This window comes from Pyxidicoccus sp. MSG2 (assembly GCF_026626705.1).
Taxonomy (GTDB): Bacteria; Myxococcota; Myxococcia; order Myxococcales; family Myxococcaceae; genus Myxococcus.
Map to the genome: position 1 here is coordinate 11,570,428 of NZ_JAPNKC010000001.1, position 230,686 is coordinate 11,801,113.

The 230,686-nt window shown below is 70.5% G+C and carries 112 protein-coding genes, 2 tRNA genes and 1 pseudogene (2 of these 115 running past the window's edge); 58 read left to right on the forward strand and 57 right to left on the reverse strand.

Translation table 11 applies throughout. The features are described 5' to 3' along the window. From OV427_RS44625 to OV427_RS44660, 8 genes are all read right to left on the reverse strand, one after another. A protein-coding gene (locus OV427_RS44625; protein WP_267862337.1) for a non-ribosomal peptide synthase/polyketide synthase crosses the window boundary here: on the reverse strand, positions 1-13,558 show its 5' end (the start). The gene continues 20,336 nt to the left of window position 1, outside the view; 13,558 of the gene's 33,894 nt are visible here — the first part of the coding sequence; its start codon is at positions 13,556-13,558; its stop codon lies beyond the left edge, outside the window. 54 nt (positions 13,559-13,612) lie between these two features. Further along, positions 13,613-14,698, reverse strand: coding sequence for a hypothetical protein (locus OV427_RS44630; RefSeq protein ID WP_267862338.1), 1,086 nt, complete (start codon positions 14,696-14,698; stop codon positions 13,613-13,615). A gap of 66 nt (positions 14,699-14,764) precedes the next feature. After that, positions 14,765-20,440 carry an SDR family NAD(P)-dependent oxidoreductase gene (locus OV427_RS44635; protein WP_267862339.1) on the reverse strand — a complete coding sequence of 1,892 codons (5,676 nt, stop codon included), beginning with the start codon at positions 20,438-20,440 and terminating at the stop codon, positions 14,765-14,767. 8 nt (positions 20,441-20,448) lie between these two features. Next, positions 20,449-24,465, reverse strand: coding sequence for a non-ribosomal peptide synthetase (locus tag OV427_RS44640; RefSeq protein WP_267862340.1), 4,017 nt, complete (start codon positions 24,463-24,465; stop codon positions 20,449-20,451). 45 nt (positions 24,466-24,510) lie between these two features. Then, on the reverse strand, positions 24,511-25,563 hold the full coding sequence (locus OV427_RS44645; RefSeq protein ID WP_267862341.1) for a TauD/TfdA family dioxygenase: 1,053 nt from the start codon (positions 25,561-25,563) through the stop codon (positions 24,511-24,513). A 51-nt stretch (positions 25,564-25,614) separates the two neighbouring features. Further along, entirely contained in the window at positions 25,615-26,667 is a 1,053-nt protein-coding gene (locus tag OV427_RS44650; protein ID WP_267862342.1) for a TauD/TfdA family dioxygenase, read from the reverse strand. Beyond that, complete coding sequence (locus OV427_RS44655; protein WP_267862343.1) at positions 26,664-30,134, reverse strand: condensation domain-containing protein; 3,471 nt, start codon at positions 30,132-30,134, stop codon at positions 26,664-26,666. Before OV427_RS44655 ends, OV427_RS44650 begins: the two co-directional genes overlap by 4 nt. A 298-nt stretch (positions 30,135-30,432) precedes the next feature. Further along, positions 30,433-31,215, reverse strand: coding sequence for a hypothetical protein (locus OV427_RS44660; protein WP_267862344.1), 783 nt, complete (start codon positions 31,213-31,215; stop codon positions 30,433-30,435). Between the two features lie 296 nt (positions 31,216-31,511). Here OV427_RS44660 and OV427_RS44665 point away from each other — a divergent pair, with 296 nt between their 5' ends. From OV427_RS44665 to OV427_RS44675, 3 genes are all read left to right on the forward strand, one after another. Then, the gene (locus OV427_RS44665; RefSeq protein ID WP_267862345.1) at positions 31,512-32,624 is read left to right on the forward strand and encodes a UdgX family uracil-DNA binding protein; all 1,113 of its coding nucleotides are present in this window, start codon (positions 31,512-31,514) and stop codon (positions 32,622-32,624) included. A gap of 35 nt (positions 32,625-32,659) precedes the next feature. Beyond that, on the forward strand, positions 32,660-33,346 hold the full coding sequence (locus tag OV427_RS44670) for a hypothetical protein (protein WP_267862346.1): 687 nt from the start codon (positions 32,660-32,662) through the stop codon (positions 33,344-33,346). A gap of 257 nt (positions 33,347-33,603) precedes the next feature. Then, complete coding sequence (locus tag OV427_RS44675) at positions 33,604-35,265, forward strand: hypothetical protein (protein ID WP_267862347.1); 1,662 nt, start codon at positions 33,604-33,606, stop codon at positions 35,263-35,265. Between the two features lie 25 nt (positions 35,266-35,290). Here the strand turns inward: OV427_RS44675 and OV427_RS44680 are convergent, their stop codons facing one another. Next, the gene (locus tag OV427_RS44680) at positions 35,291-36,310 is read right to left on the reverse strand and encodes an SRPBCC domain-containing protein (protein WP_267862348.1); all 1,020 of its coding nucleotides are present in this window, start codon (positions 36,308-36,310) and stop codon (positions 35,291-35,293) included. Positions 36,311-36,596: 286 nt separating this feature from the next. Here OV427_RS44680 and OV427_RS44685 point away from each other — a divergent pair, with 286 nt between their 5' ends. After that, on the forward strand, positions 36,597-39,047 hold the full coding sequence (locus OV427_RS44685; protein WP_267862349.1) for an Ig-like domain-containing protein: 2,451 nt from the start codon (positions 36,597-36,599) through the stop codon (positions 39,045-39,047). An 18-nt stretch (positions 39,048-39,065) separates the two neighbouring features. On the opposite strand, the gene OV427_RS44690 is transcribed toward OV427_RS44685, so the two are convergent. After that, on the reverse strand, positions 39,066-40,538 hold the full coding sequence (locus OV427_RS44690; protein WP_267862350.1) for an ATP-binding protein: 1,473 nt from the start codon (positions 40,536-40,538) through the stop codon (positions 39,066-39,068). Beyond that, positions 40,535-41,089, reverse strand: a complete 555-nt coding sequence (locus OV427_RS44695) for a YfiR family protein (RefSeq protein ID WP_267862351.1) — start codon at positions 41,087-41,089, stop codon at positions 40,535-40,537. Before OV427_RS44695 ends, OV427_RS44690 begins: the two co-directional genes overlap by 4 nt. A 296-nt stretch (positions 41,090-41,385) precedes the next feature. On the opposite strand from OV427_RS44695, the gene OV427_RS44700 reads away from it, so the two are divergent. From OV427_RS44700 to OV427_RS44720, 5 genes are all read left to right on the forward strand, one after another. Next, entirely contained in the window at positions 41,386-43,476 is a 2,091-nt protein-coding gene (locus tag OV427_RS44700) for a TonB-dependent receptor plug domain-containing protein (protein WP_267862352.1), read from the forward strand. Beyond that, on the forward strand, positions 43,464-44,717 hold the full coding sequence (locus OV427_RS44705; protein WP_267862353.1) for an ABC transporter substrate-binding protein: 1,254 nt from the start codon (positions 43,464-43,466) through the stop codon (positions 44,715-44,717). The genes OV427_RS44700 and OV427_RS44705 overlap by 13 nt, the downstream gene beginning before the upstream one ends. Positions 44,718-44,848: 131 nt before the next feature. Then, positions 44,849-47,731, forward strand: coding sequence for an ELWxxDGT repeat protein (locus tag OV427_RS44710; RefSeq protein WP_267862354.1), 2,883 nt, complete (start codon positions 44,849-44,851; stop codon positions 47,729-47,731). Positions 47,732-47,828: 97 nt separating this feature from the next. After that, positions 47,829-49,484 (forward strand): FAD-binding dehydrogenase, encoded by a 1,656-nt coding sequence (locus OV427_RS44715; RefSeq protein WP_267862355.1) that lies wholly within the window; start codon positions 47,829-47,831, stop codon positions 49,482-49,484. Between the two features lie 220 nt (positions 49,485-49,704). Then, a complete protein-coding gene (locus tag OV427_RS44720; RefSeq protein ID WP_267862356.1) occupies positions 49,705-51,057 on the forward strand; it encodes a DUF3943 domain-containing protein in 1,353 nt (450 codons plus the stop codon). 12 nt (positions 51,058-51,069) lie between these two features. Here OV427_RS44720 and OV427_RS44725 read toward each other — a convergent pair whose 3' ends face one another. Then, positions 51,070-51,933, reverse strand: coding sequence for an endonuclease/exonuclease/phosphatase family protein (locus OV427_RS44725; RefSeq protein WP_267862357.1), 864 nt, complete (start codon positions 51,931-51,933; stop codon positions 51,070-51,072). Between the two features lie 221 nt (positions 51,934-52,154). Continuing rightward, positions 52,155-53,282 carry a hypothetical protein gene (locus OV427_RS44730; RefSeq protein ID WP_267862358.1) on the reverse strand — a complete coding sequence of 376 codons (1,128 nt, stop codon included), beginning with the start codon at positions 53,280-53,282 and terminating at the stop codon, positions 52,155-52,157. 139 nt (positions 53,283-53,421) lie between these two features. Here OV427_RS44730 and OV427_RS44735 point away from each other — a divergent pair, with 139 nt between their 5' ends. The 3 genes from OV427_RS44735 to OV427_RS44745 all read left to right on the forward strand — a co-directional run bounded on the left by OV427_RS44735 (position 53,422) and on the right by OV427_RS44745 (position 56,128). Then, positions 53,422-54,135 carry a response regulator transcription factor gene (locus tag OV427_RS44735; protein WP_267862359.1) on the forward strand — a complete coding sequence of 238 codons (714 nt, stop codon included), beginning with the start codon at positions 53,422-53,424 and terminating at the stop codon, positions 54,133-54,135. Between the two features lie 3 nt (positions 54,136-54,138). Next, on the forward strand, positions 54,139-55,431 hold the full coding sequence (locus tag OV427_RS44740; RefSeq protein ID WP_267862360.1) for an ATP-binding protein: 1,293 nt from the start codon (positions 54,139-54,141) through the stop codon (positions 55,429-55,431). A gap of 127 nt (positions 55,432-55,558) precedes the next feature. Next, complete coding sequence (locus OV427_RS44745) at positions 55,559-56,128, forward strand: hypothetical protein (RefSeq protein ID WP_267862361.1); 570 nt, start codon at positions 55,559-55,561, stop codon at positions 56,126-56,128. A gap of 48 nt (positions 56,129-56,176) precedes the next feature. Here the strand turns inward: OV427_RS44745 and OV427_RS44750 are convergent, their stop codons facing one another. Then, positions 56,177-57,244, reverse strand: a complete 1,068-nt coding sequence (locus OV427_RS44750) for a GGDEF domain-containing protein (RefSeq protein ID WP_267862362.1) — start codon at positions 57,242-57,244, stop codon at positions 56,177-56,179. Positions 57,245-57,342: 98 nt separating this feature from the next. After that, entirely contained in the window at positions 57,343-57,747 is a 405-nt protein-coding gene (locus tag OV427_RS44755; protein ID WP_267862363.1) for a hypothetical protein, read from the reverse strand. A gap of 448 nt (positions 57,748-58,195) precedes the next feature. Between OV427_RS44755 and OV427_RS44760 the strand changes: the two genes are divergently transcribed. Next, entirely contained in the window at positions 58,196-58,969 is a 774-nt protein-coding gene (locus OV427_RS44760) for an SIR2 family NAD-dependent protein deacylase (RefSeq protein WP_267862364.1), read from the forward strand. A gap of 13 nt (positions 58,970-58,982) precedes the next feature. On the opposite strand, the gene OV427_RS44765 is transcribed toward OV427_RS44760, so the two are convergent. The 3 genes from OV427_RS44765 to OV427_RS44775 all read right to left on the reverse strand — a co-directional run bounded on the left by OV427_RS44765 (position 58,983) and on the right by OV427_RS44775 (position 62,862). Next, the gene (locus tag OV427_RS44765) at positions 58,983-59,534 is read right to left on the reverse strand and encodes a CAP family protein (protein ID WP_267862365.1); all 552 of its coding nucleotides are present in this window, start codon (positions 59,532-59,534) and stop codon (positions 58,983-58,985) included. Positions 59,535-59,656: 122 nt separating this feature from the next. After that, positions 59,657-61,711 (reverse strand): LamG domain-containing protein, encoded by a 2,055-nt coding sequence (locus OV427_RS44770; RefSeq protein WP_267862366.1) that lies wholly within the window; start codon positions 61,709-61,711, stop codon positions 59,657-59,659. Positions 61,712-61,938: 227 nt separating this feature from the next. After that, entirely contained in the window at positions 61,939-62,862 is a 924-nt protein-coding gene (locus tag OV427_RS44775; RefSeq protein WP_267862367.1) for a LysR family transcriptional regulator, read from the reverse strand. 133 nt (positions 62,863-62,995) lie between these two features. Between OV427_RS44775 and OV427_RS44780 the strand changes: the two genes are divergently transcribed. Further along, positions 62,996-64,012 carry an MBL fold metallo-hydrolase gene (locus tag OV427_RS44780; protein WP_267862368.1) on the forward strand — a complete coding sequence of 339 codons (1,017 nt, stop codon included), beginning with the start codon at positions 62,996-62,998 and terminating at the stop codon, positions 64,010-64,012. A 135-nt stretch (positions 64,013-64,147) separates the two neighbouring features. On the opposite strand, the gene OV427_RS44785 is transcribed toward OV427_RS44780, so the two are convergent. From OV427_RS44785 to OV427_RS44800, 4 genes are all read right to left on the reverse strand, one after another. Continuing rightward, entirely contained in the window at positions 64,148-65,599 is a 1,452-nt protein-coding gene (locus tag OV427_RS44785) for a serine/threonine protein kinase (protein ID WP_267862369.1), read from the reverse strand. Between the two features lie 825 nt (positions 65,600-66,424). Then, complete coding sequence (locus OV427_RS44790) at positions 66,425-66,949, reverse strand: WbuC family cupin fold metalloprotein (protein ID WP_267862370.1); 525 nt, start codon at positions 66,947-66,949, stop codon at positions 66,425-66,427. After that, the gene (locus OV427_RS44795) at positions 66,921-67,964 is read right to left on the reverse strand and encodes an NAD-dependent epimerase/dehydratase family protein (protein WP_267862371.1); all 1,044 of its coding nucleotides are present in this window, start codon (positions 67,962-67,964) and stop codon (positions 66,921-66,923) included. Before OV427_RS44795 ends, OV427_RS44790 begins: the two co-directional genes overlap by 29 nt. Before the next feature lie 119 nt (positions 67,965-68,083). Next, a complete protein-coding gene (locus tag OV427_RS44800) occupies positions 68,084-68,500 on the reverse strand; it encodes an STAS/SEC14 domain-containing protein (RefSeq protein WP_267862372.1) in 417 nt (138 codons plus the stop codon). A gap of 265 nt (positions 68,501-68,765) precedes the next feature. Here OV427_RS44800 and OV427_RS44805 point away from each other — a divergent pair, with 265 nt between their 5' ends. Next, positions 68,766-69,035: a hypothetical protein gene (locus OV427_RS44805; protein ID WP_267862373.1), complete on the forward strand. Its 270-nt coding sequence runs from the start codon at positions 68,766-68,768 to the stop codon at positions 69,033-69,035. A gap of 17 nt (positions 69,036-69,052) precedes the next feature. Here the strand turns inward: OV427_RS44805 and OV427_RS44810 are convergent, their stop codons facing one another. The 3 genes from OV427_RS44810 to OV427_RS44820 form a co-directional block, all read right to left on the reverse strand. Further along, on the reverse strand, positions 69,053-69,619 hold the full coding sequence (locus OV427_RS44810) for a hypothetical protein (protein ID WP_267862374.1): 567 nt from the start codon (positions 69,617-69,619) through the stop codon (positions 69,053-69,055). 212 nt (positions 69,620-69,831) lie between these two features. Continuing rightward, a complete protein-coding gene (locus tag OV427_RS44815; RefSeq protein ID WP_267862375.1) occupies positions 69,832-70,497 on the reverse strand; it encodes a hypothetical protein in 666 nt (221 codons plus the stop codon). Then, positions 70,494-71,489 (reverse strand): 3-hydroxyacyl-CoA dehydrogenase family protein, encoded by a 996-nt coding sequence (locus OV427_RS44820; RefSeq protein ID WP_267862376.1) that lies wholly within the window; start codon positions 71,487-71,489, stop codon positions 70,494-70,496. Before OV427_RS44820 ends, OV427_RS44815 begins: the two co-directional genes overlap by 4 nt. A 187-nt stretch (positions 71,490-71,676) precedes the next feature. On the opposite strand from OV427_RS44820, the gene OV427_RS44825 reads away from it, so the two are divergent. From OV427_RS44825 to OV427_RS44835, 3 genes are all read left to right on the forward strand, one after another. Then, complete coding sequence (locus tag OV427_RS44825) at positions 71,677-72,096, forward strand: hypothetical protein (RefSeq protein ID WP_267862377.1); 420 nt, start codon at positions 71,677-71,679, stop codon at positions 72,094-72,096. Between the two features lie 97 nt (positions 72,097-72,193). Then, complete coding sequence (locus tag OV427_RS44830) at positions 72,194-73,723, forward strand: ankyrin repeat domain-containing protein (RefSeq protein ID WP_267862378.1); 1,530 nt, start codon at positions 72,194-72,196, stop codon at positions 73,721-73,723. Next, complete coding sequence (locus OV427_RS44835; protein WP_267862379.1) at positions 73,720-74,601, forward strand: hypothetical protein; 882 nt, start codon at positions 73,720-73,722, stop codon at positions 74,599-74,601. The genes OV427_RS44830 and OV427_RS44835 overlap by 4 nt, the downstream gene beginning before the upstream one ends. Positions 74,602-74,727: 126 nt before the next feature. Here the strand turns inward: OV427_RS44835 and OV427_RS44840 are convergent, their stop codons facing one another. Continuing rightward, complete coding sequence (locus OV427_RS44840; RefSeq protein ID WP_267862380.1) at positions 74,728-76,602, reverse strand: YfbK domain-containing protein; 1,875 nt, start codon at positions 76,600-76,602, stop codon at positions 74,728-74,730. 148 nt (positions 76,603-76,750) lie between these two features. On the opposite strand from OV427_RS44840, the gene OV427_RS44845 reads away from it, so the two are divergent. After that, positions 76,751-77,239 (forward strand): VOC family protein, encoded by a 489-nt coding sequence (locus tag OV427_RS44845; protein WP_267862381.1) that lies wholly within the window; start codon positions 76,751-76,753, stop codon positions 77,237-77,239. Positions 77,240-77,248: 9 nt separating this feature from the next. On the opposite strand, the gene OV427_RS44850 is transcribed toward OV427_RS44845, so the two are convergent. After that, positions 77,249-78,358, reverse strand: a complete 1,110-nt coding sequence (locus tag OV427_RS44850) for a heparan-alpha-glucosaminide N-acetyltransferase domain-containing protein (RefSeq protein WP_267862382.1) — start codon at positions 78,356-78,358, stop codon at positions 77,249-77,251. A gap of 81 nt (positions 78,359-78,439) precedes the next feature. Between OV427_RS44850 and OV427_RS44855 the strand changes: the two genes are divergently transcribed. Genes OV427_RS44855 through OV427_RS44865 form a run of 3 tightly spaced genes read left to right on the forward strand, consistent with a single transcriptional unit; the run spans position 78,440 to position 82,069 of the window. After that, complete coding sequence (locus OV427_RS44855) at positions 78,440-79,843, forward strand: hypothetical protein (RefSeq protein ID WP_267862383.1); 1,404 nt, start codon at positions 78,440-78,442, stop codon at positions 79,841-79,843. Further along, a complete protein-coding gene (locus OV427_RS44860) occupies positions 79,833-80,507 on the forward strand; it encodes a hypothetical protein (RefSeq protein WP_267862384.1) in 675 nt (224 codons plus the stop codon). Before OV427_RS44855 ends, OV427_RS44860 begins: the two co-directional genes overlap by 11 nt. A gap of 11 nt (positions 80,508-80,518) precedes the next feature. Beyond that, positions 80,519-82,069: a hypothetical protein gene (locus OV427_RS44865; protein ID WP_267862385.1), complete on the forward strand. Its 1,551-nt coding sequence runs from the start codon at positions 80,519-80,521 to the stop codon at positions 82,067-82,069. A gap of 464 nt (positions 82,070-82,533) precedes the next feature. Here OV427_RS44865 and OV427_RS44870 read toward each other — a convergent pair whose 3' ends face one another. Then, on the reverse strand, positions 82,534-83,595 hold the full coding sequence (locus OV427_RS44870; RefSeq protein WP_267862386.1) for an NAD(P)-dependent alcohol dehydrogenase: 1,062 nt from the start codon (positions 83,593-83,595) through the stop codon (positions 82,534-82,536). 115 nt (positions 83,596-83,710) lie between these two features. Between OV427_RS44870 and OV427_RS44875 the strand changes: the two genes are divergently transcribed. Beyond that, complete coding sequence (locus OV427_RS44875; protein WP_267862387.1) at positions 83,711-84,661, forward strand: LysR family transcriptional regulator; 951 nt, start codon at positions 83,711-83,713, stop codon at positions 84,659-84,661. A gap of 5 nt (positions 84,662-84,666) precedes the next feature. On the opposite strand, the gene OV427_RS44880 is transcribed toward OV427_RS44875, so the two are convergent. The 8 genes from OV427_RS44880 to OV427_RS44915 all read right to left on the reverse strand — a co-directional run bounded on the left by OV427_RS44880 (position 84,667) and on the right by OV427_RS44915 (position 95,221). Further along, positions 84,667-85,848, reverse strand: coding sequence for a hypothetical protein (locus OV427_RS44880; RefSeq protein ID WP_267862388.1), 1,182 nt, complete (start codon positions 85,846-85,848; stop codon positions 84,667-84,669). Continuing rightward, a complete protein-coding gene (locus OV427_RS44885) occupies positions 85,849-86,748 on the reverse strand; it encodes a hypothetical protein (protein ID WP_267862389.1) in 900 nt (299 codons plus the stop codon). Positions 86,749-86,883: 135 nt separating this feature from the next. Continuing rightward, a complete protein-coding gene (locus OV427_RS44890) occupies positions 86,884-87,621 on the reverse strand; it encodes an immunity 52 family protein (RefSeq protein WP_267862390.1) in 738 nt (245 codons plus the stop codon). Positions 87,622-87,633: 12 nt separating this feature from the next. Then, positions 87,634-89,244 (reverse strand): Tox-REase-5 domain-containing protein, encoded by a 1,611-nt coding sequence (locus OV427_RS44895; protein WP_267862391.1) that lies wholly within the window; start codon positions 89,242-89,244, stop codon positions 87,634-87,636. Continuing rightward, a complete protein-coding gene (locus tag OV427_RS44900) occupies positions 89,234-90,616 on the reverse strand; it encodes a hypothetical protein (RefSeq protein WP_267862392.1) in 1,383 nt (460 codons plus the stop codon). Before OV427_RS44900 ends, OV427_RS44895 begins: the two co-directional genes overlap by 11 nt. A 649-nt stretch (positions 90,617-91,265) precedes the next feature. Next, the gene (locus OV427_RS44905) at positions 91,266-93,170 is read right to left on the reverse strand and encodes a hypothetical protein (RefSeq protein WP_267862393.1); all 1,905 of its coding nucleotides are present in this window, start codon (positions 93,168-93,170) and stop codon (positions 91,266-91,268) included. A 219-nt stretch (positions 93,171-93,389) separates the two neighbouring features. Continuing rightward, on the reverse strand, positions 93,390-93,956 hold the full coding sequence (locus OV427_RS44910) for a DUF3105 domain-containing protein (RefSeq protein ID WP_267862394.1): 567 nt from the start codon (positions 93,954-93,956) through the stop codon (positions 93,390-93,392). 20 nt (positions 93,957-93,976) lie between these two features. Further along, positions 93,977-95,221: a hypothetical protein gene (locus OV427_RS44915; RefSeq protein ID WP_267862395.1), complete on the reverse strand. Its 1,245-nt coding sequence runs from the start codon at positions 95,219-95,221 to the stop codon at positions 93,977-93,979. 30 nt (positions 95,222-95,251) lie between these two features. On the opposite strand from OV427_RS44915, the gene OV427_RS44920 reads away from it, so the two are divergent. The 3 genes from OV427_RS44920 (at position 95,252) to OV427_RS44930 (ending at position 99,723) form a co-directional block, all read left to right on the forward strand. After that, on the forward strand, positions 95,252-97,174 hold the full coding sequence (locus OV427_RS44920; RefSeq protein ID WP_267862396.1) for a M2 family metallopeptidase: 1,923 nt from the start codon (positions 95,252-95,254) through the stop codon (positions 97,172-97,174). Between the two features lie 117 nt (positions 97,175-97,291). Further along, positions 97,292-97,498: a cold-shock protein gene (locus OV427_RS44925; protein WP_267862397.1), complete on the forward strand. Its 207-nt coding sequence runs from the start codon at positions 97,292-97,294 to the stop codon at positions 97,496-97,498. Between the two features lie 242 nt (positions 97,499-97,740). After that, positions 97,741-99,723, forward strand: a complete 1,983-nt coding sequence (locus tag OV427_RS44930; RefSeq protein WP_420718386.1) for a hypothetical protein — start codon at positions 97,741-97,743, stop codon at positions 99,721-99,723. Between the two features lie 45 nt (positions 99,724-99,768). Here OV427_RS44930 and OV427_RS44935 read toward each other — a convergent pair whose 3' ends face one another. Further along, entirely contained in the window at positions 99,769-100,506 is a 738-nt protein-coding gene (locus OV427_RS44935) for an FKBP-type peptidyl-prolyl cis-trans isomerase (RefSeq protein ID WP_267862398.1), read from the reverse strand. Positions 100,507-100,714: 208 nt separating this feature from the next. Here OV427_RS44935 and OV427_RS44940 point away from each other — a divergent pair, with 208 nt between their 5' ends. The 18 genes and pseudogenes from OV427_RS44940 (at position 100,715) to OV427_RS45025 (ending at position 117,737) form a co-directional block, all read left to right on the forward strand. Beyond that, positions 100,715-101,053: a PilZ domain-containing protein gene (locus OV427_RS44940; protein ID WP_267862399.1), complete on the forward strand. Its 339-nt coding sequence runs from the start codon at positions 100,715-100,717 to the stop codon at positions 101,051-101,053. A 117-nt stretch (positions 101,054-101,170) separates the two neighbouring features. Next, on the forward strand, positions 101,171-101,983 hold the full coding sequence (locus OV427_RS44945; RefSeq protein ID WP_267862400.1) for an LPP20 family lipoprotein: 813 nt from the start codon (positions 101,171-101,173) through the stop codon (positions 101,981-101,983). A gap of 19 nt (positions 101,984-102,002) precedes the next feature. Further along, positions 102,003-103,226, forward strand: coding sequence for a flagellar assembly protein T N-terminal domain-containing protein (locus OV427_RS44950; RefSeq protein ID WP_267862401.1), 1,224 nt, complete (start codon positions 102,003-102,005; stop codon positions 103,224-103,226). 68 nt (positions 103,227-103,294) lie between these two features. Continuing rightward, positions 103,295-103,585, forward strand: a complete 291-nt coding sequence (locus OV427_RS44955) for a PEGA domain-containing protein (protein ID WP_420718333.1) — start codon at positions 103,295-103,297, stop codon at positions 103,583-103,585. After that, complete coding sequence (locus tag OV427_RS44960) at positions 103,582-104,340, forward strand: FecR family protein (protein ID WP_267862403.1); 759 nt, start codon at positions 103,582-103,584, stop codon at positions 104,338-104,340. Before OV427_RS44955 ends, OV427_RS44960 begins: the two co-directional genes overlap by 4 nt. A 174-nt stretch (positions 104,341-104,514) precedes the next feature. Then, positions 104,515-105,627, forward strand: coding sequence for an AI-2E family transporter (locus OV427_RS44965; protein ID WP_267862404.1), 1,113 nt, complete (start codon positions 104,515-104,517; stop codon positions 105,625-105,627). Positions 105,628-105,652: 25 nt separating this feature from the next. Continuing rightward, positions 105,653-106,339 carry a uracil-DNA glycosylase gene (locus tag OV427_RS44970; RefSeq protein ID WP_267862405.1) on the forward strand — a complete coding sequence of 229 codons (687 nt, stop codon included), beginning with the start codon at positions 105,653-105,655 and terminating at the stop codon, positions 106,337-106,339. 68 nt (positions 106,340-106,407) lie between these two features. After that, positions 106,408-106,479, forward strand: a tRNA-Val gene (locus tag OV427_RS44975). Between the two features lie 77 nt (positions 106,480-106,556). Then, the gene (gene thrS, locus OV427_RS44980) at positions 106,557-108,485 is read left to right on the forward strand and encodes a threonine--tRNA ligase (RefSeq protein WP_267862406.1); all 1,929 of its coding nucleotides are present in this window, start codon (positions 106,557-106,559) and stop codon (positions 108,483-108,485) included. Positions 108,486-108,575: 90 nt separating this feature from the next. Next, positions 108,576-109,316, forward strand: a complete 741-nt coding sequence (gene infC / locus OV427_RS44985; protein ID WP_267863581.1) for a translation initiation factor IF-3 — start codon at positions 108,576-108,578, stop codon at positions 109,314-109,316. 90 nt (positions 109,317-109,406) lie between these two features. Then, a complete protein-coding gene (gene rpmI / locus OV427_RS44990; RefSeq protein ID WP_267862407.1) occupies positions 109,407-109,613 on the forward strand; it encodes a 50S ribosomal protein L35 in 207 nt (68 codons plus the stop codon). A gap of 89 nt (positions 109,614-109,702) precedes the next feature. Continuing rightward, the gene (gene rplT / locus OV427_RS44995; protein WP_164002318.1) at positions 109,703-110,050 is read left to right on the forward strand and encodes a 50S ribosomal protein L20; all 348 of its coding nucleotides are present in this window, start codon (positions 109,703-109,705) and stop codon (positions 110,048-110,050) included. Positions 110,051-110,215: 165 nt separating this feature from the next. Further along, on the forward strand, positions 110,216-111,265 hold the full coding sequence (gene pheS, locus OV427_RS45000; protein WP_267862408.1) for a phenylalanine--tRNA ligase subunit alpha: 1,050 nt from the start codon (positions 110,216-110,218) through the stop codon (positions 111,263-111,265). Between the two features lie 64 nt (positions 111,266-111,329). After that, positions 111,330-113,744, forward strand: coding sequence for a phenylalanine--tRNA ligase subunit beta (gene pheT / locus OV427_RS45005; RefSeq protein ID WP_267862409.1), 2,415 nt, complete (start codon positions 111,330-111,332; stop codon positions 113,742-113,744). A 93-nt stretch (positions 113,745-113,837) separates the two neighbouring features. Continuing rightward, positions 113,838-114,116: pseudogene (locus OV427_RS45010) on the forward strand (integration host factor subunit alpha); the annotation flags it as partial. Between the two features lie 204 nt (positions 114,117-114,320). Further along, positions 114,321-114,397, forward strand: a tRNA-Pro gene (locus OV427_RS45015). Positions 114,398-114,651: 254 nt separating this feature from the next. Continuing rightward, positions 114,652-116,085 (forward strand): O-antigen ligase family protein, encoded by a 1,434-nt coding sequence (locus tag OV427_RS45020; protein ID WP_267862410.1) that lies wholly within the window; start codon positions 114,652-114,654, stop codon positions 116,083-116,085. Beyond that, positions 116,082-117,737, forward strand: a complete 1,656-nt coding sequence (locus OV427_RS45025) for a cyclic peptide export ABC transporter (protein ID WP_267862411.1) — start codon at positions 116,082-116,084, stop codon at positions 117,735-117,737. Before OV427_RS45020 ends, OV427_RS45025 begins: the two co-directional genes overlap by 4 nt. A 40-nt stretch (positions 117,738-117,777) precedes the next feature. On the opposite strand, the gene OV427_RS45030 is transcribed toward OV427_RS45025, so the two are convergent. Then, positions 117,778-119,085 (reverse strand): glycosyltransferase, encoded by a 1,308-nt coding sequence (locus OV427_RS45030; protein ID WP_267862412.1) that lies wholly within the window; start codon positions 119,083-119,085, stop codon positions 117,778-117,780. A gap of 86 nt (positions 119,086-119,171) precedes the next feature. On the opposite strand from OV427_RS45030, the gene OV427_RS45035 reads away from it, so the two are divergent. Next, positions 119,172-120,056: a glycosyltransferase family A protein gene (locus tag OV427_RS45035; RefSeq protein WP_267862413.1), complete on the forward strand. Its 885-nt coding sequence runs from the start codon at positions 119,172-119,174 to the stop codon at positions 120,054-120,056. 122 nt (positions 120,057-120,178) lie between these two features. Further along, positions 120,179-121,909, forward strand: coding sequence for a DUF6798 domain-containing protein (locus OV427_RS45040; protein ID WP_267862414.1), 1,731 nt, complete (start codon positions 120,179-120,181; stop codon positions 121,907-121,909). A gap of 6 nt (positions 121,910-121,915) precedes the next feature. Here OV427_RS45040 and OV427_RS45045 read toward each other — a convergent pair whose 3' ends face one another. Both OV427_RS45045 and OV427_RS45050 read right to left on the reverse strand, forming a co-directional pair. Beyond that, the gene (locus OV427_RS45045) at positions 121,916-123,265 is read right to left on the reverse strand and encodes a glycosyltransferase family 87 protein (RefSeq protein ID WP_267862415.1); all 1,350 of its coding nucleotides are present in this window, start codon (positions 123,263-123,265) and stop codon (positions 121,916-121,918) included. 59 nt (positions 123,266-123,324) lie between these two features. Next, complete coding sequence (locus tag OV427_RS45050) at positions 123,325-124,623, reverse strand: glycosyltransferase (RefSeq protein ID WP_267862416.1); 1,299 nt, start codon at positions 124,621-124,623, stop codon at positions 123,325-123,327. A 111-nt stretch (positions 124,624-124,734) separates the two neighbouring features. Between OV427_RS45050 and OV427_RS45055 the strand changes: the two genes are divergently transcribed. The 4 genes from OV427_RS45055 to OV427_RS45070 all read left to right on the forward strand — a co-directional run bounded on the left by OV427_RS45055 (position 124,735) and on the right by OV427_RS45070 (position 154,710). Beyond that, entirely contained in the window at positions 124,735-140,955 is a 16,221-nt protein-coding gene (locus OV427_RS45055) for a non-ribosomal peptide synthase/polyketide synthase (protein ID WP_267862417.1), read from the forward strand. Continuing rightward, complete coding sequence (locus tag OV427_RS45060; RefSeq protein WP_267862418.1) at positions 140,948-145,486, forward strand: type I polyketide synthase; 4,539 nt, start codon at positions 140,948-140,950, stop codon at positions 145,484-145,486. Before OV427_RS45055 ends, OV427_RS45060 begins: the two co-directional genes overlap by 8 nt. Beyond that, a complete protein-coding gene (locus tag OV427_RS45065; protein WP_267862419.1) occupies positions 145,483-153,192 on the forward strand; it encodes an amino acid adenylation domain-containing protein in 7,710 nt (2,569 codons plus the stop codon). The genes OV427_RS45060 and OV427_RS45065 overlap by 4 nt, the downstream gene beginning before the upstream one ends. Positions 153,193-153,267: 75 nt before the next feature. Further along, on the forward strand, positions 153,268-154,710 hold the full coding sequence (locus OV427_RS45070; RefSeq protein WP_267862420.1) for a glycosyltransferase: 1,443 nt from the start codon (positions 153,268-153,270) through the stop codon (positions 154,708-154,710). A gap of 11 nt (positions 154,711-154,721) precedes the next feature. On the opposite strand, the gene OV427_RS45075 is transcribed toward OV427_RS45070, so the two are convergent. After that, positions 154,722-155,612, reverse strand: a complete 891-nt coding sequence (locus tag OV427_RS45075; protein WP_267862421.1) for a sulfotransferase domain-containing protein — start codon at positions 155,610-155,612, stop codon at positions 154,722-154,724. Between the two features lie 313 nt (positions 155,613-155,925). Here OV427_RS45075 and OV427_RS45080 point away from each other — a divergent pair, with 313 nt between their 5' ends. Beyond that, complete coding sequence (locus OV427_RS45080; protein WP_267862422.1) at positions 155,926-157,653, forward strand: DUF4157 domain-containing protein; 1,728 nt, start codon at positions 155,926-155,928, stop codon at positions 157,651-157,653. Between the two features lie 50 nt (positions 157,654-157,703). Then, entirely contained in the window at positions 157,704-165,617 is a 7,914-nt protein-coding gene (locus tag OV427_RS45085; RefSeq protein ID WP_267862423.1) for a LamG-like jellyroll fold domain-containing protein, read from the forward strand. A 34-nt stretch (positions 165,618-165,651) separates the two neighbouring features. Here OV427_RS45085 and OV427_RS45090 read toward each other — a convergent pair whose 3' ends face one another. Beyond that, positions 165,652-166,179, reverse strand: a complete 528-nt coding sequence (locus OV427_RS45090) for a hypothetical protein (protein WP_267862424.1) — start codon at positions 166,177-166,179, stop codon at positions 165,652-165,654. 152 nt (positions 166,180-166,331) lie between these two features. On the opposite strand from OV427_RS45090, the gene OV427_RS45095 reads away from it, so the two are divergent. Both OV427_RS45095 and OV427_RS45100 read left to right on the forward strand, forming a co-directional pair. Then, positions 166,332-167,933, forward strand: a complete 1,602-nt coding sequence (locus OV427_RS45095) for an SAM-dependent methyltransferase (protein ID WP_267862425.1) — start codon at positions 166,332-166,334, stop codon at positions 167,931-167,933. A gap of 89 nt (positions 167,934-168,022) precedes the next feature. After that, positions 168,023-168,829 (forward strand): siderophore-interacting protein, encoded by an 807-nt coding sequence (locus OV427_RS45100; protein ID WP_267862426.1) that lies wholly within the window; start codon positions 168,023-168,025, stop codon positions 168,827-168,829. Between the two features lie 45 nt (positions 168,830-168,874). Here OV427_RS45100 and mxcL read toward each other — a convergent pair whose 3' ends face one another. The 12 genes from mxcL to OV427_RS45160 all read right to left on the reverse strand — a co-directional run bounded on the left by mxcL (position 168,875) and on the right by OV427_RS45160 (position 188,601). Then, positions 168,875-170,161 carry a myxochelin B biosynthesis transaminase MxcL gene (gene mxcL, locus OV427_RS45105; RefSeq protein WP_267862427.1) on the reverse strand — a complete coding sequence of 429 codons (1,287 nt, stop codon included), beginning with the start codon at positions 170,159-170,161 and terminating at the stop codon, positions 168,875-168,877. 104 nt (positions 170,162-170,265) lie between these two features. Continuing rightward, positions 170,266-171,489 carry a myxochelin export MFS transporter MxcK gene (gene mxcK, locus OV427_RS45110; protein WP_267862428.1) on the reverse strand — a complete coding sequence of 408 codons (1,224 nt, stop codon included), beginning with the start codon at positions 171,487-171,489 and terminating at the stop codon, positions 170,266-170,268. A 118-nt stretch (positions 171,490-171,607) separates the two neighbouring features. Further along, positions 171,608-172,843: a hypothetical protein gene (locus OV427_RS45115; RefSeq protein WP_267862429.1), complete on the reverse strand. Its 1,236-nt coding sequence runs from the start codon at positions 172,841-172,843 to the stop codon at positions 171,608-171,610. Positions 172,844-172,894: 51 nt separating this feature from the next. Beyond that, positions 172,895-175,438: a TonB-dependent siderophore myxochelin receptor MxcH gene (gene mxcH, locus OV427_RS45120; protein ID WP_267862430.1), complete on the reverse strand. Its 2,544-nt coding sequence runs from the start codon at positions 175,436-175,438 to the stop codon at positions 172,895-172,897. 116 nt (positions 175,439-175,554) lie between these two features. Next, positions 175,555-176,934 (reverse strand): class II 3-deoxy-7-phosphoheptulonate synthase, encoded by a 1,380-nt coding sequence (locus OV427_RS45125; RefSeq protein ID WP_267863582.1) that lies wholly within the window; start codon positions 176,932-176,934, stop codon positions 175,555-175,557. After that, complete coding sequence (mxcG, locus tag OV427_RS45130; protein WP_267862431.1) at positions 176,934-181,286, reverse strand: myxochelin non-ribosomal peptide synthetase MxcG; 4,353 nt, start codon at positions 181,284-181,286, stop codon at positions 176,934-176,936. Before mxcG ends, OV427_RS45125 begins: the two co-directional genes overlap by 1 nt. A gap of 23 nt (positions 181,287-181,309) precedes the next feature. Beyond that, positions 181,310-182,206 carry an isochorismatase family protein gene (locus OV427_RS45135; RefSeq protein ID WP_267862432.1) on the reverse strand — a complete coding sequence of 299 codons (897 nt, stop codon included), beginning with the start codon at positions 182,204-182,206 and terminating at the stop codon, positions 181,310-181,312. 13 nt (positions 182,207-182,219) lie between these two features. Continuing rightward, a complete protein-coding gene (locus OV427_RS45140; RefSeq protein WP_267862433.1) occupies positions 182,220-183,869 on the reverse strand; it encodes a (2,3-dihydroxybenzoyl)adenylate synthase in 1,650 nt (549 codons plus the stop codon). Next, on the reverse strand, positions 183,866-185,095 hold the full coding sequence (gene dhbC / locus OV427_RS45145; protein WP_267862434.1) for an isochorismate synthase DhbC: 1,230 nt from the start codon (positions 185,093-185,095) through the stop codon (positions 183,866-183,868). Before dhbC ends, OV427_RS45140 begins: the two co-directional genes overlap by 4 nt. A gap of 54 nt (positions 185,096-185,149) precedes the next feature. After that, complete coding sequence (locus tag OV427_RS45150; protein ID WP_267862435.1) at positions 185,150-185,923, reverse strand: 2,3-dihydro-2,3-dihydroxybenzoate dehydrogenase; 774 nt, start codon at positions 185,921-185,923, stop codon at positions 185,150-185,152. Positions 185,924-186,055: 132 nt separating this feature from the next. Continuing rightward, the gene (locus OV427_RS45155; RefSeq protein ID WP_267863583.1) at positions 186,056-187,654 is read right to left on the reverse strand and encodes an adenylate/guanylate cyclase domain-containing protein; all 1,599 of its coding nucleotides are present in this window, start codon (positions 187,652-187,654) and stop codon (positions 186,056-186,058) included. An 83-nt stretch (positions 187,655-187,737) separates the two neighbouring features. After that, positions 187,738-188,601, reverse strand: a complete 864-nt coding sequence (locus tag OV427_RS45160; RefSeq protein WP_267862436.1) for a cyclic nucleotide-binding domain-containing protein — start codon at positions 188,599-188,601, stop codon at positions 187,738-187,740. 275 nt (positions 188,602-188,876) lie between these two features. Here OV427_RS45160 and OV427_RS45165 point away from each other — a divergent pair, with 275 nt between their 5' ends. Beyond that, complete coding sequence (locus OV427_RS45165; RefSeq protein WP_267862437.1) at positions 188,877-189,557, forward strand: Crp/Fnr family transcriptional regulator; 681 nt, start codon at positions 188,877-188,879, stop codon at positions 189,555-189,557. Between the two features lie 132 nt (positions 189,558-189,689). Here OV427_RS45165 and OV427_RS45170 read toward each other — a convergent pair whose 3' ends face one another. From OV427_RS45170 to OV427_RS45180, 3 genes are all read right to left on the reverse strand, one after another. Further along, positions 189,690-190,883 (reverse strand): OmpP1/FadL family transporter, encoded by a 1,194-nt coding sequence (locus OV427_RS45170; protein WP_267862438.1) that lies wholly within the window; start codon positions 190,881-190,883, stop codon positions 189,690-189,692. 154 nt (positions 190,884-191,037) lie between these two features. Continuing rightward, a complete protein-coding gene (locus tag OV427_RS45175) occupies positions 191,038-192,303 on the reverse strand; it encodes a nucleotide disphospho-sugar-binding domain-containing protein (RefSeq protein ID WP_267862439.1) in 1,266 nt (421 codons plus the stop codon). 39 nt (positions 192,304-192,342) lie between these two features. Continuing rightward, entirely contained in the window at positions 192,343-193,995 is a 1,653-nt protein-coding gene (locus tag OV427_RS45180; protein ID WP_267862440.1) for a cyclic peptide export ABC transporter, read from the reverse strand. A gap of 108 nt (positions 193,996-194,103) precedes the next feature. Between OV427_RS45180 and OV427_RS45185 the strand changes: the two genes are divergently transcribed. The 3 genes in view from OV427_RS45185 to OV427_RS45200 are tightly spaced (at most 5 nt apart) and all read left to right on the forward strand, a layout consistent with a single transcriptional unit that may run on beyond the window. After that, complete coding sequence (locus OV427_RS45185; protein ID WP_267862441.1) at positions 194,104-211,293, forward strand: non-ribosomal peptide synthase/polyketide synthase; 17,190 nt, start codon at positions 194,104-194,106, stop codon at positions 211,291-211,293. After that, a complete protein-coding gene (locus OV427_RS45190) occupies positions 211,286-225,865 on the forward strand; it encodes a non-ribosomal peptide synthetase/type I polyketide synthase (protein WP_324290034.1) in 14,580 nt (4,859 codons plus the stop codon). Before OV427_RS45185 ends, OV427_RS45190 begins: the two co-directional genes overlap by 8 nt. 5 nt (positions 225,866-225,870) lie before the next feature. Beyond that, on the forward strand, positions 225,871-230,686 hold the beginning of the coding sequence (locus OV427_RS45200) for a non-ribosomal peptide synthase/polyketide synthase (protein ID WP_267862442.1). The gene runs 34,145 nt beyond the window's last position; the window shows 4,816 of its 38,961 coding nt (coding positions 1-4,816); the start codon lies at positions 225,871-225,873; its stop codon lies beyond the right edge, outside the window.

A 230,686-nucleotide genomic window follows, 5' to 3' on the forward strand; every position in this document is an offset into this window, starting at 1 on the left:
GCAGGCTCTCGTCGGGGCGCGCCACCAGCCAGGCCACCAGGTGGCGCTCGCCCCGCGCGGGCCCGCGGGCGTCCACCACCACCTCGCGCACGGAGGGGTGCTCGGCCAGTACGGCCTCGATTTCACCCAGCTCGATGCGGAAGCCGCGGACCTTCACCTGCTGGTCGGCGCGGCCGAGGAACTCGATGTTGCCGTCGGAGAAGAAGCGGGCGCGGTCACCGGTGCGGTACATGCGCGCGCCGGCGGACGGGTTGAACGGGTCGGGGATGAAGCGCTCCGCGGTGAGGGCCGGAGCACTGGCGTAGCCGTCGGCGAGGCACTCACCGCCAATGAAGAGGTCACCCGCGATGCCCACGGGCTGTGGCTGGAGGTGGTCGTCCAACACGTAGTAGCGGGCATGGGTGATGGGACGGCCGTAGGGGATGGACGTCCACGTGGGCTCGAGCGCACCGATGCGGAAGAAGTTGGACCAGATGGTCGCTTCGGTGGCGCCACCCAGGCTGGTGACGCGGGCGTTGGGGAAGCGGGCGCGGATGGCGTCCGGCAGTGTGAGGGGAATCCAGTCGCCAGACAGGAAGACGAGGCGCAGCGAGGGGCCGCCGTCGCCGAAGTGCGCCACGAGCTGCTGGAGCGCTGCGGGAGCGCTGTCCCAGAAGGTGATGCGCCGCTCACGCAGCAGCGAGGCCAGCCGCTCCGGGTCCTTCAGGTCCTTCTCGGTGGCGATGACGATGGTGCCACCGACGGCGAGGATGCCGAAGACGTCGTAGACGGACAGGTCGAAGCAGGGCGAGGTGACGAAGAGCAGCCGCTCGCTGGCATCCACCCCGAAGGTGGTGTTCACCCAGTGGATGAGGTTGACGGCGGGGCCGTGACGGACGGAGACGCCCTTGGGCCGGCCGGTGGAGCCGGAGGTGTGGATGATGTACGCGAGGTTGTCCGGCCGCACGGTGGTGACGGGCGTGTCCTCGCGGCCGGTGCCCAGGTCCAGCCCGCCCTCACCGAGGCAGAGGATGAGCAGCTCCTCGGTGGGGAATCCGGCCTTGAGGCGCTCGTGGGTGAGGAGGATGGAGGCGCCGGAGTTGCGCAGCATGAAGGCGGCGCGGTCGGTGGGGTACTCGGGGTCGATGGGGACGTAGGCGGCGCCGGCCTTGAGGACGCCGAGCATGGCGACGAGCAGGTCGAAGCCGCGCTCCAGGCAGAAGGCGACCTTCTGCTCGGGGCCGACGCCCAGCGAAAGCAGGTGCCAGGCGAGGCGGTTGGAGCGCAGGTGCAGCTCGCGGTAGGTGAGCGTGGCGTCGCCCAGCTCGGCGGCGACGGCGTCGGGAGTGTGCCGGGCCTGGGCGGTGAACAGGTCGTGCAGGTGCAGCTCGCGCGGGTAGTCCCCGGCGGTGTCGTTCCATTCCTGGACGATGCGTCGGCGCTCGGCCTCGGGCAGCAGCGGCAGCGCGCCCACGGCAAGCTCGGGCCGCGTCACCGCGGTCTCCAGCAGCACGCCCAGATGCCCGAGCATTCGCGCGGCCGTCTGGGTCTCGAACAGGTCGGTGCTGTACTCCAGGATGCCGCGGTAGCCGTCGGCCGTCTCCTCCAGGGACAGCATCAGCTCGAACTTGGAGGTGTGGCTCTCCAGTCCCATCGGCGTGAGCGTCAGCCCGCCCGACTCCAGCGTGGGCATGGGCGTGTTCTGCAGGGCGAACACGACCTGGACCAGCGGCGGCCGGCTCAGGTCGCGCTCCAGGTGCAGCGCGTCCACCAGCCGCTCGAAGGGCACCGCCTGATGGGCGAAGGCATCGAGCGCCGTGTCGCGCACCTGGGCCAGCAGGGCCTGGAAGGAGCTCCGCGCGGAGAGCCGGGTGCGCAGCGGCAGCATGTTGATGAAGAAGCCGATGAGGCCTTCCAGCTCCGTCCGCTCACGCCCCGCCACCGGTGAGCCGACGACGATGTCGTCCTGGCCGGTGTAGCGGCTCAGCAGGGCCTGGAGGGCCGCCAGCAGCGCCATGTAGGGCGTCACGCCCTCCCGGCGGCACAGGGCCTCCAGCGCCGAGGCGAGCGGCCGCGGCAGGTGCACCGGCAGCGAGGCGCCGCGAGTGGACTGCACGGGGGGACGGGGATGGTCCGTGGGCAGCTCCAGCGCTCGAGGCGCCCCGGAGAGCTGCTCTTGCCACCACGCCAGTTGCGACTCCAGGGCCTCGCCCTGGAGCCACTCGCGCTGCCAGAGCGCATAGTCTGCGTACTGCACGGGCAGCTCGGGCAAGGAGGAGGGCCGGTCCTCGTGGAAGGCCTGGTACAGGGCGGCCATGTCCCGCACGAGGGCGCCCATGGACCAGCCGTCGGAGACGATGTGGTGCATGGTCAGCAGCAGCACGTGTCGCTGCTCGCCCAGGCGCAGCAGGGTGGCGCGCAGCAGCGGGCCGCGGGCCAGGTCGAACGGGAGGGTGGCCTCGTGGGCGGCGCGCCGCCGGGCCTCGTCCTCGGGGGGCGAGGACAGGACCTCCACCGCCAGCGGGAAGGCCGCGGGCGGATGGATGAGCTGCACGGGGCTGCCGGATTCGTCGCGGAAGGTGGTGCGCAGCACCTCGTGGCGGCGCACCAGCGCATCGAACGCGCGCCGCAGCGCCTCGACGTCGAGCGGGCCTTCCATGCGGAGGGCCGCCGGAAGGTTGTAGGTGGGAGTGCCGGGCCGAAGCTGCTCGATGAACCAGAGGCGCTGCTGAGCGAAGGCGAGCGGCGGATTGCCCGTGCGTGGCACGGGGATGAGGGCCGGGGCCCAGGCGAGGGCGGCGGCTCCCAGGCGCTCCGCGAGGCCCGCCACGGTGGGCGCCTCGAAGAAGGCCCGCAGGTTCAGCTCGCGCTGGAAGGCCTGGCGCACGCGACTGACCACCTGGGTGGCCAGCAGCGAGTGGCCGCCCAGCTCGAAGAAGTTGTCGTGTACGCCGACGCGCTCCACCCGGAGCACCTCGCTCCACAGCGCGGCCAGGAGCTTCTCGGCCTCATTGCGCGGGGCCACATGAGTGGAGGAGCCGACGGAGGACTCCGGTGCGGGCAGGGCCTTGCGGTCGAGCTTCCCGTTGGGAGTCAGAGGTAGCGCCGGGAGCAGGACGAAGGCGGAGGGCACCATGAAGGCGGGCAGTCGCTTCTGGAGGTGCGCGCGGAGCGCGGCGACGTCGAAGGCGGAGTCCTGGACGAGATAGGCGACGAGGCGCTTGTCGCCCGGTACGTCCTCTCGCACCAGCACGGCCACGTCGCGGACGGAGGGAAGGGAGCGCACGGCGTCCTCCACCTCGCCCAGCTCGATGCGGAAGCCGCGCAGCTTCACCTGGAAGTCGAGGCGGCCCAGGTACTCCAGCGTGCCGTCCGGCTTCCAGCGCACCTTGTCGCCGGTGCGGTACATGCGAGCGCCCGGGGTGGAGGAGAATGGGTCTGGGACGAAGTGGCTGGCGGTGAGGTCGGGGCGGCGCAGGTAGCCCCGAGCGAGGCCTGCGCCGGAGAGGAACAGCTCGCCGGGCACGCCCGGAGGCTGGGGATGGCCGTGGGAGTCGAGGACGTACGCCTGGGTGCCGGCCAGGGGCCTGCCGATGGAGGGGGGCAGTGCGGAGTCGTGGGGCACGAGGCAGTAGGTGGAGTAGGTGGTGTCCTCGGTGGGGCCGTAGAGGTTGTAGACGCCGTGCACGGAGCCGGAGGAGTAGAGCGCCTGGGCCAGCACCGAGGGCAGAGGCTCTCCTGCGAGGTTGACTGTGCGCACGCTGGAGGGAAGAGCCTTCATGCGTACCAGCTCGGCCATGGCGGAGGGGACGGTGTTGACGAGCGTCACCTCCTGCGCGGCGGGCAGCGAGGGAAGGGAGAGGGCGTTGTCGGCCAGGTACACGCGGCCGCCGCACGCCAGGGGGACGAAGAGCTCGAAGACGGACAGGTCGAAGCACACGGAGGTGGCGGCGAGCACGCCGGAGAGTTGCTCGTGGCTGAAGGTAGCCAGAGCCCAGTGGACGAAGGCGACGGCGGAGCGGTGCTCGAGGGCGACGCCCTTGGGCCTGCCGGTGGAGCCGGAGGTGTAGAGGACGTAGGCGAGGTGGTAGGGGGAATTGAGGCGAGAGGGCCGGAGCGTCGGGTGGTGAGCGACGGCCGCGAAGCCGTCCAGAAGCACCTGGTGGGTGCCGGCCATGCGCAGGCCTTCGGCCAGCGAGTGCTGAGTCACCAGCACGGGGCTGCGAGAGTCCTCGCGGGTGAAGGCGATGCGGTCCGCGGGGTAGGAGGGGTCCAGGGGGACGTAGGCGCCGCCGGCCTTGAGGATGCCGAGCAGGGCGACGACGAGCTCTGGGGTGCGCTCCAGGCACACGGCCACCGGGACCTCGGGGCGCACGCCCAGAGAGCGCAGGTGGTGGGCGAGCTGGTTGGAGCGCTCCTCGAGCTGCCGGTAGGAGAGCCGCTGGGTGCCCACCACCAGCGCGGTGGCGTCCGGGGTGCGCTCCGACTGGGCTTCGAAGAGGAAGTGCAGAGCGCCGTCCTGGGGAGGCGTGGGGCCGGTGCGGTTCCAGTCCACCAGCACCTGCCGTCGCTCGGCCCCGGTCTGCAGGCGCAGGTCTCCCACGCGCTCCGCCGTGACCAGCCCTTCGAGGGCGAGGCGCCAGTGCTCCAGCAGTCGAGGCAGGCTGCCCCGCTCGAAGCGGGACTCCTCCACGATGAGGCGCACGCGGAGCGCGTCACCGGGGATGACCATGAGGGTGATGGGGTAGTGCGTGTGCTCGAACAGCGCGAGGTCGCGCACGCTCAGCGTGGAAGTCCCCAGCGAGGCATCGCGCGGGTAGTTCTCCAGGACGAGCAGGGACTCGAAGAGCGGCGCGCCGCGGGGCACCTGGCTCCACGACTGGATGCGGGCGAGCGGCGTGTGCTCATGCTGGCGCTGCTCGAGCTGCCGTGCCTGGAGCGCCTGCAGCCAGGACACCAGCGGCGTCGCGGGTGAGGGAACGCGCACCCTCACCGGGAGCGAGTTGATGAAGAGGCCCACCATCTCCTCGACACCGGGCAGCTCCTCCGTCGGCCTGCCAGACACGGTGTTGCCGAAGACCACGTCCTCCTCGCCTGAGTGGCGCGAGAGGACGAACGCCCACGCGGCCAGGACCAGCGTGTGCAGGGTGATGGGGTGCGCGCGGGAGAAGCGCTGGATCGCGGCGGTCACCTCGGTGGACAGGTCCTGCTCGATCACGGTGTGCGACGCCCGCTCGCCCGACGCGGTGGGCGCGTGCGTGTCCGCGGGCAGGGGCGTGGGCGAGGCGAACCCGTCCAGGTACGCGCGCCACCACGCCTCGTCGTTGGAGGCATTCCGGCCCGCGAGCCATTCGATATAGGCGCGGTAGGGCAGCCGGGGTTGCGGAGGAAGCTCTCGGCCAGCGGCGGCGGCCGCGTAGAGGGCCGCCACGTCCTGCAGGAGCAGGCCGATGCTCCAGCCGTCCAGCAGCAGGTGGTGGTGGCTCCAGAGGAAGCGCACCGTATCTCCCCCCAGCCGGACGGCCGTCAGGCGCATCAGGGGCGCCCGGTCCAACGCGAAGCCACGCTCCCGGTGCTCGCGCATCAGCTGCTCGAAGCGGCTCCTCTGCTCGGCTTCTGGCAGGCCGCTCCAGTCGAGCTCCTCGTAGGGCAGCTCGGCACGCGAGTGCACCAACTGGAGCGGTGTCTCCAGGCCTTGCCAGTGGAACGATGTGCGCAGGACGGGGTGGCGCTGGACGCTGGCCCGCCAGGCATCGACGAAGGCCCGCGGCTCCAGGGAAGAGCCCACCGTCCAGGCGGCCTGCTCGAAGTAGGCGGTGGACTCGGGCGCCATCAGCGCGTGGAAGAGCAGGCCCTGCTGGAGCGAGGACAGCGGATACACGTCCTCCACGTCCGGGCCAGCCTGCTGGAGAAGCAGGTCCAGCGCTGGGCGGGAGAGCGCCGCCAGCGGGAAGTCGCCCGGCGTGAAGCGGCGCGCGTCTTCTCCGTGACGCTCGGAGATGAGGGTGCGCAGGTGGTGGAGGAAGCGCCGCGCCAGCGCTTCGATGGTGGCGGGCGTGTGCCGGTGGGCACCGTAGTGGAAGGCGAGCCGCAGCCTGCCCTCCAACACGGAGGCGTTGATCTCCAGCGCGTGCTCGCGCGAGGTCGCGGGCGAGACGGTCCGGCCCACGGGCTCGGAGACCAGATGGAACAGTCGGCTGGCGGTGGCCGAGGCATCCACCTGCCCCAGGTAGTTGAAGGCCACCTCGGGCACGGGCAGCGCCTGAAGCCGCGACGCCAGCTCAGGCGGGCCCAGCCACTTGAGCAGGCCGAAGCCCACGCCCTGACGGGGCAGCCGCTGGCGCGCATCCCGCACCGCGCGCAGTCCATCACCGGAGGTGCCGCCCCCGGGCAGCTCCAGCCAGAGGGGAACCAGGGAGGTGAACCAGCCCACCGTGCGCGACAGGTCCACGTCGCCCAGCAGCTCCTCCTGGCGGCCGTGGCCTTCCAGGTGCACGCCGACGCGAGGCTGGCCCGTCCACTCGGCCAGCGCCTGGGACAGGGCGGCCAGCAGCACGTCGTCGATGTGGGCCCGCCACGCCCCCGGTACGACCTGGAGCAGCAGCCGCGTTTCCTCCACCTCGAGCGAGGCGGACACTTCACGGCCAGACGCCTGGGTGTCGGGGCCGGACGCGTCGGTGGGCAGACGGGGCACGTCCAGCCGCACCGCCTCCAACCACAGTGGGGCCTCGGCGCGGAGCGCCTCGGAGCGCGCCAGGTCCGTCAAGCGCCGGGCCCAGGCCTGGAAGGAGGTCGTCTTGGTTGGCAGCGCCACCGCGCGGCCCTGCTGGAGCTGGAGACAGGCGGACTCCAGGTCCTCCACCAGCACGCGCCAGGAGAAGGTGTCGACCGCGAGGTGGTGCATGACGAGGAGCAGGCGCTGCTGGCCACCGCCCAGGTGGTAGAGGGCGGCGCGCAGCACGGGCGGGCGGCCCAGGTCGAAGCGCGCCTGGAACCCCGCGGCATGGGCCTCCAGGGCGGAGGGCTGCTGCCCGGCGGCGACGGTGGTCAGGTCCACTTCCTCCAGGTGGAAGCGGGCCTCCTCGGGGCTGGCGTTCTCCTGCCGCCAGGTGCCGCTCTCGTCCCGCAGCCAGCGCAGGCGCAGGGCGTCATGGTGGGCCACCAGGTGTTGGCAGGCCTGCTCCAGCACCGTGGCCGTCAGCGGCTGGCGGGTGGCCAGCAGCACACACTGGTTGAAGTGGTGCGGGTCGACGACGCCCGGCTGGAGGAAGCGGTGCTGGATGGGGGAGAGGGGCACCGCTCCCGTCACCGGGCCCTGCTCACCCACGGGCGCGGCGGCGGGCTTCGCCACCAGGGCGAGCCGGGCCACCGTCTGGTGCTGGAACATGTGACGCGCGGACAGGAGGAGACCTGCCTGACGCGCGCGCGCCACCACCTGGAGGCTGATGATGGAGTCGCCGCCCAGCTCGAAGAAGTTGTCGTGGATGCCCACCCGTTCCTGGCCCAGCACCGCGGCCCAGATGTCCGCCAGCCGCTGCTCCACCTCGTCGCGAGGCGCGACGAAGTTGGCCCGGACCTCGGAGCGAGACGCGTCTGGCGCGGGCAGCGCCTTGCGGTCCACCTTCCCGTTGTGCGTCAGCGGCATGGCCTCCAGCAGGACGAAGGCCGACGGCACCATGTAGTCGGGCAGCCGCTGCTGCAGGTGGCTGCGCAGCTCCGCCACATCCAGCGCGGACGTCCCTCCGCCCGCCGTCCCCGCTGGCGGAGCGGGGACCACGTAGGCCGCCAGCCGCTTGTGGCCCGGCGCGTCCTCGCGCGCCAGCACCAGCGTCTCGCGCACCCCCGGGTACGCCAGCAGCGCGGCTTCAATCTCTCCCAGCTCGATGCGGAAGCCGCGGATCTTCACCTGGAAGTCCAGCCGGCCCAGGTACTCCAGCGAGCCGTCCTCCCGCCACCGCGCCTTGTCGCCACTGCGGTAGAGGCGCGCCCCGGGCGTGGTGCTGAAGGGGTCCGGGATGAAGCGCTGGGCGGTGAGCTCCGGCCGGCCCAGGTAGCCACGGCCCAGGCCCGCGCCGCCCACGTACATCTCTCCGGGCACGCCCACCGGCACCGGCTGCAGGTGCTCGTCCAGCACGTACACCTGGAGGTCCGGGATGGGCACGCCCACGTCACTGCCCCGCGCCTCGCGCGCGTCCACCTCGGCCAGGGGCCGATACGTCACATGCACCGTGGTCTCGGTGATGCCGTACATGTTGACGAGCCGGGGCGCGTTCTCCGCGTGCCGCGCGTACCAGGGCTTGAGGCTGGCGAACTCCAGCGCCTCGCCGCCGAAGATGACGTAGCGCAGCGCCAGTCCCCCGCTCTCGCCCGTGCGCTCCTCGTGGTGGATGAGCTGGCGGAAGGCGGACGGCGTCTGGTTGAGCACCGTCACGCCCTCGCGCCGCAGCAGCGCGTGGAAGTCCACCGGGCTGCGGCTCACCTCGAAGGGCACCACCACCAGCTTGCCGCCGTACAGCAGCGCGCCCCACAGCTCCCACACGGAGAAGTCGAAGGCGTACGAGTGGAACAGCGTCCACACGTCACGCGGGCCGAAGTCGAACCAGGCGTCCGTGGCGCGGAACAGCCGCACCACCTGGGCGTGCTCGAGCTGCGCGCCCTTGGGCCGGCCCGTGCTGCCCGACGTGTAGATGATGTAGGCCAGGTTGTGGGGCCGTGCGTCCGAGCGCGGCGCATGCGCGGGCGCGTGGGCCCAGGCCGGGGAGGGCTCGTCCAGGCAGAGCACCCGGGCGTTGCCGGTGGGCAGGCCGTCGCGCAGGTGGCGCTGGGTGAGCACCACCGGCACCCGGGTGTCCTCGCACATGAAGGCGAGACGGTCCTTCGGGTAGGCCGGGTCCAACGGCAGGTAGGCGCCGCCGGCCTTGAGGATGGCCATCAGGCCCACCACCAGCTCCAGCGAGCGCTCCACCGCGATGCCCACCGGCACCTCGGGACCCACGCCCAGCGAGCGCAGGTGGTGCGCGAGCCGGTTGGCGCGTGCTTCCAGTTCCGCGTAGGTGAGGCGCTGGTCCTCGAAGACGACGGCGATGGCGCCAGGGGTGCGCGCGGCCTGGGCCTCGAAGAGCGTGTGCAGGCACGTGTCCGCGGCGAAGGTGTCGCGGGTGGCGTTGAAGCCCCGCAGCAACTGCCGCCGCTCCTCGGGGGACAGCAGGGGCAGGGTGGCCAGGGGCGCGTCCGGTGAGGCCACTGCGCTCTCCAGCAGCACGCGCAGGTGGCCCGCGATGCGACTGGTGGTGGCCCGCGTGAAGAGGGCGGTGTCGTAGGTCAGGTGGCCGTGGAAGCCCTCCTCCGAGGGGAAGAGCGCCAGCTCCAGGTCGAACCGGGAGATGCCCGGGTCCAGGTCCACGGGCGCCAGCTTCAGGCCCGGCAGCTCCAGCGCGGGCTGGGGGGCGTTCTGGAGGACGAAGACGACCTGGAACACGGGGTTGCGGCCCAGGTCTCGCGCGGGCTGGAGCTCCTCCAGCAGCTTCTCGAAGGGCACGTCCTGGTGCGCGTACGCGCCCAGGGTGACGTCACGTGCCTGCGCGAGCAGGGCGCGGAACGAGGCCGCCCGGCCCGGCTGGGTGCGCAGCACCAGCGTGTTGACGAAGAAGCCGATGAGGCCTTCCAGCTCGGCATGGCGCCGGCCGGCGATGGGCGAGCCGACGACGATGTCGTCCTGCCCGCTGTAGCGGTGCAGCAGCGCCTGCCAGGCGGCCATCAGCACCATGAAGGGCGTGGCGCCCTGCTGGCGGGCCAGCTCCTTCACCGCCTCCGAGAGCGTGCGAGACAGGTGGACGGGCAGGGCCGCGCCACGGAAGGACTGCTCGGGTGGGCGCGGGAAGTCGGTGGGCAGCTCCAGCGCGGCGGGGGCACCGGCGAGTTGCTGCTTCCAGTACGCGAGCTGCTTCTCCAGCACCTCGCCCCGCGTCAGCCAACCGCTCTGCCACAGCGCATAGTCCGCGTACTGTATGGGCAGCGCCGGCAGCGACGGCGTCTGGCCGGCGCGGAAGGTCAGGTAGAGCGTGGCCATCTCGCGGATGAGCACACCCATGGACCAGCCGTCGGAGACGATGTGGTGCATCACCAGCGCCAGCACGTGGCGCTGACCCTCCAGGCGCAGCAGGGTGGCGCGCAGCAACGGGCCGGTGCCCAGGTCGAAAGGGCGGCCCAGCTCTTCCAACGCGAGCCGACGGGCCTCACCCTCGCGGGCCGCTTCGGGCAGTGCTTGCAGGTCCACCACCGGGAGCGGCACCGGGGCCGGCGGGTGGGTGATCTGGACGGCCTGTCCCTCTTGCGAGGCGAAGGTGGTGCGCAGCGCTTCATGGCGCTGGACCAGGGCGTCGAAGGCGCGCCGCAGCGCCGCCTCGTCCACGGGGCCCTCGATCCGGAGGATGGCGGGGATGTTGTAGAAGGCGCTCCCTGGTTGGAGGTGGTCGATGAACCACAGGCGCTGCTGCGCGGATGACAGCGGCAAGGGGCCCTCGCGCCGGCCCGCCACGGGCGGCGGCAGGGACACGGCGGGCTGGGCATGCTGGCGGCTTCGCACCTGCTCCGTGAGCTGGGCCACGGTGGGGGACTCGAACAACTGGCGCACCGCCAGCTCCACGCGCCAGCGGCTGCGCAGGGCACCGATGAGCTGGAGGCCGATGACGGAGTCACCGCCCAGCTCGAAGAAGCTGTCGTGGATACCGATGGGGTGGACACCGAGCAGCTCGGTCCAGAGGGCGCCGAGCGCCTTCTCCAGCTCGTCGCGCGGCGCGGTGTAGGCCACGGGCAGCTCCGGGCGGTTTCCTTCCGGAGTCGCCGGGGGCTCGCCGCTGGCCGCGAGTGGCTCCGTGTCACCGGAGGCGTCGGAGGTGCCGCTTGCCGTCAGGAGCGCGCCCGGCAACGCGCCCCCCGGCGAGGAGGAGGGCTCCAGCCAGTAACGCTGGCGCTCGAAGGGGTAGGGCGGCAGCGACACGCGCAGCCGCTTCGCCCGGCCATTGAAGGCCCTCCAGTCCACCTCCACGCCTGCCTGCCACGCCTTGCCCACCGCCTCCAGCAGGACTGGCACGTCGCGCTCGCGCTCCAGCGCGTGCGGCAGCGTGGGCGACACCACCACGCCCGTGGCCCGCTCCGGGTGCTGCAGCGCGAAGGTCGTCAGCGCGTTGCCGGGGCCCACCTCCAGCACCAGCCGGTCCGCCTTCCGCAGCAGCTCTGTCACACCCTGCGAGAAGCGCACCGCGCCGCGCAGGTGCCGCGCCCAGTACGCCGGGTCCGTCGCCTCTTCGGCCTGCAGCGGCTTGCCGGTGAGGTTGGAAATCACCTCCAGCTTCGGCGCCTTGCGCTCCACCGCGCGCACCTTCCGGGTGAACTCCTCCAGGATGGGGTCCATCATGGACGAGTGGAAGGCGTGCGACGTCTGCAGCCGCCGCGCCTTGAGGCCGCGCTCCTCGACGCGCCGCTCGAAGGCTTCCACAGCCGCGAGGGGGCCGGCCACCACGCAGCGGCCGGGCGCATTCACCGCGGCCAGCGACAGCTCCTGGCCCAGCAGCGACAGCACCGCCTCCTCCGCCAGGGGTACTGATGTCATCGCCCCCGCGGGCAGGCTGGCCATCAACCGGCCGCGCTCACACACCAGCGTCACCGCGTCCGCCAGCGAGAAGACGCCCGCCAGGCACGCGGCCACGTACTCGCCAATGCTATGGCCCATCATCACGCTGGGGCGGATGCCCCAGTGCATCAACATGCGGGCCAGCGCGTACTCCACCGCGAAGAGGGAGGGCTGAGTCCACTCAGTGGCCTTGAGCTTTTCGTCGGCGCCCGCACCATCGCCCATGACGAGGGCGCGCAAGTCAGCCCCTCGCACGGCGCGCACGTGCTCGGCGCATGCACCGAAGTGCTCGCGGAAGACGGGCTCGCTGCGGTAGAGGCCGGCGGCCATGCCCGCGTACTGCGAGCCCTGCCCGGAGAAGAGGAAGGCCACCGAGGGACGCTGGGCGGCCTGCTGGCGCGTCGGCAGTCTCTCTGGTGTACAGAGAGCGGTGAGTGCGTCCTGCGCGTCACGCACGAGAGCGAAGCGGCGGTGGGTGAAGTGCTGGCGTCCCGTCTGCAGCGTGTACGCCACGTCCCCCATGTGCAGGTCCGGCAGTTCGCTCAGGTGCTCGGCGAGATTGTCGGTGGCCCGCTGCAGCGCCCCGGCCGTGCGCGCGCTGAGCACCAGGAGCTGGTAGGGCTCCGCGGGCGTGGACGCCTCCGGGGGCGGGGCCTCCTCCAGGATGACGTGCGCGTTGGTGCCGCCGATGCCCAGCGAGGACACGGCCGCGCGCCGGGGCCCGCCCTGGCTCTCCCACGCGCGCGTCCTATCATTGACGAAGAAGGGGCTCTCCGGCAGCTCCAGTGCCGGGTTGGGACGCTTGAAGTGCAGGCTGGGCGGGATGACGCGGTCCTTCAGCGCCCGCGCCACCTTGATGAGTCCCGTCACGCCGGACGCCGCGTCCAGGTGGCCCACGTTCGTCTTCACCGAGCCGATGGCGCAGAACTGCTTCCTGCGCGTGGACTTGCGCCACGCCTTCGTCAGGCCCTGCAGCTCGATGGGGTCGCCCAGCCGTGTCGCGGTGCCGTGGGCCTCGACGTAGCCAATGGTGTCGGGCTCGACGCCGGAGTTGCCCAGCGCCTCCAGGACGACTTCGGAGACGCCCTCCATGCTGGGCGCGGTGAATCCGGCCTTGAGACTGCCGTCGTTGTTGATGGCGGTGCCGAGGATGACGGCATAGACGTGGTCACCGTCCTCCAGCGCGCGGTCCAGCGGCTTGAGCACCACGCAGCCCACGCCGCTGCCGAAGAGGGTGCCGGTGGCATCCGCGTCGAAGCTGCGGCAGTGGCCATCCACGGAGGCCACGCCCCCATCCGTGTGCATGTAGCCGTACCGGGTGTGGACGAGCACGGACGCGCCGCCCACGAGGGCGACGTCACACTCCTCGTTGAGCAGGGCCTGACACGCGACGTGGGTGGCGACCAGCGACGAGGAACATGCGGACTGGACGAGGTGGCTCGGACCGCGGAGGTTGAGCTTGTAGGACACCCGCGTCGTCAAATAGTCCTTGTCGTTGGCCAGCTGGAGCTGGAGCGGGTCGGTGGCAAGTGCCACCGGGTTGCGCATCAGGTTGTAGAGCAGGTACGTGTCCATCGCCGCGCCGGCGTAGACGCCGACGCGCCCGGGCACGCCCTGGGGGTTGTAGCCCGCGTCCTCCAGCGCCTCCCACGCGCATTCCAGGAAGTGGCGATGTTGCGGGTCGAGCAGCGCCGCCTCCTTCGGAGGAATGCCGAAGAAGGTGGCGTCGAAGTGCTCCATCTCCGTGAGGAAGGCGGCGGCCTTGACGAACTTCGGATGGGAGGCGAGCTCGGCGGGGACACCGCGATTGCGTAGCTCCTCTTCCGTGAAGAACGTCACCAACTCGGTACCGTCCCGCACCTGACGCCAGAACTCCTTGATGCTGTCTGACTTCGGGTAATGCCCGGCGATGCCGATGATGGCAATCTCAGTTCCGCTGCGGCTCATGGCTGTTCTCGCGCGCTCGACGCTGTTCGTTGGACGGGGGGAAGAAGAGAGCGACTAGCCGGTGCCCAGCAGGGGCCCGGAGGGTTGGGAGAAGTCCAGGTGCTGGTGAATCACCTGCACGCTTCCCAGGTTGCGTAGGGGCAGCAGGCCGGGCTCGATGAGCGACCGTGGCGCCTCCGCGATTCGCTCCACCTGGCCGGGGGTGAGCACGGTGTCATAGAGCTCGCCGCCGCGGTCCTCGAGGACGCCGGTGCCAATCCAGAACTTGGCCCGTGAGGACTTCGTGCTCCCGATGCCGATGTTGCTCGGGCCCCTCGAGACGAAGACCATGATCTTGTCCTCGCCCACCAGGAACTCGGCCGTCCGGTCCATGGTGAAGTTGCCCACCATCTCGTAGACGGCGCCGCGTAGGACCTTCTCATCCTTCTCGGCCTCCGCCAGCCGGGTCCAGTCCTCGGCTCCCATCCACTTGATGTTCTGCCGGGAGCACGTCAGCAGGATCTTCCGCTGCGACTCCGGGAAGTCGTTGAACCCCGGAGCAATCATCTCGTATCGCTCGTCCAGCAGGGAGAAGTACTCCTCACGGCTGTAGAAGTCGTCTTCCCGGACGATGGAGAGCTTCACGTTCGGCGGCAGGTGCTTGCCGAACGCGTCCAGCAGCACCTGGAAGGAGTCGACGTAGCGCTGCACATCGTCGGCGGGGAGGTTGTCATGGCGCTGGGGCAGCAGCGTGTACATGAAGTACTGCAGGTGCACGCCAGGGGCGTACGCCGCCGCGATGCCGCTCAGGTAGTGCAGCATGTGGGCCATGGAGAAGAACTCGGCCCAATCGACCTCGGGAGCGGAGGGCAGGCGCCAGATCTTGTAGCCGCCCATCGGGTGGACCAGGCGCAGGGGCTTCTGGTCCCGGACGGCGATGTCCACGGCCCGAGCGATGTTCTTCTGCGTGTCCGGGTTGACGGACCACTTGCGGAAGTTCTTCGACAGCAACTGCTTGAGGACGAACGCCTGCGGTCCTTCGCTCTTCAGGAGGCTCTCTTCATGCGGGGTCAGTGAGCGGATCGCGGACTTCTCCAGACGCTCGCGAAGATGCTGGCTGACGCGCTCAGGGGTAGGGCGTTGGACTGTAATGGGTGTCATCGCGTGTCGTTCGTGTTGGACGGGATGGTGCGGATGTGTTGCCTGAATCAGGAAGCGGGAGCGGGGCTATTCCCCCTCGCTCCCGCGCCGGGCAATGGCCTTGGCGCGGCGGCGCGCTCCGCGGCTGGAGCTGTCCTCGGCGGGCGGGGCGGAGGCGCCCGTGTCGCCAGCGGACTCTTCACCGCCGCCCGCGCTGCCCCCCAGGAGCGTGGACAGGGCGCCCAGGGTGGGGGCCTCGAAGAGCTGCACCACGGCCACCTCCTTGCCCAGCCTCCGCTTGATGCGGGAGACAATCTGGATGGCCATCACCGAGTCGCCACCCAGGTCGAAGAAGTTGTCGTGGAGGCCCACGCGCTCCAGGCCGAGCACCTCGCGGAGGATGTCCCCGACCTTCTCCTGCATGGGCGTCTCCGGCGCCTGGTAGGGCACCGGCAGCTCGGGCCTCGGGCGCGTCGCGCGCTGGGGCGCGGCGGCCGTCTCGGCCTCCACCTGCTCCTCGGCCGCCTTCGTGGGCGCGGTGTGCACCAGGCCGCGCGCCAGCAGCGCTTCGAGGTCTCGCGTGGACACCACGAGCTGCGGCATGTCCGTGCTCGCGAGCGCCCGGCGGAACAGCTCCACGCCCTCCTCGGGGGAGATGGCCTCCTGGCGGAGGATCTGCTGGAAGACGCTCTCTCCAGCGGACGCAGCCGGCATGGCGGCAGGGGCCTTCGCGGGGGTGGCAGCGGCAGCCACAGCGTCACGGCTCGCCAGGTTCTTGTACATGGCGCCCACGTCGTTCACACGCTTGAGCGAGAACTCGGTGATTTCCACCAGCTCGCGGCCCGTGTCGTCGAGGATGCGGATGTCGAAGGACGGCGTCTCGCTCCGGTTGGAGCCCTCGCCGTGCGAGCGCGTGTGCACGTGGATGCGGCGGGTGAACGGATGCCGCACGACGAGGCGCTTGTACGAGTACGGCATGTACGGCACCGCGCCGAGGATGAAGTCACGCCCGGTGCCGATGGACTTGTCCAGCATGGACGGGTGCAGCTTCATGACGTCCAGGTCGGAGGCGAACTCGGCGGGCAGCTCCAGGGTGGCGAGCACCTGCTGCTCGCCCCACCGCACGCGCCGGACGCACTGCCACCGGGGGCCGTGGTCCTCGTCGTGCGAGTCCTCGTCGGTGAACTCCTTCACCTTCGCGCAGGCCGCGGTGATGGCCGCCAGGTCGTGCTGCCGCGCGGGAGTGGTGGGGACGAGCCGGGCCCGTCCCATCACATGCCGGGTGAGGCCCGTGCCGTCCGTGCCCAGGCTGCTGACCTGGAAGCTCCAGCCCTCCGCGCCCTCGTCCGTCAGCTCCAACCGCGCCACGCGCTGGTCGCCCAGGCGCACCGACAGCGGGGTGAGGAAGTAGACGTCGGAGATCTCCAGGTCCTCGTGCCGCAGCTTCGGGGCGAACGCCGCCCGCACCATCTCCAGGTACGTGGTGCCGGCAATGACGGGGTTGCCGAGGATGCGGTGGTCGTCGAGCACCCAGTGCGTCTCGACGCGGAACACCGTCTCGTACACCTCGTGCCCGGGCGCGGAAGGCATCCGCTTCGCCAGCAGCGGGTGGCCCAGGGCCACGGGCTCGCCGGTGACGGCCGAGGGCGTGGGGAGCGCCTCGACGCGCGGAGCGGCCTTCGCGGCGGCGGCGCTGGCGAGCATTCCCACGTCCCGCCACGAGCACCAGTCGATGGACACGGTGAAGGTGGACGAGGTGCGCGCCTTGTGCTGCGCCCAGGCATCCTGGAAGGCGTTGGCCGCGACGTAGTCCGCCTGGCCGAAGCCGCCCAGCACCGAGGTGCGCGACGCGCAGTAGACGACGAAGTCGAGAGGTTGGCCCTCCAGCAGCTCGTCCAGCACCAGCGTGCCCCGCACCTTGGGGGCGAGCACCCGCTGGGCCACCTCGTCCGTCTTGAGCTGCAGCGCGCCACCCGCCGGCACGCCGGCCGCGTGGATGACGCCGTGCACGGCCCCGAAGCGCGCGCGCACGTCGGCCAGGACTTCAGCCATGCGCGCCCGGTCCGTCACGTCGGCGGCGACGGTCATCACCTCGGCGCCGCCGCGCTCCAGCTCGCGGATGCGGCGAACCACCTGCGCGGTGGGCGAGTCCCCTTCCGAAGCCAGCAGCGCGTTCCACTTCGAGCGCTCCGGCAGCGGCTTGCGGCCCAGCAGCACGAGCTTCGCGCCGCCCGCCGAGCGCGCGACGTCCGAGGCGAGCACGAGGCCGATTCCGCCCAGGCCACCGGTGACGAGGTACACACCCCCGGGGCGCAGCCTCGGCGAGCGGCCGGACTCCGTGGCCTCCAGCCGCACGGGCTCATGGGTGCGCGTCCAGCGGTGCCGCCCGCGCCACGCGGTGACGGTGTCGCGCGCGCCGGACTCCACCTCGGACAACAGACTTCCGACGAGCCGGAGCTCCTCGGCGCTTCCCGGCGTGGGCAGGGGCACGTCGATGAGGCGGCACTTCACGTTCGGATACTCCTGGCCGATGACCAGGCATGGTCCGAGCAGCGTGGCCTTCTCCGGGCACAGGGTTTCCTCCCCCGTCACCTGGAAGACCTGGCTGGAGAGCACCTGCAGCTCCACCTGCGCCGTGGCCTGATGGGCGCCCATCGCCTGGGCCAGGTACATCAGGCTGCGGAAGCCGGACTCCTCCACGCGCGGCAGCGACTCCAGCCGCGAGCCGGCGGCGCGCTGCGGGTCCACGCTCCACAGGTGGATGATGCGCGAGGGCAGCTTCCCCCGGGCCTTGAGGTCCTGGAGCAACTGCCGGTAGTCAGCGGGCGTGCGCGGGTCCACCGAGTAGCGGCCCTCCGCCGGGGCGCCGCCGTACGTGCCCCGCTCGACGCGCAGCACGGTGTGGCCGCGCTGCTCCAGCCGGGTGGCCAGCAGCTCGCCCAGGCCGAAGGCGTCGGAGAAGAGCAGCACCACCTCCGCGTCGCGCGCGAGCGCGGTGGGCGGCGCCGTCCGCTTCCACGAGGGGACGAAGAACCAGTCCGCGGGGTCCACGCGGCGCGGGGGCAGCGTGTCCTCCTGCCTGGGGCTCGCGGCGGCCTGCTTCGTCGGCTCCAGCCAGAGGCGCTGGCGCTCGAAGGGGTACTGCGGCAGCGGGACGCGCCGCCGGCTCGCACCGGCGTGGTGTCCGGCCCAGTCCACCTCGCCGCCGTACATCCACAGGCGCGCGAGCGCGGCCATCAGCGCGCGCGGCTCCGAGGGCTCCTTCGTGTCCTGCACGAGCGAGCCCAGCACCACCTGCCGCGACGACTTCGCGGGGTGCAGCCGGGCGATGTTGAGCCACGTGCGGCCCGGGCCCACCTCCACCAGCAGCCGGTCCGGCTCCTGGAACAGGGCCTCGATTCCCGGCGAGAGGCGCAGCGTGCGGCGCAGCTGTGAGGCCCACCACGCGGGCTCCGCCAGCTCCGGGCCGCTCGCCCACGCGCCGGTGACGCCGGAGAACAGGGGCACCTCGGGCGCACGGAAGGAGACGCGGCGCAGCGCCGCGGTCAGCTCCGCGGCGAGCCCGTCCACCGCCGGAGACTGGAGCGCCCTGTCGCCCGCGAGCCGCCGGAAGGTGGCGCCGCGCCGGCGCAGCTCCGCCTCCAGCGCTTCGATTCCGGCGCGCGGCCCGGACACGGTGCACACCGACGGCCGGCCCACCCACGCCAGCGACAGGCCGTGCGCGGGGAGCAGTCCCTCCAGCTCCGCCTCGGGCAGCATGACGAGCGTCATGGCGCCCTCGGGCAGGCGCTTCACCAGGCGGCTGCGCAGGGCCACCATGGTGATGGCGTCCTCCAGCGACACCACGCCCGCGACGCAGGCGGCGGCATACTCGCCGATGCCCTCGCCCAGCACCGCGCGCGGGCGCACGCCCCAGTCCATCCACGCGCGGGCCAGGGCGTACTCCACCGCGAAGAGCGCGGGCTCGGCCACGTGCGTGTGCGAGAGCGCCTCCGCCGCGTTGGACTCGGCGCCCAGGCGCGGGAAGAGGATGGGGCGCAGGTCCATGCCCAGCTCCGCGTCGAGCTTCTTCAGGCAGGTGTCCAGGTGCTCGCGGAAGACGGGCTGCGCGTCGTACAGCTCGCGCGCCATGCCCAGGTGCTGGCTGCCCACGCCCGGGAAGAGGAAGGCCATGGCGCGGGCATTGCCGTCCACCCGGCCGGTGAAGGTGCGGTCCGTGGGCAGGCGCTCCAGCACGTCCACCGCGTCCGCCAGCGTGCGGCAGGTGAGGGCGCGCCGGAACTCGAAGGGCTTGCGCCCCAGTTGCAGCGTGTACGCCACGTCCCCGAGGTCCAACTCCGGGTGCGCGGCGAGGTACTGGCGCAGCTCGTCCGTCCGCGTCTCCAGCGCGCTCGCGGTGCGCGCCGACAGCGTCAGCGTGTGCCAGCCGTCGGCCTGGCGCCGGGGCTCCGGGGCCGGGGCCTCCTCCAGCACCAGGTGCACGTTGGTGCCGCCGATGCCGAACGAGCTGACACCCGCGCGGCGCGGATGCGTCTCCGGCCGCTGCCACGGCGTCAGCTTCGCATTCACGTGGAATGGGCTCTGCGCGAAGTCGATGGCCGGGTTGGGGGACTCGTAGTGGAGCGTGGGCGGCAGCTGCTTGTGCGCCAGGCACAGCACCGTCTTGATGAGCCCGGCGATGCCGGCCGCCGTGTCCAGGTGGCCGATGTTGCTCTTCACCGAGCCGAGCGCGCAGAACTGCTTGCGCTGCGTCTTCGCGCCGAAGGCCTGGGTGAGCGCTTCGACTTCAATCGGGTCGCCGAGCACCGTGCCGGTGCCGTGGCACTCGACGTAGCCCACCGTGTCGGGGTGCACGCCCGCCACCGCCAGGGCCATGCTGATGGCGCGGCGCTGGCCCTCGGAGGAGGGCGCGGTGTAGCCGACCTTGGAGGCGCCGTCGTTGTTGGCCGCCGAGCCCCGGATGACGGCGTGGATGGTGTCTCCCGCCGCGAGCGCGTCCTCCAGCCGCTTGAGCACCACCACGCCCGCGCCGCTGCCGAAGACGGTGCCCTTCGCCTTCGCATCGAAGGGGCGGCAGTGCCCGTCCGGCGAGGCCACGCCTCCCTCCTGGAAGAGGTAGCCCATGGTCTGCGGCACGCGCACGGAGACGCCGCCCGCCAGCGCCATGTCCGTCTGGTACGAGAGCAGCGCCTGACACGCCAGGTGCACCGAGGACATGGCAGTGGAACAGGTGCTCTGCACGGTGAAGGCGGGGCCGCGCAGGTTGAGCTTGTAGGCCGTCAGCGTGGCCAGGTGGTCCCCGCGGTTGGCGATGGCCGCCTGCAGGAAGCCGTGCGACTCGATGAGCTGCCGGTTGGAGGCGAGGTTCTCCAGCAGGTAGGTGTTGATGCTGAGCCCGCCGAAGACGCCGATGTCCCCGTCGAACCGCTCCGCGTCGTAGCCCGCGTGCTCCAGCGCGTGCCACGCCACCTCCAGGAACACGCGCTGCTGCGGGTCGGTGATTTGCGCCACGCCCGCGTTCATCCCGAAGAACGCGGCGTCGAACAGCTCCACACCATCCAGGGCCGCGTTGGCCTTCACGTAGGAGGGGTCCGCCAGCAGATCGGGGGACACGCCCGCCTCGCGCAGCTCCTCCTCGGAGTAGAAGCGGATGGACTCCACGCCCGCGCAGAGGTTGCGCCAGAACGTGTCCACGTCCCCCGCGCCGGGGAAGCGCCCCGCCATGCCGACGACGGCGATTCCTTCGAGTGCGTTCTGCTCCACGTCGCTGCTCACTTGTCACCCCGGGACTTGCTGCGGTCCTTCTGTCGCTTCATGGCTTCCACCCGGCGGCGGGCGGCCTCGTCCACGTCCTCGGCCCGCTCCTTCGGCTTCTCCCCACCCGCGTCCAGGAAGGTGACGAGCGAGGCCACCGTCGGGTGGCGGAAGAGGTCCAGCATGGAGAACTGGGCCCCGAGCGCCTTGGTGATGCGGTTGTGGGCCTGCACCAGCAGCAGCGAGTGCCCGCCCAGGTCGAAGAAGTGGTCGTTGATGCCCACCCGCTCCACCTTCAGCACCTCCGCGAAGATGGCGGCGATGCGGCGCTCCAGATCATTGCGCGGCTCCACGTAGCTGGCGCTCGCCTGCGTGGCCACGCTCTCCGGCGCCGGCAGGGCCTGGCGGTTCACCTTGCCGGTGAGGGTGAGGGGCAATTCTTCCATCAGCAGCACGTGCCGGGGCAGCATGAACTCCGGCAGCACCTGCTTGAGGTGCGCGCGCACCGCGTCGGCGGTGAGCAGGGGCGCCTGCTCGCGCGGGTCCACCGCGGCGGAGGCCGGCGCCGGTACCACCGGCCGGTCCTCGCGCCACGCGTAGAGGTTGTGCCGGTCCGTGCCCTGGAGCAGCGGGTCCTGCTCCGCCCGCACGCGGAAGCCGTGCATCTCCAAAAGCTGCGTCACCTGCCGCACCCGGCCCTCGCTGGCGTGGCCCCGGGCGTCGTGGACCTCCATGACGACCTGGAGAATCATCGGCCAGTGCTCGGCGTCGATGCCCTCCAGCACGTCCATCTCCGCGCGCTGCACGTCCACCTTGAGCAGGTCGATGCGCTCCACGCCCTCCTCGCGGATGACGTCGGACAGGCGGCGCAGCCGCACCGTGTGGCGCTCCTCGGCGAAGCGTCCTTCCAGCAGCTCGTCCGCGTTGAGCAGCAGCGTCTCCGCCGACGCGTCTCCCGCGGAGCGCTGGTTGCGGAGGAACGTCTTGATGACGTCCACCTCGTCCTCCGCGTTGGCGTACTCGCTGCGGCCGGACATCATCGTGTAGCGGCCGTAGAAGGTGAACGTCGGCGCGTGCTCGTGGTTGGAGAGGCCGAAGGGGAAGGTCTTCACCCGGGGGCCGTACAGCTCGCAGTTCGCGGTGGCCGTGTCGTACAGCGGAGGGAGCGGCTCGAAGGCGTACACGCGGCACGCCGGAGAATTGATGCTGGCGAACAGCGAGAACATGCCGATGTTCGCGCCGACGTCGAAGATGACGCCCTGCTCCGGCAGGTGGACGCCGTGGCGGATGTACAGGCGCTCCTGGAACAGCTCGCGGTAGAGGTAGTCCGTCTCGTTCTTGTTCTGGTGGAGGACGGCCAGCCCGTTGGGGAGCGCGTAGCGGGCGCGCTTGTCCAGCCGCGCGGCATGGCGGCGCCGGGGGACGACGTACGCCACCAACTGGCGGTCGCCCTGGGCGTCGTCACGTGCCGTCACCGCGGCGTGCTTCACCGCCGGGTGGCTGCCCAGGCACTGCTCGATTTCCTCCAGCTCGATGCGGAAGCCGCGCACCTTCACCTGGAAGTCGGTGCGGCCGAGGAACACGAGGTGCCCGTCCTCGGTGAAGCGCATCACGTCGCCGCTGCGGTACATCCGCGCGCCGGGCGTGTCGCTGAACGGGTCCGGCACGAAGCGCTCCGCGGACAGGTCGGGCCGGCCGCAGTAGCCGCGCGCCACGCCGTGGCCGCCGATGTACAGCTCTCCCGGCACGCCCACGGGCACGGGCCGCAGCCCCGCGTCCAGCAGGTACGTGCGCACGTTGGCGAGCGGCCCGCCGATGGTCGGCTCCGAGGCCGCGGACGTGACGGGCACCACGGTGGTGTCCACCGTGCACTCGGTGGGGCCGTAGAGGTTGTAGGCGCCGCGCCCCTCCGTGGCGAGCCGCTTCCAGAGGGCCGGGTCGATGGCCTCGCCGCCCAGCAGCAGCACCGGCATCCGCGCCAGCGGCACGCCCTCGTCGTTCTCCAGGAGCAGGCGCAGCTGGGTGGGCGTGAGGTCCAGCACGTCCAGCGGGTGCTCGCGCAGGTAGGCCGCCAGCGCCTTGCCGTCCAGGCGGATGCGGTCGGTGAGCACGTGGAGCGTGTGGCCCCGGCACACCTGGATGACCTGCTTCACGGAGGCGTCGAAGGCGAGCGGAGCGTTGAGGCCCACCGCCAGCCGCTCGCCGCGCCCTTTGTAGATGGCCTGCTCCAGCGCGAGGCCCAGGTTCGCCAGCCCGCCGTGGCGCACCATGACGCCCTTGGGCTGGCCGCTGGAGCCGGAGGTGTAGAGCACGTATGCGAGGTGCTCGCCGTCCACCGCCACCTTCGGGTCCGCGTCGCTCCTCGCGGCCACCTGTGCCTGGTCCGCGTCCAGGCGCACGCGGGTGCCGGTGAAGCCCTCCAGGCGCCCCTCCAGCTCGGCCGTGGTGACGGCGACGGGGGCGCGGGTGTTCTCCAGGATGAAGGCGAGCCGCTTCGCGGGCAGCTCCGGGTCCAACGGCACGTAGGCCGCGCCCGCCTTGAGGATGCCCAGCAGGGCGACGATGGCGTCCACCGAGCGCGGCAGGCACAGGCCGACGGCGTCCCCCGTCCCCACGCCCAGCGCGCGCAGGTGGTGCGCGAGCTGGTTGGCGCGGCGGTTGGCCTCCTGGAACGTGAGGCGCGTGCCCTCGCAGACCACGGCGGGCGCGTCCGGCTGTGACGCGGCGAGCGCGGCGAACCGCTCGTGGACACACGTGGCGTCCCCGGCCAGCGCGGTGGCGTTCCACTCGCGAACCACGCGGCGCTCCTCGGCCGCGTCGAGCAGGCGCAGCGACACCAACCGGGCCTCGGGGTGCGCGCACAGGTCGGCCAGCAACGCGCGGAAGGCCTGGAGGAAGCGCCGCATGTCCGCTTCCGCGAAGCGGCCGGAGTCGTACTCGAGCCGAAGGGCGAGGCGGTGGCCGTCATCCGTGAGCGACAGCAGCAGGCCCGCCACGTCCTCGTGGGCCTCCAGGCGCTCCAGGTGGAAGCGCGCGCCGCCATGCTCCGCGTCCGCCCAGGACACGAAGCGGAAGGTGCACGGAGCCTGCGCGGGGGACGGAACCAGCGACGGGTAGGTGTCCGCGTCGAAGGCGATGGCGTGCTTCTGGTGCGCGGCATTCGTCTGGCGCAACGGCTCCAGCAGGTCCGCCAGCCGGTAGTCCTGGGGAATGGGCGTCACCACCGGCAGCGAGCGCGCGAAGGTGCCCAGCGCGCCCTCGAGCTGCTCATACGCGCGGCCGTCGAAGCGGCGCGCGGAGACCACGGGGCTGTTGCCCGACAGGCGCCACAGCAGCACCTGGAAGGTGGCGTGCGTCAGCGTGGCTTCGTCCACGCCGAAGCGGCGGGCCAGCGCGCGCACCGGCTCCGGGGCCTCCACCCAGGCCTCCAGCATGCCCAGGGTGCCCGCCGTGCGCGCGCCCTCCCTGCGCTCATGGGGCAGGGTGGTGGGGGAGGGAATGGACTCGGCCTGACGGCGCCAGTACGCGGCGGCCTCGGCCTTGTCCTCGCCCGCGAGGAACTCGCGCTGCCAGTCCGCGTAGTCGATGTACTGGAGGGGCTCGCCCTCGTCGCTCGCGCCCGCGTACTCCCGGCCGATGGCGGCCACCAGGTCGCGCAGGGCGAAGGCGTCCATGCACAGCGCCGGCAGCTCCACCTGGAGCCGGTGGCGCTCGGGCCCGTCCTGCACCAGCGCGAAGCGCGGCGCGGCTTCTCCCGGCGCTTCCGGCGGCAGGGCGCCCCGGTGCAGGGCGACGGAGACATCCGCCACCGCCTGCAGGGGCGTGCTCATGCCGGCCAGCCGCACCAGCCGCGTGCGGAGGACTTCGAAGCGCTGGCACGTGGCGGCCACGGCCCGCTCGAGCGCTTCCACCCGCAAGGGCCCTTCGATGCGGACCTCCGCGCGCACCCGCTGCGTCCCGGCCGTGCCGCCCGCGGCCCAGAGGCGCCGCTGCTCGGCGGAGAGGGGATAGCCCTCAATCTCGTCGATGCTCATGTCGTGGAACTCCTGAATCCAGAGAAGGAAAGGCGGCGCGATCCGCTACGCGGGGACCACGTCGGGGCTGACGTACAACTCGGCCATGGAGACCAGGATGGAGCGCTCCCCCTCGAAGGGGTCGCGCCCGTGGACCGCGAGGAAGTTGTCCACCATGAGGATGTCGCCCTGCTGCCAGGGGAATCGCACGGTGGACTCGTCGTAGATGCGGCGCAGGTGCTCCAGCACCTCGGGCTCCAGTGGGCTGCCGTCGCCATAGAAGGCGTTGCGCGGCATCTCGTCCGGGCGGAACTGGGCGCGCAGTCCCTCGCGCACCTCGGGGACCAGGTTGGTCTCGTGGAAGATGGGCGCGTGGTTGAACCACAGCGCCTCGCCCGTGCGCGGGTGGTTGGCCATCACCTGGCGGATGGCGCGCGTGCGCAGCCGGTCGCCGTCGCGCCACTCGTACGTCATCCCGCACCCGCGGCAGTAGCGCTCCACCTCCGCGCGCTCCCGCGTCTGGAAGGCGTCCTGCCAGGGCAGGTCCACGCCCTCGCCGTAGTTGCGCACGTACATGACCTTCTTCGCCAGGAAGCGCTCCTTGATGTCGGCGGGGATGCGCGCCGTCACGCGGCGCTCCGGCGCCAGGGGCGTGGCGCCGCCGACGGGGGAGGGCACGTCGCAGAAGAACCACAGCCGGCTGGGCCAGTTGTGGGAGTACGACATCTCGTGGTGCAGCGGGATGGACTGGTCCGCGGCGAACTCGGTGGACGTGAAGACGTTGGGCGCCACCTGCGTGCGCGGGGCCGCGCGCTCCAGGTAGTCCAGCAGCTCGCTGCTCAGCGCGCCCACGAAGTCGCGGAAGGCGAAGGCGTCCGGCACGCGGAAGCCGCGGAAGAGGATGGCGCCGGACTCCAGCAGCTTCTCGTCGAGCCACGCCTTGTGGCTGGCGGCCCAGCCGGCGGCGTCCAGCCCTTCCAGGTTGGGCTCCACCACCAGCGGGAAACCCTCGGCACCCGGCAGGCTCCCCACCTTCACCAGGGACGTGGCGGACACCTTCACGGGCGCGCGACGACGCGCGGAAATACCGGAACCTCCGATGTCGGTCTTGCTCGTCATGTCCTCCCCTTTTGTTTCGTTACGGCCCGCGGCCTGGCACCTTGAGCGGCTTCATCCCCGCGGCGGGCCGTCATGGGCCACGTCCGCCCAGCGCCTCGGGTCCGCCATGGCTACCACCACGCTGCGCTCGCCCTTGAAGGGCTGGCGACCGTGGCCCATCAGCATGTTGTCCAGCATCAGCACGTCGCCCTTGCGCCAGGGCACCGCCACGCGGGCCTGCAGGTACGCGGCGCGCAGCAGCTCCAGCACCTCCGGCTCGATGGGCGCGCCATCGCCGTAGAAGGTGTTGTTGGGCATGTCCTCTTCGCCGTAGAGGGCGCGCAGGTGCGCCACCAGCTCCGGGTCCAGCGTGCTCACGTGGAAGAACGTGGCGTGGTTGAACCACGCCAGCTCCCCGGACGTCGGGTGCCGGGCCACGCAGCGGCGGGCCTGGCTGGTGCGCAGCCGGTCCTGCCCGAGCCACTGGAAGTCGATCTGGTTCTCCGTGCAGTAGCGCTCCACCTCCGCGCGCTCCCGCGTCTGGAAGGCCTCCTGCCACGACAGGCCCAGGCCCTCGCCGAAGTTGCGCACGTAGCGGTAGCCGCGGGCCATGAAGCGCTCCACCACCTCGCGCGGCAGCTCGCGGAGGATGCGGCGCGTGCAGGTGATGGGGGTGGCGCCCCCTTCCGCCGACGGGGTGATGCAGTGGAAGTAGATCTTCTGCGGGAACGTCAGGTTGTAGGACTGCTCCGTGTGCGGGAATATCTCCTGGTCCGACGGGTGCGAGGTGGACGTGTACACCTGGTCCTTGACCACCTCGCGCGGCGAGGAGCGCTCCGTGTAGGGCAGCGGCGAGCCCGACGTGGCGCGCACGAAGTCCGCGAAGCCGTCCACGCCCTCCATGCGGAAGCCGCGCAGCATCAGCCCGCCCACGCGCGTCAGCTCCTCCTCCAGGTACGCGCGGTTCTCCTTCGCCCACTGCACCAGCTCCAGCCCCTCCACGCGGGGCTCGAGGATGAGCGGGTACGCCTCGCCGTCCAGCAGGCGCGTGGAAATCATCTCCGTCCGCGAGAGCTTCACGGGCCGGCGCGAGCGCGCGCCGAGCCCCGGCAGTGAGTCCTTCATGGCGTTTGACTCCCGGCCGAACCCGAAGGGCGCCGCCGCCGGGCACCGAGCCGGCCCAGCGCGCCCTTCACTGTCGCGTCGTCGTCGGCCTCCAGGGGCAGGGCGGCCAGCCTCGTCTCGGGGCGCACCAGTGTGGCCTCCAGAAGCCCCACGAGCTGCCGGTGCAGCCGTTCCACGCTGGCTGCGTCGAACAGGCGGGTGGCGTAGGTCCAGTGGCAGCGCAGGCCCTCGGGCGTCTCGGACGCCCACAGCGTGAGGTCCAGCCGGGACACGCCGGTGTCGAACAGGAGCGGCTCCACCTCCAGGCCGGGCAGTGAGATGCGCTCGCGCGGCTGGTTCTGGGTGCCGAAGGCCGCGCGGAACAGGGGCGGCCGGCCGCGTGAGAGCTGCTCGAAGGGCAGCTCCGCGTGGGTGGCGGCGCCCAGCGCCACGTCCTTCACCCGGCGCAGCACCTCGGCGAAGGACGGGTCTCCGCCGAGCCGCGTGCGCATCACCAGCATGTTGACGAAGTTGCCGATGAGCCGCTCGGAGCCGGGGGCGCCGCGGCCCAGGTCCGCCACGCCCACCGGCACGTCCTCCTGGCCGGTGGTGCGCGCCAGCAGCGTCTGGAAGCACCCGAGCAGCCACATGAATGGCGTTACCCCGTGGCGCGCGCAGGACTCCTGGAGCTTCGGCAGCAGCGCCGGGGGCAGCACCACGCTCAGCGTGCCGCCGTGCGCGTCCGGCGGGCCCTGGGGCTCGCGGTCCGTGGGCAGCTTCAGCTCGGCGGGCAGCCCCGCCACCTCCTGGCGCCACCAGCCCAGCAGCGACTCCAGGTGCTCACCGGCCAGCCGCTGGCGCTGCCACACCGCGAAGTCCGCGTACTGGTATGGCAGCGGCGCGAGCGCGGGCGGCACGTCCCGCTGGAGGGCCGAGTACACGGTGGTCAGCTCCTGGATGAGCAGTCGCATCGACCAGCCATCCGCGGCGATGTGGTGCACCGTGAACAGCAGCACATGCTTCGCTTCAGCAAGGCGCAGCAGCCGCGCGCGGAGGAGGGGCCCCGTCTTCAGCGTGAAGGGCTCGAGCGCCTCGTCCAGCGCCACCTGCCTGACCCGGGCCTCGCGCGCGTCCGCGTCGAGACCGCGCAGGTCCTCCACGGGTAGGGGAATAGGGGATGGGGGCAGGATGCGCTGCACTGGCTTGCCATCCACCTCGGGGAAGCACGTCCGCAGCGTCTCGTGACGGCGGACGATTTCCAGGAAGGCCGCCTCCAGCCAGGCCGGCCGCGGGTCACCCCCCAGGCTCAGCGCCGCGGAGATGTTGTAGCCGCCGCCGCTGGCATCCAGGCGCGAAGCAAGCCACATGTCCTCCTGCGGGTACGACAGCGGCAGGTACGCGCCGCGAGGCACCGGGGACGGGCGTGGAGGCCCCTCCGTGCCGCTCTCCAGGGAGTCCTGACAGCGCCGCGTCAGCTCCGCGAAGGTGAGACTGCTCAGCAACTCCGCCAGCGGAATGGACACGCCGAGCGCGTTCTCGATGTCCGCGCGCAGCTCCACCGAGCCCAGCGAGTCCAGGCCGAGCTGCACGAGCGGCGCGTCCCGGTCGATGCGCGAGGCGGGTACCCGCCTCGCCACCGCGGCGCGCGCCAGCAGCCACGCGGCGAGCCGCTCGTCGCGGGCCTCTCGGGGCATCGCGCGCAGCTCGGCCAGGGGCGGCAGCGTCACGGACTGGGCAGCCGGGGACTCCGCCACGTCGTCGCCCGCCTCCACCGCCCGGACGTCACTGGCCACCACCTGGAGGTGTCCGGCCAGCCACGCGGCCTTGCTCGCGCGCCGCTGGACCTTGCCGCTGGACGTCTTGGGCAGGCTGCCTGGCTCGATGAGGACCACGGCGTGGAGGAGGACGCCATGCTCGCCGGCCACGGCCTGGCGGATGGACTCCGCGAGGGCCGCCGCGTCGAACGCCTTGCGCGTATCCACCTCCTGCACCAGGACGAGCTGCTCGCCTCCGTCCGCCTCCACGCCGAAGGCCGCCGAGCACCCGGGCCGCAGGGCGGGGTGGCACGCGACGGCGGTGCGCTCCACGTCATGGGGGTAGTGGTTGCGGCCCCGGACGATGATGAGGTCCTTGAGGCGGCCGGTGACGAACAGCTCGCCGTCCAGCAGGAAGCCCAGGTCGCCGGTGCGCAGGTAGGGGCCGGCCGCCGGGTCATCCGCGCGCCGCGCGAGGAAGGTGGCCTCCGTTTCCGAGGGGCGGCTCCAGTAGCCCTGCGCGATGCTGGGCCCGCGCAGCCAGACCTCGCCGACCTGGCCCTCGGGCCGGGGCAGCCGGCTCTGCGGGTCCACGATGAGCAGCTCCTGGTCCGGCAGCCGCGTGCCGCAGCCTACCAGGGCCAGCGCGCCGGCCTCGGTGTCGGGCACGGCCACGGCCTCGTTGCGCTCCAGCGCATCCTTGCGGAGGTGGCGCTGCACGGGGAGCGCCGCCTTCTGTCCACCGGAGACGATGAGCGTCGCCTCCGCGAGGCCGTAGCAGGGGTACATCGCCTCGGGGCGGAAGCCACAGGGAGCGAACGTCTCGCTGAAGCGCCGCAGCGTGGCGGGGTGCAGCGGCTCCGCGCCGTTGAAGGCCAGTCGCCACGAGCTCAGGTCCAGCTGGGCGACCTGCTCGGGGGTGGCCTTCCGGGCGCACAGCTCATAGGCGAAGTTGGGCCCGCCGCTGGTGGTGGCGCGGTAGCGCGACACCGCCTGGAGCCAGCGCATCGGGCGCGCCAGGAAGTCCAGCGGCGACATCAGCACGACGGGGAAGCCCACGTAGAGCGGCTGGAGGATGCCGCCGATGAGCCCCATGTCGTGGTACGGCGGCAGCCAGATGACGCCCACGCTGTTCGTGTCGTGCGCGAAGCAGCGCTGGATGGCCTGGGAGTTGTGGAGCAGGTTGGCGTGCGTGAGCACCACGCCGCGCGGCGTGCCGGTGGACCCCGAGGTGTACTGGAGGAAGGCCACCGTGTCCGGCGTGGAGCCCGGGTCCGTCCAGTCGCTCGCGTGGCCGGGCTGCGCGTCCTCGATGGCCAGCCACCGGGCACCGGCCAGCGCGCGGGCCTGCTCGAAGAACTCGCCTGCCATGTCGCGGATGAACGCGGGTGCCAGCACGAAGCGCGCCTGCGCGTCTGCGGTCAGCGCGTCCAGCCGGGGCAGCGTGCGGCCCAGTCGCATCGGGTCCGGCGGGTAGGCGGGAACCGCGATGGCCCCCGCCTGGAGACACCCCAGGAAGGCGATGAGGTAGTCGAGACCCGGAGGGAACAGGAGCAGCACGCGCTCGCCGCGCGCACCCGCCTCCTGGAGCATCCCGCCCACCTCGCGAGTGCGCCTCAGCACCTGCGCGTTCGTCAGCGATGACTCTTCCGACTCCCCGTCCGCCAGAAAGGTGAAGGCCAGCGACTCGGGACTCGACTCCGCACGCGACTCTAGGGCTTGCAGGAAACTCATGGAGAACTCCGGCTTCAGTCCCAAGCCGCAGAATCAGATAAAGCGGAGAAGTCAATTATGTTGGTTTTTAGGTGGATGACAACTTTCACCAGTCTTACGCACTTCTGGTGCTGCTGGCCAGTTGCATCCAGCGTACGGGCGTGATCGCCCTCTGGGCATGACGCCAGCGCAGATGTGCAAGCTCGACCCCGAGCCGCGCGAGTCCCTCGCTTCGCCCACCGCCGCTTCTGCTGCGCCATCGCGTGCTCCCTTCAGGGTCGACTGTGCTGACTCTGAAGGCGGACACGGGCGCCAATCCTCACGGGCTCTTCCTGGTTCCATCGTCGAGGCCGGAAGCGGTGCGGGAGGGTGCTCCGTCGTCCGGGACGTCATGGATGCGAATCAGCCACTCCGCCTTCTCGACGCGGACGCGCCGGACGGCCTTGCTTGGCGGCAGGAGCTGGCAGGACACGGTCTCTCCCCGCTCCAGCTGTTCGCGGAACGCGGCATGGGCGCGGTGGGTGATGGGGAAGTACGCCGCCCGGCCATCCTCGAGGATGGGGGGATTTCCCACGAGGTAGCCCACCGTCACGCCGTCGCTGACCAGCAACCAGCGGTCCCTGCGGGTGAGCACCACCTCCCGCTCCCGGTCGTCGAACTCGAGGACGAGGGCCTCCACCTCGGTGTGGAGCTCGGGCATCTGACGTTGGACGCGCCCGTCATCGACCGTCTTGAGCACCGCCGGGAACCCCACGCCGAGGTCGATGAAGCGCCCGTATTTTCGAACCAGGACGACCTTCCCGCGCACGGGCTTTCCGGCCGCCAGTCGCTCTTTCAAGTCGGTCCAGGCCGGAGCGTGGCGGCGTCCCCAGTAGCGGCCGAGATACGGATACAGGCCCATGTGCTTGGAGAGGCGCTCCAGGACGGTGCCCACCCAGAACACGCCGGCGATGGCGCCCCCGCCAATGACCAGGCCGCAGACGATTCCGAGCACCCCGCCCACGGGCACCCCGGGGAAACCCGCCCATCTGTAGCCGAGCCCCATGCCGACACCACCGCATGCGGAGGCCAGGGTCAGTACGCCGCACTCGAGGAATTTCATGCGGAGCTGTCACTGAGCAGGAGTCGGGCCAGGAACGGCTCCGCACCCGGAGGCTTCGGGAAGAGCGCGGCGCGCCGGCACCGTTTGTCCGCCCGGGGGCGTGTGTGTCGGGACTTTCTGGCAGTCGGGCTGCTCGGGAATCGTCGGGAGGGCACCTGCCGGGTCGGACGCTGGAGGGAGGGCGGGAGATGTCAGACCAGGGAGGTAGGACGTGCGGTGAGGGGAGGGGGCCCGGTGGGGGCCACCCACGTTTGCGTCTACGACTGCCTGATGGGGGAACTCGGATGCGGGTGAGCATGGCACCGGACCTGGTGTCCTTTCGCGCGGTGGCGCGGGGACTGCTGGCGCGCGGGGAGCCTCCGGAGCGGGTGCGCTTCGAGGAGTCCGGGGCGGCGCAGGGCTCGCTGCCGGCGCTGGGGGCGCCCGTGACGGAGCTGGGGCTTTCCTCGGGGCCGTCCGCGCCCGCGGTGCCCCGGGACTTCCTGGGGCTGGCTGAGAAGGTGGTGTGTCACCGGGACGCGGAGCGCTGGGCGCTGCTGTACCGCGTGCTGTGGCGGCTGACGCATGGGGAGCGCAACCTGCTGGAGGTGGACAGCGACGTGGACGTGCACCGGCTGCGGATGATGGAGCGGGCGGTGCGGCGGGACGTGCACGAGATGACGGCCTTCGTGCGGTTCCGGCGGGTGGAGCGGGGCGGGGTGGAGCACTTCATCGCGTGGCACCGGCCGGACCACCTCATCGTCCGGCACGTGGCGCCGTTCTTCGTGCGCCGCTTCCCGTCCATGCGCTGGAGCGTCCTCACGCCGGACGCCTGCGTGCACTGGGACCTGGCGCGGCTCACGTTCGGTGCCGGCGTGCCGCGCTCGGAGGCGCCGGAGGGGGACGAACTGGAGTCGCTGTGGGGGACCACGCGCACGCCGCTGATGCTGGTGGGCGAGCAGCCCGGGGACCTGGAGGACCGCGAGGGGCGCCCCTTCGTGGGGCCCGCGGGGCAACTCCTGGCCGAGGTGCTGGGGCGGGCGGGGCTGAAGCGCTCGGAGCTCTACATCACCCATGCGGTGAAGCACTTCGGGTGGACGGAGGGGGAGGGCGGGAAGCGGCGGCTGCATCCGACACCGGGGCGGGCGGAGCTGCTGGCGTGCCGGGGGTGGCTGGAGGCGGAGGTGGCGGCGGTGCGGCCCAGGCTCATCGTCGCGCTCGGGGCCACTGCGGCGCAGGCCTTCCTGGGGCCCGGGTTTCGCATCAACCTCAGCCGGGGGCAGGTGTTCGAGACGCCGTGGGCGGAGGGGTGGATGGCGACATTTCATCCGTCGGCGCTGCTGCGCATGTCGGATCCGCGCAAGCGGGCGGAGGTGCGCATCCACTTCGAGGCGGACCTGCGCTCGGCGGCGGAGTGGCTGCGGCGGTAGGGAACGGTTGGACGCGTCCAGGCGTCCACCTCCACATGTTTTCCACGCTCCTGTTCGTGGCCCTCACCGCGCTGCCAGCGGAGGACGTCCCGTCCGCGCGGGAGCGGCCCTACGCGGAAATCCTGGCGGACCTCTCGGCCCGGCGCAGTGCCCTCGCCACGAGATGGCTCCAGCCGGGGGTGGACCGTGACGCCGTCCGGGGCGAGGCTCGCTCCTTCGTGCTCCAGACGCTCACCCGGCAGCTCCTGCCCGCCTGGTACGGTACGCCGTGGGACTTCTACGGTGACACGCGGACGCCGCGCTCCGGGAGCATTGCCTGTGGCTACCTCGTCTCCACCGTGCTCGGGGATGCGGGCTTCCGTGTCGAGCGCGTCCGGATGGCCCAGCAGCCCGCCGAGTACATCGTGAAGACGCTCGTGCCTCCCCGGCGGACCTGGCGCTTCCGGAGCCGTCCTGTCAGCGAGGTCGTCGAACGTGTGAAGCGCGAGGGTGAGGGCCTCTACCTCGTCGGGCTCGACTACCACGTGGGCTTCCTGTGGAACGACGGCACGCGGGTGTCGATGTGCCATTCGTCCTACCTCGGGACGGCGGAAGTCCTCTGCGAGGACGCGCTCACCTCACCGGCGATGCTCTCGGGCTACCACGTCGTCGGGCGTCTGCTGGAGGAGGGCATGCTCGACGCGTGGCTGGAGGGCAGGGCGCTTCCCACCGTTACGCGCTGAGAGTGCCTCGTATCCCCGCGGCACCAGGAGGTCCGGGCCCGTGGGCTGCATGATTCTCACGAGCCGCTGGCACTTCCGGATCCTGTTCCTCCGGCTCGAGGAAATGCCAATGACTCTCAATCGAGTGACATCAACCCTCCCGGAAGGAGGGAGCACGCAGGCAACGGCCAGGTCGCATTCCCAGACGGAGTGGCTCCCATGGGGAGCGGCCGCGCGTCCACCTTGGGATGAAGTCCATCTCCCCGGAGGGCCTCCAGATGCGTGCTTCCCTGCCTCTTGCCTGCATGTTGGCGCTGGCGCTCGCCGCTGCGCCCGCCTTCTCCCACGGTTCCCCCGCACCCACCCTGGACGGCCTGGCCGAAGGCGCCGTGCTGCTCGACGGACTGGGCACCCATGCACGGTCCGTCACCGTGGCCTCGCCAGACGCCAAGGCCTTTTTCGACCAGGGCCTGCGGTTGGCCTACGGCTTCAATCACGACGAGGCAGCACGCTCGTTTGCCCGCGCCGCGCAGCTCGACCCCACCTGCGCCATGTGCTTCTGGGGCATCGCCCTGGTGTTCGGACCCAACTACAACATGCCCATGCTGGCGGAGAACGCCCCGGTCGCCTGGGAGGCGCTGCAGCGGGCGCGGGCGCTGGCGCCGCGCGCCTCCCCGGTGGAGCAGGCTCTCATCGCCGCCCTCTCCCGCCGCTACCCCGGCTCCGAAGCGGTGGCCCCCGAGGCCATGAAGCCCTTCAACGAGGCCTACGCGCGCGCCATGCGCGACGTGGCCCGACGCTTCCCCGACGACCTGGATGTGCAGACGCTCTACGCCGAGGCCCTCATGGACCTCAACCCGTGGAAGCTGTGGTCGCTCGAAGGTGAGCCCGCACCCGGCACCAGGGAAATCGTCACCGTGCTGGAGTCCGTGCTGGCGCGAGACGCGAATCACCTGGGCGCCAACCACTACTACATCCACGCGGTGGAGGCCTCGCGGCATCCGGAGAAGGCGGAGCCCTCCGCGGACCGGCTCGGGAAGCTCGCACCGGGTGCCGGGCACCTGGTGCACATGCCCGCGCACATCTACCAGCGCGTAGGCCGGTATGCCGACGCCTCGGCGAGCAACAGGAAGGCCGCGGAGGCGGACCTGGCCTACGTGAAGACGGCGAAGCCGCGCAGCCACGTCTACCCCATGTACACCGCGCACAACTTCGGCTTCCTCGCCTTCTCCGCTTCGATGGAGGGCCGCATGGAGGAGACGCTCGAGGCCGCGCGTGCCTCGGCACATCACTTCCCGGCCGAGCTGCTCTCGATGATGCCGGGCATGGACTTCTTCGTGGCCGAGCCCCTCTTCGCCATGGTGCGCTTCGGCCGCTGGGACGACCTGCTCGCCGAGCCCCGTCCCGAGGCGAAGTACCCGGTGCAGACGGGCCTGTGGCTGCACGCGCATGGAATGGCCCTGGTGGCAAAAGGCCAGCTGCGGGAGGCGCGCGCCGAGCTCGCCGAGCTGGAGCGGCTGGCCGCCGAGGTGCCTCCCACGGTGGCCGCCAATCTCAACACCGCGCGCGACGTGCTCGGTGTCGCGGCGCGCGTGCTGAAGGCCCGGCTGGCCCAGGCCGAGGGCCGCCCCCAGGCCCTGGCCCTGTGGCAGGACGCCGTCGACGCCGCGGACCGTCTGTCCTATGCCGAGCCCGCCGACTGGTTCTACCCGGTGCGCCACTACCAGGGCGCCGCGCTGCTCGAGGCCCGGCGCTTCCGCGAGGCTGAAGCCGTCTACCGCGAGGACCTCCGCCGCAACCCGAAGAATGGCTGGAGCCTCTTCGGCCTCACCCGCGCACTCGAGGGCCAGGGCCGCGAGGACGAGGCGGCACGCACCCGCGCGGACTTCGAGAAGGCGTGGGCGCGCGCGGACTTTCCCCTCACCACCACCGCGCCCTGATGGTGACTCAGGGCTCGTGCCGTCGTCACTCCTTCGCGAGGCCTTCGACCACCCTGGACCAGTGTTCGCGCATCGCCTCGCGGGCCTTCGCGTCCGGCAGCTTCTCCATGTGCACGTGGAAGGAGACGCCTCGCGCCTTCGGCACCAGCGTGAGCTGCAGCGTCGCGGGTTTCTTCCAGCCGTCTGGCTGCCAGGTCATGCGGATGCGCTGCCCGGGCTTCACCACCCGGACCTCGCCGCGGACGCCGGGTGCTCCACGTCGCTTGGGAACCTCGTAGCCCGCCCCCGGCTCGAGCGTCAGCGTCGCGCCGGCACCGAGCCAGCGCTCCGGCTGGGTTGCAACCTGCTTCCACATCTCACGGGCACTCAGCGGCAGCGTGCGCACCACGCCCACCTGGAAGCCCGTGGTCGCCGTCTCGCCCACGACCCGCTTGCCCCGGGCCTGCTCGTACGCCACGGAAATGGACTGCTGCCACCATGAGGACTCCACCTCCCGGGCCAGGTGCGCGACGAGCTGCTTGTGGTTCAGCTCGCCGGCCCCTGCCGCGTCCAGCGCGCGCATCCACCCCTTCCAGTCCCGCCCGGTGGCCTCCTTCACGGCGCTGTCTGTCACCCGCTCGGTGATGAGCGCCTTCTTCGCGGCCGCCTTCTTCTTCGTGGCCGAGGGCTTCTTCCCGCTCGCGGCAATCTCCGCGAGCCGCGCCTGCACCAGCGTCTTCACCAGCTTCACCGGGAGCGGCTTGTCGGGCGGGAAGGTGACGCCGCTCTTCGACGTGGTGTAGCCGTCCAACTGCGCCTTCAGTGCCGGCACCACGCTGCCGCTGAAGGGGTAGTAGCCGCAGTGGCTCTTGAAGAAGGCGAACCCGGCCACGGCGTTCCCATCGACCTTGAAGGTGGGCATCCGGTAGCTGAGGGTCTCCACCGCGCCGGGGAGCAGCTTGCGGAGCTGCAGGCGCAGCGCCCCCAGCGTCTTCTTCGCCGCCGGGTTGTCCAGCCCCGCCAGGTATGCGTCGATGGGCTGCTGCTCTCTCGGATTCGTCGCCATGGTCTTCGGCCCCTGGGGTGTTCTCGCAACTCGGTACGCAGCCGCACTCCGGCCCGGGGATGTTACCGCGAGTGCAGCCCACCTCTCCCTCTCTGGCCCTGGGGGCGTGTGGCCTGGTGGGCTACGGTAGCAACCCGTCGTGGCCCTCCCGGCAACAGGGAGGCGGCCCCTTCGGGTTCCATCGCCCCGGGCAACCCCTGGCATGGAAGCTGCGAGGGACCGGGCTTGCACATCGGGGGAGTGGCGATGACGCCCACCCCAAGGAACGGTGATGAAGCAACAGGGCATGAATGGGTCAGTGGGTCTCCGCGCCGCGTTCGTCGTGGCACTCCTGGTGGCCCTGGCCGCCTGCTCCGACTCCAACGGCGGCGACGATGACCCGGATGACGGCTCCGACAACGCGAAGGTCGCCCGCATCATCGTCACCCCGGGCGAGGGCTTCCTCTGGGTGGGGGAGCGGCTGACGCTGGCGGCGTTCGCATACGACGAGGACGGCACGCTGCTGAAGGACGTGAGCTTCACCTGGTCCGGCACGGACGACACGGTGGCGGGCCTCGAGGACGGGCGTGTGGAGGGCTTCGCCACGGGCGCATCCCTGGTGACCGCCTCCGCCGGAGACGTCTCGAGTTCGCCGGTGGCGGTGCTGGTCATCGACGCGCCGGAGAACGCGCAAAGCTCCGATGAGTACCTCGCCGAGGCCGCCGAGGCGGGGCTCGTCACGCCGCACGAGGTGCTCACCTACCGCGTCTACGCCGCCTTCAAGGACTCGCGCCTGCCGCTCCAGTACAAGGGCCGCGCGAGTGGTGCCTTCGAGACGGAGGCGCTCCAGGACGTCATCGACCAGTACGACACGCTGCCCGCCGAGACGAAGGCCGCGCTGGACCCGTTCCTGGTGCCGCCCGCCGACGGCGCGAGCTGGCTCGCGCCTCCCGGAGGCGGCCAGGGGCTCGGCAACGGCCGCCCCACCTGCAAGGCGAGCACCGACGGGTGGGACTTCGTCAACTCCACGCAGGCGAAGGTCAACGTCTGGTACCAGTTCACCATCCCCGGCCAGAAGGCGAAGGCCGCCCTGGTGTCGGAGGCCATCGAGAAGGAAATCTGGCCCCGGCTCTTCGACGTGCTCGGCTTCCCCGAGCCCCTTTCGGACTCGGGAACCAGCTGCCCGCTCTACAGCCCGAAGCTCGACGTGTTCCTCGTGCGCAACGTCGACTTCCGCGGCCTCACCGTCCCCGAGTTCGGCGCGCCGTATCAGTCCTCCGTCTTCATCATGCTGGACGAGTCGCTGTCCCCAGACGAGCTCAAGGCCTCCGCCGCGCACGAGCTGATGCATGCCAGCCACTGGGCGTTCCGGACGAAGTCCTTCCAGGCGAGCTACGGGTGGCTTCGCGACGCGGTCGCCAACTGGGCCATCGACGCCGTGTACGGCAAGACGCTCCAGCTCGAGCAGGACTTCGCGAGCTGCTACCTGAGCACGCCCGAGCTTCCGCTCCAGGACCGCTCCACGGGCCACTGCAGCGCGAGCAAGTCCGACGCGCAGCGCGACTACGGCGCCTATCTCTGGTTCCAGTACATCGCCAACACGCTCGGCCCGTCGACGGTGAAGAGCATCCTCGCGGCGACGCAGTCCGTCGACACCGGCGTGGAGGCCATCGACAACGTGGTGCCGGGAGGCTTCCAGAAGCACTGGCCGCTCTTCGGGAAGATGCTCTGGAACCAGGCCCCGGTGGACACGAAGGCCGCGTCCTTCACCACGTGGGACACGCTGAACGAGGTGGTGAAGAGCGTGGACGCGCACGGCGACCTGGGCGGCGCGGCGGAGAAGAAGGACGACCTGGAGCCGGAGCTGAAGAACCTCTCGCACCGCGTCTACTACTTCGACTTCAAGGACCCGGCGACCCGCTCGGTGCTCTTCTACAACGGCTTCTTCGAGCCGAAGAAGGAGGGCAAGCACCTCAAGGTGCAGGCGCTCTGGCTGGATGGCGCCGGCGCGTGGCAGGAGGAGGACTGGTCCGACTACGAGTACGTCGGGCTCTGCAGGGACATGAAGGGCCAGCGCGCGCAGCACCTGGTCATCATCATGAGCAACGCGGAGACCGAGGCGGGCGGCAGCGTGACGGCCACCCGGACGCCCTATCTCAAGCGCAACAACGTCGGCTGCTGGAAGGTTCAGGGGACGGTGAACGCCTTGGAGAAGCAGCCGGGGTGGTCGGGGATGGGGCGCAAGGGCGTGGTCACCGTGGGCTTCGGGGTGGATGCCGCGTCAACGGCGCTGGACTTCAAGCACCCGCTCTTTCCGGACACGCTCCGGGTCGGAGCGAACCTGCTCATGTCCCCGAGCGGCTCGTTCTCCTTCGAGGTGGCCTACGGCGAGGGCTCCTGCTCGTACAGCTTCGGCCCCGCCAGCTTCGTGCTCGCCCCGTTCTCCGGCTTCCTGCAGACGAACCCCTTCCCCGAGCTGCACAGCCCCGACGCCGCGGTGACGGACTGGCTGAAGCAGCCGGCGCGCTCCTACGTCGCCGCGCTGGTGGACAACTCGAGCGTCGCCGAGGCGGTCTCCGGCAAGGACTGCCAGAGCCCCCACTACAGCGTCACGGGAGGGCTGATCGCCACCAATGACGAGAAGAACGGCGTGTACGTGAATCCGCCCGCCGTCCTGCCCGACGGGCGCTTCTCGAAGTCCTACTCCTATCTGGGATTCAACTTCGACTGGAGCCTCACGCCCCAGACTCAGCCCTGACCGGCTCGGCCGCGCGCCTCAGTGCGCCGGAGGCGGGGCGGCCGGCTCCAGGTTCCCGGGGCTTTCCCATGGGGGGCCTTCCACCGGTAGCTCGACGATGAAGGTCGCCCCGGCGCCCTGCTGGCTCTCCACCCGGATGTGCCCTCCGTGGCTGGCGACGATGCTCTGGGCGATGTAGAGCCCCAGCCCGAGGCCGCCGTAGTGGCGCACCGACACCGCGCGCTCGAACCGGTCGAAGATGCGCGCCTGGTCCTCCTTCGCGATGCCCACCCCATGGTCCCTGACGCTCAACCATGCGGTGCCCTCCCGCTCGCCCACCTCCACCTCGATGGGCCTGCCTGCGCCATACTTGAGGGCATTGGACAGGAGGTTGCTCAACACCTGGTCCAGCCTCGCCGGGTCCCACCGCCCCACCACGGATTGCTCCGCCTCCAGGGTGATGGCGGTGCCCGCGGCCCGGCACTCCTCGGAGAGCCGCTGGACCGCTTCCCGGAGGAGGGCCACGAGGTCCACCTCCTCCAGGTCCAGCTGGAGCTTGCCGCTGGTGATGCGGGAGACATCCAGGAGGTTGTAGATGAGGGTCTCCAGTCGCCGGAGCTGCTTGCCGATGAGCCGGAGGTCCCGCTGGAGCAGTCCCGTCCCCTGGTCCGACAAGGTGCCTCGCGCGGCGGCCCGCGTGAGCGACTGGACCTCCAGCTTGAGGGGGGTGAGTGGAGTGCGCAGTTCGTGTGAGGCGATGGAGAGGAACTCCTCCCGCACCCGGATGGCCTCCTGCGCCTCCCGCTGCCGGCGCTCCACCTCCACCAGCATGGCGTTGAAGGTGTCGGCCAGGAAGCCAATCTCGTCGTTGCTCACCTTCCGGACCCTGACGGAGTAGTCGCCCTTCTCGGCGACCACCCGCGCCACCTCCGCCAGCGCGAGGACGCGCCAGGTGATGAGGCGCTGCAGCAGGAAGGCCAGCCCCAGCGCGAGCCCGGCCACCCCCACCCCCACCAGCAGGATTCCGAGGAGATAGGCGTTGATGCGGGCCTGGAGCGCGACGGTCGACGTCTGCAGGCGCAGGCTGCCGTAGCGCACGCCCCCGTGGGTGACGGGCTGGACCACGTTGACGTGGTCGTCGTCCAGCCGCACCCACCGCCCCTCTACGGGATGGGAGGGCAGCGGGATTCCTCCGGGGACGCCCGGGCGTTGGTAGGACGCGAGGTGGCGGCCCCTCGCGTCCTGGATCTCGGCGAACTCCAGCTCCGGGAGCGAGGCCATCCGCGCGAGGGTCTGCCGCGCGGCCACCTCGTCCTGGAAGGCGAGCGCCGCGGCGCTGTACTCGCTGGCGACGGCCGCGGCCAGCGACGTCGTGGAGATGAGGTCCTCGCGGAAGGCACGGATGTCCCTCGCGGCGACGATTCCGAGCCCTGTCCCCATCGGGCCTATCAGTCCGAAGAAGAGCAGCACCGTCAGCTTGCTCCGCAGCGAGAGCGCCTCCCAGAACCTCATGGGGGCACCTCCCCACCCACCAGGTGTCCCAGCTGCAACAACTGGGAGCTGAAGCGCAGTCCGCTGCGCTTCGCCTGGGCCACGTTGATGTCGAAGGTCAGCCGGCTTCCCTCCCGCTTCATGTTGATGTGCGCTCCGCGCTCGGCCAGGCCCTCGGTGTCCCCGACGGTGAGGATGGCCTTGCCCGCGGTGCGCGCCAGCACCTGCTCCAGCGAGCCGGCGGCCTCGGGAGGAATCCAGACCAGCGCGCAGCCCTCCACCTCGCCCGGTCCTTCCAGCGTCCGGACCTGGATGGGGCGGTCCTTGATGCGGCGGGTCTGCGCCATTCTCGCCAGATAGGGCTCCAGCGGGGTGTGCCCCAGCAGGCAGAGGGCGAAGGGTGACCCCGGACTCTTGAACCCGGCTTCCGGCCAGTCGATGAACCGCGTGAACCGCTCCAGGAACTCGGCCTTCACCTCCGCCTCGACGGGAGCCTCCGCCCTCGCCACTCCCTGAGGGAGGACGAAGGCAGCGAGGGCCGGCATGAAGCGGAGAATGGACAGAGCCCTCATCGGTGTCCTCCGGCCCCCACGACGGTCGCCGAGCACCTCGTGGTGCGCATCATCGGGAAGGATGCAAAGCCTCACCAGGGGCTGACCCCTCCGGTTGTCCATGGCCAACGAGAGCGCCCTCCCTCCCACTTCGCAATGGCGGTTTTCCACCGCTGCCCGGCCCCGCACGGTCGCCGCGGCTCCAGGTGGAGGGCCCCGCCCTGTACGGCGCGGCCTCTTGACTGCGCGGTGCGCGGTCCCATCTTCCGGGCGTCGCCAGGGCGCATCCCTCTCGAGTGGGCTGCATGGAGCGCACCATGAAGGCAGTGGCCAGGCCCGCGGTCCGCTCCGGCATGGCCCTTCTTGCCCTCCTGGGTGGAACCTCCGTCGCCCGGCAACAGGAGGCCCCCACCCCCGAGCAGGAGCAGACGCAAGGGTCGCTCTCCGAGCTGCCCCTCGAAGAGCTCATGCAGGTGGAAATCGTCACGCCCACCAAGCAGCCGCAGAAGCTCGAGCAGGCGCCCGCCATCGTCTCGGTCATCACACGCGAGGAAATCGCGACGTGGGGCTACCGGAGCGTCGCCGAGGCGCTCGAGCACGTCCCAGGCTTCTACATCATCCGTGACTTCGTGACGCCCAACCTCGGGGTGCGCGGGCTGAGCTCGGGACACCGCGCCTACAACCGCACCCTCAAGGTCCTGATCAATGGCCAGCCCACCACCTTCCGGGCGGATGGCACCAACTTCCTCGGACTCGAGTTCATCCCCATGCGAATCATCGAGCGCATCGAGGTCGTCCGCGGGCCTGCCTCCGCGCTCTATGGGGCGAACGCCTATCTGGCCGTGGTGAACGTCATCACGCGCCAGCCTTCCGCCGACCACCTCGGCGAACTCACGGCCCGGGTGGCCTACGGTCCTCCCACCGGCGTGGGGGGAGAGGTCCTGCTCCAGCACGCCCGGCAGTCGTGGGGCGCGCTGGGCGCCTTCAGATACGGCTACGTCGACCGCTCGGGCTACGAGCTGCCGGTGGCGTCGCCGAACTACGACACGTTCGCCACCCACGAGAGCGAGGGGGACCTCGCGCGGCCCATGTCGGCCTTCGGAGCCTTCGACCTCGAGCCGTCGGACAAGGCGGCACTCCACCTCCAGGTCCTCTACAGCCGCCTGGACTCGTTCGCCGAGTTCCTCGACTTCGGAACGCTGAGCCATGACAACCACCTCGTCGTGGACAACTTCGCCGGCCGGGCGAAGCTCGACCTCGGGCCCACCGACTGGCTGGAGACCAGCGCCTCCGCGGGCTTCTCCACGGGCGGCCCGTCGAGCCGCGAGCGCCTGAATGCCGGCTCGACGGAGACACATCCGCGCCGCGACTTCGGCTATCGCGCCATCGACCTCGTGCTCGAGTCGACCGCGCGGGCGAGCAGGTACTCCCTGCTCGTGGGCATCGACCTCACCCGCGACCTGGAGAAGCCGCTCACCGTCTTCACCGTGACGAACGCCGACGGCTCGGAGACCGCGCCGCTCGGCATCCAGGAGGAGGTGCTGTTCCAGAACCTCGGGGTGTACGGTCAGGGAACCGCCCACCCCTTCGAGTCGCTTCCCGGCCTGGGGCTGACGGCGAACGTGCGGTACGACCGGCACAACATCTACGGCGGCGTCGTGAACTACCACGTCGGCCTCGCGCACGCCTTCACTCCGCAGCTGACCCTGAAGCTCCGGACCGGCACGTCGTTCCTGGCGCCGAACCCGCTGTACCTCTATGCCCAGCCGCTCTACGCGGGGGACGTCGTCGGCAACCCCGAGCTCCTCCCCGAGACGGCCATGACGAGCGAGGCGCAGGTGCTCGTGACGCCGTACCCCAAGCTCCTCGTGTCGGTGAACGCGTACCTGACGGACACGAGCGACACCATCGATCTGCTTCCCCAGGGCGCGCAGACCGTCCTGCCGGTGAACATCGGTACGTCGAGGACCCTGGGCCTCGAGACGGAAGCCCGCTGGTCCCATGGGGGGCACAACGTCGTCGCGACACTCCAGGCGCAGAACACGGAGGAGGAGCGGGATGACCCGTTCCTGGGAACCCTCTCGCAGCCGGCCGCCGCCTACCCACGCTTCCTCGCCGAGCTGGCCTGGACGTGGCGCAGCGGCTTCGCGGGAACCGTGGGGCTGCGCGGCCGGTATGTGGGCGCACGCCGGGCGTCGAGGGGGAACGTCCTGCTCGCCAACACGCCCTACCTGTTCGACCCCTACGCGCTCGTCAGCGCCATCTGGATGTACGAGTGGAAGCACGCGCGCGTGCACCTCCAGGTCAACAACCTGCTGGACTCCCGCTATGCCGAGCCCGGCTACAACGGCGTCGATCTGCCCGGCTTCGGGCGCGAGGCCACGCTGGGCTTCACATGGACACCGTGAGCACGTTCGGCCGCGTCGCGCTCCTCGCGCTCGTCCTCCTGGGAGGCGGGGCCTGCGAGCCGCTCGACAAGCGGGAGTACACGCCCTCCGGGGACTCCATCACGCTGGGCGTCATCGAGACGCGCATTCCGCGCCGCACGGGGTTCGCGGCGCGCCTGGCCGCCCAGGAAATCAACCTCGCGGGGGGCGTGCTCGGCAGGCGCGTCGAGGTCATCGTGGCGCAGGACAGGCTGTGTGATGAGCGCCACGCCCCAGGGGTCGTCAGCGGGCTCCTGGAGCGGGGCGTCGTGGCCATCATCGCCGCGACCTGCAGCGCGGCGGCGCGGGCGGACCTCGAGGTCGTCGCGCCCGAAGCGGCGAACGTGGTCATCGTCTCGCCCTCCGCTTCGTCGTCCATCCTCACGGGGCGTCCCAACTTCTATCGCACGATTGCCAACGACGATCGCCAGGGGCCGCTCCTGGCCGAGGAGGTCCGCCGCCAGGGCGTGGACTCCGCCGCCATCGTCCACGTCGACGACATCTATGGCACCGGCCTCGCGGACGGCTTCGAGCAGCGCTTCACCGCGCTCGGCGGCAGCATCATGGCGAGGGTGTCACATCCGACGGGCAAGACGACCGGGTTCACGGACGAGGTCCAGCGCCTCTACGCCGCCGGAAAGCCCCAGGCCATCGTCATCATGGGGTTCTCCGTGGGCGCCGCCGGCCTGTCACGGGACCTCGTGGCTTCCGCCGACATCAGCGGGGTGAGGTTCTTCGCCTCGGAGGCGGTGTTCGGCCCGGGGTTCCTCACGAGCGCGGACGCCACGGTTGCTCAGGGCATGCAGGGCCTGGTTCCCACGGCGGCCCTGGACGACCCGAACAGACTGCGGTTCGTGGAGGCCTATGAGGCCGCCACCGGAGAGGGCTTCGACATCGAAGACTCCGGCCGGCTCCAGCGGACCTACGACGCCGTCTACCTCATGGCGCTCGCCATGGTGAAGGGAGGTGGCGCGACCACCGAGGCGCTTCGCGACAACCTCATCGCCGTTTCGGGCACGAAGGCCGCGGTGGGGGTTCCCGTCAACGTTGGCGGATTCGCGGAGGCGCTGGAGTTGTTGAGCGCGGGGCAGGAGGTCAACTACGAGGGCGCCTCCGGGCCGCTGGACCTGGACGAGAACGGTGAGCCCTTCCGCGGCACCTATCTGCTCTGGCGTATCGACGGCGGCCAGTTCGTGTTCGACAAGGCCCTGCGATTTCCCTGAGGGAGGAGCGGAGGCACTTCGGGCAGTAGGTGACACGCGGGACGGCCGGGAGAGCCCCTCGTCCCGGCAGGAGGGCGCGCTCACCTTGGGCACCACTTCTCCGCGCGTCCATGCGCAAGGAAGGGAGCCCCATGCGCTTGCCTGCTGGCGTCCTCATCTCTTTGGTGGCCCTGGTCCTGGGCCTGGCCTGTGGCGGCCCGGCGCCAGTTCCTGGCGAGGAGGCGGAAGGCGAGCGCTCCGCCCTGGGGCTCCAGGAGGCCGGGGCCAGCCAGGACATGTCTTCGACGAGCCCCCCGTACCGGGTGGAGGACAGCGTCCCTGGCCGGCTCGGCGCGGGCCCGTTCGAGCTGACGGACGTGAATGGCACGCTCTTCTTCGTCGCCACCGACGCCGACCACGGCTCCGAGCTGTGGAAGAGCGACGGTACGCCCGGCGGGACGCGCATCGTGGAGGACCTCCGGCCCGGCCAGGCAGGTGCTTCCATCCAGGGGCTCATGACCGCGGGACGCCGCGTCTATTTCGCCGCCGACGACGGCATGCATGGCCTGGAGCTGTGGACGAGCGATGGGACGCGCGCGGGAACCCGACTGGTGAGGGACATCGCCGCCGGAGGTGAGTCGTCATTCCCCTTCGCCCTGGCCGCGTTGGAGGGAGTCCTCTACTTCACCGCGTTCTCGCCGGAGCTCGGTGTCACCCAGCTGTGGCGGACGGAGGGCATTCCGGGCACCACGCGCGTGGTGCCCACGGGACTGGCCTCTCCCCCCAGCGCGCTCGTGCCGATGGGCGGCCAGCTCTTCTTCTTCGGTGACCACGTGTTCCAACGTCTGGATGGGGCGACGGGAGCTGTCGTCACACTGCTCGACTTCTCCGACCGGTTCGACGTCTATACGGCGGGCCCGGTCGTCGCGGACGGACTGCTCTATTTCATCGTCGGCGAGTCCCCCATCATCGGCGTGACGCGCAAGGGCGGCGCGCTCCAGGACGTGCCGCGGCTCTTCACGCTCTACAAGAGCGACGGCACGCCCGAGGGGACGGTGGCCGTCGCGGACGTACCGGCGCTGCTCACGTTCGACGGCCCGAACACGCTCGTCACCGTGGGCCGCGGGCTCTTCTTCAGCGCGGACGACGGGCTCGTCGGCTCCGAGCTGTGGACCAGTGACGGCACGCGTTTGGGGACCCGGTTGGTGAAGGACATCCTCCCTGGCGCGGATGGCCCGCACATCCGGTCGCTCACCGCCCTGGGCGGCGCGGTGTACTTCTCCGCGTACACGCCCGACGCGGGGGACGAGCTGTGGCGCAGCGACGGCTCGGAGCGCGGAACCTTCCGGCTGAAGGACGTGATGCCGGGCCTCGCGGGGTCCAGCATCGCGCAGCTCACCGCGCAGGGCGGCCGGCTCATCTTCACCGCACGCGAGCAGGGCAGGGGCCACGAGCCGTGGACCAGCGACGGCACGGCCCGGGGGACGGTGCGGCTCGCCGACCTGGTGTCGGGCGCCTTCTCGAGCGCGCCACATGACTTCACGCGCTCGGGCTCGCGCGTATTCTTCGCGGCCACCGAGCCGAAGCGGGGCACCGAGCTGTGGGCCCTGAAGCTCGGCAGGCACGGGAGCGTGGAGACGGCTGCCGCCGTGGCGGTCTTCCCGGAGACCGGGGACGGTGCGGCCTCGGGGAGCGAGCAGGGGAACAGACACGGCGACCCGGGCGCGGGGCCCGCCTGCCTGGTGCAGGACCTCACCCCCGGACCGGACGACCCCAGCATCACCGAGAGCGCAAGCGTGGGCAGGACGCTCTTCTTCACGGCGGATGACCGGAGCTTCGGCGCCGAGCTGTGGGTGACGAACGGCACGGCGGCAGGCACCCGGCTCGTCGCGGACCTCCGCCCGGGGCCCGACGGCTCCGAGCCCACGGACATGACGCCGTTCGGTGGAGGTCTCCTCTTCTTCGCGGACGACGGCATCCACGGCTTCGAGCTCTGGCGGAGCGACGGCACCCCGGGTGGCACGCGGATGGTGAAGGACATCCACCAGGGGCCCGAAGGCAGCCGTTTCTTCGAAAGCCCGTTCGTGCACCGCGGCGTCGCCTACTTCGCGGCGGACGACGGGGTGAATGGGACGGAGCTCTGGCGCACGGACGGCACGACGGCCGGTACGCTGATGGTCAAGGACCTGTGGCCCGGGAGTATCGGCTCCAGCCCCCAGGCCTTCATCGAGCTGGAGGGGCGCCTGTACTTCATGGCCGTGGAAGAGGCGACCGGCTTCGACCTCTGGCGCACGGACGGCACGGCCGCTGGGACGGTCGCGTTGGACCTGATGCCTGGAGTGGAGAGCCTCTTGTTCACGGACGCCGTCGCGGCGGGTGGGCTGTTCCTCTTCCACCAGTACTCGGAGCTCGGCGACGAGATGTGGCGCAGTGACGCGACGCCGGAAGGCACCTTCCCCCTCGCGGACAGCTACCCCGGGCCGAACAGCTCCTTCCCCTCGGACCTGACCGTGGTGGGCCGGCGTGTCTTCTTCGTCGCGGACAACCCCGATGTGGGCCGCGAGCTGTGGGTGACGGACGGCACCCGTGAGGGCACCGTGCTGGTGAAGGACATCACTCCCGGCGCGGTGTTCGACCCGCCGCAGTTCCTGGTGGCCTTCGGCGGGCGCCTCTTCTTCAGCGCCCAGGACGGTGGCCCCACGGGCCGCGAGCTGTGGGTGAGTGACGGCACGGAGGCGGGCACACGGCTCTTCAAGGACCTCGCGCGCGGGCCGTACAGCGCGTCGCCTTCCTGGCTGTTCCCCGTGGCGGGCACGCTGCTGTTCTCCGCGGATGACGGCATCACCGGGCCGGAGCTGTGGACGAGCGACGGCACGCCCCGCGGAACGCGCCGGCTCCAGGAGCTGGCGCCAGGACTGACAGGAGGGGCCCCGTACCTCTTCACCGCGACGCGCGAGCACGTCTACTTCTTCCTCGGCTTCTCACCCACCGGCCGGGAATGGTGGGCGCTGGAGCGCGAGGACCTCGACGACTGAGTGGAGCGCGGGCCGCAATCACATCCAATTCACCTCCGCCTCGGGGGTTTCCCCTATCATCGGGCATCCCCTGGAGGGGACACCTGGAGGCGCGCCGATGGGACAGGAAGCGGACGTCATTGTCGTGGGCGGTGGACTGGCGGGGCTCGTCACGGCGACGGAGCTCGCGGACGCGGGCAAGCGCGTCACGGTGTTGGACCAGGAGGGGGAGCAGAGCCTGGGGGGACAGGCCTTCTGGTCCTTTGGCGGCCTGTTCCTGGTGGACTCGCCCGAGCAGCGGCGCATGGGCATCAAGGACTCGCATGCGCTCGCGCTGGAGGACTGGATGGGCACCGCGGGCTTCGACCGCGAGGAGGACCACTGGCCGCGCAAGTGGGCGGAGGCCTTCGTCGGGTTCGCCGCGAGCGAGATGCGGCCCTGGCTCTACCAGTTGGGGATGCGCTGGTTCCCCGTGGTGGGCTGGGCCGAGCGGGGCGGCTACGGGGCGGTGGGCCACGGCAACTCGGTGCCGCGCTTCCACGTGACGTGGGGCACCGGCCCCGGAGTGCTCGCGCCCTTCGTGCGGCGGGCGCAGGCGGCGCGGGAGAAGGGGACGCTCACGTTCCTGTTCCGGCACCGGGTGGATGAGTTGCTCGTCCAGGCGGGCGCGGTGGTGGGGGTGCGGGGGATGCGGCTGGTGCCCTCGGACGCGCCGCGCGGCGTGAGCAGCTCCCGGGAGACGGCGGGGGAGTTCGAGCTGCGCGCCTCGGCGGTCGTCGTCACGTCGGGAGGCATTGGCGGCAATCCGGAGCTGGTGCGCAAGAGCTGGCCCGCGCGGTTGGGAACGGCGCCGAAGTTCATGGTCCAGGGCGTTCCCGCGCACGTGGACGGGCGGATGATTCCCATCACCGAGGCCGCGGGAGCGCGGGTCATCAACCGGGACCGGATGTGGCACTACACGGAGGGGCTGCGGAACTGGAGTCCCATCTGGCCGCAACACGGCATCCGCATCCTGCCCGGGCCCAGCTCGCTGTGGCTGGATGCGACGGGCCGGCGGCTGCCGCCTCCGCTGTTCCCGGGCTTCGACACGCTGGGGACGCTCGCGCACATCATGAAGACGGGGCACGAGCACTCGTGGTTCGTGCTGAATCAGCGAATCATCAAGAAGGAGTTCGCGCTCTCGGGCTCCGAGCAGAACCCGGACCTGACGAACAAGGACTGGCGCGGGGTGCTCAACCGCGCGGTGGGCAAGAAGGCGATGGGGCCGGTGGAGGCGTTCAAGTCGCACGGGGTGGACTTCGTCGTGGCGGACAACCTCCGGGCGCTGGTGGAGGGGATGAACACGAAGACGGAGACGCCGCTGCTGGACTACGCGACGGTGGAGCGGGAGGTGCTGGCGCGAGACAGGCAGCTGGACAACCCGTTCGGGAAGGACCTCCAGATCGCGGCCATCCGCCAGGCGCGCGCGTACCGGGGGGACCAGCTGGTGCGCACGGCGAAGCTCCATCGCATTCTCGACCCGGAGGCGGGGCCGCTCATCGGCGTGAAGCTGAACATCCTGACGCGCAAGACGCTGGGCGGGTTCGAGACGGACCTGTCGGGCCAGGTGTTCGGGACGAATGGGCAGGTCATCCCCGGCCTCTACGCGGCCGGCGAGGTGGCGGGGTTCGGCGGTGGCGGCGTGCATGGCTACCGGGCGCTGGAGGGCACCTTCCTGGGAGGGTGCATCTTCTCCGGCCGCGCGGTGGGCAGGGCGCTGGCGGGGACGCTCTAGCAGCAGGAAGTGCGCAACCTCCAATTGTCGGAGATGCCCCTCCCCGGAAGGCGGGACGCCTCGCGGATGTCGGCTGCCTACCTTGGATGTGCGCGGCATGGGCCCGCGACGGGGCTGGCGGATGCGTGGGGTGCGGTCATTCGCTTTGGGAACAGGCCGCCTCGGTCCGCGACGTGGAGGGCGCCGGAGCGGGGTCCAGGCGGGGCGGCTTGCCCTGGGGATGCTGGCGCTCATCTCCGCCGCCGCGCGCGCGGAGGAAGCGACGCTGCCCGCGGATGCCCCCCGGGCCGAGCCCTCCGTCGAGGAGTCCACGGCGCCGGAGCCCCACCCGTGGCTGGCGCTGGGGGAGGTCACCGCCATCAACCTCGTGGTGTGGACCTATGACCGGACGCTCGGCCAGAAGGTCTGGGCACGTGTCAGCCTCCAGACGTGGAAGGACAACCTGCGTACGGGCTTTGTCTGGGATGGGGACGGCTTCTCCACGAACCAGTTCGCGCACCCCTACCACGGTAGCCTCTACTACACGGCCGCGCGTGACAACGGCCTCTCCTTCGTGAGCGCCATCCCCTTCACGCTCCTGGGGAGCGTCCAGTGGGAGCTGTTCGCGGAGACCGAGCCGCCATCCATCAATGACGTCATCAACACCACGATGGGCGGGGTGGCCATGGGCGAGGCACTCTACCGACTGTCTTCCACCGTGCTCGATACGGAGGCCACGGGGCGAGACCGGTTCGGCCGGGAACTGACGGCGGGCCTCATCAGCCCCATCCGTGGAGTCAACCGGCTCCTGCGCGGTGATGCCTTCCGGCAAGAGCCCACTCCCTCCGACTGGCGCTCTCGCGCGCTCGCGGGCTGGGGCTCGGTGGGCTACCTGATGCTGGGGGACGGCAAGCTCCTGGCGGGAGGCAAGCACCAGTTCTTCACCCAGTTCGCCCTGCGCTACGGGGACGCCTTCCGTGGCGACATCCGTCGCCCCTTCGACGCCTTCGACGCACACATCCAGTTCACCACGCGGGAGGACAGCCTGGTCAGCCATGCGCTGCTGACGGGCCTGCTCGCGGCGAAGGTGCTGGTGCGCACCGAGCAGGACGAGGTGCGGCTGGGTCTCTCGCAGCAACTGAGCTACACGGACACGATCGAGTACGAGGTGGGCGGACAGTCCCTGGACGTGGGCCTGCTGCACCAGCATCAGCTCTCCGCGAGCTCGAAGCTGAAGACGGTGCTGTCGTTGAAGGGCAGTGTCCTCACCGGCATCTCCTCCGCGCATGAGGGGCGCGAAGGCCGCAACTACGACTATGGCCCCGGCGTGGGCGTGCAGCTCCGCATGGTCTACGCGCGCGACGCGTGGGACGTTCTCACGCTGGAGGCGGACATGTCGCGCGTCGCGGTGCTGGACGGAGCGGGCGGCTCGCACCAGGTGCTCACCGGGCAGCTCCAGGTGGACGTGCCCGTGCGCGGCGGGGTGGGCCTGGGCTCGGAGGTCAACGTCTTCCAGCATCACAGCCGCTTCGACGGCTTCCCGGACGTGTCCAAGGACACCTACGAGCTGCGCTTCTTCCTGTCCGTGCACTGAAGTGCCACCGTTTCACGGACCTTCCACGAGCGTCGGCTCCTGCACCGCGGCCTTGGGCAGCGCGAAGTCCGCCACCACCGGGAAGTGGTCGGAGAGCCACACGTGCTCGACCTGGGACCTGCGCTGCTTGAGTCCCTGGAAGAAGATCCAGTCGACCTGATGGGGCGTCAGCGTGAGCGTGCGGTTGTATTTCTTGAGCGTGGGCTGCAGCCCGTGGCTTTCAATCTCGGTGATGGAGGCCTCCCGGCTCCAGACGTCCCAGTACTTGCTGAGGCTGTTCAGGTCTCCCAGCAGGATCACCGGCGCGTCGGGGTGTGTCGCGCGCCACTCAGACAGATGATCGAGGATGACCCGCGTCTGCCTGAGCCGTCCCTCCTCCCAGGTCAGGTGGTCCTTCTCCGGGCGATTCTCCAGGTGCGCGTTGTAGACGCGGATGCGCACCGTCCCCGTCCCGTCCGAGGAGGGCACGTCGATATCCGCCCAGACGGCGGAGCGGGGCTGGCGGACGTTCGGCAGCTCGATGGCTCCCGAGTCGACGATGGGATGGCGGCTGAAGATGGCCTCGACCCGGGCGCACATCGTCTTCTCGACGGGGTCTGCCAGCGCGAACGCCGAGTAGGACGGGCCACCGAACGAGCGCATGAGCGCGTCGAAGTAGTCGAGCTGCCAGCCGCCCCCATCCGAGCACAGCTCCTGGAGACCGAGGATGTCGACATTCCACATCATCTTGCGCTCGTGGAACGCCTCGCTCATCGAGCTGGACCCTCCCTCCCGCTCGTCAATCAGGGCTTCACCGAGGTGCACGTTGTAGGAGATGACGCGCAGCCTCCCCTCGGAAGCGGGGATCCTGTCGAACAGCGGCTCCGGCAGACTCATGCAGCTCGTCCCAAGCAGGAGCTGCACCGCACAGAAAGTCAGCAGCCTGGCGAGCCGGCGCCTGCGAGCGTGGAATGGATTCGAAAAAGGCACGGGCCCGTAACTTCCGGGGCCGGCCTTCTCTTTCACGGCGCCGGACGCGCGGGCGACCTCCCGCTTCTCCTCCTTGGCCCCGGAAGCGGCCGGCTGCCGTGCGGCAACCGACCTTCAGGCAGGACGGGCTACACGCGAGAGATGCTGAGCCGCGCGAAGATATGCCAGGGCGAGTCGTTCGGATTGGCGCGCAGCACGACGTCCGCGGTCTGATCCGTTCTGCCGGACTGGTGTTCCATGACGATCTGGGCGTCGACGTTCGTGGTGAACCAGGTCTCAATCAGACTGGGTATCATGTTGGCGCTGCTGATGCTGCCGACAGCGATGGCATCATCGTTGGAGATTTGCTCCGGAATACCTCCGGCAAGCCGCAGCCGGCAGTACCCACCGTTCGCCAACTGCTTGTTCTGGACCATCCCATCCAGCTTCGCGATCTCCTCGGGGTTGTCGCGCGGATACAGGAAGGCCGTCGTCGAGAACCCGGTGATGTGGTACGTCCCTGGCGGAAGCGTGATGAACCCTGTTTCGAGGTCGAGCTGGATGGAGTTGTCCGGCGAGCGCGCCTCCACGCGGGTGAACACGCGCGGTTGCATTCCCCCCGCTGGCATGTACTTCGTCTCTGGGGAGTCCTCGGCGAAGACCGCGAACATGCGGGAGTAGCTCACCGGTTCCGTGGTCCAGAAGTAGCTGTCGCGCTCCTTCCCGTCCCGGCCGTCGAGCGTGGACACCGATTTCTGACCGTCGACGCCGCCCGAGAGCCACCGCTGCTCCGTGGTGCCCACCTTGAGGCAGATGGCGCTCCCTCGCTTGACGCTGCCGCTGCCCGGGATTTCGAAGTCCTGCATCACGGTCCAGTGGTAGCTCCCATCCTCCGAGGCTCCCGCGCCGTCGCGCGTGGACACCTGATTCTGGGGGGTGCCGCGGCCTCCCGTGAGCCACCGCTGCGCCTTGCCGCCCACCTTGAGATAGATGACGTCGCCATAGCTCACGGGCCCGCTGCCGACGGTGTCGACGCCCTTCATCACGGTCCAGCGGTAGGTCTCCTCCACCGTGCCGTTCTCGCCGTCGAGCGTGTACACCTGGGTCTGCCCATCGCTGCGGCCACCCGAGAGCCACAGCGGCGCGTCGCCACGCACCTTGTTGAGGTAGATCGTCTCCCCATAGATGAGTGCATCCGAAGTGGGTATGAGCTCCGGCGCGGGCTGGGCCTTCGCTGGACTGCTCGTCACGCTGTCACGACTGGCTTGCTTTGACATGTCATCCTCCTGGAGTTGCACGGAACGATGGCACATCAGACAGCGAGGCTTTACGGGGGATACGAAGTGATACAAACGCAGCCGGTGCGGACGTGCTCGCAGCGGGGCGTGTATGCTCCGTCCGGGAGCACCGGCGCCTATGGAGAAGCAGAGCCAGACATCCACGTCGACACCCAGCGTCTTCATCGTGGACGATGACCGGGCGCTCACGGCAATGATTGCCGACTACCTGCGAATGCACGGTTTCAGCGCCGAGAGCGAGGTCAGCGGTGAACGCGCGGTGCCGCGGATCCTCGCGACGCGCCCCGACCTCGTGGTGCTCGATGTGATGCTCCCCGGCAAGGATGGCTTCGCCGTCTGCCGTGAGCTGCGCGGCGCCTACCCGGGTCCGATTCTCATGCTGACCGGGCGTGGCGCCGAGGTGGACGAGGTCGTCGGTCTGGAGAGCGGCGCCGACGACTACCTGCCGAAGCCGGTCCGTCCCCGCGTGCTCCTCGCGCGGCTGCGAGCGCTCCTGCGCCGCACGAGCGCGCCCCCCCAGTCGGATGGCACGCCCGTTCGCGTCGGCGAGCTCACGGTGGATTCCACGCGGCGAACGGCCTGGCTGCGTGGGAAGGAGCTCGACCTGACCTCTGGCGAGTTCGACGTGCTCCTCCTGCTCGTGGCCCACGCGGGACAGGTCGTGAGCCGGCAGCTCATGTACCAGCGGCTCCGGGGCGTGGAGCAGGACGACATCGACCGCTCCGTCGACCTCAGGGTCTCCCGGCTTCGACACAAGCTGCGCGAAGCCTCCGGCGAGGCGGACGCCATCAAGACGGTCCGCGGCGTCGGTTACCTCTACACAGTGAGCTGACCCGTGGACAGGCTCTTCCTCCGCGTCTATCTCCACATCTTCGCGGGCGTGCTGCTGGCTGGCGCCGTCGCCCAGGCGTTCGTCATCCCTCGGATCAACGCGCAGCTCGCGCGGAACATCGAAGTCTCTTTCGCGGTGCCGGTCGCGTTGATGGCCGAGATGTTCGAAGAGCGCTACAGCCAGCACCACGACTTCGGAGGTCCCGCCGAGCAAGCAGCGAAGCGCTTCGAGGTGCCCGTCGTCATCATCCCCCGGGCGGACGCACCGCTCGGCGCCGACGCTCTCGGACGCCTCGACGTCGGGGAGGTCGTGCGGGCGGGCCCCGTGTTCGCATCCGTCCTCTATGCACGCATCGAGGGGACGGGGCACGTCCTCCAGGTGGGGCCCATGCCGCTCAGGTTCCCGCTTGGCGGCGCGCGCGGCGCCGGGCTCTTCCTCTGCTTCGTCGGAGGGCTCTCGCTCGGTGTCTTCGCGCTCCTGCGCCCCATCCGCCGACAGCTCCTGGACCTCCGGCGAACGGCCGAGGCGCTCGGGAGGGGGGAGCTCGACGCACGGGCCGCGGTCGGCTCACGCGACGTCATTGGTGCGCTCTCGACGGCGCTGAACCACATGGGCGAAGACCTCCAGCGGTCGATTGCCATGAGAGAAGAGCTCCTCCACATCACGTCGCACGAGCTCCGAGCACCGACCCAGCGGTTGCATTTCAGCCTCGCGCTCGCGCGCGAAGCCGTCGAGCCCGATGACCGCGAGCACGCGTTCGAGCGGGTGGAGCGCAGTCTCGAGGAGCTCGATCAGCTCATCGATGAACTGCTCACCTACGTGCGGTTGAAGGGGCGCCGCGCGCCGGCTGGGGCTTCGGTGGACGTGGGCCCGGTCCTCGCCGAGCTCTGCGAGACCCTCACGATTGTTCCCAGCAGGGCGACGATATCCGCCCCCGTGCCCGGCGCGGAGTCGCTCGTCGTTCGCGTCGAAGCCCGGCTCGTCGAGCGCGCGGTGTCGAACCTGATACTGAATGCCCTGCGGTATGCGAAGTCCCGGGTCCAGGTCAGCCTGACCCGGGAGGGCCGAGCGATTCACATCCACGTCGACGACGATGGGCCGGGGATTCCGCTCGCGGAGCGGGAGCGGATCTTCGAGCCGTTCCACCGCCTCGACGACGAACGTACGGACGAGAGCCCCGGCTTCGGGCTCGGCCTCGCGATTGTCCGCCGTATCGCGGAGGTGCACGGCGGGAGCGTCGCCGCGCTCGGCTCGGAGCTCGGCGGTGCACGGTTCACGTTGTCCTTCCCGGTGTGAGCCCAGCCGGTTCCTGCGCGACAGACGCGCGTGATACACCGGCTGGAGCCCACAGCGCGGGGGGGCATACCCGGGGCTCGCCGCGCTTCCCAGCCTCCGCCGGGAATTCGACGCAAGGACACCGCCCATGAAACTCCTGAATCCGCTCGCAACCGCGCTCACGCTGACGCTGCTGCTGACCGCCGTTCGTGGCGAGGCCTCCAACTACCCGCCGGACTACGCCGTCTGCAATGTCTACGACACGCAGACGACGGGGCCATTCGAGGTCATCCGCCACACGACGAAGCTCCCGGGCCGGTACGCCACGCTGACGGTCGCCTACCGGGGCTACCTGCGCGGCAGGTACCCGGACAACCAGATCAGCATCTTCGTCAAGCTCAACGGCCAATACGCGGTGCTGCCGGCGCTCTCGGGCACGAACAACGACGCATACATCTTCCTGAACGCGGGGCCCCGCGCCTGTTTCATGTGCACCAATTACACGAACGCGCCGGGATGCAGTGAAAGCAATTATGGCCAGTGGGTGTGCTCGTGGCCTTCGGCCACGGAGAGCCACGTGTTCCTGTATGGGTGGAACGAGCTCTACCAGCAGAACGTCTGGGACATCGAAGTGGCCGCGACGGCCAACGGCGAGTGGGACAGCAACTACGGCAACAACTTCTACGCGCAGCTCCCCGCGCGCTCGAGCTGCTGGTAGCGGAGTCGCCGGGTGGCGGATGTGCGGGAAGGGGAGGTGGCGCAGCGGTCAGCCGTGCGCCGCCGCGCAGACCTTGTTGCGGCCGGTGTTCTTCGCGGCATAGAGCGCCTGGTCGCCGCGGGACAGCAACTGGTCGAGCCCTTCGCCCGGGAGCCACTCCGCCACCCCCACGCTGACCGTGAACGTGAGTGCCTTCCTGACCTCGGGCACCACGGCCTCCGCGAGGGATTGCCGCAGCCGCTCGGCCACCCCCAGCGCCCCTTCCGCGCCGGTCTCCGGCAGGACGATGGCGAACTCCTCGCCGCCCAGCCGCCCGAGCACGTCCACGCTGCGCAGCGCACCCTGGCAGGTGCTCGCCAGCGTGCGGATGACCGCGTCGCCCACCGGGTGGCCATGGGTGTCGTTGATGCTCTTGAAGCGGTCGATGTCGAGCATCAGCAGCGAGACCGGGCGTGTGCCGCGGCGTGCGCGGTCGAGCTCGTGCTCGGCATGCTGCAGGAAACTGCGTCGGTTGTGCGCCCCGGTGAGCGCGTCGCGCGTGGCCAGCACCTCCAGGTCCAGCTCCATCCGGAAGGCGCGCCGGGAGAGCCGCTCGGAGAGCGCCGCCAGGATGAAGCCCGCCGTGGCCCCCGAGAGGAGGAACACGTTCACCGCGAAGAAGAAGAGGCTGCTTGCCCCGGAGACGAGCCCGAATACATTCACCACCACGAGCAGGAGCCCATGGCTGGTGATCGCGTGGAGCAGTGAGGTCGTCAGCGCCGCGAGCATCACCACCATCAGGAGCAGCGAGCCCACGGCGAGCAGCTCTCCGAAGCGCAAGTCCACCGAGAGCCGGGTCACCGATGCGGCCCCCACTCCCACTCCCGCCAGCAGCAGCAGCTCCGCCCGCTTCCGTGTCGGCTCCCAGCGCGCGAGCAGGTGCAGCGCGAGGTACGCCCCCACCGCCAGGAGCCGCACCGCCATGTTGCGGCCCAGCTTCTCGGGGTCGAGCTGGTAGTCCAACCCCATGAAGGCGAAGAAGAGCGTCGCGGCCACGAGGAACGTCCAGCGCAGCTTCGCCTGGAGCTCGCGCGAGCCCCGCTCCGCGTAGCGCTGCTCCTCTTCGGTAGAGAACACTGTATCCATAGCCCCCCGCACCAGCCCACCACCCTCAATAGCGCCCCAGCCCTCCGGGCTTCAAGAGGAGGGGGGATGACTGGCATTCGAGCAGGATGTCAGTACGCGTCATCGTCGCGGATGCTCCACTGGTCATCGCGGGTCTCCGGCTTGCCAGTGGGCCGGAGGTGCGCGAACGACAGGGTGATCTCCACCACGAAGTCACGCGGCTGCGGAGGCTTGCCCAGATAGACGTAGCGCGTCCTGTTGCGGATGCATGCGTTCAACATCGCCACCCCCGCGGGCTCCACCCGACCGCCTGTGCCCTGACCGTCGGCGCCGAACTGCGCGCGCAACGTGTAGCGCCGGGGAGTGTCCTTCTGGCGAAGGATGGCCTCGCGGCCACAGTAGTCGTAGTCCTTCAGGTGTCGCGCCAGCCGCTGGGCGCCCCAGGCCTCGTTCGTCTGGGGGATTCGCGGGGCGGGCTTCGCCACCTCGGGCCGAGGGGCGGGCTCGGGCTCCACCGGCGGGGGCCTGGGGGGCTCCTCGGGAGGGGGGAGGGGGAGAGGGCGTGTCGCCTGGGGTACGGGCTCGGCGGCAGGCCGTGGCCGTGGTGCGGGTCGCCCCAGCTCTGACGGGGCCGCGACCAGGAAGGCCACGAGAATGCCCGCGAAGCACGTCACGACGGCGGTCCCCAGCGCGATGAACAGGACTGCGCGGCTCTGCCGCGCGGAAGCGGGGGAGGGAGTGGCCCGAGGCGCGGTGCGCTGCGGCAGCCAGGGCGTCGGCCGTGCGGCGCCGCAATGACCGCAGGCCGGCTCTTCGGCGGGCTGCTTCAGGAAGGGAGCGCCACAATGGGGGCATCGAGGAGGAGTCGCCACAAGGTGACTCTAGTGGTTTGGCTGACACCTGGGGCGAAGCCGGGACGCCTTCGCCGGGGAATCCCCGCCGCCGCCGGGTTAGGGTCCATGCATGGCGGACTCCTTCACGAACGACGACGAGCTGCAGCGGCTGCGCGATCGGCTGAGGGCGACTGCGTGGCGCCAGGTCGTGGTCCTCACCGGAGCGGGCATCTCCGTCGCCTCCGGGCTGCCCACCTACCGTGGCCCCGGTGGGTTGTGGACGCTGCGGGAGGCGGAGGAGGTGCCCGACGCGGCGATGGCGGCCCGGGAGCCCTCCCGGGTCTGGAGCCTGTTCGGTCCGATGCGCAAGCACCTCCGGGCCGCGGCGCCCAATGCGGCCCACCTCGCGCTGGCGGAGTGGGAGTCCCGGCCCGTTCCGGGGCGGACCTTCACGCTGGTCACCCAGAACGTGGATGGACTGCACACGTTGGCGGGCAGCCGCAACGTCGTCGAATTGCACGGCTCGCTGCTGCGCACGCGCTGTGGCAATCCGAAGTGTGGGCTGCCCCCGTTCGAGGACCTCACCGAGCGTGTGCAGGCGGAGCCGTGCGAGCGGTGTGGCCAGCCCCTGCGGCCGGACATCACGTTGTTCGATGAGCCGCTGCCCGTGGACGCGGAGTGGGCCGCGAAGAAGGCCCTGCGCGAGTGCGACCTCTTCCTCGCGGTGGGCACGTCCGGCACTGTCTCTCCCGCCTCGAACTTCGTCCGAGGCGCGAAGTACGCGGGGGCCTGGACGCTGCTGCTCAACCTCACGCCCATGCAGCCGCGCCACCCGGACTTCGACGTGGAGGTCCTGGGGCGCGCCGAGGTGCTGCTCCCGTTCCTGCTGGGCGAGGAGGCCTGAGCGTGGACCGGGGTCAGCGCTTGGGCATGACGTTCGTCTGGAACGCCCCCATCATGTTTCCTGGAGCCTGATAGTTACAGACCACATACGTTTCGTACCACTTGGAGCCCTTCCCCTGGGCGACAGCACAGCCCATCTTGGTGGTGCCCTTCCAGACCAGCTGGGTGAAGTGGCCGGTGGCTCCAGAGAAACCTCCGGTCTTGAAGTTGTATTGGCTGATCTCGTCGTACCAGGACTTGACGGCGGCATTCACAATGCCGGATGCCCCCGCTTTTGTTTCACTCCCACCCCAATAAAGGTTCTCACCGTATTTGTGGTCGAGTCCCCGGTGGCCCTCGCTGAGACCTTCATGGGTCGAGACAGCCTTCGCGCGGCTCTTCGCGTAGGCCACGATCGAAGGATCCACCACCAGGGCGGGAGTGCCATGCCTTGCGCGATACTCATTGTGTAACTTCAGCAAGGTATTGTTGAGCTCGGCAGTCGTGACGTCAGGGAAGGGTTCGCGCGCGAATGCGGTGGGCGTGGTGAGCAGCAGCAGGGTGAGCACGACTCGATGGGTACGCATGGTCTGCAGGCTCCTGACGGGCAATGGATGGCGAATCCACTCCACCGGGTTACCACACTCCTCTTCTGCTGAATTGGCACGACGCGGCGTGCCCGCCCTCTTCCGGGCGGGCACGCCGAGGCTCAGCAGCAGTTCGACGGCTTCTGGGCGATGAGCACGATCAGGGTCACGAGGTTGAGCGCGAGCTGCGCCAGCACGACGGCCAGGTAGGCGCCCCCGGTGGTGAAGAGGCCGGCGACCATCAGGATGAGCATCGCGCAGTTGAGGGCGATGGTGTACCAGCTGCCCGTCAGCATTGCCCCGAACACCTTGCCGAGCGTCCCCCCGATGTAGAGCGCCTTGATGACCCGGATGACCGTGGAGGCGTCCGTGGTGCCCTTGGCCGCGTCCCCGACGGACTTGAGCAGCGCCGTGCTCTCCGAGATGAGGGGCCGCAGGGCGGAGACGGCCTTCGACGCCGAGAAGCCCAGCCCCACCACCGACAGCAGCAGACAGATGGAGGTCGCGGCCACCGAGATGACCCAGCCGATGCACTCGGTGTCGACGGCCAGCTCCATCCGCCCGCACTCCACGGCCCCCTGGGCGGTGTGGTGGTAGAAGACGTACTCACTCCCGACGACCTTCCCGGCGATGGTGCCCACGGGCATTCCCGAGGGGCCGTTGGCCCGGGCCAGCCCCAGGTAGAGGTTGTTGCGGAACAGGGAGCGCAGGCGGTCCTTCATCGCCCCCGGGACGGCCGCGAGCACCGGCTCGTAGGCGGCGAGGATGGAGTCGACCTGGTCACGCGAGATCGGGCTCTGCGCGGGGTAGGGCACCTCCTCAGCGGCCCAGCGGGCGGAGGGCTGGTTTCGGTAGGAGGGCTGCACCGCGGTGACCAGCGTGTTGGAGACCCCGGGCGGCGGCGTCGACGCGGCGGGGGGCGTGACGACGATGGAGGGCATCGCCGTGTTGAGGAGCACCGGCGGGTTCCCGGTCACCTGGTTGGCGAGGATGGCGCCGTTCCAGGCGTAGTACGCGACGCAGCCCTCGGCGTCGCTGGGGTCCGACGCCATGTACTGCTGGACCTCGCTGGCGGAGAGCGCCCGGGACCAGAGCCCGGCCGCCTGGAGGTGGCCCTGGAAGTCATAAGCGGCCCCTCCCGCGACACTGGCATCGGGCGAGGCGCCGAACAGCCACACCGGGGCCGCCAGCGACGGGAACGTGCAGGGGATGTTCATGTCGATGACGCCGTCGAGGTAGATGCTCAGCGTCGTCCCGTCGTAGGTGGCCGCCAGGTGGTGCCAGTCACCGGGGGCCAGTTGCAGGTTGTGCCCCCACCCCTCCCCGGAGCCCGCCGAGCTCAGCGAGAGCTGGAGGTTGAAGCCGGTGCCGTTCCACTCCAGCCCCATCGTGAAGCCGTAGCCGTTGTTGGGGTCCTTGCACGCGAACACCGTCCGGGACGCGGCCTGGAAGTCGGAGGGCGCATGGGCGTTGAACCACGCCTGCACGCTGAAGGGCGCGCCATTCGCCACCACCGCGAGCGCGTCGCGGGGCGAGGGCTGGACCGCCGCGTTGACCAGCCGCATCGCCGGGGCGAGCATCACCACCTGCGCGCCTTCCAGGAAGGTGGCCGCCCCCCGGTTGTGGCCGGAGACGTCGCCGGTCGAGCCGTCGCTGAAGCTGTAGCAGGCGGCGAGGGTGGAGCCAGGCTGGGGCACGTCCCACACCGGCTGGCGCTCGCCCTCCGGCAGCGCCGCGGACCAGAACGCGACGTTGCAGAACTGTGCGTCCGTGGTGGTGCCCAGGGTGAACAGGCCGCTGGAGGCGGTGACCCGGGAGATGGAGCCTTCGATGAGCGGCGTGCCGTTCACGGACAGCGCATAGCTGCCGGCGTTGGCACCGGTCGACTCGAAGACGAGCAGGACGTACTGCCACTGGTCGGGCAGCAGCTCGAGCTCCGAGCGCTGCGGGGTGTTCATGCCCGGGATGCTGAGCGTGAGCTGCATCCCGTGCAGCCCGATGTAATAGGACATGCCAGACATCACCAGGTAGCCGTCGTAGGCGGGCGCCCGGGGACGCAGCCAGAACCCGATGGAGTAGGACGCGCTGCCGCTCAGGTCGATGGGGGACGACGTGCCCAGCTGGATGCGCTGGCCGTAGCGCACGTCCGCTGCGCCGTACTGGTACATGGGTCTCATGGTGTGGGCTCCAAGGTGCGAGGGGCCCGCTCCCGGCCGACACCGGCGGAGAGCAGGACGGCTCCCACGCAGAGCAAGGGGCGAGCCAGCCCGTGCGCCGCGTCGTTTCCCCCGGGCCGCGCGACGCGTCCGTGGCGGCTGCGTCCTGGCGCCACGCGGGCGTGTCGAGCCAGGACGCGAGCATTCGAGCCCGAGGACTCGCGGGGCTCAGGGTGTGTCCAACTCCGTCAACCCTCGTGGCGCCACAGATTCGAGCGACTCGCGAACAGCTCCATCGTCCAGTCGATGAAGACCCGCAGCCCGGCGCCTGGTTGCCGCGCGGGTGGGTGGACCAGGAACAGGGGCCGGGATTCGGGCCGCCATCCGTTCAGCACCTGCACCAGTTCCCCGGAGGCCACATACGGCTCCAATACGAAGCGAGGGGCGAACATGACGCCCAGTCCCGCGAGCCCGGCGGCCAGGTATGCGTTGGTTTCGTTGAGCGTGAGCAGGCTGCGGCCCTGGACCTCCAGCCGCTCGCCATCGCGGACGAAGACGAAGGGAAGTTCCTTGCCGCTCGGCGAAGAGAAGTAGCTGACCACCGCGTGTGACGCGCCCGCCAGTTCCAGCGGGTGGAGTGGCGTGCCGTGACGCTCCAGGTATTGAGGCGACGCGCACAACCAATAGCAGAGGTCGCCCAGGTGTCGTGCCACGAGGGACTCGTCCTTCACGGCGCCTCCGCGAATGGCGCAGTCGACGTTGTCCGAGAGGAGGTCCACGACGCGGTCGCTCACCCCCAGCTCGATGTGCATCTGGGGGTAGCGCGCGTAGAAGGACGGCAGCGCGGGGATGAGCAGCAGCCGGGAGATCGTCCCACTCGACTCCACCCGCAGGCGCCCCCTGGGGCCGCGACGTGTCTGGGACAGCGTGGCTTCGAGGTCGCGCACCTCGCCCAACAGGCGCAAGGCCTGCTGGTAGTAGGTCATGCCCTCTGGCGTGACTGTCACGCGGCGCGTGGTGCGGTGCAGCAGCTTCACGCGCAGCTGCGCCTCCAGCTGTTGGATGAGTCGGGTCACCGCCGTCTTCGGGCGGCCCAGCGCGTCGGCGGCCTTGGTGAAGGTGCCGCTTTCCACCACGCGGACGAACGCTTCCATCGCCGTGAACCTGTCCATCTTCCACCTCCAGCACGACATACCGCGTTCGGCCGGGAGGCCCGTCGCGCACTCCGGATTGTTTCAGGGGTGAAACGGAATGTGTGAAGAGCGCCCGTTTATCCCAGGGGAGGCGGGGCGTATCTCTTCGCCCATGAAAAATCCCCTGCCGCGCGGTGCCTTCCACGCTGTCTCTCGTGCCCTGACCCTGCTGATGCTGGCCAGCGCTCCACTGCTTCCGTCCGCCGTGCACGCGGCGGCGCCCCAGGTGCGAATCCAGGCCCCTGGCTTCTACCGGATGATGCTCGGCGACTTCGAAGTCACGACGCTGTCCGATGGCACCGTCCCCCAGACCGTGAGCGAGGTGGCGACACGCACGACGCCGGAGCGGGTGAAGGAGCTGCTCTCGCGCGACCACCTCGCGGATCCGGTCGAGCTGTCCATCAACGCGTTCCTCATCAACACCGGCACGGCGCTGGTGCTCGTGGACACAGGCGTGGGGGGCTTCTTCGGACCCGGAGTGGGAGGCCAGCTCCAGCAGAGTCTCCGGGCCGCGGGCTACCAGCCGGAGCAGATCGACGTGGTGCTGCTCACGCACATCCATTCCGACCACTCCGGTGGGCTCATGTCCAACGTCGCCCGGGCGTTCCCCAACGCCATCCTCCAGGTGCACGCGCGCGAGGCGGGCTTCTGGCTCGGCCGCGATGACCGGGCGAAGGGACCGGTGGACCCGAAGTACTTCGAGGAGGCGCGAGCGATGGTGGAGCCGTACCGGAGCGCGGGCAGGCTGAAGACGTTCGGAGACGGGGACGCCATTGTCCCGGGCATCCGGGCCATGCCGACCCCGGGACATACGCCCGGGCACAGCGCCTACGTGGTCGAGAGCCGTGGGCAGCGGCTGGCCCTGTGGGGCGACCTCATGCACTTCGGCTCTGTGCAGTTGCGCGAGCCCTCGGTGACGGTCGCCTACGACGTCGATGACCGTGCGGCCGCATCCCAGCGAGCGCGTGCGTTCACGGAGGCTGCGAGGCGCGGCGACCTGCTCGGCTTCGCGCACATGCCCTTTCCCGGCCTGGGCCGGCTGGCCGCGGAGGGGAAGGGCTACCGGTGGATCCCGGTCAACTACAGCTCCGGCCAGCGGTGGCAGGGCGCGAAGAGCAGCGCGGAGTGATGCGCTCCAGCGCCACGGTTCGTCCCAGCCTCAAGGAACGGGCCGTGGCGCTCCAGCGGTCCTCGCCTCGGTTCGAGCTGGTGCAGCTGTTCTGTCCACCGGCCGGGAGCACAAGTCGGGCGCTGGAGCAGATGGCTATGGACTGTCGTCCCGAGCCGCGGGGCCGGAGGTGGCAGGGCGTTGCCGAGTCATGGCGGGTTGGTAGCACGCGCCCCTGTACTCAACACCGTCTTCGTCATCACAGTCCTTCAGGTCCACGGGCAGCTTCGTCCAACAGGCACCGTTGATGGCGACCTGCAACTTGCCGGGACAGCGGCCCCTGCCGTCCGGGCGCCGCTGCCCTGGGAAGGGTTTCGGTGGCACGTCGACCGCAATGGATGACCACACGGAGGGAGCTCGCTCGGGCGCCACAGGCGCAGTCAGTACGGAGTCCCCGACGGCCACGGTGCCGGCATCTTTTGCTTCTTCCTGCTCCGCGAGGTGGGACGCTGCGGGCACCTCGGAGCGACTCACGCTCAGCGCCCCCCCGGCGCTCAGTGCCAGTGCGCCTCCGAGGCCGGCGGCCGCGAGCCAGGGCCACTTCCGCATGCGAGGAGGGGGCCGCGCCGTGACGCGCCGGGGGAGGGGAAAAAGGCCCGCGGGCCGCGGCTCTTCTCCCGTGAAAAGAGGCTCATCCGCCTCGCGTCCCGCGCGGCGCGCGGCCTTCTCGAGCGCTTCCGCCATCTCCCGCGCGCTCCCTCGCGCTTCGGGAAGGGGCGAGAGCATCCGCGACACCAGTGCATTCAGTTCCGCAATGCAGCGGGGGTTGCAGACTTGCGCCGTCCAGGACTCCAGCTCCTCGGGGCGCCAGCGCCAGACATTCTCATCCCACGGGTGCGCCGACGGTGGGTACTTCTCCGTCACCAGTCGATAGGCCGTCACTCCCAGGGCGAAGACGTCATCCGCGGGCCCTGGGGGATAGGCGACAGACGGGAGCCTGGCCGGGGGCTTGCTGGAGCCCAGGGCGAAGCGCCACGCCTCGGGCGAGCGGTAGGCCGGAGTGCCGGGAGGAAATGGCTGCGGCGTCAGCGTGGCGGCCCCCAGGTGGTGCCCGCAGCCGAAGTCCAGGAGGAAGGGCTGGCCGTCTGTACGCCGGATGCGGATGTTGTCACCCTTCACATCGCGGTGGAGGCCTCCGGCCGCATGGGTTGCGTCCAGCGCTCGCGCCAGCCTTGCAAGAAGCTGAAGCACCTGCCGTGAAGACGGGCGCTGTGCCTGGGCCCAGTCATAGAGCGACAGGCCCTCGACCCACTCCATGACGAGCCAGGCGTAGGACACGCCCGCCCGGGGCTGCCAGTGGCCATGGTCCAACAACCGTGGGACGGCGGGGTGGTGGATGCGCGAGAGCAGCTCGACCTCACGCGCAAAGCGCGCATCCCTGGGGTGCAGGGCCAGCTTGAGGGCCACGGCATCCGCGGCCAGATCCTCGGCGGGCACGGCTCGGTAGACGACGCCGTAGGTGCCCCGGCCGCGCTGCTCCAGCAGACGCCACGGGCCGATTCGCGTCCCAGGGGGCAGGCTTGTCGGATTGAGGTCGACAGACTCCATGAGGTTCCTCGTGAGGCGGTCCGCACCGCGCACGAGGAGCCTACTCGCGAGGTAGGTGAACTCCAACGTCATCCAGCAGGTGGACGACAGCCATCCATACCCGACTGACGTAGGGAGTCCGGATCTTCGCGTTCACCTACCAGTCGCAGCACCCAGTGGAGCGAGCTGGACCTGGGAGCGCGTACGACGGTGGCGCGGCTTCGGCTCCTGGTGGCTTGGTGGGAAATCGAGGTGTACCGCTGACCGGCCACGAGTAGCGCCTGACTCCTCTCCGCAACCCGTCTTCCATCCGCCCATGTGCTCCAACGTGTTCAATTGCAACTCTGTGGCGTTAGAGTACGGCAGGCTGATATCGTTTCGACGCTGTCCTCTCCCCGAAAGGCTGGTCACCATGTCGAAGTGGCTTGCAGTCACCCTGGGCGCGGTCATTGGACTCGGCGTTGGCGTTTCCCCCATTGCGATGGCGGAAGAGCCAGACACCGCGGGCTATGCGGGGCCCTGCTACCTGCACCTAGTTTGTGACAATGGCGGCTCCGTCAGTTGCTCCGGCCAGTATGAATGCGATTACCGGTCGGACGCTCCGGGCGCTCCGGGTTGGGTCCGGTGTGATGGTGCCGGTTACTCCTGCGCCGGGGACTCCTGGTAACAGCCGTGAGAGCCCCCCGTGTCATGCGGTCCTGCTCGGGGGCTGGGCCGCGGCGCTCTTCGAGCAGTCCTGCGCTCGTGATGACGCCGTTGGCTGCCTTCAGTTCGCGCGGCTCTTCCAGCGGGGCGAAGGCGTGCCGAGAAATGGAGGACCAGCCACCATCGGTGCAGTAGCTGCTGTCATCGCTGGCGAGGACACCTGGGCGGAGAGCGCGCAGCGCCTGGGCTGAAGTGGGTCAGCCAACCCGCGACAATCCGAGGGGCCTCGGGAGCGCCCTCTTCGGGGAATCCGGCCAGGAACTCCTTTTCGCCCTGGGGCTCGTAGGGCCCCTCTTTGACTTCGAGCACCACTGTGTCCGGCTCGAGCACCACGATGGAGTGAAACGTCCGCGCGGGCAGCTCGATGCCCCAGTGTTCACCCCCCGCCCGCAGGTGATGGAGCGACTGGATGCGGCCGTCCTCCTCGAAGGTCATCACTCCCAGAGCCCCCTGCACCACGCTCAGCAACTCAAAGCCATCGCGCCCCGGGGGACGTGGATGCCGGTGCGGCCGGACATAGGTCCCCGGCTGCAACGCGAGCAGCATCCGCTGCACGCGGTCCGTGGGGGCATGGAGGCAGTGCGTGGTGCGCAGGCGCTTGCTGGCGGCGGCCTCTGCGGAGAGCCGCCGCAGCAGCTCATGAGGCAACGGCGTGGGGTCGTTCATGCGGTTCGGAGAAGGAGGGCGAGGAGGTGGCGCTCAGGTGCTCACGGTACCACCCGGCCGTCTCCCGCAGTCCCTCCTCCAGGGTGTAGCGCGGGGCCCAGCCCAGGAGCCGCCGTGCCTTCTTGGCGGACACGTGCTGGTGGAGGATTTCCCCGTGCGCGGCGGGGAGGATGTCGGGCACGAGCTCCTCGCGGTGAAGGAGCCGCTGGAGCGTCCTCACCACGTCGAGCACCGTCCAGCTCCCGCCCATGGCGAAGTTGAACGCCTCGCCCTGGGCGACGCCCGCGTCGAGTCCGTCGAACATGGCCATGTAGGCCCGCACCGCGTCCCGCACGTAGAGGAAGTCACGCATGAAGTCCCCCTGCGGTGGCATGCGCACGAGCGGAGGCTGTCCGGCCAGCAGCCGGCGGAGGGTGTTGGGGATGAGCCGGCTCCAGTTGAGGTCTCCGCCGCCGTAGATGTTGCCGAACCGTCCAATTGTCACGGGCAGGCCATAGCTGTGGGCATAGGCATGGGCGATGAGGTCCGCGCACGACTTCGAGACGTCATACGGGTGGCGGCCCTGGAGCGGCATGTCCTCGGTGTAGGGGAGGGCGGGGCTGTCACCATAGGCCTTGTCGCTGGAGGCGATGATGACGCGCCGGACGGTGTCCCTGTTCCGCCGGCACGCCTCCAGGACGTTGTACGTGCCGCGGACGTTCACCTCCATCGCCGTATGGGGCGACTGGAAGGCGCGCCCCTCGAGGGAGATGGCCGCGAGGTGGAACACCGTGTCCACACCCTGCTCCGCGAGGAGCCGCTCCAGCAGGGCGTAGTCCTCGACCTGCCCGATGACGTTGTGGACCCGTTGGACGAGGCCGCTCTGGACGAAGCGCCCCTGGGGCTCCCACTGCGAGAGCAGGTTGATGACGTACGCCCCCTGCTGGCCCAGGTACTCGGCGAGCCAGGAGCCCATGAAGCCCGAGGCGCCAGTGATGAGGACGCGATGCGAGGTCAGGATTCTATCGGTTGGCATGGTCACTTCGGTTGAAGGGCCGTGCCGGCCTTCGTGACGGAGCCGGACGAGCATCCACGGGCGCTCGCCTGGCCTGCGCTCAGGGGACGGCGCGCTGCCTCGTGACGCAAAGGGGTGAATCAGCTGGCCTTGCGTTGCTGGAAGACCTCCCGGTGTCGGGCAATCCAGGCGTGGGCCTCTTCGACGGTTGGCACGAACACCGTCTCGAAGGTCGTCTTGCCGGTGAAGAGCAGGGCCAGGGCGATGGCCTTCCCGAAGGTGCGCTGGACCATGTTCGCGCCCACGTAGATTGCGGCGTGGAACCACTCGGAGCGGCCATGCTCGGAGAGGTACCTGCGGCCGGCCGTGTCCAGCTGGGAGCGGCCGACGTCGACGATGCAGAAGTATTGCCCGCGGCGCTCGTAGTGCCCCCTGTAGAGCTGCAACGCGCACATCACCTCTTCCAGGGAGATGACGCCATTGAAGGTTGCCACCAGGGTGTCTGGCGGCTCGAAATGGACGTGGTGCGCGCCGAACTTCACCTCTTCCTGATGCATGTCGTCCCCCCGGGAGTCAGCAATGGCGCGCGCGGTCCGCGCCCGCTTTCTCAAAACGCGGCACCCACCGGATTCTTTGCTCGGGTGCCCTGCGGGGCTGTTCTCTCCACGACATGCACAGGGATTGCGCGAATCGGGGGGCAGATTCTTCAGCGCCTCATGCAGTCGCTCCGCCAGCTCCCTGACGGCGTCCTGAGGCCACGCCTGCCCAGGCATCCCACCCAACCGCTTGCGCGCCCCCATCCCGCATCCCATGCTGAGGGACATGAGCGACTCCAGCTGCCAGCGCGTCCTGGGCGGAGGTGGGGCCGCGGCCGCGCGCCGCGCCTTCCTCGCGAAGGCGTGCGCCGTTGCCGCTGCCGAGCGGCCCGGTCTGGCCATCATGGCAGACGAGGCGCGCTTCGCGCTCAGCGTGGAGCAGCCCGCCGGGCGGCTGAGCGTGCCGCTCGCGGAGCTCTACGAGGACGGCCGCGCGCTCCCCGCGGAGGAGCGGGGCGCCGCGCTACGTGAGGGGCTCCGCGCGCTGCTGCCCTGAGACACCCGGAGCGGAGCTCACCGCCTCCGGGACGGAGGGCCGTCGTTCCCGGTGAGCTCCATGATGAAGGGAAGCTTCAGCAGCAGCCCCACCTGCGCATTCTCCCGGAGTCGCCGCTCGCCCCGCTCATACACGGCGTGGAAGCTCGCGTAGGCGGTCACATAGGCAATGGTCAGCAGGCCGCGCACCTGGAAGCCGCCGCCGAGCTGGCCCCGGCGCAGCTCCCCCAGCAACCCCAGGTCCAACCCCAGCGGCCCCCATCCCACCTCCGGGCCCAGGCTGATGCGCGTGGCCCGGTTGGGCAGCGACTGCACCAGGTCCGCGTAGCCCCCGAACCACACGAAGTCCCGGCCGCCGAGCTTCACGATGCTCGCCTCGAGGCCCACCACCGGGTACGTGTCCCCCTGGGGGAGGATTTCGTGCTGGTCCGCGGACTCGTCACCGCCGAGGCCCAGGTTGAGCCCGAGGGAAAGGTAGCGCCCCTCGAGCGGCGCCGTCGCGAGCTGGAGCGGCTCCGCGCGTGACGCCCGCCGCCCGCGCCCCGCAGCCAGGCCTTCCGAGGAGACCAGTCCCACCCCGCTCACGGCCAACGCCAACAGGAGGGATGCCGCGCTCCGCGCACGGAGCCGCGACTTCGAATCAGAGGAAGAGCCCATGCCCACATGATGCCGGCCCGCCCGAGCCGAACGCCATCCCCTGCCTGCCCCAGCTCAGCAGGGGGATGGTGCGCGGGACGTGCACTCGCGGATGCATCCTCCGGGGCGAGGAAGACTCACGCCCGTGGCACTGCACTGCGTCACCGTCGTTGCTCCGCGCGGAGGGCCGGGCCCGTCCCGTTGAGCGGACAGCCCGCCTTCGCTTCGGGGACCGTGGACACCACATGCTCCGGGAGGCCGAGGCGGATGGCCAGGGGCCGGCAGCCCGCGCCGGGCTCGGTGGGCGCGGCCCAGGCGCCGAGCGCGTGGTAGAGCCGGCCGTCGCGCTGCTCCAGGTAGAGAATCAGGTTGAGCGGCCAGCCCGTGCCCTGGAACAGGTGCCGGTCCATGGGCGTGGGCTCCTGGCTCACCCGCAGGCCGCGCTCGTGGGGCGGGCCGATGCGGTGCCAGTCCGGGTGCAGGTGGATGGAGCCGAGCACCTCCAGCCCCTCCGCCTCCGCCTCGGTGGTGATGCGCAGCATCTCGCGGGGCTCGCACCAGAAGCCCCGCCGCCCGTTGGCGTAGCAGGCGCCAAAGCGGGGGATGATGGTGGCGTCGAACTCCTGGAGCACGGTGTCGTCCGTCTCCCGGATGTTGGCGGCGAAGCGGACGCGCTCCACCCGCATCGCGTCATCGATGAAGCGCCCCAGCACGACGGCCCAGCTCCGAGGTGGCAGCTCCGGGGTGCACGTCGCGTATTCGCGGAGGCAGTCCGCGAGGAAGTCCGACAGCACGGCCGGGTCCAGCAGCACGGCGTCCGGGCTCACTGCTCCCCCTCGGGCGTGCGCGGGCGTCCCGTGGCGCGGTCATGGTGGAGCTGGGTGATGAGGTGCCGGGCCACGCGCTCCTCGAAGGCCGCGGTGGAGTCAGGAGTCCAGGTGTAGAAGCCCTGTCCCGTCTTCAAGCCCAGCTCGCCGCGCTCCACCTTCTGGGCAAGCACCGGCGGCACCGGGCGGCCGGAGCCCTTGAGGATGGCGGTGACGAGGTCCAGCCCCGCGAGGTCCAGCCGGTCGAAGACGCCGGAGACCCCCAGGCGCCGCCCGAGCCCCTGGGTGAGCACGCGGTCCACCATCTCCGGCGTGGCCACGCCCTCCTGCACCAGCCGGATGGCCTCGCCGATGATCGCCTGTTGCAGGCGCGGGCCCACCGAGCCCGGCACGTCCCTGGCGAACACCACGGGCGCCTTGCCCAGCTCCTCGAGGAAGCGCCGCACGGTCTCCACGGCTTCGGGCGAGGTCTTCTCGCCAGGGATGACGTCCACGAGCGGGATGAGGTGCGCCGGCAGGTAGTAGTGCGCGGAGAGGACGCGCTCGGGGCGCACGCAGTCGCGGGCAATGGCCGTCACGCTGAGCGCCGTGGTGTTGGAGGCCAGGAGGGTGTTCGGCGCCGCGAGCCGGTCCAGCTCGCGGAAGACCTCCTGCTTGAGCGCGAGGTCCTCGGGGACGGACTCGATGACCAGGTCCTGGTCCACGGCGGCCTCGGCGAGCACCGTGGTGCGCCGGATGCGCCCAAGTGCCGCGGAGGCGCGCTCCGGGGAGAGCAGCCCCGTTTCCACCAGCAGCGCCGCGTCGCGATCCAGCTTCATCCGCGCTCGATCACTGCTTTCGGAGCGTGTGTTGTACAGCACCACCTGCCGGCCGGCGGTGGCGAGTTCGAGCGCGATGCCGCACCCCATCGCTCCACCACCGACGACGCCAATCCGCATCAGCCGCTTGGGTGTCATGCGGCGCAGCGTGGCCGCGCCCGCGCTTCGGAGCAATCTCTTGAAGGGTTGCTGCAAATGTTCATGCATTCGCGCGAGGCGAACCGGGAGCCGCCCTGTGTACGGCGCTTCGCGTTGGCGCACGGAGTCAAGCTGACGGGATGCTCCACCGGAGATGATTTTATTTTTTCACATGTCTACAGTCCGGGTTCACCTGGCGTGAACAATGAAGGGAGCAACCGAGATGAATATCAAAACGATTCTGGCTGCTGTCGTGCTGGTATCCGCGCTCGCGGCGAGTGATTCGCGCGCGGATCCCTCTTATGACTGCTCACTGAGCGTCAGCCCGTCGTCCTATATCTTGCTTGGCCAATCTTTCAGTTATGACATCAATATTCCATTTTATCCGAGCCCTGGCCCGTTCCCGCCGGGCTATCAGGGGGTCTACCAGCGGTTCACCGTCGTGTTCTACGGCCCCGATCTTCCAGCGAGCGGCGAAACCTATCCTGGCACCTTCGGCTACTGGAATTCACAGCTGACTGGCTACCAGAACCCCTCGACAGGCGGAGCGAGCGGAACCTATCTCCGGTATGCCACGTTTTATTACTACCCCACCGGCACTCCTTACTGCACGACCAACACGGTCGCGGTCGTACTGCAGTAGCGACGCCGGCTCGCTTGGCATGCGGAACGATGGAGTGCACACTTCGGATCGACACGCACGGAGTGTGCTCTGAGGCAGACCCACGTCGGCATCGACCATGACCAAGCCAGACAAGCTCACCGAGGTTTTCGAGAAACTGCACGAGCCCTCCGGGCTGGAGTCGCGGCTCCAAGAGCGCAACGAAACGCCTCTGATCTGGGCCGTGAGCGAGGGGTATCACGACATCGCGCTGACCTTGATCGAGGCCGGTGCCGACCTGAACGCGCATAACACCGACGGCAACACGGCGTTGCTCCGGGCTGCCTGCGAGAATCGCGCGGAGCTCGCCAGTGTCTTGATCAAGGTGGGCGCGAAGCTCGACGTCCAGAACAACGACGGGTACTCCGCGCTCATCCTCGCGCGGCGCCGGGGCAACAGGGAGATCGTCGACAGCTTGCAGGCGGCAGGCGCGGATCCGAGCCTGGTCACTCGACTCGGGACGACCTTCGACAACCCGGGCGACTCGCGGAAGACTTCGCTCGAGGGCCGCCGCGATGCGGTTCTGGAGAAGAAGATCATCGACGCCATCTCGAAGTGCCGCGACGGAAGGATGGCGGGCAGGGAGCTCGAAAAGTACGTCAACCTGAATCCCGAGGACCGGTTCGTACCGACCTCCGTCCTTCGCCGCGCCTACGTGCGCTACGACGGGTCCCACAATCCCTCGGCGCCCAATTACGTGCTCCTCGACGATGACATGGAGCTCGGCATCGTCTCGAGCGCCGTTCCCGAAATCGCGCGCGCAGTCTCCTCGCTGCTCAGCCGCTCACTCGAGGACGCGCGCAACGACCTCGAGGGCCATCTGCCCGCGGCGGTCGTCAGGCGCGTGCAACTCGAGATCATCTCGCCGTACGGCGTCGCGCATATCTGGGGCGTCACGGGCCATCGGTTCGTGCTGTCGCGGCGCGTGAGTCCCGATCGAAACGAGCTCCTCGCGACCATCCTCGTCGGACGGAGCAAGGACACGGTGTTCTTCTTCACCGGCCGTTACAACAATCTGAGGCACTCGACGATCCGCGAGACAGTCGACTTCGACCAGCCCGACGGCGACGATCCCTCGCACAAGTGGTTCGACAGGTTCGCCTTCCCCGAGATCAGTCGCTTCAAACCGAAGGGCTACCACCACATCGCGAACTTCGTCGTCTGCAAGGAGGAGCGCGGGCGCAAGCTCGCCCCGTTCCTGCTCGACAAGATCGTGGAGAAGTACGCTCGCGACCACCTCGACAAGCACCAGCGCGCCGTCGAGCACTCGCAGCACCTGCTGTGCGGCAAGGGCTTCTGGCAGATCGGCGACCCGCCCTGGCTCCCGCGCATGGAGAAGCTCGGCTTCCGCCTGCGGTTGGGCGCCGAGAGCTTCTTCATCGAGCACGACTGGGCCCGCTTGCCCGCGATCTTCGACCGGAAGACCGGCGAGCCGATCTCCAACGTGGCCTACAACACGTCCTACGGGCTCCCGCGGCGATATCTGAGCTCGAAGCCGACGGGAGACACCTCCGAGTACCTTCTCGATCGGGTGCCCGAGGTGATCCGGCTATCGCAGGACCCCAAAGCCAAACTGCAATACTTCCAAGCCATGTTCGACTTCGTATGAACCTCAAACACCTTCGACAAGAACACACTCTCGACTCGCGGCAGATCGCTCCGTTCACCGGCGAAGGCGCCTACCACGGGTCGACCCGCAAACGAGCGGCCCGATCCGCGAGCGCACCGCAGCCGGTCGTCGTCGAGGAGATGCGACCCACCACGCTCGACGCGTACCCGCGCGACGGGTCGCGCCCGATCGCGGAGTTCGAAGCCACCTTTCCGAACCTCTACACCGTCGAGCGCCTCCTGCCGGTCCCGACGCAGGAAGAGGTCCGCGGCGATGGCGTCACGCTCTGCTGGTGTCCCCTCGAGGAGGCCCTCGAGGTGGCGGGACCGCTGACCCGGCGCGTGCTCGAAGCGATGAAGGAACTGCTCATCGGCGACAAGCGCTTCGTCTACGTCGACTCGAAGATCCAATATTTCGAGCCGGGTGACGTGCCTGTCGACAGCCAGCACTGGCACGTGGATGGGAGCATCGTGGCCCGAGGTCCCGCGGTCGAAGCGCTCGGCCACAACCTCCTGCACGACATGAAGGCGAGGCTCGCGAGCGGCGTGGTCCCGCCCCGGTATCTCGCCTATCAATCGTCCGAGCACTGCGCGACCCTCTTCGCGACCTCGCCCGTCACGATGACGCTGCCCGAGCTCATTCCCAACTTCGACGGCCTGGACGCTCACATTCGCGCGCTCTCGCCGCCTATCGTAGCGCAACCGGCGTCCTCGATCGTGCGCACCGACGGGCTCTCTCTGCATCGCGCGCAGGCCGCCTCGGGCGCAGGCTGGAGACTCTGGGTTCGTTGCGTCGAGACGGACCGCGAGGTCCTGCTCGATTCGTCGATCATCGAGTGTTACGGCACGGTGTTCAGGCCGGGTGCCGTCACGAGGTGACCCTTCTCGCCAGAAGCTCCGAGCGGCGGGTTCGATTCCCGCCGCCCCCACGCAGCAAAAGGCCCCAGGTTCATCACGGAACCCGGGGCCTTTCATGTTGAACGGAAGGGCGTCCCGCCCTGAGCGTCAGTTGCCCCGAGCGGACGCGCCCATCAGCGCGCGGGCCTGCGTCACCAGCCGGACGAACTCGTTCCGGTCGGCATCACCGGCGGCGGCGCCCTCGGCGAGCTTCTGCGCGGTGGCCAGGCTCCAGCTCTCGGCGGCCGGGTTGCCGCGGAGGATGTCCGCGGCGGAGGCCACGGCCACGGCGAAGCGGAAGTCCGGCGAAGCGGCCTCCAGCGACGAGCGGAGCAGGGCGCGCTGGAAGGGGAAGGCCTGCTCGGAGGCCTCGGTGCCGTTGGGCGCCTTGGCGCGCACGCGCACGGTGGCCAGGGCCTCCTTCGTGTCACCCGTCAGCTCGACCTCGTACACGGCGGTGACGTTGTGGCCGGCGCCAATCTCGCCCGCGTCCACCTTGTCGTTGCGGAAGTCGTTGTCCGCCACGTCGCGGTTCTCGTAGCCCAGCAGGCGGTAGCGGCGCACGGCCACCGGGTTGAACTCCACCTGGAGCTTCACGTCCTTGGCGATGACCTCGAGCGTGCCGGTGAGCTGCGTCTCGAAGACCTTCTTCGCCTCCTTGTAGCTGTCCACGTAGAAGCAGTTGCCGTTGCCCTTGTCCGCGAGCTTCTCCATCATGTCATCGCGGTAGTTGCCCATGCCGAAGCCCACGGTGGTGAGGGTGACGCCCTCGGCCACGTACTTGTGGATGCTCTCCAGCATGGACTGCGCGCCCAGGTTGGGGCCGATGTTCGCGTCGCCGTCAGTAAGGACGATGACGCGGGACACCACGTTGCCGGAGGCCTTCTTCACCGCGTGCTTGTAGGCCATCTCCATGCCCGAGCCCATCGCGGTGCCACCGCCGGACTGGAGCGAGTCGAGTGCATCGGTGATGCGCTTCACGTCCGTGGCCGGCGTGGGCGGCAGCACGTCCCGCGTGGAGCCCGCGTAGGTGACGAGGGCCACCGTGTCGTTCTCGTTGAGGTTCTTGACGGCGATCTTGATGGCTTCCTTCGCGAGCGGCAGCTTGTCCTGCGAGTTCATCGAGCCGCTGGTGTCGATGAGGAACACCAGGTGCGCGGGCTTGCGCTGCGAGCGCGAGACGACCTTGCCCTGCACGCCCACGCGCACGAAGTGGCGCTTGGAGTCGAAGGGGGAGGGCGCGCCCTCCAGGTGGACGGTGAAGGCGCCCGTCTCAGGCGGGGCGTAGCGGTACTTGAAGTAGTTGACGAACTCCTCCACGCGCACGGAGGAGGCGGGCGGCAGGGAGCCCTGGACGAGGTAGCGGCGCGCCACGGTGTACGACGCGGTGTCCACGTCCGCCGCGAAGGTGGACAGCGGGTCCTTCACGGTGTCGATGAAGAGGTTGGGCTTCCAAGCCTCGAAGCTGTTGCCGGACTGGGCGGAGGCGGTGTCCGCCGCGTCCATGCCGTCCTTCGGGGCCTTCCTGTCCATGAGCGGCTGGGCGGGCATGGCCTTCTTCGCGGGCTCCTCGCGGCGCGCCACCATCGACGAGGGAGGAGGAGGCGCGGCCAGGGGCTCGGCCATGGCGACCCCCGCCGGCCCGAGCGTTCCACCCGCGACGGCACCGGTCTCCACCGGAATTGGGGCAGCGGCCCGGGCCTTCTCCTTGGGGGCAGGCGTCTCGGGGGCGGGCGTCTTGGGGGCGGCGAACTCGGTAGCGAAGGCATCGTCCTCCGCCTCGGCGCCCTTGCCGGACGACTCCGTCTGGGCCACCTGGAGGTCCGGCGTGGCCTGGGCCTGCTGCGGGCGGGGGCGGTAGGCGCCTTCCACCTCCGAGGCTGCTTCGGGGGCCCGGGCGCTCAGGCAGCCGGGCAGCGTGCAGGTGACGAGAAGGGCACTTCCCCACACGGACAGGCGGCGCTTCAGCGAGGTCGGCGTCATGCGGTCTCCAAGGACGACAGGTAGGTCGCCGGCTCGAAACGCACGACTTGGGAAATGGGTCTATTCCCGTGAATTTTCTCCGACCCGGGGGCCTGGGCCAGAGCGCCGTCCTTGTCTGGCTCCGTCGCGTTTGGCAGGGTGCCGGCCCATGCAGACCGCCAGGCCATTTCGCATCCTCGGAGTCCAGCAGATCGCCATCGGTGGGGCCGACAAGGGCCCCCTGCGCAAGCTCTGGGTGGACCTGTTGGGGTTGACGCCCCACGGCACCTACCGCAGCGAGCGGGAGAACGTGGACGAGGACATCGTCGTCGCGGGCGCGGGTCCCTTCAAGGTGGAGGTGGACCTGATGCAGCCCATCAACCCCGAGGGCAAGCCCCGGGTCCACGAGACGCCGCTGAACCACGTGGGCCTGTGGGTGGACGACCTGCCCGGGGCCGTGAAGTGGCTGGAGGGGCAGGGGCTGCGCTTCGCCCCGGGAGGCATCCGCAAGGGCGCCGCCGGCTTCGATATCTGCTTCGTGCACCCGAAGGGCAATGACGCCTTCCCCTTCAGCGGCGAGGGCGTGCTGATTGAGTTGGTGCAGGCGCCGCCAGAGGTCATCGCCGCGTTCGACCAACTGTCCGCTGGCGGGCACTGAGCCGGCCCTTCAAGACGAGGGGGCTCGCCGGGCCACTCGGTCGACGAGCCTGCTGAGCGCGGGCCGCACCACGCGCTCCACGCGGTCCGTCACGATGCAGAGCAGGTACGTCAGGAGGATGAGCGCGGCGAGCAGCAGCCAGAACTGGGGCCAGTCGCTCTTGTCTCCCCAGAAGCGCTGGAACGAGAAGACGCCGAAGGTCCGGTAGAACAGCAGCATCTCGTGGAAGAAGTACGCGGACAGCGACGAGGTGCCGAACACCTCGACGAAGCGCCGCAGCCGTGACGGTTTGCTGCCCGCGGGAACCCGGGCCTCCAGCCACATCAAACCGAGAAGCACGGTGCACACCCACGCGAAGCGCACCGCCGAGTTGGACGGGTTCGAGACGAAGAACCGGTGCGGCGGGTACAGGCTGTAGAGGAAGTCTCCGGCCATCATCCCCGCGAAGCCCAGCACGGCCAGCCCCACCAGCGCCTTCGCGAGCCCCGCCCGGCCCCACGCCCCGGCCACCGTCCCCGAGAGTGCGCCGAGCCACGCGAAGCCCAGCCAGGGCAGCAGCGGGAAGGGCGCGAAGTTGGACTTGTTCGTCAGCGTGGCCCAGGGCCCCTGCACCAGCTCCCCGAGCGGCGCCACGGCGAACGTGGCCATGGCCAGCACGAAGGCCACCGCGCTCAGCGCGCGTGGCCGTGAGGCCAGCAGCGCGGCAACGGGCATCACGATGAGCAGGCACGCGCCCACGCACTGGAGGATGTCCATGCGGAAGATCCACACCGGCTCCTTGAGCAGTGGAAACCACGCCCAGTTGACCAGCGTGGCCACGGCGAGCACCTCGCCGATGCGGCGGAGGTTTCGGCCCACGCGCTCGCGCAGGATGCCCCCGGCCGCGCTGCGCACCATCAGCAGCGCCGTCGCGAAGCCCGCGGAGAAGATGAACGCGGGCGCCACCAACCCGTCCACCTTCAGCAGGCGTCCCACCCAGACCGTCTTGCGCAGCTCCGGCGTGAGCAGGGCCAGCGTGTGGGTCTGGATCATGAACAGCACCGCGATGCCGCGCAGCCAGTCGATGGCGCGCACGCGGTCCTGAGAGACGGGGGCAGGGCGGGCGTCATTCGACTTCAAGGTGCACCGCAACCTTTTCGTGCTGGGGGTGTTCCTGTGTCCATACGGATGACCGGCGCATCGCGCCCACGAGGAGGTCTCGTGCTTCGACGACTCATACTGGGGGCGGCAGTCTGCCTGTCAGGGGAAGTGCTGGCAAAGCCTCCAGGGCCGGGCGGCTTCTGCGCCACCTATCCCTCCGCGCCCGCCTGCATCGGCCAGCAGCCGGCGTGCACTCTCTGCCATACCTCGCCGCCCCAGCGGAACATCTATGGGGCCTCGCTGGAGCCCCACCTGGCGCCCGGCGCGGCGCGCCCGCTCTCCGACGGGGACTTCTCCCTGGCGCTGCCCGCGGCGCTCCGGGCCGTGGAGGCGGAGGACGCAGACGGGGACGGCGTGTCCAACCTGGAGGAAGTCCAGCGGGGCACCCTGCCGGCGGACCCATCCAGCCGGCCTGTCGACACGGGCGGCTGCGGGCCGGGGCAGAACCCCCAGTACGACGTGTGCCGCTACGACGCGCGTTTCGCGTATCGGCGCGTGCTGCTCGACTTCTGTGGGCTGTCGCCCACGTACGCGCAGCTCAAGGCCTTCGCCGCGCTGGGCGCTGAAGGCCAGCAGGCGCTCCTCGACTCCGAAGTGGACCGCTGCACCACCACCGAGTTCTGGCGCGGGAAGAACGGGCAGCTCTGGAAGCTCGCGCACCCGAAGATCCGGCCGGTGGGCTCGCTGAAGGAAGGGGAGGACCGTGGCGCGATTCCCCTCGCGGACTACTACGACGACTACGCGCTCTACGCGTACGCGCAGCTCGACGACCACGACGCGCGCGAGGTGATGACGGCCAGGTACTTCGTGCGCCGGCAGACGCAGCCCACGCGCTATACGCGGGTGGAGTCGCTCCCGTCGCAGTCCGTCGAGGCCTCGCGCCGCGCGGGCAATCTCACCTCCGCGTGGAGCCTCATCTCCTTCGTCATGTTCACCGCGCTGCCGCGCAACGCCGCCGCGCAGAGCTACCGCGCGTACCTGGGGCTCGACATCGCGAAGCAGGAGGGACTCCACAGCATCCCCGGGGAGCCTCGGGACTACGACGCCAAGGGCGTGCAGGCACCGGCGTGCGCCGCCTGCCATGCGACGTTGGATCCGCTGAGCTACCCCTTCCGGAACTACAACGGCATCGCGGGCGCGGCCTCGGCGCGCTACGTCCCCAACCGCCTCGAGCTGTTCTTCAGCGACGTCTCCCCGACGATTACGCAGACCCCCGAGGCCGGGTACCTCTTCGGCCGGCCGGTGCGCGACCTGCGCGAATGGGCGGAGGTGGGCGCGGACAGCGACGCCTTCGCCATCTCCGCCGTCACCGACTACTGGAAGCTGCTCGTCGGCCACGCGCCCACGGCCGAGGAGAACGCCGAGTTCGTCGCCACCTGGCGGCGCTTCAAGGACACGCACGGCTACAGCGTGCAGCGCATGCTCCATGACGTGATTCGCACGGAGGCCTACGGTGCGCCCTGAATCCCTTCGCGTGTGGTTGCTCTCCACCGTGTGCGTCCTCGCCGCCTGCTCGGAGCAGCCCGACGCCCGGGTGGTGGATGCCGGCTCGCCCGTCGACGGACAGGCGGACGGAGGCGCGTCCTCGGCCCTGGCGCGCTCGTCGCGCAACAACCTGCGCTTCAAGGGGCCCGAGCGACTGACGCTCGACTTCGCGGCGGCGCTCGCGCTGCCCGTGGACGCGGTCTGCAAGGAACTGGGGCAGTACCCCTGCGCCACCGTGCACGGCGTCACGCTGGGCGGCGTGGAGCCGTACAACAGCGGGCTCTACGAGCCGCTGCCAGCCACCGGAGTCACGACGCCCATCGCAGTGGACCGCGTGGCGCTGTCGGCCTGCGCGCGGCGGGTGGGCCTGGACGTCGGCACTCCGTCGAGCGCGGTCATCTTCACGGGCATCACCCTGGACGCGCAGGGGCGGCTGGTGGGCCGGGACGGTGCGCCGGTGCGCAACGCCATCACCTCGCTCTATCAGCGAGGGCTGCTGAGAGACCCCACGGAGGCCGAGGTGGAAGCGCTCCTCCAGCTCGCCGCCAGCGTGGAGGCCACGGGCAGTCCCACTCCGGGCCGGGACTGGATGACCGCGGCCTGCTTCGCCGTCCTCTCCTCCGCCGAGTCCGTCTTCTTCTGAGGGAACACACCATGTCACTGCGCAAGGATGGCCGGCTCTCGCGCCGGGAACTCATGAAGGCGCTGTCGATGTGCGCCGCGGGCTCGGCGGTGCTGGGTCCGCTGCTGACGGGGTGCCGGGACGCGCTCGACACGCCGGAAGTCCTCGAGCAGCGCGGGGGCGTGCGTCAGTCCCGGCTGGACGGCAAGCCCCGCTTCCTCATCGTCGTGGGGGCGGCGGGCGGGGCCTCCATCATCGACAGCCTGCTCGCGGTGCGCGCCTCGGAGGCGGGAGCGCAGGCCTCGCGGCTCAACACCTTCCCGGACGCGCAGGTGCAGGGCGTGGAGGGCTCTCCGTTCCGCGCCGTCAAGGTGAGCAGCCCGAAGCTGGGCAGCATCAACGTGCCGGTGAACACGGACCAGCTTCCCTTCGTGCGCAAGCACCGGGACTCGATGCTGGTGGCCACGTCGGTGGGCACGTCGGTGAATCACGTCCTCGCGCAGAAGCGGAGCCTCACCGGCAACGCGGCCTGGCGCGGCCGGACGCTGCAGGAGTGCGTGGCCCTCCAGTACGGCGCGGGCTTCCCCATCCCCAACGTGAACATGGGCGTGGGTGGCTACGCCGAGCGGGGGACGGATGCGTCGCTGCCCAACCACTGCTTCGGAGAGGTGGTGACTGATCCATCGCTCTGGCCCCTGGGGCTCGACGGGAGCAAGGGACTGAAGGACGTGCCCTCGCGGGACGTGGTGGCCCTGGCCCGGCAGACGCGGGACGCGCTGGATGCGAAGTCCATCTTCGGGCAGACCTTCGCGGACGCGGCGGCCCTGCGCCGGTGGAACGAGCAGCGCGGCGTGGGGCAGCCGGCGCTGGAGGTGCAGGACCTCATCAACCGACTCAACGTGCTGCCGAACCTGCCGCCGCGGATTCCGCTCTCGGAGTACGGTCTGGCGAGCTCACCCGAGGGCGCGCGGCTGCGCGCGGTGTTCCCGAACTACTTCACGGATCCGGTGGAGGGGCAGGCGGCGCTGGCGTTCCTGCTGATCAAGTACCGCGTGTCGGTGACGGTGACGCTGGGCCCCACGTTCAACGTGGCCGTGGGCGGTGATGACGGCATCGCCAACCCGCCGCTCGCCTTCGACTTCAGCCACAACGACCACCGCACGGGCCAGGCCTTCATGTGGGCCCGCGTCCTGGGCGTGGTGGACAGGCTCATCGACCTGCTCCAGGCGGAGCCCTTCGACGAGACGACGGGGGAGAGCCTGTGGGATCGCACGCTCATCTACGTGGCCACCGACTTCGGACGCACGCGCCCCCGCACTCCCGACGCGACGGAGTTCGGCACCGGGCATGATCTGAACAACGGCTTCGTGATGCTGTCGCCGATGCTCCGGGGCAACACCGTGCTGGGCGGGGTCGACCCGCTCAGCACGTTGACCTACGGCTTCGACCCTCGCACCGGCGTCGCTCAGCCGGGCAAGGTGACGTCGAACGAGCCCGACATCTTCTCGGGCGTTCTCACAACCTTGGGCGTTGATACCTCGGGGAGCGGTTTGCCCGACGCGAGCGCCTTCGTGCGCACCTGAAGTGTCCCAGGAGCCGCTTCTGGAGGCGCTTCAGTTGCTGCTCCGTCCGCTCCCGGCCCCGTTGATCCAGGGATGGCGCCTGTACTGGCTCGCCAGGGGGGAGCTTCGGTTGGCGGTGGAGCACGGGTTTCCGTGCTGGGAGACAGCGGTGCCACCGGTGACCGAGGAACTCCGCCCGTCTCTGTTGTGACTCCAGCATGCGTGCTCCCTCCGCGTTGCGGTCGAATCGACGCTATTTGGAGGGTAGACGCTGCGTCTGTCATGGTTCTGCCATGATTCCGTCATGCCCTTCGGGGCGATGCCGGCCAGCGAACCCTGGAAGTGTGGACGAACGTGAATTTTGAGCGGCTTATCCCGGTTGGGTTCACTGATTAGTCCGTCTTCCTTGTTCAGCCGGAAGGAGGGGCGGTCTCAGCAGACTCCCCCGAAATGTTCGTGGCTGGACGGCGCACTGCCCGGCGGCCTTAGCGCGCGGCGGCGCTGTGGAGGGACGCGATGTCGATGACGAAGCGGTAGCGCACGTCGCTTTTGATCATGCGCTCATAGGCCTCGTTGATCTTCTGGATGGGGATGAGCTCGATGTCGGAGACGATCTGGTGCTGGGCGCAGTAGTCCAGCATCTCCTGCGTCTCGGCGAGGCCGCCGATCATGGAGCCGGCCAGCTTCTTGTTTCCGCCGATGAGGGCGAACGCGGCGACAGGGGTCTGCTCGGGAGGGACGCCGACGAGCACCATGGCGCCCTTGGGGCGCAGCATCGACAGGTACTGGTTGTAGTCGTGCGGGGCGGAGATGGTGTCGATGATGAGGTCGAAGTGGCCCTTCAGCTTCTTGAAGGTCCCTTCCTCCTTCGTCACCTCGAAGCCCTTCGCGCCCAGCCGGCGGGCGTCGGCCTCCTTCGAGCGCGACGTGCTGAGCACCGTCACCTCGGCGCCCATGGACGCGGCGAGCTTCACCGCCATGTGGCCCAGCCCACCGAGGCCGACGACGCCCACGCGGTCACCCTTCTTGCAGTTCCACTGGCGCAGCGGCGAGTAGGTGGTGATGCCGGCGCACAGCAGCGGCGCGGCGGCGGCGGGGTCGAGGCCCGCGGGGACCTTCAGCGCGAAGCGCTCGGCGACGACAATCTGCGTCGCGTAGCCGCCGTGGGTCGGCGTCTTCCGGTCCATCTGCGTGCCGTTGTAGGTGACGGCGGGGCCCTTCTCGCAGAACTGCTCCAGGTCCTCGCGGCAGGGCTGGCAGTCGCGGCACGAGTCCACCAGGCAGCCGACGCCCGCCATGTCGCCCACCTTGAGCTTCTTGACGTGCGCGCCGACCTGCCGGACGCGGCCGATGATTTCGTGGCCCGGCACCATGGGGAAGATGGAGCCGCCCCACTCGTCGCGGGCCTGGTGGATGTCGGAGTGGCAGACGCCGGTGTAGAGGATGTCGATGAGCACGTCATGGGGACCGGGCTCGCGCTGCTCGAACGAGTACGGCGCCAGCGGCTGTCCGGCAGCGGCGGCGGCATAGGCATGGGTCTTCAGCATGGGGTACTCCCTCAGGGCGGTGTGAATCGGTTCGTGAACGGCTCCGTGATATGCGCGCCGGGAGGGCCATCCGAAACTGGCGGGATTCGCATGGGTCGTTTAGGAATTCTTCACGATGGCCTATACGCCCCTGAATGCCCTGAATGCCTTCCTGGAGGTCGCTCGCCGGCGCAACTTCACCGCGGCCGCGGTGGAGCTCGGCGTGTCGGCGTCGGCGCTGAGCCAGTCCGTTCGCCAACTGGAGGAGCGTCTGGGCGTCGCCCTGCTCACCCGGACCTCTCGCAGCGTGGCGCTGACGGACGCGGGGCGCCGGCTGCTGGAGAACGCGGGGCCGGGGGTGGACCAGGCGCTCGAGGCGCTGAAGACGGCCTCGGTCCGGCCGGGGGAAGTCACGGGCAGGGTCCGGCTCTCGGTCCCGTCCATCGCGGTGCCCTTCATCATCAAGCCGCTGTTGCCCCGGCTGCTGGCGCGTCACCCGAAGATGGAGGTGGAGGTCAACGTCCAGAACCGGTTCGTGGACATCGTGGCGGAGGGGCTCGATGCGGGCATCCGCATGGACGAGTCCATCGAGCGCGACATGGTCCAGGTGCGGCTGTACGGAGCGTGCCGGTTCGTCGTGGTCGCGTCACCCGCGTACCTGGAACGGAAGGGGACTCCGGAGACGCCGAAGGACCTGCTGGCGCATGACTGCATCTGCATCCGCTCGGAGACGACGGGAGGGAACTACCAGTGGGAGCTGGAGCGCGGGAAGCAGAGCTGGCGCATCCCGGTGCGCGGGCCGATTGCCACCAATAACGGGGAGCTGATTCGCGACATGGCCGAGGCGGGCATGGGACTCGCCTACGTGTGCGAGCCGGTCCTGGAGGCCGAGCTGCGGCGAGGCGCCCTGCGCGTGGTCCTCGAGCCCTACGCGGCCCATGTGGCGGGCCTGTTCCTGTACTTCCCCAGCCGGGCCCAGGTGTCCCCCGCGCTCAGGGCCTTCGTGGACGTCGCGCGCGAGGACGCGGCCCAGCGGCTGTCCCCGGAACGGCAGGGCCCAGGCCCGCGTCCTCCGCGCAGACGGTGAGTGCGTCAGTGGAAGCTCACGGTGGCACGCGCCAGGGCGAGCCAGGAGGTGCGCCGGTCGGGCTCCTCCAGGGGCGCGGTGTCATAGCGCTGCACGTAGCCCGCGGCACCCAGGCCGAAGAAGGACGTGGCCCACCAGCGCACCGCCACCGCGCCGCCGGTGGTGCCGCCGCGTTGGACGTCCTCGGCGCCACGGCCGAGCCACAACCGCTCCACGCGCGCGGCCACCTCCACCGCTCCTTGGGGCACCTGCCCGGCCTTCAGCGCCTCCATGCTGTCGGCGCCCTCGCGGGGCTGGGGCCAGCGTGGTCCGTCGTCACGCGGCTGACCCACCACCACCCAGGAGACTTCCAGGGAGGCGCCCTGGCTCTCGAGCGTGGGCAGGGCCTCGCGGGGTGTCTCTGGATTGCCGTCCGTGTCGCGCGAGCGCCGTTCCCAGGCGGAGGCGGCCTCCACCAGGACCCGCACCGGGCCCGCGTCGACGCGGGCATGGGCCTCCACCACCGTGCGCGGGCCGGTCACCGGAGGAGGGCGGTAGAAGACGAAGCCCTGGGGCCCCGTCCCGCCAATGCCCGCGCGGTCGAAGGCGCTCTCCACATGGACGCCCGCGCCCGCGCGCACGCCCCAGAAGGCGCCCGCCACTCCGTCGGCGCGTCCCCACCGCCCGTCCGCCCTGGCATCCAGGGCGGGATGGCTGTTGTCGTTGCCCAGGGGGCTGCGCGAGCCGTTGCCCACGCGCACCCAGGTCTCCAGCGGCAACCCCTCGGGTGCCCACCGCGCCTCCAGCCCCAGGTCCCTGCGTGGCCAGAAGGACTGTGCCACCTCGGATAGCTCCGGAATGGGCCGGGCCTCGATGTTCTCGTCATGCGCGCTGATGAACAGCGGCGTCTTCGCGTAACCCATGGACAGGCGCAGGCTTCGGGCCAGGTTCACCGCGACGTACGCATCCACCAGGGCAGGCTTCTCCTGGGCCCACTCCGCCGCACCCACCGCCAGCAACCACGGAACGGGTTGCGCCCGCACGCCGAGGCGCAGCCGCGCCAGCGTGACGCCGTCGAAGCCTTCCACCTCGGAGACATGCTGGCGCCAGTCCACCTCACCGACCAGCGTGGGCCTCACCCATGCGTCGTCCGCCAGGGCTGGCGCGCCGGCCAGTCCCACCATCACCACGAGCCATGTGTGTCGCATTCACTCCACCGGGATGATTTGCAGGAAGTGGGTGGTGCCGTTGGTCTCGTCCCCGTCGTGGTCCGCGATGAAGAGGCGGCGGTTGGCGGCGTCGTAGGCGGTGCCACGCACCTGCTGGAAGCCGCTCGCCAGGACGCTGGTCTCCCCGTTGCTGGTGGTGATGCCAATGACGGTGCCCTGACGGGTGCCGGTGAGCAGCACTCCGTTGGGCCCCAGCGCGAGCAGGTCCGGCTCGGTGAGGGTGGCGAGCGTCTGCAGCTCCGCCGGACGCGCCAGCGGAGAGCGGTACACCTTCCCGGCCACCTGGTCGGCGATGTAGAGCGTGTCGCCGACGGCGAGCACTCCCACGGGCTTCTGCAGTGCGCCCACCAACTCCTGCTCGGTGCCATCCAGCCCGACCTGGGCCACCGAGCCCACATTCACGTTGCTGTTGCGCACGAAGTACGAGTCCAGGATGCGACCGTCCGAGGTCACCGTCAGGCCGATGCGACGACGGTTGGTGGGGAGTCCCGGCACGGTGCCGGTGGTGCCGTCCGGGCGGGCGAAGAGGACGGCGCCTGCCGTGCCGAAGCCGAAGCGCACGGTGACGATGGTGCCATCCTCCAGGCGCACCAGCTCGCCCAGGTTGGGGCTGTTGGCGGGCGCGTCCGGCAGGGCCACGGCGAGTGAGACGCCTTCGCCATCGCGGTACTTGAGGATGCGGTGGTTCTGGTCGTCCGCGATGTAGAGCGTCTTGCCGGCCGCGTCCCAGAACAGGCCATTGGGGTCGCCATCGAGCGCAATGGCCTTCGGGCCGCGCTCCACGGCAGGCGTCTCATCGGGAGGGGTGGAAGGCTCCGACGAACATCCGGTGAGCGCCAGTGCCAGGGTCAGCAAGAAAGCGGGGGTGCGGGTTCGCATGCCGCGGCTTCTAACATGGTTGCAATAGTCATCGGAGTGGAGTCGCGTCCAGCGGTGGTCAGCCCGGCGGACTCGAAAGCTGTAACAATGGAGCCTCGTCCCGTGCACAGCGGGCGTGGGGCGCATTGGGTCCCGTCACTTGGGGATGACAGGCTGCATGAGCCCAGCACGGTCCAGTAGCTCGCGCACCCGCTGGCCTGACTCGACGTGGGCGGGGTTGCTCGCGGTAAGGCGTTCGGGTGTGAGGACCAGGAGCGTCCCCCGGTCCTCCACGAGTTCAATGCGTGCGGGCGCGGGCAGCGGCGGCACTACACCCCGGCGCCGCGACAGGTACGTCACCCAGCCTACGAACGTGCCGCCTCGCCTCGGTTCAGCAAAGGTTTCCCGGTAATCCCGCGACATCGCTACAGCCCAATCTGGTTCCCAGGCCACGGCCATGCTGCGCACCACATGGGTCAGCACGGGAGTTGTGAGTACCCGGTCTGCGTTCGACCCTCGATCGGGAAGGTCCAGCACACAGTGGTTCGGGCTGCTCCCTGCGTAGTCGCCGCAGGTGATGCGAAGGTCCGCGCCCTCACCGGTGCCGAACCAAAAGCTGAGGCCCAGGTCTTCGAAGACGGGTCCCCCCCTCTCTCGATTGACACCCCGCCGGAAACACTCGGTGAGCGTGGGCAGGTCGGGCGGCATGAGCGGATGCTTCCGTGCATCCTTGAGTCTGCGAGCGGGCTTGTACCACTGCGCGAGGGAGGGGTCGGCCGGAGCCAGCAAGGTGAGGAAGTGCGCCGTGCGTCGGGCGCATTCCTCGGCGGATTCCTTTCGCGGCCCCCAATAGGCACCCGCGTAGTAGGTTTCCGGGTCAGGCTTGTCGCTCACGCGCTGTGCTCCTCATTGGGCTGGGGTGTGGACAACGTTCACGCCTTCGATTTCAGCATCTGCCAGGAGCTTCCGGATGGCCTTGGCCGCATCGGCTTCGGCCACATGCCACTCAATGTGGAGTCCCATGCCTTCAACCTTCTTTGCCTGTCGCCTTGCCTGCTCGATGAGTGCCCTCGCTCCGGAAGGTTTGAACCATTCCTTGGGACTCAATCCGTCAAAGAACTTCGCATAGCCGGGGCCCTTGGCCTCCAGTAGCACGTCGTTCTTGAAGCCGTCGAACTTCACGCCTCCTTCCTTCGCGCTCATGCCGCCGACCCAATAGGCATCATCGGCGGAGTGCCCCGTAATCTGCTCCTGGTAGGCGCGGGAGCGAGGCTTCATGGATTCCTTCGCCGGTCCCCATCTACCCGGGCCGCTGGAGGGCGCGGGGGCCTTGGCCGCCGTGTTGGTGCGGTGGAGGATGACGGCGGCCCCGGGCCCGCCGCCCAGCACCGCCGCCGCCCGGCCCACCGGCACCGCGACGCGCTCCAGCACCAGCGCGCCTTCGGCCGTGAGCGACAACACAGGAACGGTGGCCTCAGCGCCCGCCAGCGCGCTCGTCAGCGTGCGCGTGGTGGCCGATGCAGCACCCCAGGTGGCAATCAGGTTGGTGAGCAGCTTGGAAGCTTCCTGCACCTGTTCGCCCTCCGTCATGTAGCGGAAGCGCTCTAGGTACTCGGGCGAGCTGGCTATCAGCGCGGCCAATCCCGAGGGCAACCGGCTCAGCGCCGCGAGGGTGTCGGCGGGGTGGTTGGTGAGGAGCTGGCCCACGGCCTCGGCCAGTCCCACGAACGCCTCCTCGGCGCCGTCCAGCGTGCGGGAGAGGTAATCCGCGTCGTCGTAGACCTCCGCCAACACGCCCCCGTCCGCCTCCCCCAACCGCGCGTCCAGGGCACGGAAGGCTCCGCCTCGGCCGGAGTAGAAGTGGCCCAGTTCGAAGGGGCCCGCGCGCAGGGCACCTTCTCTCCACTCCATCGGGCCCACGCGCTGCTGGGTGCGCCCGCTGCGCGTCCAGGCGAGGCAGCCGTCCGGTCGCAGCACCGCCACCAGCGTGAAGCGCTCCACCCGGCGCAGCAGCTCTCCGCGTGGGACTTCGCCGCCCTCCAACACCTCGCGCAAGAGGTGGCCGGCGGCCATGCGCGGCGGAAAGGTGCCCAGCGTCACAGGGCGTTGCCCCAGAAGCCCCAGCAGTCGTTCCGCCGCGCCGGGCGTGAGTGGCCCGTCTCGCGGAGGCAGGGCGTTCGTGTCCTCCAGGCCCGCCTGCACCAGCAGCGCCCCGAAGGCGTCCACGTCCAACAGGCCCAGCTCCACCGCGCGCCGTGTCCGCTCCTCCGCGCTGAAAGTGAGCACCGCCGTTGCGGGCAGGCGCACCGGGCGGCGGTGACGGCCGCGCACCTCTTCACCGGCCGCTGTGCCAGGCAGGGGTGAAGAGGCGAGGGGGCCGCGCTCCTCACTCAGCACGGGCGGCGCGGTGGCGAGCTGGCGCGGAATCATCAGGCCCGCACGGCCGGAGGGCGGAGGCAACGAGGCGCAGCCGGTGGCCAGCAGCACCACGCCCAGCAGCAGGGCCTTAGCGGGCATGGTCCACCCCCAAACCGAAGGACGCGAATGCACCCGGGCGCAGCGTGCCCCCAGTCTCCGGAAACAGCAGCGTGCCGCCTGTGGCCAGCACGTAGAGCCTCCAGGCGAAGCGCCAGCGAGCCTCACCGGAGAGGAGATAGCGAGGCCCCGGCTGCCCCACGCCCACCGCCAGTCCCTCCACCGCTACTTCCAGGCGTCGGTGGAAGAGCTGCACCGCCGCGCGCCCGTCCACGTCCACCCGGCCCCAGGTAAAGGCTTCTGCGCCCAGGCTGAAGTCCAGGTGGCGTTGCAGCACGCCCCCTAGCGCCTCCGCGTCCCAGGCCACCGCCGCCTCTCCATACGCTGAATAGCCGTCCGGGAAGGGCGCGGAGGCCAGCGGCACAGCGGCAGCGCCCGCCGCCAGGAAGCGCCCCAGCTCGTAGTCAGGGCCGAAGAAGCCCTGACGGAAGCCGCCGTGTTGCCGTCGCGCTTCCAGTCGCAAGGTCATGGCCCGCGTAGGGGTGTGCGAGTCCGCGCCCACGCCCGCCACCGCGCCCCAGGCGCCGCCCACGCCCGGTCTGCCACCCCAGCCCGCCAGGACATGCAGCTCGTAGCCCGGGCGCACCAGCACCACCGCCGCGGCGTCCAGGTGCGCCAGCGTCAGCGCGGGCGAGGTGCCTCCGGCCTTGCCCCACTCCTGCACGGCGGAGAGTGAAAGCGTGTAGCGCTGGCGCTGCTTCGGTCGGCCGAAGAGGACGTGCTCCATGTCCACTTCGACTTCGGCGCCCGCGAGGCGCGCGCCCAGTACGTCCGAGGTGAAGGCTTCCACATAAAGGGGCGCCGCCCATCCGGTGAGCAAGGCGCCCGCTGGGTGGTAGTCGGGATTCGTCCGGTTGGAGTAGCGCCGCACCAGATGCGCGGAGAGGAGGCTGTAGCGCTCCAACGCTCCCACCCAGATACCCAGCGGCGCGTTGTCGGAGCCCAGCTTGAGGGCTCGCACCACCTGCCCGAAGTCCGAGAGGCTGTCCCAGTCTTCCCGCCGCACCCAGCCGCCGTCCCCGCCCCACAGCCGCACCCGCAGCGGCGCACCCAGATTGACGCCGAAATCCTCGCCCTGTTCCGCCACCAGCAGGGGCGCCATCTGCAAATACCCGGCGTCTTCGCCCGCGCCCTTCCGGGGCATCAGTGCCAGCGTTCCGACCTCCAGCCTTATCAGGTAGCCCCAGCGGGAGTTGGGTACGAGGGTAGGCGGATTCACCCCTGCATTGGGCGGCACGGTGGCGGCAGTCCCTTCCGTGCCTTCCTCCTCGCGCGGCACCTCCGACGCTGCCCGACCTGGTTGCAGCAGGAACACCAGCCACAGCAGCACGGCCCCAGATGGCTTCACGCGCATGCACGTCTCATGGATAAGCCCTCAAGCGAGGTGGGGAGGGGACAGAGCATCCCCTCCCGGTCCGACGCGAAGGTGACAGGCCGATGCGTTGTGGCCCTTCCACAGTCCGCGTGCGTGCTGCCTCCTACAGGGTTGTCGAAGGTCGCCAGAGGCAGTGCGTGTTCTTGACTCCAGGGCCGCAGGGGGCCGGACTCTGGGAGGCCGACAGTCGGACCCGCGAGGGTGGCTGAGCAGCGGAGTGGCGGGCGTGGCAGTCACGTCCAGTACGCCAGTCGTGAAGGCAGCCCCAGCCCCTGGTGCGCGCTTGGACCTCACACCGGACCGGAACGAGGGATGCGGCCTGGGCACATAGGGACGCATCGGAATGCGCGGCAGGGCGCGCCATCCCAACGCGCAACCCGCTCAGCCCAACTCAATCGCTGTCAGGGCTGCGGCCACTCACCATGAATCCACCGGGCGACTACCTTGTGCCGGAGCACGGCGGCACCGGGCTTGGAGCCCTCCAGCTTCTTGGCGCCACCGTTATTGCCGAGTTCGCCGCCTCCGGTGCCGCCCGGTACTCGAGGGACTTACGGCGGTCTCGGGCAGGGCTCCTGAAGCTACCCTGTCCCTCGGTCGAAGAGGGACAGGGGCTCGGCCTCGGCGGGGACTACCAGGCGATGCCGTCGAGGTACGCCGTGCCGGTCCAGCTCCCGCTGGTTGTGAACTCCACGCCCAGCTGGAACAGCGGCGTGGTGCTCGCGGACGGCAGCGTCAGCGTCACGGTGTTCCAGGCATTGGTCTTGAGGCTGGCGATGCCCGTCCACTTCCCGGTGTAGCGCCAGCCACCCGCGGCCCCTTCCAGCGCGAAGGGCTGGATGGCGGTGATGCGGCTGCCCGAGGGAATCCACACGCGGAACGAGACAGTCGCTCCGCGAGGGACGGACGCATTGGTGACCACCGCCATTCCGGTGCCGGACGTGCCGCTGAAGGGCACCGCGAGCGAGCGCGTTCCCGAATAGGCGCGCGTCGTGGTGGAGCTCACCGGCTTGAGCTGGCCACCGGATGCGGCCCACTGATCGGTGCCGGACTCGAAGCCGTAGCCGCGCGTCGTGCCACCCCCGGTGCCCGCGTCGGTGCCGCCACCGGTGCCCGCGTCGGTGCCGCCGTCTCCCCGGGTGCCCGCGTCGGTGCCTCCGGTGCCACCGTCGCCAGTCCCCGCGTCGGTGCCGCCATCGGTGCCACCATCCCGCGTGCCCGCATCGGTACCTCCGGTGCCCGCATCCGTTCCGCCCGGAGTGCCACCGTCCGTCCCGCCGCCCGGAAGGGGCAGGGTGGTACCCACGGCAGGAAGCGTCAGGCCACCGGCCGCCAGGAAGCTCCCGGCGCGGCCGCGGATGTACAGCTGCCCATCCGTGCCCTGGTCATTCTGGTACGAGCTCTGCCCGCCGGCGCCCGCGCCGAAGAGCAGGGCGATGACACCCGAGTTGGCGAACTTCCTCCGGTGCAGATCTCCCAGCGTCCCGAAGAAGTACTCCGTCCGGTTGTCGCGGTAGCCCGCGCGCGCCGACCCATCGTTGTTGATGTTGCGGTGGTTGGCGTTGCCGAGCGGAATCTGCCACAGCACCCATCGCTTGCCGGAGGCCGCGTTGAACAACCGCAGCCACTCCGCGTAGCGATTGAAGGAGCGCGAGGAGATGGAGGCGAGGTCGCTCGCGTCCCACCAGACCTCCTGCCCGCGCGTCAGCCTGTAGAAGTCCGCGTCGCGGTCGAGTGGATCTCCCACGAGCACGTCGTAGGTGGCGCCGGTGGTGTTGGGCCCCAGGCCCATCGGCTTGAGGAAGTTGACGACCTTGTCCACCTCGGGCTGGAGCGGGTCCGTCACCGAGCAGCAGGAGATGTCCTTGCCGCTGGCCCACGCGGACACGTGGATGCCGAGGATGACGTTGTTGGCGCCCACGGCCTTGCGCATCTGGAGGAACGCCTGGCCCCAGCCCGCGACGGTGTTGGGGAGGCTCGCCAGCTCGGGCAGGCCGGTGGCCGCCACCGCGGCGTACGCGTTGGGATTCGAGTTCGTCTGGAACTGGAGCAGGCCGAAGGCGTCCGGCTCGATGAGCACGAGCACGGGCTTGCCGTGCTCCTTCGCGCGCTGCATCAGCAGCTTCACGTCGTTGAAGTAGCTGCGCATGGTGGTGGCGTTCTGCACCTTGGCGAGCGACTCGCCCTCGCCACCGCCGGGCTCGGAGAAGAGCTGATAGAAGACGGGGGCCGCGACATAGCCCTGGGTGAAGGACTCCTGCATGAACGTCGCACCCCAGGCGCCGTCGTACGGGCCCCAGCCCCAGTTATCCACCCAGCCCTTGGTGAAGTACCGGTAGCGCACGTCCCAGGGCACGCCGCTGTCACGCATCCAGCTCTGCCCGGCCTCCTCGAAGAGACCGACGAGCAGCCGGTTGGGGAGACCCGTGGGGACGGGCCCCTGCACGCCACTCGTGGATTGCGCGAGCGCGGGAGCGGAGGCGACGGCGAAGAGCGTCAGCAGCGCCGTGAGGGCGCGTCGGAGGTTCGTTCTCATGGCACCCTGGATTACAAACGGCGGGCGCTTCGCACGCCGCCCGCCGGGGCAGGTGCCGACATTCCAACCGCCTCGCCTGCCGCATGAGCCCGCGGCCGAACACCTGCTCCTGACGACGCAGGGCGAGCGGACATTCATCCGCCCGCGGAGACGTTCGCTGTCAGACGGGGGGCCTCGCTGAGCGGAGGTCGGGCCAGGTGTGCTTTGGAGGATGCCGGCTCAGAGACCGGGGCACGCGAGGCCCGGCTCGGGGGCGTCAACGTCCTGGTGCTCCAGCAGGCACCGCAGGGCTTCCGGGTCCGCGGTGTCCGTCACGTACGCACGCCGCCACAGCAGCGCGGCCACGCGGTTCGGAAGCAGCGGATCCTGCGCCACCAGCGCGCGACGGACGCCATTGGAGCCCGCCGCCACCGAGGCCGCCGCGGCCTCGAGCTTCGCCACCTCGTCCGGGCAGCCTTCCGGGCAGTTGTAGAGGAACACCGCGTGCCCGTGCTCCAGGTTGTGGATGTAGAGGCAGCGCGAGATGGACTCGGTGTACACGCCACAGCGCGCCACGCTGCCGCAGTGAAAGCCGGAGCGCGGCGGGTTCTCCGACGGAATGTCCCCGGATCCGCACGCGCTGCTGCTGCACGAGGCGACGTGGCTCGCCGCGGTCTGCGTGGACAGGGGGAAGTCGAACTGCTCGCAGCCCGGGGACGTCGGCTCCGGCTCGGGCTCCGTGGAGTCACAGGCGGAGAGGGAGACGAGGGCGACGAGGGCGGGGATGAGGAGGCGCGGACGGGGCATCACGCCTCCGTCATACCGCATCAGCCGGGGAAGACGCCCCGGCGTTCCACGTCGAAGGTGCGCAGCCCGCGGAAGCCCGCCGCGTCGGCGAAGCGGACGAAGTCCTCCCGCGACAGGCTGCCTCCCGTGGCTCGCGCGTGGCCGTTGGCGAACTCCTCGCCCATGGGTGGCAGGTCCAACCCCTTCAGGAAGGCAATCAGGTCCACGGGCGCACGGCTGCGCATGACGAAGTGGACCCGGCCCGGCAGGTAGCCCGCGTTGGCGGCGATGACGATGTGCTCCGGCAGCCGCTGCGCCCAGCGCACGGCGACCAGCGGGTGCACCTGTGCTTCGGAGCTGAACAGCAGCAGCGCCACGTTGCCCGCGAAGCGCGGTGGCGTCTTCGCGCACCGGGCCACCTCGCGCTGCACCTCCAGCCGGCAGTCGTGCAGCACGTCCACGCCGGGCACGCGCCCTTCGGCGATGTCCGCGGCGCTCCCGGCGCGCAGCAGCACCTCCAGCGCCTGCGGGGCGGCGAACCGCGACGAGCGCCGTGCCGCGTTCAGCAGCGCCACGGACTCCGTCACCGCCTTGCGCCCAGCGCGCTTGAGCGCGTCCTTGAGGAACGGCATCGGCGCCGTCGCCCCCAGGTCCGCCACCGTGCCCAGCACCGCCAGCCACTCCAGCGGCCCGGGCACCACCAGCGGAGACACCAGCACGTACGTCAGCAGGCTGCTGTTGGCGATGGGCTCATGCTCGTGCGCGGTCAGCACGTGCGCTCCCGGCGGGAAGGCGTCGGACGCGTGGTGGTCCACCACGAGCGTGGGCAACTCGGGAATGATGGGCGCTCCGCGACTGCCCATGTCGAGCACCACCAGCGCGTCGTGCGAGCCGGTGCGCAGCCGTTCCTGGAAGGCCGGTGAGTGGGCGTGTTCTCCCTTGCCGGGAACTCGTGCCAGCGGGCGGGCGCCCACCGCTTCCAGCGCGCGCAGCGCCAGCACGCCGGAGGTGAGGCCGTCCACGTCCGTGTGGGGTGCCACCAGCACGCGCCGCCCGGACTGCTCGCGCAGGAAGAGGCGGGCGTCCTCCAACGCCTCCTGGGGGGCGGGCCAGAGCGGGTCCTGGGTGTGTCCCAGCAGCATGGAGGGAAGCTGTAACGCGGCATGGGCGCGGGGGAGGGTGGAGCCGGAGTGCTCGCCTGCCGCCCGTGAGGGCGCGGCCGACGCGCCGTGCCAGAACTGGCGGGTGGTGGACTCCCCACGGAGTCCTATCTTTCGGGGTGTCATCGGGCGGCGGTTCTTCTACGGTCCGCCCCCATGACCCGGAAAACCTCCCTGCACCCCCTGCTGCGCACGGTCCTCGCGGCCGTGGCGCTGCCCGCCTTCCTGGGCTGTGCCCAGGACTCGCAAGTGACGCGTGAGACCCCGGCCACCGGCGAGTCCGCGCCCCAGGCCGCTGCCTCCCAGGCTGGCGCCGCCGCTCAGCCGGCGGCCGCCACGTCCCAGGCCACGCCCGACGAGACGAAGCAGTTCGCCGAGAAGGTCAACGCGGACCTGAAGAAGCTGTGGACGAAGCAGGCCACCGCCGAGTGGATCAAGAACACGTACATCACCGACGACACCGAGCGGAACGCCGCCACCATCAACGAAGAGGTGCTGGCGTACGTCAACGGCGCCATCAAGGGCGCGCGCCGCTTCGAGGGCGTGCAGATGGACGCGGACTCCGCGCGCATGCTGCACCTGCTCAAGGTGTCCCAGTCGCTGCCCGCGCCGTCGGACGCGCAGAAGCGCGCGGAGCTGGCCGCCATCGCCGCGAAGCTCGAGGGCATGTACGGCAAGGGCAAGTACTGCGGCAAGGACGGCAAGGGGAAGTGCCGCGACCTGGAGGTGCTGTCCGACGTCCTCGCGGAGAGCCGCAACTACGACGAGCTGCTGGACGCGTGGCAGGGCTGGCACGGCATCTCCCGCCCCATGCGCCCGCTGTACGAGCGCCTGGTGTCCATCTCCAACGAGGGCGCGCAGGACATCGGCTTCAACGACCTGGGCACGCTCTGGCGCTCGGCGTACGACATGCCGCCCGCCGACTTCGAGAAGGAGGCCCAGCGCCTGTGGGGCCAGGTGAAGCCCCTCTACGACGAGCTGCACTGCTACGTGCGCGGCCGCCTCGCGAAGCAGTACGGCGAGAGCAGGGTGCCCGCCGGCAGGCCCATCCCCGCGCACCTGCTTGGCAACATGTGGGCGCAGGAGTGGAACAACATCTACCCGCTGGTGGAGCCCTTCCCCGGCCAGGCCAGCCTGGACGTGGACGCCGAGCTGAAGAAGCAGGGCTATGACCCCCTGCGCATGGTGAAGCTGGGTGAGAAGTTCTTCACCTCCATGGGCCTCAAGGAGCTGCCGCAGACCTTCTTCGAGCGCTCGCAGTTCACCAAGCCGCGGGATCGCGAGGTCGTCTGCCACGCCAGCGCGTGGGACGTCACCTACGAGAACGACCTGCGCATCAAGATGTGCATCAAGCCCACCGAGGAGGACCTCATCACCATCCACCACGAGCTGGGCCACAACTACTACTACACGTACTACTACACGCTGCCGGTGCTCTATCAGTCCGGCGCCAACGACGGCTTCCACGAGGCCATCGGCGACGCGCTCACGCTGAGCATCACCCCCGCGTACCTCCAGCAGATCGGCCTGCTGAAGTCGGTGCCGAAGAACGACAAGAACCTCATCAACCTCCAGCTCAAGGACGCGCTGGAGAAGGTGGCCTTCCTGCCGTTCGGCCTGCTCGTGGACCAGTGGCGCTGGGAGGTGTTCTCCGGCCGCATCCAGCCGGCGGACTACAACAAGTCCTGGTGGACGCTGCGCGAGAAGTACCAGGGCGTGGCCGCGCCGGTGACGCGCACCGAGGAGGACTTCGACCCGGGCGCGAAGTACCACGTGCCCGCCAACGTCCCGTACACGCGCTACTTCCTCGCGCGCATCCTCCAGTTCCAGTTCCACAAGGCGATGTGCGAGGCCGCCGGCTACAAGGGCCCGCTGCACGAGTGCTCCGTCTACGGGAACAAGGAAGCCGGCAAGCGGCTCCAGGCCATGCTGGAGCTGGGCGCGAGCAAGCCGTGGCCGGACGCGCTCCAGGCCATGACGGGCACGCGGCAGATGGATGCCACCGCGCTGCTGGACTACTTCAGCCCGCTGCGCACCTGGCTCCAGACGCAGAACAAGGGCCAGAAGTGCGGCTGGTAGCAGTCTCCCGGGTGGACTCGCCCGGGACCCGCGCTTAAGTTGCGCGGGTCCTGGCGGGTTCACTCATCAGACCGGACGACGGATATTCGCGTCCGTGACGAAAGAACAAGAGAGCAAATGGCTACCGGTACCGTGAAGTGGTTCAACGATGCGAAGGGTTTCGGCTTCCTCACGCAGGACGGTGGTGGTGAGGACGTGTTCTGCCACCACTCCGCCATCAACATGGATGGCTTCCGCACCCTGGCCGAGGGCCAGAAGGTGGAGTTCGAGGTCACCCGCGGCCCCAAGGGCCTGCAGGCGCAGAACGTCCGCGCGGCCGCCTGAGTCGGGCGTCGTTCGAACGACTTCCTGATGCATCATGGGGGTCCGGCCCGTCGAGGGTCGGGCCCTTCGTGTTTCTGGAGCTTCCCAACGTGCCCACTCCGAAGAAGCCTCGCGCCCCGCGCGTCCACCTGCTGCCCCTGCTGGCCATGCTCGGCTGCTCCACCCCACGGCCCGTGCCGGATGCGCCCGCCGTGCAGCCATCACCTCCGGCGACTCCCGCCGTGTCGTCCCAGGAGCCAGCGATGAAGCCTCCCTCGTTCGACGTCGCCGCGCTGAAGGCGGAGCTGGTCGCGAAGCATGGCGAGGCGCAGCGCGCGCGAATCGAGCGCGGCGTGGACCAGGTGCTGGCGCTGTGGAGCGAGCAGGACGGGGACGCGGCGGCCTTCATCCGCGAGCAGTTCCTGTCCGACGCGAAGGCGCTGGACGCCACCTTCGCGCGGCTGGAGCGGCTGTTCGAACAGCTCGACGGCCACATGAACGAACTGGGCCGTGAGCTGCAGTGGTACTCGGACCTGGACCTGGGCCCGCTGTTGCCGGTGGAGCCGCTGCTGGCCTCGTATGACCCGTCCGCCAACGTCACCTCGGACCTGTTCCGGGCAAAGGTGGGCTTCGTGGTGCTGCTCAACTTCCCGCTCACCACGCTGGCCGAGCGCGTGGAGCAGGGCTCGAAGTGGACGCGGCGGCAGTGGGCGGAGTCGAAGCTGGCGTCGCGCTTCAACCGGCGCGTGCCGGCGGAGATCGAGCAGGAGTCCTCGCGAGTCATCGCCGCGGCCGGCCTCTACATCGCCGAGTACAACGTCTGGATGCACCACCTGGTGGATGCGCAGGGGAACCGGCCCTTCCCGAAGGGGCTGCGGCTCATCACCCACTGGAACCTGCGCGACGAGCTCAAGGGCGACTACACGGACCCGAACGGGCTGGCGAAGCAGCGGATGATCCTCCAGGTGATGGAGCGCATCGTCACGCAGACCATTCCCGCGGCCGTCATCGACAATCCGAGGCTGGACTGGGACCCCTTCACCAACGCGGTGACGGTGGCGCCGCCGGAGACGGTGGAGGAAGACGCGCCCGCGCGCGAGGCGAAGCCGGATACGGATCCGGAGCCGGACACGCGCTATGCGCACCTGCTGGCCGTCTTCCAGGCGGGGCGCAAGGCGGACCCGTACTCGCCGGTGGCACCCACGCGGATTGCGCGCAGCTTCGAGCTGATGCGCGAGATTCCGGAGGAGCGCGTGAAGGCGCTGCTCACACAGGTGCTGGAGTCGCCGGTGGTGCCGCGCGTGGCGAAGGAAATCGAGGCGCGGCTGGGGCGGAAGCTGGGTCCCCAGGACTTGTGGTACCCGGGTTTCAAGCCGGGCGGGAAGCGGCCGGAGTCGGAGCTGGATGCGCTGACGCGCAAGCGCTACCCCACGGCGGCGGCCTTCGCGAAGGACATGCCGCGCATCCTCCAGGGGCTGGGCTTCACGCGGGAGAAGGCGAGCTGGCTGGCGGCGCGCATCCAGGTCGACGCGTCACGCGGGGCGGGCCATGCGCAGCAGGCGCTGCGGCGGGGCGACTTCCCGCGCCTGCGCACGCGCGTGGAGAAGGGAGGCATGAACTACAAGGGCTACAACATCGCGGTGCACGAGTTCGGGCACAACGTGGAGCAGGTGTTCAGCCTCTACTCGGTGGACCACACGCTGCTCACGGGCGTGCCCAACAGCGCCTTCACGGAGGCGCTGGCCTTCGTGTTCCAGGCGCGTGATCTGGAGCTGCTGGGGCTGGGGAAGCCGGACGCGGCGGCCGAGCGTGAGCGCGTGCTGAACGACTTCTGGCAGACGTGGGAGATTGCCGGCGTGGCGCTGGTGGACATGGCCGTGTGGCACTGGATGTACGCGCACCCGGACGCGAAGCCCGCGGAGCTGCGCGACGCGGTGGTGACCATCTCCCGGGACGTGTGGAGCCGCTACTACGCGCCGGTGCTGGGCGCGGAGGGCACGCCGCTGCTGGGCATCTACAGCCACATGATCAGCTACCCGCTCTACCTGCCGGACTATCCACTGGGGCACCTCATCGCGTTCCAGATCGAGGAACACCTGAGGACCCACGGCCCGCTGGGCGCGGAGTTCGAGCGGATGGCCACCTACGGCGCGGTGACGCCGGACCAGTGGATGATTCACGCCACGGGCGCGCCGGTGAGCGCGGATGCGCTCCTGCACGCCACCGAGGCCGCGCTGAAACAGTAGGAAGACGCCCGGGCTCCGGTACCTCTCCGGAGCCCGGTGTCGTTGCTACGGCTTCGAGGTGTCGCCGGGGATGTCCACCAACTCCACGTCGAAGACGAGAACGCCATTGGGCGGGATGCGCGAGCCCGGGGGCGGGCGCTCGCCGTAGGCCGTGTCGCCGGGGCAGGTGAGCTTCGCCTTGCCGCCCACCTTCATCTTCGCGACGCCCTGGGTCCAGCAGGGGATGACGCCGTTGAGGGGGAACTCCACGGGGATGCCGCGCTTGGCCGAGGTGTCGAAGACGGTGCCGTCCAGCAACCGGCCTTCGTAGTTGACCTTCACGGTGTCGGTGGGGCGCGGGCTGCGGCCGGTGCCGGGCTGTGTCTCACGGTAGATGACGCCGGAGGGGAGCTTCACGGCACCGGGCTCCCTCGCGGCGCGCACCAGCATGGCGGCGCTGGCCTGTGCCTGCCGGGACTTCGCGAGCGCTTGAATCTTCGGCGCGTACTCCTTCGGGTCCACACTGGCCGCGGTGCCGGAGATGCTGTCGGCGATGCCGCGCTGGAGGATCTGCACCTCCTCGGGCGTCAGCGCGAAGAAGGACAGGTCCTTCCCCACGGAGACACCGAGGGCATAGATGGTCTTCGCGTCCTCGGACTCGAGCGCGGGCGGTGCGCCCGGGGCCGGCGTGGCGGCCGGAGCCGGTGTCGCCGGGGGCGTCTTGGCCGCGGGCTTGGAGGTCTGCGCGTGGGCCACGGGGGCGCCGAGCGCCAGCACCAGGGCCGCCATCCACATCGATCGCATGCGTTTGCCTTTCATGGGAACCGGGGAACTATAGGGGCACACAATGCAACGCGAAGAATGCAGCGAGGAAGCACAGACGGCGCATGCTCCGCAGCCTGGTCCGCGGAGGGCCGGTCGTTTTCTTGCGAGTTCATCGCGCGCCTCTACTGTGAATCCAGGTTGCTTCACCCCCGAAGCGGCCTGTTGCACTACCGGAGGCGACGGAGCGATGAGCGACAAGCGGAAGGCCAGGCGGGCGCCCCTCGACATCTACCTCAACAAGTACATGGGCGGCGTTCCGTACATGTCGCGGGCCGCGGACATCAGCCAGGAGGGAGTGAGCCTCGCTCGCCTGCTCGAGCCGCAGCACGAGGCGAAGCGCGTCGGTCTCCAGTTCCAGCTGCCCGGTTCGGAGGAGATCATCTACGCCGAGGGCGAGGTGGTGCGCGAGTGGGTGGAGGCCGCCTCCGCGAAGCGCGAGCGCTCGGGTGTCCGCTTCACGCTCCTCACCGAGCGCCACCGGAAGATGATCGACGCCTACGTCGACCGACACGGCAACGAGCACTGACGCGTCGCGGTGCGCCCGGAGGCGTGCCTTGACTTCGTTGGAAGCGGGCCCTTTCAATGGTGGATCATTCTGTCCTGTGTCTACCCGAGAAGTCGGGTGAGGACTGGAGGATTTCCCGTGAGGCGTTCGCTGTGGGGGATGTTGCTGGCCGTGCCGCTGACGGCACTGGGCCAGGGCAAGGAAGCGAAGGCCCCGTCACCGGCCGCCGCGGCTGAAGTCGCACGGCCCACGAGTCCCGGCGTCAACTGGGAGGGCCAGGTCCTACGGGCCACCGGAGCCGGAGCACCGGATCTGAAGGCGGCCAACCCGGCGCAGGCGCGGCTGGGCGCGGAGCGGGCCGCGAAGATGGACGCGTTCCGCAACCTTCTCGAGCAGGCGCGCGGAATCCAGCTCAGCGCCGTCCGCACCGTCGGGGACGAGATGTCCCGTGAAGAGGTGCGAGGCCGCGTGGAGGGCGCCATCCGCGGCTACAAGGTCGTGGCCAAGCGTTACTTCTCGGACAGCGGAGTGGAGGTGGACGTGGAGGTGCCGCTCGCGGCCATCACCGCGTCGCTGGTGACGCCCGCGCCGGACACGGTCATCACGCTCAACGCCGAGGGCGCGAAGAAGTACACGGGGCTGGTGGTGGACGCACGAGGCCTGGGCATGAAGCCCATGCTGGCGCCCCGGCTGCTGGATGGCTCCGGCAAGGCGCTCTACGGGGCGGCGGCGCTCTCCGACGAGAGCCGCGCCACCTCGGGCGTGGCGGCCTGGTTCGACAGCCTCGAGGCGGCGAAGAAGGCCACGCTCGTGGGAGAGAAGCCGCTGGTGGTGAAGGCCACGGGGCTGAAGGGCTCGGACCTGGTGCTCGCCTCGGACGACGCGAAGGCGCTGACCGAGGTCAACACGCGCTTCCTGGCCGAGGGCCGGGTCGTCATCGTCACCCAGTAGCGCTCCCGAGAGGCCGGCCATGTCCCTGAAGCTGACCGCGCTGTCCCTGCTGCTGGCCTCGGTGGCGTTCGCCGCGGCGCCTCCGCCCGCCACCGTCACGAAGGAAGTGACGGGCGAGGCGGCCATCGTCGACGGCAACAAGGACAAGGCCTTCGCCGAGGCGAAGAGCGCCGCCCTGCGCGAGGCGGTGGAGCAGGTGGCCGGGGTGCTGGTGTCCTCGGACACGCTCACGGCCAACAGCCAGCTCGTGAGCGACCGCATCTTCACCCGGAGCGCCGGCTACGTGCGCACGCACGAGGTGCTCGAACGCAAGGAGGAGGGTGGGGTCGCGAAGGTGAAGGTCCGCGCGGAGGTGGCGACGGCCCAGCTCGACAAGGATTTGCAGGCGGTGCAGGCGCTGATCCGCCGCATGGGCAACAGCCGGATGCTCATCGTCCTGCAGGAGCAGGCCGTCACTCCGGACAAGGTCATCACCAGCAGCGCGGTGCTGACCCAGGTGCTCACGGATTCGTTCAGCAAGGATGGCTGGCGGATGATCGACCCGTCCTTCGCGGCGGGGAAGCTGGAGCTGTCCTCGGGGGTGTCGCTCACCACGCCGGACAAGAAGGTCATCCAGGAGCTGAAGGTCGCCGACTACGTCATCACCGGCACCGTGACGTTCCGCCACGAGAAGTCGAGCGGGAACGCGGCCACGCTCCAGGGGCAGCTCAAGGACGTCTACCTGGTCTCCGGCGAGTGGGAGCTCTCGGTGTTCGCGACGGACTCCGGCACGCAGATCGCCCGGCTGGCCGACAAGTTCGACAGCGGTCCGGACAGCCTCGGCTCGGGGAGCCCGCTCATCTCGTATGAGCGCACGTCGTTCCAGATTGCCCAGCGCCGCGGGAAGACCCTCGTCGCGGACGTCCGCAAGGCGGTGGTGGACTACCTCTCCCAGGCGGAGCAGAACGGCGCCACGGTGGTGATGAAGGTGCAGGGCCTGGCGGACTTCAAGGCGGTGAAGACCTTCAAGGACGTGCTGACCCGGACCATCCATGGCATCAGCGACGTGAAGCAGGGCAACTTCGAGAAGGGGCAGATCCAATTCGACCTGCGCTACCTGGGCAGCACAGAGGCGCTGGCCGACGCGCTCGGCGAGGCGGCCTTCCAGCAGAAGCTCACGACGGCGCTCGGCGGCAAGCCCGCGACGAAGGCCAGCGTGACGGGTGTGACGAGCAACACCGTCGAGCTGACGCTGGCGCGTTGATGCGGGGTGTCTGGCTGGCAGCGGCGGTGGTGGCGTGCGGGTGTGCGGGGCCCAGGGAGCCCGATTCCGTGGCGAGGGCGCGCGAGCTGATGGCGGCCGCGGAGACGCCGAGTGGGAATCTGGCGCTGCGTTGCGAGCCGGTGGACGCGGAGGTGTACCTGGACGGCGTCCTTCAGGGGCTGTGCAGCGACTTCACCGGATCTCCGAGGTCGCTCCGGGTGGGCGCGGGGCTGCACCACATCGAGGTGAAGAAGCAGGGCTTCTGGCCGTACACGACGTACTACGAGCCCAGCGGGGCCCGGGCGAGGCTGACCATCCAGCTCCGCACCGCGGTGGCCCCTGGCGGAGGTGCTCCGTGACGCGATGGGACAGGTGGTTTCCGAAGGCGCTGGTGACGGCGGTGCTGATGCTCATGCCGGGGCTCGCCGCGGCGGCCGTGGGCCGCGTGGTGACGGTGGAGGGCACGGCGTGGCGAACGCCGGAGGGCGCGGAGCGCAAGCCGCTCGAGTCCGGTGCGGAGATTGAACAGAAGGACACGCTGGAGGTGGAGCCGAAGTCGGGCGTGAAGCTGGAGCTCAACGACGGCAGCGTGCTGATGCTGAGCGCGGGCAGCCAACTGGTCATCACCGAGGCCGAGTTCGCCGGCCAGGAGCGGAAGAGCTTCTCGGGCTACCTCAAGCTGGGCAAGGTGTGGGCCGAGGTGAAGAAGGCGCTGTCCGGCTCGGAGGCGAAGTTCGAGGTGAAGACGGACCGGGCCGTCGCGGGCGTGCGCGGCACCGTGCTGCGCGTGGACGTGGCGACGCCCGTCATCACGGGCGCGCTGTCGCCGAGCACGGTGGTGCAGGTGTACACGGGGCTGGTGCAGGTGGTGGCTCGCGTGCCGAAGCCGAAGGACTCCGCGGACGCGGGGACGAAGCCCGGCGAGCGCGTGGAGGTCCCCGGTCCCCAGGAAGTCACCCTGGAGGAGTGGGAAGAAGTCGTCCGCCAACTGCAAAAGAACCGGCAGATCGTGGTGGGCGAGAAGGTGGGACCCGTCACGGGGTTGGACTCGAAGCGGGTCAACGATGATTTCGGCGCTTTCGTGAAGCGCAATCGCAGCTTGAAGAAGCCGTAGCCCGGACCAGAAGAGGAGCTCGCCATCGGACGCCGCAGGAAACCTGGTGCCCCCGCCGCCGTGAATCCCGTCGCCGGGCCCGCCGTTCCACCCGCTCCCGTGCTCCACGCGGTGGCGGCCCCACATGCCCCCGCAGCGGCCGGGCAGCCGAGCGCTCCACCGGCGGCAGGCGTCATGGCACCCGTGCCCGAGGTGGGGCTCTCCGAGGTGGAGGCGCGGCGCATCGACCTGTGGTGGTCCGCGGTGATGGTGGGCTCGCTGGGGCTGGTGTTCGCGCTGCTCTCCGTGTTCGGCGGGGTGGCGGTGCCGGTGCTGCTGGCGCTGTCGGGGGCCTACATCTTCAACCCGATGGTGACGGCCCTGGAGAAGCGGGGGCTGGACCGCACGTGGGGGACGACGCTCGTCTTCGTGGGCGGCACGCTGCTGGCGGCGGGTGCGGTGCTGTACCTGGTGCCGGTGTTCCGCGAAGAGGCTGCGAAGCTGCCGGACTTCTTCCGCCGGGGCAGCACGCAGGTGGTGCCGCACGTGGAGGCGCTGCTGGGGCGCTCGCTGCCGGACCTGGTGCGGCAGCGCACCGCGGAGCTGGGCCAGCAGGCGTCGGACCTGGCGCAGAGCGCGGGCCCCGCGGCGGCTCGAATCCTGGCGAGCTTCGCGGGCAACACGGCGCGCTTCGTGGCCACGCTGCTGGGCCTGTCGGTGGTGCCGGTGCTGGCCTTCTTCTTCCTCCAGGACTACCCGCGGCTGACGGGCATGGTGCGCGACTTGCTCCCGCGGCGCACGGTGGCGCTGGTGGCCCGCCGGTTCGCGGAGGTGGACGAGGTGCTCTCCGCCTTCGTGCGCGGGCAGCTCACGGTGGGCGCGGTGCTGTCGGCCATCTACGCGGTGGGGCTGTCGCTGGCGGGTATCGACATGGCCATCGTCATCGGGGGGATTGCCGGGTTCGGCAACATGGTGCCGTACCTGGGCACGGGCGTGGGCATCCTGCTGTCGTTGGTGGGGCTGATGCTGTCGTGGCAGGGGCCCTGGCAGCTCGCGGCGGTGGCGGGCACCTTCGTCGTCGGACAGCTGCTGGAGGGCCTGGTCATCACCCCGCGCATCGTGGGTGAGAAGGTGGGCCTGGCGCCGGTGGCGGTCATCATCGCCATCCTCGCCTTTGGCGAGCTGTTCGGCTTCGTGGGCATCCTCCTGGCGGTGCCGGTGTCGGCCATCCTCAAGGTGGTGCTGCGCGTGGTGGTGCAGCGCTACCGGCGCACGTCGCTATATACGGGCGAGGCCTCCTCGCGGTGACGGGTGGGGGCGACGGGAGCCCGGAGTGACGAAGCTCGAGAAGCTGCACAAGGAAATCGTCGCGTGCACGGCCTGCCCCCGGCTGGTGGAGTGGCGGGAGGAGGTGGCCAGGGTGAAGCGCCGGGCCTACCGCGACTGGAACTACTGGGGCCGGCCGGTGCCGGGCTTCGGGGACCCCGGGGCGCGGCTGGTCATCGTGGGTCTGGCGCCGGCGGCGCACGGGGCCAACCGGACCGGGCGGATGTTCACCGGAGATCGCTCGGGCGACTTCCTCTTCGCGGGCCTCTACCGGGCGGGCTTCGCCAACCAGCCGACGAGTGAGCACCGGGACGACGGCCTCGCGCTGAAGGACGCCTTCATCGTGGCGGCGGCCCGCTGTGCCCCGCCGGACAACAAGCCCCTGCCCGAGGAACTGGCCCGGTGCGCCCCGTTCCTGGACCGGGAGATGGCCCTGCTGCCCGCCCGGGTGCTGCTCGCGCTGGGGGCCATCGGGTGGAACGCCGCGCTTGCCTCCCTGGACCGCACCGGCGTCATGGTGGGCTCGCCCCGGCCCGCCTTCGGCCATGGGGCGGAGGTGCTGCTGCCGGACGGGCGGACGCTCATGGGCTGCTACCACGTCAGCCAACAGAACACCCAGACGGGGCGGCTCACCCCGGCCATGTTCGACGTGGTGATGAATCGCGTCCGCGTGCTGCTGGACGGGAAGAGGTGAAATGCCCTCCGTGTTTCCTTGACAGCCGCGGGAGCCCGCTGCTATTCCCGCCCGCGCTTCAAAACGACGGGTCGTTAGCTCAGCGGTAGAGCACTACCTTGACACGGTAGGGGTCAGTGGTTCGATCCCACTACGACCCAACTCAGTAGAGGTTTCATCCCGCGGGCGGCACGGCTTCTCAAGAGCCTGCCGCCCGCGGTTTTTCCTGAGGTCTCGCATGGCCGAAATGATCACGGTGACGCTCCCCGACGGCAGCCAGAAGCAGACCGCCCGGGGCACCACCATCGCGGACTTCGTGCGTGAGAGCATCGGGGCGGGCCTGGCGAAGGCCGCTCTCTTCGCCCGGGTCAACGGCCAGGACATGGACCTGGCCCGGAAGCTGGAAGAGGACGCGAAGCTCCAGATCTTCACGCCGAAGAGCCCCGAGTCCCTGGAGCTCATCCGCCACGACGCCGCCCACGTGGTGGCCAGCGCAGTGCAGCGCCTCTTCCCCGGCACGCAGGTGACCATCGGTCCCGCGACGGAGGAGGGCTTCTACTACGACTTCTTCCGCGAGAAGCCCTTCACGCCGGAGGAGCTGGAGAAGATCGAAGCGGCGGCCAATGCCGAGCTGAAGCAGGACGTGCCCTTCGTCCGCACGGAAATCTCCATGGACGAGGCGGTGCGCCTCTTCGAGGAGAAGGGCGAGAAGTTCAAGGTGGAGATCGTCAAGGACATCGCCGCCAAGGGCGCCACGACGCTCACCCTCTACACGCACGGCGACTGGGTGGACTTCTGCCTGGGGCCCCACGCCCCGAGCACCGGGAAGATCGGCGTCATCAAGATCCTCTCGTCCAGCGGCGCCTACTGGCGCGGCGACCACCGCAACCCGATGCTCCAGCGCGTCTACGGCACGGCGTTCTTCGACAAGAAGGCGCTGACGGAGTACCTGACGCGCATCGAGGAGTCGAAGAAGCGCGACCACCGCAAGCTGGGCAAGGAGCTGGACCTCTTCCACTTCCACCCGTACGCGCCGGGCGCGGCCTTCTGGACGCCCAAGGGCACCGCGCTCTACCAGACGCTCTCCGACTGGATGCGCCACCTCACCGCCGAGGATGGCTACGTGGAGATCAAGACGCCCCTGATGTTCAACAAGGGGCTGTGGGAGACGAGCGGCCACTGGGGCAAGTACAAGGAGAACATGTTCCTGGTGCTCGACAGCGAGTCCGGCGAGCACGACTTCTCCCTCAAGCCGATGAACTGCCCGTCGCACCACCTGTTCTACGGCTTCAAGAAGCACAGCTACCGCGACCTGCCGCTGCGCTTCCACACGCAGGACGTGCTGCACCGCAACGAGGCGGCGGGCGCGCTCGGCGGCCTCACCCGCGTGCGCCAGTTCGCCCAGGACGACGCCCACATCTACTGCATGGAGAGCCAGATCACCGACGAGGTGCGGCGCTTCGTGAAGCTGTTGGATCGCGTCTACAAGGCGGTGGGGCTCACCTACGCGGTGAAGCTGTCCACGCGCCCCGAGCAGCGGCTGGGGGATGACTCCCTCTGGGACCGCGCCGAGACGGGCCTCAAGGCGGCGCTGGAGTCGCTGGGCCTGGAGTACGAGCTGGCCCCGGGCGACGGCGCCTTCTACGGCCCGAAGATCGACTTCGCGGTGTCGGACAGCATCGGCCGCCGGTGGCAGCTGGGCACCATGCAGCTGGACTACCTGGCCCCGGAGCGCTTCGACCTGAACTACGTGGGCGAGGACAACGCGCCGCACCGCCCCGTGGTGCTCCACCGCGCCATCTTCGGCTCCTTCGAGCGCTTCACCGCCATCCTCATCGAGCACTTCGCCGGCGCCTTCCCGGCGTGGCTGGCCCCGGTGCAGGCGACGCTCGTCACCGTGGCGGACCGGCAGAACGACTACGCCCGCAAGGTGCGCGACACCCTCCGGGCGAAGGGCTACCGGGTCGAGTTCGACGAGCGCGGCATGACGCTCAACGCGAAGATCCGCGAGGCGCAGCTGCACAAGATTCCCTTCACCCTGGTGGTGGGCGACACCGAGGTGGAGGCCGGAGGGGTGGCGCCGCGCCGGTACGGCGGCGAGGACCTCAAGAGCATGAAGCTGGAGGACTTCGAGGCCCTTCTCGCGAAGGAGGGCGCCCTGCCGTAAGGGGGCGGTCAGTGCGGCACGGCCAGGCCGGGCGGGTCTTGACTCCGCGTCCCACCTGGGTATCGTGCCGCGCTTTCGGAGGATTCTCCTATCGTTCGCGACCAAAGAACGAACCGTCGAATCCGTGCTCGTGAAGTCCGAGTCGTAGGCTCGGGGGGCGAGCAGCTTGGCGTATTGCCCATCGAAGCAGCGCTGGAACGCGCCCAGTCAGAGGGGATGGACCTCGTCGAGGTCAACCCGATGGCGAAGCCGCCGGTCTGCAAGATCATGGACTACGGCAAGTTCAAGTACGAGGAGAAGAAGAAGGCCTCCGAAGCGAAGAAGAAGCAGGTCGTGGTTCACCTCAAGGAGGTGAAGCTCCGCCCGAAGACGGAGGAACACGATTACGAGTTCAAGGTCCGGAACGTCCGCCGGTTCCTGGAGGAGGGCAACAAGGCGAAGGTGACCATCATGTTCCGCGGGCGTGAAATCACGCACAAGGAGCTGGGTGGGGCCATCCTCGAGGACGTGACGAAGGACCTGAAGGAAGTGGCGGTGGTGGAGCAGGCACCGCGCATGGAAGGGCGCCAGATGTTCATGATTCTGGCCCCCAACCCGAAGGTGGCGGCGAGGGCGAGGGAGCTGGCCCGGCAGCAGGCCGAGGCGGCGGCGAAGAAGGACGAGGGCAAGCCGGTGTCCGGCAGGCCCAACGAGGTGGTGGTGGACGGGGTGAGGCCGGAGGGCGCGAGTCGCCCGGCCGGTGGGCAGGGTGGGGGGCGACCCGCTGTGGTGGTCGCCCAGACGGTTGTCGCTTCGGAGGCGACAGCTTCCCCACCTTCCGAACCGAAATAGTGATACAGGCTGTCGGCTTCTGCCACGGCCCCGGATTGACAACGCCCGAGGCCGCACGCTGACGGCACTGAGTGAGGAAGGATCAGGACGATGCCGAAGTTGAAGACCCGCAGCAGCGCGAAGAAGCGCTTCCATGTGAAGAAGAGCGGCAAGGTCAAGCATGGCAAGGCCTTTGGCAAGCACCTCTTCACGCACGCCAAGACGCCGAAGCAGAAGCGCGGCAACCGTGGCACCGGCCATCTCCGCGACATGGACGCGAAGAAGGTCATCAAGGAGATGTTCCCCTACGGGGCCTGAGTGAGAGTGGCAGTTCGCGTGGCCTCGTCGGAGCGGCGGTACGCCTGAACCGGGAGGCTTCAAACTACGCAGTCGAGAGTGAGTGAATCATGCGCGTCAAAAAGGGTGTCAAGGCTCGTCGCCGTCGCAATAGGATTTTGAAGCTGGCCAAGGGTTTCCGCGGCCGTCGGAAGAACTGCTACAAGCGCGCCAACCAGGCGGTTGAGCGGGCGCTGGACTACGCCAGCCGCGACCGCATGCAGCGCAAGCGGGACTTCCGTCGTCTGTGGATCGTCCGCATCAACGCGGCCGCTCGCACGGTGGGCCTGTCCTACTCGAAGCTGATTGCCGGCCTGACCAAGGCGAACATCGGCCTCAACCGCAAGGTGCTGTCCGACATGGCCATCGCGGACCCCGCGGGCTTTGCGGCCGTCGCCAACAGCGCGAAGGCGGCCTGAGACACACGCCAGGCCCGTGAGGGTCGGCAATAAAACGGATGGGGTGGCGGCTTGAAGCCAGGGCCGCCCCTTCCGGGTGAGTGAACGGGCTGCCTCTTCGGGGCGGCCCTTTTTTTTGCCTCGCGCCTGAGTGCGCACGAGGCGTGTGAATGGAGGCGGAAGTCCATGCGAGATCGGTTGCTGGCGCTGGCGGAGTCCGCGCGGCGGGAAATCGGCGTCGCGTCCGAGGTGTCCGCGGTGGAGGCGCTTCGGGTCCGCTACCTGGGCAAGAAGGGCGAGCTGTCCGGAGTGCTGGGCGGCATGGGCAAGCTGCCCCCCGAGGAGCGACGGGCGCTGGGCGAGGTGGCCAACACCGTCAAGGCGGAGCTGGAGAAGCTCCTCGCCGAGGCGGTGCAGCGCGCCGAGGAGGCGGCGCTGGCGGCGCAGCTCAAGGGCCCCGGGTTGGACGTGACGTTGCCGGGGCGGACGGTGGCGCCGGGCAGCCGGCACCCGGTGTCCCGGACGATGGAGGAAATCGTCCGCACCTTCTCGAGGCTCGGCTTCGACGTGGCGAGCGGCCCGGAAATCGAGCTCGACTACTTCAACTTCGAGGCGCTGAACCTGCCGAAGGACCACCCCGCGCGGGACATGCAGGACACCTTCTACGTGGAGGAGGCCTCGCTGGGCCACGCGAAGAAGGCGGACAGCCCGGTGCTGCTGCGCACGCACACGTCGCCGGTGCAGGTGCGGTACATGCTCAACCGCAAGCCGCCCATCCGCGCGGTGATGCCGGGGCGGGTGTACCGGCGCGACTCGGACATCACCCACACGCCCATGTTCCACCAGGTGGAGGGCCTGCTGGTGGACAAGGACGTGACGTTCGCCGAGCTGAAGGGCTCGCTGGATGCGTTCGTGAAGGCGTTCTTCGGCTCGGACACGCGCACGCGCTTCCGCCCGTCCTTCTTCCCCTTCACGGAGCCGTCGGCGGAGGTGGACATCTCCTGCACCTCGTGCGGCGGGAAGGGGTGCCGGGTGTGCAAGCAGACGGGGTGGTTGGAGGTGCTGGGCAGCGGCATGGTGCACCCCAACGTCTTCACCTCCGCGGGGTACGACCCGGGCGAGGTGACGGGCTACGCGTTTGGCATGGGCGTGGAGCGCATCGCCATGCTGCGCTACCGCATCGACGACCTGCGGATGATGTTCGAGAACGACGCGCGCTTCCTCGAGCAGTTCTGAGTCCCGTGGGGGCGGCTGTGTCTCGCGCCCCCGTGTTCCAGCCGTTGGGCAAGAGGGTGGACCTGTGAAGATTTCGGTGAAGTGGCTGGGCGATTACGTGGCGCTGCCGCCGTCGGTGGACGAGCTGGCGCGCAAGCTGACCGCCGCGGGCCTGGAGATTGAAGGACTGGAGCGTCCGGGCGAGGGTCTGCGCGGTGTCGTGGTGGCGCAGATCAAGGAGTCCGTGCAGCACCCCAACGCGGACAAGCTGTCCGTCACGCAGGTGGACATCGGCGGGACGGCGCTGCTGCAGGTGGTGTGCGGCGCGAAGAACTACAAGGTCGGCGACAAGGTGCCGCTGGCCACGGTGGGCACGAAGCTGCCCAACGGCGTGGAAATCAAGCAGGCGGCGCTGCGCGGCGTGGACAGCTTCGGCATGCTCTGCTCTTCGAAGGAGCTGGGGCTGAGCGAGGAGTCCAGCGGGCTGCTCATCCTGTCCCCCGACGCGAAGGCGGGCGCCCCCATTGCCGAGGCGCTGGGGCTGGATGACGTGGTGCTGGAAGTGAATGTCACGCCGAACCGGCCGGACGCGCTCAGCCACCTGGGCGTGGCGCGCGAGGTGGGCGTGGTGACGGGTGCCGTGTTGAAGGTGCCCCAGCCGAAGCCGGCGGAGTCCGGGACTCCGGCGTCCGAGCAGGTGAAGGTCCGCGTGGACGCTCCGGAGCGCTGCCCGCGGTACGTGGCGCGCGTGGTGGAGAACGTCACCATCAAGCCGTCGCCGCAGTGGATGCAGGACCGGCTGAAGGCGTGCGGCGTACGCGCCATCAACAACGTGGTGGACGTCACCAACTACGTGAACCTGGAGTACGGGCAGCCGCTGCACGCGTTCGACCTGGACAAGCTTGGTGGGCAGGAAATCGTCGTCCGCACGGCGGGCAAGGGCGAGAAGCTCACCACGCTGGACGGCAAGGAGCGCACGCTCGACGTGGATGACCTGGTCATCGCGGACGGGAAGCAGGCGCAGGCGCTCGCGGGCGTCATGGGCGGCGGCGACAGCGAGGTGACGCCGGGGACGAAGCGCCTGGTGCTGGAGTCGGCGAACTTCCAGGGCTCGGGTGTGCGGCGGACGGCGAAGCGGCACGTGCTGCACACCGAGGCGTCGCACCGCTTCGAGCGCGGCGCGGACCTGGACGCGGTGGTGCCGGCGATTGACCGCGCGGCGCAGCTGATTGCCGAGCTTTCCGGTGGCACGGTGGCCCCGGGGCGCGTGGACGTGTACCCGGCGCCGAAGCCGCCGCGGCGGGTGACGCTGCGCTTCGCGCGGGTGGAGAAGGTGCTGGGCGTGGCGGTGGCGGAGCCGGAGGTGCGGCGCATCCTCGCGGCGCTGGGCTTCAAGGCGGTGGGGGAGGGGACGGGGCAGGTGACGTACGAGGTGCCCCTGGCGCGCGTGGACGTGGAGCGCGAGGAGGATCTGCTGGAGGAGGTCGCCCGCGTCTTCGGCTACGACAACATCCCCGCGAAGCTGCCGCGCGGCCTGGCGGAGCTGGCGCCGGAGCCCGCGCACGCGGAGGCCGAGCGGCGCATGCGCCACGCGCTGGCGGGGGCGGGGCTGGACGAGGTGGTGAACTACTCGTTCGTCGCGCCGAAGAGCCTGGAGGTGCTGGGCGTGAAGGAGCAGCCGGTGGCGCTGCTCAACCCGCTGAGCGCGGAGCAGTCGGTGATGCGCACCAGCCTGCTGCCGGGCCTGCTGGAGAACCTGTCGCGCAGCGTGCGGCACCAGGTGGAGTCGGTGACCATCTACGAGACGGGCCGGGCGTACTTCCGGGACCCGCAAGGTGGACAGGGCCAGCATCCGGCGACGCGCGAGGTGCACCGCGTGGGCGGCCTCGTGTGGGGCCTGCGGGGCGGCGGCCGGAGCTGGACACAGAAGGACGCGAGGGCGGACTTCTACGACGCGAAGGGCGCGGTGGAGGGAGTGCTGGAAGCGCTGCGGGTGGAGGGCGCCACCTTCTCGCCCGGAGAGCACCCGGCGTACCACCCGCGTGCCTGCGCGCAGGTGAAGACGGCGGACGGCACGGTGCTGGGCCACATCGGTGAGCTGCACCCGCGCGTGGTGAAGGCGCTGGGACTGCCCGAGGGCGTGTTCGCCTTCGAGCTGGACACGGAGCCGCTGTACGCGGCCGCGAAGCTGGTGCCCGCGTACCAGCCGCTGCCGCGCTTCCCGGCGGTGCTGCGAGACCTGGCCGTGGTGGTGCCGGTGGAGCTGGCGAACGACGAGGTACGACGGGTCATCCTGGAGGTGGGCAGGCCGCTCGTCGAGGAGGCGCAGGTGTTCGACGTGTACACGGGCAAGCCCATCCCCGAGGGGCAGAAGAACCTGGCGTACGCGCTGCGCTACCGCTCCGCCGAGCGGACGCTGACCGACGTGGAGGTCAGCGAGGCGCACCAGCGCATCGTCGAGCAGGTGAAGCAGCGGCTGGGTGCCGCGTTGCGAGCCTGAATTCCTGAGTGAAGTCAGAGGGTTGACACGTCTCCGGCAAGGCTGCAACAGTGCCTGCGCGTTCATCGCACCGAGGGCATCCCGAGGAATCGCATGACGAAGGCGGACATCATCGAGGGCGTCTACGAGAAGGTCGGCTTCTCGAAGAAGGAGTCGGCCGAGATCGTGGAACTCGTGTTCGACACCCTGAAGGAGACGCTGGAGCGCGGGGACAAGATCAAGATCTCCGGGTTCGGCAACTTCCAGGTGCGCCAGAAGAAGGCGCGCGTGGGGCGCAATCCGCAGACCGGGAAGGAGATCGAGATCTCGGCGCGCCGGGTGCTCACCTTCCGGCCGAGCCAGGTGCTGAAGAGCGCTCTCAACGGCGAGGCGGTGCCGGAGAACCACGCCGAAATCGACGCGCGCGAAGAGGCGGCGGCGGACGCGGCGGAGGCCCGGGGCGAGGACTTCGACGAAGAGGGAATGGAAGACGCGGAAGGGTGAGTTTTCCCACGGTGGCCTGCTGCTCTTGCTTGACCTGAGCGTCGAGCGGGGGCATAAGGGCGCACCGTTTCACGGCGGTTGCAGCAGCAGTGCCGGGGCGTAGCGCAGCCTGGTAGCGCACTTGCTTGGGGTGCAAGTGGTCGCAGGTTCAAATCCTGTCGCCCCGACCAACTGAAGGCCCTGGAGTTTCCGGTGAAAGCCGGTGACTCCAGGGCCTTCGACTTTTTGGGCTCCTGACTTCAGCGGCGGCAACACCGTCGTTCGGGACCGCTACAACCGGTGTTTCTGGTTCGTCGGCACAAACTTGTTTTACGGTAGTCCCTGGGAATTCAGGTAGGCTCGCGCCCTGATTCCTTGAGGACTTCCCTCCGTGATTGACACCTTGATGGCCGGTTCCGCCGCGCCATCGCGCGCTCGAGGCGCGATGGTCCGTGCCACGACAGCGCTGCTCGTCATGCTGTTCGTGGCGATCATCGTGGACCAGCTCGCGCACACCCGGCGGTTCTGGCTGCTCGCGGTGTTCCTGGGGCTGTTCCTCCTGTCCCGTAGCGGGATGAAGCGGCCCTTCTTCGCGCTGGCGTTCGCGATGCCCTTCCTTTCGCTCGGGACGAGCCCCGTGCTGTACATGATTGCCCCGACGCTCGAGATGACGGTCCAGGCCTTTCTCGTCCTGTGGCTGATCAGGGCCGCACAGGGCAGGGCGTCACTGCCGGAGGCGGGGCCCGTCGATGGCGCGCTGCTGCTGTTCCTGCTGCTGGCGACCGGGTCGGCCACTGCCGCAGCAACGGCCCGGGTGCTGGCCAGCGGAGATTCACTCTCCGGGCTGGGTCCGGCCGTCATCGCGTTCCGGACCTCTCCGTATGCTCCCCTGTTTCCCCTCCGCGAGCTCTTCATCTTCCTGGAGGGGATCCTCCTGTTCAGCTTCGTGCGGGCGAACCTCTCCCGTGAGGACCTGGAGCCCCTGGCCATCCTCCTGCTGGGGTCGGCGCTCGGGGTGTTGCTGGTCGGCGTCTTCATCCTCTGGAAGATCGACCAGACCGACTACTTCCACGGCGTGAACCGGGCGACCGGTGTCTTCTCGGGGCCGAACCAGTTTGGAACGTACCTGCTCATGACCCTTCCCGTGGCGGTGGTGCTTGCCCGCACCGCTCGGTGGCCGATGGCGCGTTGGCTGGCCCTCCTCGTCGCGGGGGGCGGGGTGGTGATGCTCTTTCTCTCGCGCTCGCAGGGCGCATGGTTGGCGGCCCTCGCGGCGCCGGTTCTCTCGCTGCTCTTCTTCCACCCCACCGTGACGCGCCCCATCCGCGGTGGGCGCCTGCTCGCAGCCGGCCTGCTCGTGAGCGCCGTGGCCCTGGGTGGCTTCCTGCTGGCGACGCGGACTCCCGAGCAGCTCAACGCGCTCTCCGACGGACGGTACTTCCTGTTCAGGGCAGGGCTCGGGATGGTCATCGAGAGCCCGCTCGTCGGCGTGGGGTTGGGCAACTTCTTCCAGTTCGTGGGGGACTTCTACCCGGCAGGCATCTCGGGGCGTGCGGCGAACGAGCATGCCCACAACATGTACCTCCAGCTCCTCGCGGAGCTGGGGCCGCTGGGGCTGGCGGCGTTCGTGCTGCCCATCGCGATGCTCCTGGCCCGCGCGACACGGCCCCCGGGCCAGAGCCCGCTGGGCCGGGCCCTGCTCGTGGGCGTCCTGGCCGTGCTCCTGCACTCACTCTTCGACTACACGCTGTGGATCGCTTCCATCTCGCTGATCTTCTGGATGTACCTGGGGGTGTTGGCCTCGGTGCTGGACGGCTCGGGTGAGCACGCTCCGGCGAGACGCCCGCGCTTCCTGGCGATACCGGTCAGGCGGACATGAAACTCCTCGCGCTTCTGCTTCGCACGTCACGGGGCAGCATCCTCCTGGCGACCTTCTTCGGGCTGCTCTCCGGGGCCTGCAGCGCGGGGCTCATCGGCCTCATCAACCATGTGCTCGCGTCCCAGTTCAGGGCCACCGCCGCCACGGCCCAGGGCTTCGTCGTGCTCGGCGGGCTGACGCTGGTGCTGCGCTTCGGCACCCAGGCCCTCGTCAACCGGATCAACAGCGATGCGCTCTTCGCGATGCGCGTGCGGCTGTGCCGCCAGATTGTCGCCACGCCGCTGCGCCAGATGGAGGAGCATGGCATCCCTCGTCTGCTGGCCGTCCTCACGGAGGACATCTTCGTCATCAGCACCGCGCTGGGCCTGCTGCCCCGGTTCCTCATCAACGCCGCCATCGCGCTGGGCTGCCTCGTGTACCTGGCCTGGCTGTCCTGGCCCCTGCTGCTCGGTCTGCTGGGCTTCATCGCGCTGAGCGCGGCCGTCTTCCGGCTGCTCAGCCTCGGCGCCTTCTCGGACCTGCAGCGCACGCGTGAGCTGCAGGACTCGCTGTTCAAGCAGCTCCGAAGCCTCACGGAGGGCATCAAGGAGCTCAAGCTGCACTACGACCGGCGCCAGGCCTTCCTCCACGAGGAGGTCGAGGAGACCGCCCGCACGGTGCGGACCCTCCAGATCCGCATCGGCAACACCTTCGCCGCGACCGGGAGCCTGGGAATGCTCCTGTCCTTCGTCTTCCTTGGAGCGCTCATCTTCGTGCTCCCCGGCCTGGGCTGGGTGGAGGCGCCGGTGCTGGTGGGCTACTGCCTCGCGGCCCTCTACCTGCAACAGCCCTTGCAGGCTGTCATGGAGACCCTGCCCATGCTGGGCCGTGGCGACATCTCGTTGATGAAGGTCCAGCAGATGGGCCTGTCACTGGAGGACTCCGCCGCGGGCTCGCGCGTGGACACCGACTCCCGGCCCGTGACGCGGAGCTCCTTCCGGAAGGTCGAGCTCGTGGGCGTTACCCATACCTATCGCCGGGAGGAGGCGGACGGGAACTTCTCGGTGGGGCCCATCCACCTGAGCCTCCAGCCCGGGGAGTTGCTCTTCCTGGTGGGAGGCAATGGCAGCGGGAAGACCACGCTGGCCAAGGTGCTCACCGGGCTGTACCAACCGGAGTCCGGACAGATTCTCGTGGACGGGCAGCCCGTCACGCCCACGACCCAGGAGTCGTATCGGCAGCTCTTCGCCGCGGTGTTCTCGGACTTCCACCTCTTCGAGCGGCTGCTGGGGCTCGTCTCCGAGGAGCACCTCCCCAAGGTGCAGGGCTACCTCGCGCGGCTCCAGCTGACGCGGAAGGTGCGCGTCGAGGAGGGCGTCCTGTCCACCACGGAGCTCTCCCAGGGGCAGCGCAAGCGGTTGGCGCTGCTCACCGCGTACCTCGAGGACCGCCCCATCTACCTCTTCGACGAGTGGGCGGCGGACCAGGACCCCACCTTCAAGGAGGTGTTCTACACGGAGCTCCTCCCGGAGCTGAAACGCAAGGGCAAGGCGGTGGTGGTCATCTCGCACGATGACCGGTACTTCCACGTCGCCGACCGTGTCCTCCGGCTCGACTTCGGCAAGCTGGAGTCCTCCGTCGAGCTCCCCCCCGCGCGCGAGCGCGTCTCCTGACGTGGAGCGCCCGCGGCCATTCACGGGTGGGGAGCGAGCCTCAGCCCACGCTCGCGCTCACGCCTCGGGGACGGGGCAGGAAGCTCTCGAGCGTGGCCGCATCCGCTTCAGCGGACTCCGCCTCGCGAAAGCGCAGGCTCATCTGCGCGAGCGCCCGGGCGTGGGCCGGACTGCCCATCACGGAGCCCAGCAGCGAGAGCAGGGTGTCGGCTGTCAGTGCGTCCACGGTGCCCTGGACTCCGAGCCCGTGGTGCACGACGAGCCGGCTCACGTCGGGCTGGTCGTCCTTCATGGGCAGCGCCACCATGGGCACGCCGAAGTAGATGCACTCCTTCACGCTGTTGAAGCCACCGTGGGTGACCATCGCCGCGGCCCTGCGCAGGAGCTGGAGCTGGGGCGCATGCCGCACGGCCACCACGCGGGCCGGACCTCCGTCGAACTCCGTCGGGTCGATCGCGGCCCCCACCGCGAGGACGAACTGCCATTCCGGCCGCCGTGCCGCTGCCTCACGCGCCACGTTCAGCACCTGGTGTGCCAGACCGGAGGAGGCCAGGGTGCCCAGCGAGAAGAAGATGAGCGGCCGGTCCCCCTGGAGTCGCTCCCAGGGAAAGTCTGGCTCCTGGCGCTCCAGGTCGATGGAAGGCCCCAAATGGTAGACGCGCTCCCGCCCCTCGGGAGTGCTCGGGGTGGCGAACGCCTCGGGGAAGAGCACCAGGTCTCGCAGGAGCGGGAGCTGGAAGGGTGGGAAGCCGACGGGCTCCATCGGGCAGCCATGCTTGAGCGCGAGCCGCCGGTGATACTCCTGGAAGCGCGGCACCAAGCCCAGCCGGGCGAGCAGGACCTCGCCCCAGCGCAGCACGCTCATTCGCGCGCTACTCCTCGGCCTTCCCGCGCCTGTCGGGAGCAGGTGCATCAGATGCGGCGGGAGGGTGGTGTTCAGGCGAGCCACCGGAACCCGGTGGCCGTGACACACGATGGGCAGGTCGATGACCCGGTCATCGCAGAGGACGAGGTCCGGGCGGAGGGCCTCGAGCAGCCGGTCGTATTCGCCGTCCAGCGCCGCCTGGAGCAGGGCATTGCGGCGCCGGACATGATCTCTCACGAGGCGGCGCAGTTCCCGGCCCCGGAGCTGGGAGGCATTGCTCGTGAGCTCCGCCAGCAGGCCCTTCGGGAAGATGTCACCGAAGACGGGCAGGAACTCGAAGCCCTCTGCCTGGAGCGCGGCTTCGACATCCGGCAGGGAGCAGTAGACCACCCGGTGTCCGCGCGCCCGGAGCGTCTTCGCGAGCCTCAGGGTGGGATTGACATGCCCGGCCAGCGGCAGCGGAGCGAAGAGGATTGTGGCCACGCGGCCTCCGAAGTGCCCCAACCAGCGTCCCGCCTGGGCTCGCGGGGACCGGCCGTTCTATACCCTGAACCGTGGAGCTCCGACACATGAAGGTGCCTCAGCCGTTCTTCCAGCTGGCGAACTCGCTCCTTCACCCCACGCAGTACGACACCCCTCTCCTGTACCCCTGGCGCACGCACTTCCTGCTGCGCTACCTGCGGTGGCAGCACAATGCCCGCTTCGGCGCGCGCGTCTCGCTGGAGGGCCCGCAGAAGCTCTGCGTCATCCTCCTGGCGTGGAAGCGGTTGCACAACATGCAGCCCATCGTCCGCAGCCTGCTCCGCGCGGACTTCGTCGACCGCATCATCGTCTCCAACAACAACCCCGAGTACAGGATCGCCGACTGGGTGACCCTGCGCGACGAGCGCCTCCGCCTCGTGGATCAGCCGAGGCGGCGAGCCCCGGGACTTCGCTTCGAGCTCGCCCGGGACGAGGGCGCCAGCTACTTCATGAGCATCGACGATGACGTCTTCCTGTATCCGGAGCAGGTGAAACGCCTCTTCGCCGAGCTGCTGGCGCGGCCACAGGCGCCGCATGGCATCCAGGGGGAGCGCTTCGTCGGGGATGTGACGGTCAGCCGGACGGTGCCCATGGCGCTCCGTCAGGGCTGGCAGGTGGCCATCCGCGACCGGGAAGAGCAGGTCGACGTCATCAACACCGTCTACACGTTCACCGCCGCGCACGTCGAAGCGCTGTACCAGCGGGCGCACAGGCTCGGTATCGACGTCGCGGAGATGAGCAACGGCGAGGACCTCCTGCTCAGCGCGAGTGGCACCGAGCGCCCGTACATCCACGATGTCGGCCAGGTGGCCGAGTGTCTCTCCTCCACCCAGATGGGGGTGTCCACCTGGCGGACGCGCGAGAACTTCTTCCGTGAGCGCACGGAGCTGTTCAAGGCGCTGCAGGAGCCGCGAAGCCGTGAGAGTGCGTGAGAGGCGCGCGCATTCCGGGGGAGGGGAAGGGGAGCCGCAAGCAGGGCCTCGCGAGTCGAGGCCCGGCCGGGAACCGGGGTGCTCAGGTCCGCACCCGTCACTGAAGCTCTGGGAGCGCAGCGATGCTGAATGAAGCCAGTCGGGAAGAGCGGATGGCGCTGTGGATGTGGGCGTCCTTCGGTGCCTTGCTGAGCCTGCAGGTGGCCGTCTGGTTGCTCCTCAACGGCTATCGGTTCGGCATCTTCGACCAATCCATCCACCTGCCGTACCTGCTGCGGGAGATGGACCCGTCCTTCCTGCGGGGGGACGTCCTGGTGGATGCCTATACGTACCACCCGTCGCTCTTCTGGCGGCTGCAGGCCCTGTTCACCTCGCTCGTTCCGGTGGAGACGCTCTATCTGGCCCTCCACGTCGTCTCGGTGGCGGCGATGCTGGCGGGGACGGCGGCCCTCGCGCGGGCCCTGCTTGCCCGGGAGCACGGGCCGTGGGCCGCGCTGCTCGCACCGTGCCTGGTGCTGCTCTCCAAGCCCACCATCGCCGCGATTCCGATGCTGGATCCGCTGGTGCTCAACCGGACCTTCGTCCTGGGGCCGCACCTGTTCGCGCTCGCGCTGGGCATCCAGCGCCGCTACCACGCGGCCCTCTTCATCGTGGGGCTGACCTTCCTCATCCACCCCACCACGTCGATGCACGTGGCCTTCCTCGTGTGGCTCGCGGCCCTGGCCGACCCCGAGCGCCGGCGGGCCGCGCTCACGGGGACGCTGGTGTGCCTCGCGGCGGCCTCGCCCCTGCTGGCCCTGATGCTGCTGAACCGCTCCTTCTCCGGCGTGCCCTTCCCGCCGCCACCCGATTGGATCCTGCTCACCCGGATGCTGCTCGGCCTGCACCACTACCCCAGCGAGTGGGGGTGGTACTCCTGGATGCTGGGGCTGGCGCCGCTCCTCGTTCTCGCCGGCGCCCTCCGGGCCCGCCGCTCGCGGCCGGTCGAAATCTACCTGGTGGGCATCGCCATCCTCTTCGTCGTGGGGACGCTCGGCGCGGAGGTGCTGACCATTCCCTCCGTGTTGCACCTGCACGTGCTGCAGAGCACCCGGCTGCTGAGCTTCCTCGCCGCCGCCTGCGGGAGCCGGTGGATTCTCGACACCTGGCCGGCCGGGGGCCACGGCAACGCCCGGGGCTGGGCGGTGGCCGTCCTGGTGACGCTGACCCAGTTCCCCATCCCGGGGTTGCAGCCGGTCATCCTGCTGGTGCTGCTCGGGGTGGTCCTCCTCAATCCGCCGAAGCGGGAGCTCGCCACGCGCGTGTCGCCCGGCGCCATCCTGCTCCTCACGCTCGTGCTGGGCGGCATCGTCTCGGGCGTGAGGCGCTACGTGCTGCATGCCCCGCCGGAGTTCCAGCCGCGGTTCGAGACGCTCCAGGGCGCCCGGTTGATGCACTGGGCCCGTGAGCACCTGCCCCGCGACGCCGTGGTCGCCATCCCTCCCTACCTCACGGAGCCGCTGACAGGGTTCCGCTATGGCACCGGCCGCTCCATCGTCGGCACCCTCAAGGATGGAGGCGAGGTCTCCTTCAGCATCGCCTTCATGAAGGACTGGAAGGAGCGCATCGAGGCGCTCTGCGACTGCAAGCCCTTCGTGGCGCCTGGCGGAGGGGGCCTCGCGCTGTACGGCGTGTTCACGCTCCCTCAGGTGGTGCTCGACGGCTACCGGAAGGCGGATGCCGAGCGCTTCCGCTCGTTCGCCACGCGGTTCGGCGCGACGCACGCCGTCGTCGAGGCGAAGGGCGCGACGCAGCCCGACCTGCCGCTCGAATACGAAGACGACGAGTTCAAGCTGTACCGCATCCGTCCCTGAGGGGCCCTACGGGGACGGCGGGGCGCTCAGGAGGGCGTCTCCGGACGGGGCCGCCTCCTCCGGGGCCTGAGCCCGCGCCAGGCGCAGCACCCGGGCGCTCGTGACGGCCCACACGACGATGGCCGCCAGGGAGCGCAGGGTGGCCACCGCCAGTGAGACGGGAGGCGATAGCGGACCGAAGACGAAGGGGTTCAGCGGCAGCAGGACAATCAGGAACGCCAGCACGGCCCGGGCCGTGGGGCTCGCTCCTGGCTCCAGCACGGCATGCCGCAGCAGCAGGAGCAGCGCCGGCAGCAGGAACACGAGGTGGTGCCCCCAGGAGAGGGGGGAGAGCTCGAAGGCCGCGCCCAACGCGAGGCAGAGCTCCGCGCTGGCGAGCTCGGAGGTCTGGGGCACGCGGCTGGAGCGCCACAGCACCACGGCCGTCCACCCCAGGACGAGGGCGCACAGGAGGCTCGGCACCGCGGAGGCGAGCCAGGGCGGGCCGGCCAGCGTGGGGAAGAGGGGGTTCTGGACGAGGAAGCGCGCCGTCATGCCCGGGATGCTCAGGTTCATGGGCCCGGCGATGGTTGGCAGTCCCCGCGGAACCTGGACGACGGAGCTGGCCCGGACGATGTGCTCGAGCCAGCCACCCCAGGCGTCGAAGGAGAACACCGCCGCGGACAGGCCCACGCCCAGGATGAGCGAGACGGTGGACGCCACGAGCAGTGACACCCGCCGGCGCAGGAGCACCGGCAGCAGCAACAGGCCGAGGTGCAGCTTGATGAAGACCACGAGCGCCGCGGCCAGGCCGCCCGCCGCCGGGGCCCGCCCGCTCCGGTAGACGTGCCACACGCCGACGACCAGCAGCATCAACAGGAGGTTGATCTGCCCGGCGCTGATGGTCTCGTACAGGGGCGCGAAGAGGAGGATGTATCCGGCGCTCGTCCACGCGAAGCGGCGCGAGCCGCCCTGACCCACCGTGCGCACCAGGAAGGCCATCATCGCCACCAGGGCCAGCAGGTTCAGCGCGAACAGCGCCCGCGCGGCGGGGAGCGGCTCCAGCCACTGCAGCGGTCCGAAGGCCAGCAGCGCCACCGGGGTGTAGAGGAACGGCGGCACCTCCATGCGGTCCGGCATCGAGCGCTCCCGCGCGGCCTGGAGCGCCCCGGCGCCATAGGGCGAGGCCTTCTCCACGAACGCCGTCCGGGCCGCCGCCCAGTACGACGAGAAGTCGATGTCCCGGTAGGGCTCCGGAATCACGAACGCCTTCACGGCGAGCAGGATGGCGACAAAGGCGATGAACGACAGCACCAGCGCCCACGCAGGCAGGAAGGGCCGCACCGCGCGCGAGGCAGTCACAGGCTTCTGGGTCAAAGGCATATGTCGTTTGTGTTGCGCAGGCCGGGGTCGAGCTGGGTTCGAAACGTCTGGGCTCAGGCGGAGACGGCGGCCCGGGGCGTCTGGCCAGGCTGGAAGCTCCGGAGGATGCCGTCGATGACCGCCGCGGTGCGCCCGGGCGCATCGGTCTCCTGGAACCGCGCCTGCATCCGGGTGACGGCGTTCCGGTAGGACGGATTGCCGAGCACCTCGTCCAGATGGGCCAGCACGCTCTTCGCCGTGAACTCCTCGGGCGGCAGGCAGGTCCCCACGCCGTGGTGCGCCGCGAGCCGCGCGATGGCCGGCTGGTCATGCTGCAGCGGCACCGCCACCATGGGGACGCCGAAGTAGATGCACTCCTTCACGCTGTTGGTGCCGCCATGGTTCACCATGACGTCCACCTTCTGCAGGAGCCGCAACTGCGGTGCGTGGCCCACGACGAGCGCATTCGCCGGGGCCGCGCCGAGCGTCTCGGGCGGCAGGGCTCCGCCCACCGCGAGCACGAAGCTCCAGTCCGGCCGCTGGGTGGCGGCCTCGAGCATGGCGTGCACCAGCCGTGGCGCCCTGGGCGTGGAGAAGGCCAGGGTCCCCAGCGAGAAGAAGACCAGCGGCCTGCCCTGGGGAATCCGCTCCCAGGGGAGGTCCGGCTCCTGGCGCTCCACGTCGACGAGCGGCCCCACGTGGTAGCGCTCTCCGGGGGCGTTCCTCCCCGAGCCGATGAACTCCTCGGGGAAGAAGAGGAGGTCCGCCATGGGGCGCCCATTCCGCTGGAGCGCGGCCATGTGCAGCCGTCCCGGGTAGCCGTACTTGCGGGCGAGCTGGTCGAAGTACCAGCTCATGCGGGGCGCCAGACTCAGCGCGGACAGGACGCGCTCCACGGAGCGGGGCGGCGGCTTGTGGACACGCCCTGGCGCTTCCGGAGGAAGCAGCTGGGGTGGCACCGTCACACTGAAGCGGACGGTGGGCACGCCCAGGCCGTAGGTGGCGGGAGGCATGTGACGCAGCTTCTCGTCGTAGAGAATCAGGTCCGGCCGCAGCGGCCCCAGCCGCCGCTCCAACTCCCCATCCAGCAGCGCCCGGAGCATTCCGTCCTGGCGCCGGACCTCCTGGCGCATCAGCTTCAGCAGCGCCAGCAGGTTGCCGGAGCGTGACGGTCTCGTGTCCAGCGAGCCGGTAGGATACGCGGCCTCGAAGAGCGGCTCGAAGGCGAACCCCTCCGCGCGCAGCCTCGGTCCCATGTCCGCCATGGACGCGTAGACGACCGAATGCCCCGCATCCCGCAGCGATTTCGCGAGCTTGAGTGTGGGATTGACGTGGCCCGGAACCGGGAGCGGGATGATGACGATGCTGGCCATGTAATCAACTCTCGCTGGAATAGCCGTATTTTTAATTTTCTATTAAAAAGACGGGTTTCCAGTTATTTCACGCTGTGAATGACTTCCGCCAGCCTTTTTCGCGAGTCACGGTTGTCTGAATCATCCGAGTCCACCTTCGCGACGCTGGTGGATCTGCTGAGGGATCGAAGCTCCGAGAAACCTCGGGAGCGGCTGTACACGTTCCTGGAGGAGTCAGAGGGCGAGGAGTTGTCTTGCACCTACGGTGAGCTGGATGCGCGCGCGCGGAGGATTGCCGTGGCGCTCAGCGGCCTGGAGCCTGGGACGCGGGTCGTCCTGCTGTATCCGCCCGGGCTTGAATACATCGCCGGCTTCTTTGGCTGTCTCTACGCGGGGCTGGTGGCCGTGCCCGCGTATCCGCCGGACCCGTCGCGGCTGGAGCGCACGCTGCCGCGCCTGCAGGCCATCATCCAGGACGCGCAGGCCACGGTGGTGCTCACCACGTCGTTTATCTTGTCGATGGGGGAGTTCCTCTTCGAGCAGGCGCCGGACCTGAAGGGCCTGCACTGGGTGGCCACGGACGCGCTGCCGGAGGGCGGCGAGGCTGGATGGCGCGTGGCGCGGATGGGGCCGCAATCACTGGCCTTCCTCCAATACACCTCCGGCTCCACGGGCACGCCCAAGGGCGTGATGTTGAGCCACGCCAACCTGTTGCACAATCTGGGAGCGATTCACCGCAGCTTCCGCGCGGGCCCGGAGAGCACCGGTGTCATCTGGCTGCCGCCGTATCATGACATGGGGCTCATTGGCGGCATCCTCGAGCCCCTGTACGGCGCCTTCCACACGGTGCTGATGTCGCCGCTGACGTTCCTGAAGCGGCCCCTGCGCTGGCTGGAGGCCATCTCCCGCCACCGGGGCACCATCAGCGGCGGCCCGAACTTCGCGTTCGACCTGTGCGTGCGGCGCATCCCGGAAGAGGCGAGGGAGTCCCTGGACCTGTCGTCGTGGGAGGTTGCCTTCTGCGGCGCCGAGCCCATCCGGACGGACACGCTGGAGCGCTTCAAGCGGGCCTTCGGGCCGCGCGGCTTCCCTCCGCGGGCCCTCTATCCCTGCTACGGGCTGGCGGAGGGCACGCTCATCGTCACCGGCGTCGAGCAGGGGACGGGCGCGGTGGCGCGCACCCTGGATGCGTCGGCGCTGGAGCACTCGCGCGCGGTGGAGCTCGCGGCGGGCACGGAGGGCGCGCGGGAGCTGGTGGCCTGCGGCCCGTCGCTGCCGGACCAGGAATTGCTCATCGTCCACCCGGAGGCGCTCACCCGCTGCGCGGAAGGGGAGGTAGGGGAGATCTGGGTGCGGGGCCCGAGCGTCGCCCAGGGGTACTGGCGGCGTCCCGAGGCGAGCGAGGCGACCTTCCAGGCGCGGCTCGCCAGCGGTGATGAGGCGCGCTACCTGCGCACGGGCGACCTGGGCTTCCTGCTCCGCGGGGAGCTGTTCGTCGCCGGACGGCTCAAGGACCTCGTCATCCTGCGCGGCCGCAACCACTACCCCCAGGACCTGGAGCTGACGGCGGAGCAGGCCCATCCCGCCCTCCGGCCCGGCTGCGGCGCGGCCTTCGCCGTGGAAGTCGGAGCCGAGGAGCGGCTGGTGCTGGTGCAGGAGGTGGACTCGCGCCACCCGGCGGACCCCACCGAGGTGCTGGCCGCGGTCCGCCAGGCGCTCAGCGAGCAGCATGAGGTGCAGGCCCACGCGGTGCTGCTGCTGGAGCCCGGGAGCATCCCGAAGACGTCCAGCGGGAAGACCCAGCGCCACGCCTGCCGCGCCGGCTTCCTCGCCGGAGCGCTGCGCACCGTGGCCGTCTGGAAGGAGGGGCAGGCCCCGGCGGAGCCGGCTTCGTCGGAAGGCGCGCTGGCGCCCGTGGAGCCGGACCTGTGGCTGCGGAGCCGGGTGGCCGCGCGGCTGAGGGTGTCTCCCGAGGAGGTCTCCCTCGAGGTGCCCATCACCCAGCTCGGCCTGGACTCGCTGGCGGCCGTGGAGCTGAGCCACGAAATCGAGGAGGGGCTCGGCGTCGTCCTGCCCATGGCCGCGCTGCTCCAGGGGCTCAGCGTGGCCGAGCTGGCGGAGCAGGTCATCACCCAGCGCGAGCGCGCCGGGGGCAGGGCGTTGCCTCCCCTCGCGCGCGGAGCGCGGCACGCTGAGCCGCTGCTGTCCTTCTCGCAGCTGCGGTTGTGGTTCCTGGACGAGCTCGAGCGCGGCAGCCCCGCGTACAACATCTCCGCCGCGGTCCGGCTGGAGGGGCCGCTGGACGCGGCGGTGCTGGAGCGCTGCTTCTCCGAAGTGGTGCGGCGCCACGAGACGCTGCGCACCGCGTTCATCAGCCGCGAGGGCGTGCCCGTCCAGCGCATCGCCAGCACGCTGCCGCTCGTCCTCCCGTTCGTGGACCTGAGCCAGTTGCCGGCGGCGGAGCGGGACGCGGCGGTGGCGGGGCTCGCGCGCGAGGAGGCGCGGCGCCCGTTCGACTTGTCCACCGGCCCCCTGCTGCGCGTCACGCTGGTGGGGACGGGCGCGCACGAGCACGTGCTGGTGCTGGTGCTGCACCACATCGTGTCGGACGGCTGGTCCATGGGCGTGCTGGTGAAGGAGCTGGGCGCGCTCTACCCGGCGTACCTGCGAGGCGCGGCGTCTCCGCTGCCGGAGCTGCCCCTCCAGTACTCGGACTGGGCGCGCTGGCAGCGCGAGTGGCTGGAGGGTGGGGCGCTCGAAGCACAGCTCACCTGGTGGCGGGAGCGGCTGACGGGGGCTCCGTCCGCGCTGGAGCTGCCCACGGACAGGCCCCGGCCTTCCGCTCCGTCCTTCCGGGGCCACACGGTGCCGGCGCGGCTGTCGCGGACGCTGTCGGAGGACGTGAAGGCGCTGGCGAAGCGGGAGGGGCTGACGCCCTTCATGGTGCTGCTCGCGGGCTGGCAGGTGCTGCTGGGCCGGTACGCGGGGCAACAGGACGTCTGCGTGGGCACGCCCGTGGCGGGCCGTACCCGGGCGGAGACGGAGGGGCTGATCGGCTTCTTCGTGAACACCCTCGTCCTGCGCACGGAGCTGAAGGGCAACCCGGGCTTCCGCGAGCTGCTGGGCCGCGTGCGGGAGACGACGCTGGGCGCCTACGCGCACCAGGACGTGCCGTTCGAGAAGCTGGTGGAAGCGCTGCGGCCCGGGCGCGACCTGGGGCGGACTCCGCTCTTCCAGGCGATGCTCGCGTTCCAGCAGGACCCGCTGCCGGAGCTGCACCTGCCCGGGCTGGCGCTGCGCCCGGTGGAGCTCGACACGGGGATGGCGAAGTTCGAGGTCTCCCTCAACCTCTCCGACACCCGCGAGGGCTTCGCCGGTGTGCTCCAGTGCAACGCGGACCTCTTCGAGGCCACGACGGGTGAGCGCATGGTGCGGCACCTCACCACGCTGCTCGAAGCGGCGGTGGCCCGGCCGGAGCTGCGGGTGTCCGAGCTTCCGCTGCTCGACGCGGCGGAGCGACACCAGACGCTGGTGGCGTGGAACGACAGCCGCCTGGGACTGCCGGACGACACGTGCCTGCATCAGCTCTTCGAGGCCCAGGCGGCCCGCGTGCCCGGGCAGGTCGCCGTCGTGGCGGGCGGCGAGTCCCTGACGTACCGCGAGCTCGACGCCCGCGCCAACCAGCTCGCGGGCCACCTGCGCATGCTCGGGGTGGGGCCCGACGTCCCGGTGGGGCTGTGCCTGGAGCGGCGGGTCGAGGCGCTCGTGGGGCTGCTGGGCATCCTCAAGGCGGGCGGCGCCTATGTGCCGCTGGACCCGGCGAATCCCGCCGAGCGCCTGCTGCGCGTGCTGGAGGATGCGGGCGCTCGCGTGGTGGTGACGGCGGGGGCCTCGCATGAGCGATTGCAGGGGCATGCCGGCACTGTCGTGCGGCTCGACGCGGACGCCGGTGCGCTCGCGCGCTTCGGCGGGGAAGCGGGGCCCGGCGCCGTCTCCCCGGGCAACCTGGCCTACGTCATCTTCACGTCCGGCTCCACGGGGCGACCCAAGGGCGTGGCCATCGAGCACCGTCAGATTGTCCGCTACGTGCGCGGCATCATCGGGCGGCTGTCGATGCCGGAAGGCGCCAGCTACGCGTCCGTGTCCACGCTCGCGGCCGACCTGGGCCACACCGTCCTCTTCCCGGCGCTGGCCCTGGGCGGCACCCTGCACCTCGTGTCCACCGACGTGGCCTCCGACGCCGCCGCGCTGGGGCGCTACTTCGAGCGCCATCCGGTGGACTGCCTGAAGATCGTCCCCTCGCACCTGCGCGCGCTGCTGGCCTCGGAGGCCCCCGGCCGGGTGCTGCCGCGCCAGCGGCTGGTGCTGGGCGGCGAGGCGGCGGACTGGGCCCTCATCGACGAGGTGCGGACGCACCAGCCCGGTTGCCAGGTGTTCAACCACTACGGCCCCACGGAGACCACGGTGGGCGTGCTGACGCTGGCCGCCTCCGCGATACCGGTGGAGGCACGGCCGGCGTCCGTTCCGCTCGGCCGCCCCGTGCCTGATGTGCAGGCGTACGTGCTGGATGCGTTCCTCCAGCCCGTTCCGGTGGGCGTCATCGGAGAGCTGTTCATCGGCGGTGGCTCGGTGGGGCGGGGCTACCTGGGCCAGCCGGACCTCACGGCGGAGCGCTTCGTGCCCTCGCCCTTCGGTGACGTGGCCGGGGCGCGCCTGTACCGGACGGGGGACCGGGCGCGGCTGCGAGCCGACGGCTGCATCGAGTTCCTCGGGCGCGACGACGACCAGCTCAAGGTGCGTGGCTTCCGCGTGGAGCCGGGCGAGGTGGAGGCGGTGCTGAAGCAACACCCCGCCGTGCGCGAGGCGGTGGTGGCCGTGCGCGAGGCGCGGCCCGGGGAGCGGCGACTGGTGGCCTATGCCGTCGCCGTCGCGGAAGGCAGGCTCGACGCGGGCACGCTGAAGGCGTTCCTCGAGGCGCGGCTGCCTGCCTGGCTCGTGCCCTCGGCGTTCGGCGTGCTGGAGGCCCTGCCTCTCACCGCCAATGGTAAGGTGGACCGCCGCGCGCTCCCGGCCCTCGAGCCAGGCGCGGCCGCGCCGGACGCCGTGGCGCCGCGGACGCCCTTCGAGGAGTTGCTCGCGGGCATCTGGTCCGGGCTGCTCGGCGTGGAGCGCGTGGGCGTCCATGACGACTTCTTCGCGCTGGGCGGGCACTCGCTGCTGGCGACCCGGGCGGTGTCTCGCATCCGCCAGGCCTTCCAGGTGGAGCTCCCCCTGCGCGTCCTCTTCGAGGCGCCCACGGTGGCCGCGCTCGCGCGGAGGCTGGAGACGCTGTCGCGCGCGGAGGCAGACGGCGCGCGGCCCGCGATGGCGCCGGTGCCGCGGCTCGGACCGCTGCCGCTGTCCTTCGCGCAGCAGCGGCTGTGGTTCCTGGACCGGCTGGAGCCGGGCAATCCCTTCTACAACGTCCCCGCGGTGCTGTGGCTGGAGGGCGCGCTGGACGCGGAGGCGCTGGAGACCGCGCTGCGCGAGATTGTCCGCCGCCACGAGGTGCTGCGCACCACCTTCCGCGACGAGCAGGACGGCCCGGTGCAGCTCGCCGGGCCCGTGCCCGAGCGGGTGCTGACCCGGGTGGACCTGACGCCGCTGCCCACCGAGGAGCGCGCGAGCCGGGCCCGGGCGCTGCTGCGCGAGGAGACGCTGCGTCCCTTCGACCTCGTCGCGGGGCCGCCCCTTCGCGCCACGCTGATTGCCGTGGACGCGCAGTCGCACGCGCTGGCGCTGGTGATGCACCACATCGTTGCGGACGGCTGGTCCCTGGGAGTGATGGTGAAGGAGCTGGGCGCGCTCTACTCCGCCGCCACGAAGGGGCAGCCGTCGCCCTTGGCGGAGCTGCCCCTCCAGTACGCCGACCATGCGTCGTGGCAGCGCGGATGGTTGCGGGAAGGGGCGCTGGAGGCCCAGCTCTCCTGGTGGCGTGAGCGACTGCGGGCAGCTCCGCAAATGCTGGAGCTGCCCATGGCCCGTCCCCGCCCGAGGGTGAGCACGTACCAGGGCGCCCACCGCACCGTGCCGCTGCCTCGCGAGGTGTCCGAGGGCGTGCGTCAGCTGGCCCTGCGGGAAGGGGCCACGCCGTTCATGGTCTTGATGGCCGCCTTCCAGGCGCTGCTGTACCGCTACACGGGGCAGACCGACCTGCTGGTGGGCACGGACATCGCCAACCGCCACCATGCCGAGACGGAGTCGATGGTGGGCTTCTTCGTCAACCAGCTCGTGATTCGCGGCAGGCCCTCTGCCGAGGTCTCCTTCCGGGAGCTGGTGGGACAGGTGCGCGAGGCGGCCCTGGGCGCGTACGCCCACCAGGACCTGCCCTTCGAGGAGCTGGTGCGCGACCTCCGGCCGGAGCGGAGCCTGGGCGCATCGCCCCTGTTCCAGGTGAAGCTCATCTTCCAGAATGCGCGCGACGTGTCGCTGGAGCTGCCCGGCCTGCGCCTGCGGGTGGAGCCCGTGGACCTGGGGGCGTCCCGGTTCGACCTCACGGTGGCCTTCTCCGACACGGCCGAAGGACTGACGGGGCTGTGGGAGTACAGCACCGACCTCTTCGACGAGGCCACGGTGGCGCGGATGCAGGAGCACCTGCGCACCCTGCTGGAGGGGGCCGTGGCGGAGCCGGGACGGCGGCTCTCGGAGCTGCCGCTTCTGCCCGGCCCGGAGCGCGACGCGCTGCTGGTGGAATGGAACGACACCGCGGCACCGCTGCCGGAGGAGCGCCGGGTTCACCGGCTCTTCGAGGCCGTGGTGGCACGCACTCCCGACGCGGTGGCCGTCACCTTCGAGGACCAGTCGCTCACCTACCGCGAGCTGGACACGCGGGCCAACCAGCTCGCGCATCATCTGCGCGCGCTCGGCGTGGGCCCCGAGACGCCCGTGGGCGTGTGCCTGGAGCGCTCTGTCGACCTGGTGATGGCCCTGCTGGGCATCCTCAAGGCCGGCAGCGCCTTCCTGCCGCTGGACCCGGCGAACCCGGGCGACCGGCTGGGTTTCATGCTCCAGGACGCCGAGGCGCCGGTGGTGGTGACGCAGTCGCACCTGGCGGACGAACTGCCCGCGCTGGGGCAGCAGCTCGTGTGCCTGGACGAGGTCGCGCGGCACCTCGAGAGCCGGCCGTCCCATCCTCCCGTGACGGAGGGCGGGCCGTCGCACCTGGCGTACATCATCTACACGTCGGGCTCGACGGGGCGTCCCAAGGGCACGCTGCTCACGCACCGGGGCTTGAGCAGCACCGCGCTCACGGTGGCGCGCGCGCATGGCGTGCGGCCGGACAGTCGGGTACTCCAGTTCGCCTCCATCGGCTTCGACGCGGCGGTGTGCGAGGTCTTCTCCACGCTCCTGGCCGGGGCCCGGCTGTGCCTGGCGCGGCGGGACGCGCTGCTTCCCGGCGAGGCACTGGCACAGACGCTGCGCTCGCAGGCCATCACCACGGTGACGCTGACGCCCTCCGTGCTGGCGCAGCAGGAGCCCGGGGACTTCCCCGCGCTGGAGACGCTCATCTCCGCGGGTGAGGCCTGCACCTCCGAGGTGGTGCGCCGCTGGGGGACGGGCCGCCGGCTCATCAACGCCTACGGGCCCACCGAGGTGACGGTGTGCGCCACGCTGACCCCGGGCCCGGTGTCCCCGGAGCGGGTGAGCATCGGGCGGCCCATCTCCAACGTGCGCGTGTACGTGCTGGACGAAGCGCTGCGGCCCGTCCCGGTGGGAGTCGCCGGTGAGCTCTTCGTGGGCGGGGAGGGCGTGGGGCGAGGCTACCTGCGCCGCCCGGAGCTGACAGCGGAGCGCTTCGTGCCGGATGCGTTCAGCACCTCTCCCGGAGCGCGGCTGTACGCCACGGGCGACCGGGTGCGCTGGCTGGACGGCGGCGAGCTGGAGTTCCTGGGCCGCCAGGACGGCCAGGTGAAGGTCCGCGGCTTCCGCATCGAGCTCGGCGAGGTGGAGGCGGTGCTGGGAGGCCAGCCCGGCGTTCGCGCCGCCGTCGTGGTGGTGCGCGAGGACGTGCCGGGAGTGCGGCGACTGGTGGCCTACGGGGTGGCGCAGGAGGGCTTCACGCCGGACGTGACGGCGCTGCGCTCGGCGCTCGGCCAGCGGCTTCCCGAGTACATGGTGCCCACGGCCTTCGTCTGGCTGGAGGCCCTGCCGCTGACCTCCAGTGGCAAGGTGGACCGGCGCGCGCTGCCCGCGCCGGAGCTGGCGGCTCCGCGCGCGCAGGGCTCCTTCGCGGAGCCGTCCACCCCTGCGGAGAAGCTGCTGGCCTCCATCTGGGCGCAGGTGCTCCGCATCGAGCGGGTGGGTGCGCACGACAGCTTCTTCGAGCTGGGGGGCGACTCCATCATCGCCCTCCAGGTCATCTCGCGAGCCCGCCAGGCGGGCCTGGCGCTCACCCCGAAGCAGCTCTTCGAGCACCAGCGACTGGCCGATTTGGCCGCGGTGGCCGTGGCGGAAGAGGCCCAGGCCCGGGACGTGGGGCCGGTGGTGGGCGAGGTGCCGCTCACGCCCATCCAGCACTGGCTCTTCGAGCGGGAGCTGCCGGAGCCCCACCACTACAACCAGGCCCTGCTGCTGTCGGTGCGCGAGCCGCTGGACGTGGACGTGCTGGAGGCGGCGCTGCGCGCGCTCTGGCACCACCACGATGCGCTGCGCATGCGGTTCACGCTCACCGCGGAGGGCTGGGTGCAGCGCATCTCGCCTCCGGACGACGCGCCCCCCCGGCTGGTGCGTGAGGACCTGTCGCTCCTTCCCGAGGACGCGCGACCGGCCGCGCTGGAGGCGGCGGCGGCGCGGGCCCAGGCGGCCCTGGACCTCGCCCAGGGGCCGCTGCTGCGCGCGGTGCTGTTCTCCATGGGCGCCGGGCAGCCGGACCGGTTGCTGCTCGTCATCCATCACCTCGTCGTGGACGGGGTGTCCTGGCGGACGCTGCTGGAGGACCTGGAGTCGGCCTTCCGGCACCTGCGGCGGGGACAGCCGCCGGAGCTTCCGCCGCGCACGACTTCCTTCAAGGCCTGGGCGGAGCGGCTGCACGCGTTCGCGGCGGAGGCGGAGCTGCGCGCGGAGGCGGACTTCTGGTGCGCGCAGGCGGCGCGGCCGGTGGAGCCGCTGCGGGTGGACGGGCCGGGCGGCGCCAACACGGTGGCGTCAGCCCGGGTGGTGTCCGTGGTGCTGGACGCGGAGACGACGCAGTTGCTGCGCGAGGCCGCCACGGCCTGGCGTGCGCGCCTGGACGAACTGCTGCTGGCCTCCCTGGCACTGGCCCTGAAGCAGGGCCTGGGGGCGGAGCGGGTGCGCGTGCTCCTGGAAGGGCACGGCCGCGAGGCGCTCTTCGAGGGTGTGGACCTGTCCCGTACGGTGGGGTGGTTCACCGCCGCGTACCCGGTGGTGCTGGACATGTCCGGGCGGGGCTCGGAGGGAGACCTGCTCCGGAGCGTCCGGGACGCGGTGCGTTCCGTGCCGGGGCGGGGGCTGTCCTTCGGGGTGTTGCGCTACCTGCGCGCGGATGAGACGCGCCAGTTGCTCGCGCGGATGCCCGCCGCCGCCGTCGCCTTCAACTACCTGGGCCAGTTCGACGGGCTCGCTTCGGAGTTGTCGCTCTTCGAGCCCGCGCTCGAGGGCTCGGGCCCGGCGCACGGCTCCGGGGGACTGCGCTCCCATGCGCTGGAGGTGGGCGGTCGCATCCTCGGCGGGTGCCTGCGGCTGGACTGGACGTACAGCGAGAACCTGCACCAGCGCGCCACCATCGAGTCGCTGGCCCGGCGCTGCCTGGACGCGCTGCGCGCCCTGGTGGCGCAGCGCGCGTCGCCCGACACCCTGCGGTACACGCCGGTGGACTTCCCGCTGGCGAAGGTCGGTCCGGAGCCGCTGGCGCGAGTGCTGCCCGCGGGAGTGGCGGTGGAGGACCTCTACCCGCTGTCGCCCCTGCAGGAGGGCCTGCTCTTCCACGGCATCCTGTCGGGCGGAGTGGGGGCGTACTTCGAGCAGGTGAGCTGCTCCTTCCACGCCCCGCTCAACACGGCGGCCTTCCGTCATGCCTGGCAGGTGGCCGTGGCGCGGATGCCGGTGTTGCGCACCGCCTTCCGATGGCAGGGACTGGAACGGCCCCTGCAAATGGTGCTCGCCGGGGTGGAGCTGCCCTGGCGCGAGGAGGACTGGCGGGGCGTGCCGCCGCGCGAGCAGCAGGCGCGGCTGGAAGCGCTGCTGGCGGAGGACCGCGCCCGGGGCCTGGACCTCACCGTGGCGCCGCTGATGCGCATGGTCCTCATCCGGCTGGATGAGCGCGTCCACCACCTGGTGTGGAGCTTCCATCACCTGCTGATGGACGGGTGGAGCGTGGGCCTGCTGCTCCAGCAGGTGTTCTCCTTCTACGAGTCCTTCGGCCGGGGAGAGACGCCCCGGGTGGCACGGGCGCCGGCCTTCCGCGAGTACATCGCATGGCTGGGCCGGCAGGACCTGGAGGAGGCCGGGCAGTACTGGCGCCGGGAGCTGGCCGGCTTCGAGCGGACGACGCCGCTTCCGGAGGACCGGGCGCCAGGGAACACGGGCGCGACGCGGCATCTCTCCCGCCTGTCGCTGTCCGCGGCGAGCACCGCCTCCCTGCAGGACTTCGCGCGGCAGCACCAACTCACCCTCAACACGCTGGTGCAGGCCGCCTGGGCGCTGCTGCTCGGGCGGAGCGCCGGCGTGGAGGACGTTGTGTTCGGCGCCACCGTGTCCGGGCGTCCCGCGGACCTGGAGGGCGTGGAGTCCATGGTGGGGCTGCTCATCAACTCGCTGCCCGTGCGGATGCGGCTGCCCGCGGGCGAGCGGCTGGGGACGTGGCTGCAGGAGCTGCAGCGCCGCCAGGCCGAGCAGCGCCAGTACGAGTTCAGTCCGCTGGTGCAGGTGCAGGGCTGGAGCGGGCTGCCGCGCGGCACCTCCCTCTTCGAGTCCCTGCTGGTCTTCGAGAACTACCCGCTGGACTCGGCGGTGTGGAGCTGGGCCAGGGACCTGGACGTTCGCGACTTCGTGGTGAGCGAGTGGACCAACTACCCACTCACGCTGGTGGTCGCACCCGGCCGGGAACTGCAGCTCAAGCTGCTCCATGACGCGGAGCGCTTCGATGCGGATGCGGCCGCAGGCATGCTCGCGCACCTGCGCGCCCTGCTGGAGTCCTTCGTCACGCACGCGGACGCGCGGCTGGACGAGGTCCCCATGCTCCCCGCGGAGGAGCGCCAGCGGCTGCTCACCACGTGGAACCGCTCGCGGGCTTTCGACAGGGCGCCCGCCGTCCACCACCTCTTCGAGGCGCAGGCGGCGAGGACGCCGGACGCGGTGGCGGTGACGTACGCGGAGCAATCGCTCACCTACGGGGAGCTGGAACGGTGGGCCAACCAGCTTGCCCACCACCTGCGTGCGCGGGGCGTGGGGCCCGATGTCCTGGTGGGCCTGTGCGTGGAGCGCTCGCTGGAGATGGTGGTGGGCCTGCTGGGCATCCTGAAGGCGGGCGGCGCCTACCTTCCGCTGGACCCGACGTACCCGAAGGACCGCCTCTCCTTCATGCTGGAGGACGCGAGCGTGGCGCTGCTGCTCACCCAGGAGCGGCTCGTCGAGTCGCTGCCTCGGGAGCGGCCCATCCTCTGCCTGGACTCGGACGGGGACCGCATCCTCCGCGAGCCCACGCATGCCCCGGTCCCCGTGGGGACGCCGGAGGACCTGAGCTACGTCATCTACACCTCGGGCTCGACGGGGCGGCCCAAGGGCATGCAGATCTGCCACGCGCAGGTGGCGCGCCTCTTCGCCGGCACGCAGCCCTGGTTCGCCTTCGGCCCGGACGACGTCTGGACGTTGTTCCACTCCTACGCCTTCGACTTCTCCGTCTGGGAAATCTGGGGCGCCCTCATCCACGGGGGCCGGCTGGTCATCGTCCCGTACCTGGTGAGCCGCTCACCCCAGTCCTTCCACGAGCTGCTGTGCCGGGAGAAGGTGACGGTGCTCAACCAGACGCCCTCGGCCTTCCGCCAGCTCATCCACGCGGATGCGGCCGCGGGTGATGCCCAGGCGCTGAGCCTGCGGTGGGTCATCTTCGGAGGCGAGGCGCTCGAGTTCGCGAGCCTGGCGCCGTGGTTCGCCCGGCATGGCGAGGAGCGGCCCCGGCTGGTCAACATGTACGGCATCACGGAGACCACGGTCCACGTCACGTACCGGCCGGTCCGCATCGCCGACACGGAGCGCGCAGCCACGCACGGCGTCGGTGTGCCCATCCCGGACCTGCAGGTCCACGTGCTGGACGCGAAGGGCGACCTGGCACCCGTCGGCGTCATCGGCGAACTGTACGTGGGCGGAGAAGGCCTGGGCCGTGGCTACCTGGGCCGTCCCGAGCTGACGGCGCAGCGCTTCGTCCCGGACCCCTTCAGCGGCAGGCCCGGCGCGCGGCTGTACCGCACGGGCGACCTGGGACGGTGGCGCTCCTCGGGAGAGCTGGACCACCTGGGCCGCATCGATACCCAGGTGAAGATTCGCGGCTTCCGCATCGAGCTGGGCGAGGTGGAGGCGGCGCTCCTCCGGCACCCCGGCGTGCGCGACGCGGTAGCCCTGGTGCGCGAGGTGTCCGGCGACAGGAAGCTGGTGGCCTACGTGGTGCCCCGCGAGGGGATGTCGCTGGACGGGCAGGAATTGCGTCGCGCCCTGCGGGACGCGCTGCCCGACTACATGGTGCCGGCGGCCGTGCTCCCCCTGGAGTCGCTGCCGCTGACGGCCAACGGGAAGCTGGCACGCGAGTCGTTGCCCGCTCCCGAGTCGATGTCCTCGGAGGAGCCCACGCGCTTCGTGGCACCGCGCACGCCCACCGAGGAGCTCGTGGCGGGTCTCTGGGCGGGCCTGCTGGGCGTCGCGCGCGTGGGCGCCACGGACAGCTTCTTCGACCTGGGCGGGCACTCGCTGCTGGCCACGCAGGCCGCGTCGCGGCTGCGCGAGGTGTTCCCCGTGGACGTGCCGCTGCGCGAGCTGTTCGAGCGGCCCACGGTGGCCGAGCTGGCGCGGTGGATTGATACCGCCGCCGGCTCCAGCACGCGGAGCCTGGCGGAGGTGCCCCTCGTGGCGCGTCCGAGGAGCGGGCCGCTGCCCTTGTCCTTCGCGCAGCAGCGGCTGTGGTTCCTGGACCGGCTCTCGCCGGACGGCTTCGCGTACAACATCCAGACGGCGCTCCGGCTGGAGGGGACGCTGGACGTGGGGGCGCTGGAGCGCGCTCTCGCCGAGGTGGTCCGCCGTCACGAGTCGCTGCGCACCACGTTCGGCTCGGAGGACGGGCGGCCCTTCCAGGTGATTGCGTCCGAGGGGGCCTTGCCGCTGGCCCGCGTGGACCTCCAGCACCTGCCGGAGGAAGCGCGGCTGGCGGAGGCGCTTCGGCTGGCGAACGAGGCGTCGCGCGGTCCGTTCGACCTGGGCACGGGGCCGTTGCTGAGGCCGACGCTGGTGCGACTGGCGGAGCGTGAGCACGTGCTGGTGCTGGTGATGCACCACATCGTGTCGGACGGCTGGTCCATGGGCGTGCTGGTGAAGGAGGTCGGCGCGTTCTACCGGGCGTATGCGGAGGGGCGCGAGGCGAGGCCAGGCGCGCTGGAGATGCAGTACGCGGACTGGGCGCTGTGGCAGCGCGAGTGGCTGGAAGGTGGAGAGCTGGAGGCGCAGCTCGGGTGGTGGCGGGAGCGGCTGCGCGGCGCCCCGGCGGCGCTGGAGCTGCCCACGGACCGGCCCCGGCCCTTCGTTCAGTCCTCCGCGGGCGCCAGCCACCCGCTCCGGCTCTCGCGGGAGGTGTCGGAAGGCGTGAGGGGACTGGCGCGCCGGGAGGGCGTCACGCCCTTCATGGTGCTGCTCGCGGGCTGGCAGGTGCTGCTGTCGCGCCACGCGGGCCAGGAGGAGGTCTGCGTCGGCACGCCCATCGCGGGGCGGACGCGGGTGGAGACGGAGGGGCTCATCGGCTTCTTCGTCAACACGCTGGTGCTGATGACGCGAGTCGAGGCGGGGCGGAGCTTCCGCGAGCTGCTGGGGCAGGTGCGGGAGACGACGCTGGGAGCCTATGCCCACCAGGACCTGCCCTTCGAGAAGCTGGTGGAGGCGCTCCAGCCCGCGCGGGACTTGAGCCGGCATCCGCTCTTCCAGGTGCTGTTCACCCTGCAGAACGCGCCGGTGGCGCCGCTGGAGTTGCCCTCGCTGGTGGCGACCCCCGTCGAGCTGGAGCGCCGCGTGTCGAAGTTCGACCTGGCGCTCTCCCTGTCCGAGCAGGACGGCGGCTTCGCGGGCACTCTGGAGTACTGCGCGGACCTGTTCGAGCCCGGGACGATGGCGCGGATGGTGTCGGGCTACCTCCGTGTGCTGGAGGCGCTGGTGGCGCGCCCCGAAGCCCGGGTGGGCGAGGTGGAGTTGCTGGAGGACGGGGAACGGGAGCGGGTGCTGGTGGAATGGAACCGGACGGCGCGGGAGTTCGTGCCTCGGGGCCAGTGCGCGCACGAGGTGTTCGAGGCGAGGGCGGACGCGACGCCCGATGCGGAGGCCGTGCGGAGCCTGGAGGGCGCGAGGCTGAGCTACGGCGAGCTGGAAGCGAGGGCAAACCGGCTGGCCGGCCTGCTGCGGGAGCAGGGCGTGGGGCCCGAGGTGCGGGTGGCGCTGTATCTCGACCGCTCGGTGGAGTTGGTGGTGGGCATGCTCGCGGTGCTGAAGGCTGGCGGCGCGTACGTGCCGGTGGACCCGAGCCTGCCGGCGCAGCGAGCCGCCTGGATGCTGGAGGAGGCGGCGGTGGCCGTGGTGCTCACCCGGGAGCGCTTCGCGCCGGCGCTCTCCGAGCGGAACCTGAAGCCCGTCTGCGTGGACGCGCCCCTGGCGGACCCGGGGCCGGCGCGGCGGGTGGACAGCGGGGTGGGGCCGGACCACCTGGCGTACGTCATCTTCACCTCGGGGAGCACGGGTCTGCCCAAGGGCGTGTTGGTGCGGCACGGCGGCCTGGCGAACACGGCCCGGGCGGTGGCGGAGGCGCACGGCGTGAATGCGGACGACCGCGTGCTGCAGTACGCGTCGCCGAGCTTCGACGCGTCAGTGGCCGAGGTGTTCTCGACGCTGGCGGCCGGAGCGTGTGTGTGCGTCGCGGACCGGGAGGCGCTGCTGCCCGGGGACGCGCTGGCGGACACGGTGCGGCGGCTGGGCGTGACGGTGGTGACGCTCACGCCCTCCGTGTTGAGGCTCCAGCCGCCGGAGAGCCTGGAGGGCGTGCGCACGCTCATCTCCGCGGGCGAGGCGTGCCCGGCGGACGTGGTGCGGCGCTGGACGCCGGGCCGGCGGATGCTCAATGGGTACGGGCCCACGGAGGTGACGGTCTGCGCGACGGTGAGCCGCGCCTCGGTGTCCGCGGAGCGCGTCACGCTGGGCGGACCGCTGGCCAATGCGCGGGTGTACGTGCTGGACGACGGCCTGCGGCCCGTCCCGCCGGGCGTGGCGGGCGAGCTGTACGTGGGCGGCGAGGGCGTGGCGCGAGGCTACCTGGGCCGCCCCGGGTTGACGGCGGAGCGCTTCGTGCCGGACGCCTTCAGCGCGGTGCCGGGCGCGAGGCTGTACCGCACGGGCGACGTGGTGCGCTGGGTGGAGGGCGGGGAGCTGGAGTACGTGGGGCGGCGGGACGGCCAGGTGAAGGTGCGGGGCATGCGCCTGGAGCTGGGCGAGGTGGAAGCGGTGCTGGCCCGGTGCCCGGACGTGAAGGACGCGGCCGTCGTGTGCGAGCCGGGCGCGAACGGCAGGCTGGTGGCGTACGTGGCCGGAGCGGTGGAAGCGGGCCGGTTGCGCGAGTGGCTGCGCGAGCGACTGCCGGAGTACATGGTGCCGGCCGTGTACGTCGTGCTGGACGTGCTGCCGCTGACCTCCAGCGGCAAGGTGGACCGGCGCGCGCTGCCCGCCCCGCGGATGGATCTCTCGGGCAGTGATGAGACGTTCGTGCCCCCCACGACGGAGCTGGAGCGCAGCCTCGCCGCGCTGTGGCGGGACGTGCTCCAGGTGGAACGCGTGGGGTTGAAGGAGCGGTTCTTCGACCTGGGAGGCAACTCGCTGACCCTGGTCCAGGTGCACAGCCGGATGCGCAGCCAGCTGGGCATCGACGTGCCGCTCACGGAGCTGTTCCAGCACGCGAGCATCGGGGCCCTCGTGGCGCGGCTGCGAGATCGCGCCCCCACCGGGGCCGAGGACGAAGCGGCGGCGGAGGATCGGTTCTCGCTCCGTCAGGCCCGTACCGGACAGCGGCGGCAGGCCCGCCGCCGCGTGGACGAGTCGCAGCAGGAGGACGCAGATGAGTGAGCAGTGGGGGGGGCCCGAGGAGGCGGTGGCCATCATTGGCATGAGTGGCCGCTTTCCAGGGGCGGAGAGCGCGGAGGCGCTCTGGCGCAATGTGAGCGCGGGCGTGGAGTCGCTCTCCCTCCTGGGGAGCGATGACCTGGCGGCCGCCGGGGTGGACCCGGCCGTGGCCGCGCAGCCCGGCTATGTCCGGGCCGCCTTCGTGCTGGACGGTGTGGACCGCTTCGACGCGGGCTTCTTCGGTCTGACGCCGCGCGAGGCCGAGGTGCTGGACCCTCAGCACCGCCTCTTCCTGGAGTGTGCGTGGTCGGCGCTGGAGTCCGCCGGTTACGACGCGGAGTCCTGGCCGCGCCCCATCGCGCTCTACGCGGGCGCGGGGGCCTCCTCCTACCTGTACTCGAACCTGATGCAGCGGATGGACGTGCTCCGCGCGGTGGGCACGTACCAGGTCGGCATCAGCAACGAGAAGGACTTCCTGCCCACGCGGGTGGCGCACAAGCTGGGGCTGCGCGGTCCGTGCGTCGCGGTGCAGACCGCCTGCTCCACGTCGCTGGTGGCCGTCCACCTGGCCTGCCAGGCGCTGTTGTCGGGCGAGTCCGACCTGGCGCTCGCTGGCGGTGTGTCCATCTCGCTGCCCCAGCGCGCCGGCTACCTCGCGCGCGAAGGGGACATCCTCTCTCCGGATGGGCACTGCCGCGCCTTCGACGCGCGCTCGCAGGGCACCGTGCGGGGTTCCGGGGTCGGCGTGGTGGTGCTCAAGCGGCTGTCGGATGCGATCGAACACGGGGACACCGTTCACGCGGTCATCCTGGGCTCCGCGGTGAACAACGACGGCTCGGAGCGGGTGGGTTACACCGCGCCGGCCGTGGACGGCCAGGCGGCCGTCGTCACCGAGGCGCTGGGCGTGGCCCGCGTGAAGGCGGGGAGCCTCCAGTACGTCGAGGCCCATGGCACGGCGACGCCGCTGGGAGACCCCATCGAGGTCTCCGCGCTCAACCACGCGTTCCGCTCGCGGGCGGGCGCGCCGGGCACCATCGCGCTTGGCTCGCTGAAGACCAACATCGGCCACCTGGACACGGCGGCGGGCATCGCCGGGCTCATCAAGGTGGTGCTCGCCCTGAAGAACCAGCAGCTTCCTCCCAGCCTGCACTTCGAGCAGCCGAACCCCCGCATCGACTTCGCGGGGGGCCCCTTCTTCGTGAACACCCGCCTTCGTCCCTGGGAGACGGAAGGCGGGCCCCGGCGCGCGGGCGTCAGCTCCTTCGGCATCGGTGGCACCAACGCGCACGTGGTCCTCGAGGAGGCGCCTCGCGCCCGGGGCACGCGCAGCAAGCGCTCCGCCCACCTGCTGGTGCTGTCCGCCCGCGACGAGCGCACCCTGGAGGCGGCCACCGACAACCTGGCCGACCACCTGTCCGGGCACCCGGAGCTGGACCTCGGGGACGTGGCCCACACGCTGCTCGCCGGGCGCCGACGCTTCGACTACCGCCGGGTGCTCGTCTGCCGCGACCTGGAGGACGCGCGCACGGCGCTGGCCTCGCGCGACGCGGCCCGGCTGCTCACCCACGTCCAGGAGGCCACGCAGCGGCAGGTGGTCTTCATGTTCCCCGGCCAGGGCTCCCAGTACGGGGGCATGGGCCGCGGCCTGTACGAGGAGGTGCCCGTCTTCCGCAAGCACGTGGACGCGTGCTGCGAACACCTGCTCCCGCACCTCGGGCTGGACCTGCGCAGGTTCCTCCTGGCGCGAGACGCCGGCACCGGGGAGGCGGATGACCAGCTCCGGCGCACGGCGCTGGCCCAGCCCGCGCTCTTCACCCTGTCGTATGCGCTGGCGAAGCTGTGGATGTCGTGGGGCGTGAAGCCGCAGGCGATGCTGGGCCACAGCGTGGGGGAGTACGTCGCCGCGTGCCTCGCGGGCGTCCTGAAGCTGGAGGATGCGCTGGGGCTGGTGGCCGCGCGGGGCAGGCTGATGGAGCAACTGCCAGCGGGCGCGATGCTCTCCGTGCCGCTGCCGGAGAAGGACGTGCTGCCGCTGCTGGGGACGGACCTGTCGCTCGCGGCCGTCAACGCGCCCTCGCTGTGCGTGGTGGCGGGCCCGCTGGAGCAGGTGGCCGCGCTCGAGGCACGGCTCTCCAACGGTGGCGTGGCCGCGCGCCGGCTGCACACGTCCCATGCCTTCCACTCGTCGATGATGACCCCCATCCTGGGGGCGTTCGCGGAGCGCCTGCGCGCGGTGTCCTGGGCGCCTCCGCTGCTGCCGTGGATCTCGAATGTCACGGGCACCTGGATCACCCCCGCGCAGGCGACGAGCCCGGAGTACTGGGTCGAGCACCTGCGGCGCACGGTGCGCTTCGGAGACGGGGTGCGGGAGCTGCTCTCCGAGCCCTCTCGCGTCTTCCTGGAGGTCGGCCCCGGCGGGGTGCTGGGAGCCATCGTCCGGCAGGCGGGACCGGAGCAGCCGGTGGTGGTTGCGTCGATGCGCCACCCGTACGAGGCACGGCCGGACCTGGAGCTGCTGCTGGGCGCGGCCGGGCGGCTCTGGCTCGCGGGCGCGCGTCTGGACGCGGCGAAGCTCTACGCTTCCGAGCCACGCCAGCGCATCCCGCTCCCCACGTATCCCTTCCAGCGTGAGCGCTACTGGGTGGACGCCCGGCCCGCCGAGGCGGCCACGCCGGCTCAGCCAGGACGCGTGTCCAAGCGCACGGAAGCCGAGGGCTGGTTCCATGCGCCGGCCTGGCGCCAGGCCCGGCGGGACGGCCGCCCGAGGCAGGGGGGCCGGTGGCTGGTGTTCGCGCGCGAGCCGAGCGGGCCCGTCGTGGAGCGGCTGCGCCAGCACGGCGCTGACGTGGTGGAGGTGGTGCCCGGCGAGGACTTCCTCCGGCACGGGCCCCGGTGCTACGCGCTGGACGGCTCCAGGCCCGAGCACTTCACCCGGCTCGTGGAGGAGTTGCTCGACGGTGGAGTACCTCCGGAGCGGATCGCCTTCCTGGTGGGCCTGTCTCCCGGGGAGGAGCTGGATGGCGACCCGGTGGACCTGGCGCTGGCGTGGGGTTTCTACGCGCCGCTGTATCTGTCGCGTGCGCTCGCGGCGCGGGTGCCCGGGGTGGAGGTGGAGCTGACCTTCGTCACCGCTGGCGCCCAGGACGTGACGGGAGAGGAGCCGCTGTTCCCGGCGCGCGCGCTGGCGCTCGGGCCGTGCCGCGTGCTGCCACAGGAGCTGGGCCCCGCGTGGCGCTGCCGTGCGGTGGACGTCGTCCTCCCCGGGGAAGGGGTGCGGGCCGAGGATGCGCGGTGGGTGGAAGGGCTGGTAGCGGAGCTGGAGTCGGAGCCGTGCGACGCGGTAGTCGCCCTGCGCGCGGGCCGCCGCTGGGTGGAGGACTACGCCCCCACTTCGCTGCCCGAGCCGTCCAGCCCGCTGCCGCTCCGCCAGGGTGGCGTCTACCTCATCACCGGCGGACTGGGGCGCATCGGCCTGGGCATCGCCGGTCTGCTGGCGGCCGAGGTGAAGGCGAAGCTGGTGCTGCTGAGCCGCACCGCGCTGCCGGAGCGCGAGGCCTGGGAGGCGCGGCTCGCGTCGCATGGCGCGGAGGACGCCACGTCCCGGCTCCTCCTGCGGCTGCTGGAGCTGGAGCGCCAGGGCTCGGAGGTGCTCGTGCTGCGCGCGGACGTGTCGCGCGAGGATGACGTGCGGGCCGCGCTGGCGCGAGCGCGGGCCCGTTTCGGCCGCATCCACGGCGTGGTGCACTCGGCGGGGGTGGTGGGGCCGGACGCCCACGTCCTGGTGCAGGAGACGGACGCGGCCCGGTGTGGCGTGCAGTTCGACGCCAAGGTCCGCGGCCTGCGCGTGCTGGCTCGGGAGCTGGAGGCGGAGCCGCCGGAGGTGGTGGTGCTGCAGTCGTCCCTGGCGGCGGTGCTGGGGGGCCTTGGCTTTTCGGCCTATGCCGCGGCCAACCTCTACATGGATGCCTTCGCCGCGCGGGAAGGACGGCGCGGCGGGACGCGGTGGCTCACCGTGGACTGGGACGGCTGGAGCGAGAGTCCTGGCCTGCTGGCGCTGACGATGGACGAGGGCCTGCGCGCGTTCCGGCGCATCCTCGCGGCGGGTGAGGGCGGCAGGTTCGTCGTCTCCACCGGAGACCTGGCGGCGCGGCGTGCTCGCGAGGCGCGGCCGGCGAAGGGGGCGACGGCGTCGAATGTCCCCGCCTCCACGCACGCCCGGCCGGCGCTGGCCACGCCGTACGTGGCGCCGCGCGACGCCATCGAGCAGCGGATCTGCGAGCTGTGGCAGGCGCTCTTCGGACTGGACCGCGTGGGCATTCACGACAGCTTCTTCGAGCTGGGCGGGCACTCGCTGCTGGGCATGCAGATGGTCTCCCGGGTCAGAGAGGCCTTCGGCGTGGAGGTGTCGATCCGGGGTCTCTTCGAGACACCCAGCGTGGCGGGGGTTGCGATGGCGGTGCTTCAGGGCCGGGCGGCGCAGGCGGATGCCGGGCGGCTCGAGGAGCTGCTGGCGGAGCTGGAGGAGTCGCCATGAGCGACCTGAGCCGGCGCCTGGAGAGCCTCTCTCCCGAGAAGCGCGAGCGGCTGCTGCGCAAGCTGCAGGAGGATGCAAAAGCCGCGGAGTCCCGGAATGGCATTCCGGCACGAGACCGCTCCCAGGCCGCGCCCCTGTCCTTCGCCCAGCAGCGGCTGTGGTTCATCGACAGGCTGCAGCCGGGGTTGGCGCTCTACAACCTGCCCATCGTGCTGAAGGTGGAGGGGGTGCTGGACGTCATCGCGCTCGACAAGAGCCTCCAGGCCCTGATTGCGCGCCACGAAGTCTTGCGGACCACCTTCGCGGAGGAGCCGGAAGGGCCGGTCCAGCGCCTCGCGCCCTCGCTGACGCTCCCGGTGCGGAGCGTGGACCTCCGCGGGCTGCCCGCGGCGGAGCGGGAGCCGGAGGCGCTGCGCCTGGCGCATGAGGAGCTGCGGCGTCCCTTCGATCTGCTCCAGGGGCCGCTGCTGCGCGCCACGCTGCTGCGGCTGGCCGAGCAGGAGCATGTGCTGGTGCTGGTGCTACACCACATCGTCTTCGACATCTGGTCGATGGGGGTGCTGGTCCGCGAGGTGCTGGAGCTCTATGGCGCGCTCTCCCGGGGCGGTCAGCCCGCGCTCGCGCCGCTGCGGACGCAGTACGCGGACTGGGCGGCGTGGCAGCGGAGCGAGTCGCAGCGCGAAGCGCTGGAGTCGCAGCGCTCCTGGTGGAAGGAGCGGCTCGCGGGGCTGGAGCTGTTGGACCTGCCCGCGGATTGGCAGCGGCGTCCCGGGGTGGCCGCCCGGAGTGGCTCGCTCACCTTCCGGCTGACGCGAGAGCGCTGGGAGGCGGTGAAGACGCTGGCGCAGCGCGAGGGCGCCACGCCCTTCATGGTGTTGCTGGCCATCCTGGACGTCATGCTCTTCCGCTACTCGGGCCAGCCGGACGTGGCGGTGGGCACGCCCGTCGCGGGCCGCAACCGGCGCGAGGTGGAGGGGCTCATCGGCTTCTTCATCAACACGCTCGTCATGCGGACGGACCTGTCGGGTGACCCGAGCTTCCGGGAGGTGCTCCAGCGCGTGAAGGAGACGTGTGTCGGCGGGTATGAGCACCAGGACGTGCCGCTGGAGCACATCGTGGCGGCGCTCCAGCCCGGGCGAGATGCCGGGCAGACGCCCTTCTACCGGGTGTCCTTCAACTTCCAGAATGCGCCCATGTCGCAGGTGCGCGTGCCCGGACTCACGCTGCGCCATCTGCACCTGGACACCGGGCTGGCGAAGCTCGACCTGAGCCTGCACTTCACGGAAGGGCCGGAGGGGCTGTCGTGCTTGTGGGAGTACAGCGCGGACCTGTTCGAAGCGGGGACGGTGGAGCGGATGGCGATGGGCTACCGGCGGGTGCTGGAGGCGCTGGTGGCGCGTCCGGAGACGCGGGTGGGAGAGGTGGAGCTGCTGGAGGAGGGAGAGCGGCGGCGGGTGCTGGAGGAGTGGAGCCGGGCGAAGAGGGAAGTGCCAGCGGGCGAGCGCGGGCACGCGCACTTCGAGGCGCAGGCGGAGGCGCGGCCGGAAGCGGTGGCGGTGGAGGAGGCGTCAGGACGCCGCACCCGCTACGGGGAGCTGGAGGAGCGAGCCAACCAGCTGGCGCACCACTTGAAGGGGCTGGGAGTGGGCCCGGAGGTGAGGGTGGGGCTGTGCGTGGAGCGCTCGGCGGAGCTGGTGGTGGGGATGTTGGGGGTGCTCAAGGCCGAGGGGGCGTACGTGCCAATCGACCCGAGCCTGCCGGCGCAGCGGGTGGGGTGGATGCTGGAGGAGGCGGGCATCAGCGTGGTGCTGACGCAGCAGAAGCTGGCGGATGAGCTGGCCTGGCGTGGCGAGGTGTTGGTGTGCCTGGACACGGAGTGGGCGCAGGTGGCGGGGCAGCCCACGACGCGGCCGGGGTGGACGGGAGACGCGCGGAGCCTGGCGTACGTCGTCTTCACGTCGGGAAGCACGGGCCGGCCCAAGGGGGTGATGGTGAGGCACGGGGGCCTGGCGAACATGGCGAGCGCGGTGGCGCTGGGGCATGGGGTGGGGCCTGAAAGCCGGGTGCTGCAATTCGCGTCGCAGAGCTTCGACGCGTCGGTGGCGGAAGTCTTCTCGACGCTGGCTGCGGGGGCGTGCCTGTGCGTGGCGCCGAAGGAGGAGTTGCTGCCAGGAGGGCCGCTGGAAGAGACGGTGAAGCGGCTGGGAGTGACGGTGGTGACGCTGACGCCGTCGGTGCTGAGGCAGGTGAAGGCGGGAGGGCTGGAGGGGGTGAGGACGCTGATTTCCGCGGGAGAGGCGTGCCCGCCGGAAGTGGTGAGGAGGTGGGGAGAGGGGCGCAGACTCATCAACGCGTACGGGCCGACGGAAGTGACGGTGTGCGCGACGCTGACGCGGGGGGAAGTCAGCGCGGAGCGGGTGAGCATTGGAGAGCCGCTGCCGGGAGCGCGGGTGTACGTGCTGGACGAGAGCCTGAGGCCGGTACCCGTGGGAGTGGCGGGAGAGCTGTACGTGGGAGGCTCGGGCGTGGCGCGAGGCTACCTGGGCCGGCCGGAGTTGACGGCGGAGCGCTTCGTGCCGGACGCGTTTGGCACGGAGGAGGGAGCGCGGCTGTACCGCACGGGAGACGTGGTGAGGTGGGGGCCCCTGGGCGAGTTGGAGTACGTGGGCCGGCGTGACGGGCAGTGGAAGCTGCGGGGGATGCGGTTGGAGGTGGGCGAGGTGGAGGGGGTGCTGAGCGAGTGCCCCGGGGTGAGGGAAGCGGCGGTGGTGGTGAGGGAGGTGGAGGGGGACAAGCGGCTGGTGGCGTACGTGGCCGGGGAGGTGGAGGCGGGCCGGGTGCGCGAGTGGCTGCGAGGGCGACTGCCTGAGTACATGGTGCCGGCCACGTACGTGGTGCTGGAGGCGTTGCCCCTGTCCACCAGCGGCAAGGTGGACCGCAAGAAGTTGCCGGAGCCGGAGGCGGAGCGAGCCGGAAGCAGCAGCGCCTACGTCGCCCCGCGCACGCCCATGGAGCAGATAGTCGCGGACCTCTGGGCGGGCCTGCTGCAGGTGGAACGCGTCGGAGCCCACGACAACTTCTTCGACCTCGGCGGCCACTCCCTCATCGCCACGCAGGTGGCGTCGCGCATCCATGCGCTGGTGCAGGTGGACGTTCCGCTCCAGGAAATCTTCGATGCGCCGACGGTCGAGAAGCTGGCCCGGCGCGTGGAGGAGGCCCGGTCGAAGGTCGACGGCGCGCGCCCGATACCGCCGCTGCTGCCCGCGAGCCGTGACGGAGGGAAGCCGCCGTTGTCCTTCGCGCAGCAGCGCTTGTGGTTCCTGGACCGGCTCGAACCCGGCAGCCCGCTCTACAACATCCCCGCCGCGGTGAAGCTCGCGGGACGCCTCGACGTGCAGGTGCTGGAGCGGTGCTTCGAGGAGATCATCCGCCGGCACGAAGTCCTCCGGACCACGTTCTCCCTGCGTGAGCAGGAGCCTGTCCAGGAGCTCCACTCCGGGGGGCGTCTGTCGATGCAGGTGCGCGACCTCCAGGACCTGCCCGCGCCCGAGCGCGACGCGGAGGTGCTGCGGCTGGCGGCGGAAGAGGCTCGCGCTCCGTTCGACCTGGCGCGCGGTCCACTGCTGCGCGCCCGGCTCCTGCGGCTGGGTGAGCACGAGCACGTGCTGGTGCTGGTGCTGCACCACATCGTCTCGGACGCCTGGTCCACGGGCATCCTGCTCCGCGAGCTGGGAGCGCTCTACCCGGCGTTCTCCGCTGGCGCCCCGTCACCCCTGCCTGAGCTGTTCGTGCAGTACGCGGACTACGCGACCTGGCAGCGGAGCTGGCTGCGCGCGGAGACGCTGGAGTCGGAGCTGGCGTGGTGGAAGGGGCGGCTCGCGGGAGCGCCGGGGGTGATGGAGCTTCCCGTCGACAGGCCGCGCCCGGCCGTGCAGAGCCACCGGGGCGCGCACCAGGTGCAGCGACTGCCGCTGGCGTTGCAGGAGGAAGTCCGCCAGCTCGGTCGCCGCGAGGGAGTCACGCCCTTCATGGTGTTGCTGGCGGCCTTCGACGCACTGCTCTTCCGCTACGTGGGGCAGCAGGACATCGTCGTCGGTACGGATGTCGCGGGTCGCAACCGGCGCGAGGTCGAGGGGCTGATTGGCTTCTTCATCAACCAGCTCGTGCTGCGCACGCAAGTTGAAGCGGGGCTCAGCTTCCGTGAGCTGTTGAAGCGGGTGAGGGACACCACGCTCGAGGCCTATGCGCACCAGGACGTGCCCTTCGAGAAGCTGGTGGAGGCGGTCAATCCCGAGCGGAGCCTGGGACACTCGCCCATCTTCCAGGTGAAGCTGCTCCTGCAGAATGCGCCGGTACCCGAGCTGCGGCTGCCGGGGTTGACGCTCAGCGGGCTCGGCTTCGAGACGGGGACGGCGAAGCTGGACCTCATCGTCGCCCTCACGGAAGGGCCGGAGGGGTTGTCGTGCTTGTGGGAGTACAGCGCGGACCTCTTCGAAGCGACGACGGTGGAGCGGATGGCGGCGGGCTACCGGCGGGTGCTGGAGGCGCTGGTGGCGCGTCCGGAGACGCGGGTGGGAGAGGTGGAGTTGCTGGAGGAGGGAGAGCGGCGGCGGGTGCTGGAGGAGTGGAGCGGGGCGAGGAGGGAAGTGCCAGCGGGCGAGCGCGGGCACGCGCACTTCGAGGCGCGGGCGGAGGCGCGGCCGGAAGCGGTGGCGGTGGAGGAGGCGTCGGGACGTCGCATCCGCTACGGGGAGTTGGAGGAGCGAGCCAACCAGCTGGCGCACCACCTGAAGGGGCTGGGAGTGGGCCCGGAGGTGAGGGTGGGGCTGTGCGTGGAGCGCTCTGCGGAGCTGGTGGTGGGGATGTTGGGGGTGCTCAAGGCCGGGGGGGCGTACGTGCCCATCGACCCGAGCCTGCCGGCGCAGCGGGTGGGGTGGATGCTGGAGGAGGCGGGCATCAGCGTGGTGCTGACGCAGCAGAAGCTGGCGGATGAGCTGGCCTGGCGTGGCGAGGTGTTGGTGTGCCTGGACACGGAGTGGGCGCAGGTGGCGGGGCAGCCCACGACGCGGCCGGGGTGGAAGGGGGACGGGCAGAGCCTGGCGTACGTCGTCTTCACGTCGGGAAGCACGGGCCGGCCCAAGGGGGTGATGGTGAGGCACGGGGGCCTGGCGAACATGGCGAGCGCGGTGGCGCTGGGGCATGGGGTGGGGCCTGAAAGCCGGGTGCTGCAATTCGCGTCGCAGAGCTTCGACGCGTCGGTGGCGGAAGTCTTCTCGACGCTGGCTGCGGGGGCGTGCCTGTGCGTGGCGCCGAAGGAAGAGTTGCTGCCAGGAGGGCCGCTGGAAGAGACGGTGAAGAGGCTGGGAGTGACGGTGGTGACGCTGACGCCGTCGGTGCTGAGGCAGGTGAAGGCGGGAGGGCTGGAGGGGGTGAGGACGCTGATTTCCGCGGGAGAGGCGTGCCCGCCGGAAGTGGTGAGGAGGTGGGGAGAGGGGCGCAGACTCATCAACGCGTACGGGCCGACGGAAGTGACGGTGTGCGCGACGCTGACGCGGGGGGAAGTCAGCGCGGAGCGGGTGAGCATTGGAGAGCCGCTGCCGGGAGCGCGGGTGTACGTGCTGGACGAGAGCCTGAGGCCGGTACCCGTGGGAGTGGCGGGAGAGCTGTACGTGGGAGGCTCAGGCGTGGCGCGAGGCTACCTGGGCCGGCCGGAGTTGACGGCGGAGCGCTTCGTGCCGGACGCGTTTGGCACGGAGGAGGGAGCGCGGCTGTACCGCACGGGAGACGTGGTGAGGTGGGGGCCCCTGGGCGAGTTGGAGTACGTGGGCCGGCGTGACGGGCAGTGGAAGCTGCGAGGGATGAGGCTGGAGGTGGGCGAGGTGGAAGGGGTGCTGAGCGAGTGCCCCGGGGTGAGGGAAGCGGCGGTGGTGGTGAGGGAGGTGGAGGGGGACAAGCGGCTGGTGGCGTACGTGGCCGGGGAGGTGGAGGCGGGCCGGGTGCGCGAGTGGCTGCGAGGGCGACTGCCCGAGTACATGGTGCCGGCCACGTACGTGGTGCTGGAGGCGTTGCCCCTGTCCACCAGCGGGAAGGTGGACCGCAAGAAGTTGCCGGAGCCGGCGGAGTCGGAGCGAGCCGGAAGCGCCAGCGCCTACGTCGCCCCGCGCACGCCCATGGAGCAGATAGTCGCGGACCTCTGGGCGGGCCTGCTGCAGGTGGAGCGCGTCGGAGTCCACGACAACTTCTTCGACCTCGGCGGCCACTCCCTCATCGCCACGCAGTTCATGTCCCGGATTGGCGCGCTCCTGGGACGGGAGCTCGCGCTGGCGACGATCTTCGAATGCCCTACGGTCGCGGCGCTCGCGGAGAAGCTGTCCGCGTCCGAGCTCGTGCAGGCGCAGTCCCTTCCGCCTGTCGTCCGCACCCCTCCCGTCGAAGAGCTACCGCTGTCCTTCTGCCAGGAGGTCTACTGGTCTCCCGAGCAGGGTGGTGCGGACAATCCCGTGAACTCCTCGCCGGTGCTGCTGCGCCTGAGCGGTGCGCTCGACGTGGAGTCCTTGCGGCGTGGCATCGAGGAGATCGTCCGTCGCCACGAGAGCCTGCGCACCTGCTTCCCGGTCGTGAACGGTGGGCCGGTGCAGCGCATCCTGTCCCCCGCGCCCCTGGCGATGGAGGTGGTGGAGCTCGGCGGGTCGTCAGCGGAAGGCAACGAGGCAGAAGCCCTGCGGCGCGCGCGGGAGGAGATGGGCCGCCCCTTCGATCTGGCGCACGGGCTGCTGCTGCGATGCCAGCTCTACCGCCTGTCACCCGCGGTGCATGTGCTGCTGGTCAACATGCACCACGCCATCACGGACTTCGTCTCGTTCTCTGTCTTCGCCACCGAGCTGGCGGTGCTCTACGCGGCCTTCCGCGAGGGCCAGCCGTCACCGTTGCCGGAGCTGCCCCTGCAGTATCAGGACTTCACGCGCTGGCAGCACGCCTGGCTGAAGGACGGAGCACTGGAGCGGCTGCGCGAATACTGGGCCCGCACGCTGGCCGGGTCCACGGAGGACGTGCAGCTCCCCACGGACTTTCCGCGCCCCGCGCGGGAGAGCTTCCGCGGTGAGGGCCTGGACCTCGTCCTTCCTCCCGAGCTGACCCAGCGGCTTCGTGCGCTGTGCCGGCGCGAGGGCGTCACGCTGTTCATGCTCCTGCTCGCGGCCTTCCAGGTGCTGCTGGCGCGCCGCTCCGGCCAGAAGGACGTGCGCGTCGGTTTCGCGCACGCGCAGCGCCAGCGCCCGGAGCTGGATCGCCTCATCGGCATGTTCGCCGGCTATCTCGTCATCCGCACCGATCTTCAGGACAGCGGCACCTTCCGCGACGTGCTCGGCCAGGTGCGCGCCCGGTACCTGGAGGCCTTCGCCCACCAGGGGCTGCCCCACGCGGAGCTGGTCCGGCTGCTGCCGGAGCTGTGCCGCATCGGCTTCACCTTCTCCGACCAGGAGGGGCGTCCCACGGGAGTTGCCGGCCTGGACGTGCGGCCCCTCATGCAGACGCGGGGACGGACGCTCTACGACGTGAAGCTGGGTGTCTCGGATGGCCCCGCCGGGCTGGTCGCGACGCTGGAGTACAAGACCGAGCTCTTCCGCCCCGAGTCCGCCGCGACGCTGCTCGGCGACTGGGTGCGGCTGCTCGAGCACATCACCGCGGACGCCGAGCTGCCCCTGTAGGACGCCGCGAATTCCTCTGACCCCGGCGCACCGCCGGGACCGTGCCTTTCCCACCTGACGCCTGAGGAGCACTCGATGAAGTTGCAGCGGGTCAACATGTTCGTGGAGTCAGAGCCCTTCCGCACGGCCTCTGGCGTTATCAATGGGCTCATCCAGGAGGAGCTGAAGCAGCTCGGCGCGGAGGTCACCCCCTTCTACAAACACCGGCTGGGCCGCGCCGACATGCTCATGCCAGTCGCCACCGCGGCCCGCGCGGTTCAACTCCAGGGACGCCCTCCGGCGGACCTCGCTGTGTACTGCGACCAGGGACTGTGGATCCGCCCGCCGGGCCCCGCGGTCGCGAAACAGTCGATGGTGGTGTTTCACGGGCTCATCGGCGGACAGAACCTCTGGCTGGACAACCCCGCCGTGAATCAATACTGCGCCTACTCGCGCTACATGCGTGAGGCGCTGGTCTCACTGCTGACGATGCCCGACGTGCGCCAGCGCAAGTGCCTGGACCCCCAGGGCTTCTACAAGGTCAGCGACTTCGCGGCCGGGCTGCCCTGTGTCGCCGACATCAAGGGGGACGACCGAATGCTGGGCTCGGAACTGCCAGAGCAGATCGTCCGCTCCGCGGAGGCGGGGGATGTCCTCGGTCACGCGCTCCAGCCGCGCAAGCCGGACTGGTACGCCGTCCTCAACATCCTCGTCCACCTCAACCTGCAGTCGCGTGAGGCCGGCGGACCCAGATACCGCCTGGTCGTCGACGCGGAGGACTTCGCGCTCATCGACTACTCCTTCGGCCATGGCTTCCCGATGGACATGACCGGGCCGCGCTCCCTGCTGGACGCGCTGGGCATGACGGTGGGCGACCTGCTCATCCCCGTGCGCTTCCTCAGCCAGCCGGCGCTCTTCCAGTTCTTCAAGCTCGCGAAGTTCGGCCTCTCGTACAACGTCTACCCGGAGCCCTTCGGGTTCTATCCGCTGGAGTCCGTGTTCTACGGCTGCCCCGTCTACACGAACGGTATCGGCAACAACCGGTTCAACATGCCACCGGGGCACGGCGTCCGCGTCATCGAGAGCGTGGACATGGCCTTCGGTGACCCCTCCGCCTTCCAGGAGGTGGCCAGGGCCATCATCGAAGGCGTCCGCTCGCCCGAGGGCGTCACCCGCGACTGCGCGCGCGGCCGCGAGTACATCCTTCGCCACTGGAGCCGCGAGGACTTCTCCCGGACCTGGCGGGCCTGCCTGGCACGCCTGGAGGCGCCGCTACCGGTGGCGGAGCCCTTCGAGTCGCTGCGGGTCCTGCGCAGCCCCATCGTGCGGCAGGTCGAAGAGGAGACGGGCCGCGTCGTCAGCGACTTCGAGCGGCTGACCCTGGAGCCGCGCGAGGTGGGGATGATGCGCGAGGCGCTGGGCCAGCCCATGGGCGAGGTGCTGCGCGGCCTCGATGAGGCCAGCACGGACCTGCTCCAGGGGCTGTTCTCCCGGGGCGTGCTGACGCTCCGTCCCCAGGGCTACGACATGGGCCTGTGAGAGGCGGCGCCTCACACCTCCGTTTCACCCATGCCCAGCTTCTTCCGAATCCGCCCCATCCGTTCGCCCAGCGCGGTCTGGACCTCGGGTGTCAGCGCCGTGCGGCTGTCACCCACCACGCCCTTGCGGATGAAGCCCATCTTGGTGGCGGCGCCCGAATGGAAGAGGCGCGTCCGCGCGTCGAAGCGCTCATGGTGCTTCTTCATGTAGGCGAAGCTGCACTTCTCCAGGATGTCGCCCATGCGGTCCTCCTCGAGGGTGACGCCCAGGAAGCGCGCCACCTTCCGGATGTTGCCCTCCAGGTCCGCGCTCATGTCCTCGTAGCGGATGTGGAGGACGTTGGGATCCGCGCGGTGTGGCCACCAGGACTCCAGGTGCGTCAGCCAATGGTTCACCATGCTGGAGTGGCGGATGAAGCCGGCGTCGAGGGGTTTCCAGAAGCCATTCACCAGGCCGACGTGGTGGTGGAGCGACACCATCGCATCCGCCGCGTTGCGGGTGACGTAGATGACGCGACTGTCCGGGGGGGGAGCCACCATCCCGTAGTACAGGTGCGTCTTCATGATGCGGGGGGAGGGCATTGCGTCCATCACCTCCTTGGCGAACATCTTGAACGCGAGGCCATCCAGATCGGGGGCCACCTGGTAGATGTGCTCGAACTCGCCCCGGCCGCCCGTGAGGACCTGGTAGACGATCTGCTGCATCCACGTCGTGCCCGTCTTGGGCGCGGAGGCCACATAGATGTCCCCGGGCCGTGGCTTGATCAGGATGTGGCGCATCCGGAGCACCAACAGTGCCTGGTACGCCATGCCCACCCTGTTGCTGATGGGGATCAGGAACATGTTGAAGAAGCCCAGCACCCCGATAAGGGCGCGCTGCTTGAGTGTCAGGCCAGTCGTCATGCCGTGCTCTCCCTCTTGGCGAAGCCCCATGGATATACACGGGTTTCTTCCACGAACCCGGTCGGATCTGCCGGATGACAGAGCGGGGCGGACGGGCGCTGGGACTCTGCGGCATGGCCCTGGCTCACACGGGGTGGAGTGGCGCGGGGCCAAAACCACCCAGGTCCGTCCGTAGGTCGTTGATACACGCTGCCTGCCGCAGCGCGTTTCCGGAGCACGCCCGCTCTCGACTTCGGTGATTCGCGACCACCGCCTCGCGGTTGCTACAGTCGACGCTCGCGGGTTGACGCGTATCCCGGGGGCGACAGCAATCATGGAAATCGTCACGACGCGGAGCAGCGGCGAGCCACTGCCGGAGCGACTCCAGCGAGTCCTCGAACAGCTCTCAGGCTACGACCTGAGCGACGTGCGCGTGCACGCGGACTCACCCTGGCCGGCGCGCCTCGGTGCGCGGGCCTTCGTCCTTGGAAGCGACATCCACCTGTCATCCGGGGCCGAGGACGCGCTCGAGCACGAGGCGTGGCACGTGGTCCAGCAGAAGCAGGGGAGGGTGCGCGCGACCAGGACCACGGGCTTCGATGCACACCCGTTCGGAGCGCTGGCGCTGAATGACGAGGAGTCCCTCGAGCGCGAGGCCGACACGATGGGATGCGTGGCACGCAAACTGGTGCGGCGGGGCGAGCGCCTCTCCATGCGCGGAACGCCGCGTGTCGCGATGACGCGGTGGCCCGTCGTTCAACGCCAGGTGACCGTCAGCGGCATCGAGATCGGCAAACCGGCCAGGTTCGAGGAGGAGATCAAGAACCGGTTGTTCTTGGTGGGCTCCGATGTCGTCGACTTCACCAACATCGTCACCGACATGCTCAATGAGCACCTCGTCTTCAACACCTGGTCGGACGTGAAGAAGGAGATTCTCGTCCGTGAGGTCGGCTACCAGGCCGTGAACACGATGCGGGAACTGGCGACCGTGCACGCCGACCGATTCGCGAAGGCAGACAAGCGATACAAGAAGGAGATCGACAAGGCCAAGCGCGACAAGTCCAAGAAGGTCGACAAGGCGTTCTCGACCGAGCTCGAGGAAAGAATCTACGACGAGGAGCGCCTCATCCGCTGGGGGAACGCGTCGTATCTCAAGTACAAGGCCAGGAATCGCCAGTTGTTCCAGTGGCTCCAGGGGACGCGGAAAGAGGACCCCCTCGTGATGAACTGCTGGGAGGCCGTCATCTATGCGCTCGTGAAGACGGAGCTCGTCCACAAGAGCTACATCACCTGGTGCATCCGGCAGGACGAGGCCAGCAATGCCGACATGGTGGGACTGAGCAATCCCAACAACCTGGCCGCGAGCATGCTCAAGAACATGGACTACTTCTTCTGGGCTTCAGACGGAAGTTGCGGCATGGCTCGCAAAGACAAGCGGATTTCGCCGCCAGTGGATGAGAAGAGCAAGATCATCAGGATTGCGAAGGACAGGGTCATCCCCAAGGGGCGCATCCTGATGTTCGGGGTCAACGAGCATGTCGCGCTGTCCACAGGGACACTCCGTAACGGCAGGCACGGCATTCTCGAGCTCGATGGGTCCACCAATACCATCCAGGAGAGCACCATCGAGGGGCTCAAGGGCACCTACCTGACGTCCATGGTCGTCGCTCCGTTCCCTATTGCTCCCGCGGGCTCGGTCCGCGTCGTGGAAGAGGACGTCGACAAGACGCAGAAGCGGATGGACATCAAGAGTCAGACCCTCGCGGAGTACCAGTTGAAGAAGGACGACGTGGAGGCCTTGACCCAGAAGAAGATCGCAGAGCTCCAGAAGTACAAGGAGCATCCAGGGAATCTGCAATTCGAGCCGGAGATCAACGAGCTCATCGAAGACCAGCGGAAGGCGTGCCGCCGGGAGTGCGAGCGACTCGACAGCGAGGCCACCGCGAAGTTCGAGAGGGTTTTCAACGAGTGGCTCCAGGAGCGCACGCCTCCGAACCTCGACGTCATCACCCTCCAATACCAGGCGAGTGACCCCTACGAAGGAGCGGTCGTCCTTCTCTAGCCGGAGCCCCCGCGCTTCGACCCCGTCCGCCCCTTCCTCGTAGGAACGTCATGTCCTTCGCCTACCTCCTCCAGCAGTTTGACGCCATCGGTCCGATGGGGCCTCGCGCCCCCATCACCATCGACCAGGGCTTCACGGGCTCGGCCGAGCTGTCGGCCATGTTCCTGTCCGTGCTCGGTACGGAATCGCTCACGCTCAACGTCGTCACCGCGCAGACGTCCCGCTCCGAGGACCATCTCGAGCTCGTCGGCACGGCGTCCCTCCTTGGCATGACGGATGCCCAGGTGACGTTCCTGGCCCGCGAGCTCGGGGGAGAGCTCTTCGTCACGCTGGACGTCCTGCTCCCCGGCGGCTTCTCCTTCTCCAGCGTCCTCCCCTTGCTGCCGGACCAGGTGACTGCGCGAGTGGATGCGCTCAGCGGGGACAAGATCACAGAGCCCCATTTCCTGAACCGGCTCAGCCTGGGGACCGGCCATCTGCTCTTCTCGAGCCGCGCCTACGTTGACGAGAAGAGCTCCAACCCGCTCGTGCCGGGACTCAACTTCGCGGGAGAGCTCTACTTCATGGGCCTGCTCTTCCCCGCGAAGTTCCTCCTGAAGAAGGATGGGCCCGTCCAGCTCACGGGCCCTCTCAATGAGTTCCGACCGGAAGCCGACCCCATGGAGTTCCTCGGGGTCCGGCTCTCCGCGCCGCTGGCGCTCGGCTTCGACAGCCTGGGGCCTCTCTCCGTCAAGCAGGCTCGGCTCTTCCTGAAGTCTGGTTTCGACGCGCACCATCGTGACTATGTGGTCAGTGCCACGCAGGACCCGGGCGTCTACGTTCTCATCGACGCGGAGCTCGGGGGGCGCCCCGTCCAGCTCGTTGGCGCATACGATGTCCTCGACACCCCGACGACCGTCGACATCCAAGGACGGTTCACGGACTTCGGCATCTCGGGCTTCGCGAGCCTCTCCCAAACGGTCGGTGTCGACGGCTTCGAGCAGACGCTGCCCGAGGAGTTCCCCACGGACGCGGGGCTCTCCATCACCGAGCTCGGCGTGTCCTTCGACTACGTCACCTATGCCATTTCCAGGCTCGTCCTGGGAGTCGGCGCCCGGGTGGATTGGGAGATTCTTCCGGACGTCATGACGTTGAAGGAGGTGGGGCTCACCTTCACCATCTCCGAGCCCTTCAGCCGCGCCCGGACCATCATTCCCACGCTCACGGGCCTGCTGGCCTTCAAGAAGTTCAGCTTGGCGGCCTTCGCGGAGTACCCCACCTGGCGCTTCGGCGCGGGCCTGCCCGTCGGGGAGACGCTCCCGCTCGGCGACGTCATCGAGTCCTTCCTGCCGGGCGAGACGGAGCTGCCGCCTCTCACCATCCAGCAGCTCCTGCTCCAGGCCTCGCCCAGGGAGAAGAAGGTGTACCTGAGCGCGACGCTCCAGGACCTTCTCTCCATTCCCGTCGGTGCCACGGCCTTCGAGGTGGCCGGCTTCAACCTCGTCGTCGACCATGACAAGGCCCGGGGCGGCGCCAATGCCGTGGTCTCGGCGCGACTGCGGATGGCGGAGACCACCGTCATCCTGAGCGGAGAGGTCCGCCAGGGCCTCATCCTTTCCGGCTCCCTCCAGGGCTTCGAGCTCAAGAAGTTCTGGTCCCTCGTCTCGGGCGGCGAGTCGCTCCCAGAGGAGGTGCCCGACATCGTCTTCGAGACGCTCAGCTTCCGCGTCGACACGAAGACGCGCGCGTTCTCGGTGCTCGGCAACGCGGTGGTGGATTGGGACCAGCTCACCGAAAAGGGCTCTCTCCGGACCGCCGTGGAGTTCTCCCTGACGCGCGAGGTCTCCGGCAGTCCGGGCGCCACGGTCTCCGCGTTCCGCGCGAACCTGAGCCTCCAGGGCGAGGGGCCGGTGCCCGTCGCCGAGGGACTGTCGCTCGGGAGGTTCAACCTCCTGTTCAGCTACCAGACGGGCACGAGCTGGCAGCTCTCCGGCGGCGTGAGCGCGAACCTCTTCGACACGGTGCTCGACCTCCAGGCGGGCTACGAGTCCACCCAGGGCATCCAGAAGATGAAGCTCCGCGCGATGGCGTCGCCGGAGCTGACGCTCATCGACCTGAAGGGCGTGGGGTCCTACTCGTTCAAGCAGTTCGACCTCCTGCTCGACCGCCGAAGCCTCGACGGCGGCAAGAAGACGACGTACTTCGACCTCCGCCTGGCCTCGACGTTGGAGATGGATTCCCTCTTCAAGCTCGGCGGCTACCTGAGCATCAGCAACACCGCCGAGGGCAGGAAGGCGCTCGTCTTCAGGCCGAACCCGGGCTCGACGGCGTTCCAGCTCGACTTCCCGACAGGGGAGGGACTCGGCTTCCGCGGTGAGCTGTTCGAGGTGGGCGTCGTCAAGGAGTCCGCGAGCGCGGGGTGGAGCTTCACGGGGACGACCACCCTGGGCTTCACTGGTATCTCCAGCGGTCTCGCCCAGGTGCTCCCCACCAAGGTCACCGCGAAGCTCGTCGCCGGCAAGACGGCGGCCAGCCTCTCGGCGGTGAATGTCTCCGGCCCCATCGACTTCGCGCTGCCCAGGGCCAACGGCAAGGACCTCGGCAAGGTGGTCATCCAGCTCACCGAGCTGGGCATCTCCATCAAGCCGCAGCTCGGGCTGGTGCTGGAGGCCGGGCTCGGGCTTCCGGCGGAGCTCAACACGTACCTCGGCGCGCAGCTGTTCCGCGTCTACCAGCCGGGCAATCCGCTCACCCTGGCTCGCACCCGGTTCACCATCTCGGGAACCGGCGTTGCCATGCAGGTGCTCAGCTCACCATTCACCGGAGCCAACGCCGTCGTCGTCAACAACGAGGCCTGGTACGACGTCGACTTCGGGAAGTACGGCGCCATCAGCTTCAAGATGCCGACGTTCGTCTACGACGGCATCACGCAGTACTTCGAGGCCGGCGGCGGGGTGAAGGTGACGCGGCCGCTCGCGCTGCCCCTCGCGCCACTCAAGCTCTTCCTGGAGGCCTGCGGGGCGAAGGGAATGGCGGACATCTTCCCGGACGCGATTCCCATCGAGGCGCTCGACCTGGTCGACAAGAACAACGACCTGAAGATCGACGAGCTCGTCACCTTCCTGAAGAAGGCCGGCGGCGTCCCCAACGAGGTCGTCTCCGCGCTGAAGCAGGCCGGCAAGGTGCTCAACCGCTTCCCGGACGGGTTCAAGCAGTACCTCCAGCTCGAAGTGCCGGAGCAGATCGAGTTCAAGTTCGGCTTCTCACCGGCGGGCCGCATCAGCCTCGGGCTGCTGGCGCCGAAGACGCCGGTGCGCGTCCTCTTCCCGTCCGTGGTGCAGAGCTACGTGCCCATGCCCGGGCTCGTCGGCATCGAGGTGCGGAAGTTCTCCGTGGGCACGCTCCTGTCCGGCTCGCTGTTCTACGGCGAGGTCGACGCGCTCATCGACCAGTTCGACCTCCCGTCGCTCGCCGTCTCGCTGATGCTGCCCCGCAGCGACAGCTTCCCGCTGCCCACGTCGGACCAGCTCCAGCGGCGCATCATCCTGGACGACGTGTTCTGCATCATCCCCGTCTCGCAGGGCCTGCCCGTTCCGCTCCCGGTCTTCTACGACGAGCTCGGGTTCCAGTACCTGGGCATCGAAGGCCTGGGCCTCCAGGCGCACGTCGGCTTCTCGAAGCCGAAGCTCGACGGGGCCGCGGCCATGGCCGTGTTCCAGGCCTTCAATCAGTTCTTCAACGACCGCAAGGCGCTGTTGGATCCGAACACGGCGCCGGGAGGCGTGGACCTCGCGTTCAAGTTCCACGACGAGTTCCTCCAGGCGCCCGAGTACCTCGGCAACGGCCTGCTCGGGACGAAGGGCAAGACGGTCACCGTCGGCGCGTGGAAGTACATCGCGTCGCTGATGAACTTCGGGAAGACGTTCTCCATCAACGACTGCATCGGCTCGATTCCCATCGAGAACCGCGTCGGCAGCGCGGAGTACCGCTTCGCCTTCATGAAGTTCGACGCGGACTGGCTGCTCACCACGCCGGCCGAGTTCCGCAAGGGCGGCTTTCAGCGGCTGAAGCTCAGCGAGAGCGACCGCGACGACTTCATGACCGTCCTGCCCTCGGTGTCGAGCACCTCGGGCCAGGGGCAGACGGGCAACGAGGAGGGGCTCGTCGCGTTCGTGCGCGGGCAGGCGGACCTCGAGTTCATCCGCATGGAGGCGGCCTTCGGACTCGCCGCGTCCGGCTCCATGGGCTTCAACACGGGGTTCAAGGTCGACGGGAAGATTGGCGTCACCGAGCTGGAGCTCTCCGGCGCGGTCATGGTGAACGCGCCGCTGGCCACGGATGTCCCGGCCGCTCCTGTGCTGCAGGCAGCCACGCCCCCCCAGCAGGCAACCCCGGCACCCCAGGCCCTGTCCTTCAACGGGAAGGACACCCGCATCGAGATTCCCGCGTCCGACACCCTCGTCCTGCCCGAGTACACCGTCGAGCTGTGGATGCGGTCGGCGAAGGACCAGTCCTCGGAGTGGGCCGACGTCTTCGGGGTCGACACGCGGAAGGGCGGGCTCTGGCGGAACAGCTTCCTGGCCCTCAACGCAAACTCCAGCTTCTACCACCACCGGTTCACGGACGCGGGTGGTGGCAACTCGGGCGCGCCGAACACGGCCAACGGCACCGTCACCTGGGGCCAGTGGCAGCACGTGGCGATTACGAACGACGGTGTCACCGCGAAGACCTATGTCGACGGCAAGGAGCTCGCGAGCGGGCCGGTGAACGGGGCGCTCGTCATGTTCAAGGACACCGTCTGGGTCAGCAAGGTGTCGAACCAGGGGCTCCCCTGGAAGGGAGACCTCGCGGAGATTCGCATCTGGAAGCGCGCCCGGAGTGCCGCGGAGCTCGCGGGCAGCATGTCCGAGCGCCTGGACGCCGGCACCCAGGACCTCGTGTCCCTGTACCGCTTCGACACGGACACAGGCTCACGGGCCATCGACCTCTGCGGCAGGAACCACGGCACCATCACCAACGCCCGCTTCATCCCGTGTGACCTGCTGTCGCTGCGTGGCCTCGTGTTCGACGGGAAGGACGACTACGTCGAGGCGCAGGACTCGGCGAGTCTCCGCCTTGGCACGTACACGGCCGAGGTCTGGTTCAAGCCGAAGCAGGCCACGCAGGAGTGGACGGGCCTTTTCGGGAAGAAGGGCCGCAACTACGCCATCTACCTCCACCAGCAGGGCTTCGTTCATCACCGGTTCCACTCCGCCGCCGGCACGAACGATGGTGCTCCCAACACGCCTCCTGGTGTCGTCGTGTGGAACCAGTGGAACCACGTGGCCATCACCAACGACGGCAAGACGGCGCGCACCTACGTCAATGGCGTGAAGCAGGCCGAGGGACCTGTCACGGGCGCCCTCGTCATCGACAACGAGCGGGTGTCGTTCGGCCGCAACCCGGACGCGACGAGCAACCAGTACTTCGCGGGCGAGATCTCCGAGGTCCGACTCTGGTCTCGCATCCGGTCTCCCGAGGAACTCACGGGGAACATGCGCCGGCGGCTCGGCGCGACGGAGCAGGGCCTCGTCAGCCTGTGGCGCTTCTCCGAGGCGACCGGCAACACCCTCGTCGATGCCTGCGCGCGGAACCCGGGCCGCATCGAGATGCAGGCGGCCGCGGAGCCCGCGAAGCTGCGTCACGACGGCCTCGTTCTCAACGGGAAGAGTGACTCCGCGCTCATTGCATCCACGGACAAGTTCAAGACGGGCCAGTACACCATCGAGGCGTGGGTCCGTCCCGACAAGGACCCGGCGGGCTCGTGGCAGTGCGTCTGGGGCGGCAGCGGGAAGGCCCCCAAGCTCTATGTGAGCAACAACGGCATCGTCTCCCATCGCTATACGGCGCTCGTCACGGCCACGGAGGAGCGGGCCTGCGTCCTCAACACTCCGGTGAATGCGCTGCGGTTCGGAGAGTGGAATCACCTCGCCATCACGAATGACGGGACGACGTGCGCCGTCTTCGTCAACGGAGCCCTCGGCGCCCAGGAGAAGATGCCGGGCAAGCTCGTCTCCGAGGCCGCCTCGGTCAACGTGGGCCGCAGCGGGGACGCCAGCGCGCAGGCCTGGTTCCGCGGCGGCATCGACGACCTGCGGTACTGGTCCGTGGCCCGGACGCCCGCGCAGATCTCGGACGGCATGAACCTTCCCGTGACGGGGAAGGAGGCCGGTCTGGTGGCCTGGTACAACATGGACCACACCGCCGGCACGCAGCTCGTCGACCTCGGGCCGAACAAGCTCCTTGGCGTGGTGAATGGCGGCCAGTGGGCGCTCGCGGCCTCTCCCGCGACGCAGGGCCGGGCAGCCATCCAGCTTCAGGGTCACACGCAGCTCACGGTTGCGGGCCGACAGGCCATGCGCGGCGACCTGAAGCTTGTCGATGACCAGTTCTGGTTCAGCGGGCAGCTCGACCTCTTCCCCAAGGACTGGCCCCTCAAGGTGACGGGCAACGTCGAAGGGATGGTGAGCAGGCAGCGCTTCTACGTGCAGGGCGAGACGCGCAACGAGCTCTTCGGCTTCCTCCTCTCGCAGTCCCGCGTGTTCCTGTCCAACGACCAGCTCCGGCTGGAGGGGCGCTGGCTCGGGTCGTACATGTTGCTCGACGTCTCGTGGGACAAGAGCGATCCGATCTTCAAGGGCTCCGTCGGATTCAAGGCGTCCCCCCGGCTGGACTTCGGCGCCGTCCGCATCGGCGGGGTGAAGGTCGCGACCAACGTCAGTCTCTCCATCGACCTGCTGTTGGATGTGTCCGTCGTCATCTCGCGGAAGGGTTTCTCCGGAGACCTCACCGCGAAGTTCAAGATCAACGGCAAGGGATTTGAGCTGCGCCTGGGAATCGACATCCCGCCAGCGGACTTCGAGCAGCTCATCAACTGGGTCAAGCAGCGGATCATCGACGCGCCGGAGAAGTACCTCGAGCACCTCTTCTCGGACGCGGTGACGTGGCTCAAGAACGTGGGCAGTGGCGCCATCGAGTTCGCGAAGGACTCCGGTGAGGCCATCGGGAAGGCTCTGAACTCCGCCTACAAGGTCTCCAAGGAGAACGCGGCGAAGTTGATGAAGGGGGCCAACTACGCCGCCGACCAGGTCGGCGCGGCCTTGAGCAGGGGATACAAGGCGACCGCGCAGGAGGCCGCTGCCGCCTTGAAGAGCGCCGACTATGCGGTGGACCAGGTGGGCAGTGCGCTCAAGTCGGCCTACGGCACCAGCGCGGAGGAAGCCTCGAAGTTGCTCAGGGGCGCGGGCTACGCGGCGGACCAGGTGGGCAATGCGCTCAAGTCGGCCTACGGCACCAGCGCGGAAGAGGCCGCAAGGCTGCTCAAGGGGGCGGGTTACGCCGCGGATCAGGTCGGCAATGCGCTCAAGTCCGCGTATGGCACCAGCGCAGAGGCGGCAGCGAAGCTACTCAATGGCGCCGGGTACGCAGCGGACCAGGTCGGCAACGCACTCAAGTCCGCGTATGGCACCAGCGCGGAAGAGGCCGCGAAGCTGCTCAAGGGGGCGGGCTACGCCGTGGACCAGGTGGGGGGCGCCCTCAAGTCCGCGTACGGAACCAGCGCGAACGAGGCGGCCAGACTGCTCAAGAACGCCGGCTACGCGGCGGACCAGGTGGGCAACGCGCTCAAGTCGGCCTACGGCACCAGTGCGGAGGAGGCCGCGAAGCTGCTCAAGGGCGTGGGTTATGCCGCGGACCAGGTCGGCAATGCCCTGAAGGCGGGCTGGAACAGCTCGGCCGACGCCACCAGCAAGGCACTCAAGGCCGCTGGGTACGGAGTGAACGAGGTCGGCAACTATCTCAAGAGTGGATACAACCTGGGCGCCGACGCACTCTCGAGCGCGCTCAAGGGCGCCGGCTACGCCACGGACGAGATCAACAAGCTCTTCAAGAATCTCGGCGGTGAGTTCTCCAAGGCCGCGAGCAAGCTCGACCCAACGAAGTGGTGACCCCTCGCGTCCTCTCGTCGCACGGACCTGCTTCTCAGGTGAGCAGGCCGCGCGGTGGCGGCTCGGTGGGTTCACGCGCGAACTCGGCGAGCACGATGGCGAGACGCCATGGCCCTTCCGTCGCGGCGGAGTAGCCGAGCACGGCGTGTGGCAGTTCGCCGGAGAGACGGCAGGCGCGGCCCGGCCTCGGCGTGACGAGTAGGCCCTGGTGGCGCTCGACGGTTTCTCGCGCACCTTCGCGCGACACGGGGCCGGAGGCCTCGAAGGCGCCGCGCGGAAACACGGCCAGCTCGCCGCCAATCGCGGCGGAGGGAAAGTCCAGGTACACCATGGTGGTCCAGCGCGGCGGTGCGGAGCCGAAGCCGTCGTCGCCCAGCCAGCGGCGGTCGACGTGGGGACGGAGCAGGAAGCGGTCCGGCGCGGTGGGCGGAGTTTCATTGACGGCGAGCACGTAGAGGGAGTCCGCGTCGCCAGCGAAGCGTGTGAACAGCCCGGCCAGCTCCGGCAGTTCGGCCCGGAGCCACGCGTGGCCGGCCGGGCCTCCGCTCAGCTCCAGCAGCAAGCCACGGGTCCTCGGGTCGCTCTGTGGTACGGGGTGCGCGCCCAGCCGAGGCCGCAGCGCCCGAGCGAGCGCGGCAGGCTCGGCGATTGCGCCGTCATCGACAACCATCGGGAGCATGGTGCGCGGGTCGGGGATTCGGGGACACTAACAGCATGCGGGCATGGACGGCGCAGTGGCTGCTCGGGCAGCTCGGTGCGGAGCTCGGCGGACGCGATGGGGTGGATCTCGAGTTCTCGCTCCGCCTGACGCAGGGCCGCGTCGATGCGGAGGGCCGCTTCTGCTGCTGGTTGGCGGGAGGCGCCCCGCTGGCGTTCGCGCCCATGGCGCGCGTGTTGGAGCGCCTGGAAGCTCCCGAGCCCGTCCGCGCCGCTCAGAGCGAGGCCGTGCTTCCCGTCCGCCAGGGACTCGCCGTGGCCTTCACCGACGGTGTCCCCGAGCTCCGGCTGTACCTGCACGGCCGCGACCCGGCGACCCTGGCTGACAACTACGGGGCCTGGCGTTGGCGGCCGGGCGGCGAGGCCCGACGCTCGCGCTACTTCTTCCACTACCTGCCGGAGACGCCTTCGGGTCTACACCCGTCCGCGCTGGTACACGACGCGCTTCGCCCGGCCTTCGAGCGGCTGTTGCAAGACGAGCGGCTCCAACAGGGCTCGGGCTTCTGGCTGCGCGAGGGGAGCGACGGCGCGGTGGAGCAGGTCGACCTGGCGTTCCCCTGGTGCCCCAACGCGGGAACGTTGGAGGGGCTGCTTGAGCTGGCCAGCGTGCTTGGAGTCCCGGCGCGGGAGGACTCGCGGTGGCATGAGCTGCCCATTCGGCATGTCGCGGTGCGGGTGGGGGAGGGGCCTCCGCAGGTGACGCTGTACGCCTCGGCGTCGCTGGAGGGGGAATGGCCGGGCAGTGAGGCCGAGCTCCAGTCCCGTGTCCGCCAGGGGGCCCTCGTGTTCCACCGGGACGTCGAGGAGTCGGTGTTTCAACGGCTGCCTCCGGTGTCTCGCGCCAGCCCAGAGCCGATCGACCTCGATGCGTTCTATGGCGGCGACGTGAAGACCTGGCGGGCCGTGCTCGGGCCGGAGATGCACTACCACGCCGGATTGTTCGACATGCCCGGGCTCGAGGCGAGCGATGCGGCGATGGACGAGGCGCTGCGCCGCGCGGTGGTCGAGCTGTACCCGTTCATTCCGGCGGGTGGCCGAGTCTATGACGTCGGGTGTGGCTGGGGCGGGCCGCTGGCGATGTGGATTCGCGGGCTCGGGTGCCGGAGTCTCGGCCTCACCATCAGCCGGACCCAGTTCCGGTACGTGGCCGGACTGGGCCTGCCGGTCCGCTGGGGCGATGCCGAGCAGACCCTGCCACCCGGCCACTTCGACTGCGCCATCCTGCTCGAATCCCTGAGCCACATCCGGGACAAGGACCGGCTGCTGCGAGTCCTTCGGGTGTTCGCGGACCGCCTCGTGATGCGCGTCAACTGTCAGGACGGCTCACCGCCGGGCTCGGCGTTCGGTGGCACGATGCACATGGTCAGCTCGGGGCGACTGCGCGAGCTGCTGGAGGGCGCCGGCTGGCGAATCCGGCACTGGCGAGACCGCCGCCGCGAGGCCCTGCCTTCCGTGGCCGTGTGGCACCGCCGCCTCCGGTCCGTGCCGGTGGGCGAGGATTCACACCTGGAGACACTCCGTGCGTGGTGCGAACGGGTGATGACCGCACCCGAAGCGTGGGCGGAGCACAATCCGCTCATCGAGGTCGTGGCCGATTGAAAGTGTAGCTGCTCTCTGACTTGAGTGATAATGAGAAGCAGTATCATCTTCAAGTGCTTCAGGATTCTCACAGCACACAGGAGCAGGTCGTGGCAGAGCGAGTCTTTCGTCGAGGTCCCTTCCCGGTGAAGTTCCGGCTCCTCCAGGTCCGCCGGGTCCGCCGGGTCACGCCTCACATGGTCCGTGTCACGCTCGGCGGAGAGGACCTCGTGGGCTTCCACAGCGACAGCGCCGACGACCATGTGAAGCTGCTCATCCCCAATCCGGGAGAGCTCAAGCCCGTCCTGCCGACCATGGGCCCGCACGGCGTCGTCTTCCCGGAGGGGGTCAAGCGGCCCGCGACGCGCGACTACACGCCCCGGCGTCATGACCCCGTCGCGGGTGAGCTGGACCTCGACTTCGTGCTGCACGGCTCCGGGCCCGGCTCCACCTGGGCCTCCCGGGCGAAGGAGGGAGACTTCATCGGCGTCGCGGGCCCTCGGGGCTCGCTCATGGTCGCCGACGACTTCGACTGGTACCTCTTCGCGGGAGACCCGAGCGGGCTGCCGTCCATCAGCCGCAGGTTGGAGGAGCTTCCCGCCAGCGCCCGCGCCATCGTCTTCCTCGAAGTCGGCGATGCCTCCGAGGAGATTCCGCTCAACACCCGCGCCCGGATGGAGCTGACCTGGTTTCACCGCAACGGCGCGGCGCCGGGGACCACCCACCTCCTGGAGCAGGCCATCCGCGAGTTGCCGCTCCCACCGGGGGACGGCTTCGTCTGGGCGGCGGGCGAGGCCATCTCGATGCGGAACATCCGGGAGTTCCTGGTCAACGAGCGCGGCCTGAACAAGAGCTGGGTGCGCGTGATTGGCTACTGGAAGCGCGGCACCGCCGACCACGAAGAGCCCCACGACTGAACGACGGCCGGGAGCGCGATGCCCCCGGCCACCGTGTCATTCCGCTCAGGCCGCGCTGGCGGCCGGGGCGGGCGCGAGCAGGGACTGCATCACCTCTCCCGCCATCTCAATCGTGTACTCGATCTGCTCCGGCGTGTGCGCCGCGCAGATGAAGTTGACGTCACGGCGCAGCAGCACGCCCCGGCGGGCCATGCCGGCCTGGAAGGGCTGCATCCGCTTCGCGTGCTCCGGGGGGTTCTTGTCGAAGAGGAAGAGCGGAATCGCGTCGTAGCCCACCACGCGCAGCGGTGAGCCGAGCTTCTCCGCTCGCTCGTTGATGCCGGTGCGCAACCGCCGGCCCAGGGTGGCGATGTGATCGACGTAGTTGCTCTCCCGGTAGCCCTTGAGCACGGACTCACACACCACCAGCGACAGCAGCTCGCCGCCGAACGTGGTCGACACCTGCAGGTCGCCCAGCTTGCTCAGGTGTCGCTCCGGCCCGGCAATCGCCGACAAGGGCATGCCCGCCGCGATGCTCTTCGACAGACACACGAAGTCCGCCTGCACTCCGAAGAACTCCTGGGCGCCTCCTCGCGCGAGGCGGAACCCGGTGACCACCTCGTCCAGCACCAGCAGCACGCCATGGGCGGTGCAGGCGGCGCGCACGGCCTGGAGGAACTCCCGGCTCAGCACGCGGTTGTAGGGCACGGAGAGGAGCACCAGGGCGAGCTCCTTCGCGTTCTGCTCGATGCTGGTCAGCAGGGCCGCCTCGTCCGGCGGGGTGAAGAGCGGCATCCGCAGGGTGAGGCCGGCCAGCGCGGCGGGCACGCCCGGTGTGTCGAACATGAAGTGGTCGTGCCAGCCATTGTAGCCCACCGTGATGATGCGCTCCTTGCCGGTGATGTAGCGCGCCAGCCGCACCGCGGCGGACGTCGCATCCGCGCCCGTCTTGAAGAAGCGCACCTGCTCCGCGCCGGGAATCATGTCCACCAGCACCTGCGCGGCGCTGACCTCCACCGGCGTGGGCAGCGAGTGGAGGATGCCTTCCTCCAGGTGCTTGCGGATGGGCTCCACCACGTGCGGATGGTTGTGGCCCAGCATGTTGGCGCCCAGGCCGGTGATGAAGTCGATGAACTGCTGACCATCGATGTCCTCCACCAGCGCGCCCTGGCCCTTCGTCACGAAGACGGGGAAGGCGCCGGGGGCGAACATCTCGGGCCGCTTCATCAGTGACTGGGTGAGGCCGGGCACCAGCCGCTTCGCTTCGGCCAGCAGGCGATTGGAGCCCTCGAGCTTGAGGTCTCCCATGATGGGGCGGGGGAGTGATGGGTGGTTTCTCAGGGCGGGGTCCATGAGTCTTCCTTTGTGGTTGTGACTGCGAGGCATGAACAGGCAATGAGGCGCCGTTCAGGGCGCCGGGGGCGTCCTGTCGGGGAGAAGCAGGAAGGGGGACGTGCTCAGGTCGCCGCGGCGGTCGCGGGAATGGCGCTACGTCCAAACGTCCAGAGAATGCACAACGACAAGGCCGTCACTCCCACCGCCATCCATCCCACCTGGCCAAAGCCCACCAACGCGCCCTGGGGCGCCGTCGCAATCCACAGTCCGCTCGCCCAGGCGGAGAGGCCGGACGCGGCGTCGCTCGCCGCCATGTTGACCGCGAGGTAGCGGCCGCGCAGCGCGGGCGGGACTCGCGCGGTGACCAGCGCGATGGTTGGGATGGCCCGGCTGGAGGTCATCGCCATGAAGAAGATGAAGACCCCCATCACCACCGGAAGTGGCGAGGGCGTCAGGTGGGTGAACATCAGGTGGGGCACCACTGTCGCCACCAGCAGCGCTCCGAGAACGCGCGCGGGGCCGAGGCGGTCCGAGAGCTGGCCCACCAGGCGCGCGCTGAACAGCGTCGCCACGCCTCCGACCAGGTACACCCAGGACAGGTCCTCGAGGCGCAGGCCCAGGTTGCCGACCATGTACGCGCCCAGGTACGGAATCAGCAGGAAGCTGGAGAACACCACGCTGAAGGTGAGCAGCCAGCCCAGGGCGAGTCCGGGGGCCGCGAGGGGCGCCAGTGGATTGCGGCGCTCACCCATGGCGGGCCCCGCGAGGTGCTGGCGTACCGAGGGCAGGCGCCACAGCAGGCACAGCCACACGCAGGCCGCGAGCGCGCCGATGCACCAGAAGGGCCCGCGCCAGCTCAGGTGGCTGGCAATGCCCAGCCCCAGCGGCACGCCCGCCACCGCGGACAGGCCGAGCGAGGCCATCACCGTCCCGATGGCCCGCCCCCGGCGCTCCGCCGGCACCAGGTCGCCGATGATGGCCATGACTCCGGCGCCCATCAGTCCCGCGCAGGCGCCCGCGAGCATCCTCGCCACCAGCAGCTCAGTGGGGCTTCGCGCCGCGCCACAGGCCAGCGTCGCGATGATGAAGACGCCGTAGAGCGTGAGCAGCGCCCGCTTCCGGTCGAAGCGGTCCAACCAGAACAGGCCCGACACCCCCATCACCGCGGACGCCAGAGTGTAGGCGGAGACCAGCGCCCCGAACCGGGCGGTCGAGATGTCGAACACCCGCATGAGCTCGGGCCCCAGGGGCATCACGAGCATGAAGTCCATGAGGTGGGTGAACTGCACGGCGGCCAGCAGCCAGAGCAGCTGACGTTCCTGCCTCGGCGTGATGGGAGCACTCATGGGAAGTTCCTGACGGGGGTGGTGGAGCAGGAGCAGCGGCTCTCGAAGCCGTCATCGAGCGAGTCGCTGGCGCCTTGCACGTCGGCGTTCAGCTGCTCGATGACGGCCCGTGCCGCCTCTAGCGGATCTGGAGGAAGGAGAAGACGAGGCCCTGCGTGCTCATGGCCACCGTGCCGTTCTGGCTCGACAGGTCACGCAGGTTCGTCTGGCTCGAGCTGTTGGTGAACTCGGTGAAGAGCGCCCGGTTGTCCGCGACGTTGAAGATGAAGGAGCTACCGGTGCTGGCCGGAAGTCCCGCCACCTTCGTGGCGGTCAGCGTGTCGAACTTGAGCTGCCACCACGCCCAGGCCTGGGCGCTCGCCACCGCGCGGGGGGCCGCGTCCGGGGTGACGGTGTAGACGCTCTCGTCGAGGACGCGCAGGTACGCCGTCCCGGAGGGGCCGGGGAGCAGCGAGCCGGTGGCCGCGCCGCCCGTGAACGAGCTCAGCTCCCGGTGGAAGGTGCCGTCGAAGGTCTGCGTCGCCGGGTCGAACTTCAGCAGGCAGGGCTTGGGCGTCTCGCCGCCAACGACGCGGTACACCGCCGTGCCAAAGGCCTCGGTCGCCAGATACACCTTGCCGTCCGGAGCGAGGACGCCATCGCGCACGTAGGCGCAGCGGTCGTCGGTCACCAGCTTCACCGCGTCCGTCTTCGTGTCGACCACGATGACTCCGGCCAGCTTGACGAGGCTGGTCGGGCCCGTGCGCCAGCCCACGGGCATGAGGACCAGGTCCCCGCTGCGCACCGGGTGCGTGGCGAAGGTCGTCGTCGCGCCCTGGATGGACAGGTTCGCGACGGGCACCGCGTTGGTCAGCGTCATGTCGGAGGGGTTCCAGACGATGACCTGCGAGGTGCGGCCGTCGAAGTAGTAGGCCTTGGTGCTGGAGACGAACTGGAACTGGTTCTGGTACTCGCCAATGGTGGCGACGCCCTTGCCCGCGAAGCTCACGGTGGCCTTCTGCTCCAGGGTCCCGCTGCTGTTCAGGTCATAGCGGGTGACGTTGGCGCCCTCGCTGCTGCTGATGTACAGCGTGCCCGACTTCGCCACCCCGGAGCCGAGCGCGCGGCCGGGAACCTCGATGGCCTTCTCCAGCGACAGCGGCGTGGTGTGGTCCACCGTGTCCGTGACGATGATGTAGCTCTGCGACTCGTTGTCGGCGGACACCTGCGCGACGACGGCGTACAGCGGCTTCGTCTCCGGTTGCTCGTCCGGCGGGTCGACCGGGTCCTTGTCGTCGCCACAGGCGGCGAGCAGCGAGAGGGCGAGGGCCGCCGCCGTCAGGCGGGCGATGCGGAAGGGCGAGGCTGGCTTCATTCGGGAGTTTCCTTTCCAGGTTTGGGGACTGCGTGCGTTGACGAGAAGGGTTCAGAGCTCCGCGACCAGCTTGGCGGCGACGGTGCGTCCGGGACGCTGCACGCCCATGAAGTCGAAGGCGGAAGCGTCGGTGAGGTTCTGCACGTCCACCGTCCAGCTCAGCGTGGCGCGCGAGGTGCGGGTGACGTAGGTGAGCGCGAGGGAGTGCAGCAACTGGGCGCCGATGGACTGCTTCGAGCCGCCCTGGCCCAGCCGCTCCCATGAGCGGAAGAAGGAGTGGATGTAGCGCGTGTGCCAGCTCAGCGAGAGCTCGTCGCGAGGGCTGGCCACCTCCGTCCACTGGAGGCGCGCGCTGCCGTTGGCGAGCAGGTGCGGGCGGTTGGGAAGGCGCTGGCCCTCGAACTCCGCGAAGGGGCCCTCGGTGGAGATGTTGCGGAAGTCCTGGAAGGTGGCGTTGCCGTCGAGCGTCAGCCACTGCCCCGGCGAGGTCCATCCCGCCGCACCGGAGACGCCCAGGCTGCGGGCCTCGATGACGTTCTGGTACGTGAAGTAGCCCTCGCGGCCCACCGGCTGGATGAAGTCGTCCACCCGGCGCGCGAAGCCGAGCACGTTGCCCCGGAACGCACCGGCCGCCGTCTCCGGCAGGACGGCCGCCAGCTCCACGTTGACGTTGTGGCTGCGCTCGGGCCTCAGGAGGAGGTTTTCTCCGTAGAGGATGCCGTCACCGAAGAGCTCGTCGGGGCGGGGCAGGCGCGTGGCCCACTCGTAGGAGGCCTTCGCGGTGAGCACGTCGGAGACGCGGAACCGGAGGCTGTCTCCCACGCCGAGGTGATGGAGGTTCTGGTCCGCGGGCTGGAAGACCTTGCTCGGAAGGAGCAGGTCGGCGCGGGAGCGCTGGATGTAATCCTTGAGGAACGCGATGTTCTCCAGGCGTCCTTCGAGCGCGTCGTGCTCGTACTCGAGCCCGGTGACGAGCGAGAGGATGCGCCGGTCTCCGGTGAGCGGATCGACTTCACCGCGTGCCCGCAGGGCCAGGTCCTCGCCGGAGCGGCCCACCCACGTAGGGGCGACGGCGAGGCGGAGCACGTGGTCGGCGGCAGGCCTCCAGCCGACGTTGAAGCGGGCGAAGCCGGTGTGCTGTCGGACGTTGCGCTCGACGGCGCGGGACTCGATTTCCCCCGGCTGGGGGAGCTGCTGGACGCAGCGGCCGAACCAGTCGTACGCGCAGGTCCCGACGTCCGTGAACTGGCTGCGGCGGAAGACGTAGCCGCCCACCGCGTCCGTGGTCAGCCCCTGGCCATGGACCTGCTCGTAGCGCAGCGTTGCGCCCGCGGAGTTGCTTCCGGAGTCCACGTCGCCGTACGGCGTGTCCATGGTGACGCCGTGCTGGAGCTCCTTGGCCGTCGTGCTGGCGAAGGCGCGCAGCAGCAGGCGCCGGGCCCACGGGTGGTCCGAGAAGCCGGCCTCCACGGAGCCGCCGCCGGCCCGGTACGCATCGTGGAAGCGGGGGAGTGTCTTAGGCACGAGCCGGCCCAGCTCGTCGGGGACCTCGACGTCGACGCGGTAGTCGTTGGGCGTGGAGTCATAGAAGCCGGTGGCGCGGACGAACAGCCCGCTCGGCTCGTGCAGGTGTGAGCCGCTGAGCGTCAGCCGGTGGGTGTCGAAGGAGCCCAGCTCGTACGAGGCCGCCACCCGGGTGCCGTGGAGCTTCTCACTGGTGACGAACTGGACGGCCCCGCCCAGCGCGTCCGCTCCGAAGCGGACGGGGACGACGCCCTGGTAGACCTCCATGCGCTGGACGAAGTTGACCGGGACGTTGGCGAACTCCGGGCCATAGCCGGCCAGCTCCAGCGGAACGCCGTCGATGAAGAAGCGGATCTGCTCATTGGTGAAGCCCGCGAGCGAGAAGCGTGCACTGCTTCCGAGCCCGCCCACCCGACGCACTCCGATGCCTTCGGTGCGCGCCAGCACCTGGCCCAGGTCGGCGGCCTCGCGCTGGACCTGTCCCATCTCGATGACCCGCACGGACTCGGCGGAGTTGCGCAGGCGCTGCGCCTCGGACTCGCCTTCGACGGTGACTTCGATGGGCTCGACTTCCGCCGCCTCGGGGGCGGGCGCTGGCGTGGCGGGAGGAGCGGGTGAGCGCTCAGGTGCGGAGCCTTCGACCGGCGCGGGCACTGCCTCCATGGGGACGCCGGGAGCGCGCGGCGTTACGGCATCCTCAACCGGCGCGGTGGGTACGGCCGCTGCAGGAAGGCGGAACTCGTAGCTGTAGGCGATGCGCGAGGGCACGGGCACGCCGTTGCGCTTCGCGGGCTCGAAGCGGAAGCGGAGCGCCGCGTCCCGGGCCGCCTCGTCGAAGCCATGTCCGGCGGGCTCCAGCACCTCCGCCTCGGTGACGGTGCCCTGTGCGTCGAGCGTGAGCCGCAGGAGCACCGTGGCCTCCACGCGCTCCTGCTCTGCCTTCGCCGGGTAGGGCGCCTCGACGAACTCCAGGAGCTGCGGCGCCTCGAGGGCGGGCGCTGGAGTCGCGGGCACTTCGTCCTGCGGCACGCCCGCGAGGACCGGGGCTGCGACGAGCAGTCCACCCAGCAACAGCGTGTACGAGAGCCCGTGCCAGGGGCCCCTGGCTCTCGGTCCCGTCGCTGATTTGACTATGAAAATGTCTATCATTCTCAAATTTGAGGCGGGCGAGGACGTGGCGTGGAAGCTCAAGCGGCGCGGGCGTGGTGGGTGCGAGGAGTCTGCTGGAGAGCCTCGGCCACCATGAAGCCGAGCTGAAGGGCCTGGGCGGCGTTGAGCCTCGGGTCGCAGTGGGTGTGGTAGCGGCTGGAGAGGTCGTCCTCCGTCACCGGCAGCGAGCCACCGAGGCACTCGGTGACGTGCTGGCCGGTCATCTCCAGGTGCAGGCCGCCCGGGTGCACGCCCTCGGCGGCGGCGACCTCGAGGAAGGAGTGCACCTCGGAGAGGATGCGGTCGAAGGAGCGCGTCTTGTAGCCGTTGCCCGCCTTGTGCGTGTTGCCGTGCATCGGGTCGATGGACCAGATGACGGGGCGGCCGGCGCGGCGGGTGGCGGCCATCAGCCGGGGCAGGCAGTCAGCGACCTTGTCCGCGCCGAAGCGGCCGATGAGCGTGAGGCGCCCGGGGACGCCCTCGGGGTCGAGGACGTCCATCATCCGCAGCAGGTCGTCCGGCTCCATCGTCGGGCCGCACTTGAGGCCGATGGGGTTCTGGATGCCGCGCATGAACTCCACGTGGCCGCAGTCGAGCTGACGGGTGCGCTCGCCAATCCACAGCATGTGCGCGGACGTGTCGAACCACTCTTCCGAGCCGGGCTCGGCGCGAGTCAGCGCCTCCTCGTAGTTGAGGAGCAGGGCCTCGTGGCTGGTGAAGAAGTCCACCGGACCCGACGCGGGCGGGTGCTGCTCGGGGTTCGCGTCGAGCGCGCTCATGAAGCACAGGGACTCGAAGATCTTGTCCGCCAGTCCCCGGTAGCGGTCTCCGTGCGGGCTGTTGGCGACGAAGTCGAGCGTCCACCGGTGCAGGTTGCAGAGGTCCGTGTAGCCGCCCCGGGCAAAGGCGCGCACGAGGTTCAGCGTGGCGGAGGACTGGTGGTAGGCCATGACGAGGCGCCGGGGGTCGGGCATCCGCTCGTGGGCGTCGAAGTCCATGCCGTTGATGATGTCGCCGCGGTAGCTGGGCAGGGTGATGCCGTCCCGCGTCTCCACCGGACTGGAGCGTGGCTTGGCGAACTGCCCGGCGATGCGGCCCACCTTCACCACCGGCCGGCCTCCCGCGAAGGTGAGCACCACCGCCATCTGGAGGATGAGCCGGAAGGTGTCGCGGATGTTGTCGGTGGTGAACTCCTTGAAGCTCTCCGCGCAGTCCCCGCCCTGCAGCAGGAAGGCCTTGCCCTCCGCGACGCGGGCCAGCTGCGAGCTGAGGCGGCGCGTCTCGGCGGCGAAGACCAGCGGCGGCAGGTGCGCGAGCTGCTCCTCGACGCGGGTGAGCGCGCGGAGGTCCGGATAGTCATCCGGCATGCAGGTGACGGGCTTGCTCCGCCAGGAACGCGGTGTCCAATCTCGGGTCATCACGGGAGGGCCGTTTCGGGTGAGGGCGGCGGAGGCAGGAGTCCCTGCGCGACGCAGAATTCGAGGTAGCGGTACAGCAGGGCGCGGTCCGCTGGAGGGCAGGTGATGCCGGTGCCGGCCAGCCCCTGGAGCACGCGCTCGCAGCGGATGGGGCCGAGACCGAAGGCGGGCTCGGAGGAGCCCGAGCGCAGGTCGAAGAACGCCAGCGTGGCGCCATGTTCCGAGCTCCCCGACCGCTCCGCGACGCGGGCGCGCCACGCACCGACGGGAAGCAGCTCCACCGGGTAGCCGAAGTCGCGCACCCAACGGAACAGCTCGCCCAGCCGTACCTCCGCCGTGGGCGTGAGGTTGAACACCTCGCCGGACCGGGCCACGCCCGACAGGTGCACGAGCGCGCGCGCGACGTAGTCCACCGGCGTCCACGTCTCGCCCACGTCCAGGAGGGGCAACGCACCCGCGGGGATGCCGGCCAGCAGGATGCGCCAGACCAGGTCCTGCGGATTCACCAGGCCGCTGTCCGGCGCGCCCACGACGCGGCCCAGCCGGTAGACGGCCACGGGCAGGCCGCGGGCTCCCGCCTGCTGGACCAGCCTCTCCGCCACCCACTTGCTCTGCTGGTAGCCATCGCGCAGGCCGGAGTGCGCGGGCACGAACTCCTCGGGGACTTCGGGAAGGAGGTTCGCTGAAGGTGCCACGGCGAGCGTGGACACGTAGTGGAAGGGCTTGGGCCGGACGGCGGCGGCGAGGCGGAGCAGCTCGCGTGTGCCCCGCACGTTGACGGCCTGCAGGCTGCCGTACTCACGCACGACGCTGACGACGGCGGCGTTGTGGAGGATGGCGTCGCACTCGGAGGCCAGGGCGTGGAACCGCGCTTCGCCCAGCCCCAGCCACGGCTGGGACAGGTCGGCCGGCAGCGCCTGCACCCGCTCGGTGAGGCCCGTCGTGGGAAGCCGCTGGGACGTGAGGGCCTCGCGAAGCCGCTCCATCGCCTGCGCCTCGTCGCGCGCTCGCACCAGGCAGACCACCCGGGCGTCCGTTCGCCGCAGGAACTGCCCGAGCAGGTGGGCGCCGACGAAGCCCGTGGCTCCGGTCAGGACCACCTGTCGCAGCCGTGCCGGCGCCGCCGCGTGGGGCGCGAGCATGGGGACGATGTCCTGCGGCAGCTCCGCATCCGCGAGCATCGCGCCGGTGAGGCCCGCTGCGTCGGAGGCCACGTCGGAACCGTGCTCCAGGGCTCGTGCCAGTCCTTCGGCGGTGGGGTGGCGGAACACCGTGGCCACGGGCACCTCACGCCCCAGCTCGACGCTGAGCCGGTTGGCCACCTGGATGCTCTGGAGCGACTGGCCACCCAGGTCGAAGAAGTCGTCCTTCGCGGACACACCGCTCACGCCCAGGACCTCCGTCCAGACGCGCAGCACCAGTTGCTCCAGCCCGGTGCCCGTCGAAGCGGTGGGAGCTCGCTCCTCGGTGACGGGGGCGCGGCGCAGCTCCGCGCGGTCGATCTTCCCCGTGCTCGTCCTGGGCAGTCGCTCCAACTGCACGAAGGCTCCGGGCACCATGGGCGCGGGCAGCGCGGACTGCACGTGCTGGCGCAGCTCCGACGGGGTGGGTGCGGGAAGCTCGGTGACGAGGAAGGCGCACAGTCGCCGCGAGCCCGAGGGCAGCGCCTGTCCGACGACGGCCGCCTCGCGCACCCGGGGGTGGCTGAGGAGGACGCTCTCGACCTCGGCCGGGTCGATCCGATGTCCGCTGATCTTGAGCTCGTCGTCCACCCGGCCGACGAACACCAGGTGGCCGTCTTCCCGGAGCCGGGCCCGGTCTCCGGTGCGGTAGGCGCGGGGCCTGTCGGGCAGGGTGTCGAGCACGGTGAACCGCGCGGCGGTCAGCTCCGCGCGCCCCAGGTAGCCTCGGGCCAGCCCTCCGCCGAGCAGGTACAGCTCGCCCTCATCGCCTGGCTCAACGGGCAGGCCTCGCGAGTCGAGGAGCACCGCACGCACGCCCGGGAGGGGACGGCCGATGGGGACCTCGTCGCTGGTGGAGCCCACCGCGTCCGCGCCGCTGAGCGTGGCGACGGTGGCCACCACCGTGGCCTCGGTGGGGCCGTAGGTGTTGAGCAACTGCACCTGGGGACCGACGGTGGCGCGCCAGCGAGCGACGCGCTCGGGCAGCGCGGCCTCGCCGCCGATGATGACGGTGCGCAGGGAGGAGGGCAGACGGGCCGAGCCCGTCGACACGCTGTAGGCCAGCTCGTGCCAGAAGGCGGTGGGCAGGTCGAGCACGGTGATTCCGTGCTCTGCACACGCGTCGAGCAGCCGAGGCACCGACTGGAGCATCTCGTCGGTGCGCAGGACGAGCCTCGCGCCGGCGCACAGGGTGAGGAAGAGCTCCTCGATGCTGGCGTCGAAGTGCAGCGGAGCGAACTGCAGCACTCGGTCGTCGGAGCGCAGCCCGTAGCGGTGCGTCGCTCCCGCCACGAAGTGCGCCAGCGCGTCCCGGTCTATCTGCACGCCATTGGGCTGGCCCGTCGAGCCGGACGTGTAGATGACGTAGGCCAGCCGGGCCTCCTCGGCCCGCGCGCTCGAAGCGGGAGTGCCCGCCCGTCGTGTCACGACCCACTGGCCGGGGGCCTGCGGTCCGGCGCCGGGGACCAGGTCGTAGGCGGCGGTGACCATCAGCTCGGGCGCCGCGTCGGCGAGGATGGCGGCGGTCCGCGAAGGAGGACCGAAGGGGTCCACCGGCAGGTAGCCCGCGCCCGAGAGGAGCACGCCCCAGGCGGCGACCACCGCGTCCAGGCCTCGCGGCAGCATCACCGCCACGGGCGAGTCTGGCCTCACGCCCTCGGAGACGAGCCGGTCCGCCAGGGCGCGCGCGGCCTGGAGCAGCTCGCGGTAGGTCATCCGGTACGGGCCATGCTCCACGGCCACCGCCTCGGGCTGTTCGAGGGCGTGCTCCGTGAACAACTCCACCACCGGGCGCGACGGAGCCTGGAGGGACCCTCCGTCGAGCACGGTGGTGGTTGATGCCGGACGCGCATCCGGGTCACCGCTCCGCGGGGCCGTCCACGCGCCTACGGGACGCTCGGGCTCGGCGGTCAGCGACTCCAGGAGCTGGAGGAAGGACCGCTGGTGGGCCCGCAGCTCATTGGGGCGGTAGCAGGCGGGGTTGGCGTCGAAGTCCACCCGCATGCCGCTGCCGTCGGAGCGGGCATACATACCAATGGACAGGTCCTCGACAGGGCCCGCGGAGAGGTTGTGCGCGACGGCCGTCATCCCCGCGAAGCGCAGGCCGTAGTCGAACGGCATGAGGTTGACCACCGGGCCGAACAGCCGGCGCTGGCCGCCCACCCGCCGCAAGTCACGGCGGAGCTGCTCGTAGCGGTAGCGCAGGTGCGGCCGCATGGCGCGAAGCTCCGCGGCCACGTCGCGGGCCATCGCGAACAGCCCCGCCTCCGGACGTACCGCCACGCGCAGCGGGACGATGTTCATCGCCATGCACGGCACCCGCAGGGCCGCCGAGCCCAGGCGTGTCATCACCGGCAGGCCGAGCACCACCTCGGGAGCATCCGTCAGCCGGTGCAGCCAGACCGCGGTGGTGGCCAGCACCAGGTCCGGCCAGCCCAGGCCTGCCTGGCGCGCGGTGGCTTGCAGGCGCTCCACCTCGCTCGCGGAGAGGTGCTGCATCTGCCGCACGAAGCTGGCGGACATGGGCGCGGGCCGGGCGATGGTGACGGGCGTGGGGCCCTTGTCGAAGCGCTCGACCCAGAAGGCGCGGTCCGCCTGCAACTGCGGCCCTGCCCGATAGGCCGCGTCCTCGTCCAGGACGGGACGCAGCGGGCCGAAGCCCCCCGTCGCGGCGCGTCCGCTGACGCGAGCCGTGTAGAGGTCGGCCACCCTCCGCGCCACCAGGGAGAAGCCAAAGCCGTCCATGGCGACGTGGTGGACCCGCTGGTACCAGAAGAAGCGGTCCGGAGCGGCCTTGAACAGCGCCTCCGCGAACAGGGGCCCCTGGCCCAGGTCCACGGTCCGGGTCAGGTCCTCCCGCATCCAGGCATGGGCCGCCGCCCACGGGTCCGGCGTCCCGCTGACATCCGCGAAGTGCAGGGGCCAGTCGGTACGGGGCTCGACGTACTGCACGGGCCCCGTGGCTCCGGACACGAAGCGCGAGTGCAGGGCCTCGGCCTCGCCAACGGCCTGCCGCAGCGCGGACTCGAAGTGCGCCACGTCGACGGCGCCGCGAATCTCGATGCACTCGCCGGCGTTGTACACCGGGCTCGTGAGGTCGAACTGTTGTCCCACCCAGATTCCGTGCTGGGCCGCGGACAGCGGCCAGCCCGCGGGCTGTGAGTCGCGCATCGGTGTGGCTCCCTGCAAGGGGGTCAGGAGGGTTGGTGGGCGGATGCCCGGGACAGCAGCGCGTCCCAGTCGGTGAGCGTCGGCCGCTCGGCCAGCTCGACGAAGGTGACTTCCGTGCCGGCGCTCCTCCAGCGCTCGATGAGGCTCATCAGCCGGATGGAGTCGAGCCCCCGCTCGAGCAGGTTCTCGTCATCGCCCAGCTCCGTGGGCGACAGCTGCAACACCTCGGCGACGTCCGCGCGAATCTTCCAGCGGCCCAGCGGCCGGGCCTCCTCCACGGGGCGCGCCCCCAGCGCATCGATGATCTGCTGGGTGGTGAGGGTGACGGCGCACAGCTGCGCCGCGTAGCTCAGGGCGAGCTGGTGATGGGCGAGGGAGAAGTCACCCAGGGCATCCGCCACCAGGAAGGGGCGCACGTCGCTCATGAAGGCATCGCTGGCCGTCTGCAGGCAGCCGATGTGGGCGTAGATGCCGCAGATGAGGAGCTGGTCCCTGCCGCGCTCGCGCATCAGGTCCAGCAGCTCCGTCTTGCGGAACGCGCTGTAGCGCCACTTGGTGAGGAGGATGTCGCCTTCGCCCGGTGCCAGCGCGTCGATGATCTTCCGCTGCTCCGGGTTCGTGGTGACGCCCGGGCCCCAGAAGTCCTGCAGCAGCCCGCGCTGCTCGGGCGTCTGTCCGCCCGGCTGGGCCGAGTACACGACGGGGATGCCGAGCGAAGCGCAGTGCTGGCGCAGCCGCTGGATGTTCGACACCAGCTCCGACACCGGGGACTGGCCGGCGGTGAAGGCGTCGACGAAGTAGCGCTGCATGTCGTGAATCAGCAGCACGGTGCGCCGGGGGTCGAGCGTCCAGGAGACCTTGTTCCTGGGCAGGTCGGCCGTGACGGGCATGGGGTAGGGGGCAATGGCGGGGAGCGCCATGGGAGAGGTCCTTTCAGCGCGGGGGGGGGGGAGCGGCGGTTGCGGCGGCGGAGCGGGTGAGCGCCTCACGCAGCGACTTCTTGCTGACCTTGCCGACGCCGGTCTGCGGGAAGGCTTCGAGGAACTCGACCCGATCGGGAATCTTGAAGGCGGCCAGTCCCCGCTCTCGCAGGAACGCGGTGAGCACCGTCGCGGCCGGAGGCGCGCCTCGCGGAATCACGAACGCGCAGGTGCGCTCGCCCAGGAAGGCATCGGGAATGGCCACCACGGCGGCGTCGTGGACGGCGGGGTGGGCCAGCAGGTGATTCTCCACCTCCTCGGCCGCGACCTTCTCGCCGCCCCGGTTGATCTGGTCCTTCACGCGGCCATCCACCACGAGATACCCCTCGGGCGTCAGCCGGACCAGGTCACCGGTGCGGTAGAAGCCGTCGGACGTGAAGGCCCGGGCGTTGTGCGCCTCCGCCTTGTAGTAGCCGCGGATGGTGTACGGGCCGCGCGTCAGGAGCTGCCCGAGCACACCCGGCGCGACGTCGCGGTCGTCCTCGTCGACGACGCGCAGCTCGTCATCCGGGGAGATGGGCCGTCCCTGGGTGGTGACGATGAGCTCCTCGGCGTCGTCCAGGCGGGTGTAGTTGACCAGGCCCTCGGCCATGCCGAAGACCTGCTGCAGCGTGCAGCCCAGCGTGGGCCGGACGCGCTGCGCGGCCTCGTTGCTCAGCCGGGCGCCGCCGACCTGGAGCACGCGCAGGCTGGACAGGTCGTGCCGGCGCGCCTTCGCGGCCTCCATCCAGATCATCGCCAGCGGCGGCACCAACGCGGTGAGGGTGACGCGCTCACGCTCGATGAGCGGGAAGGCCACGTCGGGGCTGGGGTGGAGCGCCATGACGACGGTGCCACCCGCATGGAGGACACCGAGCACTCCCGGCGAGCTGAGCGGGAAGTTGTGCGAGGCGGGCAGCGCGCACAGGTAGACGCTGGACGCATCCAGCCCGCAGATGTCCGCGCTCGCGCGCACGCTGTAGAGGTAGTCGTCGTGGGTGCGGGGGATGAGCTTGGGCGCGCCGGTGCTGCCCCCCGAGAGCTGGAAGAAGGCCACGTCGCCAGCGTGCGGCTCGGGCAGCGCGACGGGGGCCGCGGGCAGGCTGCTCAGCGCGGTGAAGGGGCCGGCCTCGCCGGCGACGATGACGTGCCGCAGGGTCGGCACCTTCTCGCGGACCTGGGCTGCCAGGGGGCGGTAGTCGAACCCGCCGTGCCGGTCGGGGATGACGTAGGCGACCGCCTCGGTGTGCTCGCAGAAGTAGCCAATCTCCGCGCCCCGGTGGGCCGGGAGCGCGAACACCGGCAGCGCGCCGATGCGGAACAGCGCGAAGCACACCTCGAAGAAGGCGGCGATGTTGGGCAGCTGCACCACCACGCGGTCCCTCGGCTGGAGGCCCAGGGCGAGGAACCCCGCGGCGAGCCGGTCGACGCGCGCGTCGAGCTCGCGGTAGGTCCAACGCTGGTCCCCGGCGGCGACGGCCGTGCGCTCGCCATGGCGCAGCGCCCGCTCGCGCAGCAGCTGGCCGAAGGTCTCTCCGCGCCAGTAGCCGGCCTCCCGGTAGCGGGTGGCGAAGGCCTCCGGCCACGTGGGGCAGCCCGGCAGGGGCTGGGCGGGCGACGTCATGGCTGGACCTCGGCGCCCTGGCCCAGGCCCATCGCCTGGAGCATGGTCCGGAACTTCGCCTCGGTCTCCGCCAGCTCGGACTCGGGCCGGGAGCCGGCGACGATGCCCGCCCCCGCGAAGAGCCGCAGCGTGTGCGCGTCGGCCTCGGCGCAGCGGATGGTCACCGCCCACTGGCCGTCTCCGCTCGCGTCACACCAGCCGACGGCCCCCGTGTAGTAGCCGCGCTCGAAGGGCTCGATGGAGCCGATGGCCTCGTGCGCCAGCCGCGTCGGGTAGCCGCACACCGCGGGCGTCGGGTGCAGCGCCGCGGCCAGCGTCAGCGAGGAGATGGACGGGTCGGCCAGCTCACCGACGATGCGGGTCGACAGGTGCCACATCGTCGCGGTGCTGACGAGCGAGGGCCCCGCCGGCACGTCCAGCGTCTTGCAGTACGGACGCAGCGCCTCCGCGACGGCGTCGATGACCACCGCGTGCTCGTGCAGGTCCTTGGGGGACGTCAGCAGCGCCTGGGCCCGCCTGTGGTCCTCCACCGGGTCCGGGCTACGCGCGGCCGAGCCCGCCAGCGGATTGGCGAGCACCTGGAACCCCGAGCGCGACACGAGCAGCTCCGGGCTCGCGCCAATCAGCGTGCGCGCGCCCGTGGAACCGTCCGCTTCGGGGGGCAGGTCCACCGCGAACGTGTAGCCAGTCGGGTTGCGCCAGGCCAGGTTGCGCAGCAACTGCCGCAGGTCGATGGGCGTGGCCGCGTGCAGGTGCAGCGAGCGCGACAGCACCACCTTCCGCAGTGGGCCGCTCTGCATCAGCGTCAGGGCCCGCTCCACGCCGTGGAGGTATGCGGAGGGCTCCGGCACCGGCTGCACCGTGTAGTGCGCGCCGAGCGAGCGGTGCACGGGCGTCGTCGCGTCGAACACCAGCGGCCCCGCGCGCTGGATGGTCATCGGCACCACCAGTTGCGCGGGGATGGTGCCGTCGAAGGGCACCGCGCCCACCACCACCGGGATGTCGTGGTCGGCCTGACGGGCGGCGTCGAGCACGCTCCTCACGCCCGCCGGGAGGCGCTCCAGCGCGTCCTCGCCGCGCGTGTGGGGAACGGTGGCGAACGTGCCGCGTGCCAGCAGCGTCCGGCGGGGACTCGCGAAGAAGAAGGAGGACCCGGCCGCGTAGCTCTCCAGCAACTGCGCGGGGAGGCTCTCCGTGGCGTTTTCGACAATGGATTTAGGAATCATTCTCAACTCCGAGAGGGAGGAGTGCCGGCTTCAGCTGCGAGGGGAGGGAGGAGACTAGGCGCCCAGTGTGGCGCCGCCGTCGACACAGAGGTCGTGCATGGTGATGTGGCGGGCCCCGTCGGAGACGAGGAAGCGCACCGCCTCGGCGATGTCGTCGGCGTCGGCCAGCCGGCGAAGGGGGATGCCCAGGCGGTAGGACTCGGGCGAGCCGGCGATGACGGCCTGGGCCCCGTGTTCATCCGTCCAGAGCGCGCGTTGCATGGCGGTGTCCGTGGAGCCGGGGGAGACCACGTTGCAGCGGATGCCGTGCTGGGCCAGTTCCAGACCCAGGCACCGGGTGAACATGCTCGACGCGGCCTTGGACGCGGCGTACGCGGCCATCTGCATCCTCGGCACGTGGGACGCGTTGGAGCCCACGGTGACGATGACACCCGACCGGCGCGGCACCATGCGACGGGCGACGGCGCGCGAGACGTGGAACACGCCGTGCGTGTTGACGGCGAAGGTGGCGGCCCAGTCCGCGTCACTGAGGGACACGGCCGGTGCCACCCGCAGCACCCCGGCCACGTTGGCGAGGATGCCGATGGGGCCCTGCTCGCGCTCGATGCGCTCCACCACCGCGTCCACCGCGGCGCTGTCGCCCACGTCGGCACGGTACGCCGAGGCCTGGCACCCACGGGCGCGGAGCTCCGCCACGAGCGCGTCGAGCCCGGCGGCATTCACGTCGAGCGCGGCGATGGAGGCGCCGTCCGCCAGCGCACGCGCTACGGCCGCACCGATGCCCTGCGCGGCACCCGTCACCAGCGCCACCCTGTGGTTCGTCCCCATCGGTGCTTCTCACCCGTTCTTCCGGAAGCGGCCGGACACTCGTTTGTCACATAATGAGAATGGTTCTCATTATCGTTAGCGCGCTAGATGCCACGCAATGACGGGAGTGTCAATACTCCAGGTACGTGGAGCTCAGCGCTTCGCGGCACTCGCCCGGAGCCAGTCGACCCGGTAGAGCGTCAGCGGCGCTTCCTTTCCCTTCACGGGAGTGGGGGGCAGTTGCTCCAGCACCCAGTGCTTGTCCGCGAGCAGGTCATGCGTGCTCTGGGTGATGAGAATCTCCCCCGCGCTGGCCGCGCTGCACACGCGGCTGGCCACGTTGGTGGTGTCGCCAATGGTGGCGTACTGGAGGAAGCGCTTGGAGCCGATGTTGCCCGCTGCAACCGGTCCGCTGTTCAGGCCGATGTGGATCTGCAGCTCCTCCTGCTTCCGCGCCCGCCGCTGCTCGTTGAGCTGCAGGAGCGCCTGCTGCATCCGCACCGCGGCTCGCAGCGCGCGGTCGGCATCGTCCGGATGGGAGAAGGGCGCGCCCCAGGTCGCCATCAGCGCGTCGCCAATGTACTTCTCCAGCGTTCCCTCCTGCTCGAACACGATGTCCGCCATGATGGGGAAGTACACGTTGAGCATGTCCACCACTTCGGTGGGGCGCATCGTCGAGGACAACTGCGTGAAGCCGCAGATGTCCGAGAAGAGCGTGGTGACTTCGGCCTCCTTCGCGCCCAGGTCCATTCCCGTGGACGAGTGCTCCAGCCGCTGCAGGGCGCTGGGGGGGAAGAAGCGCTGGTAGTTGTTGCGGCGGATGGCCTCCTGCTCGATGCGCCGGTACAGCATCGAGTTCTCCAGGGCGATGCCCACCTGGTTGGCGAAGGACGACAGGAACTCGAGGTCCTCCTGCGAGAAGCGCTCCGGACGCCGGAGGTTGTCGAGGTAGAGCACTCCCAGCAGCTCTTCCCGGGCCTTCAGCGGGGCGCACATGGCCGCGTAGATGGACTGCTGGAGGACGGACTCGGCCGTGTCCAGGCGGGGGTCCAGCCGCGCATCCGCGAAGAGCGCCGCGACGCCGTGTTGCTGCACGTACGTGGTGATGTGCCGGCTGTAGACCTGCGACAGCTCCAGCGTGCCATCCGACGTCCGCGCCACGTGCGGCCGCAGCACCTGGGTGCCCTTGTCCACCAGGAGGATGACCGCGCGGTCCACCTCGAGCACCTGGAACACCAGCTCCAGCGAGCGATCCATCAGGCTCTCGATGCTGCCCGGAGACGAGAGGAACTGGCTCACCTTGAGGAGGATCTGCAGCTTGTCGCGATCCCGCTCCACCGCCGGCGTGGTGCCCAGCTTGAGCGCGGAGGAGCGGCCCGGGTCCTGGGCCCCCAGCAGCTCCTGCAGGGAGACCTGGGACAGCGCGCGCGATTCGTGGGTCAGCATGGGGCTGACCAGCGTCTCCTGACTGTCGGCGAGCAGCCGGAAGCTCACGGCGCCGCAGCTGAAGGTGTCGCCGGAGCGGAGCTCATGGCGGGCAATCCTCGCGCCCGCCACGAAGGTGCCGTTCTTGCTTTGCAGGTCCGTCAAGAGGACCTTGCCTCCCGACGAGTCCAGCCTCGCGTGCTGGCGGGACAGGCTGCGGTGGAGGACCGAGATCTGGTTCTCCACGTCGCGCCCGATGAACGTGACGCCCTCGCCGAGCGGGAAGACCTGCTCGTCGGGCAGCCCCGGGTTCATGACGATCTGCATGACCTGCACGAGACCTCTCCCACGATGATGGCCCCGCCGCGGCGTGACCACGTGCACGATGTCTATCACAAACGTGGGAGCGCCTACCGGGGACGCGTCAGTAGCAGTGCGGTGCGACACATTCGTTCTGTCCCCATGCGCTGCAGCTCGCGGCGCAGCTCGGGCTCCGCCGCGATGAGCTGCTCGAAGGCCGCTCGGTCCAGCTTCAACAGCAGACACGCGGTGGCCGCACGCACCGACGCCGTCACCAGCTTGCTGCGCAGCAGGGCCACCTCCCCGAAGACATCCCCCTCGACCAGGTCGGGATAGGTCGTCTCGTGGCCATCCACGTGCTGGTGGAACACCGTGCACCGCCCGCGCAGGAGCAGGTAGAGCGCCTGGGCCGGCTGCCCTCGGGTCAGGATCTGCTCACCCGCGTCCGCCGTGCAGGGCTCGAAGGCTTCGCTCACCAGGTGAAGCAGCGGTTGTTCGAGCCTGGCGAAGAGCGGGCTTCCACGCAGCAGGTGGGCCACCACGTCCGGGCGCGTTGCGGCGGGCGCCGCTGGCGTGGCGCGCATCATCGGTGGGAGCGCTGCGAGGGTGAGCGTCATGGACTCGCTCTCGGGTGGGGGCAGTCCCCGGCGCGCGCGGAGGTCCGCCAGCAGCGCCCGCGTGTGTGAATGCCTCGGGTCGAGCTGGAGGATGACCTTGCACAGCCCGACGGCGCGCAGCAGCCATCCCTGTTGGTCCCAGAGTCGGGCGGCCGCCTCGTACTCGGCAATCGCCTCGCGTGTCCGCCCCAGGCGCTCGAGGACTTCGGCGACCTTCTGCCGGCAGGAGGGTTCGTCCGGCGCCAGCGTCGCGGCCTGCAGGAAGGCCGCGAGCGCACCGTCCAGGTCTCCCGAAACGAGCAGCTCGGTGCCCCGGTTTCTCGCCTCCCGTGGCGAGACAGGGTCCTGGGTGGGCACGGAAGAAGTGCGAAGGAGAGACGCCGATGCATTCGAGCCGGGCATGGGGGGGCCGTCCAGTCACTCACTGCGGGGTTGAACGTGACGTTAGGCCCCTCGCGAAGTGGTGGCTGTGAAGCCGTTCACTCCCGAGCGTTGATCCCAAATATAGGTCTGAAAACAAGAGTCATTCGTTGGTTCACTGGCATGCCCCGGCATGGACTGGTCATGCCTGGATAAATGGTTGAAGCTGAGTTGGTCATGTCCTGACACGCGCGATTCGAGGGGGTGCTTCCGTGTCCTATTCACAGCTGCTGGCCCAGGTCTCAATCTTCGAGCAGCTCGAGGGCGAGGACCTCGAGCAACTGTCCGCGCTCCTGCGCACCCGGCGCTATTCGAAGGGAGAGGTCATCTTCCATCAAGGCGATGTCGGCACCGCGCTCTACATCATCCGGAAGGGCGAGGTCGCCATCCGCCTCAGCTCTCCGGATGGCAAGGAGGTCATCCTGGCGCTGCTGGACCGCGGGGACTTCTTCGGAGAGCTGGCGCTGCTGGACGGAGAGCCCCGCTCCACGGACGCCGTCGCGCGGGAGGAGACGGACCTGCTCTCCATCCAGCGCGAGGACTTTCGTGTCTTCCTCAACTCGCGCCCGAAGGTGGCCCTGGGGCTGCTCGCCAACCTGAGCCGGCTGGTGCGGCACGTGACGCAGTTGGTGCACGACACCACCTTCCTGGATGCGCGCGCGCGCCTGGTGCGCGTCCTCCTGGAGCTGGCGCGCAACCAGGGGCAGCAGGGGGCCGAGGGCGTTGTCATTCCCCAGAAGCTCACGCAGACGGAGCTGGCCAACCTCTGCGGCCTCACGCGCGAGAGCACCAACAAGTGGCTCCGCTTCTACGTCCGCGAGGGCCTGCTGTCGTACGAAGGTGGACGCATCACCCTGGTCCATCCGGCGCGGCTCAGCCGCGAGGCGGAGTGAGGCCTGCTTGACCGGGTGCGCCGCACCGCGCGACTGGTGGTGCGGGCAGGAGCCATCTCCAGTTGTTGAAGCTCGTATCCCTTCCCCCGAAGGGGTCCCGTCAATTACTGGCGTGACAGGGGTTGCAAGGAATTACATCGAGTAGCCGAGCGTCACGCCGAGCACGTGCGCGGTGCCGGAGTAGTTCCCTTCGATGCCCGGCGCCTTGCTCTCCGTGTCCGCGAGCAGGACGAACTGGTATCCCGCGTCCGCGCGCAGCTTGCCCAGCTTGTAGCCGGCGCCCACGGTGATCTTGTAGCGGTCCGCGTCCGGCAGGTCCGGCGTCAGCGTCTCGGCGGGGCTGGGCGACAGGTCCATCACGAAGCCCGCGCGCAGCTGCACTTCCGGCGTCAGGCCGTACTCCGCGCCCAGGTGGTACTTCGCCTTCGCCACCCACTTCTTGGCCACCGGGTTGTTCAACGCGGGGTTGCCCGGGAACTGGATGGTCAGCTCCTGGAAGCTCGCCCAGTCCACCAGCTGGATGTCCAGCGCCACCGTCAGCCGCTCCATGGGCCGGGTGGCGAGGCCGAGCGACAGCGTCGCCGGGAACTTCACGTCCGCCTCTACCGCCTGGTCCACCAGCCGGTTCTGGAACTCCAGCGGCACGTTCTGGAAGTCCGCGCTGCCCTTGAAGGTGCTGGACACCTGGCTGCGGTAGTGGACGCCCACCGTCAGCTCGTCCTTCAGGATTTCTGCCTGGAGGCCCGCGTTGAAGCCCACGCCCCAGGCGCCGCCGCCCAGGTGCACCGCGCCCTCGCTCTCGATGAAGTTCAGCGAGCGCTTCAGCTCCACCGTGCTGCGCACGATGTCCACGCCCACGCCCAGGCGGATGCTCTCGTGCACCTGATACGCGAAGGTGGGGTTGATGTAGTAGGCCGCCAGGCTGGACTCACGGCCCTTGAAGCGGCCCACGAAGTCATCCACCCAGCGGCTGCGCGCGCCATAGGGCGTGTACGCGCCCAGGCCGAACGCCGCCTTCTCGAAGGGGCGGTAGACGGCGAACACGTGCGGCGGCGGCGACAGCGTCATCTTCTGGCCCTGCGCCGCGCCACCCGTCGGGGTGAACTCGATGCTGGGCAGGATGCCGGTGTCGCCGAGGGTGATGTCCAGCGTCTTCACGCCGAGGATGTTGGCGGCGTTCGAGTAGATGGCCGACGAGTCGTCCAGCACGGCCGTGGCCGCGTTGCCCATGCCCGTCGAGCGTGCGCTTTGGGTGTCGATCTGGAAACCCGCGGCCTGGCTGGCACCGGCGGCGAGCAGCGTCACTAGGGAGAGCGTCTTCTTCATGGTGTGGGGCAGGGCAGTCGCTGTGAGGAAGCGCGACTATAGGCGGAAGGCCGGCCTGCTTGCAGCCGAGGGCTCCATCCGGTGGAGGTTTCCCAGGACCGGACGCATGGCCCCGGCACCGGACGCACTCCCGGTGGGGGCGTCCGAGCGCGGCTCAGGCGAGGTGCCGCTCGATGACGTCCGCTCCGTCCTCCAGCTCGCGCGACTCCCGGCAGCTGCGCTTCATCGCCTCCATGGCCGCCGTGATGTCGTCACGCCCGAGCAGGGCATCCACCCGCTCGGTGATGACCCGCGCGTCCCAGGTTCGGACACTCCCCCGGAGCCCGAGCCGGTGGTGCACCAGCCGCGCCGCCAGTCCGGGCTGGTCCGCCGAGAAGGGGAACAAGAGCATCGGGACGCCGAAGTACAGCGCCTCCCGGACGGAGCCGATGCCGCCGTGGTTCAGGAACAGCCGTGCCCGGGCGAGGACCTCCAGTTGGGGGACGGAGGACTCCACGCGGATGGACGGCGGCAGTGCCTGGCTCCGGAGCCGCTCGGCCAGGGCTCCGCAGCTGATGATGAGCTGCCAGCCCTCGCGCCGCCGGAAGGAGTCGATGACGGCGGTGAAGAAGCGGAGCGCGGGTGCCTGGTACTCGCCGAACGTCCCCAGCGAGCAGTAGGCGAGCGGCTTCGACGCGTCATGCCCGCTCCAGTCGAAGGTGCCATCCTGTCGCGAGGGCTCCACGCTGGTGCCCAGGTAGTGACGGTGCGGGAGGTCTTTCAGCGGCTCGAAGTCCAGGGCGCGGGGGCCAATCACCAGCTCCGGCACCTCCGGGCGGTAGCCGAAGTCTCCCCACCGCAACCGGCCTCCCGCACGGTGGACGCGCCCGAGGGCGTCGTGGCCGGCCCAGCCGAGCAGCCGGTCATACGCGCTCCGCTTCCAGGGGATTCTCGCCTGGAACGCCCACGCCACGAGGTTGCGCACCCGGGCACCGGCGCCTTCGCGCGGAGGAACCACCGGCGAGTGCACGGGCGGGTAGTCCAGCGAGAAGGGGGCGGAGTAGGTCGGGTTGAGGTTGAGGTACGGGAGCCCTCGCGAGTGCGCGCCCGCCGCCACGTTCCACACCACCGGATCCACCAGCACCCCGTCGAGTCCGTCCGCTTCCACCCACGCGTCGAAGGAGGCCGCGAGGTGCTCGTTGTAGCGCGCGCGGCGGTGCAGGAAGCTGAGGCCGGGGACCCGCGTCCTCCAGCTCGCGCGCAGGCGCAGCGTCTGGGCGTACCGGGCGCTCTCGAAGCCCTGGCGGGTGACGTGCGCCTCGACGGACTCGGGTACGAAGTAGCGGACGCGGTGGCCCCGGCGCAGGAGCGTCCTCGCCAGCGCGAAGGTCGCGTTGAGGCCGCCGTACTCCGGCAGCATGTAGATACCCACCGTGGCCATGGCTCACCCCCTGGCGTGACTGCGGGCCTTCTTTTTACGTCATGCGCCCGTGAGGCGTCTCGCACCGGGCGCGGACTCCTCGGCGACGATGGCGCCGGACTCCAGCTTCACCAGCCGGTCCGCCACGTCGAAGTACCGATTGTCGTGGCTGATGACGACCACGGCCTTGCCGGCTGCCTTCAGGTCCGGCAGCAGCTCCCGGTAGAAGACCTCCTTGAACGTGGGGTCCTGGTCCGCGGCCCACTCGTCGAAGAGGTACACGGGGCGGTCCTCCAGGTACGCCGTCAGCAGCGCCAGCCGCTTGCGCTGGCCCGCGGACAGCTCCGTGGTGGAGAGCGCGCCGCTCGCGTCGATGCGGACCTTGTGCTCCAGTTGGAGCCGCCGCAGGTACGCGCGCGCCCGCTCCGCCACCTCGCCGGGCGCCAGGCCCAGCAGCGTGTCGAAGAGGTGGAAGTCGGAGAACACCGTCGCGAAGAGCTGGCGGTAGTGCTCGCGGTCCGTCTCGCCCACGGGGCGCCCGTCGACGCGCAGCTCCCCGGACTCCGGCGCGTAGAGGCCGGTGATGATCTTGGCGAGCGTCGTCTTGCCGCTGCCGTTGCCGCCCACGATGAAGACGATTTCACCGGGCCGGAGCGTCAGGTCGATGGGGCCCAGCGTGAAGGGCGTGTCCTCGCCCTCGCGCCGGTACGCGTGCGTGACGCCGACGAGCTCGATTCGGGACGGGGATGCGGGGGGCGCGACGGGGGCGAACGGCTCGGTTGCCTGGGACGTTGGGGTCAGCGCCAGCGCGTCGATGTGCTGGAGCGCGACGGCGCCCGCTCCCAGCGTGGGCAGCAGCGTCATCGTCGAGTCCAGCGGCTGCTGGAGGTAGAGGACGGCGAGCGTGTAGCCCACCAGCGTCGCGGTGGACACCGGGGCCAGGCCCGGCAGCGCGAAGAGCAGCAGCCCGATGAAGAAGAAGAACAGGCTCATGCCCCAGCTGGTGGTGAAGATGTGGATGGTGGAGGCCTTCACCTGGCGCCGCTTCAGCTCCTCCGCCGTGGGGAACAGCTCCTGCGTGAGGAAGGCCGCCCGGCGTGCACGGTGGAGCTTCAGCTCCTTCAGCCCGTTCGTCAGCGAGCGCAGGTCGCGGAAGAAACGGTCATGCGTCTTCCTCGACTCGCGGAGCAGCCCGAAGATGTGCCGGGCGGGGAGCAGGTAGCTGGTGACTCCCAGCACCCCGAAGACGAGCAGTGCGAGGAACACCACCCGCGACATCACCGCGAGGTACGTGAGACAGCCGAGGATGATGCCGCCGTTGATGAGCAGCGGCGGGAGGCACAACAGCCCCTGGGCGACGGCCTGGACGTCATCCACCAGTGTGGCCAACAGTCGATGTGTGCCCAGCTCCTCCAGCTGGCGCAGCGGTGTCGCGAGGATGCGCTGGCTGAGCTGATCCCGCATCGAGAAGGTGGTGCCCGCCTGCAGCCGCGTCAGTAGTAACTGCGAGCCGATGCGCGCGCCCAGCATCAGGACTCCCAGTGCCGCGAACCCGAGCACCGTGCCCCGGTCCGCCAGGGTTCCGCCGCTCGACAGGACGGAGTTGATGTGGGCGATGAGCCCCGCGCTCGAGGCGCCGGTCACGAGCCCGAAACACACTGCCAGTGCCACGGCACCGCGTGACCTGCGCAAGAGCAGGATGAGCAGGTTCACGCCGTTCGTTCCTTCCGCCAGAGCCAGAGCCGGATTTCAGGAGCTCTTAGCTAACTTGCGCACCGCTCACCAGCGAAGATATCCAGGCCATCCCCCCCTCTGGCGACCATGTCCCTTCCGCTCGCGCGAACCCCCCCGGCTGCGACCCTTCTGGAGCTGCTCGAAACCCGCGCTGGCTCGCTCGGCGAGCGGACGCTCTACACCTTCCTGGAGGACGGCGGTGATGACGCCGTCCTGAGCTACGCGGGCCTGCACCTGCGCGCCCGTCGCATCGGCGCGGCGCTGCAGACGCTGGCGAAGGCGGGCGAGCGGGCGGTGCTCCTCTACCCGCCGGGCCTGGAGTACGTCGCGGGCTTCTTCGGCTGCTTGTACGCCGGGCTGGTGGCCGTACCCGCGTACCCGCCGGACCCCATGCGGCTGGAGCGGACGCTGCCTCGCCTGCGCGCCATCATCCGCGACGCGCGCGCGAGCGTCGTGCTCACCACGTCCTTCATCCAGGAGATGGGGGAGGGGCTCTTCGAGGGGGCGCCGGAGCTGGCCGCGCTGCGCTGGGTGGCGACGGATGCGCTCCCCGAGGGCACGGAGTCGGGGTGGAAGCGCCCGGAGCCCGCGTGGGACACGCTGGCGTTCCTCCAGTACACGTCGGGCTCCACCGGTGACCCGAAGGGCGTGCAGCTCAGCCACGGCAACCTGCTGCACAACCTGGGGTTGATCTCCCACGCGTTCGAAGTGCGCGACGACAGCGTGGGCGTCATCTGGTTGCCGCCGTACCACGACATGGGACTCATCGGCGGTGTCCTGCAGCCGCTGTACGCGGGCTTCCCCGTGGCGCTCATGTCGCCGCTCGCCTTCCTGCGGCGCCCGCGCTTCTGGCTGGAGGCGCTCTCGCGCTTCGGCGGCAGCATCAGCGGCGGTCCCTGCTTCGCCTTCGACCTGTGCGTGCGGAAGGTTCCACCCGGTGAGCGCGAGGGGCTCGACTTGCGCCGGTGGGAGCTGGCCTTCTGCGGCGCCGAGCCCATCCGCCCGGAGGTGATGTCGCGCTTCACCGAGGCGTTCGCTCCCGCCGGGTTCCAGGGCGGAGCCCTGTATCCCTGCTACGGCCTCGCCGAGGGAACGTTGATTGCCTCGGGTGGGCGCAAGGGCGAGGGCGTGCTCACGCGCACCTGGGACGCGGCGGCCCTGGAGCGCAACGAGGCCGTGGAGGTTGTCGAGGGGCCCGGCTCGCGCCCGCTGGTCGGGTGCGGTGGGGCGATGCCGGACCAGACGCTGCTCGTCGTGGACCCGGAGACGCGCCGTCCGTGCCCGCCGGAGCGGGTGGGCGAGGTCTGGGTCTCCGGCCCGAGCGTCGCGCATGGCTACTGGGAGCGGCCCGAGGAGAGCGAGGCGGCCTTCGGCGCGACGCTCGCGGACGACGCGAGTGGGAAGCGCTTCCTGCGCACGGGAGATCTGGGCCTGCTGCGCGACGGCGAGCTGTTCGTCGTGGGCCGGCGCAAGGACCTCATCATCCTGCGCGGGCGCAACCTGCACCCGCAGGACCTGGAGCTGTCGCTGGAGCGAAGCCACTCCGCGCTCCGGCCTGGCTGCGGCGCCGCGTTCTCCATCGAGGTGGCGGGCGAGGAGCGGCTCGCGGTGATGTACGAGGTGGACACGCGCAAGCCGTGGACGCCGGAAGAAGTGGTGGCCGCCGTGCGCCGGGGCCTCTCCGAGGCGCACGAGGTGCAGCTCCACACGCTCGTCCTCATCGAGCCCGGTGCCCTGCCCAAGACGTCCAGCGGGAAGATTCAGCGCCGTGCCTGCCGCGCGGAGCTGCTCGCCGGGACGGCCCGGGCGGTGATGACGTGGAGCGAGTCGGATGCGGGGGAGGGGAGCGCGCCCGCCGTTGCTCCCGTCGCGCCCACGCAGCCGACCACCGTCGAGGAGCTGGAGACGTGGCTGCTGTCGCGCATCGCCGGCCGGCTCCGCGTCCCTCGGGAGTCGCTGGCGCGCGACGTGCCAATCACGTCCTTCGGCCTGGACTCGCTGGGTGCCGTCGAGCTGTCGAACGACCTCGAGTCCCTGGGCACCGTGCTCCGCATGGAGGTCCTGCTCCAGGGCCCCACCGTGGAGGCGCTCGCGCGCACGCTCTTCGAGGCTCGCGGCGCGGCGGCCGTTCCGGCGCTGGTCCATGGTGACGATGCGCGCCCGGCTCCGCTCACGTCCGCGCAGCAGCGGCTGTGGCTCTTCGAGCAGCTCCATGCCGGCAGTCCGGCGTACCACCTGCCCGCGGCGGTGCGGCTCAGCGGGGCGCTGGACGAGGACGCGCTGGAGCGCGCCTTCGCGGCCATCGCGGGCCGGCACGCCGTCCTTCGAGCCACGTTCCGCGAGGAGGACGGCACGCCCTCGCAGCTCATGCCGCCCGGGCTGTCGCCCTCGATTCGACGCGTGGACCTTCGCGAGACCCCAGCGGAGCGCGAGGCGGCGGCGCTCCGGCTGGCGCGGGAGGAGGCTCGCGCTCCGTTCGACCTCGCGCGGGGGCCGCTGCTCCGGCTCACGCTGCTTCGCCTCGACACGCACGAGTACCTGCTCGTCGTGGTGCTGCACCACATCGTCTCGGATGGCGGCTCCTTCACCGTCCTGGCGCGCGAGCTGAGCGCGCTCTATGCGGCCTTCTCCTCCCAGGCCGAGGCTTCGCTGCCGCCGCTGCCGTTCCAGTACCCGGACTTCGTGCGCTGGCGCCGCGAGCGCGACGAGGACGCCGCGAGCGCCGCGTCGATGGAGTGGTGGAAGCAGCGACTGGCGGGGGCTCCGGCGGCGCTGGAGCTTCCGACGGACCATGCGCGCCCGCCCGTGCCGTCCTACGGAGGCGCCCGGATTCCACTGCACGTTCCCGAGGTCCTCACGGCCCGGCTGGAGGCACTCGGCCGGGGTGAGGGCGCCACGCTCTTCATGACGCTGGTCGCGGCCTTCCAGGTGCTGCTGTCGCGCCACTCGGGACAGGACGACCTCTGCATCGGCACTCCCGTCAATGGAAGGGAGCGGGCTGGGCTGGAAGGACTGATTGGGTGCTTCCTCGACCTGCTCGTCCTCCGGGGCTCGCTGGCCGGTGCGCCGCGTTTCCGTGAGCTGCTGGGGCGCACGCGCGAAGCCACGCTCGAGGCGTTCGCGCATCGGGGTGTCCCGTTCGAGCGACTGGTGGATGCCGTGCAGCCCGCGAGGGACCGTTCCCGCGCGCCGCTGTTCCAGGTGCTGTTCGTGCTCCAGCCGGAGCCTGGTGCGGCGCTCGCGCTGCCAGGGCTGGACGCCCGCCGCGTGGAGGTCGACCCCGGCGCCACGCCCTATGACCTGACGCTCTCCCTCGCGAGGGGCGCGAGCGGCCTGGAGGGGTGGCTCGAGTACGCCACGGACCTCTTCGACGCGCCCACCGCCCACCGGATGGCGCAGCGGCTCCAGGTGTTGCTGGAGGCCGTTGCCGTCAATCCCGATGAGCGCATCTCCGCGCTTCCGCTCCTCCCGGAGTCCGAGCGGCGTCAGGTGCTGGTGGACTGGAACGACACGCGCACGGACTTCGAGGAAGCGTGCATCCACACGCTCATCGAGGCCCGGGCCGCGCGCTCGCCGGAGACGGTGGCCGTGGTCTGCGGGGACGTGGAGCTCACGTGGGGCGCGCTGAACCGGCGGGCCAACGCGGTGGCGTGGCGCCTGCGCGAGCAGGGCGTGGGGCCGGAGTGCGTGGTCGGATTCTGCGCGGACCGCTCGGTGGACCTGGTGGTGGGCCTGCTGGGCATCCTCAAGGCGGGCGGCGCGTACCTGCCGTTGGACCCGTCGTACCCCGAGGCGCGGCTGGCGCTCATGCTGGAGGACGCGGCGGCGCCCGTGGTGCTCGCGCACCGGCACCTTGCGTCGGCGTTCCAGTCCGGTGGGCGCGCCGTGGTGCTGGTGGATCCTCCCAGCGGTCCCGACGAGGCGGAGGCGCCTCCCGCCTGCGGCGTGGGGCCCGACAACCTCGCCTACGTCCTCTACACGTCCGGCTCCACCGGGCGGCCCAAGGGCGTGCTGATTCCGCACCGCAACGTCTCCAGTTTCTTCACCGGCATGGATGCACGCGTGGGCGCCACGCCGGGGACGTGGCTCGCGGTGACGAGCGTGTCCTTCGACATCTCCGTGCTGGAGCTGCTCTGGACGTTGTCGCGAGGCTTCAAGGTCGCCGTGCAGGGAGAGCAGGGCGCCCTGGCCGCGGCTCCGCGCCGGGCGACCGCCGCGCGCCGCAAGCCCCTGGGCTTCAGCCTCTTCTACTTCGCCGCGGATGACGTGACTCCGGGCGCGGAGCGGTACCGGCTGCTGATGGAGGGCGCCCGCTTCGCGGACAGCCATGGCTTCGAGGCCGTGTGGACCCCCGAGCGGCACCTGCATACCTTTGGCGGGCTCTACCCCAGCCCGGCGCTGACGAGCGCGGCGGTCGCCGCCGTCACCCAGCGCGTGGACGTCCGCGCCGGCAGCGTCGTCCTCCCGCTGCACCACCCGGTGCGCGTGGCGGAGGAGTGGTCCTTCGTCGACAACCTGTCGAACGGGCGCGTGGGCATCTCCGTGGCCGCGGGCTGGCACGCGGATGACTTCGTGCTCGCGCCCGAGCGGTACGCGGAGCGCCGCGAGGAGGCCCGGCGCGACCTGGACCTCGTGCGCCGGCTCTGGCGCGGCGACGCGGTGCAACTGCCCAACGGCACCGGTGCTCCCGTCGAGGTCCGCATCCGTCCCAGCCCGGTGCAGCGCGAGCTGCCCATCTGGCTCACCGCCGCCGGCAACCCGGACACCTTCCGCGACGCGGGACGCATGGGCGCGGGCGTGCTCACGCACCTGCTCGGCCAGCGCTGGGAGGAATTGCGCGAGCGTATCACCCTCTACCGCGAGGCGTGGCGCGAAGCCGGCCACCCGGGCGATGGCCACGTGACGCTGATGCTCCACACCTTCGTTGGGCATGACGTGGAGCGCGTGCGTGAGACGGTGGAGGGGCCGCTGCGCCGCTACCTCACCAGCTCCGCGGACCTGATGCGGGGGCTGGGGCGCACGCTTGGCGTGGACCTGGACCCGAAGTCCGTTCGTCCGGAGGACCTGGACGCGCTGGTGGAGCGGGCCTTCTCGCGCTTCTTCGAGAGCGGCGGCCTCTTCGGTACCCCGCGCTCGTGCCGTGAGCAGATTGCCCGCATCGACGCGCTCGGCGTGGACGAGGTGGCGTGCCTCATCGACTTCGGCGTGGACACGGACACGGTGCTGGCCCACCTGCCCGCGCTGGATGCCGTGCGGCAGCGCTGCGAGCGCGACTTCATGCTCCAGGGCCGTGACGGCGGAGCGGTGCCCGCGCAGTTGCGGCGGCACGGCGTCACGCACCTCCAGGTGACGCCTTCGCTCGCGCAGGCGCTGCTGCTGGAGCCCGACGCGACGGGCGCGCTCGCGGGCCTGGAGCGGATGCTGGTGGGCGGCGAGGCGCTCCCGGTGGAGCTGGCGGCGCGGCTGCGGGACACCGTGGGCGGGGCGCTGCTCAACATGTACGGCCCCACGGAGACCACCATCTGGTCGTCCACGCACCAGGTGGGCCAGGAGTCGGGGCCGGTCCCCATCGGGACGCCCATTGCGAATACCTCGCTCTACGTCCTGGATGCGGAGCTGCGGCCGACGCCCGTGGGCGTTCCCGGTGAGCTGTTCATCGGCGGCGCGGGTGTGGCACGCGGCTATCACGCCCGGCCGGAGCTGACCGCCGAGCGCTTCCTGTCGGATCCGTATGGCGGCCATGCCGGGGCGCGGATGTACCGGACGGGAGACCGCGCGCGCTGGAGGGCAGACGGCACGGTGGAGTTCCTGGGGCGCGTGGACCACCAGCTCAAGGTCCGTGGCTTCCGCGTGGAGCCGGGGGAGATTGAAGCCGTCCTCGCGCGGCACCCTGGTGTGCGGCAGGCGGTGGTGGTGGCACGGGAGGACGTGCCCGGGAGCGCGCGCCTGGTGGCGTACGTCGTTCCCCGGCCCGACGCGACGCTATCCGAGGACCTGCTGCGGACCTTCGCGCGGCGCTCCCTGCCCGAGCACCTGGTGCCGTCGAATGTCGTATCGCTGGACGCGTTCCCGCTGACGCCGAATGGCAAGGTGGACCGCAAGGCGCTCCCGGCGCCCGAGGGCGTGCGGGCCACGGCCCGCGAGTACGTCGAGCCCCGGACGGAGACCGAGCGGCGCGTGGCGGAGCTGTGGTCTTCGCTGCTGGGCGTTCCGCGCGTCGGAGCGGAGGACGACTTCTTCGCACTGGGCGGGCACTCGCTGCTCGCCACCCGGGCCGCGTCGCGGCTCCGCGAGTCCTTTGGCGTGGACCTTCCGCTGCGCGAGCTGTTCGAAGCGGCCACCCCGGCGGCACTCGCCGCGAGGCTCGAGGTGCTTCCGCGCGTGGTGTCCCGGGTGCCACCGCTGGTGCCTCGTTCCCGCGAGGGCGCGCTGCCGCTGTCCTTCGCGCAGCAGCGGTTGTGGTTCCTGGAGCAGCTCGAGCCGGGCGGCGCCGCGTACAACGAGGCGGTGGTGGTGCGCGTGGACGGGGCGCTCGATGTGGCGGTGCTGGAGCGCTGCCTGCGCGAGGTCATCCGGCGCCACGCCATCCTCCGCGCCATCTTCCGCGACGAGGATGGCAGGGCCGTCCAGCGCCTCTCCCCCGACGTCCGGCTCGCGCTGGCGCGGGTGGACCTGACGGCGCTCCCCGGCGCTGCCCGGCCGGCCGAGGTTGAACGGCGGGTGGGGGAGGAGTCCCTGCGCTCGTTCGACCTCGCGTCGGGCCCGCCGCTGCGTTCGATGTTGTTCCACCTGGACGCGCGCGAGCACGTGCTGCTGATCGTGCTGCACCATCTCGTGTCGGACGGGTGGTCCCTCGGCGTGCTGGTGCGCGAGGTGGCGGCGCTCTACCGAGTCTTCTCCGCGGGTCGTGATTCGCCGCTGCCCGAGCCGGCGGTGCAGTACGTGGACTTCGCCTCGTGGCAGCGCGAGTGGCTGCGCGGGGACGCACTGGAGTCGCAGCTCGCGTACTGGCGGGCGCGACTGGATGGTGCGCCTCGGGCCCTGGAGTTGCCCACGGACCACCCACGCCCCGCCGTGCGGAGCAGCCAGGGGACGAGCCGGAGCACGCTGCTGGGCACGGAGCTGTCCCGGCAGTTGAAGGCGCTGGCGCGGCATGAGGGGGCCACGCCGTTCATGGTGATGCTCGCGGGTTTCTCCGCGCTGCTGTCCCGCCATGGCGGTCAGGACGACCTGTGCGTGGGCACGCCCACCGCGGGCCGCGACCGCACCGAGGTCGAAGGGCTCATCGGCTGCTTCGTCAACACGCTCGTGCTCCGGGTGTCGCTCGACGGAGCGCCGACGTTCCGCGAGCTCGTGGGCCGCGCGAGGGAGACCGTGTTGGGCGCCTTCGCGCACCAGGACGCGCCCTTCGAGGAGCTGGTGAAGGCGCTTGCGCCCGAGCGTGATCTGGGGCGCAGCCCGCTCTTCCAGGCGATGCTGGTGCTGCAGGAGGACCCGCTGCCGGAGCTCTCCCTGCCGGGCCTGCGGCTGCGCGTGCAGGAGCAGGAGAGCCGCACGGCCAAGTTCGACCTGCGACTCATGCTCACGGACACGCCCGACGGCTTCGCGGCGACCCTGGAGCTGAGCACCGACCTGTTCGAGCCGGACACGGCCTCCCGGCTGCTCGGGCACTTCCGGGCCCTGCTCGAGGGCGCGGTGCGCGAGCCGGAGCAGCGCGTGCACGACCTGGTGCTGCTGACGCCGGCGGAGCGGCAGTGGGTGCTCGTGGAGTGGAACGACACCGCGCGGCCCCGTGCGGACGGTGACGTCCTCCACCGACTCGTCGAGGCACAGGCGGACCGCACGCCGGACGCGGTGGCGGTGGGCTTCGAGGGCTCGTCGCTCACCTATCGCGAGCTGGACCGCCGGGCGAATCAGCTCGCGTGGCACCTGCGCGCCCGGGGCGTGGGGCCGGATCGCCTGGTGGCGCTGTGCGCGGAGCGCTCCCTGGAGCTGGTCGTGGGGTTGCTCGGAATCCTCAAGGCCGGCGCGGCCTACGTGCCGCTGGACCCCGAGTATCCGCGCGAGCGGCTGGAGTACATGCTCGCGGACGCCGCGGCGCCGGTGCTGCTCACGCAGGCCCGGCTCGCGTCGGGGCTCCCTCGTGGGGACGCGGCGGTGGTGTGCCTGGACTCGGACTGGGAGGCGGTGGCTCGCGAGCGCGAGGACCGGCCCCCTGTCACCGTGGACGGTGCGGGGCTCGCCTACGTCATCTACACGTCGGGCTCCACGGGGCGGCCGAAGGGCGCGATGAACTCGCACGCGGCCATCTGCAACCGGCTGCGCTGGATGCAGGAGGCGTACGGCCTGGACGCGAGCGACCGCGTCCTCCAGAAGACTCCGTTCAGCTTCGACGTCTCCGTCTGGGAGTTCTTCTGGCCGCTGCTCACCGGCGCGCGGCTGGTGATGGCGAAGCCCGGCGGGCACCGCGAGCCGGCGTACCTGACCGACGTCATCTCGCGCGAGCGCATCACCACGCTGCACTTCGTGCCGTCCATGCTCCGGCCCTTCGTGGAAGAGCCCGGGCTGGCGGAGTCCTGCGCCAGCGTGCGCCGTGTCTTCTGCAGCGGGGAAGCACTACCGTCGGACTTGCGCGACCGCTTCTTCTCGCGACTGGGCGCGGAGCTTCACAATCTCTACGGCCCCACGGAGGCCGCGGTGGACGTGACGGCGTGGGCCTGTGTCCGCGAGGACCGGCGCCCGCTCGTTCCCATCGGCCGGCCCATCGCCAACGCGCGGATGTACGTGCTGGATGCGCGCCTGCGTCCGGTGCCGCCAGGTGTGGCCGGCGAGCTGTACATCGGCGGCGAGCCCCTCGCGCGTGGCTATTGGCGGCGGCCCGAGCTGACGGCGGAGCGATTCATTCCGGATCCGTTCTCCCCCGTGTCGGGGGGACGGCTGTACCGCACCGGCGACAAGGCGCGCTTCCTGGCGGACGGGGCCCTCGAATACCTGGGCCGGCTGGACGACCAGGTGAAGGTGCGTGGCTTCCGCATCGAGCTGGGAGAGATTGAAGCCGTGTTGTCGCAGCACCCGGGCGTCCGCGCGGCGGCCGTGGCGGTGCGCGAGGACGTGCCGGGGGACCGGAGGCTCGTAGCCTACGTCGTGGGCATTTCAGGCTCCGACCTGCGGACGTTCCTCTCCGAGCGGCTGCCCGAGCACATGGTGCCGTCGACCTTCGTCGCGCTCGATGCGCTCCCGCTGTCGCCCAGCGGAAAGCTGGACCGGCGAGCGCTTCCCGCTCCGGAGCGGGGTACGGCTCGCGGAGGGGCTGACTTCGTGGAGCCGCGCGGAGAGCTGGAGCATCAGCTCGCGCGCATCTGGGCGGGTGTGCTGGGTGTGGAGCGCGTCGGCGTGAATGACCGCTTCTTCGAGCTGGGCGGCGACTCCATCCTCGCGTTGCAGGTCATCGCCCGGGCCCGGCAGGCGGGCCTGCACCTCACGGCGCGGCAGCTCTTCCAGCACCCGACGGTGGCCGGGCTGGCCCAGGTGGTGGTGCGCGGCCGGAGGGCGGAGGAGCAGGGCCCGGTGGTGGGGCCCGTGCCGTTCACGCCCATCCAGCGCTGGTTCCTGGAGCGGGAGCTGCCCGAGACGCACCACTTCAATCAGGCCCTGCTGCTGGAGTTGCGGGAGCCCGTCGGTACGGAGGCGCTCGCGCGGGCGCTGCGGGCCGTGGTGGACCACCACGACGCGCTCCGGCTGCGGCTGACGCGGGGCCTCGGAGCCTGGGAGCAGTCGTGCGCGGAGCCTGGTCGCGATGTGCCGCTGCGTCGGGTGGACCTGTCCGCGCTTCCCGAGGCCGAGCATTCCCGCGAGCTGGAGCGCGTCGCCACGGAGACCCAGTCCGGACTGGACCTGGGCGAAGGGCTCCTCCTGCGCGCGGTGCTGTTCGACCGGGGCGCGGGGAGGACGGGCCGGCTGCTGCTGGTCATCCACCACCTGGCGGTGGACGGCGTCTCCTGGCGTGTGCTGCTGGAGGACCTGGAGACAGCGGTGAGACAGGCAGGCCGGGGCGTGCCCGTGGTGCTCCCGGCGAAGACGACGTCCTTCCAGTCCTGGGCGAGGCGGCTGGAGCTGCATGCGGCCTCTCCGGCGGTGGCGGACGAGCTGCCGTTCTGGCGGGAAGAGGCCGCGGACGTGGCCGCGCTCCCCAGGGACCTGCCAGGTGGAGTGAACACCCAGGGAACGGAGCGCACCGTCACGGTGGTGCTGGAGCCCGAGGTGACGCGCGCGCTGCTTCGCGGTGCACGCGGTGGCGTGGATGACCTCCTCCTCGCAGGTGTCGTGAAGGCCCTGGCCCATTGGACGGGACAACGCCGGCTGCACATCGACGTGGAGTCACACGGGCGCGAGGAACTGTTCGAAGACGTGGACCTCTCGCGCACGGTGGGTTGGTTCACCGCGCTCTATCCGGTGCGGTTGGAGCTGCCGGACTCCGTTGAACCCATGGCGGCGCTGGAGTCGGTCCGCTCCGCGCGTGAACGGCGCGCGGGGCGGGGTCTCGGCCATGGCCTGTTGCGCTACCTGCGCCGCGAGGACGAGGCCGTACAGGTGTCCTCTTCCGAGGTCCTCTTCAACTACCTCGGTCAGCTCGACGCGGGTGCTCGTGAGTTGTCGCTGTTCACGCTGGCCTCGGAGTCCACCGGGCCTTCCCAGGGAACGCGTGGACTCCGGAGCCATGTCCTGGAGGTGGTGGCACGCGGAGTCGGCGGGCGGCTGGAGCTGGCGTGGCACTACAGCGAGGCGTTGCATGCCCGGGAGACCATCGAGGCCCTCGCGCGAGACTGCGCGGGCGCACTGGCGAAGCTCGCGGACTCCGTGGCGACGGCCGAGGAGCGCCACCCGCTATCGTCGCTCCAGCACGGGCTCCTGTTCCAGGTGCTGCTGGAGCCCGGCACGGAGGCGTACTTCGAGCAGTTGAGCTGGACGCTCGCCGGGCCGCTCGACGTGGACGCGCTCCGGAACGCCTGGGTCGCCGTGGTGGAGCGCCACTCCGCGCTCCGCACGTCGTTCCTCCATGACGGATTGGAAGCTCCGCTCCAGGTGGTGCGCGCGCACGTGACGCTTCCCTGGCAGGAGCTGGACTGGCGCGGTGTTCCCCCCGAGGAGCAGCGAACGTCGCTGCGGTCCTTCCTGCGCGAGGACCGCGCGAAGGGCTTCGACCTGGCCCGCGCCCCACTGATGCGCCTGTCGGTCATCCGGCTGGAGGAGGGCGCCTGGCGCTTCGTCTGGAGCTTCCACCACCTGCTGCTGGACGGCTGGAGCCTGGCCCGCGTGCTGAGCGAGGTGCTGGACGCGTACGCCGTGCTCGCGCGCGGAGGTACGTGGCAGCCCCGCGCCGTCGTGGACTTCCGCGCCTACGTCGAGTGGCTGAAGCATCGGAACCCGGATCAGGACGAGGCCTTCTGGCGTGACCAGCTCGCGGGCCTCGACGCGCCGACGCCGCTGCCGGCGGAGGGCGGCACTCCGGACGCTCGTGGCTCGGGTGAGTGTGAGGTGTCCCTGGCCGAGGCGGACACCGTCGCGCTCCAGGACTTCGCGCGGCGCCATGGGCTGACGCCGAGCACGCTGGCGCACGGCGCGTGGGCACTGCTGCTGTCGCGATACGGCGGCGGGACGGACGTCGTCTTCGGGACGACGCTCGCGGGCCGGTCGGCGGAGGTGCCGGGCATCGATGAGGCTGTGGGGTTGTTCATCCACTCGCTTCCTGTCCGCGCGCGGGTGCGCCATCAGGCGAAGCTCCTGCCGTGGCTGCGTGAGCTCCACGGCGTGCTGATGGAATTGGGGCAGCGCGACCACGTCCCGCTGACGCAGCTCCAGGGCTGGAGCGAGGTGCCCCGGGGCACGCCCCTGTTCGAGAGCCTGCTCGTGTTCGAGAACTACCCGGTGGACGCGGCGCTCGCACGTGGCGCGGCCGGGCTGGAGCTTCGCGACGTCGAGATCTTCGAGCGCACGCACTACCCGCTGACCGCCGTGGCCCTGCCGGGCCGCGCGCTCCGGCTGAAGTTGCAGTACCGCACGGACCGCGTCCAGGGCGCGGCCGCCTCGAAGCTCCTGGAGCACTGGCGGACGCTGCTGCGCGGGATGATTGCCGAGCCAGAGCAGCGGCTCGGTGACGTGTCCCTCCTCTCCGAGGCCGAGCGCCAGCGGGTGCTGGTGGAATGGAACGCCACGCGCACTGGGTACCCGCGTGAGCGCTCGGTGCACGCGCTGTTCGACGCCCAGGCCTCACGGACGCCCGAGGCCGTCGCGGTGGTCTACGGCGGCACCGTGCTCACCTATTCGGAGCTCGAGCAGAGGGCGAATCGGCTGGCGCACCGGCTCCGGGCGCTCGGCGCCGGACGGGGCGCCACCGTGGGCCTCTGCGTGGAGCGCTCCGCGGACCTCGTCGTGGGAATGCTCGGCATCCTCAAGGCGGGCGCCGCCTACGTGCCGTTGGACCCTGCGTATCCCCGTGAGCGGCTCGCGTGGATGCTCGCGGACGCGGGAGCGCCGGTGCTGCTCACGCACGAGCGGCTTCGGGACGCACTGCCCGCGGAAGGCGTGCGGGTGCTCGCGCTGGACGGGGAGGGCGCGCTCGAAGGGATGCCGACGACGGCTCCAGAGTCAGGCGCAGGCGCGGAGGACGCGGCCTACGTCATCTACACCTCCGGCTCCACCGGCACGCCCAAGGGCGTCTGCGTGCCCCACCGGGCCGTGGTTCGCCTCGTTGTCGAAACGGACTTCATCCAGTGGCAGCCGGAGGACCGCGTGGCGCAGGCGTCCAACGCCTCGTTCGACGCGGCCACCTTCGAAGTCTGGGGCGCGCTGCTCAACGGCGCGCGGCTGGTGGGCGTGGACCGCGAGACTGCGCTTGCTCCGACGGCGTTCGCCGCGTGGCTGCGGCAGGAGGGCATCCGAGTCCTCTTCCTCACCACGGCGTGGTTCAACCAGGTCGCGGCCGAGGTGCCGGACGCCTTCCGTGGAGTGCGGCAGCTCCAGGTCGGAGGCGAGGCCGTGGACCCGAGGCCGGTGCGCCAGGTCCTCCGCGACGGCCCACCCGAGCGGCTGCTCAACGCCTATGGCCCCACGGAGAGCACCACCTTCTCCACGTGGCACCTCGTCACCGAAGTACCGGAGGGTGCGACGACGATTCCCATCGGCCGGCCGCTCGCGAACACGGAGCAATACGTGCTCGACGAGGCCATGGCGCCGGTGCCGCCGGGCGGGGTGGGGGAGCTATGGCTCGGAGGGGACGGACTGGCCTGGGGTTACCTCGGCCGGCCGGAGCTGACGGCGGAGCGCTTCGTGCCACATCCGTTCAGCACGACGCCGGGAGCGCGGCTGTATCGGACGGGCGACCGCGTCCGCCTCCTGCCGGACGGCGAGGTATCCTTCGTCGGACGCGTGGACACGCAGGTGAAGGTGCGCGGCTTCCGCGTGGAGCCGGGCGAGGTCGAAGCGGCGCTGCAGCGGCACCCGGCGGTGCGGCAGGCCGCCGTGCTCGCGCGCGAGGATGCCGTGGGCGGCTCGCGGCGCCTCGTGGCGTACGTGGTTCCCTCGGCGGACGGCGCCAGTTCCTCGGACCTGCGTGCCTTCCTCACCGAGCACCTGCCCGCGTACATGGTGCCCTCCGTCTTCATGATGCTGGAGCGCCTGCCCCTCACGCCCAACGGCAAGCTGGACCGGCGCGCGTTGCCGGAGCCCTCGCGCTTCGAGTCCACGGAGGAGCCGTCCGCGCGCTCCACCGCACCTCGTGGGCCCGAGGAGGAGCTGGTCGCGGGACTCTTCGGCGAGCTGCTCGGCGTCCCGCGCGTCGGGGCCTACGACAGCTTCTTCGACCTGGGTGGGCACTCACTGCTGGCCACGCGCGTCGTCGCGCGAATCCAGGCCACGTTCGGCGTGTCCCTCTCGCTGAAGGAACTCTTCGAGGAGCCGACGGTGGGCCGGCTGGCGGAGCGCATCCGCGCGGCCCGTCAGTCCTCCGAAGCCACACGGCCGCCGCCCATCGTCCCCGTGCCGAGAGACCGCGCCCTGCCGCTGTCCGCGATGCAGGAGCGACTGTGGCTGCTGGAGCAGCTCCAGCCCGGCACGGCCCTCTACAACGTTCCCTGGGCCGCGTGGATGGAGGGCCCCCTGGACGTCCCCGCCTTCGAGCGGGCCCTGGCCGCGCTGTTCCTCCGCCACGAAGCGCTGCGGACCACCTTCTCGAGCCACGCGGGCGAGCCGGCGCAGGTCATCCACGCGCAGGTGCCTGTCTCCCTGCCGGTGGTGGACCTGCGCAACCTCACCGAGAACGAGCGTGAGGCCGAGGCCCTGCGCGCCGCGTCCGAGGAGGCCCGCCGCCCATTCGCCCTGGCCGAAGGGCCGCTCCTCCGCGCGCTGTTGCTGCGCACGGGAGAGACACGGCACCTGCTCGTCCTGACGCTGCACCACATCGTCTCCGACGGCTGGTCCCTGGGCGTGGTCATCCGCGAGCTGTCCGCGCTGTACGGCGCAGAGCTGCACGGACGGCCGTCGCCGCTGCCGGAGCCCGTGCTCCAGCCCGCGGACCATGCCGTGTGGCAGCGCGCGTGGCTCCAGGGCGAGTCGCTCGATGCGCAGCTGCGGTACTGGCGCCAGCAGCTCGCGGGGGCACCGCCCGTCCTGGAACTGCCCACGGACTTCCCGCGCCCGAGCCTCCAGCGCTTCCGCGGAGACACCCTCGGCGTCCACCTGCCGGCCGCGCTGTCCGAGAGCTTCCGGGCCCTCTGCCGCCGTGAGGGCGTCACGCCCTACATGGGCCTGCTGGCCGCCTTCCAACTCTTGCTGTCCCGCGTGTCGGGCCAGGAGGACGTGTGCGTGGGCTCGCCCATCGCCGGCCGTCACCACCCGGGCCTCGAAGACCTCATCGGCTTCTTCGTGAACACGCTGGTGCTGCGCACGCGGCTGGGAGGCAACCCCACCTTCCGCGAGCTGCTCGGACGCGTGCGCGACACGACGCTCGACGCGTACTCCCACCAGGACGTGCCCTTCGAGAAGCTGGTGGAGGCCCTGCAGCCGCCGCGCAGCTTGAGCCATGCGCCGCTGGTGCAGGTGGTGCTGGCGCTGAACGAGGGCACGCGGCCGGACATCGCGCCCGAGGGACTCTCCCTGCGCCCGGTGGACCTCGCCTCCGGCACTGCGAAGTTCGACCTCACGCTGTCGCTCTTCGACGGCTCGGACGGACTCACGGGCACGCTGGAATACGACGCCGACCTCTTCACGCGGGCCACGGCTTCGCGGCTGATGACCCAGCTGCGCGTGCTGCTGGAGGGCGCGGTGGCGGACGCCGGGCAGCGCGTGGGCGACCTGCCGATGATGGACACGGCGGAGCGTCAGCGGCTGCTGGTGGACTGGAACGACACCGCGGTCGACTTCCCGCGCGAGGCCTGCCTCTCCGAGCTGTTCGAGGCCCAGGCGGCGCGGACGCCCGACGCCATCGCCGCCGAGTGCGAGGACGCCCGGCTGACCTACGGCGAGCTGGACCGCCGCGCGAACCAACTGGCGTGGCACCTGCGCGGACGTGGCGTGGGCCCCGGGACGCCCGTGGGCCTGTGCGTGCAGCGCTCACTGGACCTCGTGGTGGGGATGCTCGGCATCCTCAAGGCGGGCGGCGCCTACGTGCCGCTGGACTCCACGTATCCGCGCGAGCGGCTCGCCTTCATGGTGGAGGACACGCGCCTTCCCGTGGTGCTCGCCCAGCGCTCCGTGCTGGAGCTGCTGCCTTCCGGAAGCGCCACGGTGGTGCTGCTGGACGAGTCCTGGAGCGAGATTGCGCGAGAGCCCGAGACCTCTCCGGGCGTGACGGTGCCGGCGGAGTCGCTGGCCTACGTCATGTACACGTCCGGCTCCACCGGGCGGCCCAAGGGCGTCTGCATCCCGCAGCGCGCGGTGGCGAGGCTGGTGCTGGGCTCGCGCTTCGCGCGCTGGGGGCCGGAGGAGGTGTTCCTCCAGCTCGCACCCATCTGCTTCGACGCTGCCACCTTCGAGCTGTGGGGCGCACTGCTGCACGGCGCGAAGCTGGTCCTCTTCCCGCCCACGACGCCCACGGTGGATTCGCTGAAGGACGTGCTGGTTCGCCATGGTGTCACCACGCTGTGGCTGACGGCCGCGCTCTTCGAGGCCATCTCCGCTGCCCGGCCGGACGCGCTGGACGGGGTGAAGCAGCTCCTCGCGGGCGGTGACGTGCTACCTCCGGCCGTGGTGCGCGAGCGGCTCGCGCGCGGTGGCGTCCTCGTCAATGGCTACGGCCCCACCGAGAGCACCACCTTCGCTGTCTGTCACGTGATGGAGGGCTCCATCGCGGAGGGGCCGGTGCCCATCGGCCGGCCCATCGCCAACACGCGGGTGTACGTGGTGGATGGTGGCCTGCGCCCCGTCCCGGCCGGCGTGCCGGGGGAGTTGCTCATCGGTGGTGAAGGCCTCGCGTGGGGCTACCTCGGGCGGCCGGAGCTGACGGCCGAGCGTTTCATCCCGAATCCGTTCGGCCCCGAGGCGGGCGGACGGCTGTACCGCACTGGTGACCAGGTCCGCTATCGCGAGGACGGGACGCTGGAGTTCCTCGGGCGGCTCGACGCGCAGGTGAAGGTGCGCGGCTACCGGGTGGAGCCGGGCGAGGTGGAGGAAGCGCTCCGCAAGCACCCGGCGGTAGCCGAGGCCGTCGTCGTGGCGAAGCCGGACCCCGCGGGCGGCAAGCGACTGGTGGCCTACGCCGTCCCCCGCCCGGGAGAGACGCTGGAGCCGCGCGTGCTGCGGACCTTCCTGGCGGAGTTGCTGCCGGAGTTCATGGTGCCCTCGGCGCTGGTGCCGCTGGCCGCACTGCCGCTGACGCCCGTGGGCAAGTTGGACCGGGCGGCGCTGCCGGAGCCCGACGTGGCCCGCCCGGCGGGAAGCACCTTCGCGGAGCCCACCACGGCGCTGGAGCGCCAGGTGGCGGAATTGTGGGCGAAGGTGCTGGGCGTGGAGCGCGTCGGTGTGGAGGACCACTTCTTCGCGGACCTGGGCGGCAGCTCCATGTCCGTGGTCAAGGCGTGCGCGCTGCTCCGGGACACGCTGCAGCGGGACGTCCCGGCGACGCGCTTCTTCGAGCACCCCACGGTTCGCGCCTTCGCCATGTCCCTGGAGCGGGACGGCGAGGCGGCGGACGTACAGGACAATGAGGCCCACGTGGATCGCGCCCAGCAGCGGCGGCAGGCGATCCGGCGGCAGGGCCGGCGAGGGAATCACGGCAATGGCTGAGGTTGACGACATGCAGGCCGAGGACACCGGGAACGACATCGCAATCATCGGCATGGCGGGGCGCTTCCCCGGTGCCAATGACCTCCGCGACTTCTGGCGGAACCTGCGCGAGGGCGTGGAGTCCATCTCCTTCTGGTCCGAGGAGGAGACGGAGCGCTCGCCGCTCATCCCCGAGGAGCTGTGGAAGCACCCGCGCTTCATCCGCGCCGGCGGCATCCTCGAAGGCGCCGACCGGTTCGACCACGGCTTCTTCGACATCCCGCTGCGCGAGGCGCAGTGGATGGACCCGCAGCAGCGCCTCTTCCTCCAGTCCGCCTGGGCGGCGCTGGAAGACGCGGCATATGACCCCGCGCGCTACAAGGGCCGCATCTCGCTGTATGCGGGCGCGGGCTCGACGGGGCACCTGCTGTCGCTGCTGAGCGAGGCCCGCAAGGACGGGGGCGCCGGGCTGGACCTGGCCACCTCCGGCCCGGAGAGCCTGGCGATGAAGGCGTCCTTCAAGCTCCAGCTCCGGGGCGAGAGCGTTGCCGTCTACACCGCGTGCTCCACCGGCCTCGTGGCCATCCACATGGCCTGCCAGAGTCTGCTGACGCGGCAGTCGGACATCGCGCTCGCGGGAGCGGTGCGCATCGCCAGTCCCCAGCGCACGGGCTACCTGCATCAGGAAGGGCTCATCTTCTCGCCGGACGGGCACTGCCGCGCCTTCGACCACCGCGCCGGTGGCACCGTGGCGGGCAACGGCGTGGGCGTGGTGGTGCTCAAGCCGCTGGCAGACGCGCTGCGCGATGGCGACCACATCCACGCGGTCATCAAGGCGTCCGCGGTCAACAACGACGGCCAGCAGAAGGTCGGCTACACCGCGCCCAGCATCGAGGGCCAGACGGAGGTCATCGCGGACGCGCTGGCCTACGCGGGACTCGGCGGCGACGACATCGACTACATCGAGGCCCACGGTACGGGCACGTCGCTCGGGGACCCCATCGAGATTGCCGCGCTGACCCGTGCGTTCCGGAAGACGACGGAGCGCAGGGGCGACGTCGCCATCGGCTCGCTCAAGACGAACCTGGGACACCTGGACGCCGCGGCGGGCGTGGCCGGGCTCATCAAGGTGGTGCTGTCGCTGAAGCACGGCGAGCTGCCGCCGAGCCTCCACTTCGAGCGCCCCAATCCGGAGATCGACTTCGCGAAGAGCCCCTTCTTCGTCAACACCACCCTGAAGCCGTGGCCGCGCGGAGAGTCCCCGCGCCGCGCGGGCGTCAGCTCGTTTGGCATTGGCGGCACCAACGCCCACGTGGTGGTGGAGGAAGCGCCCCTGGTGGAGTCGGGCACGAAGAGTTCCCGACCGTTGCATGTCGTGACGCTGTCCGCACGCACGCCGTCGGCGCTGGAGGCGATGGCGAAGGACCTGGCCTCGCACGTGGAGGCCACGCCAGGGCTCGCGCTGGAGGACGTGGCCTTCACGCGCAACCTGGGCCGGCATGTCTTCGAGCACCGTCGCGCCGTGGTGGCGGCGGATGGTGCCGAGCTGGCGGAGCGGCTGCGCAAGAACGCCGCGGTGGAGGCCGGCCGCAACCGCCGCGTGGCCTTCCTCTTCCCGGGGCAGGGTGCGCAGGCAGTGGGCATGGGCCGTGAGCTGCACGCGGCCGAGCCGGGCTTCCGCAAGGACGTGGACGCGGCGCTCGCCCGGTTGGAGCCGTCCCTCGCGGCGGAGGTGCGTGCGCTCGTGCTGCCCGTCTCCGGCCAGGAGGAGGCCGCGGCCCGGAAGCTGACGGACCCTCGTGTTGCGCTGCCCGCGCTGTTCATCGTCGAGCACGCGCTCGCCCGGCTCTGGATGTCCTGGGGCATCAAGCCGCATGCACTGCTGGGGCACAGCTACGGCGAATACGCCGCGGCCTGCGTGGCGGGCGTGCTGTCTCCCGAAGACGGCCTGCGGCTGGCGGTGGTGCGAGGCGCGCTGATGGCGCGGATGCCTCCCGGGGCGATGCTCGCGGTGGGGCTGGAGGAGGCGGAGCTTCTCCCGCTGCTCACGGAGGGGCTCGCGCTGGCGGCGGTGAACGGTCCGGGGCGGTGCGTCGTCTCCGGGCCCGTGGAGGCCATCACCCGGCTGGAGACCATGCTCTCCGGCCGGGGCGTGGGCGTGGTGCGCCTGCCCGCGGCGCACGCGTTCCACTCCAGCGCGGTGGAGCCGTTGATGCCGGACCTGGCGCGAGCGGTGTCCTCGCTGCGCCTCAAGGCCCCGGAAGTGCCTTACGTGTCCAGCCTCACCGGCACATGGATTCGCCCCGAGGAGGCCACCGACCCGACGTACTGGGCCCGGCAGATGCGCCAGCCGGTCCGCTTCGCCACGGGCCTGGAGGTGCTCATCGGCGACGGGTGCTCCGTCCTGCTGGAGGTGGGCCCGGGCACGGACCTCACGTCGCTGTGCCGTCCGCGTGCACGCGAGGAGAAGTCGCTGGTCGCCGTCCCGTCGCTGCGCCGTCGTCCGGCGGAGGGCGACTACCGCGGGCTGCTCCAGTCGCTGGGCGACCTGTGGAGCGCGGGCGTGGAGGTGGCCTGGGAGAAGTTCCACGGCGCGGAGAAGCGCCGCCGCGTCCCGCTGCCGACGTACCCGTTCGAGGAGAAGCCCTGCCGCCTGGAGTCGCAGCCGGTGCAGTTGCTGGCTCAGGCCGTGCCTGCTCCGAAGTCCCAGTCCGCCATTGCGGTGATGGCGGAGTCGCTCTCCGCCGCGGCCCTGCCCGTGCCCCCCACGTCCGCGGGGGAAATCCAGCAGCGCGTCATGGACATCTGGCGCGAGCGCCTGGGCGCGGTGGACATCGGCCCCGACGATGACTTCCTGGAGCTGGGCGGCAACTCGCTGATGGCGGCGCAGATGCTGACCCGCCTGCGTGAGACCTTCGCCGTGCAGCTCCCGCTGAGCGCGCTGTTCGAGGCGCCCACGGTGGCGGGCATCTCCCGGCGCATCGAGGCAATGCTCCAGCAGGCCCTCCCGGCGACGGGCGCGGGCGCACCCGAGGTGATGGTGCGCATCGACCGTGGCGGCGAGCTGCCGCTGTCCGTCGTGCAGGAGCGCGTCTGGCGGATGGAGCAGCTCGACCCGGGCAATCCGTCCCTCAACATGCCCCTCGCGGTGCGGCTGAAGGGGCCGCTCGACGTGGAGGTGCTGGAGCGGAGCGTCAACGAGGTCATCCGCCGGCACGAGATGCTGCGCGCCACGTACACCGTGGAAGCCGGCCGCGTGCGCCAGCGCTTCACCGCCGAGGTCCGCATCCAGGTGCCGGTGGTGGACCTGCGAGGACACGCCGGAGACCGCGAGGCCGAGGCGATGCGGCTGGCACTGGAAGAGGCGGTGCTGCCGTTCTCCCTGGAGCACGGTCCCATCGTCCGGGCCCGGCTGCTGCGACTGGCGGACGCGGAGCACCTGATGCTCCTCACGGTGCACCACATCGCGTCGGACACGCTGTCGATGGTGGCGTTCTTCCGCGAGACGGCAGTGAACTACCAGTCCTTCCGCGAGGGCCGTCCGGCGCCACTGCCGGAGCTGGCCGTGCAGTACGTGGACGCGGCCGCCTGGGAGCGCCGCTCGCTGGCCGGAGGCTCGCTCGCGGCTCAGGACGCCTACTGGCGTGAGGTGCTTGCCGAGCTGCCTCCCTTGCTGGAGCTGGCGTCGGACCGGCCGCGAGGCACGAACTCGCGCCTGCGCGGCGCCCGCTTCCCGGTGACCTTCTCGCGCGAGCTGAGCGCCGCGCTCTACGCCTTCAGCCACCGCGAAGGCGTGACGCCCTTCATGACGCTGCTGGCCGCGCTGTCGTCGCTGCTCGTCCGCTACTCGGGGCGCGAGGACATCGTCGTGGGCACGCCGGTGGGCAACCGCGCCCGTGGAGAGCTGGAGCCGCTCATCGGCTTCGTGGCCCATGCCATGGCGCTGCGCACCGACGTATCCGGCGACCCGTCGTTCCGCGAGCTGGTGGCGCGCGCGCGCGACGTCACCATCGGCGCGTCCAGTCACCAGGACGTGCCCTTCGAGCATCTGCTCCCCATCGTGGCGTCCGGACGCGACCCGGGCCGCTCGCGGCTCTGCGACGCGGCGCTCGTGCTGCATGCGCATGTCACCACCGCGGCTCCGTCCCTGCCGGGCATCGAGATGGAGCTGGTGGAGGTGCCGGGCACGCCCGCGCAGTTCGGCGCCACGCTGGGCGAGCTGACCCTCCTGCTGAACGAGAGCGCGGAGGGGACGTTCCACGGCTTCATCGAGTACGCCACCGAGCTCTACGACGAGTCGCGCATCTTGGTCCTCGCGGGGCACTTGCAGACGCTGCTCGGCGCGGTGCTCGCGGACCCGGAGCTGCGGGTGTCACGACTCCCGCTGGCGACGCAGGAAGAGCGGAGCCTGCCGGTGCGTTCGGTGGAACAGTCCACCGCGCCGGGCCTGCTGGCGCGGCTCGCGGCCCGGGTGGAGCGCACGCCGGACGCGGTGGCCATCAGCGCCGGTCCTCGCCGGCTGACGTGGCGTGAGCTGGCCGCGCGTGCTCGGGGCCTCTCGGCCCGGCTGCGGCGTGAAGGGGTGGGGCCCGAAGTCCCCGTGGCCCTGCGCCTGGAGCCGTCGGTCGAGGCGGTCATCGCGCTCTGGGGCGTGCTGGAGGCCGGCGGTGCCTGCCTTCCCGTCTCGCGAGGCGAGGTGCTGGAGCTGACGTCGCTGCTCCCGGCCAGGGGGCCCCGGCTGCTGCTGGTGGCCCGGCTTTCGGATGCGTCCTCGCTCCCGGCCGGTGTGAGCGCCGTGGTGGTGGACGGTGAGGCCGTGGAGGAGGGTGCGGCGCGCACCGTGCCTTCCGAGCAACTTGCGTTCATCGTGCCCGCGCCCGCGGCGATGGGTGGCCAGGGCCGCGTCATGCTGACCCATCGCAACGTTGCGCATCTGCTGGCGTCGCTCGACGCGCGCGTGGGGGCGGGTGAGGGTGAGGTATGGCTGGCGGCGGGGGGGCCCGCTTCGGACCCGGCGGGGCTGGATTTGCTGTGGGCGCTGGCGCGCGGCATGCGCGTCGTCCTCCCTCCCGAGCGGCTGGCCGCGCGCTTCGCCGTCCTTGGTCGGAAGCCGGACACGCGGCGTCAGCTCGACTTCAGCCTCTCGTACTTCGCCAACGACGAGGACTCGCTGGGCGAGGAGAAGTACGAGCTGTTGATTGAAGGCGCGAAGTTCGCGGACACGCACGGCTTCTCCGCCATCTGGACGCCGGAGCGGCGCTTCCACTCGTTCGGTGGCCTGTACCCGCAGCCGTCGGTGATTGGCGGCGCGCTCGCGATGCTGACGCGCAACCTGCGCATTCGCGCGGGTAGCGTGGTGCTGCCGCTGCACGACCCCATCGAGGTGGCGGAGCAGTGGTCCGTGGTGGACAACCTGTCCCGGGGCCGCGTGGGCATCTCGTTCGCCACGGGCTGGCACGCGAATGACTTCTCGCTGTCGCCGGACACCTACGCGCGGCGTCGCGAGGTCCTCATCGAGCGGCTGGAAGAGGTGCGGCGGCTGTGGCGCGGCGGCACGGTGAAGCGCCGCAACGGAGCTGGCAACGAGGTGGAGCTGGCGCTGCGGCCGAAGCCGAAGCAGGCGGAGCTGCCGGTGTGGCTCACCTCCACGGGCAACCCGGAGACGTTCCGCAAGGCCGGCGAGGTGGGCGCGGGCATCCTCACCAACGTGCTGGGGCTGGGCTCCAGCCTGGACGAGCTGGCGACGAAGGTGGCGCTGTACCGCGAGACGTACCGCAAGGCGGGACACGGTCCGGGGCGCGGCCAGGTGACGCTGATGCTGCACACCTTCCTCGGCCAGGACATGGAGGAGGTGCGCGCCGCGGTGCGCGAGCCGCTGAAGCAGTACTTCCGCAGCTCGGTGGACGTCTTCGCCAACCTCGTCTCCAGCCTCGGCAGCAACATCGACGTGCGCGGCCTCACGCCCGAAGACATGGAGGTCATGCTCAACCAGGGTGTGGAGCACTACCTGAAGGACGGCGGCCTGTTCGGCACGGTGGAGCACTGCGAGGCCATCGTCGAGCGCGTGCGCTCGCTGGACGTGGACGAGATTGCCTGCCTCGTCGACTACGGCGTGGCGCTGGAGCCGACGATGTCCAGCCTGCGCCTGCTGGACGTACTGAAGAATCGGTCCCAGGTGCAGCCCCTGCCCGAGGAGGCCTTGCTGGCCGAGGGCGACGCCGGGATGGGCGATCTGCTGGAGCTCGTCCGGGGCGAGGGCATCACCGCGCTGCGCTGCGCGCCGTCCCAGGCCCGGGCACTCGCGGAGCTCCCCGGTGCACAGGGCGCGCTCGAAGGGGTTCGTCTGTGGGTGCTGGGTGGTGAGTCGCGTGCGGCACAAGAGACGAAGGTTTCGGCCATCTCCGCCTCCGCGCGGAGCGTGGAGCTGGAGTCCTCCGTGCTCGGCGCGGCCTGGCCGTCGCACTCCGAAGCGCCCGTGTATCTCCGCGATGCCTCCGGCGCCCCGGTGCCACTGGGGGTCGTGGGAGAGCTGGCGCTGGGAGGCGCCGCGATTCCGCGAGGCTTCTGGAATGACGCCGAGGCCACGCGCGCAAAGCTCATTCCCATGCCGGGAGGAAGCGCGGAGGACCGCCTCTTCCTGACGGGACAGCGCGCCCGCTTCCGCAACGCGGGTGAGGTCGAGGTGGTGACGCCGTCGCGCGCCGCGAAGCCGCGCCGGCAGTCCAAGCCTCGCGACACGGTGGCAGCGCCGCCCGCGCCCGTCTCGGACGTGCCGGCGGCAACGGCCACGCCGGTGGTGCGCGTGTCGCGTGACCAGCCGCTGCCGCTGTCGTTCCCGCAGCAGCGCATCTGGGCGCTGAGCCAGCTCGACCCGGACGGCATCGCCTACAACAACACCGTCACGCTCCGCCTCGACGGCGTGGTGGTGGTTTCCCTGCTCGAGACGGCGCTCAACGAATTGGTGCGCCGGCACGAGGTGCTGCGCACCACCTTCGCGCTCGCGGAAGGCGGCGCCCAGCAGGTCATCGTTCCCTCCATGCCGCTGCGGCTGGAGGAGCGGGAGGCCCGTGGCGCCACGCTCGAGGAGCGTGAGGCCGAGGGACTGCGGCTGGCGCTGTCGGAAGCCCGCCGCCCGTTCGACCTGGTCCACGGGCCGGTGATGCGGGCCGTGCTGATTCGCATCGGTGACGCAGCGTCGGTGTTGCACCTCACCATCCACCACATCGCCTCGGACGGCTGGTCCAGCGGTGTGCTCTTCCGCGAGCTGGTGGCGCTATACGAGTCGCTCGCGGCCGGCCGGCCCTCGCCGCTGCCCGCATTGCCGGTGCAGTACGCGGACTACGCGGTGTGGCAGCGCGGCTGGTTGAACGGGCCGGGCATGGAGGCCCAGCTCGCGTACTGGAAGAAGCAGCTCGCCGGAGCGCAGGTGCTGGAGCTGCCCACGGACCGCCCGCGCCCGGTGCGCTGGTCGGGCCGGGGTGGCCGCCTCCAGGTGGCCGTTGCCAGGCCGCTCATGGACTCGCTCTGGACGGTGGGCCGCCGCGAGGGCGCTACGCCCTTCATGGTGCTCACGGCGGCGCTGCAGACGCTGCTGCACCGCTACTCGGGCCAGGACGACATCATCGTCGGCACCTCCGCCGCCGGCCGCAACCGTCCCGAGATCGAAGGCCTCATCGGCTGCTTCCTGAACACGCTCGCCATCCGGGGTGATTTCTCCGGGGCGCCGACCTTCGTGGAATTGCTCCGTCGCGTGAAGGTGGCGTCCATTGGCGCGTACGCCCACCAGGAGATTCCGTTCGAGCGACTCGTGGACGAGCTGCGCGTGCCTCGCGACCCGAGCCGCATGCCGCTGGTCCAGGCGATGCTGACGTTCCACAACACGCCGCCGGTGGAGGTCCGCACTCCGGGCCTGGGCGTGAAGATGATGGATCTGGACATCGGCGCGACCAAGGTGGACCTGTCGCTGGAGCTGCGCGAGACGACGGACGGCCTCACGGGCGCCCTGGAGTTCGCGGCGGACCTCTTCGACCCGGAGACGGTGAAGCTGCTCTGGGAGCGCTTCGTACGCCTGCTGGAGGGCATCGCCGTGGACCCGTCGCAGCGGGTGGCGGAGCTGCCGCTGCTGTCCGGGGACGAGCGGCGCCGCATGCTGGTGGAGTGGAACGACACGCACCAGCCATTCCCCGAGGACGCGCGCGTCCACGACCTCTTCGAGGCGCAGGCCGCGAGCACTCCGGACGCGGTGGCGGTGGTGGCCGAGGGCCAGCGCCTCACGTACGCCGAGCTGGATGCTCGGGCCAACCAGCTCGCACACCACCTGCGCTCGGTGGGCGTGGGGCCGGAGGTGCGGGTGGGGCTGTGCGCGGAGCGCTCGTCGGAGCTGGTGGTGGGTCTGCTCGGCGTGCTGAAGGCGGGCGGCGCGTTCGTCCCGTTGGACCCCGCGTACCCCAACGCGCGGCTGACCTACATGATGCGGGACGCCGGGCTGTCCGTGGTGGTGACGCAGGAGCACCTCGCGGACGAGCTTCCCGCCGGCAATGAGCTGCTCGTCTCCGTGGACACGGAGTGGGGCCACATCGGCCGCAACCCCACGGAGTCGCCGCGCTCCGGCGTGCTTTCCGGAGGGCTGGCGTACGTCATCTACACGTCGGGCTCCACGGGGACGCCGAAGGGCGTGCTCGTGCCGCACCAGGGCCTGTGCAACACGGTGCGCGCCGTCATCCGCGCGCACGGCGTGGGGCCCGGGAAGCGGGTGCTTCAGGCCGCGGCGCTCGGCTTCGACGCGTCGGTACTGGAGGTGCTCTCCACGCTCGTCGCCGGAGCGGAGCTGCACTTGGCTCCGCGCGACTCGCTGCTGCCGGGGGCTCCGCTGCGCGAGGTGCTGGAGTCACGCGGCATCACCACCGTGACGCTGACGCCGTCGTCGCTGTCGCAACTGGAGCCGGAGGGCCTGCCCGCGCTGGAGACGGTCATCTCCGCCGGAGAGGCGTGCTCGCCGGAGCTGGCGCGGCGCTGGACGTCGCGGCGGCGGCTCCTCAATGGCTACGGTCCGACGGAGGCCACGGTCTGCGCGACGGTCTCCACGGAGCTGGACGCGGAGCGGCCGGACATCGGGCGCCCCATCGCGAACATGCGCGCGTACGTGCTGGACGGGTGGGGACAGCCCGTGCCTCCGGGCGTGCCGGGCGAACTGTACCTGGGTGGAACGGGCGTGGCGCGCGGCTACCTGGGTCGGCCGGAGCTGACGGCGGAGCGCTTCGTGCCGGATGCGCTCTCCGGCGAGTCCGGTGCGCGCCTGTACCGCACGGGAGACCGCGTCCTCTACCGCCTGGACGGGCGGCTGGAGTACGTGGGCCGCACGGACCACCAGGTGAAGGTGCGTGGGTTCCGCATCGAGCTGGGCGAGGTGGAAGCGGCGCTGCGCCAGTACCCCGGCGTGAGTGACGCGGTGGCCTCGGTGCGCGAGGAGCCGCCGGGAACGAAGCGACTGGTGGGCTACCTCGTGGCGGATGCGTCCGCGCTCGACGTCACCGCGCTGCGGGCCTTCCTGAAGGAGCGGCTGCCCGAGCACATGGTGCCGGCGGCCTTCGTCTCACTGGATGCCTTGCCGCTGTCGCCGGCGGGGAAGGTGGACCGGGCGGCGCTGCCCGCTTCGGACACCGCGCGCGTGGGTCCGGGGAAGGCGTTCGTCGAGCCGGAAACCGACGCGGAGAAGACGCTGGCGGCGCTCTGGGCGCAGGTGCTCGGCGTGGAGCGCGTGGGTCTGCACGACAACTTCTTCGAGCTGGGCGGCGACTCCATCCTCGGCATCCAGATTGTCTCGCGTGCGAAGGCGGCGGGGCTGGCGCTGGAGCCGGCCATGCTCTTCGAGAAGCAGACGCTCGTGGAGTTGGCCGCGGCGGCGGGCGCGGCGAAGGCAGGCACGGCGGAGCAGGGCGTGGTGGAAGGCCCGGTCCCGCTGACGCCGATGCAGCGCATCTTCTTCGACGACTGGGCGCTGCCGGAGCCGCACCACTACAATCTGGCTGCGGTGCTGGAGGTGCGCCGGCCGGTGGATGCCGCCGTGCTGGAGAAGGCCCTTGGGGCGCTGGTCGCCCACCACGATGCGCTCCGCCTGCGCTTCACGCGGACGCCGGAAGGCTGGAGCCAGTCCAACGCACCCGTGCCCGAGGCGGTGACGCTGCGGCGCGTGGACCTGTCCTCCGTGCCGGAAGAGGAGCAGGGCACGGCATTGGAAGTGGTGGGCGCAAGAGTGCACCGGAGCCTGGACCTGAACGAGGGCCTGCTGCTCCGCGCGGTTCTCTTCGAGAGGGGCGCGGGCCGCACGGCTCGGCTGCTGCTGGTGGTGCACCACCTCGCCGTGGATGGCGTCTCGCTGCGGCCGCTGCTGGAGGACCTGGAGACGGCCTACACGCAGTTGGAGCGTGGGACGCCGGTGTCGTTGCCGGCGAAGACGACGTCGTTCAAGTCCTGGGCGGAGCGACTGGTGGAGTACGCCCGCTCGGAGTCACTGGCGCGTGATCTGTCCCTCTGGAAGGCGACGGGGGACGTGCCGTCGCTGCCGGTGGACCTGTCGGGCGGTGAGGACACGGCGGGCTCGGAGGAATTGCTCACGGTGACGCTCGGTGAGACGGAGACCCGGGCGCTGCTGGCCGAGGCGCCCATGGCGTACCGGGCCCGCGTGGACGAAGTGCTGCTCGCGGCGGTGGCGAAGGCCATCTCTGGCTGGACGGGTGGCCACAAGGTGCGCCTGGAGCTGGAGGGCCATGGCCGCGAGGCGCTCTTCGCCGACGTGGACCTGTCCCGCACGGTGGGCTGGTTCACCAGCACCTTCCCGCTGGAAGTGGAGCTGCCGGAGGGTGGCAGCCACGGTGACGTGCTCAGGGCCCTCCGGGATGCACGGCGCAGGTTGCCCGCCAATGGCATCGGCCACGGGCTGCTGCGCTACCTGCGGGAGGACACGGCCGAAGCGCTGCGCACCGCGCCCCGTGCCGAGGTGGGCTTCAACTACCTGGGTCAGCTCGACGCGGCGGCCCGGGGCTCGGAGCGCTTCGCCCTCACGGAGGAGCCGAGCGGCCCGTGGCATGGCACGGGAGGCCGTCGGCCCCACCGCATCGAGGTCAACGCGGTCGTGAGCGAGGGCCGGCTGAAGGTGACCTGGGCCTACAGCGCCAACGTGCATCAGCGCGCCACCATCCAGACCGTCGCGAACCGGTTCCTGGATGCGCTGCGCGAGCTGGTGGAAGGCCGGAGCAGCCCGGACGCGGCGCGCCGCTCGCCGGGAGACTTCCCGCTGGCCCGACTCACGCCTGCCTCGCTGGAGCGCTTGCTGCGCCAGTACCCGGACGTGGAGGACCTGTACCCGCTCACCTCGCTCCAGCAGGGCATGCTCTTCCACGCGGCGCTGGCGGCGCCCGGCTCGGGCGTCTTCCACGAGCAGCTCGCGTGGACCGCGCGAGGCCAGGTCAATCTTCCCGCGCTGCGGCGCGCGTATGCGGAGGTCATCGCCCGCAACGCCGTCCTGAGAACCTCCTTCGTCCACGAGGGGCTGCCCGAGCCGCTCCAGGTGGTGCATGCGAAGGCCGAGCTGCCCTGGACGGAGCATGACCTGCGTGGAGTGCCCGGCGACGAGCAGCGCACCCGCATGGAGGCGATGGTCCGCGAGGACCGGGCCCGTGGCTTCAAGCTGTCCCATGCGCCGCTGACCCGGATGGACGTGGTGCGCCTGGGCGAAGAGGAGTACCGCTTCCTCTGGAGCCACCACCACCTGGTGATGGACGGATGGAGCGTGGGCATCATGCTCCAGCAGGTCTTCGCCTGCTACGAGGCGCTCACCTCGGGCCGCGAGCCCGCGCTGCCGCGCCCTCCCACCTGGCGCGACTACATGGCGTGGCTCCAGCGGCAGGACCTCTCGCGCGCGGAGGCCTTCTGGCGGAAGGAGCTGGCGGGCTTCACCTCGCCGACACCGCTGCCCGCCGCCCGGCCCGTGGCGCCTGGCGTGGAGGCCGCGGTCACCGGCGAGGAGAAGCTGTATCTGTCGCCGGAGGCCACCGCCGCCCTCCAGTCCTTCACGCGGAAGAACGGCATCACCCTCAACACGCTGGCTCAGGGCGCGTGGGCGCTGCTGCTCGCGCGGTACGCGGGTGAGGACGACGTGGTGTTCGGCGCCACCGTCTCCGGCAGGCCCGTGGACCTGCCCGATGCGGAGTCGATGGTGGGTCTGTTCATCAACTCGCTGCCCGTGCGGGTGACGCTGCCCGGGCGGGAGTCGGTGGTCTCCTGGCTCCAGAGGCTCCAGGCGCGGCAATTGGAGATGCGCCAGTACGAGCACAGCCCGCTGGTGCAGGTGAAGGGCTGGAGCGACGTACCGCGCGGTCTGCCGCTCTTCGACAGCATGCTCATCTTCGAGAACTACCCGCTCGACACCTCGCTGGGGAAGCGCGTCCCGGGGATGGAAGTCCGGGACGTGGAGAGCCAGGAGCAGGGCAACTATCCGCTCATCGCCTACGTGGTGCCGGGCGACCGGCTGCGGCTGATTCTTGCCTACGCGCCCGCGCTTTTCGGCACGGGCACGGTGGCGGGACTGCTGGAGCACTGGCGGACCCTGATGGAGGGGCTGGCTTCCGGAGTCCAGCGGCTCGGCGACGTGCCGATGCTGCATGAGGAGGAGCGGCGACGCATGCTCGATGCGGGGCACGGGCCCCGGGCCGCCTTCGACTCGGAGGCCAGCCTCGCGGCGCTCTTCGACGCCCAGGCGTCGCGCACGCCGGACGCGGTGGCCCTGATGGCGGGGGACGCGAAGGTGACGTACCGGGAGCTGGCGGCCCGTGCGGAGGGCCTTGCGCGCACGCTGCGAAATCAGGGCGTGGGAGCGGAGTCGCGCGTGGCGCTGTGCGCGGACCGCTCGGTGGAGATGGTGGCGGGCGTGCTGGCCGTGCTGAAGGCGGGCGCGGCCTGGGTCCCGCTGGATCCCGCGTATCCGCGTGAGCGGCTGGCGTGGATGGTGGAGGAGAGCCGCCCGGCGGTGCTGCTCGCGCGGCGTCACCTGGCGGACCGGCTGCCTCCCCACGATGGAATCCCCGTGCTCTGGCTCGAGGATGGCAAGGCCGAAGCGGGGGAGCCGTTGCCTCCGACGGTGGGGGGCGACGCGCTCGCGTACGTCATCTTCACCTCCGGCTCCACGGGTCGGCCCAAGGGGGTCATGGCCACGCACCGCGCGACGCTCAACCGCTTCGCGTGGATGTGGCGCACCGTCCCGTTCGAGCCGGGCGAGGTCTGCACCGTGAAGACGGCGCTGAGCTTCGTTGACTCGGTGTGGGAGGTGCTCGGGCCCCTGCTGGCCGGCGTGCCCGCGATGCTCCTGTCCGACGACACGGTGAAGGATCCGGCGCGGCTGGTGGAAACGATGGAGCAGGGCCGGGTGACGCGGCTGGTGCTCGTCCCGTCGTTGCTGCGGGCCCTGCTGGAGGTGCCGGACATGGGACGCCGGCTGGCGTCGCTGCGCACCTGGGTGACGAGCGGTGAGCGACTGCCGGAGGACCTGGCGGCGCGCTTCCGCGAGCGGCTGCCGCACGCGCGGCTGCTCAACCTCTACGGCTCCTCGGAAGTGGCGGCGGACGCGACTGCGGGTGAGGTCGGCGAGGGCCCGGTGTCCATCGGCCGGCCCATCGACAACCTGCGCGCGTACGTCCTGGACGAGGCGCTGCGCCCGGTACCTTCGGGCGTGCGCGGTGAGCTGTACGTGGCGGGCCCCGGCGTGGCGCGTGGCTACCTGGGCCGGCCGGATGCGACGGCGGAACGCTTCCTGCCGGACGCGCTCGGAGCCACGGCTGGCGCACGGATGTACCGCACGGGAGACGTGGCCCGGTGGATGCCTGACGGCCGGCTGGAGTACCTGGGCCGGGCGGATGACCAGGTGAAGGTGCGCGGCGCTCGCGTGGAGCCCGGAGAGGTGGAAGCGGTGCTGGCACAGCACGCGGCGGCGGCGCGCGTCGCCGTCGTGGCGCATGAGGCCTCACCCGGTGAGGCGCGACTGGTGGCCTGGGTCGTCCTGAAGCCGGGACAGACGCTTGACGCCGCGGCCCTGCGCACGTTCCTGAAGGAGCGGCTGCCGGACTACATGGTGCCGTCCGCCTTCGAGGCGCTGGAGTCGCTGCCGCTGACGCCGAGCGGGAAGGTGGACCGGCGCTCCCTCCGTGCGCGCGCGGCCCCCACGGGCAACGCCGCGGAGTACGTGGCCCCCGCGACGCCGGAGGAGCTGGCGCTGGCGGGCATCTGGACGGAGCTGCTCGGCCGGACGCGCATCGGCGCCCGGGATGACTTCTTCGCGCTGGGGGGCCACTCGCTGATGGCCGCGCAGATTGTCTCGCGGGTGCGCGAGGCGCTGGGCGTGGAGCTGCCACTGACAGCGGTGTTCGAGTCGCCGACCCTCTCCGGGTTGGCGGATGTGGTGTCGCGCATGGCGGGCTCGATGAAGCAGCTCGCGGATGCGCCGATTGCCCGGGTGTCGAGAGAGCTGGACCCGTCCGCGCTGGAGCAGTTGTCGGACGAGGAACTGGACGCGCTGCTGGACGCGACCGACGTGGAGAGCTGAGTCCCATGGGTAACGAGACGGAGAAGAAGCCCACGCTCACGCGCGAGGAGAAGCTCGCCCTCCTCGCGAAGCGGCTGGAGAAGAAGCCGCGCCCGGCCCTGCCGCTGACGTTCTCCCAGCAGCGCATGTGGTTCCTGGAGCAGCTCTCGCCAGGGCTCCCGGCCTACAACCTCCCCATGGTGGTGGAGCTGTCCGGCCGCCTGGACGCGCCGTCCCTGGAGAAGAGCTTCCAGGAGGTGGCGCGGCGACACGAGTCGCTCCGCACGCGCTTCGGCGAGGTCTCCGGGACGCCGGTGCAGCTCGTGGAGGCGCAGGTCCGCATCCCCTTCACAGTGGAGGACGCCCCCGAGGACGGGAGCGAGGCCGCGGTGCGTCGGCGCATCCAGCGCGAGATGGAGGTGCCGTTCGACCTGGCGAAGGGACCGCTCGCGCGCGTGGTGCTCCTGCGGATGACGCCGGAGCGGCACGTGCTGCTGGTGGTGCTGCACCACATCATCTCCGACGGCTGGTCCATGGGCGTGCTCACCCACGAGGTGGTGGCGCTCTACGGCTCCTTCGTGGCGGAGCGGCCGTCCCCACTGCCGGAGCTGACGCTCCAGTACGCGGACTACGCGGCGTGGCAGCGAGGGAAGCTGCGCGGCGAGTCGCTGGACGCGCACGTCGAGTTCTGGCGCAAGCGCCTGGAGGGCGCGCCGCACGAGCTGGAGCTGCCCACCGACCGCCCCCGCCGCACGGCGACGGGACGCGCGGAACAGCGCAAGGCGATGTTGCCCGCGCGCCTCGCGGAGCGACTGGAGGGCTTCGCGCGAGGTGAGGGCGCGACGCTCTTCATGGCGGTGCTGGCGGGGTTGCAGGCGCTGCTGTCCCGGTACAGCGGGCAGAAGGACCTGCTCATCGGCGCGCCCTACGCCAACCGCGACCGGAGGGAAACAGAGGGGCTGATTGGCCTCTTCTTCGAGCCGCTGGTGCTGCGCGGGGACCTCTCCGGCCGTCCGGGCTTCCGTGAGCTGGTACGCCGTGCCCGCGCGGGCACGGTGGAGGCCTTCGCGCACCCGCACGTCCCGTTCGAGCCGCTGCTGAAGGCCCTGAACGTGGAACGCGACCTGACGCGGGCCCCGATGTTCCAGGTGCTCTTCGGGCAGCTCGATGCGCTTCCCCAGGTGCGCGAAGTCCCAGGGCTTCGCGTTCGGGTGCTCGATGCGGACGTGGCGAGCACGGAGCTGGACCTCACGCTGATGATGGCGCGAGGGCCCGAGGGCATCGCGCTCGCGGCCACCTACAACGCCGACCTGTACGACGCGGCCACCATCGAAGGGCTGCTGGGCCACCTGGAGGTGTTGCTCGACGCGGCCGTGGAGTCGCCGGATCGCGCGGTGGAAGCGCTGCCGCTGTTGAAGGCGGAGGAGCGGCGCCGGCTGCTGGTGGACTGGAACGGGGCGCACGAGGACCTGCCCCGCGACACGAACCTTCACGCGCTGTTCGAGGCGCAGGTCGCGAGGACGCCGGACGCTCCGGCCATCATGGCGGGCAGCACGTCCGTCACGTACCGCGAGCTGGAGGCGCGAGCGAACGCGCTGGCGCGTGAGCTCCGGCGGTTGGGCGTGGGCCTGGAGACGCGGGTCGCCGTGTGCGTGGAGCGCTCGGTGGAGCTGATGGCGTCGCTGCTCGGTGTGCTGAAGGCGGGCGGCGCCTACGTGCCGTTGGATCCGGAGTACCCGGCGGAGCGACTGGCCTTCATGCTGGAGGACAGTGGCGCGCGCGTGGTGGTGGCGCGCGGCACCTTCCGCGAGAAGCTGGGCGACGCGCCGGGACGCGTCTGGGTGGACGTGGATGCGCTGGCGGTCGTGAGCGACGGGCCCGTCACGGGAGTCTCGGTCCCTCCCGAGGCCGCGGCGTACGTGCTCTACACGTCGGGCTCGACGGGGCAACCGAAGGGCGTGGTGGTGCAGCACCGCTCGCTGGTGAACTTCACCCGCGCGGCGTGGCGGGCCTTCCCGGTGGAGCCGGGAGACCGCGTGCTCCAGTTCGCCTCCATCAGCTGGGACACCAGCGCGGAGGAAATCTATCCGTGCCTCACGCGCGGCGGCACGCTGGTGCTGCGCACGCCGGAGATGCTCGACGTCCCGGATGCCTTCCTCGCGAAGGTGGAAGCGTCGGGCGTGACGCAGCTCAACCTGCCCACGGCTTTCTGGCACGAAGTCACGGCCAGCCTGGACGCGGGCAGGGCTCGGCTCCCCGCGGGCCTCAAGTGGGTGGTCATCGGCGGCGAGCGCGCCGTGCCCGAGCGCGTGGCGCAGTGGCGCCGTCGTGTGGGTGGCGCGGTGCCGCTGTTCAACACCTACGGCCTCACGGAGGTGACGGCGGTGGCCACGTCGGTGGACCTGGCGCGGCAGTCCGGGCCGGAGGAGTCCGGGCGGGAAGTCGCCATTGGCAGGCCACTGACGAACGTGCGGGTGTACGCCCTGGACGGTGAGCTGGAGCCGGTGCCTCCAGGCGTCGTGGGCGAGCTGTTCATCGGCGGCGAGGGCCTGGCGCGTGGCTACCTCGGCCGCACGGAGCTGACGGCGGAGCGCTTCGTGCCCGACCCCTTCGGGAGCGGCGCGCGGCTGTACCGCACGGGCGACAAGGCGCGCTGGAGGCGGGACGGGACGCTGGAGTACCTCGGGCGTGGGGACGCGCAGGTCAAGATTCGCGGTCACCGCATCGAGCCGGGCGAGGTGGAGGCGGCGCTGCGCGGACAGCCGGGCGTGCGCGAGGCCCTGGTCGCGGTGCGTGAGGACCTCGCCGGCGACAGGCGACTGGTGGCGTACGTGGTGCCCGAAGAGGGCAGGGCGCTGGAGGGAAGCGAGGTCCGAGCCGGCCTGGAGCAACGGCTCCCGCGCTTCCTGGTGCCGCAGGCGGTGGTGGTGCTGGAGCGGCTGCCGCTGCTCCCGAACGGCAAGGTGGACCGCAAGGCGCTGCCCGCGCCGGAGGCGGTGAGGGAATCCAGGCGCGAGCAGTACGTGGCGCCTCGCACGCCGGTGGAGCAGATGCTGGCGGGCTTCTGGGCGGAGGTGCTGCGCCTGGAGTCGGTGGGCCTGCACGACAACTTCTTCGAGGTCGGCGGTCATTCGCTGCTGGCGATGCAGCTCGTCGCGCGCGTGCGCGAGGCCTTCCGCGTGGAGTTGCCGCTGCGTGACGTCTTCGAGTCGCCCACGGTGGCGGCCCTGGCCGAGCGCGTGGCGCGAGCGGTGGCCATCGCGGGCGTTCCGGCGCCGCCGCTGAAGCGGACGGCTCGGGACGGCGTCGCGCCGCTGTCCTTCGCGCAGCAGCGCCTGTGGTTCCTCTCGCAGTTGGACCCGGCGAACACGTCCTACAACCTGTGGGCCCCCGTGCGGATGACGGGCGCCCTGGACGTGGGCGCGCTGGAGCGGAGCTTCGCGGAGCTGGTGCGCCGGCACGAGTCCCTGCGCACGACGTTCCGCGCCGAGGCCGGCTCGCCCGTGCAGGTCATCGCCCCCGAGGGCCGGGTGCCGCTGGAGGTCGTGGACCTGGGCACGCTGCCGGAGGACGCGCGCGAGGCCGCGGCCAAGGCGCGGGCCGAGGAAGAGGTGCGCCGCCCGTTCGACGTCGAGCGCGGCCCGCTGCTGCGGACGACGCTGCTGAAGCTGACCGGGCAGGAGCACGTACTGGTGCTGGTGATGCACCACATCGTGTCGGACTACTGGTCCATGGGCGTGCTGGTGCGCGAGGTGGCGGCGCTCTACGAGGCCCTCTCCCACGGCCAGCCGTCGCCCCTGCCGGAGCTGTCGGTGCAGTACCCGGACTACGCGGTCTGGCAGCGCGAGTGGCTCAAGGGGGAGGTGCTGGAGGCGCAGCTCGCGTACTGGCGCAAGCAGCTCGCCGGGGCCTCGCATGCGCTGGAGTTGCCCACCGACCGGCCGCGCCCGGCGACGCAGACGTTCCGGGGCGCGAACCGTCATGTGCTGTGGCCGAAAGCACTGTGGCGCGACGTGGAATCGCTCGGCCGGCGCGAGGGTGCGACGCCGTTCATGGTGCTGCTGGCGGCGTTCCAGACGGTGCTGTCGCGCTACTCCGGTCAGGAGGACGTGAGCGTGGGCGCGCCCATCGCGGGCCGTTCGCACTCGGAGACGGAGGGGCTGATCGGCTTCTTCGTCAACACGCTGGTCCTGCGTTCCCGGTTGTCGGCCGGCCAGAGCTTCCGCGAGCTCCTCGCCCAGGTGCGCGAGGTGACGCTGGGCGCGTACGCGCACCAGGACGTGTCCTTCGAGAAGCTCGTGGAGGAGCTGCAGCCCGGGCGGGACTTGAGCCGCAGTCCGCTCTTCCAGGTGACGCTGACGCTGCAGAACACCCCGGCGTCCGAGGTCCGGCTCCAGGGCCTCACGCTCAAGGGGATGGAGGCAGAGGAGAAGACGTCGAAGTTCGACCTGTCGCTGGTGGTGGAAGAGGTCGAGGCCGGCGTCGTGGCGCTGGTCAACTACAACAACGACCTGTTCGACGTCGGAACGATGGAGCGGATGCTCGGGCACCTGCGGGTGCTGCTGGAGTCGGCCGTGGCCCGGCCGGAGCAGCGACTGTGGGAACTGCCGCTGATGGACGCCGAGGAGCAGCGGCGGGTGGCGGGCGAGTGGAGCGGCCGCACGGTGGAGTACCCCCGTGAGAAGTCGCTGCCGGAGCTGTTCGAAGCGCAGGTGCTGAAGACGCCCCATGCGGTGGCGGTGGAGTACGAGGGGCAGCACCTGACGTATGCGGAGCTGAACCGCTGGGCCAACCAACTGGCGCACCACCTGAAGGGAATGGGCGTCGGGCCCGAGGTACGGG

Excerpts from the sequence above, each read along its gene's own strand:
- OV427_RS44630 (WP_267862338.1), bottom strand. The coding sequence starts at position 14,698 with ATGACACCCATTACAGTCCAACGCCCTACCCCTGAGCGCGTCAGCCAG.
- OV427_RS44640 (WP_267862340.1), bottom strand. The coding sequence starts at position 24,465 with ATGAGCATCGACGAGATTGAGGGCTATCCCCTCTCCGCCGAGCAGCGG.
- OV427_RS44645 (WP_267862341.1), bottom strand. The coding sequence starts at position 25,563 with ATGACGAGCAAGACCGACATCGGAGGTTCCGGTATTTCCGCGCGTCGT.
- OV427_RS44650 (WP_267862342.1), bottom strand. The coding sequence starts at position 26,667 with ATGAAGGACTCACTGCCGGGGCTCGGCGCGCGCTCGCGCCGGCCCGTG.
- OV427_RS44655 (WP_267862343.1), bottom strand. The coding sequence starts at position 30,134 with ATGAGTTTCCTGCAAGCCCTAGAGTCGCGTGCGGAGTCGAGTCCCGAG.
- OV427_RS44660 (WP_267862344.1), bottom strand. The coding sequence starts at position 31,215 with ATGAAATTCCTCGAGTGCGGCGTACTGACCCTGGCCTCCGCATGCGGT.
- OV427_RS44665 (WP_267862345.1), top strand. The coding sequence starts at position 31,512 with ATGGCACCGGACCTGGTGTCCTTTCGCGCGGTGGCGCGGGGACTGCTG.
- OV427_RS44670 (WP_267862346.1), top strand. The coding sequence starts at position 32,660 with ATGTTTTCCACGCTCCTGTTCGTGGCCCTCACCGCGCTGCCAGCGGAG.
- OV427_RS44675 (WP_267862347.1), top strand. The coding sequence starts at position 33,604 with ATGCGTGCTTCCCTGCCTCTTGCCTGCATGTTGGCGCTGGCGCTCGCC.
- OV427_RS44680 (WP_267862348.1), bottom strand. The coding sequence starts at position 36,310 with ATGGCGACGAATCCGAGAGAGCAGCAGCCCATCGACGCATACCTGGCG.
- OV427_RS44685 (WP_267862349.1), top strand. The coding sequence starts at position 36,597 with ATGAATGGGTCAGTGGGTCTCCGCGCCGCGTTCGTCGTGGCACTCCTG.
- OV427_RS44690 (WP_267862350.1), bottom strand. The coding sequence starts at position 40,538 with ATGAGGTTCTGGGAGGCGCTCTCGCTGCGGAGCAAGCTGACGGTGCTG.
- OV427_RS44695 (WP_267862351.1), bottom strand. The coding sequence starts at position 41,089 with ATGAGGGCTCTGTCCATTCTCCGCTTCATGCCGGCCCTCGCTGCCTTC.
- OV427_RS44700 (WP_267862352.1), top strand. The coding sequence starts at position 41,386 with ATGAAGGCAGTGGCCAGGCCCGCGGTCCGCTCCGGCATGGCCCTTCTT.
- OV427_RS44705 (WP_267862353.1), top strand. The coding sequence starts at position 43,464 with ATGGACACCGTGAGCACGTTCGGCCGCGTCGCGCTCCTCGCGCTCGTC.
- OV427_RS44710 (WP_267862354.1), top strand. The coding sequence starts at position 44,849 with ATGCGCTTGCCTGCTGGCGTCCTCATCTCTTTGGTGGCCCTGGTCCTG.
- OV427_RS44715 (WP_267862355.1), top strand. The coding sequence starts at position 47,829 with ATGGGACAGGAAGCGGACGTCATTGTCGTGGGCGGTGGACTGGCGGGG.
- OV427_RS44720 (WP_267862356.1), top strand. The coding sequence starts at position 49,705 with ATGCTGGCGCTCATCTCCGCCGCCGCGCGCGCGGAGGAAGCGACGCTG.
- OV427_RS44725 (WP_267862357.1), bottom strand. The coding sequence starts at position 51,933 with ATGAGTCTGCCGGAGCCGCTGTTCGACAGGATCCCCGCTTCCGAGGGG.
- OV427_RS44730 (WP_267862358.1), bottom strand. The coding sequence starts at position 53,282 with ATGTCAAAGCAAGCCAGTCGTGACAGCGTGACGAGCAGTCCAGCGAAG.
- OV427_RS44735 (WP_267862359.1), top strand. The coding sequence starts at position 53,422 with ATGGAGAAGCAGAGCCAGACATCCACGTCGACACCCAGCGTCTTCATC.
- OV427_RS44745 (WP_267862361.1), top strand. The coding sequence starts at position 55,559 with ATGAAACTCCTGAATCCGCTCGCAACCGCGCTCACGCTGACGCTGCTG.
- OV427_RS44760 (WP_267862364.1), top strand. The coding sequence starts at position 58,196 with ATGGCGGACTCCTTCACGAACGACGACGAGCTGCAGCGGCTGCGCGAT.
- OV427_RS44765 (WP_267862365.1), bottom strand. The coding sequence starts at position 59,534 with ATGCGTACCCATCGAGTCGTGCTCACCCTGCTGCTGCTCACCACGCCC.
- OV427_RS44770 (WP_267862366.1), bottom strand. The coding sequence starts at position 61,711 with ATGAGACCCATGTACCAGTACGGCGCAGCGGACGTGCGCTACGGCCAG.
- OV427_RS44775 (WP_267862367.1), bottom strand. The coding sequence starts at position 62,862 with ATGGACAGGTTCACGGCGATGGAAGCGTTCGTCCGCGTGGTGGAAAGC.
- OV427_RS44780 (WP_267862368.1), top strand. The coding sequence starts at position 62,996 with ATGAAAAATCCCCTGCCGCGCGGTGCCTTCCACGCTGTCTCTCGTGCC.
- OV427_RS44785 (WP_267862369.1), bottom strand. The coding sequence starts at position 65,599 with ATGGAGTCTGTCGACCTCAATCCGACAAGCCTGCCCCCTGGGACGCGA.
- OV427_RS44790 (WP_267862370.1), bottom strand. The coding sequence starts at position 66,949 with ATGAACGACCCCACGCCGTTGCCTCATGAGCTGCTGCGGCGGCTCTCC.
- OV427_RS44795 (WP_267862371.1), bottom strand. The coding sequence starts at position 67,964 with ATGCCAACCGATAGAATCCTGACCTCGCATCGCGTCCTCATCACTGGC.
- OV427_RS44800 (WP_267862372.1), bottom strand. The coding sequence starts at position 68,500 with ATGCATCAGGAAGAGGTGAAGTTCGGCGCGCACCACGTCCATTTCGAG.
- OV427_RS44805 (WP_267862373.1), top strand. The coding sequence starts at position 68,766 with ATGAGCGACTCCAGCTGCCAGCGCGTCCTGGGCGGAGGTGGGGCCGCG.
- OV427_RS44825 (WP_267862377.1), top strand. The coding sequence starts at position 71,677 with ATGAATATCAAAACGATTCTGGCTGCTGTCGTGCTGGTATCCGCGCTC.
- OV427_RS44830 (WP_267862378.1), top strand. The coding sequence starts at position 72,194 with ATGACCAAGCCAGACAAGCTCACCGAGGTTTTCGAGAAACTGCACGAG.
- OV427_RS44835 (WP_267862379.1), top strand. The coding sequence starts at position 73,720 with ATGAACCTCAAACACCTTCGACAAGAACACACTCTCGACTCGCGGCAG.
- OV427_RS44840 (WP_267862380.1), bottom strand. The coding sequence starts at position 76,602 with ATGACGCCGACCTCGCTGAAGCGCCGCCTGTCCGTGTGGGGAAGTGCC.
- OV427_RS44845 (WP_267862381.1), top strand. The coding sequence starts at position 76,751 with ATGCAGACCGCCAGGCCATTTCGCATCCTCGGAGTCCAGCAGATCGCC.
- OV427_RS44865 (WP_267862385.1), top strand. The coding sequence starts at position 80,519 with ATGTCACTGCGCAAGGATGGCCGGCTCTCGCGCCGGGAACTCATGAAG.
- OV427_RS44870 (WP_267862386.1), bottom strand. The coding sequence starts at position 83,595 with ATGCTGAAGACCCATGCCTATGCCGCCGCCGCTGCCGGACAGCCGCTG.
- OV427_RS44875 (WP_267862387.1), top strand. The coding sequence starts at position 83,711 with ATGGCCTATACGCCCCTGAATGCCCTGAATGCCTTCCTGGAGGTCGCT.
- OV427_RS44880 (WP_267862388.1), bottom strand. The coding sequence starts at position 85,848 with ATGCGACACACATGGCTCGTGGTGATGGTGGGACTGGCCGGCGCGCCA.
- OV427_RS44885 (WP_267862389.1), bottom strand. The coding sequence starts at position 86,748 with ATGCGAACCCGCACCCCCGCTTTCTTGCTGACCCTGGCACTGGCGCTC.
- OV427_RS44895 (WP_267862391.1), bottom strand. The coding sequence starts at position 89,244 with ATGCCCGCTAAGGCCCTGCTGCTGGGCGTGGTGCTGCTGGCCACCGGC.
- OV427_RS44900 (WP_267862392.1), bottom strand. The coding sequence starts at position 90,616 with ATGCGCGTGAAGCCATCTGGGGCCGTGCTGCTGTGGCTGGTGTTCCTG.
- OV427_RS44905 (WP_267862393.1), bottom strand. The coding sequence starts at position 93,170 with ATGAGAACGAACCTCCGACGCGCCCTCACGGCGCTGCTGACGCTCTTC.
- OV427_RS44910 (WP_267862394.1), bottom strand. The coding sequence starts at position 93,956 with ATGCCCCGTCCGCGCCTCCTCATCCCCGCCCTCGTCGCCCTCGTCTCC.
- OV427_RS44915 (WP_267862395.1), bottom strand. The coding sequence starts at position 95,221 with ATGACACCCCGAAAGATAGGACTCCGTGGGGAGTCCACCACCCGCCAG.
- OV427_RS44920 (WP_267862396.1), top strand. The coding sequence starts at position 95,252 with ATGACCCGGAAAACCTCCCTGCACCCCCTGCTGCGCACGGTCCTCGCG.
- OV427_RS44925 (WP_267862397.1), top strand. The coding sequence starts at position 97,292 with ATGGCTACCGGTACCGTGAAGTGGTTCAACGATGCGAAGGGTTTCGGC.
- OV427_RS44930 (WP_420718386.1), top strand. The coding sequence starts at position 97,741 with ATGAAGCCTCCCTCGTTCGACGTCGCCGCGCTGAAGGCGGAGCTGGTC.
- OV427_RS44935 (WP_267862398.1), bottom strand. The coding sequence starts at position 100,506 with ATGCGATCGATGTGGATGGCGGCCCTGGTGCTGGCGCTCGGCGCCCCC.
- OV427_RS44940 (WP_267862399.1), top strand. The coding sequence starts at position 100,715 with ATGAGCGACAAGCGGAAGGCCAGGCGGGCGCCCCTCGACATCTACCTC.
- OV427_RS44950 (WP_267862401.1), top strand. The coding sequence starts at position 102,003 with ATGTCCCTGAAGCTGACCGCGCTGTCCCTGCTGCTGGCCTCGGTGGCG.
- OV427_RS44965 (WP_267862404.1), top strand. The coding sequence starts at position 104,515 with ATGGCACCCGTGCCCGAGGTGGGGCTCTCCGAGGTGGAGGCGCGGCGC.
- thrS (WP_267862406.1), top strand. The coding sequence starts at position 106,557 with ATGGCCGAAATGATCACGGTGACGCTCCCCGACGGCAGCCAGAAGCAG.
- rpmI (WP_267862407.1), top strand. The coding sequence starts at position 109,407 with ATGCCGAAGTTGAAGACCCGCAGCAGCGCGAAGAAGCGCTTCCATGTG.
- rplT (WP_164002318.1), top strand. The coding sequence starts at position 109,703 with ATGCGCGTCAAAAAGGGTGTCAAGGCTCGTCGCCGTCGCAATAGGATT.
- pheS (WP_267862408.1), top strand. The coding sequence starts at position 110,216 with ATGCGAGATCGGTTGCTGGCGCTGGCGGAGTCCGCGCGGCGGGAAATC.
- OV427_RS45020 (WP_267862410.1), top strand. The coding sequence starts at position 114,652 with ATGGTCCGTGCCACGACAGCGCTGCTCGTCATGCTGTTCGTGGCGATC.
- OV427_RS45025 (WP_267862411.1), top strand. The coding sequence starts at position 116,082 with ATGAAACTCCTCGCGCTTCTGCTTCGCACGTCACGGGGCAGCATCCTC.
- OV427_RS45035 (WP_267862413.1), top strand. The coding sequence starts at position 119,172 with ATGAAGGTGCCTCAGCCGTTCTTCCAGCTGGCGAACTCGCTCCTTCAC.
- OV427_RS45040 (WP_267862414.1), top strand. The coding sequence starts at position 120,179 with ATGCTGAATGAAGCCAGTCGGGAAGAGCGGATGGCGCTGTGGATGTGG.
- OV427_RS45050 (WP_267862416.1), bottom strand. The coding sequence starts at position 124,623 with ATGGCCAGCATCGTCATCATCCCGCTCCCGGTTCCGGGCCACGTCAAT.
- OV427_RS45060 (WP_267862418.1), top strand. The coding sequence starts at position 140,948 with ATGAGTGAGCAGTGGGGGGGGCCCGAGGAGGCGGTGGCCATCATTGGC.
- OV427_RS45065 (WP_267862419.1), top strand. The coding sequence starts at position 145,483 with ATGAGCGACCTGAGCCGGCGCCTGGAGAGCCTCTCTCCCGAGAAGCGC.
- OV427_RS45070 (WP_267862420.1), top strand. The coding sequence starts at position 153,268 with ATGAAGTTGCAGCGGGTCAACATGTTCGTGGAGTCAGAGCCCTTCCGC.
- OV427_RS45075 (WP_267862421.1), bottom strand. The coding sequence starts at position 155,612 with ATGACGACTGGCCTGACACTCAAGCAGCGCGCCCTTATCGGGGTGCTG.
- OV427_RS45080 (WP_267862422.1), top strand. The coding sequence starts at position 155,926 with ATGGAAATCGTCACGACGCGGAGCAGCGGCGAGCCACTGCCGGAGCGA.
- OV427_RS45085 (WP_267862423.1), top strand. The coding sequence starts at position 157,704 with ATGTCCTTCGCCTACCTCCTCCAGCAGTTTGACGCCATCGGTCCGATG.
- OV427_RS45095 (WP_267862425.1), top strand. The coding sequence starts at position 166,332 with ATGCGGGCATGGACGGCGCAGTGGCTGCTCGGGCAGCTCGGTGCGGAG.
- mxcL (WP_267862427.1), bottom strand. The coding sequence starts at position 170,161 with ATGGACCCCGCCCTGAGAAACCACCCATCACTCCCCCGCCCCATCATG.
- mxcK (WP_267862428.1), bottom strand. The coding sequence starts at position 171,489 with ATGAGTGCTCCCATCACGCCGAGGCAGGAACGTCAGCTGCTCTGGCTG.
- OV427_RS45115 (WP_267862429.1), bottom strand. The coding sequence starts at position 172,843 with ATGAAGCCAGCCTCGCCCTTCCGCATCGCCCGCCTGACGGCGGCGGCC.
- OV427_RS45125 (WP_267863582.1), bottom strand. The coding sequence starts at position 176,934 with ATGACCCGAGATTGGACACCGCGTTCCTGGCGGAGCAAGCCCGTCACC.
- mxcG (WP_267862431.1), bottom strand. The coding sequence starts at position 181,286 with ATGCGCGACTCACAGCCCGCGGGCTGGCCGCTGTCCGCGGCCCAGCAC.
- OV427_RS45135 (WP_267862432.1), bottom strand. The coding sequence starts at position 182,206 with ATGGCGCTCCCCGCCATTGCCCCCTACCCCATGCCCGTCACGGCCGAC.
- OV427_RS45140 (WP_267862433.1), bottom strand. The coding sequence starts at position 183,869 with ATGACGTCGCCCGCCCAGCCCCTGCCGGGCTGCCCCACGTGGCCGGAG.
- dhbC (WP_267862434.1), bottom strand. The coding sequence starts at position 185,095 with ATGATTCCTAAATCCATTGTCGAAAACGCCACGGAGAGCCTCCCCGCG.
- OV427_RS45150 (WP_267862435.1), bottom strand. The coding sequence starts at position 185,923 with ATGGGGACGAACCACAGGGTGGCGCTGGTGACGGGTGCCGCGCAGGGC.
- OV427_RS45155 (WP_267863583.1), bottom strand. The coding sequence starts at position 187,654 with ATGCAGATCGTCATGAACCCGGGGCTGCCCGACGAGCAGGTCTTCCCG.
- OV427_RS45170 (WP_267862438.1), bottom strand. The coding sequence starts at position 190,883 with ATGAAGAAGACGCTCTCCCTAGTGACGCTGCTCGCCGCCGGTGCCAGC.
- OV427_RS45175 (WP_267862439.1), bottom strand. The coding sequence starts at position 192,303 with ATGGCCACGGTGGGTATCTACATGCTGCCGGAGTACGGCGGCCTCAAC.
- OV427_RS45185 (WP_267862441.1), top strand. The coding sequence starts at position 194,104 with ATGTCCCTTCCGCTCGCGCGAACCCCCCCGGCTGCGACCCTTCTGGAG.
- OV427_RS45190 (WP_324290034.1), top strand. The coding sequence starts at position 211,286 with ATGGCTGAGGTTGACGACATGCAGGCCGAGGACACCGGGAACGACATC.